This window comes from Sorangium sp. So ce426, from assembly GCF_051475585.1.
Taxonomy (GTDB): domain Bacteria; phylum Myxococcota_A; class Polyangia; order Polyangiales; family Polyangiaceae; genus Sorangium; species Sorangium cellulosum_B.
Genome location: NZ_CP150341.1, coordinates 1 through 230,686, shown reverse-complemented (window position 1 = coordinate 230,686; position 230,686 = coordinate 1). Strand labels below are relative to the sequence as shown.

Sequence of the window (230,686 nt, the reverse complement as noted above, 5' to 3'; positions counted from 1 at the left end):
AGGACGCGCCCCCGGTACGCCCAGCTCAGCCCGAGGAGCCGCAGCAGGAGCGAGCCCCCCTCGCGGGAGCGCCCTGTTTCAGACGAAGCGAGGGAAGCGAGGGAACCGCCATCAGGACGTGAACCGGACAACATCAGCGCAGGGCACCTGGCATACCGGCCATGCCGGGGCCCGTAAGCTACCGATTTGTGCGGCGTTCGCCAGCGGCGGGGACACGAACCCCGGGGCGCGGCCCGCCGGTCGCTCGGACCGCCGGGCCAGCGCCCTAACAGGGCTCCTGGCGCTCCGCTAGTACATCAGGTTGCCCTGGCCGAGCTGGAAGTTGATGTTCGATCCGAACTGATCGCGCGCGTTCTGGACGCGCGAGATCGCGTTCGAGATCCGGCCCTGGCGCTGCGACCAGGTCGCCGCCGAGAGGCCCGCGGCGATCTCGGTCTTCGCCAGCTGGAGGCGATCCGTGGAGACGGGGTGCAGCGGCGTGCCGCCGACGGCGAGGACCTGCAGCGCGTCGTCGATCTCGGCCTCGGCCAGCTCCATCAGGCGCCTCTGGACGTCGGCGCTCGTGTCGTGGAACTGCTGGACGAGCACCTGGGCGGCGTTCAGGCGCTGCCTTGCGAGGTCGAGGTTGAACGCGGCGTTCAGCACGCGAAGGAACCGCCCGATCTTGATGATGTCGGTGTCGGGGAACTGAACGGGGCTACCGAACCGCGCCTCGAGCTCCAGGCCGGCCGGCGAATCCCTGAAGAAGTTCGACACATAGAACGCCACCGCGCCCTCGATGTCGTTCCCGAAGGCGTTCGTGTGGAAGAACGGCGGCGTGTCCACGGCCTCGATGAGGGGCGGGGTGCTGAACGTGCCGTCGCCGAACCCGTTGAGAAAGCCGATGTCGAGGACATCGATGTTGGGCGAGGTCAGCCCGGAGCCGCCGAAGCCGCCGTCGAACGCGCCGATGGTGCCGGTCGCGGGGGCCTTCCGGGTGCCCGTGTCCAGGTTGCGGTTGCGCCCCGTGTCCAGGTGGTTCGCGCCCGCGTTCGAGTGGCACACGTTGCAGCGGCCCCGCGCAGGGTCGAGGAACGCCTGCCGCCCGTCGTTCGCCTCGGTATCGGCGAGGTTCACCTGCGTGAGGTCGAGCTCGTTCGTCCGGCCAAGGCTCATCTGGTAACCGAGCGTCAGATCGAGCTCCTCCTCCGTCGGGAGCCGGAAGGCGACCCCCGGCTCGCGGCCGAGATCCGTCGGGTAGTGCTGGGTGATCGCCCCGGTGAGGAACTCGCGCAGCGAGCCGGTGCCCGGGGCGCCGTCGCCCGACCAGCCCGTGCGATGGACCGGCGGGCTCGCTATCCCGTCCACCGGATCCGGCGTGATGCTCGTCGCCAGCGAGAGCGTGTGGGGGACCGCGCGCATCGAGAACTTGTTGTCGAGATCGTCGAAGCCGTCGATGTTCTCGCGGATCAGGCCGAGCGTCTTCAGCTCGGGCGTCTCGAGATCGGTCAGCCCCGGGTCCTGCTCGAAGACGAACAGCGGGTCGAGCGGGTTATCCACGAGCAGCGCGTCGATGAAAGGGATGTCAATCGTGAAGTTGTTTCCGACAGGATGGCACGTCCCGCAGGAGCGGCCGTTGCCCTCGAAGGTCTCGCGAAAGAAGATGTCGGCGCCCGCGCAGATCTCCCGCGTGACGAGCCCGGCGATCACGCGAGGATCCTGGTCGCACGCCGCGAGCCGCTGCTGAGCCGTGAGCGCGCTCGACGCCGCGCCGAGGGTTTCTACCTCGCCCTCGCCCTCCGGCGCGGCGGGGGCGCACGAGGCGAGGAGAGAAACAGAGACGATGGGAGCGAGGATCAAGGAACTCAATCTCGGACTTGGCATGACGCTCTCTCTTCCTGTTACGGGGTGTTCGACACCGATTTCGAACCACGGCGTTCATGGATGCGGCGCGCCGTTCGGCGGCAGCGCCGGGGAAACACAGGTGAAACCGACCTGGCGATACGCCGACGACCGACGACCGACGGCCGGCGGCCGACGCGCCGCCGGCGCTGCGGACGAGAGCCGGGGCGAGATGGCCGATCCAGGCCATCCGCGCGGCTTTGGAGGCACGCCGGAGGCTCGACGCCCGGTCCTCGCGCGCTCCATGCGACAAGCGCGCTCGGGCCGCTCCGCCTCGATACGACCCCCTGGCGGGGATCGCGCCACAGGCGATCTCAGGCGGCGATTACTTAGCGGACCGGACCAGACATGGCAACGTTCACAGACGTTCGCAGCACAAATCTGACTTCTTAACGAACCTTTACAAACAAGACCAAGAGACGACGTTCCCCGGCGGATCGGCCTGTGGCATCGCCGGGTATCGCCATGACGGCGGGCGGAGCGGGCGCGAGGAGGAGCCGTGAGCCCGGCTCCGCGGGCGTGCTCGGGAGATCGAAGCGGGACATGGGCGAAGGCCGGCGGCATCCCCCCACCGCTCTCGGTGAGGTCAGTGACCGTGCCGGCTCAATGGCCAACCTTTAGGTCGGCCGATGGCGCCCTTCCAACTCATTAGTAGCATGGGCCCCATGCATCCCGTGCATCTCGCTTCCATCGACCTGAACCTGCTCGTCGTCCTCGACGCCCTGCTGGCGGAGGGGAGCGTCACGCGCGCGGCGGCGCGCGTCGGGCTGAGCCAGTCGGCGATGAGCCACGCCCTCGGGCGCCTCCGCGTGTTGATCGACGATCCCGTCCTCGTGCGCACGCCGCGGGGGATGATCCCGACGCCGCGCGCGCAGGAGCTCATCGGCCCCATCCGCGAGGCCCTCACCAAGATCGAGGCGACGGTCGCGCGCAGCCCTCGCTTCGAGCCCGCGACGGCGCGCCGCTCGTTCACCGTCGCCACGGTCGATTACGTGGAGCTCATCCTGCTGCCGCGGCTCGTGCAGAAGCTCGTCTCCGAGGCGCCCTTCATCGACCTCGTCGCGCGCCCCTACGACAGCGAGATGTGGAGCGCCATGGAGACAGGCAAGGTCGATCTCGCGATCGGCCTGCTCCCCGCCTTGCCCGCGGGGTTTTACCGGCAAAGGCTCATCGAGGAGCGCTACATGTGCGTCGTGCGGAGGAGCCACCCCGCGGTCCGGGGCAAGCTCACGCTCAAGACGTACACGAGCTTGCCGCACGCGCTCATCAGCCCGCGCGGCGAGGGCGGAGGCCGGGTGGACGAGGTCCTCGCCGAACGAGGGCTCTCGCGCCGCGTGGCGCTGCAGATCCCGCATTTTCTGGTGGCGGCCCACATCGTGGCCCAGACCGATCTCGTGCTGACCGTGCCGGCGCGCATCGCGCGCGTGTTCGCGGAGATGGAGGAGCTGCACGTCATGAAGCCGCCCGTGGAGCTCGGCGGGTTCTCGGTGGATCAGGTGTGGCACGAGCGGCACGCGAAGGACCCGGCGCACACCTGGCTGCGCGGCGTCTTCGCGGAGATCGCCCGCGACAGCTGACGCGCTCTCCCGCGCGGCGGCCAGGCCTCGCGGGAGCACGGGCGAGCCGACGTGCCGAGCAGCGCAGCAATGAGCCGGTCAACCCGGGCTTCCGCTCAGCCCGGATCGCCGGGCGCGGCGATGAACGGGGCGCCCTCGGTCTCGGCGAGCTGCCGGTGGAGCGAGGTCAGGCGGGCCGTGACGGGGCCGCGCTCGCCGCGGCCGATCGTGCGCCCGTCGAGGCTCCTGACGGCGATCACGCCGGCGCCGGTGCCCGTCAGGAACGCCTCGTCGGCGGCGAAGAGGTCGAGCCGCCCGATCGAGCGCTCCACGACCGTGAGCCCGATGCCGCGCGCGAGCTCCATGACGGCCGCGCGGTTGATGCCCTCGAGGCACCCGTCGGTGGCCGGCGGCGTCGCGAGCACGTCGCCGCGGAGCGCGAACACGTTGGCCACGGTGGCCTCGGCCACGTGGCCCCGCGTGTTCAGGAGCAGCGCGTCGTCGGCGCCGCGCTGCCTCGCCTCGAGCTTCGCGAGCGCGGAGCCGAGGTAGTTCAGGCTCTTGATCCGCATGTCGAGCGCGTCCGCGTCGGGCCTCCTGTGGCTCGACGTGATGAGCTCGAGGCCGCGCCGCCGCTGCTCGTCGTCGAAGAGGCGGATGGCCCCCACGATGCAGAACAGCCCCGGCCGCTCGCAGGTCGTCGGGTCGACGCCGAGCGGGCCCACGCCGCGCGTCACCACGAGGCGCACGTAGGCCTCGGGCTGGCCGTGCGCGCGGGCCGTGTCCTCGACGACGGCGCGGAGCCCGTCGAGCGAGCGCGGGAGCGCGATGCCGAGCGCCCTCGCGCCGATCTCGAGCCGCGCGAGGTGGCGCTCGATCCGGAAGACGCGCCCCGCCGCGACGCGCATGCCCTCGAACACGCCGTCGCCGTAGAGCAACCCGTGATCGGTCACGTTCACGGTCGCGTCCGCAGCGTCGACGATCCGCCCATCGATCCATGTCTTCATGCCGTTCACCTCCTGCCCTCGCCCTGGAGGGCGCGCGCGACCCGCTCGGCGGCGTCGCGCGTGTGGTTCACCGCGGCGTCACGACGATCGCCGCGCAGGCTCTGGGCGGCCGCGGCGCAGGCGACGCAGCCGTGCAGGCCGCCGCGCGCGAGCACCGGGGCCGCGATGACGGTGAGCCCGTCGATCCACGCGCCCTCGTTGACGTCGTAGCCGCGCTTCGCGGCGCGCCGCGCGGCGCGGAGCGTGGCCGGGTCCGCGCCCGAGGCGCCCACGAGCTCGGGCGCGTGCGCGAGGTAGAGCCGGCCGCTCGCGGTGACGTCGATCGGCACCTCGGCCCCGACGGTGGGCGCCGCGCGCAGGAGGCCCGTGCCCTCCGCCTTGTCGAGCACGACGAGCCTGCCGGCGCGCGCGGCGACGAGGAAGAACGTCTCGCCGAAGGCGCGCGCCGCCCGCTCCAGCTCGGGCCTCGCGACGCGCGCGACAGCGTCGAGCCCCTGCGCCCCGAGCCCGAGCCGGATGAGGCCGACGCCGAGCCGGTAGCGCCCCTCCCCGTCCTGCTCCACCAGCGCGTGCGCGGCGAGCGACGCGAGCAGCCGGTGCAGCGTCGCCTTCGGCATGCGGAGCCGCTCCGCGAGCTCCGAGAGCGAAGCGCTGCCGCCCCCCTCGCCCAGCGCCTCGAGGGCGCGCACCGCCTTGTCGACCGTCCCGGATCGCTCCATGCTCGTTCCACTATTCGGAATGACGTTCCGATTATTGGTATACATCCATCCAGGGCCGCGGTCGAGGGTGCGCCTCGGGCGCGGCGCGGCGCCCCGGGATCCTCGCGGGATGGCGGGCGGAGGCGCGCGGGTGCCGGCGGAGGCGCGGGGAGAGCGGGCTCAGCGCTCGGGGCGACGCGCGCTGGTGTCGCTCGAGGGGGTCGGATAGCGTCTTCGGTCCCGCCGTGAGCTGCGGAGGAGAGGAGCACATGCGCAAGATCTCATCGGTCGTACTCGTCCACGGCGCCTGGCACAGCCCGTCCTGCTGGTCCCAGGTCGCGTGTCGGCTGCTCGGCAGCGGGCTCGACGTCCGGGTGCCAGAGCTGCGGAGCGTCGGGCCCACCGCGGGCGGCCTCGCGGCGGACGCGGAGGTGGTGCGGGCGGCGCTGGCCGACGCGCCCGGCGAGGCCGTCGTGGTCGCGCACTCCTACGGGGGGTTGCCGGTCACGGAGGTGGCGGCCCGCGCGGGCAACGTCGCCCACCTCGTTTACCTGTGCGCGTTCATGCTCGGCCCGGGGGAATCCCTGCTCTCGGCGATCGGAGGCCAGGAGCCGCCGTGGTGGATCACCTCCACGGATGGCCGGACGATGCTGCCCGACCGCGCGCGCGACATCTTCTACAACGACTGCAGCGACGAGGTCGCGGCCGCCGCGGCAGCGGCGCTGCGGCCTCAGTCCAGGGCGTCCTTCGCGGAGCCGCTGGGGGCCGCGGCCTGGCAGGAGCTGCCCTCCACCTACGTGATCTGCGAGCGCGACAACGCCATTCCGGTGTTCGCGCAGGAGGCGATGGCGCGGCGCGCGAGGGACGTGCGGCGCCTCGACGCGGGCCACTCTCCGTTCCTGTCGCAGCCGGACGAGGTGGCCGCGCTCGTGCGCGACATCGTCGCGGCCGCGGCCGGCTGAGCCGACGCCGGCGCGCGGCGACCACGCCGACGCGCGGCGACGTCGGGGCGGCGATCGCCCGCGCCCGGCCCCCGGAGCCGCATCGACATTTCGGCTCGGCCAGCGAAACGGCGGCGGAGGGCTGCCGTATCCAGCGAGCAGGGCGGCCTGTCGCGACGGCCTGTCGCGATGGGCAGACCCGCGCCCGACGCCGCCGTGGAGGATCAAGCCATGACTGTCCTGAACATCGCCTCGATCGAGAAGCTCAGCCTGCCCGGGCTCGCCCACCAGACCCTCGCCGGCCCTCGCGACGGCCTCCGGACGCTCGAGGTGTGGATGCAGACCGTTGCGCCGGGCGCGCAAACGCCGCGTCACCGGCACGCATGTGAGGAGGTGATCGTCGTCCTCCGCGGCTCCGGGACATGCGAGATCGATGGAGTGGCCCTCACGTTCGGCCCGGGCTCGACGCTCATCGTGCCGGCGGGCGTCCCGCACCAGATCGCGAACACGGGTGAGGAAGAGATGCACGTCGTCGCCGCGCTCGGCGCGGCGCCGGTCACCGTGGAGACGCCTGCCGGCGAGCGCATCGAGCTGCCGTGGGATCAGCACCGCTTCGCTCGCAAGAAGTGCGAGGTCTGACATTCATGCCGCTGCGCAGGCCGAGCCAGGCCGCACGCCGCGTTCCGGCGAGCTCGCCTGCCTCGCGCAACCGGGCGGGCGTGCAGCCTTGTTCTGCCCGGCCGCAGGACGCTGCCCGCACCGGAGCCACACGTGGTGTCCTGGCTCGTGGCACAGCGGTTGCCGTCTGGCGCCGGCATGAAACCGAACACGCTCTTCAAGGTCCTTGCGCTGGTCGCTAGCTTCCCGTTCGCCGCCGGCTGCGCTCTCGGCTCCGAGGAGGAGGCAGCGCCCGAGCAACAGTCCCTCGGAGCTTCGTCCGAGGCCGAGGGGATCTGGCTCTCCACGAGATACTCCTTCGGTCTCTGCGCCGGCGAGTGCATCACGACGGTGTCCCGCGACGGCGCGGAGCTCTCGCTCACGGCCTGCACGCACGCCAAGAGCTGTCCCCGCTCGAACCTGGCGACGCTGACGAACGAAGGCGCGCGAAAGCTCGACGAGATCGAGGACGCGCTCTCGGGCGTCGCCCTCGACGACCGCTACGGCTGCCCTGACTGCGCCGACGGCGGCGCAACGTCGGTGCGCCTGCGCCGCGAGGGTCTCGAGACGTCGCACCTCTACGAGTACGCCGGGGCGCCGGCGCCTCTTCTGGCGCTCGATCACCTGGTGGCCGACCTCCGGCTCGGCCTGGACTCCTGCACATCGGGACCGCTCCTGAAGCTCTCGTCGAGGTGCACGCCCAAGTGAACGCGCTCGACCGGAGGCTCCGCCGTGTGGGCTCGTCTGGGTGAGACCGCCGCCGCCGGAGCCGCGCCCGGCCAGCGCCGCCCGCCGGAGCGGGCGCTACCCGTCGTCCGTCAGGTAGAGCTTCACGTCGTCGAACTCGGCGGTGCCCTCGTAATAGTTGATGTGCGGATCACCGAAGAAGAAGTGATCCGGGTAGGCCGACCCCGCCGGCCAGGTCTCGAAGGTCTTGCCGAAATCGACGGTCTCGTTGGGGTGTTCCGCCTCGATCTCGTCGGGGCGCTGGTTGTAGTGCCACGTCACCGGCGGCTCGCGAAAATCCCTCCGCGCCGCGTACGTCGTGCGGCCGCCGTGGTGGAACCTGCCCGCCGCGGACATCGCATACCCCCGGCCGTCGCGCTCGACGGTGAACAGGTAAGACTCCCTGTCGAGGTACTTGTCCACGAAGATGGGGCCGTCCTTCCACCCGCCCGCTGTGTACGATGTGAACCCATTTCCGGTCCACGGGCTCCCGAACGCATCGCCGCGGAGCCAGATCATGCTCACATAACGTGATCCATCCTGCTCGGGCCGGCCGGTCGAGGGGTTCCAGACCCGCGACCAGGGGCCGTCTTCGCCGAAGTTGCTGTCCGTGTCCATCACGACCTTCCGGTGGTGATGGATGAAGACGTTGTTGTGAGGGGCCGGCCGCGGATAATCGGTGATGCAGAGAAAGTAAACACCGTTACCGAACGTCGCCGACTGCGGCGCGGTGCTGCGATCGCTGAACCGCCAGGGGTCGGCCAGCTCGTCCCCGTCGTAGCCGTTGGTCTTGCCCCCGTGCGTCCAGCTGCCCTCGCGCAGGCCGCCGAAATCGATGTTCGAGACCGTCACCTCCACGCGGTACCGCGCGGGCAGCGGCGCGGTCGAGCGGAGGATCGCGCCGTCGTAATGGCGGGTGGAGACGAGCCTCGCCTTGCCGCCCGCCGCCTCGAAGCGGCCGCCTGTCTCGGGGACGCCGTCGCGGTCGCTGTCGCGGCCATACAGCTCGACCGTGAGCCAGCCGCCCTCGCCATACGTGAAGGATTTCCGGAACGATCGGAACCTCCGCAGGCCTTCCCGGAACACCTCGCCGCCCCGCGCGGAGAAGAACTCGCCATCTTCGTCGAAGACGTCGACATGATAGGGGCTCTCGTCGCCGTACCGATCCTCGGTCCACGCGGCGGGCTCCTGGAACGGCGCATCGAAGGTCTCGTGGTGGACGAGCTTCCAGCCGGCGCCGGCGGCCCGCGCCGCCGGCTTCGACCCGCCGCCGCTCGCCCCGAGCGCCTCGGGCGCGGGCGCGCGCGAGCACGCCGCGGGCAACACGAGGGCGAGCGCGGCGAGGCGTCGCGTCGACGCCTCGCGCGCGCGGGCGGCGCCACGCCGCATCAGCGGTTGGGCTGCGGGGTGAGGCGCAGGTACGGGCGGACGGCGTTGTACCCCTTGGGGAACTTCTGCGCGAGGACGGCGGGGTCCTGGAGCGAGGGGACGATCACCACCTCATCGCCGTCCTTCCAGTTCGCGGGCGTCGCCACGGAGTGGCTGTCCGTGAGCTGGAGCGAGTCGATGAGGCGCAGGATCTCGTCGAAGTTGCGCCCCGTGCTCGCCGGGTACGTGAACGTCGCGCGGATCTTCTTGTTGGGATCGATGACGAACACCGAGCGCACCGTGAGCGTGTCGCTCGCCTGCGGGTGGATCATCCCGTAAAGGCCCGACACCTTCCGGTCCACGTCGGCGAGGATCGGGTAGTTCAGCTTCGTTCGCTGCGTCTCCTCGATATCCACCGACCAGCGCTTGTGCGAGTCGACGTCGTCGACGCTGAGCGCGATGGGCTTCACGCCGCGCTTGTCGAACTCCGCCTTGAGGTTGGCGACCGCGCCGAGCTCGGTCGTGCACACCGGGGTGAAATCCTTCGGGTGCGAGAACAGGATCACCCACGAGCTCCCGGCCCACTCGTGGAATCGGATGGTCCCGTGCGTGGACTCTTGCTCGAAATCAGGCGCGATGCTTCCGAGTTGCAGGCTCATGACATTCCCTCCTGGCCGTAGCCTGGTCTCCGCTATGGCGGAGGAATCTCCGTCAAGCCGCTCAGCGTGTCAAGCCGGGAGCGGCGGTGTTTCGTGCCGGGACGCCGAAGGCGCGCTCGACCGCGCCACGCCGCGCCGCGCCTGGCCGGCGCGGCCGCGCCTCAGAGCGCGCCGACCTCGCGCCGGAGGCCGCGCCACGGGATCTCCCGCGGCGGCGCGGCGCGGCGCTCGCCCGCCCCGTCCGGCTGCGCCGCGGTCGAGCACGCGCCGTGCTCCAGCAGGTGCAGGGCCTCGGCGAGGCACGTCTCGCCCGCGTCGCCGAGCTCTGCGCCGAGCGTGTCGTCGGCGGCGCAGTCGGGGGGGAGGCCATCGTAGAAATCGCCCTCTTCCTTGGCGTTGAGCACCCGGAACGCGATCGGGTGCACGACCATGTCGCAGTTGTCCCATCCGTACATGCCGACGGGCTTGCCGTGCGTGGTCGAGCCGACGATCTTCACGTCCATGTAGGCGCGCAGGCTGTTGATCAGCGACTCGCTCGCGGAGGCCGTCCCGCCGGACGTGATGACGACCAGCCGGGACAGGGGGAGCGGCGGCTGGTCGAGGTCGTCGAACGTCTCCCGCTTGTCCCAGTCGACGTGCCTGTCGTTGTGCGCGGTGATGTCGAGCAGCGCGCCGGCCTCCGCCGGCCGGTGGATCAGGCTCGCGAGGTGCCTCTCGACGGAGAGGCGCCCGCCGCCGTTGTAGCGCAGGTCGAGCACCAGCTCGTCGACTTGGCTCTCCCTGAACAGCGCAAAGGCGCTGTCGAGCTCGCGCACCGAAGGCTCGATGAAGGTGGTGAGCATGAGATATCCGACGGTCGCGGCCCCTGTTTGCAGGACACGCGGGCTCACGACCGTGGTGATGCCATACCACGCCTTCCGGAGCGCGACCGTGAAGGCCTCGACGTCCGCGCGCTCGATCGTCAGCGACATCTCGTACCCTTCCTCGTCGGGGCCTGCGAGCTCCTCCCAGAGGTCGTCGCTCACGACCTGCTCGACGTCGATGCCATTGATCGCCACCACCGCGTCGCCCCGCCGGAGGCCGGCCTCTCCGGCGGGCGAGCCCGGCTGGATCAGCGCGAGCCGGAGGCTGGACTCCTGGTCGAAGCTCCACCGCATGCCGAACCCGAGGGTCTGCCCTTCCCGGAAGAACGCGTCGTCGACGCTCTTGGTCGAGATGTAGCTCCAGCGGTCTCGCGGCTCGGTGACGAGATCCACGAGCAGCGCCTCGGGCGAGGGGTACGCCCGGTAGTCCAGGTCGGGTACGCCGTCGTACCAGAGATAGGCGTCCTTCATCAGCTCGAACAGGAACTGGTTCTGTCCCTGCGGTGAGCAGTCTGCTTTTGGCTCTGCATCACCGTCCGAGGCGGTGCAGCCTCCCGTCGCGGCAGCGGCCAGCGCGAGGGCGCATGTGGAGAGGACCGCGACGAGCTTCGAGGCGACCATGCGCCTCAGCTCACCACGAAACGGAAAGGGCGAGCAACGGGGTTGGGTTGGCTGGCGGTTCGACCCGACCGGGGTTGGGTTGGCTGGCGGTTCGACCCGACCGGGTTCGACCCGACCGGGTTCGACCCGACCGGGGTTGGGTTTGCCGGCATCCCGACCGGGGTTGCGGGACGATCCCCGACCGGGGTTGGGCTCGCGATCCCCGACCGAGGTTGGGTTCAGCGGCCGCCGTCCCCCGACCGGGGCTGCGGTCCACTGTAACCCATCTCACTCTGCCGCCGCGACCAGATCCCGACCGGGGTTGAGGTTTGCCGGCCGCGGCAGCCCATAGTTGTCCCGCAACGTCTTCCCCGCATATTCCGTCCGGAACAGCCCACGCTTCTGCAGGATCGGGACCACGTGCTCGACGAACGCCTCGAGCCCCGACGGCAGCACCGGCGGCATCACGTTGAAGCCATCGGCCGCCCCCTGCTCCCACCAGTGCTCGATCGCGTCCGCCACCTGCTCGGGCGCGCCGGCGAACGTCCGGTGGCCGCGGCCGCCGCCCAGCCGCCCGATCAGCTGGCGCACCGTCAGCCGCTCCCGCCGCGCCAGGCTCACGATCAGCGTGTACCGGCTCTTCGCCCCCTCGATCTGATCCTCGCTCGGAAGATCCCGCGGCAGCTCCGCGTCGAGGTCGAGCTCCTCCGGCTTCACCCGCAGCGTCTGCGCGAGCTGGCGCTTCGCATACTCCGGCTTGATGAGCCGATCGAGCTCGGCGTCGAGCGCGTGCGCCTCGGCCTCCGTGGCGCCGATGACCGGCACGATCCCCGGCAAGATCTTGATCGACCCCGGATCACGCCCCAGCGCGCGCGCACGCCCCTTCAGATCCACATAGAACCGCTGCGCGTCCTCCAGCGTCTGCTGCGCCGTGAACACCGCCTCCGCGTACCGCGCCGCCAGCTCCTTGCCGTCGTCCGACGAGCCGGCCTGCACGAGCAGCGGATACCCCTGCGGCGAGCGAGGCACGTTGAGCGCCCCCTCGACCTTGAAGTACCGACCCACGTGCCGCGGCGGGTAAATCTTGCGGTCATCGCCCCAGACGCCGTTCTCCTTGTCGCCGAGCGGCGCGTCGTCGCCCCAGCTGTCCCACAGCTTCAGCGACACATCGATGAACTCCGCCGCCCGCGCGTACCGGTCGCTGTGCGCCGGCAGCTCGTCCAGGTTGAAGTTGCGCGCTGCGTCCACGCCCGCCGTCGTGACGATGTTCCAGCCCGCCCGACCCCCGCTGAGGTGGTCCAGCGAGGCGAACCTCCGGGCCAGGTTGAACGGCTCGTTGTACGTCGTCGAGGCCGTCGCGATCAGCCCGATGTGCTCGGTCACCCCGGCGAGCGCCGCGAGCAGCACCGTCGGCTCGAGCGTCCCGGCCGGCCTCCGACCGACGTTGTTCCACAGCACCGGGCTGTCGGCGAGGAACACCGAGTCGAGCTTCCCCCGCTCCGCGATGCGGGCCAGGTTCTTGAAGTGCGCGACGCTCGTGTTCGCGAACGGATCGCTCTCGGGCAAGCGCCACGAGGCCTCGTGGTGGCCGACGCTCATGAGAAACGCGTTGAGATGCAGCTGTCCGGGTCGTTGGGTCACGGGGAACTCCGTTCCAGTTCAGGGTTCGCGTCAGGATCTCCGGCAGCGGCCACGCCCGGCGCGACCCCCAGCGCCGAAAGCAGCGACTCGCGGTGGGCGAGGAACCGCGGATCGCGCAGCGGGCGCGGCGCCGGCAGATCGATCCGCCGCTCCTCGGCGATGCGGCCGCCCTCGAGCACCAGCACCCGATCGGCGAGCGCGATCGCCTCGTCGACGTCGTGGGTGACCAGCAGCACCGCCGGTCGGTGCCGCGCGCACAGCTCGCGCAGCAGGTCGTGCATGCGCGCGCGGGTCAGCGCGTCGAGCGCGCCGAACGGCTCGTCGGCCAGCACGAGCTCCGGATCGCGCACCAGCGACCGCGCCAGCGCCACCCGCTGCTGCTCGCCGCCGGACAGCTCGACGGGCCACGCGCGCTCCCGCCCGGCGAGCCCCACCTCCGCGAGCGCGTCCAGGCCGCGCTCCCGGGCCTGCGGCGCGTCGAGCCCCAGGATCACGTTGTCGAGCACCCGCGCCCACGGCAGCAGCCGCGTGTCCTGGAACACGACCGCCCGGTTGTCCGGCACGTGCAGCTCGCCCGAGCCGGTCACCTCGTCGTCCAGCTCGGCGATCGCCCGCAGCAGCGTGCTCTTGCCCGATCCGCTGCGGCCGAGCAGCGCGACGAACTCGCCCCGCTCGATCGTGAGATCGATCCCGTCGAGCACCACGCGGGCGCCGAAGCGGCGGATCAGGCCGCGGATCCGCACCGCGGGCGGGGCCGCCGTCAGCCGGCCAGGATGCGGCGCCATGACAGGGCCTTTCGCTCGATGAGCCGCACGGCCGAATCGGAGGCCAGGCCGAACAGCCCGTACACGACGAGGCCGAGCAGGATGATCTCCGTCTGCCCGTACGAGCGCGCCAGCGACATCATGTAGCCGATGCCGCTCGTGGCGTTGATCTGCTCGACCACCACGAGCGCCAGCCACGCGCCGGTCACCGCCAGCCGCAGGCCCATCAGGAAGCCCGGAAGCGCCCCCGGCAACGCCACCTTCCGGATGAACTGCCACCTCGTCAGGCGGACCGTCTCGGCCAGCTCCACGTAGCGCGCGTCGATGGTGCGCAGCGCCGCGTGGGTGTGGACGTAGACCGGGATGACGACGCCGAGGGCGATGGTGAGCACCTTCATCTGCTCGCCGATGCCGAACCAGAGGATCAGCAGCGGGATGAGCGCCAGCGTCGGGATCGCGCGCTTGATCTGCACCGGCCCGTCGAGCAGCGCCTCGCCGACGCGCGTCAGCCCGGCGAGGAGCGCCAGCACCGTGCCCAGGCCGGCCCCGAGCGCGAGCCCCAGGAAGGCCCGCTGCGCCGACGTGAGCAGGTTGGACAGGAGCCGCCCGTCGGCGATCAGCTCGTGGGCCGTGGTCACCACGGTCCACGGCGCGGAGAGCACGCGCGCGTCGAGCGCGCCCGTCGCCGAGGCGGCGGCCCAGAGCGCGAGCAGCAGCGCCGGGCCGAGCGCGAGGCCGTACGGGATGCGCCGCCCCGGGCCCAGGCGGCGCCGCAAGCGGCGGCTGGACACGCGGCGGCCTGTCGGGGCGCCGGACGGCGGCGCGGAGACGTCCGCGCTCGCGGTGAGATCCGGGAAGCTGGCGAGGCGCGGCGAGCCGGCGCTCGTGGGCAGTGCGGTCGTCATGGAGTGCTCCTGTCGGCCGTCGCCGGCCGGTCCGTCGGTCCGGCGCCCTCGGCGGCGCCGGCCACCTCCGCTCCGATCGTCTGGAATCGGAGGTCGAAGATCGTCCTGGCCTCGAACCGCTTCTGGCCGGAGGCCTCGGCGAGCAAGTCGGCGGTCTCCTGGGTCAGCGCGATCGCCTCGGACCAGTCGCGCGGAACCTGCGGCTTGCCGGCGGCCTCGATGAGGAACCGCCCTTCCTTCGCCGAGAGGCCCTGATCCTTGACGTAATACGCCTCGATCCAGGCCTCCGGGTGCGCATAGGCCCACAGCTGGGCCCTGGCCCGCCACTTCGCGTAGTCGTACAGCGCGGCCGCCTTGTGAGCGTCCTTGAGCGCCTCGGCGCGCACATGAAGGAAGCCGAGGTTGTCGCGGACGCCGTGCGCGATCGACGAGGCGCCCTCGGCGCGGTACTCGTTGAGATAACGCATCAGGGTGACGCCGGCCAGCGGCGCGACGTCGACCTGGCGGCTGGTGAGCGCCTCCTTGAACTCGGTGCTCCCGAGCTGGACGAGCGTCACGTCCTTCTGCGACAGCCCGGCCTTCTTCAGCACGCGCAGGACGAGCGCGCCCTGCGCCTGCCCCGGCGAATACGCGATCTTCTTGCCGCGGAGATCGCCGATGGACGCGACCTGCGCGCCCGGCGCGGTGGCCAGCTCGTAGATGGGCTTCTCTCGCACCTGCACCGTGAGGATCTTCACGTCGACCCCGGTGAAGGTGGCGTGGATGGGCGGCGTGTCGCCGACCGCGCCCGCGTCGAGCACCCCGGCGCGGAACGCCTCGATGGTCTGCGGTCCCCCGCTGATGTTCTGCCAGTCGACGCGGAACGGCAGCCTGTCGATGTCGCCGGAGAGCTGGAGTTGCTTCTGCACCGTCGGATCACCGATGCTGAGCCGCGTCTCGCGCGGGATCTCGGCCGGGATCGGGGCGTCCGGGGCCAGCGTGGCAGCCGCGCTCGCCTCGCCGTCGCGCTTGCACCCGGACGAGGCAATCAGCGTAGAGAGCGCAGAGAGCGCGGAGAGCGCCGCGAACGTCGCGAGTGAGCGAATCCTGTCGATGAACGGGCGCAGATGGACCTCGGTGCGCGGCTGGAAGCGGTGCCGTTTCGCGGATGCCCGGGCGCCGCCCCGCCCGCCGCCCAGCCGGCGGGGGAGAGGAGCGCTCGGGAGACGCCGGGATGGGCCTCGCGGAGCCGATGGCTCGCGGCCCGTCCTCGGGATCGTCTCGCCACGACGAGCAACGCCCATGCCGCCGCGCCGCTCGCCCGTGGACGGCGCGGTCCAGCGGCCCGCGCCCGCCGTCGCGCGGCGCCCGCCGTCGCGCGGCGCCCGCCGGCCGCGGGACGGCCGGGCCAAGGCCGCGCTGCTTCCCCAGCAACAGCCGGTGGTGATCCGCTGCTCCGGCGCGAGCACGGCCCGCCTCCCTCCGGCGGGGGCAGGCGCGGAGGGGGCGGCCCGCTACCGCGCCGCGGCGGGGGCCTCGCGCCGCCCCTGGACGCCGAACGCGTCGAGCAGGTAGTCGCGGAAGGCGCGGATCTTGGACGGCAGGAAGCGCGTCCCCGGGTGGACGAGGTACAGGGAGGCGGCGCCGTGGATCGCGTAGTCCTTGAGCACGGGCACGAGCCGCTTCGCGTCGAGGTCGCCCCGCACGTTGATCGCGGGGACCAGCGCGATCCCGCCCCCGGCCAGCGCCACCTCGCGGCAGAACGAGAAATCGGAGGCCGAGATCGCCGCGCGCACCCGGAGCTCCGCGCGATCGCGGCCGTCGCGCGCCGAGAGCGCGATCGTCGCGTGCCCGCGCGCGGTCTGGGCGAGCAGCAGCCGGTGCCCCTCGAGGTCCTCGGGCCGGCGCACGGCCCCGTGCTTGCGGAGGTAGGACGGCGCCGCGAACAGGCCGACCTCGATGTGCTGCAGCTTGTGGGCGATGAGCGACGAGTCCGGGAGGCTCGAGGTCGCGCGCAGGGCCACGTCGACCTGGTGGGCGTCGAAGTCGAGGAGCGCCTCGGTGAGCAGCAGCTCCAGCGAGATCTCGGGGAAGCGCTCCGCGAAGCCGGCCGAGAGCGGCGCCAGGATGCTCAGCCCGAGATCGAACGGCGCCGTCACGCGCAGGTGCCCGCGCGGCCTCGAGCGCGCCTGCTGCACCGCCACGTTCGCGTCCTCCAGCAGCTCGAGCGCCCGGCCGACGCGCATCCGGTAGGCGAGCCCGTCCTCGGTCGCCTGCACGAGCCGCGGGCTGCGGCGGAGCAGCTCCACCCCGAGCGCGTGCTCCAGGCGCGTGATGCGGCGGCTGACGCTGCCCTTCGTCTCGCCCAGCGTCCTCGCGGCCGCCGTGATCGACCCGAGGTCGACCACCAGGCAGAAGGCCCGCAAATCGGTCACATCCGCGTCGACCGTTTCCGTTTTGGCAACCTGGCGTTTCATTGCAGGGTCATTGTACCACTCCCGGAAACGACCTAGGGTGGGCTCATCATGGATCGCCGGGCTGCATTGAGGCTCCTCCTTGCCGCGGGCGGGGCCGCACCGATCGCCGGCGCCTGCGGGCGCTCGACGCCGACCGCGCCCGGCGCGGCTCCTGCGTCGAGCGCCACGTCCGCCGCGGCCGAGAGAGGTTCGATGTCCGACACCCAGCACGAGGCGCGCGAGGGGCGCATGCCGGCCCTGTTCCTCGCGCACGGCTCTCCCTTCCTGCTCGACGATCGCGCGTGGGTCGCCGAGCTCGCCGCCTGGGCGCAGGCGGTGCCGCGCCCCACGGCGGTTCTCATGATCTCGGCCCACTGGGTGGACGCGCCGGTCACGCTCGGCGCCACCGAGACCGTGCCCCTCGTCTACGACTTCTACAACTTCCCCGAGAAGTACTATCAGGTGACGTACCCCGCGCCCGGCGCCCCCGCGCTCGCGCGGCGCGTCCGGGAGCTGCTCGGCCCGCTGGGGCCGGTCGCCGAGGCGCCTCGCCGCGGGCTCGATCACGGCGCCTACGTGCCGCTCCTCTGCATGTACCCGGGCGCGGACGTCCCGGTGCTCCAGATCTCTTTGCCGACGCTCTCTCCAGCGCCGCTCCTCGAGATGGGACGAGCGCTCGCGCCGCTCCGCGACGAGGGGGTGTTGATCGTCGGCAGCGGTTTCTTGACCCATAACCTCCGCGCGGCAGACTGGCGCGGAGATGCGGTCGCGCAGCCCTGGGCCACGGAGTTCGACGCATGGTGCGCCGAGGTCCTCTCGCAGCGCGACGTGGGCGCGCTCATCGAGTACCGCGCCCGCGCGCCGGGCGTGCGGATGGCGCTCCCGACCCACGAGCATTTCGTGCCGGTCGTCGCCGCCATGGGGGCGTCGATCGACGTGAGCGAGCCTGTGCAGTTCCCCATCACGGGGCTCACCTATGGCTCGTTCACGAGACGTTCTGTGCAGTTTGGCTGACCAATAAGGAGATTGTCTCTCATGTTCACCGCTCGTTTCGCTCGCATCGCCCTCCCCGCCGCGCTCTTGCTCTCGCTCGCGGGGTGCGAGGACCCGACCAAGGACAAGCCCAAGGCGACCATCTCGACCGCCGCGCCCGCGCAGACCCAGGCCGCCGCCGCGCCCTCGGGCCCCACCGAGGCGCTCCCCCTCGACGCGGCCGCCTCGACCATCGGCTTCGTCGGCTCGAAGGTCACGGGCAAACACGAGGGCAAATTCGAGAAGATCTCGGGCTCGATCACGCTCGCCGGCGGCAAGGCCGCGGGCGGCAAGCTCACCGTCGAGGCCGACGCGTCGTCGGTGAAGACCGACGCCGAGAAGCTCGACGGCCACCTCAAGTCGCCGGACTTCTTCGACGTCGAGAAGTACCCGAAGGCGACGTTCACCTCGACCGAGATCAAGGCCGGCGGCGAGAAGGGCGCGACGCACACCATCACGGGCGAGCTCGATCTGCACGGCGTGAAGAAGACGATCACCTTCCCGGCGACCATCACCGAGGGCGCCGATGCCGTCTCGGGAAGCGCCGAGTTCGTGATCAACCGCAAGGACTTCGGCATCGTCTATCCGGGCAAGCAGGACGATCTGATCCGCGACGACGTGCTGCTGAAGCTCTCGCTCAAGGCGCCCCGCAAGCAGGGCTGAGCGACGGCCGGACAACCGGCGGTCGTGAGGGAGGACTATCCTCCCGTGATCCTGCCGCGCAGCGAAGCGGCGCCAGGTCAGCCGACGCGCTCGCCGAGCACCACCGCGACATCGTCCGGCAGGTTGCCGGAGGGGAGAGTCACCGCCTGGATCAGCGCCTCGACCGCCGTTTTCACGTTGCCCGTACCCGCAAGAGCGTTGATGGTCGCAAGCGACGTGTACTTCAGCAGGCCGTCGGTGGCGACCAGGAGGCGTCCCGAGAGCGGCTGGCGGGGAATGATCGCAGGCTTGCACGCGCCGCTGCCGACCAGCGGCTTGCGGCGCTGCCCCGCCGTCAGCTCGATCGGTCCGTCGGGCGTGACGAGGAGCGCGCCCGAGTCCCCCACGCTGGCGCCCCAGAGCTCGCCTCGGCTCACCTGGACCACGACGAGCGTCGTCTCGCCACATCTCGGCTCTGCTTCGAGCTCACGGTCGAGCTGGCTGAGGCGCTCGCACCAGCCGTCCGCGTCGAGCTCCCTCTCGGCGCCGAGCGCCGCCATCGCGCTCGTCGCCGCGCGGGCGGCGGCCGCACCGCCCGACAGCCCACCAGCCCCGTCAGCGACGGCCACGGTCCACCGATCGCCGCGGCAGCTCAGCTCGAGGCGATCCTCGTTCGCGCTACCTGCCACGCGGCGTGACCAGAAGCGCATCCACCCAGAGGAAGGTTCGAGCCGCTCCCACTCGCCGCCGCGTTCCGAGAGCGTGATCTCCATGGCGTGAACAACATTGTCCCGGAACCAGAGGACCGCGCCCTCGCCGAGGCCGCATTTCGAGCAGCCGCTTTCAACGAACCCGGGCACTGTGACGAGTCCGCCCACGTTCTCGCCATCATCGCTGAGCGGCGCCGGGCGCCCAGGCGGATCGAACCAACAAATTCGGTCGCCGAGCCTGTACTCGTGATGCCAGCAGTAGCCGTACCGGTACTGGACGCGCCACTCCTGGAAATATCCACAGCTGGGGCAGGTCGCTCGGGCGATGATGAGGTCGAACAGTCCCATGACACTTAGTCTGGCTAACTGATCACCGATGTCTCTGCACCAGCATCGCCGCGTGGGCGACCAGCACGAGCCAGAACAGGCGCACGATTCCACAAGCGCTCATCACCCGTCGATTTGCAGCTTGTCATCATAGGGCCACAAATCGTCGTGCGGCTTCGCAGTGAAGATGAAACAACGGTTGGTGAGCAGCTCGACGCGCTCCTCCCGCGTCAGGCCTTCGTCATCTTCGACCGTTGACTCCAGCGCGCTCAGATCGCGCTTACCGTCGACGTTGTAATACGACGTTTGGCCCACTCGATAGTCCCTGCGGAAGGCGGTGCGCCACTGCGAGTTGCTGCCCCAGCCCTGGGAGAGGTCCTGCTGGGGGCGGTTCTTCCGCCGGTACGCCCAGTACATGGTAGATGATTCGGCGATGCCCTTGCGGATGACATCGCTGCCGCCGCACACGCGCAGCTCCGCTCGCCGGCATTCGCCTCGAGCCAGGGCGCGAGCACCTCCGGATCGAGCGAGCCACCGTCGTAGTCGAGCAGCGACTCATACAGATCACGGTAGGTTGCTTGTGCGCTGTGCATTGCGTTCCCCGATGTGTCTACCGATCCTGGCGATCAGCCGCGGACGCCGGATCGGGCATGGCGAGGGAGGGCGCCGTCGTCTGCGACGGCTCGTCGGGCGGCGTCACCAGCGTCACGTCGGCTCCTGTCCTCGCGGGCGAAATACTTCGTCTATGCGGGCCTGGAGTAGCCTCTTGGCGTCGCCACGAAGCGGCTCACCATGAGCGCTGATGAGATGGTGAAACGGCAGGTCGGCGAGGCGGCGAAAATCGGAAACGTCGGGGGCGCACGCATCTCGCCAGGTCGCGGGGATGTTCGCCGCGCCGATCAACCCTTGGGCGACGAACAGCGCGCCCGTTTCTTCGGAGAAGAAGGGGTCGACGTGTGACCAGTTCTGGACAGCATCGCAGGTAATGAGGATTCCGCCCTCCAGCGGGAGCAAGACGGCCGCTTCCGGAAACCGCGCCGTCGTGAACTCGAATACGGAGCCTCCGTGCGCCGGGAACGGGCCCCCTGCTGCGAGCGCTCGGTCGGCAGGCCGGCCGTCGGCCGCCACCGCCTCGGGGAGCGCCCACAGGGTGGCGCCGTAACGGTCGCGATAGAAGGGATCATCTCGGCCGTGGAATGCTCCGAGCCGCACGATGTGGCGGACCTGGCCGAGGGCGTCGAGCTGGCGCAGCCCTTCCTCGGTCAGGCGCACGGTGTTCACGAGCGTGAGGTCTCGGTCCTGTCGGAGCACGGTCATCGTGCGGCTCGTCTGGAGATCGATCCCGGCGTGGTGAGTCCTGTTCGTACCCACGACGTAAAAGACCTCTGGGAATGCGTCCTGTACCTCGCCATGCGGCCATGCGGGGCTGTGTTCGAGCATCTGGAAGGCTCCGGCGAATGATCTGGCGCTCAGCGGGGGCGCGAAGCGCTGCCCGATGGAACACCTTGTTGAACTGCGTCTTCGGTCAGGGGGGTCAGCTCCCTGGTCATCATGATCCGCGGCGAGACCTTGAACCCCTGCCCCTCATACAAAACGATCGCTCGCTGATTGTCCGGTCGCACCATGAGATGGACGGCGTTCACGCTGCGCTCCCGCAGGTGTTGTACGGTCGATTCCAGCAGGGTCCGCCCGAGGCCCCTCCGTCGGGACCCAGGCTCCACGAAGATTTCCGTCACGAAGGCATCACGCCCCGCGAACTCGAGATCATACCCGAACGTGGCCAGGCTATAACCGACGAGGAGGCGACGCGCGCCGACACGCGCAACCAGGATCAGCCCGAGGTCCTTGTCGTTGAGCACACGGTGCAGAGCGGGAATCATGGCCTCGGGCCTCCAGGGAATGCCCTCGGCCTCGTTGAAGGCGACCATCAACGGAAGGATGTCGTGCGCGTCTTCACTCCTGGCGAGCGCTATTTCTTCGGGCTCTTCCATGTTCGTTCACCCGCGCCGCTGTCTTGGTCCGCACGGCGCCGCGCCTCGGCCGCGCCTCCAGAGCTGCCCGCACGTAACCGATACTACAGGGATCTGCGGCTTCTGTCAGGCCGAGCCTTGCATCTGCCGAGCGCGGTCCTTCCGCGCCACGATCGTGCTCGCCGCGCCGGTCTCGGCCAGGCCGTGAGAACGATGCGCGCATGGTCCACAGCGACGTCTCGCGACACGCCCTCTGCCTGCTCGCAGCCTTCTCCGCCTCCGCGCTCCTCGTCGGGTGCAGCGATCACGACGCCGTGCCGCCGCACGAAGGCGATCCGGTCTGCGCCGGCTGGGGCGACGAGGCGCCCGCCGACGGCGTCCTCGAGCTGCCCCGCCCGACCGGCCCGCACCCGGTCGGCACGCAGATCCGGGCCCTCACCGACGGCGCGCGTGGAGAAGAGGCGACGGAGGATCCCGACGACCGCCGGGAGCTCATGGTGCAGCTCTTCTACCCGGCCGATCCTTGCGGCACAGGGCAGCTCGCGCCGTACCTGTCGCCGGAGGAAGGCGACACCCGCCGCACGACCGGCGGCCTCCCGGCCGAGGACGGCTTCGAGGCGAGCATCCTCACGCACGCGCGCGTGGGCGTGCCGCTCGCCGAAGACGGCGCGCCCTACCCGGTGCTCCTCTTCTCGCACGGGTTCGGGATGCTCCGCGCCGACTACACGAGCCTCCTCGAGGACCTGGCGAGCCACGGGTTCGTGGTGGCCGCCATCAGCCACACCTACGACACCGAGCTCACGGTGTTCCCCGACGGCCGCGCCGTGCCCTTCGGCTCGGTCGTCCTGACGCCGGCGATGGACGCGCCGCCGGAGGAGATCGAGGCCTTCACGCAGGCGATGGGCGAGCACGTCGGGGTCTGGGTCGACGACGCGCTCTTCGTGCTCGACGAGCTCACGGCCGCCGCGCAGGACGACCCGGGCGGCCTGCTCACGGGCCGGCTCGACCTCGATCGGCTCGGCGTGCTCGGACACTCCTACGGCGGCGCGATGGCCGCCCAGGCGTGCGCCCGCGACGACCGCTTCGACGCCGGCCTCGACATCGACGGCAGGCTCTTCGGGCCGCCGGACGGCGCCGGCGGCAGGGGCCTCGCGCAGCCCTTCTTCATCCTGCTCGCGGCAGACCACCCCGACGATCCGAGCATCGACGAAACGTACGGCGCGCTGAACGGCCAGGGCTACCGGGCGCGGGTCGAAGACACCGCCCACCTCACGTTCTCGGACCTGCCGCTCGTCGTCGAGCACTTCGTCGGCGAAGGCGCCCTCCCGGAGCTGCTCGGCACGCTCGATCCGGCCCGCGCGGTCGAGATCACGAACGCGTACACGCGCGCCTTCGTCCAGGCGCACGTGCGCGGCGAAGCGGCCCCGCTGCTCGACGGCCCCTCACCGGAGTACCCGGAAGTGACCTTCGAGAAGCGGCCCTGACACCGAAAGAGCCCGCTGAGCCCGCCCGTCCACGCGCCGCGCCCGCCCGCCGGCCCCGCGCGCCTCGCCTCGGCGCCCTGGAACGTCGAAGATGTCAACCCCCCATGTCCGCGGTACACCCACGTCATGGGCGCTGTAGAGTCGGTCCCCGGAGACCGCCGCCGTCCTCAAGCCCCTGGAGAGGTTCATGCTGACGAAGCTCAACGAGCGTGAAGCCGTCGCGTCTTGCGAGCGCTGCTGGGAGCAGGAGATCGTCCCCGCGCTGCACGACTACATCCGCATCCCCAACAAGTCGCCCGCCTTCGACCCCGCCTGGCGCGAGAACGGCCACATGGACAGGGCGGCGTCGCTCATCGCGGCCTGGTGCGAGGCGCAGCCGATCCCCGGGCTCACGGTGGAGGTCGTGCGCATCGGGAACCGCACGCCGGTGATCCTGATGGAGGTGCCGGGCACGCGCGACGACACGGTGCTCCTCTACGGGCACCTCGACAAGCAGCCCGAGATGACGGGGTGGCGCGAGGGGCTCGGCCCCTGGGAGCCCGTGCGCGAGGGCGACAAGCTCTACGGCCGCGGCGGCGCCGACGACGGCTACTCGGCCTTCGCGTCGCTCGCGGCGCTGCGCCTGCTGCACGAGCAGGGGATCCCGCACGCGCGCTGCGTGATCCTCATCGAGGGCTGCGAGGAGAGCGGCAGCCCGGACCTGCCGGCCTACATCGACGCGCTCGCGGGGCGCATCGGCAAGCCGAGCCTCGTCGTGTGCCTCGACTCCGGCTGCGGCAACTACGACCAGCTCTGGACCACGACGTCGCTCCGCGGGCTGCTCCAGGGCACGCTCGACGTGAACATCCTGCGCGAGGGCGTCCACTCGGGCGTGGGCAGCGGCGTTGTGCCCTCGAGCTTCCGGATCCTGCGGCAGCTCCTGTCGCGCATCGAGGACGAGCGGACCGGGCGCGTCCTCGTGGACGCGCTGCACGTGCAGATCCCGGAGGAGCGCGCGGCGCAGGCGCGGGCCGCGGCCGACGTGCTGGGCGCGTCGGTCGTGAGCGAGCTGCCGTGGGTGAAGGGCGCGGGCCCGGTGACCGGCGACACGGCGGAGCTCCTCCTGAACCGCACCTGGCGCCCCGCGCTCTCCGTGACGGGCGCCGACGGCCTGCCGCCCATCGCGGGCGCGGGCAACGTGCTGCGCCCGTTCACGAGGGCGAAGCTCTCGATGCGCCTGCCGCCGCGCGTCGACTTGAAGAAGGCGGCGGCGGCCCTGAAGGAGGCCCTGGAGAAGGACCCGCCGTACGGCGCGGAGGTCCGGTTCCACGTGAGCGAGCCGTCGGCCGGATGGGACGCGCCGGCGACGGCGCCCTGGCTCGAGGCCGCGGTGCGCAAGGCGTCGAAGACGTTCTTCGACCGGCCGGCGATGGGGATCGGCGAGGGCGGGACGATCCCGTTCATGGCGATGCTGGGAGAGAAGTTCCCGGAGGCGCAGTTCCTGATCACCGGCGTGCTCGGGCCGCAATCGAACGCGCACGGCCCGAACGAGTTCCTGCACCTCGGCATGGGGAAGAAGCTGACCTGCTGCGTGGCGAGCGTGATCGCGGACCACGGGGCGCGGGCGCGCTGAGGGGCGCCGCCGCGCGCTGAGGGGCGCGGCGGCGCGCTTTGCAGACGCGCGCGACCGCGGCGGGGGCGGTCGCGAACGGGAGGCCGCGCGCGCCGCCCGTTGACACACTGTTGCCACACCGTTGACACACCGGCAAAATCGCCGTGTGCTGGTGCCGAGGAGAACATCGTGATGGCACAATTTCGATATGCCGCGCTCTGCCTCGCTGCGCTCTGCGCGGCAGGCTGCGGCTCGAGCGACGAGCCCGGAGATACTACGGGCACGCCGGGCTCGGGCGCGACCACCACGTCTCAGAGCTCGAGCTCGAGCGGCGCAGGCGGCGACCCAGGGGGGACGGGCGGCGGGACCGCGACGACGACCGTCGTGGTGAACGAGATCTCGGCCAAGGACGGCGACTGGATCGAGCTCGGCAACCCGGGCCCGGGCTCGGCCGACCTCGGCGGGCTCGGCCTGTGCGACTCCGACGACAGCGGGGAGCCCAACACGGCCGACGCGCTCAGGTTCCCCGAAGGCACGCAGCTCGCCCCCGGCGCGTACCTGCTCATCGTCGGCGACCAGCTGCCCGAGGACGGCCCTGGGCCCCACACCGCGTGCCTGCAGGACGGCGGCCCGAGCAGCTGCTTCTACACGACCTGGAAGGTGAGCTCCTCCAGAGGCGAGACCGTCTACCTCATCTCCGAGAGCGACCAGGTGCTCGCCGAGCTCAAGTACCCGATCGAGGCCGCAGCAGATGGGGAGACGTGGGGCAGGTTGCCCGACCTGACCGGCGAGGGCGCCGTCACGGCGCCGACCCCCGGAGAAGCGAACGCGGCGCCCTAGCTCGGCCCGCTGGGAATCCGGAGAGAGAGAGAGAGAGAGAGAGAGAGAGAGAGAGAGTCAACGCAAAGGCGCAAAGGCGCAAAAAGGAAAAGGAATGAGTATGGGACATCTTTGCGTCTCTGCGCTCTTGGCGCCTTTGCGTTCAACTCTCTCTCTGCACCGAACCGCGATGCGCATGTCACCGACGTCCGCGATCGAGATCCTCCGCGCCCCGCGGCCGCTGCCGGATCGCCTCCGGGCGTCCCGTCCGTGCGGCGGGCCTGCACCAGACGCCTTGGCGCGCTGGGCGGCGCCGGCGCTCGCGCTGCTCCTGTCGGCTTGCGGCGCCTCGGATCCGCCGGCGGTGCGGGAGACGGGCTGCCCTCGTTGCACCGGAGCCGCGCGGGTCGGCGCGCTCCCGAAGGGCGACATCGACGAGTGCTCCGGTGTCGTCGCCAGCGGGCTGCACCCGGACACGCTCTATGTTCACAACGACCACGGCGATGACGCCCGGTTCTTCGCCATCGGGTTCGGCGGCGCGCTGCGGGCCGAGGTGACCGTGGCCGGCGCGGCCGCGGTCGACTGGGAGGACATCGCGCGCGGGCCCTGCCGTTCGGGCGGGGGCAGCTGCCTCTTCCTCGCGGACATCGGCGACAACGACGGCGAGCGCGACAGCTATACGATCTACGGCGTGCCGGAGCCGGACACGCTCGGAGGAGGGCCGCTCGCCTCGAACGCCGAGGTGTTCGTGCTCTCGTACCCCGGCGGACGCCACGACGCGGAGACGCTGCTCATCCACCCCGCCACCGGAGCGCTCACCGTCGTGACGAAGGTCAACAAGGGCACCTCGAGCGTCTACGAGCTGCCAGCGCTGCCCGCCGCGGGCGCGCCGGCGACGCTCGTCCGGACGGGCTCCATCGAGCCGCCCGCCGGGAGCGCGCGCTTCACCAGCGGCGACGTCCACCCGGACGGCACGGGCGTGCTGCTGCGCACCTCATCCCACGTGCTCTACTACCCCATGACACCGGATCAGACGGTGGCGCAGGCGCTGGCCGACCTGCCCTGCGTGCTGCCGTCGCCCGACGAGGAGCAGGCCGAGGCGATCGCGTGGGTGCCCGGCGGATGGGACTATATGACGGTCGGTGAAGGGAAAGAGGAGCCGATCCACCGCGTGTCCTGCCAGGCACCCTGAAGGACGCCCGAGGCGCCGAGTCCGCGCGGGTCGGCGCTCGCGGCCCGATGAGGACACGGCTTCTCGGTGGACGAGGCTTTCTGTATCCTCATCCTCCTCCCGCCACCGAGTCCGCAAGGAGGACCATCATGTCGCGACATGGGAAGACCGCGGCCGCGCTGCTCGCGATAGCGCTGCTCGACGCCGGCTGCGGGTCCTCCGAGCAGGACACGTCCTCCGGCGCGACGGGCGGCGGATCCACCTCGGTCAGCTCCGCGTCCAGCGCGACCGGCGGAGCGTCGTCGAGCGACGCCAGCAGCGCGTCGACAGGCCAGCCGCCCGTCAATCCGGGCGAGGTCGACTGCCGCACCCCAGGTGACGGGAAGTCCACCCTGGCCTTCGTCAACAAGTGCGACAAGCCGCTTCAGTTCCTGGGGAGCCTCATCGACGGCGGGGAGCTCGGCCCGGGGCAGTTCGCGTGCCGCGACGTGGGCACCAGCGAGGAGCCGCTGTCGTCCCTGCGCTACTGGGCATACGCCGGGTCGGACCCCGGCGGGGGCCGGCACACGCTGGCCGAGATGACCCTCAACACCGATTTCAACGACTTCGATTGGTACAACATCAGCCACGTGGACGCGCACAACCTCCCGATGGCGATCGTGCCCGTCGGCCTGCCGGACTGCCGGACGCTGTCGTGCCCGACGAGCCTGCTCGCGCAGTGCCCGGAGGAGGGCCGCTACAAGGACGAAAGCGGCGCGACGATCTCCTGCGTGAGCCCTGACCGGGACGATCCCGCGACCCCCGTGGCCGCGTACTTCGAAGAGCAGTGCAAGGACGCGTATTCGTGGTCCGGGGACGACCAGGAGTCGATGGCCGCCTGCGCCGGGGAAGACTACGACATCGTGTTCTGCCCCTGATGTGCGGAAGCGCTCACGCGCCCTGTTCAGCGCGCAGCGTCGGCACCCCGCCGCCCTCGACCCACGCGACGTGCACCCCGTGCAGGCCCGCAGCCCAGGGAGCCGCGAGCTTCTCGAGGGCCGCGGCCACAGGCGGGCTCTTGCCCAGCCCGATGGCATGGCGGGCGAGGCGCGGGCCCCTGTCGAATGCATGAGGCCAGGCCCGCAGATCCCTGACCCCGGCGCGCTCGAAGGACGAGAGCAGCGCGCGGATCCGGCCGCGCACCCAGCCGAGGCCGGAAGCCAGGCCCTCGGGTTCGGGCGCCTCGACGGTGATCACGGCCCAGGCGGCGTGGTGCCGGTGCAGCGGCGGGGGCGCGAGCAGATCGGGCAGCGGATCGCGGCCGGCGGCCAGGGCCGACTCCACGGCTTCCCAGGCGGAGTACAGCTCGTCGGACAGCGTCGCGAGGGCGGCGGCGCCGACGGTATCGCTGCACGAGCGCACGGGCGCCGTCGGCGTCGCGATGCGCACGGGATCCCCGGGCGTGCCGACCGCCGGAGCCGAAGGATCCAGCGCGATGGGCCGGCGAAAATCCCAGGCTGCCCAGGTGGCGAAGAAGCGGGACAGCAGGGGCCTGGGCTCCAGGTCCGGGGCGTCGCAGACGACCCGCGCGGCCAGGACGAGCCATGCGATGCCCGGCAGACCACCGAACGGCGCAGCGTCGATGCCCTTTGCGCGAGCCCATGCCTTGACGGCGCGGGCCAGCGCCAGGAATGCCTCGCGGCGCCGAGGAGCGGCGGAGGGAGCGGACGCCGCATCGACAGCCTCGAGCAGCGCGTCGGCGTCGGTGACCGCGCTCAGGGCCACCGCGGCGGCCTCGCCCAGCTCGAGGCGCCGCGCGACGGCGTGCTCGGGTCGCACCGCGCCCGCGTCGACGAGCGTCAGGTCCGCGTCCAGGCCGACCGCGCCGAGCTCGAGGCGCGGCACGCGGATCGCCTGCACACGCCGCACGGTCGACGCCTCGGGCAGGGCCGAGCGCACCTGGACCTCGACGGCGTCGAGATCGATGGGCCCCGGCAGGGCGGCGACGAGGTCGAGGTCCGCGCCAGGCAGCGCGCAGCCGAGCCGCCGCGAGCCCGTGACGTGGAGCGCGCCCCCGGGCAGGGCCGCCTTCAGCCGGGCCACGAGCGCTGGCGCGCGGTCGGGCTTCGGAGCGCGGGGGGACGCGGCCGGCGCGGGCTCGGCCGCCCAGCGCACCGCGCCGCTGCCCAGCGCGACCGAGGCCCGCACCTGCATCGGCTCGGCGCCGCGCCGCGACAGCAGGACCAGCTCGCCGACCGCGGCCTCGCGGCGGCCGAGCTGCGCGGCCCAGCCGGGCTGCACGCGCGCCGGGTCGTCCGCGCGGCCCAGGGTCAGGTGGGGCGTATACCCCTCGGCGCGCCCCACGCACCGCGGAAAGCGGCGCGCCAGCGCCTGATGCAGCCGCGCCCACGGATCCTTGCCGCCCGCGGCGGGGTCGAGCCAGACGGTGGCGTCCGCGCCGTGCCGGAACGAGCGCGTACCCTCCAGCACCGCGGGGAACGGGCCGACCTCGCGCGCGGCGGCCGACAGGAGCGGGAGCGCCGCCTCGAAGCTCGACTCGGGCACGAAGCCGAACAGGAGGTTCACGTGCGGCGGCCAGCGGTCGATCTGCGGGTCGTGGAGCGCGCGGATGGCCTGGATCTCGGGCCAGAGCGGCTCGGGCGGCACCCACGCGAGGGCCGTGCGCGCGGTCGTCGCCACGTCGAGGACCTCGCCGGGCGCCTCGCCGGCGGAGAGCTCGACACGGACGCCGTAATGGTCGGACAGGAACAGGCCATCCGGCGGAAGCGGCGTCGTCCCTTCCAGGTCGGCGGTGATCGGGCGCAGCGCCGCCCCGCGAAACATCACGCGATCCAGCCGGGAGGCGCGGCCGGTCAGCGACGAGACAGCGGCCAGCGGGTTGACGGTGGGATCGAACGTGGGCGCCTCGTCCCCGGCGCCGCGGGCCTCCAGCCAGGCGTCCACGAGGCCGAGCTTCGACGCGGGACCCGGCCCGCCGTCATTGAGGTCGCCCAGCAGCACCAGATCGCCCTCGACGGCGGAGAGGCCCACGGCGAGCTCTTCCAGCTCGGCCGCGCGTTTCCGTGCCCCCTCCTCCGCGTGGTCGCTCGTGAGGTGCGTGGTCACCACGACGAGCGGCTCTCCCGCGAGCGCCAGCGTCATCGCGACGGCGGCCTTGTACTTCCCCAGGGCGTGCCACCCCACCTCGAGCACGGGCAGCCGGCTCAGGAGCAGGAGGTGGCAGGTCTCGACGTCGCGCCCGCGCGGCCCGTCGCTGGCGGTGTAGCCGGCGCGGACCCAGCCGGCGCCGAGCAGGAGATCGAGCAGCGGCAGCTCGACCTCCTGCAGCGCGATCACGTCGGCGTCGGCGCGGCCGAGCGCCTCGACCAGCAGCGGCCGGCGCCGCGCGGTGTGGATTCGCTCGGCGTCGTGGCGGTCCCAGAGCGTGTTCCACGAGAGGACGCGCAGCCGCGCGCTCGCTCCCGCCGTGAACCGGGGCGCCGCGGCCTCGGCCGGCGCCCAGCGGCCCTCCGCCGCCTCCCAGCGCATGGCCGCGCGCGCCGTGAAGAACGGCGGCCGCAGCCGCTGCGGCGCGCGCACCCGGCCGGCCTGCGTCGTGTCGAGGGAGTCGAGGCCCGTCTGACGATCCCAGACCCTCTCGCCCTCGGCCTCGATGTACACGACCCGATGCCAGGGCAGATCGCCCCCCGGCACGAAGGCCGGCAGCGGGACGCGCTTGGGCTCCGCCGCGTGCACGTCGATGCCCATCACGAAGCGCGCGGGATCGAGGCGCGCATCCCAGCGGATGCGGTGGTAGATCTCCTCGCTCGTACGCATGGCGTTCTCTCAGGGCTCCTCGCCGAGGAGCTTGCCTTGAGCGTCTGCGATGCGGCCCTCGGCGTCAACGTCCCAGAGGCGGCGCGCCTCGCCCGGGCAGGGCAGCGCGAACCGCTCGATCTGCATCGCGCATCGCGCATCGCGCATCGCGCACCGCGCGCCGCCTGCGCCGTGAGCAGCGCCAGGGAGACGGAGGGCCCCCGGGCGCTTTTCGCCAGCGCCGCGGGCCGCAGCGCGGGACGTGCCATGAACACGCGCCGTCGAAAGGCAATCGACGACTCACTCCGACGCAGACTCATCGCCTCACGACAAGAAGGCCGCTATTGGTTCGCCGTTCGCGACGCGACGGACCGACGGGGGTCTGGGAGGTCGTCTGCGAAGACCAAAGCGGCCTTGCGCGACCATCAGGGCGGCCCTTTCCGCGCCAGGCGGCGCCGTACACCGCTCCTGTCGGGCCGAGACATCTGCGGCTCGCGGCTCGCAGCTCGCAGCTCAACCGAACCGATTCCACCAGGTCGCGATATTAGCAGTCCACATGGATACACCCGTCGACTTCTCTCTCACGACGCCTCGACGTGCTCGTTGACACAGCGCCATGGGCGTTGGTACGTTGAATGTTGCCGCTCTGTGTTCCGTTCACGAATCTCGGCAATCGAGGTCGCGCGACATCGCTTGGTGTTCCGCGTCGGGGAGGCAGGCAGCGGCATCAGGGGACGGATCCGCCTTTGGGCGAAGGAGCGCTGGGATGAAAAATACCATCAAAATCACGATTCTCGGGGCCATTTCGACGCTGAGCCTCGCCGCGTGCGACGCGAGCACCGCCGGTGAAACAGCAGACTTCGGCGGCGAGCCCGGCGAGCGTGTGGGCCGGGCGACGCAAGCGCTGTCGGTGTGCGTGGACGTCCAGCGCGGGCTGCCCGGCAGAGCTGTCGAGGACACGTTCATCGACGCCGCGGCGCCGAATTACACGGGCGGCGCCGGCCTGCTGCTGTACAGCGGCCTGTCGAGCGGCAGCGAGAAGCGCTCGCTCCTCAAGTTCGATCTCGGGTTCATCCCCGCGGACTCGGTCATCGACTCGGCCACCCTGCAGCTCTACCAGGTCTGGAGGGACGGCGAGAGCGCGGTGCGCGTGCACCAGGTGACGGCGCCCTGGTCGGAGGCGACGGCGACGTGGGAGAGCTCGGCCAGCGGCTACGACGCGGCCGTCGCGAGCACGATCACGGCGCGCAGCCAGCTCGCCGGCTTCGTCACGGCCGATCTGACGGCGCTCGTCCAGGGCTGGTCCGACGCCGGCGACAACCATGGCATCGCGCTCGAGGAGGATCTGGTCCTGAAGACCGAGTTCAAGAGCAGCGAGGAGCCGAACGCGGCGAGGCGACCCCTGCTGAGCGTCTGTTATACGGCGCCGACCTGCGACGACGGCGTCCAGAACCAGGGGGAGTCCGGCGTCGACTGCGGCGGCCCCTGCGCCGCCTGTCCCCCGGAGGGCGTGATGATCACCACGCCAGGGGAGGCCTACGGGCATCACGGCATGTGTGAAGGCTGGAACGGCTGCGGCGACGCGGCCACGTGCGCGCTCTGGGCGTGTGAGGTCAACGGCTACTCCCAGCTCGTGTCGTACGGCGCGGACGCGCCGTGCACCGAGTTCGACAATTGCCACCTGTTCCACTACCGCGGGAGCATCGATCGGAACTGGGGCGACGGGTGCGCGGTCCGCGGCGTCACCGACGTCGTCTGCGCGAACTAGCGACCGCGAACCGTCGACCTCGCCGACCTGGCGCAAGGCCCCCTCTGACCGGGTTCCGGCGGGTTTCGGGGCGTGCTCCCCCGCGTCCAGCGCGACCGGCGGAGCCTCGTCGAGCGAAGCCAGCAGCGCGTCGACAGGCCAGCCGCCCATCAATCCGGGCGAGGTCGACTGCCGCACGCTCGGTGATGGGAAGTCCACCCTGGCCTTCGTCAACAAGTGTGACCAGCCGCTCCAGTTCCTGGGGAGCCTCGACGATCCCGCGAGCCCCGTGGCCATGTACTTCGAAGAGGCATGCAAAGACGCGTATTCGTGGTCCGGGGATGATCAGGAGTCGATGGCCGCCTGCGCCGGGGAAGACGACGACATCGTCTTTTGCCCCTGACGTGCTCCCTCACATCGCGTGCTGCACCCGCACGTCAGGGTCAGCGCACCGCGGATTGGCACCCGAAAGGCCGCTCAGAGGGTGATCCAGAGGGCCGGCGACTGCGTGCTGCCGCACCCCGACGCCGCGGGGCGCCGGGCGGGTCACGGCACTGCGTGGCCGTCGACCCGGAGCTGGAACAGGAAGTACGGCGGGATGCAGGCGCCCTCGCCCGAGCTCGTCCTGGCGCACACGTAGTCCTCGCGGCAGGGCGCCTCGCTCGAGCAGCGCCGCAGGCCCGCGGGCGTGACGTGGCGGCTCAGGCACTCGGTGAACACCGTCCCGCGGGCGAGGCAGCGGTTGAACGGGTCGAGCACGGCGATGGCGCCGCAGACGCCCTCCTCCGGGAGCGCGACGCAGCTGCTCGTGCACATGCCGCCGGGGAACCCGACGGGGCTCGTGTTGCACACCGCCGCGGGCGGGCACGCCCCGGGCTGCGCCGCCGCGGCGCGATCGCGGTGCGGGTCGGCGTGGGGGACGACGGCGCCGACCTGGCACGGGTCGCCGACCTCCGGCGCCGCCGGCAGGCAGACGCCGACGGTCGCGCGGTCCTCCAGGGGCGCGTCGTACGCGGAGCACACGAGCCCTTCCGCGCAGGCCCAGCCCGCGAAGCTCGGATCGCCCAGCCCGCAGCGCGCGCCGTACCCGCCGCGCGCGCCGTCGCCTCGCTCGGGATACGGCACCTCGTGGTCCGGGGCGGCGCCCCGCGCGATGGCCTCGACCACCGCCCGCCGGCGCGGGAGATCGCCCGCGAGGTGCGCGGACTCGACGGTGAACAGCGCGTCGTGGACGCGGCCCGGGGGCTCCTGCCCGAGCAGGTGGAAGCCGGCGACGGACCCGCTCTGGTGGCACCCGGGGCACGTCATCTGGTCGAGCCGCCGGAGCAGCCCCTCCGGCGAGCGGACGCGCGAGAGGCCGCCGAAGTCGACGCCGGCGAAGTCGCGGGGCTCGAACAGGACGCGAAAGGGCCGGTTGGCGCGGCGCGCGAGCCCGTGGGGCGTCGCCGACAGCGCCTTCGTGGCGAGGAACTCCTCGGGCAGGAGCGCCGTGCCCTCGTCGAGGCGCGCGAGGTTCTCGGGGGCCGATAGCCAGGCGCGCAGCCGCTCGCGCCGCGCCGGGTCGCGCGAGAGCCGGGCGACGTCGGGGGTGTTCTCGAGGGCGAGCGGCGCGTAGCGCCCGGCGCGGGCGTCCCAGCGGAAGGCGCGGAGCACGTACTCCGCGTGCCCGCCGAGGTCCGGGCGCACGGTGGAGGGCCAGCGGACGCTCTGCAGGTTCACAACGAGCCGCGCGAGGTGCGCGCGATCCGTGGCCGGGCGCGCGAGCGGGCCGTCGCTCGAGGTGAGCCAGCGGGCGAGCGCCGGTCCGGAGAGCTCCGCGGCGCGCGACCAGGCCTGCGCGAGGCGGCGGCACGAGAGGGCGTCGCCGCCGGGCGCGAGCAGCTCGAACGACGCGGTCATCGGGAGGCGCGACGTGGCGGCGGGGGCGGGCGTTGCGGGGGCGGGCGTTGCGGCGGAAGCGCCCGCTGCGGGCGTGGCTCCCGCCGCGCCGCCCGGGGTCTTCGCGGCATAGGCCAGCCGGTACACGAGGCGGGTCTCACCACACGAGGAGGCGTGGAACGGGCCCCGATCCATCCGGTTCACCACGCCGATGAGCTCGAAGCGGGCGCTCTCCGCGGAGAGCCACCGCTCGTCGAAGAGGCGATGCGCATGGCGGGCGATGCTGGTCCCGCTCCTCGGATCGGCGCGCTGGACCTGCCGCAGATCCTCGGTGAGCACCCGCGCGACCGAGGCGAGCTCGGCGGTGCGGGACAGGGCGGAGAGCGGGGCCGGCGCGCGCGGCGCCCCGGTGAGCACCGAGCCGAAGTCGAGGCCCGCGGCCTCGAGCTCGGCGAGCACGGCAAGGTCCGTGATGAGCAGGAGAGGCCGCCCTGGCGGCGGGGTTTCCTGCGGCGCAGCGGCAGGCGCCGGCGCGCCCGCGGCCGAGCCGGCGGAAGAGGCCGCGGAGGACGACGGGGCGGACGGCCCCCCTGCCCTCCCGACATCCTGGCGCGGCGCGGAGGGGCCCTCGGACGGCCACCACGAGCACCCGGCGATTCCGGCGCTGGCCGCCAGCGCGGCGAGGGCGAGGGCGTGACGGAGGCGGCGGGCGCACACGCTGCCAGGCTACACCAGCGCGCGCGGCAGCGCGCAGCGCGGCGTTTGGGGCAGCCGGCACGCTGAAGCGTGGAGCGACGGGTCGTCGACGCGTTCCACCTGCTCGTGGGCGTGCCGTAGGCCCCGCGGAGATCATGACGACAGCGGAGCGTCAACGCACCGGCTCGTACTCGAATGTGGCTGTTGAACCAGCGGCATTATACGAATCACCCAGCACCCGGAGTCGGTAGAGCGCAGCATGCTCAGCATCCCACACCAGCAACCCGAGCCCGATGCGGTACGACTCGTCGTTCTCATGGGTCGATATATGACTCAGATTTACGAACGGCCACCACTCGGAGCAAGCTGTCGCGTCCGTCGGGACGTCCGCCAGCTTGGCAAAGGACTCTCCCACCGTACAGACTGACCCGTCCACCGGAGACCGAAGACGAACAAACCTCGTAAATTCGACACCAAGGTCTCCAGCATCAGAGACGGCCCCATCTGAAAGGCGCACCTGTTCGCCGACCTCACCCATGTTCTGCACCGCCAACGTGACCGTCTTTGGCCACACGCCAATATCAGAGGGTGATGTCGCCCCGGCATCGTCCTCTCCCATGGTCCCGGTATCGTCCTCTCCCATGGTCCCGGTATCGTCCTCTCCCATGGTCCCGGTATCGTCCTCTCCCATGGTCCCGGTATCGTCCTCTCCGATCACGGCCCCTCCACACCCCACGGTCACCGCCAGCAGCGCGAGGCATGCGCCAGTGCACAGCCGTCTGGCGTATGGCCTCAAACCGGGTTTCATCATCGGCATCTCCATTTCTCTTCAGGACAGCTCGGTCCGTCCAGGTTTGTTGGTGGTGACGAAACAAACACAGCCTTCGCATGGGCCCCGGGTCCGGGGGCAGCACGCGAGGAGAGCGCTACGTCGAGCTCCGCCCCCATCGCGTCGTTCCGCGACGACGCATCGCATCGCGGAGAGACAGCGTAATGGACGGCCGCCCCGCACTGTCAAGGAGACCAGCACAGTTGCGTACGGCCTACACGCCGAGCGATCGCGCGGGCGGGCCCTCGGTCCCCTGACTGGATTACAGGGCCGGCCTCGGCCTGAGCTCGACGAGCACCACCAGGCAACGCGGCGCGCTAGCCCGCCTGGTCAAGCAGCGCGCTGGCCCTGGCCAGGCCGAGCCGCGCCCAGTCACCGGCCGCGACGACCTTTGAATTGCGCCATCGAACGTGCGCGTCGCACAGCCCCGTCGCGTCCGCCGCGCGGCTGGTGCCGTTCATCGACTCCTGGAGGGGCTAGGAGATCCAAAAGCGATCCGAAATCCAAGCTCCTCGAGGTGGCCGTCCCACCGTACAGCCACGCGGCACGCGCGAGACCCGGGCGGGCGAAAGCATCGCGGTCGTGCTGCCATTCCGCGCCCACCTTCCCTCACTCCAAAGATGGGCAGATCCCCGGACGGCGGGACCGCCGTCACCCTTGACGCTTGTTCCACCTGGTTGCCCTGCTTCGTGGTGCGCGGCGGCATTTGCACCGGCGCCCCGCCCGGATCGCGCACCCTTCGGACCAACCCCGCGAGCGCCTCCGCGGAAGGAGCAAGGTTGCCTCGAAACAACAGCTGCCCGACCTGGTTCTTCAAAGAAGACGCCATCCTAAGCAATCGCGTCATAGCCTAAATTTGAATTGAGGGCTGGCTCCGCCGCGCCAGCGGGCGCCGCTGCGCCCGCGAGCCTCTGGACGACGGCATTCAAGGCGAGCTGCATCTGCCCGGGGTCGACCTGCTCGGCGGGCCGGATTGCGCCTCGATCCAGCCGCGGAACAGGCGGGCCTCGCCCGGAGGGAAGAACGCCGTGGGCGGCACCTCGGCGTGGTAGCACCGGAACGCGGCGCTGAACTCCGCAGGATCGCGGTCGAACCACGCCTCCGCCTCGGGCGATCCGCGCAGGAGCCGCTCGAAGCGCAGCCGCGCCACGAGCAGCGCCGACATCCTCACGCCGTCCTCATCCGCGCCGAGCAGCGCCTTCCGGAGCGCGGGCGGCAGCACCGGATCCTCGGCCGCGGCGCGCAGCGCGGCCACGGGATCCTCGGCGGTCATCGCGCGGGCCACGAGCGCTTCGTAACGCGCGTGCGCCTGCGCCGCGCTCAGCCGCGCCGGCCGCGCCGGCCGCGCCGCCGCGCCCTCCGCTGCCCTGCCGCGGGCCTCCGCTGCCCCGCCGCGGGCCTCCCCTGCCCTGCCGCGGGCCTCCCCTGCGCTGCCACGCGCCGCGCGCCCGCCGCCGCCGCCCCGGGCCGCGCGCGTCACCCGCGCCTCCCGCGCCGGCCGAGCGCGCGCCGCGCGCGGCGGAGCTCCTCCCGCACGGCGGCCGCGTCGTCCGCGCCGTGCACCGTGCCCTCCATGCGCTCCAGGGTCACCCCGCGGAGGTTCGGGCAGCGCGGCGCGACCTCGTCCAGGAGGCGCCACACCGGCTCCGGCACGGCGTCGTCGTGGCCGTCGAGCCGCAACACCCGGCCCGAAGGCAGCCAGCCCGGATCGCTCGGGCCGCCACCCGAGAGGTGGATCTCGATCACCCGGGCGAGATCGAGCCGCGCCACGTACTCGGCCGGATCGAAGCCGAAGTTCTCCGCCATGGTGTGGACGTTGTGCAGGTCGAGCAGCAGGTGCGTCCGCGGCGCCCTCAGGATGCGCTCGAGGAAGCGCGGCTCGTCCAGCGGATCGCCGAGCACGAAGTAGCTGACGCTGTTCTCGACGCCGACGTCCTCCACGACGGCCTGCATCGCCCGGAGCGCGCGGCGGGCGACCGCGGCGCCATGCGCGCTCATGGGCATCGGGAGCGGCAGCCCGGTCGAGAGCCCGGCGGGCGCGCTGATCCCGAGGTGATCGGTGTACCAGCGGAACCGGAAGATCGCGTTGTCGCGCCGGAGGGCCGCGAGCCAGCGGGCGCGCCGGCCCGCGTCGGCAGCCGAGGCGCCGCCAAGCGACCAGCCGACGCCGTGGGCGACGAACGGCCGGTTTGACCGGCGCGCGAGCTCGGCAAAGCGGCGGTGAAAGCCGTTCTCCTGGAGATCGGCCTCGGCGGCGTCCGGCACGCGCCAGAGCGTCTCGGGCGCCACCTCGTAGTAATCGGCGTCGCGCAGGATCACCTCGGCCAGCAGGTCGAGGAACGCCGCGTCGGGCTGGAGCGTGAGGCCGACAGGGATCAACGCGTGGATGCCCCGCGCCCGTCGACCGAGAAGAAGTACAGGAAGCGCCGTGACTTGGAGGGCACATGCCCCATGCCGCAGGCCATGAGCCCGCTGTCCTCGGCCCCCTCGACGTCGATCCCGCAGCCGCTGGCGATCGCCCAGCGCGCGCCCGCGGGCGGCGCCTTCACGAGCCGCGCGCGCACGCTCGCGGCGCGGGCCTCCACGTCGCGCGCGTCGGCGCCAAGGCCCTTCCGGAGCAGCGCCCCGAGCGCGCCGATCCGCTGCGCGGCGACCTTGTCGTCGTGCTTCAGCTGCTCCTCCCGGCCGCCGCCCGCCATGCGGCGCATTCCGTCGTAGCTCGGGATCGCCACGTCGAGCTGCGTCGCGACAACAGGCACCTTGTCGGTCCTGACCACCACCAGGAGCGGCTCCCCGGTGCCGGCGCCGGGCACGAGCTTCTTCAGATCGGCCATGGTCGCGCAGACGACCTCGACGCCCGCGAGCGGGGCGAGATCCCCGTCCGCGCCGAAGTTGAGCAGCTCGCCGAACGCGTGGCCGCGCTCCCACTTGGCGCTGTCGTCGGCGGGGATGACGAAGACGAGCAGCGCCCTGCTCGCCTGCCGGGCGCGGCGGAACGCGGCCGAGACCTGGACCAGCGACCCCGCGGCGGCCGCCGGCTTGCCCGTCTCGTCGCACGCGGCGCCGTCGCCGAACGCGTCGCGGATGAACGCGGGCCACGCGGTGGCCGCGAGCCCCGCTGCAGTCGCTCCCAGCAAATGCCTGCGCTTCATGGTCACTCCTCACCGCCGTTCCCGAGCAGCTCGCTCTCCGCCTCGCCGCGCCCCGAGGGCTCGGGCGCGAGCGGCACGAAGGCCTCCCAGCCCAGCTGCATCAGCCTATCCCGATCCCGGCCCAGCACGATCGGCGCCGCCCCCGCGGATCGCAGCATCACGCGATCGCCCGCGGCCGAGTACTCGCCCGTCGCGACCACCTCCCCGGTGCAACGGTCCTCGAGCGTGAAGCCCCCGGACGCATCCAGGAGGAGCGTCCGCGGCCCCGCGGCGTAGAGGCCGACAAGCTCTGCCTCCGCGCTGCCAGGCTCCAGCGCGCCGCCTCTGGCGGCCGCTGGCACCGCGGCGAGCGCGTCCAGGGCGTCCTGCGCCGCCGAGAGCGCGAACGCGGCGGGATCGCCGGGATCGCGCCGCGCGTCGGGCAGGGCCTCGATCACGCCCTCGGGCGGATCGAGGAAGGAGCCACGCTCCAGCAGATCCGGCGCTGTGAGCGTCCACATGCCGTCGCGGCGCGGGGAGATCTCGCCGCCGACGAGCGCCGCGAGCGCCGCCGCGGCCGCTTTGCTCGCGTGCAGCGTCAGGCGGTCGTCCCGCGCCTCCTCCCCCAGCGCGAGCCATCGGATCTCGCCCTCGGCGCCGCGGACGTGCGCGAGCATGCCCCCGCGCAGCGCGATCCGCTCCGCGCCCTCGGGGCCGCGCAGCACGGCCGTCTCCTCCACGTCGAGGGCGACCGGCAGGATCGGCGCGCCTTCCCAGCCGTCGCTGGCCACGGTCCAGCGAGCGCGCGCCGCGGGATCGAGCAGCACGTACGCGGTCGCGCCCGGAGCGTCGATCGGCTGGGCACACCCGGCGGAGAGCAGCGCCGGGCAAAGAAGGGAGAACGTAAACAAGACACCACGACGTCGGAGCATCGGGCGGAACCTCCGGGGAGCTGAGACGCCCTAGGGCGGTGAAAGTTTCATCGACCACCCCGGGCGCGTCCGACCGGGGTGTCCCTCGGGCATCGGCCCCACAGGTGCGCTCTGCCGTGTTCTCCGCGGGATGTCAGCGGCGGCGGTGGCCGCGCATAGACCCGAATCGACAGCGGCGAGGTGCCCGGGGCGAGCCCGGAACGGCGCGAGCCGACCGATAGCGCTCGTGGAGCCGTGCATCACACGCCAGCGCGGTACACAGAAAAGGACAGACCTCATGAAGACCATCACCAGCATCGCACTCATGGGAGCTCTCATCAGCGCTTCCGCCGTCGCCGACGCGGCGGTCCAGAACCACCACGGCGGGATCTGCCGTGCCCAGGCCCCCGAGCACGCCAATCGGGTGTACTATCCGGCCATGGGCATCGAGGCGCTGCAAGGCGTCAATGTGGCCTGCCCGCTCGTCACCACCGGGAACAAGATCAATGATGTCGAGGTCAACGTCAGGGACACCACCCGGCCCGCCACCCTGTGCTCCGTGACGGCCACCAACTGGGACGGCACGGAGCTCGGCAACCTCAACTTCACCATCGCCCAGGGCGCGAACTGGAAAGCCGTGACGGTGCCCGACTCCATGAAGGGCTCGTACGTATCGTACCTGGTCACCTGCTCGCTCCCGAAGAATCAGATCCTCACGAGCATCAACGTCGGCACGCCGTGAGCGTCGGGGGCTGCGGCCCTCGATCCCGCTCCCAGGAGGGCCCGGCCGCGACCTGCGCGGCCGGGCCCTCGCGCGACGAGCCCGACGGGCGCCCCTGATTCGCTTCACCTCCACGCCGGGCGCCGGTATAACGAGGAGGCCATGAGCGCCGATTCGTCAGCCCTGAGGCGGCCCAGGTACCCGATGCCGGATTTCATCGAGAGCGCGCTGAACGAGCGTGGCTTGATGGACGCTTACAAGCAGCGCCCTGCCTACCAGCAGAACGATTACATCGGGTGGATCAACCAGGCAAAGCGCCAGGAGACCAGGGAGAAGCGCCTACGCCAGATGCTGGACGAGCTCGAGGCAGGCGGTGTTTACATGAACATGAAGCACCCGGCGTCGGAGAGGGCCTGAGATGCTGGCCTACGTGTTCTGGCACTGGAGGCAGCCGCAGGCCGCCGCGGGCGAGTACGAGCGCCGGCAGCGCGCCTTCCACGCGGCGCTCGCCCGAGCGCCCGCGCCGGGCTTTCTCCGGTCGTTCAGCGTCGGGCTCTCCGGGGCCCCGTGGGCGGCCGGCGGCGGCGACGTCTACGAGGACTGGTATCTCGTACAGGATTTCGGTGCGCTCGGCGCCTTGAACGAGGCCGCGGTCTCCGCCAGCCGCTCGGCGCCGCACGACGCGGCCGCCGCGGTCGCCGGCGGCGGGGCCGGGGGCCTCTATCGCCTGCGGGGCGGGGTTGCGCTGGACGCGCCCGGCTACGCCCACTGGTTCGGCAAGCCCGACGGCGTGTCCTACGGTGAGCTGTTCGCCCGGCTCACGCCGATCCTGGAGCAAGCGAGCGCCGGCCTGTGGATGCGCCAGATGGTGCTCGGGCCCGGCCGGGAGTTCTGCTTGCACGCGGCGACCTCCGTATCGCTGCCCGCGCCGTTCGATGCGCTCGTCCTCCCGCTCCGGCCAGCCTGGCCGGCGCTCGACGACACGGGCATGACCCCGGCGCGCTGAGGCCCGCGCCCGCCGCAGACAGGGTGCTCATGCGAGGCGGCGTTCGATCGCGTCTGGCTCGAGCGCTTCTCCCTCGTGCGGCCGGCCCTTGTCGACCTCGGCATGCCCGAGTCGCTCGTCGCGCTGGCCCGCTGATACGACAGCGCCCGACAGCAGCGATCGGCACGAGCGCGCCGAGGCAGGCTTGCCGACGTGCTCCCGCGTTCCGTGTACACTACGCGCCATGAACCGCTTTCTCCTGATGAGCGTGCTTGCTTTGTCCGCGTGCAGCCCCGAAGCTCGGGACTTCGCTCCTGGGAGCTCCGACGCCACGAGCTCGGGGACCTCCGGCGGGGGCGGAGGCGGCGCCGTGGCCGCGGCGGGGACCGGAGGCGACGACGCGCCCGGCTGCCAGGACGGCCTGTCCTTCTGCGGCGGCGCCTGCGTGGACAGGACGTCCGATCCGGAGCACTGCGGCGCTTGCGGCCATTATTGCCTGGGAGCGCCGTGCGTGGCGTCGCGCTGCCAGCCCCTCCTCCTGGCGTCGGGCGGCGTCGAGCCGACGGACATCGCGGTCGACGACACCACCGCGTACTGGGTCGATCCCCTCGCTCGACAGGTGATGACGGTGCCTGTCCGCGGCGGCAATGCGGAGTTCCTCTTCATGGGAGACCCCCCCTTCGCCCCCCAGAGCATCACGCTCGACGCCGCTGGCCAGATCTATTTCACCGACTCCGGCCTCGATATCATCATGCAGGCGACGTACGAGGGCGATTCCACGATCCTCGCGGACAGGCAGACATACGCCATGGGCATCGCGGTCGACGCCGAGAACGTCTACTGGACGAGCGCCGACCAGGGCACGGTCATGAAGGTGCCCGTCGCGGGAGGCGCGCCGGTCGCGCTCGCGGAGGGGCAAGACTCCCCGCTCGGCATCGCCGTCGACGCGACCCACGTCTACTGGGTGAACGAAGGAGGCACGGTGATGAAGGTGCCTGTCGCGGGCGGCGCCCCGAGCGCGCTCGCGGACGAGCAGGTCAGGCCGCAGGACATCGCCGTGGACGCCGCCGCCGTCTACTGGACCAACGACGGAGGCACGGTGATGAAGGCCCCGCTCGAGGGCGGCACCCCCGTCGCGCTCGCGGAGGGGCAGCGCAACCCGCGGAAGCTCGCGATCGACGCCGAGAGCGTGTACTGGACGAACGACGACGGCACCGTGAAGAAGGTGCCCATCCGAGGCGGCGATCCCGAGACGCTCGCGACGGGGCAAGATCATCCGCTGGGCATCACCGTGGACGCGACAAGCGTCTACTGGACGAACAGCGCCGCAGGCACGGTGATGAAGCTCCCGAAGTAACACCCCGCTTGCCAGGGGCCCGGTTCGAGCGCGACGATCGGCGCCCTCCATGAAGCGCGCCGCCCTCCTCCCCATCGCCCTCCTCACCGCGTGCGCCGGCGCCCCGGCTCCCCAGCGTGCTCCCGTCGCGTCGCTGCCCGTGGCGCCGCGCCCGGCCGCCGCCGCGCCCGCGGTCGCGGCGGCGCAGCCCGCGAGCGCGTTGGCAGAGCTCGCCTTCGTGCTGAGGATCGCCCATCCGAAGCGGACCTGGGCCAACGCCGCGCAGCCCCTGCCGAGCAGCGCGCTCGTGTTCACCATGGGCTCGACGGACCCCACGAAGATGCTCGAAGCAGCGGTGGGCCCGGACCTCGCCGAGATCGTCGATCTGGACAGGCCGATCGACGTCGCCTTCCTGGGCACCACGGGCGATCACGTCGTGGCCTCCCTGTCGGTCGCGGAGCAGGAGGTGCCGCGGCTGGCCGATCGCTTCGTGCTCAAGGAGCTCGAGGGGCACCCGGGCCTGCTGCGCGTCGAGCGCGCGCGCAACGCCGAGCCCGACGAGGAGGCGCCGCCCTGGGCCTGCGCGTTCGATCCGGGCGAGCGGCGGGACGGCGCGCGCCTGCTCTGCAGCGCGGACGTGGAGGACATCGAGACCGCCGCGGCCTACCTCGTCCAGGTCGTGGCCCGGGAGCCGCTCGACGCGGACGCGCGGATCGAGCTCTCGGAGCGGACCCTCCGCCAGGCCGTGGAGGAGGCGAGCGCCGCGGGCGACGCGGACGAGGACGACGGCCGCGCGGGGGCGCTGGGCGAGGAGCTCGCCGCGGGGTTCCTGCGCGACATCGAGCGGTTGAACGTCGACCTCACGTGGGGCCGCGCGGACGTCGAGGTCGGCCTCACGCTGCGCTTCGCGGGCCGGCGCTCGCCCCTCACGCTGGCCCTCGCGCCGGCCGCGGCGCAGGACGCCGCGCCGCCGCCGGCGTTCTTCCGCCTCCCGGCCGACACGGCGGTCGCGTTCCACACGCAGGGCGCGTCGCGCGCCGAGCTCACCCCGCTGCGGGAAGCCGTCTTCAAGGCGCTGCGCGACGACATGATCGACGACGGCTACGACGAGACGCGGCTCGATCAGGTCCTCGATCGCCTCGAGACGCTGGTCCTCACGGGCGGCCCCCTCGTCGTCGGCGCGGGCGCGAAGGGCGCGGCGGCGGAGAAGGCGCTCGCGGCCTACCAGCGCGACATGGGCGCGCCGCGCGCGCGAAAGGCGGCGCGCCTCGCGCTCCAGGGGTGGGTGCTGGCCTCGGTCGAGGAGCCGGCGCAGACCTGGATCTCCGGGGTGAAGGAGCTCCTCCAGCGCGGCGATGAGCTCGACAGGTTCAAGCGGAGCGCGCCGAAGGACGGCGCTCGCAAGGACGACGACGACAAGCAGAACACGACGCACGCGATCGTCCGCGCGCCCGCCTCGCTGCCCGCGGGGACGCTCCATGTCGAGCTCCGCTCCAGGCCGCTCACGAAGGACGCCCCGCCCGCGCACACGACCCACCTCTACGTCGTCCCCGCCGGCCAGCGGACGTGGCTCGGGATCAGCGAGGACGACGCCGCCCTGGTGGCCCGGCTGCGCGTCGCGGTGGATCCGGGGCGCGACGAGGGCACGCTCGGCGCGGCGCCGGACATGGACGTGCTGCGGAGGCGCGGGGCGCTGGCCGGCGGGCTCTTCTCGCTGGCTGGCTTGACGCTGCTCATGGCGAACGGCGACGCGCCGGAGGCGCTGGACGAGGCCGCCAAGGACCTCGCCGCGCTCGCGGCGCTGCCGGCGCGGGGCGGGGTGGCGATCCCGCTCGCCGTCACCTCCGAGGTGCTCGGCTCCGGCGGGGCCCGCGTCGACGTCCGCGTACGGCTGACCCACGCCGGGATCCAGGACGCGATCGCGCTCCTCGCCCGCTGACGTGCCCGGCGCGCCTCGCGGTCAGCCCCACCCCTCCAGCACCAGCTTGCCCACCGCCTGCCCCGACTCGATGCGGGCGTGGGCGGCGCGCAGGTTCGCCGCGCTGATCCGGCCGAGGTGCTCGCGGCGCGTCGTGCGGACCCGCCCCTCGTCGACCCACGCCGCCACGCGCGTGAGGATCGCCCGCTGCGCGGCCATGTCCGCGGTCTCGTAGAGGGACCGCGTGAACATCAGCTCCCACGCGAAGGTCGCGCTCTTCGACATGAGCCTCCCGAGATCGAGCGGCGCCTTCGCCTCGACGATCCCCACGATGCGCCCGCGCGGCGCCACGAGATCGGCCATCGTGTCCCACCACGCCTCGGTGCTCTGCGTGTCGAAGATGAGCTCCACGTGCTGTATCCCCGCGGCCTCGAGCTGCGGCCGGAGCGGCGCGCGGTGGTCGACGAGGACGTCCGCGCCGAGGGAGCGCGCCCACGCCCGGCTCTCCTCGCGCGAGGCGGTCGCGACGACCCGCAGCCCTGCGGCCTTGGCGAGCTGCACCACCATCGAGCCCACGCCGCCGGCGCCGCCGAGGACGAGCACGGAGCTCCCCGCGTCGCGCCCCTCGGGGTCGACGCCGAGGCGCTCGAAGAGCCCCTCCCACGCGGTCAGCGAGGTGAGCGGCAGCGCCGCCGCGTCGGCGAACCCGAGCGACCGCGGCATCGGCGCGGCGAGGCGCTCGTCGACGAGGTGCACCTCCGCGTTGCTGCCCGGCCGCGCGATGCTGCCGGCGTAATAGACCTTGTCTCCCGGCCGAAACACGGTGACATCCGCGCCGACCGACTCGACGACGCCGGCGGCGTCCCAGCCGAGGATGCGCGGCGGGTTCTCGACCCGGGGCTTCGGCGCGCGGACCTTCACGTCGACCGGGTTCACGGCCACCGCGCACACCCGCACGCGCAGATCGCGCGGCCTCGGCGCCGGCTCTGGCAGCTGGAGATCGAGCAGGCTCTCGGGGTGCTCGATGGGAAGGTAGCGGTGGACTCCTACGGCATGCATGGCGTTGCTCCTCTGCGGGACCGGCAAGAGGCCCCGTCACGCGCCGCAAGGTGACTCTCGCCTGCGCGACGGACAATCCACGCGCGGCGACGAAGATCTGTGAATGCCGTTCACAGATCGACCCGGTCGCAACCTTGTCACTGCCACTCTCCGCAGGTTGCGTCTGTTACTTCTACGGCATGAGAAGAGGCTTACTCCAGTTTCTCTTGTTCATGAGCGCTGGCCTCGCGTGCCAGCCGCGGCCGACGGCGGCACATCGCGCGAGGTCGACGATCGATCTCACGCCTAGAGCGACAAACGGGTCAAAACCACGAGAAGAAGCAGAAATTTCACAGGGAGGCGGGGAGGCGGGGAGCGAGCGACGCCGAGAGGGAAAAATTCATTTCTTCTTCCTCCCCGCCTCCCCGCCTCCCCGTGAAATTCTCCGGGTTTCAACGTGCTCGGTGCTCTAAGTTCACCGGCACGTGACCGAGGCGGCCCTGTCTTCTTCCTTGCATGTGAAAGCCGCCACAACGTACTTCTTGGTGCGAGAGCCGTCTCCGCTCGAACAGCTCGAGGAGATCACCATGCCCTGGTATGTCTATGTCGCGTACTTCTTCGGCGGGGCGTTCCTCGCCAATGCGCTCCCCCACTTGATCGCCGGCGTGTCCGGCCAGCCGTTGCAGACCCCGTTCGCGTCACCGCCGTTCAAGGGGCTGTCGCCGCCGCCGGTGAACGTCGCCTGGGCGCTGGCCAACCTCGCCCTCGCGTACCTCTTGCTTGTGCGCGTCGGAGCCCTCGACCTCCGGAGCTGGTCTGACGTCGGTGTCTGTTTTCTCGGGTTCGGCGCCATGGCCCTCCAGTGCTCTCGCTCTCTCGCTCGCATTCGCAAGCAGGCCGTCCCCTGACCTGCCCCGTCGCGAGGCGACCACCGCTCGTCCCTACAGGGGCTCGGCGCACCGCCTCTCAACGTGCGTCGTCAGCGCCGCGCACGAGGATGACGCGCGTCTTCGACAGCCGGTCGTGCAGACCCACGGGCGCGCCGCCCCGCCGCGTCAGAAACGTGAACGCCTCGAAGGGGATGAACCGGCACAGCGTGCGGATCGCGAGCCGACCGAGGCCGGCGCGACTGCCGTCCTCCATCACGACCCGCGTGCCCGTGACGAGCTTGCCCAGCGTGGCGCCGAAGAGCGCCTCCATCGAGACATAGTACGCGAACATCATCACGAGGCCGAGCAACGTATCGTTGGCCTGCTCGAACACCTCGGCGGCTCCGAGGAGCCCGAAGACCACGCCCACGAGGAACGTGAACAGCATCAATCCCACGTAATCGACGATGAGGTTCGCGAACCGCCTGCCGCCGCTCGCGAGCCGCAACCGCGAGCGCTCCTCCGGTTGCAACGCCGCGGGTGCGTCTGCCTTGGGTGCTTCGTAGGGGTTGTAGCTCTCGGCGGGCTGGGCGGTCGGAGAACTCATGAGACCTCTCGATGCGGGTTGGGTGACGTCGCGGCGCAGCGCTCGAGGGCAGGCTGCCCTGGAGTCGACGCGCCCTGGCACATGCTACGCCCCGCAGGCGGCGGCGTGAAGACAGCCCATTCGGCCCGGCGATGAAGGAACGATCAAACTGGACACGCTTTTCGGAGTGTGGACGGATCGCAAGGGCGACCGGTGGCGCGGCGCCGGATCGAGCTCACCGCCGAGCACGAAGTCGACGCTCCACGTTGCCTTCGCGTCTCACACGGCGCCCCGGCCCGCCGAGGGCACGAGCTCGTCGGCCTCGCGGATGGAAGCAGCCAGCCTGCGGCTTCAGAGATCGACGACCAGCATGGTCACGGCTTCGCCGTCGTCGTACACGATGTCAGGCCTTTCGTCCCCGTTGAGGTCGCCGACACCGAGCGACAGCCCCTCCCGGCTGTTCGCCTCGTCGAAGGTGTGATCTTCGCCGAACGCCGTCCCCGCGCTGACGAGGAGGTGGATCATGCCGTCCATGGCCCAGTTCGCGACGACATCGTCTCTCCCGTCGCCGGTGAAGTCGGCCATCGCGGTCCTCGCATGGTGATTCGCCGACACCTGGTGCTCGGGCCCCTGGGTGAAGCCACCCGCGCCGTCGCCGACGAGCACGCGCAGCCTCCCGTCAATCATGGCCACGACAAGGTCCTGGTCGCCGTTGCCGTCGAAGTCCCCGACGGACACCGACGACGCCTTGGAAGGCATCGCGAAGGAGGTCGGTGAATCGAGGCCCCCCGCCCCGTCGCCGAGCCAGACGCTGACCTTCTTCTGGTCCCAGTGGGCCGCCGCCAGATCCGCGTTGCCGTCGGCGTCGAAGTCCCCCACGGCGAGCGCAACCGGAGAGTCGGCGGGCACCGTCGCTGCCGCCACGAACCCGCCCGCGCCGTCCCCCAGGAAGATGGTCACGCCCGAAGCGCCGCCGGAAGCGAGATCTTGATGCCCATCCCCGTCGAAATCGGCGGTCGCCAGGCAGAGCGCGCTCGCCGGATCGATCTCGACCGCGGGCAGAAACGTCGCTCCCGGCCCCCCCACGGCGAGCGACAGGCCCCACACCTCCGCCGCGACGTCGGGATCGCCATCCTCGTTGAAGTCGGCGACGACCGCCGCGGGATAATAATCCCTGGGTGGCAGCGCCCAGACGGGCTCTTCCAGCCGCCCCGTCCCCTTGCCGCGCAGCACGCCCAGCCCCTCGCCCGAACCACCGCCGACATTGCCGACGATGACGTCGGCGCGGCCGTCCTGATCGGCGTCGCGGACGAAGATCGCGGTCAGGCTGCCGCCCTCGAGGGGCTCGGAGACGCGGACCTTCTTGACCGAGCAGACCGCGTTCAGCGGCGACTGGCTCGGGTTCGGTACGAGGCGACAGGTATCCTCGGCGTCGTAGACACCGTCCCCGTCCTCGTCGAAGAACCTGTCGATATCCGGCACCTCGGCGGTCGAGCCCAGCTCCTCGATCCGCTCGCCGAGGAGATCTTTCACTTCGTAGCGATCCAGCGCCGAGGCCGCGCCGGCGAGCTCCGCGACGAGCGCGGGGTCGAGCGCGCCGTCGCTCGCCAGGTCGAGCGAGAGCTGGTTCACGAGCTCCTGCACCGCCGCGTCGACCGAGCCGTGCTCACCCGCCTCGAGGAGGGCTGCCTTGAGCACGACGGCGCCGACGGCGAGGAGGTACGCGTTGGCGTCGCCATCGCCCCCGAGAGCGTTCATCTCGACGCCGCTCGCGTGGGGGTCGAAACCTGCCGGGCCGATGCCCAGCGCGGCGCGGAGCTCGCCCTCTGCCTGCTCGACCGCAGCCGTGAGATCCCCGCTGCCCTCGGCGAGCCGCCTGGCCCGCTCGTAGCCGAGGTGCGTGATCAGGTTGACGTACGCGGTCTGCTCCGGTGCATTGCCGGCGACGTCGAACAGCGCGCGCAGCGTCAGCGGGGCGTCCGAGAGGCGGCCGGTGACCTCGTTGTAGTAGAATCCTTCGCTCACGATCGAGACCGGACCGGGGTGGGCGAGAGCCACTTCGAAATGTCCAAGGTCGTCGTCCGTCGCCGTGATGAACGTCTGTCCCGTCGGGGTCAGATCATGACCGAGGACCGAGATCACCACCGATGAGCCGACCACGAACGGCCCCTTCTCGACGGCTCCCGTGAGCTGCACAGACCCCGCGCCGCCTGTCCCTCCCCCCGTCGCGCTGCTGCTCGCGTCCGCGCCGCCTGTGCCCGCCGCGCTGCTGCTCGCGTCCGCGCCGCCTGTGCCCGCCGCGCTGCTGCTCGCGTCCGCGCCGCCTGTGCCCGCCGCGCTGCTGCTCGCGTCCACGCCGCCTGTCCCCGTACCGCCGGCGGGCGAGCCCGTCGTCCCGCCCGCCTCCGGGGTGGAGGGCGCTGTTTCCCCACCGCATGCGCCGAGCAACGCAGAGACGGCAACCGCAAACAGGGCGCGACTCGACCTCATCGTCATGGTCTCAACCTAGCACCACAGGCAGCGAGGCGTCGCGATGGGCGCCAATTGCCGCCGCCTCCCGCCGCGCAACGAGCTCTTTCCCGGTGCCGCTGTCGCCCGTGACGCGCGGGGCACCCTTCCGCTCGACGAACGCTCCCGGCCGGGCGAAATCCAAATACGTTCACGCGCCCGCGGGCATTGTAGGGGTGACGGAGACGTGGCGAACGCGGGCATCCGGAGGGCGTTCCGAGTGTCAGCCGGGCGATCATCTCCACTGAGGTAGGAAAAATACGATCATGGCAAAGCGCGTGAACCGAAGAATTTTCCTCCGGGGGCTGGGCGGAGCTTGCGTCGCGGCCCCGTTCCTCGGCTCGATCCTCGACCGCTCCGTGATGGCGCAGCCGGCCACGCCGCCGAAGCGGCTGATCGTGATGTACACGCACTATGGCTGCATCACGACGCGGTGGTTCCCGAAGAAGTCGCACGGCCGGCTCACCGCCGCGGACCTCGAGTCGACGACGCTCAAGCACCTGGCGCCTTACGTCGACAAGCTCCTCATGCCCCGGGGCATCCGCGCGATGAACGAGTGGACGGCGACGATGGTTCGGGGGCAGGGGAACGATGAAAACACGCAGGTGAACGGATCGTACTTCACTTGCCACCCGGTCACTCCCAACAGCAACGACCCGTTCAGCTTCAACACGGCGACGAAGTTCAACGCCATGCCGACCGGTCCCTCGCTGGACCACGTCATCGCACGACAGCTCAGCCCGCAAGGCACTCCGTTGCTCATGAACACGGGCGGTCAGAATGACAACTCTCAGTCGGCGATCTCCTACTCCGCCGCCGAGACCCTCTTCAGGGGCCTCAACGTGTCGCAGGCCTTCAGCAGCCTCACGGGCCTCTTCGAGGCGGGGAAGCCGACGTCTCCGGACACCTACGCGGCGACGCGCGGCAAGAGCGTCCTCGACATCGTGAAGGATGATCTGCAGAGGCTCGAGCGGTTCGACATGAGCCGTTCCGACAAGCAGAAGCTCGCAGCCTGGAAGGAGCTCATCCACTCGACAGGAAACGTGGTGGCTTCTGCGCAGTGCGACACGTCCCTCGCTACGGCGCTCGGCGTGACGCAAGAAAACATCGACCTGGCGAGCACAACCCCGCTCGGCGAAGACCGGCTGATGCAGCGAATCTCGGACAGCCTGGACGGAGCGGACCTCTTTTCGAACCTCGCCGTGCTCGCGGCGGCGTGCAACGCGAACCCCGTCATCTTGCTGAAGTACCCCGGGAACTACAACTTCAAGGGGCTCGGCCTGACGCAGGAGAGCGCCGGTCTCGCGAGTCGCTTGCCCCACGCGGGCATGACGGGCACCTGCGTCCCGGGGGTGATCGACATGCTCCTCAAGATCGACGACTACTATGCGAGGAGGTTCGCCCACCTCGTCGGGCAGCTGAACGGTATCGACGAGGGCGACGGGACGCTCCTCGACAACTGCGCGGCCGTCTGGTTCCAGGACGCGTCGGACGGCTGCGCCCGCAACCTCAACAACATGCCGATCGTCCAGGCCGGCAGCGCCGGCGGCTATTTCAAGACCGGCTGGGCCGTGAACGTCGATGACGGCTCGCCCGATCTCACGACCGGCAACAGCGAGATCACGTGTGCCGACGGCACGTCGGACCAGGTCGACGCGATCTCCCAGGAAACGGGGACCGATCCGTCGCTCGCCAACGCGCCGATCAACAAGTACTTCTGCAACTTGATGAACGCCCTCGGGGTCAAGGCAGGCGCGGATGGTTTCCCGGCACCGGGCGGCTCGGCGCCGGTGACCCACTTCGGCATGTACGACCGGACGGAAGACTTCATCGGTGGCGGGACCAATCCCCCCACCATCCACGATCCAGGCGAGTTCACCGCGCTCAGGGCGAGCTCCTGAGCGCTCTCGTCCCCCGAGCCTGTCGCGCGCCCGGGGCGAGCTGCCCAGGCCCGGGGCTTGACAGCTGGGCCGGTCTGGGTCCGCGCCGTCCGAGGGGGCGCGATCCGCCGTCACACCCCCCTGAAACCGCGCACGCGCGATCCGCCGACGCGCGATCGGCCTTCACGCTGGCCGAAACGTCGTCCCGCTTGCATCGGCTGCCCATTCCTGGCTACCCGTCCATGCAAGGAGGGTCCCGATGGCAACGACCGCTGTTCTCCAGTTCCTGCCTGACTGGCAGCACGCGCAGCAGGGTCCGATCGAGCGCGGGGGGAAGCTCAGGATCGAGTATGAGCTCAGCCGCCTGTCGCGCTGCTTCACGACGTGGCGCGGCGCCGAGATCGGCGACATCACCGCCTACGTCCGCTTTCACCCGCGCGGCGCGATCGTGCAGGGGAGCGTCGTCGAGGAGGTGCGGGCCCCGGGGAACCCGCCCGGGCACGTCGTCGCGCACAGGCCCGCGGCCCTGGAGATCTCGGTGCCCGACGACGCGACCCAGGCGGAGATCTGGTTCCACGGCTTCTCTCAGACAAGCCGCCGGTGCGAGGCGTGGGACTCGCGCTTCGGCGACAACTACTGGTTCGACGTGGGCGGCCCGCCGCCGCGGATCCCGGCGCAGCCGGTCCTCTACCGCGCGGGGGCGCAGCGGCGCCCTGACATCACGAACGTCCGGGCCTTCCGGGTCTCGAAGGTCTACGCGTTCCCGAGGCCCGCGCAGGGGCCGAGCGCGGGGACAGACATCCAGATCCACCTGGACCTCGACGCGTGGGTCAGCCATTCGGCGTGGGGCGCCAGCGCGTGGATCGATGTCCACGTGTTCGACGGCCACGACGCGCTCGTCCACGCCGAGACGATCCCGCTCTCGTATACCGGGTGGGGCCCGAACCAGCAGTTCAGCTTCGCCGGCAAGATTTTCCAGGGATCCACCGCGACGCCGGGCTCGGTGTCGCCGCGGCCCGACGCGCGCAAGGTGCAGCTCCGGCTCTATTACGAGATCGACGGCCAGGTGTTCACGGATGGAGTCCTTCACCAGGCCGAGCTCCCCGAGGACGCGCTGATCTGATCGGCGCCGCGCCGGCTCGCCGCGGGAGAGCGCCCCATGCTAAGAGGGCGTTGCCATGGCGAGCCGCTTCTACGTCACGACGCCCATCTATTACATCAACGACGTCCCGCACCTCGGCACCGCGTACACCACGATCGCCGCGGATGTGCTGTGCCGCTACCACCGCTTGCGCGGCCACGAGAGCCGCATGCTCACCGGCACGGACGAGCACGGCCTCAAGATCCAGCGCGCCGCCGAGGCGCGCGGCGTCGCGCCGGGCGCCCACGCCGACGAGATCGCCGCCGTCTTCCGCGCCACGTGGCCGAAGCTCGGCTGCGCTCCCGACGACTTCATCCGCACGAGCGAGCCGCGCCACAAGAAGGCCGTGCAGGAGCTCTGGAGCCGGATCAAGGCGCGCGGGGACATCTACCTCGGCCATTACGAGGGGCTCTACTGCGTCGGGTGCGAGGCCTACACCACCGAGAAGGACCTGGAGCAGCCCGGGAACGTCTGCCCGCTGCACAAGAAGCCCGCCGAGAGCGTCAAGGAAGAGAGCTACTTCTTCCGCCTGTCCAGGTACGGAGACGCGCTGCTCGACTATTACAAGCGCAACCCGACCTTCGTGCAGCCGGCGAGCCGCCTGAACGAGGTGGTGAGCTTCGTGCGCGAGGGGCTCCAGGATCTGTCGGTCTCCCGCACCACGTTCGAGTGGGGCATCCCCGTCCCCGACGACCCGAAGCACGTCATGTACGTCTGGTTCGACGCGCTGGCGAACTACATGACCGCGCTCCGCGAGCCGGAGGACAACACGCGCTTCTGGCCCGCGGACGTGCACCTCGTCGGCAAGGACATCCTGCGCTTCCACGCCGTCTACTGGCCCGCGTTCCTGCTCTCGGCGGGCTACGGCGAGGCGGAGCTGCCGCGCCAGGTCTTCGCCCACGGGTTCCTCACGTACAGCGGGCAGAAGATGTCGAAGACGCTCCGCAACACCATCAGCCCCGTCGAGGTGGCGACCGCCCTCTCCGAGGCGGCCGCGGCGGCCCTGCCCGGCGGCCCCGGCGCGGCGGCCGGCGCGCCCCTCGTCGGGGTGGACGTGGTGCGGTATTGCCTGATGCGCGCGATCTCGTTCGGCCAGGACGGCGACTTCAGCCTTCAGGACGTGCTGTCGCGGTATGGCTCGGAGCTCGGCAACGCGCTCGGCAACCTGCTGAACCGCGTGCTCCCGTTCGCCGAGGAGGTCCCCGCGAAGGGGGCCTCGGGCCCGCTCGAGGAGGAGCTCGCCGGGGCGCAGCGGCAGGCCGCGGCGGCCGCGGCGACGGCGTTCGACGCGAACCAGCCGACGCGCGCGCTCGACGCGATCTGGACGGTGATCGCCGCGGCGAACCTCTACATCGACAAGGCCGCTCCGTGGGTGGCCAAGAAGACGGACCCGGCGCGCCTCGGGACGATCATCGCGACCTTGATCGAGCAGCTCGAGGCGATCAGCGTGATGATCTCCCCCGTGATGCCTGTCGTGGCGGGCAGGATGCGCGAGCAGCTCGGGCTGCCGGCGATCGCGTTCGAGGAGGGCAGCGATCGCTGGCCGATGGCGCTCCCGTCGCGAGCGCCTGGCGAGAAGCTCCGCAGGGGCTCGCCCATCTTCCCGCGCCTCGAGAAGGAGAAAGAGGCCGAGCTGCTCGCCCGGTTCGCCCCGCCACGGCCGGACGCCGAGCCGGGGAAGGCCGATGTGAAGGTTGGCGCGAAGGCCGCCCCGGAGGCGAAGGCCGCGCCCGGGGCGAGCGGCGGCGCCGAGGTGGCCGCCCCGCCGGCGCGCCAGGGCAAGAGCCCTGTGGCGTTCGACGATTTCGCCCGGCTGGACCTCCGGATCGGGGTGGTCACGAGCGCTGAGCGCGTGAAGAAGAAGGACCGGCTGCTCGATCTGCGCGTCGACACCGGCGACGGCGCTCCGCGGCGCATCATCTCGGGCATCGCGGCGAGCTACGCCCCGGAAGAGCTGGTGGGCAAGCGGATCGTCGTCATCTGCAACCTGCCGCCGCGCGACTTCGGCAAAGGGCTCGTGTCCGAAGGCATGCTGCTGACCGCCGAGGTCGAGGGGCGAGTCCGCACCATCACGGTCGAGGATGCCGCGCCGGGCACGCCGGTGCTCTGATACCGCACGCCGGCACGCGATTTACAGCGCAACGACACCACCGGAGCGCGACAGCGGCCTCTGGTGGTGGGGGACTTTGGCCGCAGGTGGGGTCTTTTGAACCGCCAAGTCGCCCAGAGGACGCCAGAAGACGCCAAAAGACGCCAAAAGACGCCAAAAGACGCCAAGAAAAACACAAATAATTCTGGCGTCTTCTGGCGTCTTCTGGCGTCTTCTGGCTACTTGGCGGTTCCATCATTCCCGCAGGGTGGAACAATGCCCTCACCCCCGGCCTCCCCGGCCGCGCGGCGTGCTCGCGGTCGCCGCGCCGCGATCGTGCTTTTCACGCCGGTGGGCGGGGGGACCACCGGGGATGCCGGTCCGCGCGCCGGAGGCGTGCTAGAACTGGCCAATGCGCGCTTGCCTTGACACGAGGAGGCGGTGAGCATCTCCCTGCGGGGGCGCGATGCCGTGGCCCTGGCCATGGCGGTCGCGGCGCACGCCGCGATCCTCGTCGCGCCGACGCCGGAGCGGCCTCCAGAGGGCCCTGCCGAGCCGTCCGCGATCGTGGATGGCATCGATTTCGAGCTGGAACCACCGGCTTCCCAGGCCGCAACCGCGGCGCCTGCCGGGGGCGAGCCGCTCGCGGACGAGCCGCAGGCGGCCGGCGAGATAGGCAAGGCCGCTCCGACCGAGAAGGCGCAGGCGCCCGCGCCGGGCGCCGCAGCGGCCAAGGTCGCCTCGGTGGAGCGCGCGAGGCCGGCGCCGGCAGCCCCCGCCGCCGAGCCGAAGGCCGCGCCTCCGGAGACGGCGCCGCCCGCAGCCGAAGCCGCCGCCCGGCCTGCGACCGAGGCCCCCGCGCCCGCCGTCGAGGCTCCCGGGGCTCCTGCGCCCGCCGCCGAGGCCCCGGCGCCCGCCGCCGAGGCCCCGGGGGCCCCGGCAACGGCGCCGCCCGGCGATGAGTACGGCGGGGCACCGCCCGCCGAGGGCGGGGGCATCGCGCTCGCCCCAGGGCTCGGGACGCCCCTCTGGACCGTGCCCGGCGTGCTCCCCGGCCCCGACGCGCCGCGCGCCGCCCCGACGGCCGCCCCGCGCGCTCGCCCCGTGGATCCGGCTATCGCGGGCACGGTCCTGAACGAGACGCTGCACGGCAAGGACAAGAGCGTGGGGATCAGCGTCCCCGCCGCGGGCGCTGTGGCGAGCACCCTGGCGGACATGGTCCGCTCCTCGGCCGCGCCCCTCGACGCGCGGGCGACCTTCGAGGTCAAGCTCGGCGCCGACGGCCAGGTCCTCGGCGTCCGGCTGGTGAGCGCGTCGGCCGGGGACGGCCCCACGTGGGATCGCATCGTGGACGGGGCCAAGGGCGCGCTCGCGGGGAGCGCGCTGCAGATGGGGCCTGACCGGCAGCCGGTGACCGTGACGGTCAAGGTCCAGTCCAAGGTGCAGTATCCGTCCGGCAGCAAGAAGAAGCCCAAGCCGGAGCTCGTGTGCGCCGAGGAGGTGCTCGAGCAGCTCCAGCTGGCGATGGAGGATCCGAGTCGGCTCGGCCAGCTGCGCGGTCCGGGCGACGGGGCGCCGCCGGGGGGCGACATGGATGAAGAAGAGCGAAAGAGGCGGTTCTGCATCCCTGTCGGGCTCCGCGCCAAGGGCGATCTGTCCGACCTCGGCGCGCACAGGATCAACGTGGTCTCGGCGTCGTTCGCGGTGAAGCGCGAGGGCGAACGCGCCCTGCCGCACGAGGACATCCTGCCGATCGACACGCGCGTCCCGTGGGCGCCCAAGGACCCGAAGAAGACGAAGCTGCCGCCGCCAAAAAAGAAGAAGTGGAAGAAGAAGAAGAAGGAGCCTTGAGGGCCAATCCAGCGACCCGCGGTCAAGAACGAGGTTCTTTACCCGCCTCCCTCGTGGGAGAGTGACGCTACGGGCGCCTGGGGTCGATCAGGTACTCGCGCTCGCGGTACTCGAAGTAGTCGAAATCGGCCGGGCGCCCGGTGCCCGACATGTCCTGGCACGCCATGCCGACGAACGCGCCGGTGAAGTTGGGAAGGCCGGGCGCGGAGGCCTCGTCCGAGAGGATGCTGGCGTCCAGATGCTCCGGGAACCAGCTCCAGTCCGTACCGTCGAGGCTGTAGGCGAAGTAGAGCCGGTCGTGGTCGAGCTCGGCGCGCAGGTGCACGGGCGCGGTGCCCGGGATGGGGACGGGCGCGGTGAAGGCGTCCGCCATGACCCCATCCGGGATCGCCGACATGATCCGGATATAGCGCCCGACCGTCTCCTCGTGCGAGATGTGCAGGTAATGGAACTTGCTCGTGTTGTAGTAGCAGATGAGCCCGGCCATCTGCTGATACTGCTCGGGCGCGAAGTCGACCGACGTGACAGCGGTGTAGCAGTGCGCCTGCTGGCGACGTGCGACGAGCGACTGGCGGAACAGGCTGCCGAGCGTCTCGCGGCCGTAGAGCCGGAGATGACCGGGACGTGCGGTGAGGCTGAACAGCTCGTCGGGGTAAGGCGAGCGCAGCCACTGGAAGTCGATCGGCAGCTGCGGTGAATCGAAGTCCTCGCGCGCGGCCCGGGCGGGGAAGGGATGCGCGGGCAGGCCAGGGGCTGGGACCTCGACGCGCGGGATACCTTCACCATCGGCCGTGCGAAGCCAGCCGTCGTCCGACCAGACCATCCTCTGGATCGCGGTCTCGCGGCCGAGCGTCGAGCGCCCGCGGCTCGGGATGGGGCGGCTGCACAGGTGGACCATGTACACGTCGCCCGACGGCGTATCGCACAGGTCAGCGTGGCCCGCGCGCTGCAGCGCGACGTCGGCGCGAGCGCGCGAGGTCAGGATGTACGTCTCGGGGTGCAGCTCGTACGGGCCGGTGAGGTCACGGGAGCGCGCCATGGTGACGGCGTGGCCCTGGTACGTGCCGCCCTCGGCGGTGATCAGGTAGTAGTAGCCGCCGCGCTTGTAGATGTGCGGACCTTCGGTGTAGCCGATCGACGTGCCTTTGAAGATGTTCGTGGCAGGCCCGATGAGCTTGCGCTCGGCGTGCGAGTACTCCTGGAGCACGATGCCGGCAAAGCGATTGCGGCCGGGCCGGTGGTCCCACAGCATGTTGCTCAGGTACTTGCGGCCGTCTTCGTCGTGGAACAACGAGGGGTCGAAGCCGCTCGAGTTGAGATACACGGGATCCGACCACTCGCCGTCGGCGGTGGGGCTGGTCACCAGGTAGTTGTGGAAGTCGCGCATGGACGCGCCGGACGCGCCCCCGACGGTGGTCCGGCCGTAGCGCTTCACGTCGGTGTAGATCAACCAGAACAGGCCATCCGCATACGTCAGGCACGGCGCCCAGACGCCGCACGAATCGCCGTCGCCGAGCAGGTTCAGCTGGCTCGCGCGGTTGAGCGGGCGCGAGAGCAGACGCCAGTGCACGAGATCGCGCGAGTGGTGGATCTGCACGCCGGGGTACCACTCGAAGGTCGAGGTCGCGACGTAGTAGTCGTCGCCGACGCGGACGATGGACGGATCGGGGTTGAAGCCCGGCAGGATCGGATTGCGGATGACGGGTTCAGGCATGGATGAATGGCTCGCCGGTGATGGTCCAGAGGACGATCGCGCCGAGGATATCGAGGAACGGGGGGAAGGAAAAGTGAAACGATTCGAGGAGTTCCAGGGCGAATCGCCGCGGTCAGAAGCCCCACACGAGCGGGACGACGATGACGGTGGTCGCGAGCACCAGGAGCTGCAGCGGCAGCCCCACGCGCGTGAAATCGTTGAAGCGATAGCCGCCTGGCGCGATCACGAGGACGTTCACCGGAGAGGCGATCGGCGTGGCGAACGCCGCGGAAGACGCGAACGCGACGCCGATGAGGAATGGCTCTGGCGCGAGGCCCAGCGCGCCGGCCAGACGAACCGCGAGGGGGGCCATGAGCAAGGCCGTCGTCGTGTTGGAGAGGACCATCCCGAGGGCCGAGGTGAAGAGGACGAGCAAGCCGAGGACCACCGTGGGCCGCGCCCCGGTCAGGAGCGCCTCGACCGCGGACACGGCGGCCCCCATCGCCCCGGTGCGCTCCAGCGCCGTGGAGACGGGGATCATCCCCGCGATGAGCACGACGCTCTCCCAGTTCACGGCGCGGTAGGCGTCCGCCGGGCGCACGCACCGCGCGAGCACCAGGAAGACCGCGGCGAGCAGCACGGCGACCACGTTGGGCAGCCACCCGAACGCCATGATGACGAGCATACCCAGGGTGACCCCCACGGCGGCGAGGGCGCGCTGGCGATCGACGAACACCGCGCTCGGCGCGTCGGGCTCGGCGACGAGCACGAGATCCCGCCGCTCGTCGCGGAGGTTCCTCAGGTGCTTCTGCCGCCCTTTCACGAGGAGCGTATCGCCGGCGCGGAGCTTGAGATCGCGCAGCTCGGGCGTCGCATGGAACACCGGCAGCGATCCTCCGCCCCGGCGGATCGCGAGCACGTTGGCGCGGTAGCGATCGCGGAACTTGGCTTCCCGCAGGGTCTGTCCCGCCAGCCGGGAGCGCCGCGGGAGCACGACCTCACACATGGACTCTTCGTCGGGCAACGAGAAGGCGGGGCGCTCCGGGAGCGCTTCGAGCCCCAAGCGCTCTGCGAGCGCGGCGATCGCGCTGTCGCTCCCGAGCACGCGCAGCTCGTCGCCGACGGCGAACACCGCTTGCGGGACGACGCGCTGGGCCAAGCGGCCACGAGGCCCGTCATGCGTGATCCCCACCACGGTCACGCCGAACTCGGCGCGGAGGTTCGCGGCGCCGAGCGTGAGGCCGGCGAGCTTCGAGCGCGCGGTGACGCGCAAGGCGCGCAGCGACGTGTCGAGCTCGTACTCCACCGCGAGATCGCCCAGCGTGAGCGAGCGCGGCGCGCCCGCGTCCGCCGCGTCCGCCTTGCCAGGGAGCATGCGACGACCGAGCGACACGACGTAGGCCACGCCGATCACGAGCACGGCGAGGCCGGGAACGATGAAGCTGAAGAAGCGAAATGGCTCTCGCCCCGCCTCACGGAGGGCGTCGCTCACGAGGAGGTTCGGCGGCGTGCTGATGAGCGTCAGGTTGCTCCCGAGGTGCGCGGCGAACGCCACGGGCATGAGGAGCCTCGCGGGCGCGATTCCGCGCTTCAACGCGAGGGTCCCGACCACCGGCAGGAGGATCGCCACGGTCCCCGTGGAGCTCATGAAGGCGGACAGGAGCGCCGTCGCCCCCATCACGACCACCATTACCCTCGCCTCTCCCGATCCCGCGACGCGCTCGAGGCGGTGACCCAGCCAGTCGGCGACGCCGGTGTCCGTCAGCGCGGCCCCCACGATGAACAGGCCAGCTATCATGAGCACGGCCGGGTTGCTGAACCCGGCGAGCGCGTCCGGGACCGTGGTGACGCCGGAGAGGGTGAGCGCGAGCAAGGACATCATCGCCACGACGTCGAGCCGCAGGCGATCGCTCACGAACAGGACGATCGTGGCTCCGAGGATGGCCAGCGTGAGAACAGCTTCCGGCATCATGCGACGGCGCAGCCTATCCGAAGGGGCCGCAGCGCCAACCCCCTATCGTCTCACCGTCTCACCGGCGCTCACGCCGTCTTGCCCTCGGCGGGTCGAGTCGGCGCGCGCGTCCAGGCGCCGCGCGCCGCCGGGACACGCTCCGCTGCCGCGCCGCTCAGGGCAGCTCCAGCACGAACGAGGAGGGGCGCGCGACAAGCACGTCGCACGGCGCCGAGCGCATGACGGATTCGGCCACGCTGCCCAGGAGAGCGCGCGAGATCCCCGAGCGCCCGTGCGTGCCCATGATGATGAGATCGGCCTTCCACCGCGCGGCTTCGCGGACGATCGCGCGCCTCGCGTCGCCGCGCCGGACCGACGACTCCCACGTCACGCCGAGCCCGTCGAACGAGTCGAGGAGGCGCCGGAGGCCGGCGCGCGCGTCGTCATGGTATCGCGCCTTGTAGGCCGCGAACTCCATCGAGGGGAGGGCGAGCGCCATCCTGTCCTCGAAGGGCACGTGGTAGGCGTGGATCGCCCGGATGCGGCTCACCTCGGGGTCGATGACCTTCGTCGCGAGCGCGGCGCTCCGGAGCGCGACGTCCGAGAGCTCGACGGCGAGCAGCGGCCGCCTGTGGGCGCCGGCGGGGGGTCGCTGCACGACGAGCACGGGCGTGTCCGCGTGACGGACGGTGAGCTCGGCCGTCGACCCGAGCAGGAGATCGAGGATCGGGCGCTCCCCGTGCCTGCCGAGGACGATCAGCTCCGCGCCGCGGCTGCGCGCATGACGGATGATCTCGACGAACCCTCTGCCGACGAGCACGCTCGGGGCGACCTGCAGACCTGCGTTCCCCGCGCCTCGGGCGACGTCGAGGGCGCGGGCCGCGATCTCGTCGAGTGAGCGGCGCGCGGCCTGCTCCGCGCTCTCGCCCTCCGCGGGCGAGGCGGGCGCCGGCAGCACGTGAACGAGGTGCAGGGTGCTGCCCGCCGCGAGGGGGAGGCGCGCGGCGCGCTCGATCGCCGCGAGAGCGCCCGGCGAGAAATCGGTCGCAGCGAGTACGTCGCCGAGGCGAGCCTCGCGGCGCGGTGGGCTCGTCGTCCGGCCGTCGCGCTGGGGGGCCGGCTCCGCCTGGGCGGGCGAGCTGGGCGGCGTCGTGGGCGTGGCGTTGGTGCGGCGCATCGGCTCGTCGCGCAAACATAGCAAGCCGCGCGCCAGGCGTCGCGGCCCGCCCTGCGCAGGGCGCACGTGCCGTTGAGAACCTGCAAGGCACCGAAGACGCGGAAATGTGTATCATGCATACAACTGCGCCCTCCAGAGCGTCAAGGAATTTGTGCAAAATACACGCATCACGAAAAAGAAGCTCCGCGAGCTCCACGGCGCCATGGTCGACCTGACGGCGCTCATGAACCAGCCGCAGCGCGATCAGGCGCTGATCGCGGAGGCAGGCATCTCCCTGGATCAAGCCCTCTTTCGGCTGCTCGTGGGGATCGAGCGCTTCGGGCCGATCGGCGTGGTCGAGCTCTCGAACCGAGCCGGCCGCGATTACACGACCGTCAGCCGCCAGGTCGCGAAGCTCGAGAGCCTGGGGCTCATCGAACGTCGACCGAGCCCGGCCGATCGTCGCATCCATGAGGCGGTGATCACCGACGAGGGGCGGCAGATGACGGACGCCTTGGACGCCGCGCGTCAGCGGCTCGCGGCCCCTATCCTCGCCAGGTGGAGTGAGGAGGACCTCAGCGACCTGGTGCGCCTGATGCGCCGGTTCGTGGACGACTTGATGGCGCAGTCGAGCGGAGCGGACAGGACCTGAGGTGGTCGCAGGCCTCCTGCGGCGCCGCCTTCACCCGGGGCACGGCGTGTGCGCGCCCGCGGCGTGCACCGCGGCGCGCCTCCCCGGCTCGAAGCGGATCGGCAAGCGCGCCGGACCGTGCACGATGATCGCCTTGCGCGGCTCCCACGGCTCGTCGCTCGCGCGCCGGAGGCCCTTCAGACGGCAGAGGAGATCCGGCAGCGCGATCCGCGCCTCCAGGCGCGCCAGCGCCGCCCCGATGCAGAAGTGGATGCCGTGGCCGAACGCGACGTGCGGGTTGGGGTCGCGCCCGATGTCGAAGCGGCCAGGGTCGTGGAACTGATGCGGATCCCGGTTCGCGGAGCCGATCACGGGCAGCACCAGCTTCCCGGCCGGGATCACCTGGCCGTGCACCTCGACGGCGCGCCTCGTCTCGCGGAACACCATCTGCAGCGGCGAGCGGTGGCGCAGGACCTCCTCGATCGCCGAGGGCAAGAGCTCGGGCGCCGCCCGGAGGCGGAAGAGCTCCGCCGGGCTCTCGAGGAAACACAAGATCGCGTTGTCGATCAGGTTCGTCGTCGTCTCGGTGCCCGCCGCGAGCAGGAACTGGAAGAAGCTCAGGATGTCTCCCTCGGTCAGCCGCTCGCCGTCCACCTCGGCCTCGACGAGCCGGGTCAAGAGGTCCTCCGCCGGCGCCCTCCGGCGCGCCTCGATCAGGCCCGCCAGATACGCCTTCATCTCTTCCTTCACCACGGCGTGCTCGCTCACGGCCCTCGCCGCCTCCTCGCCGCCGGAGATCGCGTGGCTGAGGTTCACTATCACCTCGCTCCAGCGCAGCAGCCGCGCCCGGTCCTCGGGGGGAATGCCGAGCATCTCCGCGATCACCATCGTGGGCAGCGGCCCCGCGTAGTCCGCCGCGAGGTCCATCTCCCCGCGCTCGATCCACGGATCCAGGAGATCGCGCGACAGCTCGCGGATGCGCGGCTCCAGGCCCGCGATCGAGCGCGGCGTGAACGCCCGCAGGACGATGGATCGAAGCTTCGTGTGGCGCGGCGGGTCGGAGAAGACGATCCAGTCCGGCGCCTTGCCGGTGGGAGGCGTCACCGCGGAGCTGAAGGCGTCATGATCGGTCAGCGCCCGCTTCACCCCGTCGTAATCGAAGACCATCCAGAGATCGAGCGGAGCGACATGGAACACGGCAGAGCCGGTCCGCAGCTGATCGTAGAGGGGATAAGGATCACGCCGCATCTCGTCCGGAAAAAGGTTCATCGTCGAAACCTCCGTCGTCTGGAGTCGCCGGTGGCAGCCGCCCTTCGGCGACGATGGTAGTCGATGCACCCACGAGATGGATCGCTGGAACGCGCCTCCCGCGCGGAATGCGCCAGTCGACACGACCCGGACGGACGCGGCGAGGAGCTCGCCCTGCGCGACGAGCCAGGCCGAGTCGACTTCACCGATCGACGCGCTCCGCTCGCCGATGCTGGCCGTCACGCCAGGATCCAGGTTCACCGCCGTTGGCAAGATCGGCTCGAACCCTGGCATCTTTCAATTCAGCGGCGCCCTCCGAACGAACTCTTGATTCCACGGTGAACCCGGGCCTCCGGCAACGCAGCGCCGGGGCCGCGAGCACCGCAGAGCCCGCCGGCCGGGCGCGCCGGCGCGCCCCCGCTCGATCCCGGTCGATACCGCCGCATCGAGGCCGCAGTGCTGATGTCTGTAGGCCTCAATCGGCCCATCGCAGAGCCGCTGGAGCCGCGGGATCTCCGACAGACCGCCCGCCCCACGCGACGGCGAGACGTGCACACGGCTTGCATAGGCCGCGCTGCGAAGGCCGGCTCGCAGGAGAGCCGCCCTGTCGAGGCCGATCCGAATTCGGACGGCCGCGCATCGAAAAGTCCACCGGTAGCGTCCTGCGAAGCTTATAAGACGGCCCGGGATTTCGAGCATGCTCGCCGATCCTCCTCGTCGAGCACGCCGCGTTTCCCCCAACTTGCCTGCGCGCCGGAGCAGTCGACGGCCGCTCGCCCAAAGCACCCAAGGTGATCCTGCGCATGAGAGCCCCCTTGCCCCCTCGATGGATCTGCGGCGCCGCCGCCCTAGCCGCGGCGGCGTGGGCCGCGCCAGCGTCCGCTCAGGAAGCGGGACCGGCGCGCGGCCTCGCCCTCAACCGCTTCAGCCCCGCGCCCGCCGGCGACCGGATGTTCGGTGTGCCGTCGCCGTACGCGGCCTCGCCGAACCAGGACGGCAGCGCGACGCTGCACGTGATGCTGCTCGGCGACTACGCGCACAACCCGCTCGTGCTCACGCGGCAGGGCAGCGACGAGCACCTCGGCGCGATCGTCGGCCACCAGCTGTTCCTGCACCTGAACTCCTCGCTCACGCTCTGGGACCGGCTGCACGTCAACGTCGACCTGCCGCTCGCCGTGCTGCAGCAGGGCGACAGCCCCGCGGCCGAGGGCCTCTCGTTCAGGTCGCCGAGCGACGTGCAGCTCGGTGATCTCCGGGTCGGGCTGCGCCTGCGCCTCGTCGGCGATTACTTCGACCCGTTCCAGCTCGCCGTCGGCGGCTTCGTGTGGGTGCCGACCGGCGACCGCGACGGCTCGTTCGTGGGCGAGGAGTCGGTCCGCGGCCTGCCGCAGATCCTCGCCGGCGGCCGGATCCCGGGCTTCGTCTGGTCGGCGGCGGCCGGCGTCGATCTGCGCCCGGCGCAGACGTTCGCGCAGGTGCGGCAAGGCCTGATGTTCAACGGCGGCGCGGGCGTCGGCCTGCTGCTGGGCTCGGAGGAGCAGCTCCAGATCGGCCCCGAGGCGACCGTGTCGACGGTGCTGGAGGACCCGGAGGCCCGCAACACGAACGTCGAGGCGCTGCTCGGCCTGCGCTACCGCTTCGCGCCGACGCTCCGCGACTTCGAGCTCGGCGTCGCCGCCGGCCCCGGCTTCACCTCGGGCATCGGCACCCCGGATTTCCGCGCCGTCGCGATGCTCGCGTACTCGCCCGAGGTCCGGCGCGCGGACCCGGACCGCGACAAGGACGGCATCGTCAACGAGAAGGACGCCTGCCCCGACGTGCCCGGCGTCGGCGACCCGGATCCGAAGAAGAACGGCTGCCCGCCCGCGGATCGCGACGAGGACGGCTTCCTCGATCGCGTCGACGCGTGCCCGGACACGCCCGGCATCGCGAACGACGACCCGAAGAAGCACGGCTGCCCGCCGCCCGGGGACCGCGACAAGGACGGCATCACGGACGACGTCGACGCGTGCCCGGACGAGGCCGGCCCGGCGAACGAGGATCCGAAGAAGCACGGCTGCCCGCCGCCGCCCGACAGGGACGGCGACGGCGTGATCGACGCGGAGGACGCCTGCCCCGACATCCCCGGTATCCGCACCTCGGATCCGGCGACGAACGGCTGCCCCGGCGACCGCGACGGCGACACGGTGCGCGACGATCAGGACGCCTGCCCCGACGAGAAGGGCAAGCCCGATCAGGATCCGGCGAAGAACGGCTGCCCCGTCGCGGTGCGCGTCACCGAGCAGGAGATCGTCATCCTCCAGCAGGTGCAGTTCGACACCGGCAAGGCGACCATCAAGAAGGCGAGCGACGAGCTCCTCGATGAGGTGGCGGGTGTGCTGAAGGAGCACCCGGAGATCACCAAGATCGAGGTGCAAGGGCACACAGACCCGCGCGGCGGACGCGCGTACAATATCAAGCTCAGCCAGGCGAGGGCCGAGTCGGTCACGAAGGCGCTGGTCCAGCGCGGCATCGAGGCCGAGCGGCTGGCGTCGAAGGGCTACGGGCCCGACGTCCCGATCGCGGAGAACGACACCGACGAGGGACGCCAGAAGAACCGCCGCGTGCAGTTCAAGATCCTCGAGAAGAAGCCGAAGCAGCAGGAGGCGCCGTGAAGAGACGTTGGATCCTAGGTAGTCTTGTCGGGCTCGCCTGCGTGGGCGGGCAGGGCGGCGCCGCGCACGCCGCGCCCGTGCTGCGCGTGGAGGTCAGCCAGCGGGGCGACTTCCTCCTGATCGGCAACACGCTCGGGTACGAGTGCGGTGGGGACCTGGAGCCGGCGACGCCCGTGGTGGGCAACGCTAACCCTGCGCAGTGCGGGAGCAGCGGGCTCGGCGACAGCTCGCCCGACGTGTACTGGAAGGCCGATTCGCCCGGAGAGGGCGAGGCGGAGGCGAACACCACCATCACCGCGAGCGAGGCGCAGAGCACCGCCTGGCTCGAGGTCCCGGCCGGAGCCACGGTCACGCACGCCTACCTCTACTGGGGCGCACACATCTCGTCCGGCGATCCCGTGGACACCACGGTGACCCTGGCCCGCCCCGGCGCGGGCGGCTTCGAGGAGGAAGTGAACGCCGTCGCCCCGCTCGGGGGGTCGTTCACCCCGGACCCGGACAGCACGACGACGGAGTACTACCAGTCGTTCGCGGACATCACCGCGATCGTGCAGGAGCACGGGACCGGCGCCTACCGGGTGGGCGGCGTCCACAGCAAGGACTTCATCGCTGCCCCCCCCGCCAACTTCGACCACAACAACTTCGCCGGTTGGTGGATGGTCGTGTTCTATGAGCTCGCCTCCGAGCCGCCGCGCCATCTCGCGCTCTTCCACGGGCTGGACGCGGTCAACACCCCGCGCCTGGGCCAGCCCAACCAGGGCGTGCAGGCCTTGCTCTCGGGGTTCGTGGTGCCGAACGCGGGCTACGACGCGAAGATCGGCATGGTCACGTTCGAGGGGGACGCGTCGATCGACGGAGACCGCTTCCTCTTCAACAACGAGGTGCTCGAGAACACGCTGAACCCCTCCGACGACTTCTTCAACGGCACGCGCTCCTACCTCGGCACGCCGGTGTCGAATGCCGGGGACTTGCCGCAGATGGTGGGGCTCCCGGGGGCCATGGCCGGCATCGACATCGACGTCCTCGACATCACGTCCCTGGTGAGCGCAGGCCAGACCTCGGCGCCCATCGAGGCGGCGACCGACGGCGACCTGTATTTCCTCGCCGGCTTCGTCACCTCGATCTCGACGTTCAAGCCGGACTTCACGTCGTCCACGAAGACGGCCGTCGACGTGAACGGCGAGCCGCTGCTCGCGGGCGACGTGATCCGGTACACGGTCGAGGTCGTCAACACGGGCAACGACGCGTCGGTCGACACCGTGCTCACCGATCCGCTGCCCCCGGGCGTGACCTACGTGCCGGGCTCGCTGGCGATCGAGTCGGACCCGAAGACGGACGCGGCCGGCGACGATCAGGGCGAGTACGACGCCGCAACGCGCACCGTGCGCGTGCGGCTCGGCGGGGGCGCGAGCGCGGCCGAGGGCGGCACGCTCCCCGCCGTCAACGGCGCGACGACCGTGACCTTCCAGGTCACGGTGGACGCCGGCGCGGAGGGGCTGATCTCCAACCAGGCGATCGTGACCGCCGCCGGAGAGCAGGGCTCGCCGTCCGAGGAGACGCCGACCGACGGCAACGGCCCGGCCGGGGGCACCCCGCCGACCGACGTCATCATCGACGGGTGCGCGACCGACGCGCAGTGCGCCGCGCCGACGCCGTACTGCCAGACGGAGGCGACGCCCAACGAGTGCGTCGAGTGCCTCACCGACGCGCACTGCGGGCCGCTGGCCCCGCAGTGCGATCCCGACGCCAACGCCTGCGTCTGCGTGCCCGAGGCGACCGACGTGTGCGGCGACGGGATCGACAACGACTGCGACGGGGTCATCAACAACGGCTGCGACTCGGACAACGACGGGATCGACGATCCCACCGAGATCGCCGCCGGCACCGACCCGAACGACGCGGACAGCGACGACGACGGCGTGCTCGACGGTGAGGAGCCGGAGTTCAACGAGGACTCCGACGAGGACGGCCTCATCAACGCGCTCGACCCCGACAGCGACAACGACGGGCTCTACGACGGCACCGAGCTCGGCCTGCCCTGCGACAACGCCGCCACCAGCGCCGCCGCGGGCCATTGTCGCGCCGACGGGGACGCCGGCGCGACCAAGACCGATCCGCTCGACGCGGACAGCGACGACGGCGGCGTGCCCGACGGGAACGAGGACGTCGACCTCGACGGCGTCGTCGACGCGGGCGAGACCGATCCGAACAACGGCGAGGACGACGTGCCGCCGACGGACACCGACGGCGACGGGCTGAGCGACGACCTCGAGGAGACGATCGGGAGCGATCCGAACGACGCCGACACCGACGACGACGGCGCGCTCGACGGCCAGGAGCCGAACCCCGCCGACGACACCGACGGCGACGGCCTCATCAACGTGCGCGACGTCGACAGCGACAACGACGGGCTCTTCGACGGCACCGAGCTCGGCCTGCCCTGCGACAACGAGGACACCGACGGCGACGCGGGCCACTGCCGCGCCGACGCGGACGAGGGGGCGACCAAGACCTCGCCGGTCGATCCCGACACCGACGACGGCGGCGTGCCCGACGGCCAGGAGGACCTCGATCTCGACGGCGAGATCGACGCGGGCGAGACCGATCCGAACAACGGCGCCGACGACGGGACGCCGGCGGACACCGACGGCGACGGGCTGATCGACGTGATCGAGGAGGAGATCGGCACCGACCCGAGCGACGCGGACAGCGACGACGACGGCGTGATCGACGGCGACGAGCCGAACTTCAGCGACGATCACGACGACGACGGCCTCATCAACGCGCTCGATCCGGACAGCGACGGCGACGGCCTGTTCGACGGCACCGAGCTCGGCCTGCCCTGCGACAACGCCGCCACGGACGCCGCCGCGGGCAAGTGCGTCGCGGACGCCGACCCGGCGACGACGACGCACCCGCTCGACGCGGACACGGACGACGGCGGCATCTCCGACGGCGCCGAGGACGCGAACCACAACGGCGGCATCGACGAGGGCGAGACCGATCCCAACAACGGCGACGACGACGCGGTGGACGAGGATCGCGACGGCGACGGGCTGCCCGACGCGGAGGAGGAGGCGATCGGGAGCGATCCGGACGACGCCGACACCGACGACGACGGCGTGCCCGACGGCCAGGAGCCGAAGCCCGGCGAGGACACCGACGACGACGGCCTCATCAACGTGCGCGACGTCGACAGCGACAACGACGGGCTGTTCGACGGCACCGAGCTCGGCCTGCCCTGCGACAGCGAGGGCACCGACGCGGAGGCGGGCCACTGCCGCCCCGACGGCGACGCCGGCGCGACAAAGACCGACCCGCTCGACGCCGACACCGACGACGGCGGCGTGCCCGACGGCCAGGAGGACGTGAACCTGAACGGCGTCGTCGACGCGGGCGAGACCGATCCCAACGTCGGCGAGGACGACGGGACGCCGGCGGACAGCGACGGCGACGGGCTCATCGACGCGATCGAGGACGAGCTCGGCACCGATCCGAACGACGCCGACAGCGACGACGACGGCGTGATCGACGGCGACGAGCCGAACTTCAGCGACGATCACGACGGCGACGGCCTCGTCAACGCGCTCGACCCCGACAGCGACGGTGACGGGCTGTTCGACGGCACCGAGCTCGGCCTGCCCTGCGACAACGCGGCGACCGACGCGGGCGCGGGCACCTGCATCGCGGACGCCGATCCCACGACGAAGACGAACCCGCTCGATGCGGACACGGACGACGGCGGCGTGGCCGACGGCGTGGAGGACGCGAACCACAACGGCGCCGTCGACGAGGGCGAGACCGATCCCAACAACGGCGACGACGATCAGTCGGCCTGCAGGCAGGACAGCGAGTGCGGCGGCGCGACGAGCGGGATGATCTGCGAGGATCACGCCTGCGTGGCGGGCTGCCGCGGCACCGACGGCAACGGCTGCCCGTCCGGCCAGGTGTGCAGCTCGACCGACAGCACGGCGGGCACCTGCGCGCCCGAGAGCGAGAACGACCCGACCGGCATCTTCGCCGAGGGCAACGGCTTCTGCGCCGCGCGGCCCACGCCCGCGGGCAGCACCCGAGGAGCCGCCGCGCTCCTGCCCATGCTCGCCGCCCTCGCCGGCCTCGCCCTGCGCCGGCGCCGCGCGGGCCGCTGACCGGCGGATAGAGAGGCCCACGGCCGCGCGCCGCCCCGCCCACCTGGCGGGGCGGCGACCCCTCCAGCGGCCGCGGGCGCCTCTCGCCGCAAGCGCCCTCAGGGGCGCCGAGACCCCCTCCCCCTCCCCTACCTGCTACCCGCGTTCGCCCTCGCCACCCGCGGCGCGGGGCGCCGCCGTGTAAGTTTCTTGTCCACCTGTAGCCGTCCTCCGTAGCGTACAGCGCCAAGGAGAACGACCATGGAGATGCTGCTCGCCAGCGAGCGCCGCGCCACGCGCCGCGCTGCGATCGTGGAGTGCCAGGCCGTGCGCGAGCGGGGCTTCCGGCTGCTCGGGACCCGGGCGATCGACCTGTCGATCGACGGCATGCTCGTGCTGACGAGCGCTCGCCCGCTCACGGGTGAGCCGGTGATCGTCTCGTTCCGGATCCCGGACACGAGCGTCTGGATCGACGCGACGGCGACGATCGCGCGCACGCTCCACGGCCGGCGCCTGGGCGACCCGGGGCGCGCGGTGGGCCTGCGCTTCGACCCGCTCGACAGGGCGTCGAGCCGGCGCCTCCGCGCGGCGCTCGAGCATTTCCCGCCGACGTACCCCTACCGCGCGCAGCGCGTCGACTACGCGGCGACGGCCGCGATGATCGCGCTCAGCTGATCTGCGCGCTCGAGCGACCGAGCGGCCCCGACGCCGCCGCGGGGCAGCTCCCCGCGATGAGCGATCAGAGCGAGCGATGGGGCTCGACGTCGGCGACCGGGAACTCGGCCCGAAAGCTGGAGAGCCGGACGGCGAACACCACGCGGCCCTCGTCGACGCGCGGCATGCGCGCCGGATCGACGCGCGCCTCGAGCAGGCGCGCGTGGCGGGCGCTCCCGCGCGCGGTCGGCGCGCAGAAGTAGTCGTGCCCGTCGCGGTGGTGCACCAGCCGGCGGAGGCGCGCAGGCACGAGCGCGCTCGAGGCGGGCAGGCTCGGGCCCGCGGCCGCGAAGCGCAGATCGGCGAAGACGTCGCCGCCCTGCGACGCCCGGAAGCGCTCGCTCCCGTCCGCCTCGCGCGCGATCTCGAAATCGGCGTGCTCCTTGGGGATACCCCAGTTGCGCTGCCCGTTCACCACGCTGTCCCACGAGCTGACGTAGATCTTGCTGATGGACCAGCAGAGGCCGCGGCGCGTGCGGAAGCGCCCGGGGATGAACAGGAGCTCGCGATAAGGCCCCACGTTCGACGACGTGTAGTCGAGCGCCATCAGCAGGCTGTAGCGCCCCTCGAAGCGGGGGCGGAGCGCCTCCGGGATGAAGCTCTGCTCCTCGAGCAGCCGCTCCGGGAGCTCGAGCATCACGATGGTCGCATCGCCGGCCAGCGTCCACGGCGCCGGCGCCGGCTTCACGTCGGGAGGATGACCTCCGGCGCTCTGGCTCATCGCGACCGCTCCCTGGGCTCGATGGGATCGGGGACCTCGAGCAGATCGATCGCCCCCGGAGGGCGCCGCGCGCTCGCGAGCTCCGATCGCTCGAGGTGGGCGAGGACGGCGAGGACGGCCGCTTCGTCCCACGCGTCGCCGAGGATCTGCAGGCCGATGGGCAGGCGCTCGGCGTCGACGCCGACGGGCGCCGTGCCGGCGGGGAGGCCGGTGAGGTTGCCGAGGAAGGCGAAGCGGCACATGCCGTCGAGGGCGATGGGATCCAGGAAGGCGCGGCCTTCCTCGGCCTGCGCGTAGCGGGGCGCGGTGATCGCCGTCGTCGGGAGCGCGAGGACGTCGACGCCGGCGAGGGCGCGCGCCACCTCGCGGCGCATGCCGGCGCGGAGCCGCGCGGCGTCGATCTGCTCGAGCGCGGTGACGCCCGAGAGGAGGCTGAAGGTGACGCGCAGGTCCTCGCTGATGAGGTCGCGCTGCTCCCTCCAGGCGCGCTGGAACGCCGCGAGCGACTCGGGGCCGATGACGAGGTAGCCGATGGAGGCCGCGTGCCTGGCGAGGGGGATCGTCACGTCCACGAGGGTCGCGCCCTCGCGCTCGAGCGCGCGCAGCGCCCCCCAGCACACGCTCGCGACCGGGGTGGAGGCGTCGCGCCACTCCGCCTCGTCGACGCCGATGCGCAGGCCGCGCACGCCGGCGCCGAGGCGCGCGCCGAAGCCTCCGGGGGGCGGCGGGGGCGCCCACGCGGTGAGGTCGTCGTCGGGGTCGGGCTCGCTGGCGACGGCGTCGAGGAAGCGCGCGAGATCGGCCGTGCTGCTGGCGATCGGCCCGGCGTGGGCGACCGAGCCCTTGAAGCCGTCGCCGGCGCGGCTGACGCGGCCGAAGGTCGGCTTGATGCCGAAGACGCCGTTCAGCGCGGCGGGCGCCCGGATGGAGCCGCCGCCGTCGCCGCTGGCCGCGAGCGGCGCGAGCCCGAGCGCCACGCCGACGGCGGAGCCGGTGGAGGAGCCGCCCGCGGCGCGCTCCCTGTGGTGCGGGTTGTGGGGCATGCGCTGGTGGACGCTGTTGCCGATCGGCGACATGCCCCACTCGGTGAGCACGGTCTTGCAGAGGAACACGGCGCCCGCCTGCCGGAGCCGGGCGACCACGGCGGCGTCGCGCGGCGCGGGCGGCTGGGGGCCGCAGGGCGAGCCGAGCGTGGTCGGCAGGCCCTCGACGTCGAACTCGTCCTTGACGAGCAGGGGCACGCCGTCGAGCAGGCCGCGGGGCCGCCCCGCGGCGTGGCGCGCGGTCGAGGCGTCGGCGTCCCTGAGCGTCGCCTCGCGCGAGGTGGCGACGGCGATGTTCATGCACGGGCGCTCGGCGGCGAGGGCCTCGAGCGCCGAGAGCGCGCGCTCGGCGACGCGGAGCGGGGTGGTGGCGCCCTTGCGGTAGGCCGCCGCGTAGGCCACCGAGGGCCTGGGCCAGTCGCGGACGGGGGGCGCGCCGAGCCCGGCGTCCTCCCAGCGCCGCGGCGGCGCGGCCTGGAGGGGGCGCGCCTCTGCGGGGACGTCGTCGCGGAAGGCGTCCGGAAGCGAGGCGAGGCGATCGATGCCCAGGCTGCGCTTCATCACCTCCCGGAGCGCGGCGGAGGATCCGGGCGCCTCGGCGGCGAGGCGCGCCGCGGTGAGCGCGCGGCCGGTGAGTCGGGGGACCTTCATGCGGCGCAGCTTACTCGACGGGCTGGGCGGCGCGGCGCTCATGGTCAGGGTGCTCCGCGAGTCGGCGAGATCACGCCGTAGCTGCGTGTCGTCGGTGGCGGGATCGCTCGTCGTTCCTCGTCGATCCACGCGCGTGGAAGGGCATGGGACGTCGGCCGCCGCGCCCTGGAGCTCAGGCAGACGAGGTGAGGTCGTCCCAGACAGGCACCGCCTCGGGGCGCAGCTCGCGCAACCACGTCAACTGCGCGCCCCTCGGACAGCCTCCGCTCGAACACCAGCGCCGCGTCGCCCGCGTAGAAGGTGCCGGTGGAGTCGGTCGCCTCTTCGACCTGGTCCAGGCCGAGCGCCTGCGCGAGCTCACGACCGTGCGACGACCGCGAGACATGGACCGGCACTTCTTTGGGGTGTCCCCACAACGCAATGCGGGAGACGAAAGCGCGCACCGAGTCGCTCGTTCGCTCCCACTCGTCCCAGCCGAACCCATAGGCCCACATCCTGCCGTCCTCCGTCACGCATGCGAGGGTGTCAGGGTTGTCGATGTCTCGCGGGCTCACCAGGATCGCGGGGCCGTCCGGCGTCTGCTGAAGCGGCCACTCGGCCACGCTCCCTTCAGCGAGGGCTCGATCGAGCATCTGGATCCCGCCGAAGCGCTGGATCCGGTCGACGCTGCGCAGACCACCGAACGAGCGCTCGGCGTCAGCGACCGTCCTGGCGAGCGCCTCGCTACCGCCGTTCTCCAGCACCCACGAGGCGAGCCGCGCGGGGTCGCCGGGATCGTGCAGCCGACAAAGCCAGCGCGATGCTGCCTCTCTCACGCGGGGTGACAACGGAAGCGTCCTCGACGCTGGATCTACGGTCGCGCAGAGAAACCCGACCACGCTCTGCCGACATCGCTTATCTGGTGCCGCAAGCGGGAGATCCAGATGCCAGGCTTCGTTGTCCAGGGCTGCTCGCCCGGTCGCATCGACGAGATCGTCGCGAAACTCTATCCAGCCAGACTCCGGCGCGATAGGCGGCTTGTCGACCGCTCGCACCACCGGAAAGACGCACTGTAACCGCAAGGCCGCGCACTCTTCGAGCCAGGGCCGCAGGCTCGTTGCTGTGGGGCCCAGCACGCGCAAGAACACGTCGTCGCGCAGTGCGAGCACCCCGTCGCAAACATGCCACACGAACCCGTGCAGGCGAGACAGGCGGCTCGCCTGCCCGACCCGGCGAGCAACGCCCTTGACGAGAGCGTTCGTCTTGTCGAGCGCGGTGACCCGTCCCGTCTCGGGATAGAAGTTCCCGAGATCGACGCGCGCGCGCAGCTCGAAGTGCGGAGCACGCCACGGCTCGAGCCTTTCCGCCACCTCGTTCAGCTGCGCCAGGGAGGCCGTGAGCTGCTTGGCCCCGCAGATGGATCGGAGCTGCGGGCTGAACATACCTTTCTCGATGGCTCCGAGAAGAGGATGACTGAATCGAGTTTTCACGTCGGCCCCCGATCGTTGTTCTCCCCGGTGCCTCCGAAGACATCCGGCGTCATTCCGGCCCCGCGGGGATGTTCGGAACCGGAGCTGTGCGCGCCATGATGCGATGGTCGCCCAACGAGCCACGGAGTCAATACCCGCTGCCACGCAGAAATGTGCTGGGACGGCGCAGCCCATGATGGGTTGACGGAGCGTGGCGTCCCTGCGCTCGGCGCCTGAATCCGCCATGAGCTCGATGGGTGAGCGCGAGCCGAGATTGCCTCGATAGAGGGCCGACGATCGCATTCCAGAGGCGGAGAGGCAATCACGGCTCACGGCGCGTGCGCGCCCGAGCGCTCGACCGCCAGGCTGTCACCACGTCCTGTCGATAGCGCCCTACTCAGGCCCCCGGCTCGGCCGCAGCCTCGTACAGCTCGCGGACGTCGAGCCGGGCGCCGATCGACGCGAGGAGCGCGACGTCGCCGTCCCGCGCGATGGCAGACGTGAAGTCGCCGTCGACGTCGCGAGTCCACACCTCCACGCTGCGCTCCCGGTGCGACACCAGGACGTACTGGCGCAAGGAGGCGAGGCTCTTGTAATGCTCGAACTTGTCGCCTCGGTCGTACTCCTCGGTGCTGCGGCTCAGCACCTCGACGATGAGCGTGGGGTTCGTCACGGCTTGCTCGTCCTGGGCGTCGCGCTCGATCGGCCCGCACACGACCGTGACGTCGGGGTAGGTGGCGAGGCCTGTCGACGGCACACGCACGCGAAGATCGGCGTCGTAAGCACGGCATCGACCTCTGCGAAGCTCGGGGAAGAGGAGGCCGATGACCGCCGCAGCGAGCGCGGCATGCTCGGGCGTGCCTCCGGCCATCGCGTAGATCTGGCCGTCGAGGTACTCGTGCTTGACGTTGCTGGACGCCTCGAGGGCCAGGTACTCGGCGTACGTGTAGTGGATGCGATGTGCCGGAGCCACCGTGGCCGCGCAGTATGGCACAGCGCGCGGCGCTCGCCGCGGATGGCGGGCGCCCGGGCGCGACCTCCGCGTCCGGCGCCGCAAGGCGGCGTCTCCGGCGCCCTCGATCGCGGCCGAGCCGAACGGCTCACGACGACCGCCCGGCAGCACCTGGTTCAACGGCTCGCAGGCTCCGCTCGGTGCGTCGATGACATCGAATCTCCCGCAGGGAACGCCGATGCGCGGACGCGCGGATTGAACCGGTGATCGCTGCGCCGCGCGACGGCCACAATGGCTTGACAGCAGCGCCGGAGGGCGGGTCTCATCGCTGGTGGATCCATGGCGACGAGCAGCCCTCCGCATATGAGCGCGACGCCGATCGGCGCTGCGACCGCCGCCGCCATGGCCTGGAGGTTCAAGGGCAAGCTCTGGGTGACCGCGATGGTGAAAGCCACCTTCGGGTTCGCCAGCGACACGATGATGCAGCGCATCGCGCCGCAGGAGATCCTTCGGGAAGACGTCCATCACGGCGGGCTCCCCTCGCGGAGCATCCGATTCACGACCGATCTGGTCCCTCGCCTGCTCAAGGCCGACGTGCTCTTCACGGGCCATGCGCATGCGCCGCACGGCCGCCCCGTCGAGGCGGCGCATGTCCGGCTGGGCGTCTTCTCGAGCAGCTGGACGCTGCTGGACAAGACGCTGATGGTCCGCAAGCGGGGCGGCTTCGTGCGGCTCCCCATCGATTACGAGCACGCTTTTGGCGGGATCGGCTTCCCGGACAACCCGTTCGGGGAGGGCCATCCTCAGGGCTCGGGCGAGCCGAATATCCTCGATCCGGTCGACGCGAGGCGCGTGGCTGGCTTCGGCCCGATCTCGAAGGCCAGCCCCGCCCGCCGGCGGCTCCTCGGGGCGACCCCGCGCGCCCTGCTGGAACGCGGTATCCGCGAGATCCCGGACGAGCTCAGCTGGGACTATTTCCAGGCGGCGCCGCCGGATCAGCGCACGCACTTCCTGCGCGGCGACGAGTGGATCGTGATGGACGGCCTGCACCCGAGCGCGCCGCGCATGCGCATGCGCCTGCCCGGCGCGCGCGGCTTCGCGCGCATCCACGGCCTCGCGGGCCTCGGCCTCGCCGAGCACCAGGAGCTCCCGCTGAGCGCCGACATGCTGCGCATCGACGGCGACGAGCAGCGCTGCACGGTGACGTGGCGCGGCAGCTTCCCCGTGCCCTCGGAGGACGTGCTCCCGCGCATGTGCATCCTCGCCGGCGTCGAGCTCCCGGGTGAGCCGATCGCGTGGCCCGCTCCGGGCGCCGTGGTGAGCAGGGCCGGAGCGACGGCGCCCCGCGCGGGCGCGGCGGGCGACGAGGATGGCGCCGCCCTCGAGTCGACCGTCGCGCTGTCCGCCGCGGCGAGCATGAGTCCCACCGGGACGCTGGACATCGCGCCGAACGGGGCGCCCGCGGTCCTGGCGACGCTGCCGTTTCGTCCGGCCCCCGCAGGCGCCTCGCCGTCGCCGCCGAAGCGGCCGGCACCATCGCCGCCCGAGGCTCCGCTCGGCAGGTCGGGGACGATGCAGATGCCGAAGGACGCCGGCAGCCATGCGACGCGCCAGCCGGCGACTCCTTTCACGACCGAGCCGCCACGCACCCTGCCGGCCGAGCCGCCACGCGCCCTGCCGGCCGAGCCGCCACGCGCGCCGCCGGCCGAGCCGAGCGCTCCCACCGCAAGCGCGGCCGCGCCCGCGGTCCCCACGCCAGAGCCGGCGAGCCCCGCGGCCGCGGGGGGCGCCTTCGCCTGGGCGACGCCGCCTCCCGAACCGCCGCCCCCGGAGCCGCCGCCCCCCGGAGCGCCGAAGCGCCCCGCGAAGCTCGATGTGCGGGCGCTCCTGTACGGCACCGGCAAGGGGCGAGGCTGACGCTCCGATGCCCGTGAACCCCCGAAGAGCGAGCCCTGGTGGCGCAGGGTGTCAGCAGCCCTCACGCGGCCATCCCGGCGCCCACGCGGCGCGCACGCCCACGCGGCCGCCTCTCCACCTTTCCGGTGCCCCAGGGAAGGCCGCGGCCGAATCGGAGAACGAGCGATGAAGGAAGCCTCCGGGACGTTGAGCGTTCGCATCGAGTCGGAGCGGGGACCGTGGGACCACGTGAAGGTCCGCGAGCTCTCCGGGCGAGAGGCGATCTCGCAGCTCTTCTCGTTCGACCTCGACGTCGTGATCGACGAGGGCCGCGAGCTCCCGGCCGACGCCGCGCCCGGCGCCGAGGTCAGCCTGGTCTTCGAGGCTGACGGGGAGGAGATCCGCCGCATCTCGGGCATGCTGGGCCCGATCCGGGACCGGCTGGAGCCGCTGGCCGAGCGCGCCACCTGCCGCCTGCGCCTCGTGCCGCGCGCGTTCCGGCTCACCCTCGTCGAGACGCAGGAGATCTACCTGGACCGCAGCGTTCCCGACATCCTCCGGAGCAAGCTCGAGCGGCACGGCCTGGGCTCCGAGGACGTCGAGCTGCGGCTGCTCGAGAGCTACCCCGAGCGCGAGTTCGTCGTGCAGTACGGCGAGAGCGATCTCGCGTTCATCAGCCGCCTGGCCGAGCACGTCGGCATCAGCTTCTTCTTCGAGCACGAGGGCGGCCGCGACAGGATGGTCTTCACCGACCACCCATCCGGCTTCCGCCCCGGCGCGGGCGCGGAGACGGTGCCCTTCCGCGCCCGCGGCGAGGCCGCGGGCATCTTCGCCCTCGAGGTGACGACCGACCTGGTGCCCACCAGCTACGTCGTGCAGGACTACAACTACCGCGCACCGCAGCTCGACCTGACAGCCTACGCCACCCTGGGCTCGGGCGACGGCGGCGGCGTGGTCGAGTACGGCAGCCACGTCAAGACGCCCGAGGAGGCCGGGAAGCTGGCGCAGATCCGGGCGGACGAGCGGCTGTCGCGGCAGCGCGTGTACGAGGGCAAGGCCAGCCGCGCGGCGCTGTCCGCCGGGCGGCGCGTGACCCTGATCGAGCACCCGCGCTTCCCGGAGCCCGAGGAGCTGCTCCTCGTCGCGGTGGAGCACGAGGCGAGGTTTCCCGCGTTCAAGGACGCCGGCGAGCAAAGCCCGTTGTACAGGAACGCGTTCCGCGCCATCCCGGCGCGCGTCGCCTACCGGCCGCCGCGCCGGACGCCGAGGCCGCGCATCCCCGGCGTGGTGACGGGGATCGTGCAGCCGGGGCACGGGGGGAAGACGAACGGCGTCGCTCAGCTCGACGCGGAGGGGCGCTACACGGTGCAGCTCCACTTCGACACGGCGGAGCCGGGCGAGCAGAAGGCCTCGCGCCCGGTCCGGATGGCGCAGCCCTTCAGCGGCGTGGGCCACGGGATGCACTTCCCGCTGCGCCCGGGCACCGAGGTCGTCGTGGCGTTCGCCAACGGCGACCCGGATCGCCCGGTGATCCTCGGGGCCATGTTCAACCCGCTCGCGCCGTCGCCCGTGACGGCCCGCAACGCCAACCAGAGCCGCATCACCACGGCGTCCGGCGCCATGCTCGAGATCTCGGAGAAGCGATGACGAAGCCCACGACGGTCGGGATCCACTTCCGCTCCGAGGCCGCCCCGGCCGGGGCGTTCACGGTGCTGGGGCTCCGCGGCGAGGAGGCGCTGTCGCGCCCGTACCGCTTCGAGATCGATCTCGCGTCGCCCGATCCCGCGCTGCCGCTCGACGACCTCGTCGGCGCGGCCGGGGAGCTCGATCTCGCCGGCCGCGCGGTCCCGGGGGTCGTGGCCGAGGTGGAGCAGGGCGGCGCGCTCGGCGGCGATCGGTACGCCTACCGGGTCGTGCTCGTGCCGCGCCTCGCCCTGCTCGGCCTCGCGCGGCAGACGCGCATCTACCAGCGGCTCAGCGTGCCGGACCTGGTGGAGGCGGTGATCGCCGCGAGCGGCCTCGGGATCGAGGTGGAGCGGCGGCTCGAGCGGGCGTATCCGCCGCGCGCGCACGCCGTGCAGTACCAGGAGAGCGCGCTCGACTTCGTGTCGCGGCAGCTGGAGCAGGCGGGCGTCAGCTACTTCATCGAGCCGCGCGGGGGGGCGGAGCGGCTCGTCCTCTGCGACCACCCCGAGGGCTTCCGGGGCGCGGTCGAGGCCGCGATGGGGGAGGCCGGAGGGGTGCGCGCGCTGCGCTGCCGGCGCCGGATGTCGCCGCGCGCGCTCGTGCTGCTCGACTACAACGAGCGCACGCCCGAGGTGCCGCTGGAGGCCGAGGCCGAGGTCGACGCGCGCGGCTTCGGGCTGCTCGTCGACGAGGGCGGCTCGTTCGCGGCGCCCGAGGAGGGCGCCGCGCTCGCCGCCGTGCGCGCCGAGGAGCTGCGCTGCCGCGCGACCGTGTACGACGGCGCGATCGGCGCGCCGCTCGCCGCGGGCGAGCGCCTCGGGCTCTCTGGCCATTTCCGGGCCGACTGGAACCGCGATTACCTGGTGACGCGCGCCGTGCACCGCGCCGGGGCGGGCGACGGGCCGTGTTATGCTTGCGAGTTCGAGGCCGTCCCGGCCTCGACGCGCTACCGCCCGCCGCGCGCCACGCCGAGGCCGCGCCTCGAGGGCGCGATGGTCGCCCACGTCGACGCGCGCGGCCCGGAGGGCGTCGCCGCGGTCGACGCCGAGGGGCGCTACCGCGTGGTGATGCCGTTCGATCTGAGCGGCGCGGCCGAGGCGCAGGGCTCGGTGCCGATGCGCCTGGCGACGCCCTACGGCGGGGCCGACGAGGGCATGCACTTCACGTTGCGCAAGGGCGCCGAGGTGCTGTGGACCGGCGTCGGCGGAGACCCCGAGCGGCCGGTGATCACCGGCGTCGTGCCCAACGCGAAGAGCCGCGTGGTCACGAGCGCCGACGAGGGGCGCGGCCGCATCCGGATGCCGAACGGGGCGATGGTCGAGATGGGAGGCGGCTTCGGGCGCGCGCGCGGTGGGCTCGCGACGCGCGCCGGCGCCGAGGGCGCGCTGCCGATGGAGCAGCAGCTCGGCCAGGACGACATGACGACCACCGCGAGCAGCGCGGAGGACTGGATCCGCATCGCGGTCCCCCACAGCGACGGGAAGTACAGCTACCTGCGCTACGGCGAGCGGGCGACCGCGTCGGCCGGCACGTTCACCGAGTCCGCGCGGCTCGATCCGACCGACGGCTTCGGCAGCAGCGGCTGGACGTGGTCGAGCCTCGACGACGGCTACGACACGAGCTCGGACGCAAGCGACAAGGGGAAAGCGGCGCACTTCGGCTGGGCGGCGAGCGACGGGGTCTACGATCACACGGACGGCAACCGCACGGTCGTGACCCAGGGGGACTACCAGTCGGTCACCACGGGCAACCGCACCGACGTCGTCCTCGGGAACTACCGGCTCGTCATCCCGAACCGGACGCTCGGCGTCTTCGACGTGGACTTCTACTCGATGACGTTCAGCAACGACTGGCAGGGCTGGCGGAAGACGACGCGCAGCCACGTCTCGACGGTCAACCTCACGTACGGCGACAACTCGAATTTCTTCACCGGCATCAACTTCGGGGCGAGCCTCGGCGGGAACTACGGCATCGCGGCGGGCGTGAACGGCAACGTCTTCCTCGGGCTCAACACGGGGATCACGGCCGGGATGAGCTGCAACATCGCGTACGGCCCGGTGCTCGAGTTCGGCAGCACGAAGAAGCTCACCACGGCCGACGAGCAGGACATCAAGGCGCGCTCCAAGGTGCACCTGCGCGTGCGGAGCACCGACGCCCCGACGGTCGACGCCGCGAAGCCGTGGGCAGCCGCCGTGGCCGCGGGCGCCCTGGGCGCGGTGGCGGGCCCGCTCGGCGCCTCCGCGGGCAAGGACGATCTCGAGAAGGGCGGCGGGCTCACGGGCGCGACGTGGGGCATCGCGACGCTCGGGGCGCTGGTCGGATCGTACCTGGTCCACAAGCTCGCCCACGCGAGCCCGCTGAACGACGCCGAGCTGATCATCGAGCCGACCCAGATCCTGCTGCGCTGCGGCGGGCTGGCCGGCGCGTACATCAAGATCGGGCCCGCCGCGATCGAGCTCGCCTGCGGTCTCTCCAAGCTCAAGCTCGGCGCCGCCACCGGGATCACGCTCGAGACGAGCCCAGCCGCCCAGATCGTGGCCGAGACAGCCATGGCCCGCCTGGTGCTCGACAACCAGAACGCCTCCCTGCAGTTCAGCGCCAACAACGTCACGGCCGACGCGCTGGGGATCGTCGTCAAGGGGGCGCAGACTCAGCTCATGTAGGAGGCGCCCGTTCGGCGGGCGCGCGGGCTCACGGCCTGCGCGCGTCGAGAGCTGCCATGAAGATCATCAACCACACCCCCGCCACGTTCGCCGCGGTCGCCTGGCAGATCCGGCCCCCGCAATGGGCCCTGTGCCTGATCGCGAAGGGCACCTACCGCCTCGTGCCCGGCGAGCCGGCGATCCCCGCCGACGCCCCGGAGCCGCCGCTCGGCGACGTGCACGAGGGCGACGATCCGCGCGGGGCGCTTCTCCATGCGTCCGACTTCGCCCCCTTCAAGCCGAAGGCGGATCTCCTGCTGACCGGCAAGGCCCACGCGCCCGGCCGCCGGCCCGTCAGCTCCCTGCCGGTGAGCTTCGCCGTCGGCAAGACGTCGCTCGCGCTGCAGGTGACCGGCGACCGGTACTGGACCGACCCGGCCGCCGGCAAGCGCACCGACCCGCAGCCGTTCGTCGAGATGCCGCTCGGCTTCGACCGCGCCTTCGGGGGCCCGGGCTTCGCGGCCAACCCGGTCGGGTGCGGCGTGTTCGACCCGGGCGAGCGCGATCTCCGGCGACGGCCGCTGCCGAACATCGAGGATCCGCGCGCGCCGGTCGACTCGCCCGCGGCGCGGCCGCCGCCCGCGGGCTTCGGGCCGCTCGCCGCCGCCTGGGCGCTGCGCGCGAGCAAGCTCGGCACCTACGACGAGCGCTGGCTGAAGCAGCGCTGGCCCTTCTTCCCCGACGATTTCGACTGGAGCCACTTCAATGCGGCCGTGCCGGCGCTCCAGGCCGAGTACGCGCGCGGCGACGAGGACATCGTCTGCCACAACCTGCACCGCGCGCGGCGCGAGTACCGCGCGCGGCTCCCCGGCGTCCGGATGCGCTGCTTCCTCGACGAGCTCGCGGGCGGCGCGGAGCGCTTCCGCGAGGTGCAGCTGCACCTCGACACGGTCCGGGTCGACATGGAGGCCGAGGCGCTCACCCTCGTGTGGCGCGGCCATGCGCCCGTCTCCGCCGAGGACCACCCCGAGGTGCGGCACGTGCTCCTCGAGAGCGAGCCGCTCGGCGAGGGCCGCGTCGCGGCCGCGCGCTACCGCGAGCGGCTCGCGCTCGCGCTGCTGGAGGCGCGCCCTGCCGTGGCGGAGGCGCCCGCCGCGGCGGCGCCGCCGGGCAACGACAACGACGGAGCGTCTCCCCTGGCCGGCGTCGACGACGCCGAGCTCCTCGCGCAGATCCGCGCGACGCTCGAGCGGGGCGGCGCCCCCGCGGCGCTCGTGGCCTCGCTCGGCGCCTCGGTCGATGACCCGCGCCCGCCCGGCGCGGAGCTCGAGGCGTGGCTGGGCAAGCTCGGCGGGGATCCGGCGCAGCTCGACGAGATCCAGCGGAAGAGCCGCGAGCAGATGAAGCAGGCGCTCGAGGCCGGGGGGCACGACCCGGCGCAGCTCGACGCGCTGGACCGCGAGGACGAGGCGCGGGACCGGGCAGCCACGGAGCGCGCGGCGCCGTGGACGCGCGAGCGCGTGGAGCTCTGCCTGTCGATCCGCGAGAGCATGGCGGGCGCCGATCTCTCGGGGCTCGACCTGTCGGGGCTCGACCTCAGCGAGGCGAGCCTCGCGCGCGCCTTGCTCGTCGGCGCCGACCTGAGCGGCGCCCGCCTCGCCGGGGCCGATCTCGAGGGCGCGACGCTCGCTCGCGCCAGGATGGCGGGCGCGTGGCTCCCGGCGGCCAGGCTGAACGACGCCGACCTCTCCGGCGCCGACCTCTCGGGCGCCGACCTGACCGGCGCGGCGCTCGGCAAGGCGCGCCTCGACCGCGCGGCGCTGCGCGGGGCCGTCCTGACCGGCGCGGCCGCGGCCGGCGCCTCGTTCCTTGAGGCCGACCTCACCGGGGCGCGGCTCGACGGCGCGCAGCTCGCCGGCGCCCGCCTCGCGCGCGCGGCGCTCGACCGCGCGTCCTTCGGCGGCGCGGCGCTCGAGGGCGCGAGCCTCGAGGGGGCGCACGGCGAGGCGGTCGACCTGCGCGGCGCCGACCTGCGCGGGCTGCGCGCCTCGGAGCACACCCGCCTGCCGCGCGCCCAGGCGCGCGGCGCCCGCGCCGACGGCTCGCGCTGGATGCACGCCGACCTCACGGGCGCCGACCTCGCGCTGTCGAGCCTGCGCCGCGCGGATCTCGGCCGGGCCGAGCTCGGCGGCGCCGACCTGCGCGGCGCCGACCTGGCGGGCGCCGATCTGACGCGGGCGCGGCTCGGCGGCGCCCGCCTCGAGCGGGCGAACCTGCACGGGGCTCGCCTCGAGGCCGCCGACCTGCGCGGCGCCGACCTGCGCGGCGCCGGGCTGTACGAGGCCGCCCTGTGGCAGGCGCGGCTCGAGGGCGCCGACCTGGAGGACGCGCAGCTCGCGTCCACGCTGCTCACGAGCGATCGAGGCGCGACGTGACCTCCGCCGCCGCCTCCTCCGCGGGCTTCGCGCGGGACAAGGACGATCTCCTCGCGCGCCTCGACGCCGGGCCGCTCGATCCGCCGATGATCATCGGCCTCGACCTGCGCGGCGTCGACCTCGCGGGCCGCGATCTCTCGGGCGTGCTCTTCAACGGCGTCGACCTGAGCGACGCGCGGCTCGCCGGCGCGCGGCTCGCCGGCGCCGTCTTCCTGGCCGTCACGCTCCGCGGGGCCGATCTGTCGGGCGCGCGCCTCGAGCGCGCGGTGCTCGCGCGCCACGCGCGGCTCACCCGCGACGCCGCGGCCGCGACGCTGCCGCTCGAGGCCGATCGCGACCTCGGCGCCGAGTCCGTCGAGGCGCTGCGCGCCGCCGGGTACGCGGGGTATGCCGCCGGGGCCACGTCGCTCGCCGGCGCGTCGCTCCGCGGGGCCGATCTGTCGGGCGCGCGGCTCGAGGGCGTGGACCTCGCCGGCGCCGATCTCTCGGCCGCGACGCTGACCGGCGCCGCGCTCGCGGAGTGCGCCCTCGACGGCGCGCGCCTCGACGGCGCGACGCTCCGCGAGGTCGAGCTCGACCGCTGCGCGCTCGCGGGCGCGAGCTTCATCGACGCCGAGCTCGCCGCCGTGACGCTCATCGGCGTCGCGCTCGGCGCGCTCGACCTGTCGCGCGCGCGCCTCGTCCGCGGGCTCCGCGCTCCGAACCAGGACCTCCGCGGCGCGGCGCTCCCGCGCGACCTCGCCGGCGGCGACCTCACGGGCGCGAACCTCGCCGGCGCGGACCTGTCCGGCTTCGACCTGCGCGGCTGCAAGCTCGACGCGGCCGATCTCGACGGCGCGCAGCTCCCGTCCGCGGCGCTCGGCGGCGCCTCGCTGCGCGGCGCCTCGCTGCGCGGCGCGCGCCTCGCCGGCGCCACGCTGAGCGGGGCCGACCTCGAGGGCGCCGTGCTCGAGCGCGCGAACCTCGACGGCGCCCGGCTCGACGGCGCCGGCCTCGAGGGGGCCGACCTCACCGGCGCCAACCTGTCGGGCTGCGATCTCTCGGGCGCGCGCCTGCGCGGCGCCCGCCTGCGCGGCGCGCTGCTCGCGGCCGCCGCGCTGCGCGGGACCGAGCTCACGGGCGCCGATCTCGCCGAGGCGTCGCTCCAGGACGCCGCGCTCGACGGCGCGGATCTGCGCCGCGCGCGCCTCCCGGGCGCCCGCCTCGCCCGGGCCGAGCTCACCGGCGTCGATCTCTCGGACGCCGACCTCACGGGCGCCGATCTCTCCGAGGCGCGCATCGCGGGCGGGCGCCTCCGCGGCGCGAACCTGGCCAGCGCGCGCCTGCACGGCGCCACGCTGAAGCGCGCGCAGCTCGCCGGCGCCGCCCTCTCCGGCGCGGATTTCGGGGGGGCCTCGCTCGAGGGGACCTCGCTGCTCGGGCTCGATCTCCGGGGCGTGCGGCTCGCGGGCGCGCGGCTCGCGAAGAGCTCGCTCGTCGAGGCGAAGCTCGGCGGGATGGATCTCTCGGGCGCGGTGCTCCGCGACTGCGACCTGTCGCGCGCGGACCTCCGGGACGCGCGGCTCGACGGGGCCGATCTGGTGCAAGCGAGCCTGGCCGGCGCTCAGCTGGGCGGCGCCTCGCTCGTCTCGGCGCGCCTCGGGGTCGCGAACCTGACCGGCGCCAGCCTGCGGGGCGCGCGGCTCGCCGGCGCGGATCTCTCCCGGGCGTGCCTTGACGGCGCCGCGCTCACGCGCGCCGATCTCGGCGGCGCGCGGCTCGACGAGGCGATGGCGCGCAAGGCGGATCTGAGCGGCGCGCGGCTCGAGGGCGCCTCGCTCGTCGGCGCGGATCTGTCGCACGCCGACCTGTCGGGCGCCGATCTGTCGGGCGCCGATTGCCGCGGCGTGAACCTGCACCGAGCGACCACCGCGCACGCGCGCTGGGACGGCGCGAAGCGCGAGGGCGCCCGCGGGACCGATCCGGATCGTGCCCGCGCCGAGGACTGGCGCCCGCCCACGCTATTATGAGCGGCCGACGACGGCCGCGAAGCCACGACCCGAGGACCACCGCCATGCCCACCGCTGCCCTCCCTGCTCTCCCCGTCGAGCCCCCGCCCTCCGACGCGCGCCCCGAGGGGCTCCGCGACGGCGCGCCGTGCGCGCCGTGCGCGCAGTCAGAGGAGCGACCGCTGCGCATCGTGGCGCGCGCGGGCGCCTCGGCGTCGATCGTCGAGCGCGACGGCCATGAGGTCGTCGCGGTGCACGACCGGGCCGGCCGGCTGCTCTTCGAGTACGACGCGGAGACCGGTCGGGGCAGCCTCGTCGCGGCGGGCGGCCTCTCGCTCGCGGCGCCCGGGGGCGACATCGATCTCGTTGCGGGCGGCGCCATCCGCTGCTGGGCGGCCGGCGAGGTCGCTATCGCGAGCCGGAGCGGCGCGACCCTGAGCGCGCGCGCCGGCGAGCGCGGCGCCACGGTGCAGGTCGCGCCCGGGCGGGTCACCGTGGCCGGGGAGGCGCTCGCCGCCGTCGCCGAGCGGGGCGACGTGCGCATCGCCGAGGCGCGCTATGAGGGGCGGGCGCTCACCGCCGTGCTGGAGCGGGCGCACACCACCGTGGGCAAGATCGAGTCGATCGCCGGGCGGGTGATCGCGCGGGCGGGGGATCTCTTCCAGGAGGTGCGCGAGCTGCACCAGCTCCGCGCCGGGCGGGTGCGCGCGCTGGTCGAGGACGTGATCGAGCTGCGCGGGCGCGAGGTATCGGTGGACGCGCGCGAGGACGTGAGCATCGATGGCCAGCGGATCAACCTGGGTTAGGAGGGCGCGGCGATGTTCCCTGTGACCACGACGCAGGCCGGGATCTGCCAGGCCATGCCGGACACGTGCAAGACCCCTGCGCCGCCTGGTCCGCCGGTGCCGCTGCCGTACCCGAACGTGGCGATGTGCAACCAGGCGCTCCCGAGCACCTGCGCCCTGAAGGTGCTGGTGGAGGGCAAGCCGGTGCTCACGAAGCAGAGCGAGATCCCGATGTCGACCGGCGACGAGGCGGGCGCCGCCGGCGGCGTCGTGAGCGGCAAGATCAAGGGCGAGGCGATGTTCCGCAGCTTCTCGGCGAAGGTGAAGGCCGAGGGCAATCCGGTCGTGTTCCACGCGTGCGCGGTGGCGCAGAACGGAAAGAGCCCGAACATGCCCATGGGCGTGCAGGTCGCGCCGTCGCAGGCGAAGGTGATGGTGGGCGGCTGAGGGGCCGCGCGGCTGGCGGAGGGGGTCCACGTGGCGGCGCGTCGTTACCGCGTGGTTCACCGCAGCCGGTACGAGCTCGGGGCCGAGGGCGCGGTCGCGTGCCGGCTGGAGGCGCACCTCACCCCGCGCGCGCTGCCGCATCAAGCGGTCGAGTTTCACCAGCTCGTGGTGCGGCCATTGCCGCGCTCGAGGCGGGTCGAGGAGGACGCCTTCGGCAACCTTTGCGCGCGGATAGAGATCTGCGGGAGCTTCGGCGCGATCGATGTCACGGCCCTCAGCGTCGTGCGCCTCTGTGAGGAGGAGGCGGGCGGCGCCGGCGATCTCGGGGACGACTGGCGGGCGGTGGCGGCGCGCACGGCGGCCGCCGCGGCGGAGGACCCGGCGCTGCGCGCGCTCGTGGAGGGCACGGCGCGCGCGCCGCGGAGCGGCGCGATGGCGGACTACGCGCGGGGGTGCTTCCGGGAGGGCCTCCCGCTCGGCGGCGCGCTGGAGGGGCTGGTCGACCAGATCCGACGGGATTTCACCTTCACCCCGGGCGTCACCGCCGCGGACACCGGCATCGCCGTCTTCTGCGAGCTCCGGCGCGGCGTCTGCCAGGACTTCGCGCACCTCGCCGTGGCGTGCTTGCGATCGATGGGCCTCGCGGCGCGTTATGCGAGCGGCTACGTGGCCGGCTCCGCCTCGGCGCCGGCGCGCGCCTCGCACGCGTGGGCGTCGGTGTGGTTGCCGTCGGGCGGCTGGCACGACCTCGATCCGACGCTCGGGCGCCTAAGCGCGCCCGGGCATATCGTGCTGGGCTATGGACGCGACTACGATGACGTCGCGCCCCTCAGGGGCACCGCCGAAGGCGCGCGCGGCGTCCAGCTGCGGACGGAGATCGTTGTGGCGCCGCAGGGAAGCGAATGACGTAGCGCCGTTTGCACGGGGCACACCCATGTCGTTCAAACGCCTGGATCCCTGTCCGATGTTCGACGGAACCGCCGAGAGGGCCATCAAGCGCTACGAGAGCGCGCTCTGGGCGAAGCGTGAAGGCGTGATGCGCTTCGGCGATGTGCCGGGCGACAACGCATCTCCCGAGAGCAAGGACCGGATCATCCATGCCACGCTGCACATCGGTCCTGGCGTCATCCTGGTCAGCGACACGATGCCCGGCACGCCGGCCGCGAAGGGAGCAACATCGAGGTAAGCTTGCGCTTCGGCGATATCGCGGAGAGGACGAAGGTGTTCGACGCGCTCGCCGCGGGCGGCGATGTCACGATGCCCCGGCCACCTCGGTCCCCCGCCAAACGAACCTCCGCACGCGCGCCCCGCCCCGTGTGTCCTCACGCGTACGCCGCCGCTCGCTCCCTGGCACGGCGCCCGCATACCGACCGTCGCGAAGGACGTGGCGGGGGGACCACGCGGAGGAGACCCATGAGCCAGAGAGCATCCGATCAAGCCATCCAGGTGAAGCCGCTCGCAGGGCACATCGGCGCCGAGATCCACGGCGCCGACATCTCGAAGCCGCTGCCCGACGAGGCCGTGGCGGCCATCCGCGCGGCGCTGCTGAAGTGGAAGGTCGTCTTCTTCCGGAACCAGCCGCTCGGCCACGCCGAGCAGATCGCGTTCGCGGCGCGCTTCGGCGAGGTGACCTATGCCCATCCGCACGAGGACGAGCCGTTCGACGAGCACCCGGAGATCCTCGCCATCGACAGCCGCCGCTACGATCGCCGCTACGGCAGGCGCTTCAGCTACGAGAACCGCTGGCATACCGACGTCACCGCGGCCGTGAACCCGCCGGCGGCGTCGATCCTGCGGGCGCACATCCTGCCGCCCTACGGCGGCGACACGACCTGGACGAACCTCGTGGCAGCCTACGAGGGGCTGTCCGCGCCGGTGCGCGCGCTCGTCGATGGCCTGCGCGCGGAGCACCGCTTCGGGCTGCGGTTCGCGCCGCAGGACCAGGACAGCCCGTACCTGCGCAAGGTGCGCGAGAACCCGCTGATCTCGATCCACCCCGTGGTGCGCGTCCACCCCGAGACCGGAGAGCGGGCGCTGTTCGTCAGCCCGGGCTTCACAAGCCACATCGTCGGGCTGTCGCCGCGCGAGAGCAGCGCGATCCTCGACCTACTCTTCGAGCAGATCAGCCGCCCGGCGTACACGGTGCGGTTCCGGTGGGAGCCGGGCAGCATTGCGTTCTGGGACAACCGGGCCACGGCGCACCTGGGGCCGCAGGACCTCGGGCACCTCGACGTCGAGCGCGTCCTCTACCGGGTAACGCTGACCGGAGACATCCCGGTGGGGGTCGACGGGGTCCGCTCCGAGATCGTGGCCGGGGAGCCGTTCGGCAAGCGGCCTCCGAGCAAGGTAAAGCCCGCCCGCAAGGACAAGACGCCCGAGGCGGAGGTGCAGGCATGAGCGTCGCGAGCGCGGGCGTCGAGAGGACGTCGTTCGAGGGGCCCCACGGGCCGGTGGAGGCGGTGCAGGTCCGCCCGGCGCCGGGCGGGCGCTCGCCGGCGCCGGCGGTGCTGATCCTCCACGAGGGGCTGGGGCTCACGGTCCATACGATCGAGCTGGCAAGGCGCTTCGCGCAGGAAGGGTACCTCGCGTTTGCGCCGAACCTGTATTCGCACGACGCGACGCACCGGACCTTCACCGAGGCGGAGGTGGCCCGGGGGGTGAGCCTGCTGCGCGCGGCCGACCGCGACGAGGTGGTCGCGCGGTTGCCGGCGAGCGAGCAGGAGCGGCTGAAGAAGGTGTTCGCCTGGTTCGGTAGCCGCGACACGTCGACGTACCTGCCCGACGCGAGGGCGGCGGCGGCGCCCCTCGTCGGCCGGTCGGACGTGCGGCCGGGGGGCGTCGCCGCCGTCGGGTTCTCGCTGGGCGGGGGGCTCGTGGGGCAGCTCGCGGTCGCAGGCGTGGCGCTCGCGGCGGGCGCGGTGTTCTACGGGCAGGCGCCGGCTCTGGAGCAGGTGAAGAACGTGCGGTTTCCGCTGCAGGTGCATTATGCCGAGGAGGATCCGGCGATCACCCCGAGGGCGCGAGCGGTGGGGGAGGCGTTCAGGGCTGCGGGGCGGGAGCTGATCTCGTTCGTGTACCCTGGGACGCGCCACGGGTTCTTCAACGAGACGCGGCCGGCGTACCACGCCGACGCGGCGCAGCTCTCGTGGCGGCGCACGCGGGAATTCTTCGCCGAGCGCACCGGCAACGTCGCGCAATGGCGGCCGCAGGCCGTCGCCGGCGAGGGTGCGCGCGCTGCAGGGTAGCTGCAGCTCCGTCGCTGGTACCTCAACCTGGTACCTCAACCTGGGTCGGGTCGGCAGCACCTCAACCTGGGGCACCTCAACCTGGGTCGGGTCGGAAGCTCCGGAACCTCAACCTGGGGCACCTCAACCTGGGTCGGGTCGGAAGCTCCGGAACCTCAACCTGGGGCACCTCAACCTGGGTCGGGTCGGAAGCTCCGGAACCTCAACCCGGGTCAGCACCTCGGGTCGGAAGCTCCGGAACCTCAACCTGGGTCGGGTCGGAACCTGGTCGGAACCTCGTCGAACCTCAACCTGGGTCGGGTCGGAACCTGGTCGGAACCTCGTCGAACCTCAACCTGGGTCGGGTCGGAACCTCGAACCTCAACCTGGGTCGGGTCGGTCCCGCCCATGGCACGGAGCCTGCTGGGCGCGCGCCATGACCGCCTCCACGCCCATCGCCGAGAGCAACGCTCCGAAGCCCATCCATACCGATGACGCCGGACTCATCGCCGGCGCAATCTCCCTTCCCGCGCCCGCCGGTGATCTCCCCGGCTACCGCGCCCACCCCGCCTCCGGTGGCCCCTTCCCTCTGGTGCTGGTGATCCAGGAAATCTTCGGCGTCCACGAGCACATCCGCGACGTGGTCCGTCGCTTCGCGCACCGCGGCTACTACGCCCTCGCCCCGGATCTGTTCGTTCGGCAAGGCGACCCGAGCCACCTCCGCACCGTCGACGAGTTCCGGGCTCTGGCGGGCCGCGTGCCCGACCGGCAGGTGCTCTCGGATCTCGATGCGAGCGTGGCCTTCGCCGAGGCCTCCGGAAAGGCCGACGTCCGCAAGGCGGCCGCGGTCGGCTTCTGCTGGGGCGGGCGCATCACGTGGCTGTACGCCGCGCACAACCCGGCGCTGAAGGCGGCCGTGGCCTGGTACGGACGCCTGACCGGCGATCGGACCGAGGCCCAGCCCAAGCACCCGATCGACGTGGCGAGCGCGCTGCAGGCGCCCGTGCTGGGCCTCTATGCCGGACAGGACCAGGGCATCCCCCTCCCGACCGTCACCGCGATGCAGGAGGCGCTCCGTACCGCCACCAACAGCGCGCCCGGCGCCGCGCACGCCGAGATCCGGGTCTACCCTGACGTCCCGCACGCCTTTTACGCCGACTACCGGCCGAGCTACCGGCCGGAGGCCGCCGCCGACGCCTGGCAGCGCCAGCTCGACTGGCTGACACGACACGGCGTCGCCTGACGGCGACCGGCCGCGACAGCGCCCCGGCGATCCCTGCTGCCCCGGCAACAAGCTGCGCCTCCACTGCTACTCCTCACGCACCCCACGCCCGCGCCACCGCGCCCCGCCGATCGGATACCCTGACGCGGTGCGCGCCAGGATCCGAGACACCGAGCTCTACTTCGACGTCGAGGGCATGGGCCTCGTCCCCGACGGCCCGCGATGCGCGAGAAGCCGGTGATATTCGTCGTACATGGCGGACCTGGCGCAGATCACTCCTCGCACAAGGGCGGGATGACGCCCCTCGCCGACCAGGCGCAGCTCGTCTACTTCGATCATCGCGGACAGGGCCTGGAGGGGTTCATGCGGAGATTCGATTTCACGCCGCGCCTCCCCGAGATCGCGGTGCCCACGCTCATCATCGCCGGCCGACACGACTGGATCTGCCCACCCGATCTCTCCGAGGAGATCGCGCGGCTCATCCCGGGCGCGGATCTACGTATCTTCGAGCGCAGCAGCCACTGGGTGCGCGCTGATGAGCCACGGGCGCTGCTCGACGCCGTCGCCGGCTTCCTGGCCCAGAGGCGGTAGCGCGCAAAGCGCACCGCCGAGCGCCGCGCCCTTTACTGGATACCGGCCTTCTTCATCGCCGCGGGCATCCGCTGGACGATGACCGTCCCGACCTTCTTCCCCACCTCGCCGCTGATCTCCGGGAGGAGCTTCGCGGCCTTCTTTCCGACCGGCGTACCGTAGAACTTGATGAGCTCCTTCAGCTCATCGGCGGTGAACTTCCCCGCATAGATCTCGACGTTCCACTGGACGAGCTCGTCGTACGGCAGCACCTCGGCGACCACCGCCTTCAGCTTGCTGGCGTCCCTGGCCGAGATCTTCGCGCCCGCTTGCTGCATCGAGGCTCCCATGCTGCTCATCAGCTGATCGAGGAGCGCGTTGTAGACGTCCTTCGGCATCACGAGGTGCGTGAGCTCCAGGGCGAGCTTCTTCTCCGCCTCTCCGGCGTACGCGCTGCCGAGCGACACGAAGGAGAGCAGGGTCACAACGGCGAGCGAGACGATCCATGAACGAAGCGCGTGCTTTCTCATGGTCCCTTTGTATCACGACCGCGCCGCGATCCGCGCCGCGCAGGCGGGCCCGCCGCATCCCCTCTCCGGAGCCGCCGCATCCCATCTTTGGAGCCGCCACGCAGGAGCCGTTCGGGCGCTCGGTCACACGACCGTCACCTCGTCCCCCACGCGCAACGTGCCGGCTTTCGTCTCCTGGATGTAGTTCTGTCCGAAGTTCACGTCGCTGGGCTTCTGCGCATCGCGCCGGTACGTGGCCAGCGTGCGGAGCGGCTCCGGGCCGCGCTCTGCGGTGCGCTGGTCGGTCGTGGTGACGACGCAGCGGGCGCACGGGCCGCCGGCGCGGACCACGAGGTCTCCGATGCGGACGCGGCCCCACCGGTCCTCGTCGAAGGCAGCGCAGCCGCTCACGACGAGGTTGGGCCGGAAGCGATCCATCGGCAACGGCGCGGCGCCCCGGCCCTCGAGGTGAGCGTTCAGATCGGCGAGGGAGGCCTCGGAGATCACGAGCAGCGGGAACTCGTCGGCGAACGACACGACGTCTTCCGGGCCTGCCACCGAGGCCTTGAGGACGGGCCGCCGGAACGCCTCGCCGATGCGGACGAGACGCGCCGGGTGATCCAGGACGCCGCTGAGCCACGCGGCGGCTTCGTCACCGCAATCCTCGGCCAGGAGGCCGCTGCTGCTCCAGACCTCGACCGTGAGCAGGCGCGCGCCCTCGGCCCTGCGCGGCACGGAGATCGGCGGCCGGCCGGCGAAGCCGAGCGTGAGCGCGCTCTCGGAGAGCTGCGTCTCGATGAGCGCCATGCGCGGCAGCGGGCGCTGCGTGAGGGGCTTTCCCTCGGGGTCGACGATCATGAACCGCCGATCGCCCGCGAGGCCGAGCGCGTCGACGGCGGCCGCGTCGACCGCGAGGCCCCGGCAACCTTTGACGGGATAGATGTGGATCGCGGAGAGTCGCATTCCGGAGCTTATAACACCCCTCGGGCGCTCGACGCCCGGAGAAGCGCGGCGCGCGCGTTCCGAGCGCCCGCGCTCCCCGTCGTCATGCCACGGCGCCTCCCTCCGCCGGTATCCCGAGCACCTGCCGCAGGTCCATCCCCACGACGACGTCGGCGTTCTGCTGCACCCAGTCGACGAGCGCGGGGCGCAGGGCGCGCGCGATCTCTTCCTTGACAAGCCCTTCCACGGCGCTCGGCCCGAGGCGCTGCGGGTCGAGCGCGACGCCGCCGCCCGCGACCAGGGCGCCGAACAGGCGCACGAGCGACTCGGCGCCCGCTGCCTCTCGTGCCGCGCCGAGCGGTTCGACCTGCTCGACGGCGATCTCGCCGCCGCGCTTCACGACGAAGCGACGGACGTCGGCCTGGTCGACTCCCCCCTTGTGGAGCACCGCCGAGGAGCAGTCGACCTCGATGCGCTGCACGCGCGGCGCGGTCTCGATCTCCTGCCGCGTGCCCTCGATATCGACGCTGGCAGCGATGGCCGCGCCGGCCGGAATGCGGAACCCGTCCGAGCCCACCCCGCCTGCGAGCTCCTGGCGCAGCGTCAGCCGCGCAGACAAGCGGGCGCCCCGCACGGCCGTGCTGCCGCCGGCCTCGAGGTTCGAGAGCACCTGACGCACCGTCACGACGAGATCGGGATCGCTCGTGGGGTCGTACGGGGGCATGGCCATGGGCGTCGACGTGACGAGCTCGCGCATGAAGGTGCGCGCCTCGTCCTCCGCCGATCCCTTTCCGACCTGGACGAGCCCTCCCGTGTAGAAGACGTTGGGCGTCATCGTGCCTGAACGGAAGTCGTACTCGACCTGCTGGAGCCCCATGTCGCCGAGCGGCGGCGGCAGGTCGATGACGAGGTACGGCTCGAAGGTGATCCGCAGGAGCGCCGGCGCGAGCGTCAGGCGGAGCGCCGTCGCGCTCGACGTGGCGAGCGCGGCGATTCCGGTGCGCTTCAAGACGGTGCGAGCGGGGAGGTCGAACGAGATCGAGACCGACTCGAGATCGATCCACGACGGCAGGAAGCACCAGGCCATTCGACGAGGGTACACCCACCTGGCCGCCGGAGGCGCGGCCTATTGACCCGCCGCACGGGGCGCGCCCATCATGTCCCGCATGAAGCCAGAGGAATTCCTCGACGAGCTCGACCGCAAGGTCGGTGAGCGCCTCGCCCACATCGGCGCAGTGGCCCGCGCAGCGGAGCCGGCGAGCGGCGTCGGCATCCCGGCGCTGCTCGCGACCGCGCTCAAGAAGGAGCTCGAGGCGACCGAGGAGGCTGCGCTCTGGCTCACCACCGAGACCGACGTGGAGGTGAAGCTCGCCCTCGCCCGCCAGTGCGGCGACGAGGCGAGGCACTACCGGCTCATCGCCGACCGGCTCCGCGCGCTCGGCGTCGACCCCGCCGCGATCCCGGCGAAGTTCGGGCCACCCACGCCGATGTTCGGGTACTTGAAGGGGCTCGGCTCCACGGTCGAGCGCGTCGCAGCGGGCCAGTTCACGCGGGAGGCGCTCGCGAAGGTGCACAACCAGGCGTTCATCGATTACTGCGAGTCGCAAGGCGACGCCGAGACCGCGCGCCTTTACCGCGAGGTCATCCAGCCGGACGAGGGCCATCACCACGAGATGGGCCGGCGGCTCCTCACGCGCCTCGCGGTCACCGAGGAGGCCCAGGCGCTCGCGCGCGCCGCCGCGATGCGCACGCTCGAGATCGCCGAGGAGCTCCAGGAGATCGCCCGCCTGAAGATGGGTATCTGCCGCGCGCCTGGGTGCTAGTGTTCAGGCACGGTCCTGACGGACCGCCACGATGCTCGATCCAGCCGCTCCGATGCGGTTCGCCGCTCTGACCGTCGACGTCCGGGCGTCGATCGCGAGCTAGCGTGTCGCGCTGTCGCGCAGAGAGAGCGACCAGGGCGGGAACAGCCGTTCGGGGGGCATTCGCGCATGTCTCGCGGCGTCCCGGCTGTTCGCGAGGCGCGTTCAGGGCACGGCGGTCTCGGCGTCGGTCGCGGTTCCGAGGCCTATATGCGGGATGGCCCGACATGCGAAAGCCATCGAATCCATGCACCCTCCAGATACCGAAGTTGCCGCCTTGTCGCGAGGCTTACTCGCGGCGAGAGGCGGCCAGCTGGGTCAAGGGGGGTTCTCATGATCAAGTTTCCGGGGGACAGATCGTTCCGGGAGGTGGCTCGGTTCACCCAGGATTGTGGTTCGATCTGCACGCACGCGGCGCAGTATTGCCTCGAGATGGGAGGCTCTCACGTGAGCGCACCGCACATGCGGCTGCTCCAGGACTGCGCCGACATCTGCGAGGCGACGTCGAAGCTCCTCCTGCGCAGCTCGCCGCAGATCACCCAGATGATGAGCGTGTGCGCGAGCCTCTGCGAACAGTGCGCGGCGAGCTGCGATAAGCTCACGGGTGATACGCAGATGAAGACGTGCGCTGACGAGTGCCGCCGCTGCGCTGCCGCCTGCCGGCAGATCTGAGCGCGGCGGAGACATGGTGTTCCTCCGGACCGGGAGCCGAGCAGCGGAGTAGCTCTCCTCGCCTTTGCGGATCGCCGCGCTCCTCCCGGCCAGAGCCCTCGCGCGCGCGGTGGCCCGTCGGCGCCGCGGTCGCGTGTGGTCCGAGGGCGGAGCGACGCCGACGGCGGCGGCGTTCTGGCTCCCCATGGTACCCTCGCGCGCATGCGTTATCGAAGGACCATGGGAGCCGCCGGGTTCGCTCTCCTGTACGCCGGGTGTGGCGGGGACGCGCCCGAGGCTGCGGTGCGCGCGGTGCGCGACCTGGGTGCGCTGGAGTTTGTCCCGGCGATTCGAGGGCGGGACGGCGGCTACAGCGCGCGGTGGGGCGACCGATCGGTGTGGGTGTTCGGCGACACGACCCTGGAGATGCCGGGGGAAGACGGAGCGCTGTGGAGGTCGAGCACCTTCTGCGCGACCGACGATCTGGATGCGTCGGATGGGCTCTCGTCGCTCACCGAGCCGCTCGACGCGGCCGGCGCGCCGCGGGAGTTCCTGCCGTTCACCAAGGAGGAGCTGGCGTTCAACCTCGCGCACTCCGACCCTCGGGCGGAGGAGACATGCCAGGAGGACTGCGGAGCGCGCTATGCGCTGTGGCCGGGCCCCATCGTCGTCGATGAGGCGGCTGGCCGTGCGCTCGTCTTCTACAGCAAGGTGACGGGGCGGCTCGGGGTGTTCGACTTCAACATGATGGGTTCGTCGATCGCGGTCTGGGAGGGCTTCGATGCGCCCCTCGCACGCCCGGAGGTGCGCCCGGGCGCTGCGGATCCGACGCTCCTCTTCGGTGCGGATGAGCCATCACTCACGTCGGCGGCGCTCGTCCGCGAGGGGATGATCTACGCTTACGCCTGCGCGTGCTCGGGTCTCACGTGTCCGTGCCTCGTCGCGCGAGCCGCGCTCGCGGAGGCAACGGAGCGCGACGCGTGGCGGTTCTTCTCGGACGGGCGCTGGGTGGAGGGTCATCAGGAGGCGGAGCCGGTCATGGCGGGGGCACCGATGATGTCGGTGCATTGGAACGAGCACGTCGGCAGGTACGTCGCGCTGTACAGCGAGCCGGTATCGTCGGAGATCTCGCTCCGGACGGCGCCGGCGCCGGAGGGGCCATGGTCGGACAGCGCGGTGGTTTTCACCGCCGAGGTCCCGCCTACCCCGGAGGCGTGGCCCTATGCCGGGCTCGTGCACGCGGAGCTCGCGCGGGAAGGAGGGCGGGTGGAGTACGTGACGTACTTCCGGGAGACGGGGTTCCTGGAGGGAGAGATCCGACTCGTCGAGCTGGAGCTCGAGTAGACGACCCGACCCAGACGACCCGACCCAGGTTGGGCCTGAGGCGACCCGACCCAGGTTGAGGCCTGCGGGTTGAGGCCTGCGCCGACCCGACCCAGGTTGAGGCCTGCGGCCTGCCGGAGACCGGCCGACCAGGTGAAGAGGGTCAGCTGAAAATGGTCGAATCGTTGAGACGACCTGGCTCGGTCGACCTCCGCCGTGAACCTAACCCGAATGGCCCCGGCCGGATCGCTCCATCGGTTGGGCAGGTCTACTTTACCGGCACCCGAGGTGCCATTCGCTCAGACGCAGCCAACCACAACCTTAACCCGGCTTCGCGCGAGCCCAGCGCGTCAATCCATCCCAGCGCCACGTGAACGCTGCCGCTCGCTTCACCTTCCCCAAACGGACCTTCCCCACGACGGCGCCTTAGCCCGCCCTGCTGTGGCGCTGTAACGCACCGCCGAGGTGCCTACATCGTGAGCACGACGTCCGCCACGCTGGCGCCATGATAGATGCGCATCCACCACGTCCCCGCCGGAAAGACGGCGCTTCGTACCCCGGCACGCCATCGTTCGAGCGCCGCACGGTATGACGCACGAAACGCTCGCACAGCGGCACCAGCGATTCGCCATGCATCGCCCTGGTTACGGCCGACGGCAAACGTCGGATTGCGATCGCGCAGCGCCTCGAAGCTCGTCGCGCGGCTGTAAGGGGAGACCGTACTGGCGGCTTTGATGCCCAATAATCGGGGCCCTTGCCGCTGCAACTCTGCATGGGCTTGCGCTTCCTGCTGCTCAAGCTCGGCCGCGATTTCACGGCGAAATCCTTCTGCGTTGTCGTGCTCGATGGCGGGTGGTAGCGCGAGCGAAAGCGTTACTTCCTCCGGCCACTGCCGATTCTCTGGATCGAGATACACGTCGGGACGCACTGCACGGAGCACGCCGCCGCCGAGCTCGCTCACATCCGACTTGGCCCCCGGCCACTGGTGCGCGTGGCGGACGAGGCCAGCGGCTACGGGGTTGGCGAGGACGTAGGCGATCTTCTCCACCGTAGCCGCGCGCGTCAGCAGCCGCACCACGCTCGTCGGTTCGTGGTCCCACACCGGTCCTTCCCACGTGCGGAGGACCTTCGTTCCAAGCGCAACGATGCGGTGGAAAAACTGCAAGAAGCGCGGCAAAACGCCTTGCACATCGGTCACGACGAGATGCAGATGCGTTGACATCGCGCAAAGAGCGTGGACTTCGATGCCAAATCGACGGGTCGAAACGGCGAGAGAGTAGATCAGGAACTGGGTGAGGGCAGCATCCGGGCGGAGAAGGAGATGCCGGCGCAGGACGCGGCGGGTGATGAGGTAGGTGGCGCCGGGAGTGATCTCACGAGGCTGGCTCATGGCCGGGCATATGAACAAATGCCGTACCAGGGATCGTGAGCAATGATTTCAATGACTTATGCCGACGCGACGGGTACGACGGGTGGCGGCCGCCAGGTGCTCCGCCACCTGGACCGCGGTCGCTGCGCCGGCTGCTAGCCTTGGCGCCATCGGTTGGGTAGCGGAACCTCCGGCTCACACAAACCGAGGCGCGCGCTCTGGGTGGGCACGCCCAACCTGGGTGCGGTCGCCTGGCCTCGACCACGATCACCTTAACCTGGGTGCGGTCGTGCCCCCCTCAACCTGGGTGCGGTCACCGCCTCAACCTGGGTGCGGTCACCGCCGAGGCGCTTTTTTCTGCCACCAGCCATCAGCTACCCTCCGCCTGTGGCAACGTCCGACAGGAGCCGCGCCGAGTACCAGCGGCGGGTCAACCGCGTGGTCGACTACATCCAGGCCCATCGCGCGGAGGACCTCTCCCTCGACACGCTGGCGGCTGTGGCGGCGTTCTCGCCGTTTCACTTCCACCGCGTGTTCAAGTCCATGACGGGCGAGAACCTCCGCGAGTTCATCCAGCGAACGCGCCTCGAGACCGCGGCGAGCCACCTCGTGCAGCGGCCGCGCGCCGACATCCTCGAGATCGCCCTCGAGAACGGCTTCAGCTCGGCGAGCGCCTTCGCGCGCGCCTTCAAGGAGCGCTTCGGCATGAGCGCCTCCGCGTGGCGCAACGGCGGCGCCACGGACGCGCGCAACGCGCGGCAAGCGGATCGCAAGCCGGGTCAAGTCGAGCGCAATCCGTGCAAAGCAGCGGCCTGCGCGCCCGACCAAGATGCCTCCTCGTCGGGCACGGATGCCCGCCAGGACGAGGAGGAGATCATGAACGTCACCGTGAAGACCCTGCCGAGCTACCACGTGGCCTATGTCCGAACCGTCGGCCCCTATGGCCCGGAAGGGAGCGTCGGCGAGGCCTGGCAGCGGCTCATCCGCTGGGCCAGCGCGCGCGATCTGTGGACCCCGGACCGCATCTGCCTCAGCATCGCGCACGACAACCCCAAGGTCACCGAGCCTGCCAAGTGCCGCCTCGACGCCGCCATCGTGATCCCGCAGGACTTCAAGGCGGACGGCGACGTCAACGTGACCGACATCGCCGGCGGCAAGTACGCCGCGGGCGCGTGGGTCGGCGACGCGCGCACGATCGGCTCTGCCTGGGACCAGCTCTTCGGGAAGTGGCTCCCTGAGAGCGGCTATCAGCCCGACCATCGGCCCTGCTTCGAGCTCTACCAGGGCGAGTTCCGCGATCCCAAGACCAACAACTTCCGCTGCGAGCTCTGCTTGCCGGTGCGCCCGCTCTAGCAGCTCCGAGCCCCAGGGAGCCCGGTCCTCCTGCCCGGGCTCCTGCACCGCCTCGCCGCGACGCTGGCGGGCGGCCGGGCCCCGGTCGCCTCGCCCCTCGCGCCGCCCTTCAGAGCCCGCCGTGGCCCACGCAAGCCATCGATATTACACGACTTTCATGAGAGAGCGGCGCCGCTCGCGTTTGACAGCCGGGGATCCTTGCACTAGGAGCCGACATGGCATTCATCTACGATGAGCCGAGCAGGACGTTTGGCGAGTACCTGCTCGTCCCGAATCTGACGACGAAGGACTGCGTCCCCTCGAACGTCGATCTCACGGCCCCTGTCGCCCGGTTCAAGGCCGATCCGGGCGCGACGCCGCCGGATCCGAGGCTCGCGCCGCTCACGATCAGCGTGCCGATCACCAGCGCGATGATGCAGTCGGTCTCGGGCGCCGAGCTCGCGATCGCGCTCGCGCGCTGCGGCGGCCTGTCGTTCGTGTACGGCTCGCAGGGCATCGAGGAGGAAGCCGCCATGGTGCGGCGCGTGAAGAACTACAAGGCCGGGTTCGTCGTGAGCGACTCGAACCTGCGCCCCGACGCGACGCTCGGCGACGTCCTCGCGCTCACCGATCGCACGGGCCACTCCACGATTGCGATCACCGAGGACGGCACGCCCACGGGCAGGTTCGTCGGCATCATCACGAGCCGCGACTACCGGCTCGGCAAGACGCCGCTCAGCACGCCGGTGCGCGAGATCATGACGCCGTTCAAGTCGATCCACTGCGGCAAGGTCGGCCTCGATCTGCAGGAGGCGAATGAGCTCATCTGGCGTCACAAGCTCAACACCCTGCCCGTCATCGATGAGCGACAGCACCTCCAGTACCTGGTGTTTCGCAAGGACTACGAGTCGCACCAGGCGCACCCGCTCGAGAACGTGGATCACGAGAAGCGCCTCATCGTCGGCGCCGGCATCAACTCCCGCGACTACAGAGAGCGCGTGCCGGCGCTCGTGGAGGCGGGCGCCGACGTGCTCTGTATCGACTCGTCGGACGGCTACTCCGAGTGGCAGGGCGACACCATCGCCTTCGTGAAGTCGCTCGGCAAGCCGGCCTATGTCGGCGCCGGCAACGTCGTCGATCGCGAGGGCTTCCTCTACCTGGTCGAGGCCGGCGCCGACTTCGTCAAGGTCGGCATCGGCGGCGGCTCGATCTGCATCACGCGCGAGCAGAAGGGGATCGGCCGCGGCCAGGCGTCGGCCGTGATCGAGGTGGCCAAGGCGCGCGACGAGTACTTCCAGCGGACCGGCGTCTACGTGCCGATCTGCTCCGACGGCGGCATCAGCCAGGACTACCACATCACCATCGCCCTCGCGATGGGCGCCGACTTCGTCATGATGGGCCGCTACTTCGCGCGCTTCGACGAGTCGCCCGGGCGAAAGGTCCGCGTGAACAACCAGTTCATGAAGGAGTACTGGGGCGAAGGGAGCAACCGTGCGCGCAACTGGCAGCGCTACGACCACGGCGATACCAGCAAGAAGAAGGATCAGCTCGAGTTCGAGGAGGGCGTCGACAGCTACGTGCCGTACGCCGGCAAGCTGAAGGACAACCTCGACGTCACCCTCGCCAAGGTGCGCTCGACGATGTGCAACTGCGGCGCCACCTCGCTGCGCGACCTGTACATGCGCGCGCGCCTGACCGTCGCGTCCGCGGTGAGCATCCACGAGGGCGGCGTCCACGACGTGATGCTGAAGGACACGCGCGGCAACACGCGCGAGCCCTGAGCCACGCAGGCCGGCCGCGCCGGCCGTCGCTCTAGCGCCCCGGGGCGCACGCTCCGGTCGACGAAGCGAGCCCTCGTGTCGCGCCCCCGTCCACCTGCCGAGCGGCGGCGCGCCACGCGCGCTGTCAGCCGCCGAGGAGCGCGCGGGTGCGCTGCTCCGCGCGGCGCCCCTCGGCGGCGAGCCGCTCGACGAAGCGCTCGACGATCGGATTGCGCCGGAAATTCTCGCGCGTCATCAGCTCGACGGGCAGCGGGTCGACCTCCGCGATCTCGACGTCGAGCCGCGAGCGCGCCACGTCGGTCAGCGCGAGCGCCGGCGCGAGGCCGATGCCGAGCCCGCCGGAGACGTACGAGACGAGGAGCGACACGCTCGACACGTCGATCGTCGAGATGGGCCGGATCCGCTCGCGATCCAGGTACGCGTCGAGCATCCGCCGCCCCACGCTGCCGGGCGCCAGCCGGAGCAGCGGCTCGTGCCGGAGCCGCTCGCGCAGCGCCGGCGCCGAGCCCTTGAGCCGCGGCCCCACCCAGAGGAACGGCTGCACGAACAGCGGCTGCTTCACGAGATCGCCGCCCGCCGAGGACGCCGACGCGAGGCCCAGATCCACCTCGCCGCGCTCCACCCCCCGCGCGGCGTCGACCGAGTTCGCCGTCGTGATCGCGAACCGCACGGGCGCGCGCTTCTCGAGCATCTGGCGGATCACCGGCACGAGCAGCCCCTTGCCGAGGTAGTCGCTCGCCGCCACGCGCAGGGTCGTCGACGGCTCCCCCGCCAGCTCCGAGAGCAGCTCGAACACCCCCTCCGCCTGGTCGAACAGCCGCGTGATCGCGCCGAGCACCGCCTCGCCGGCCGGGCTCAGCCGCACGCCGCGCCCGTCGCGCTCGAACAGCGCCACCCCGAAGCGCTCCTCTACCCGGCGCACCTGCTGGCTGATCGCCGACGGCGTCTTGTGCAGCCGCCGCGCCGCCTCGGCGACCGAGCCCGACCGGGCCACCATCAGCACGTCCTCGAGCGCGGGGAGCAGCGACGCGTCCATGTAGCTTTACTTAATCGATCGTGAAAAAAGTTTCATTCGACTTAATCCTCTCGCGCCCGCATAGTCATGCCGCCCGCCCGACGTTGCACCGCCAGACCGGCGGCGGCCGGCCGCCTTCGAGGGAGGCGCGCTGGCGCGCCCCGGCGCCGGCGTCGGCGTCGGGCCGGTCCGCTTCGCTTCGCACGCCGTCCCCTTCACCCCCCTTCACCCGATTCCAGCGCACCGCGAGAGGCCATCATGGGTAAGAGTCTCTATGACAAGGTTTGGGACCTCCACAAAGTCCGCACGTTGCCGAGCGGCGAGGACCAGCTCTTCATCGGCCTTCACCTGATCCACGAGGTGACGAGCCCCCAGGCGTTCGGGATGCTCCGCGATCTCGGCCTGCGGGTGAGCATGCCCGAGCGGACGTTCGCGACCCTCGATCACATCGTCCCGACCGACAACCGCAAGCGGCCGTTCAAGGACACGCTGGCCGAGGGGATGGTCGACGCGCTCAAGAAGGCGTGCACCGAGCAGGGCGTCACGTTCTTCGATCTCGAGTCGGGGAAGCAGGGCATCGTGCACATCATCGGCCCGGAGCTCGGCCTCACGCAGCCGGGCATGACGATCGCGTGCGGCGACTCGCACACGTCGACGCACGGCGCGTTCGGCGCGATCGCGTTCGGGATCGGGACGACGCAGGTGCGCGACGTGCTCGCCACGCAGACGCTGAGCCTCCAGCGGCTCAAGGTCCGGCGGATCCAGGTGGAGGGCAAGCTCGGGCCGGGCGTCTACGCGAAGGACATCATCCTCGAGATCATCCGCCGGCTCGGCGTGTCCGGCGGCACGGGCTACGCGTACGAGTACGGCGGGTCGACCATCGAGGGGTTCTCGATGGAGGAGCGGATGACCCTGTGCAACATGTCGATCGAGGGCGGCGCCCGGGTCGGCTATGTCAACCCGGACCAGGCGACGTTCGAGTACATGAAGGGGCGTCCGTACGCGCCGAAGGGCGAGGCGTGGGAGGAGGCGCTCCAGTACTGGCGCTCGATCGCGTCGGACGAGGCCGCGCGTTACGACGACGTCGTCCGGATCGACGCGAGCGAGATCGCGCCGACGGTCACCTGGGGCATCACGCCGGGGCAGGCGATCTCGGTGAAGGAGAAGGTCCCGGCGGCCGAGGACGTGGCGAACGAGTCCGAGCGGGCGCTGATCCGCGAGGCGCTCGAGTACATGCGGCTCGAGGGCGGCAAGCCGATCGAGGGGACGAAGATCAACGTGGCGTTCATCGGGAGCTGCACGAACGGGCGCCTCTCGGATTTCCGGGAGGTCGCGCGGCGCATCCAGGGGCACAGGGTCGCGCCGCACGTGCGCGCGCTGGCCGTCCCGGGGTCGATGGAGGTGGCGCGCGCGGCCGAGGCCGAGGGGCTGGATCGGGTCTTCCGCGAGGCGGGCTTCGAGTGGCGCGAGCCGGGCTGCTCGATGTGCCTGGCGATGAACCCCGACAAGCTCATCGGGGATGAGCTGTGCGCCTCCTCGTCCAACCGCAACTTCAAGGGCAGGCAGGGGAGCCCCACCGGGCGCACCGTGCTCATGAGCCCGGTGATGGTCGCGGCGGCCGCCGTCCGCGGCGAGATCGCCGACGCTCGTGACGTGTTCGGAATCTGACGACGCTCGCACCCGAGGGAGATCCCAATGGCACTCGATTTGATTCAATCCGTCACCGGTCGCGCCGTTCACGTTCCGGGGGACGACATCGACACGGACCGCATCATCCCGGCGCGCTTCCTGAAGTGCGTCACCTTCGACGGCATCGGCGAGCACCTCTTCCGGGACGTGCGCTTCGACGAGCGCGGCGAGAAGCGGGAGCACCCGCTGAACGACCCGCGCTTCGCGGGGGCCACGGTGCTGATCGCGGATCGCAACTTCGGCTGCGGGTCGTCGCGCGAGCACGCGCCGCAGTCGATCGCGAAGGCGGGTTTCAAGGCCGTCATCGCCGAGAGCTTCGCCGAGATCTTCTTCGGCAACTCGACGACGCTCGGCATCCCCTGCGTCTCGGTGAGCCGCGAGGACCGCGCCGCGCTCGTGGCGCGCGTGAACGCCGACCCGACGACCCCGGTCACGGTCGACCTGCAGGAGCAGGTCGTCCGGGCGGGGAGCGATCTCACGGTGCCCTTCACGATCAAGCCGGGCGCGCGCGAGTCGCTGATCCGGGGCACCTGGGATCCGATCGCCCAGCTGCTCGAGGGGGCCGCGGAGGTCCGGCAGGTGGCGGCGCGGCTGCCCTACGTGCGGCCCGCCTCCGCGCAGTAGCTCCGCGCTCGATCGGGGCGCTGCCCCAACCTGGGTCGCGCGAGCACCTCAACCTGGGTCGAGCACCTCAACCTGGTTCGCTATCCCGACCCGGGTCGCCTCCGCCCCCGCGAACCTCCGCGAACCTCAACCTGGATCGGGTCATCCCAGCCGAACCCCGACCAGGATCGCGCGCGAACCTCAACCTGGGTCGGGTCATCCCAGCCGAACCTCAACCTGGGTCGGGTCATCCCAGCCGAGCCTCAACCTGGGTCGGGTCACCCCCACGCCCATGCCCACGAGCACCTCAACCTGGGTCGGGTCATCCCCACGCCCATGCCCACGAGCACCTCAACCTGGGTCGGGTCATCCGGGGTCGGGGCATCCAAACCTCAACCTGGGTCGGGTCATCCCCCATCCTTCCATCCGCTTGCCTGCCGCCCCCCCCGTGGCGCCGGTTGGCTCAACGTGACACGTAGGCAGCGCTCCACGTCACACTGTGGCCCTGTCTCGCTGTGAGGCTGCGCGCAGCGGGCGCCGCGCGTCCGCGAAAAGCCGGCCGATACGCGTCGGTCCGTGCGGCCGGCGGCGCCACCGAGCAGGCGGACGCGCCTGGCATGTCCAGTGCTTTATCTCTACGCGAGCTCTCCGAGTCGGCGCTGAGACGCCGCGCGCAGCAGCGCTCGCATGCCGCGACGCAGAGCCATCGTTCCTTGATCGCGTGTCTCGCACAGGCACGCAGGATGGAGTACCCCCCATGCGTTTCGCGATCTTCTCCTCTCTTATCTCGCGTTCGTCAGCCGCTCGCTCCTCTCTCCAGGGTCTGATTGCGCTCTCCGCGCTCGTTGTGCTCACCGGCGCCAAGGGGCAGGGCTGTGGGGGCGTGGACGAGCCATCACCGCCGCCAGAGCCCGACTGCGGACCTGGCTTTCACTGGGAGACGGTCTGTTCACCGTGCGAGATCGGCGAGATGTGCGAGGAGCAGTGTGTGCCCGACAGCATCTGTCCTCCTGACTGGAGCGAGCAGACCATCTGCAGCGGCGGCACCGCCTCTTCGGGCCAGGGTGGCTTCGCCGGCGGCACCGCCATCCCCGTCGATCCGGGCCAGTGCTGGACCGAGTGCATCCCGCCGCGGCCGTACTGCCCGCCGGGCACGATCGAGCAGACCGTGTGCGGCGGCACCACCACGGTCGGCGTCGGCGTCGGCGGCACCGGCGGCTGGGACGCTGGCGGCATGCCCATGCCGTCCGAGCCGTGCTGGACCGAGTGTGTGCCCGTCGGGCCCTATTGCCCGCCGGGCAGCACCCTGCAGACCTTCTGCGACGAAGGCACCACCGTTACCAGCAGCAGCGCCGGCGTCGGCGGCTCGGGTGGCTGGGCGGGCACTGCCGGCGCCGATGCGGGCGCGAGCCGGCCGTACCCCGGCGGCGGCTGCTGGACCGAGTGCGTGCCCACCGAGCCCTACTGCCCGCCCGGCACCACCCCGCAGACTTACTGCGACGGCGGCTCCTCCGTGACCAGCAGCAGCGTCGGCGTCGGCGGCTCGGGCGGCTGGGCGGGCACCGGCGGCGCTGGCGGCGCCGGCGGCGCTGGCGGCGCTGGCGGGGGCATCGGCGGCTCCGATCCGGGCTTCGCCGCGCCGCGCCCCCCCGGCGGCAGCTGCTGGACCGACTGCGTGCCCACCGAGCCCTACTGCCCGCCGAACAGCATCCCGCAGACCGTCTGCAGCGGCAGCGCCGTCTCGGTCGGCAGCTCGGGCAGCACCGGCACCGGCTACGGCGGCGCCGGCGGCGCCAGCCCGTACCCCGGCCAGGAGTACTGCTGGACCGAGTGCGTGCCTGTCGAGCCCTACTGCCCGCCGGGCACGACCCAGCAGACCATCTGCGAAGACGGCGAGCCCGTGCCCGGCACGAGCAGCAGCGGCACCGGCATGGGCGGCATGCCCTACCCCGGCGGCGGTTGCTGGACCGAGTGCGTGCCCACCGAGCCCTACTGCCCGCCGAACAGCATCCCGCAGACCGTCTGCGGCGGCGGCAGCTCCGTCTCTGTCGGCAGCTCCGGCAGCACCGGCACCGGCGCGGGCGCCATGCCCTACCCCGGCGATTGCTGGACCGAGTGCGTGCCCGTCGAGCCCTACTGCCCCCCGGGCATGATCGAGCAGAAGGTCTGCTCCGGCGAGAGCAGCAGCAGCAGCAGCAGCACCGGCACCGGCATGGGCGGCGCCGACGCGTACCCGCCCGGCGATTGCTGGCTCGAGTGCGTGGAGGGAGCCACCTGCCCCCCCGGCGCGATCATCCGGACGATCTGCGAGGAGCCGAGCGGCGGAGGCGCCGGCGGCCCGGTCTGCCGGACCGAGTGCGTCCTGATGCTGCCGTGACGCGACGGACGCGGGCGATCCCCCCGACCGCGGGAGGTTTCGCGAGCGAAACGCCGCCGCCCGTGCCCTGGAGCGCCGCCGCTCCGATCGAATGACGAAGGCGCCGGGAGCGCCAGGGGAAGCACGACCCCCTGGCGCTCCCGGCGCGTCGGCGTTCCAGGACGGCGCCTCCCCGGCGTTGCGCGGCCCCGGCGTCAGCCCGCGCGCGACCCGACCGGAGGCGCCTTCGCGTACCTGAACCCGAACGCCCACGCCGGGAACACCGTGGCCGCGAAGCCCGCGCCGAGCCCGTAGAGGACCTCGTCGAGCGGCACGCCGAGCAGCGCCCTCCCCGGCAGCAGCACGCTGGGCCGCCACGTGCGCTCGAACACGCCGGGCACGAGCGCCGCGAAGACGAGGCACAGGCCGAGGTAGAGCGCCGCCGACAGGAGCGCTCCGAGCAGGCCCGGCACGAGCAGATCGCGGCGCGCCCCGACGAGCGCCGCCGCGAACGCCGCCATCGTCGCCACCGCGGCGTAGAGGACGGGCACCCCCGCCGCGACCAGCGCCCAGGCCGCGGCGAGCGCGAGCGCGATCACCGCCGCGGCCCGCAACCACGGTCGCGCCCCCGCGCGGAACCACGGTCGCGCGCGCGGCGCGCCCTGCGCCGCGCAGGGCACCGGCGCGCGGCGGAACACAACGGCATAGACGGTCGAGGAGAATCCGCTGAGCCCGACGACGAACAGCACGTCCTCGATGCCGAACCCGATCCGATCGGCCAGGTCGAACACGAACTTCGGAGCCCAGTACCTCGGGTAGAACAGCCGCTCGGTCGCCGCGAACGGCAGCGAGGCGAGCGCCATCCGCTTCATCAGGGGGCGCAGATCCGGGCGCGCGAGCCAGATGACGCCTCCTGGCAGGAGGAAGAGCAACGAGAGCAGCAGGAACTCGTGCGACATCGCGCCCTCGCTCCTCAGCGCGCGGCGAGGGCGATGACGGTCGAGCCGACCAGCGACAGCGTCGCCGCGCCCGCCGCCGCGACCCGGACCAGCAGCAGGCGCGAGCCCGGCGGCGCTGGCCGGGCCAGCAGCACGACGAGCGCCGCCGCCGCCGGCGCGAGCAGGCCCGCCCCCGGGCTCAGGCCCACAGCGCCCAGGCCGACCGGCGCGAGCGCGAGCGAGAGCCCGTTCAGGAGGACCACACACCGGGCCGCCCGCTCTCCGCCCACGCGCACGGGCAGCGTCCGCTTGCCGCTCGCGCGATCCGAGGGCTCGTCCGGGAGCGCGGTGGCGATCGCGCAGCCGAGGTGGCTCGGCAGCAGGAACGCGAGCAGCGCGAACGGGAAGCGCGCCGGGTCGCCCCCCTGGGCGATGTAGCCGTAGAGCGGCAAGACCGCGCCGACGCCGACCATCTGGAGCAGCTCCCCGCCGCCGCGGTACGACAGGCGAAGCGGCGGGTAGCTGTAGGCCCAGAGCAGCACGAGCGCCGCGATCGCCAGGAGCACGAGCAGCGGCGCGGCGGCCGTCGCCAGCGCCGCGGCGAGCGCCGCCGAGACGGCCACGAGCGCCGCGGCGCACACGACGGCCGCGGCGCCGAGCGCGCGGGGCGAGAGGCGCCCCTCGACCAGCACGCGCGAGCCGCCCGAGAAGGGCGTGGCGGTCCGGTTGCGGCGATCGGTCTCCTGGTCGGCGACGTCGTTCGCGTAGACGATGAAGAGCTGGTCCAGCAGGCCGAACAGCTGGACCGCCGCGAGCGTCCCCACGTCGAGCGGTCGGCCGGCGGCCCGCGCGCCGACGAGCTGCCCGAGCAGCAGCGGGAGCGCGATGCTCGGCTGCGAGGCCAGCCGCGACGCATCGAGCCACGCCCGAAGCGCGCCCGGCCGGGCGCTCATCGCCCCTCGCCCCGCGACAGGCCGAGGCGATCGGCCAGCTTGGCGCGCAGATCGGTGAAGGGGAGGTCCCAGCGGCGCTCGCCGTCGAGGCGCCAGGCCTTGAGCGGGATCAGGTCGACCTGGGCGAGCAGGCAGTGGAGCTGCGACTCCTCGGGCGGCTCGCGGATGAACGAGAAGGGGTTGCGGTACTCCCGGCCGTTCAGCTGCGAGTACTTGCGGTCGTTGCTGGCCACGAGTTCGACGAGCGCCCGCTGCCGGCCGTCGAGGTAGTCGAAGAACGAGACGTCGAAGGGCCCGATGCCCGCGCGCTCCTCCGGCTTGCGCATCACCCAGCGAGCCCAGTCGTAGCCGTAGAGGAAGTCGTGCGCGTAGCGGAAGCGCAGCTTCGACTTGTTGCCGAAGCCCAGGCAGAGCGACACAACGCGGCGGGCGAAGTCGCCGATCGCGGGCGCGCTCCCGGCCTGCCACAGGCAGCAGGCCAGGTAGTCGAGATCCCAGAAGATGTTGTCGGGGAAGTTGTCGGCGACCGCGCAGATCACCTCGCCGAGCCCGCGGGCAAAGGCGCGCGCCCGCTCGGCGTCCTCGCTGCCGTTCGCGATCTGCTCGACCAGGGCGACGGGGGTGGGCGCGCACGGCCGGTCCGGCGCGACCGAGGCCCGCGCGCCCAGGAGGGGCGTGAGGCGCGCGAGCGCGTCGCGCTCCTCCGGGGGGATGACCGCGACGCCCGTCATGTCGGCCCTCCCCCGGCGCGGAGCCCTGCGGCGAGCACGGCCGCCGACAGGGCGGCGATGCCCCACTGGATCGCGCGGTGGAGCTCGCGCTTGTAGGCCGCCTGCGCGGCGAAGGCGTTCGTCACCGCCTCGGGGCTCTTCTCGAGGAGCCGCGCCCTGAAGAAGAGCGCCACGGCCGCCGCCGGCGCGACCGACCAGAGCGGCGGCGCGTCCTCGGCGAGGAGGGACGCCGCGAGCCAGAGGAGCGGGCCGAGGCCGGCGAGGGCCTCGGTGACCCGGCGCGTGGCCGCATTGCCGAGCAGCGCGGCCACGGTGCGCTTGCCGCCGGCGCGGTCGCTCTGCTCGTCGGACAGGCCGCTGGCCAGCGCGCTCGCCAGCGCGAGCAGGAGCAACCCCGGCAGGAGCGCGACGAGCCACGCCGGCGCCAGCACGCCGCACTGGGCATACGCGTGCAGCACGGGGAGCACGCCGCCGACGCCGGCCATCTCGAGGAGCTCGCCGCCGCCGCGGTAGTTGAGCCTGATCGGCGGCAGCGTGTACGCGACGAAGACGAGCTGGCCGAGCGCGGCCAGGGGAAACAGCAGCGGGCGATCGAGCGCGACGCCCGCCCCCCAGGCCATGAGCAAGGCGGAGACACCGGCCCCGAGCCCGGCGAGCAGGAGGGCCTTGGCGGGAAGGATGCCGTCCGGGATGGTCTTCGGCGAGCAGCCATCCGGGAACATGCGCCGCTTGAGGGCGTCCACCTCGCGATCGCCCCAGTCGTTCAGGAGCACGACGAAGGCGACGTCGGCCATCATCCACAGCGCGCCGAAGGCGAGGGCCCCCGCGGACAGCCCGCCTGCGACGGCCGCGCCCACCGCGTGCCCGTAGGCGGCCGGGACGAGCACCTTGGGCCAGCTCGCGGGTTTGAGCGCGTACGCCCACCGCGCTCCAGGGCTCATCGACTCGAGGCGCATGGATCAGCTCCCCCTGCTGCTAGCACAAGAACATCCACGCCCAGCGGCTACATGAGCCCGTCCGGAAAACGGACCGCCTTTCCGCCGGGCACGGCAGCGTTTCCTTCGACGCCGATCTGAGCCACCTTACTTCCCCCCGACAGCCTCCCCACGCGACCCAGTGCGGCACGTCCTCCTCCCCTCCCCGAGCCTGGCCGGCGCGCTCCTGCCGCGCGCCCCCGCGCAGCGCCACGAGCCCGCGCGGAGGCGCGCGTGACCGCCGACGCGACCCGGCCGCGCGGCGCGCGGGAGCTCGCGGATGAGCCCGCTCGCCGCCGCATCCGCGACGATCTGCGGACGACGCTCGTCGTCGAGGCCGCCGCGGGCACCGGCAAGACCACCGCGCTCGTGTCGCGGATCGTCGCCGTGCTGCGGAGGGCGCCCGAGGAGGGCGGCGGGACGCTCGATCGCATCGTCGCGGTGACCTTCACGGAGAAGGCGGCCGGCGAGATGAAGCTGCGCCTCCGGGCCGAGATCGAGCGGGCGCGCAGCGACCCGGGCGCAGGCCCGGCGGAGCGCGCGCGGCTCGACGAGGCGCTCGCGCACCTGGAGGCGGCGCGCATCGGGACCATCCACTCCTTCTGCGCCGACCTCCTGCGCGAGTGGCCGGTCGAGGCGCGCGTCGACCCGCTGTTCCAGGTGGCGGCCGCGGATCAGGCCGAGGCGCTCTTCGACCAGGCCTTCGACGCCTGGTTCCAGCGCACCCTGAACGATCCACCCGAAGGCGTGCGGCGGATCCTGCGCCGGCGCCCGCGCGACGGCGCGCAGGGCCCGCGCGACCTGCTCCGGAGCGCGGCGTGGAGGCTCGCCGAGCACCGCGACTTCACGCGCCCCTGGCGGCGCGATCCGTTCGACCGCGAGCGCGCCATCGACGAGATCCTGGACCGCCTCGCGGCGCTCGCGGACCTGGGCGCCGAGGCCGACCGAGAGGGCGACTACCTCGCGCAGAGCCTCCGGAACCTCGACCGCTACCTCGCGGAGCTTCGCCGCCGCGAGGAGGTGACGGGCGGGCGCGACCACGACGGCCTGGAGGCCGAGCTCGGCGACGTCGCGCGCTGGAAGGAATGGCGCTGGAAGGGCTCGGGCAAGGCGTTCGGCGGGGATCTCACGCGCGCCGAGGTGCTCGCGCAGCGCGACCGCGTGAAGGTCGAGCTCGACGCCGTGCTCACGGCCGCGAGCGCCGATCTCGCCGCCTGCCTCTCGCGCGAGCTCCGGCCGCCGATCGAGGCGTACGACGCGCTCAAGGCCCGCGCAGGCAAGCTCGACTTCCTCGACCTGCTCCTCTGCGCCCGGGACCTCCTCCGATCGAGCCGCGGCGTGCGCGAGGAGCTCAACCTCCGCTTCTCGCACCTCTTCGTCGACGAGTTCCAGGACACCGACCCGCTCCAGGCGGAGATCCTGCTCCTGCTCGCGGCCGACGCTCTCTCCGAGGCCGACTGGACGCGGGCGCGCCCGGTGCCCGGCAAGCTCTTCGTGGTCGGCGATCCGAAGCAGTCGATCTACCGCTTCCGCCGCGCCGAGGTCGCGCTCTACGAGGCGACCAAGGCCCGGCTCGTCGCGTGCGGCGCGAGCGTCCTGTACCTGTCGACGAGCTTCCGCAGCGCCCCGTCGATCCAGGAGGCCGTCAACGCGGCGTTCGCGCCGCTGATGCAGGGAGGCACCGCCGAGGGCGAGCGCGCGGCGACCCAGGCGCGGTACGTCGCGCTCGAGCGGTTCCGGGACGATCCGCCGGAGCAGCCGACGGTCATCGCGCTCCCGGTGCCGCGGCCTTACGGCGACTTCGGCAAGATCTCCGATTTCCGTGTGCGGCAGTCGATCCCGGACGCGGTCGGCGCCTTCGTCCACCACCTCATCCACGGCGGCGCCGGCGCGGCGCTGGACGGTGGCGGCGCGCGGCGCTGGACGGTGACGGAGCGCGAGCGCCCGGGCCAGCGGGTGCCGCTCGAGGCGCGGCACATCTGCCTTTTGTTCAAGCGGTTCCAGACGTTCGGGGAGGACGCGACCCGCGCCTACGTGCGGGCGCTCGAGGCGCGGCGCATCCCGCACGTGCTCGTGGGCGGGCGGTCGTTCCACGATCGCGAGGAGGTGATGGCGGTGCGGAGCGCGCTGCTCGCGATCGAGTGGCCGGACGACGAGCTCAGCGTCTACGCGACGCTGCGCGGGCCCCTCTTCGCGCTGACGGACGACGTGCTCCTGCTCTACCGCGACCGGTTCCGGCGCTTGCACCCGCTGTTTCAGCCGCCCGACGACGGGGCGCTCGATCTCGCGGTGGAGGGCGGCGCGCGGCCGCTCCGCGAGGTCGCGGAGGCGCTCGCGGTGCTCGGCAGGCTGCACCGCGAGCGCAACCGGCGGCCGATCGCGGACACCCTCGGCGGGCTCCTCGACGAGACGCGCGCGCACGCGGGCATCGCGATCTGGCCGACGGGGGAGCAAGCGCTCGCGAACGTGCTGCGGGTGATGGATCTCGGGCGGCGCTTCGAGGCGGCCGGCGCGACGTCGTTCCGCGCGTTCGTGGAGCGGCTCGAGCTCGACGCCGAGCGGGGTGAGGTCGCGGAGGCGCCGGTCGTCGAGGAGGGGACGGAGGGGGTGCGGATCATGACGGTGCACCGGGCCAAGGGGCTCGAGTTCCCGGTGGTGATCCTGGCGGATCCGGCGTCGCCGGCGGTGCACCAGCTCCCGTCGCGGCACGTGGATCCGGAGCTCGGCCTGTGGGCCGAGCCGATCGCCGGCTGCGTGCCCGCGGAGCTCGTCGAGCGCCGCGACGAGGTGCTGCGCCGCGATCGCGAGGAGGCGGTGCGGCTCGCGTACGTGGCGGCCACGCGGGCGCGCGAGCTCTTGGTCGTGCCCGCGGTGGGCGACGCGCGCCCGGGCGACGGCACGAGCGACGGCTGGCTCGACGTGCTCCACCCGGTGCTCTACCCGGCGCCGCGCGAGCGAAGGAGCCCTCGGCGCTGCGAGGACCTCGGCTGCCCTCCGTTCGGGACCGACACGGTGCTGGAGCGCCCGGCGCGGTGCGAGGCCGACGAGCGGGACGCGGTCGCGCCGGGGGAGCACGCGCCGATGGCCGGATCGCACCGCGTTGTGTGGTGGGATCCTGGCGCGCTGGATCTGGATCGCGAGCCGGAGGCGGGGCTGCGGCAGCAGCGGATCCTGCAGGCGGACGCGAGCGGCGTGGCGGCGGGCACCGGGGTCATCGGAAGCGCCGGGGCGACGGCGAGCGCCGTGCTCGGAGGAGAGCTCGGGCAGCGCGGGCACGAGGCATGGCAGGAGGCGCGGCAGCGGGCGATCCTGGACGGCGCGGTGGCGGCGTTCCGCGTGAAGACCGCGACGGAGATCAGCCACGAGGCGGCGGATGCGGCAGCGGCGGCGGATGCGCAGACGAGCGGCAGCGGGGCGGCGCGGGGAGAGCGGGCGGACGCGCTGCCGGTGATCTCGTTCGAGCAGACGGAGATCGCGCGCGAGGGCCGGCCCTACGGCAAGCGGTTCGGGACGCTGGTGCACGCGGTGCTGGCCGAGGTGGACCTCCGGGCGGGCGAGGACGAGGTGCGGACGGTGGCAGCGGCGCAGGCGCGGATGCTCGGGGCGCCGGCCGAGGAGGTCGACGCGGCGGTCTCGGCGGCGGTGGCGGCGCTCGATCACCCGCTGCTCCGGCGCGCAGCGGAGAGCGCGGCCCGCGGCGCGTGCGAGCGGGAGACGCCGCTGCTCCTGCGGCTCGAGGACGGGACGATCGCCGAGGGCATCGTCGACCTCTCGTTCCGCGAGAGCGTGGGCGACGTGGGGATCTGGACCGTTGTCGATTTCAAGACGGGCTCCGACGCGGGCACGGCGCACGCGGCGCAGGAGGCGCAGGTGCGGCTTTACGTGCAGGCGATCGCGGAGGCGACGGGCGAGAGGGCGAGAGGGGTCGTGCTCAGGGTGTGAGGGGCGCCGCCGGACGCAGAGGGAAGCCCGTGGGTGGCGCGTCGCAGGAAGCCCGTGCGGTAGTACGATGGGTGCCATGGGTTCGACAGCGACAGCGGAGATCCTCCGACCTGAGCCGATGACGCTGGAGCAGTGGGCCGACCTGGAGGAGGACCAGCCGGGTGAGCTTCTGGACGGTCGTCTCGTGGCGGAAGAGGTGCCGACGACGCTGCACGAAGCGGTGGTCAGCTGGCTGATCGAGGTGCTGCGCGGATGGGCCCGACCGCGGGGCGGCTGGGTGTTCGGCTCGGAGTACAAGCTCGGTGTCTCGGCGCGACGCGGGCGCAAGGCCGACGTGTGCATGTACGCCCCGGGCGCGCCTCTCCGCGGCCGCGATGCGCTCTCCCGGATCCCCCCGACCGTGGTGGTCGAGGTGCTCTCGCAGCGGCCGCGCGACGTGCGGCGCGATCGGATGGAGAAGACTTTCGAGTACGCCCGCTTCGGGGTGCGCTGGTACTGGCTCGTGGATCCGGACGCGCAGCTCTTCGAGCTGTACGAGCTCGGCCCTGACGGGTACTACGTGCAGCGGTTGCCCGCCTCGGAAGGGAAGGTGCGCGTACCGGGGCTGGACGGGCTGGAGCTCGATCTGGATGCGCTGTGGGCCGAGGTGGCGCCGCTCCTGGACGACGACGAGCCGGAGCGGGGCGAGAGCGGCGACAGGTGAGCCGGGGGCATCAGGCCTCTCCGACGGTTCCGTCGGGATTGTGGACGGCTGCCGCGACCCCGAAGCCGGAGCTGCATGCGGGTCGGGCGATCCGGTCCGGGAGCTCCTCGCGAAGCTCGCGGCCGAGACGCGGGACCCGAGCGGATTCCGAATCGAATTCGTATGCCTCACTCCCCACACGCGGATCACGACCGAGGGCTCGTGAGGCTCCTGGGCGCCGCGGCGAAGTTCTGGCCATCGAGGCCGCCAGCGCGAGCAGGTGAGGCTCTACGTTCAGGCGATCGCGAAGGCGACGGGCGAGAGGGCGAGAAGGGTGGTGCTCAGGGTGTGAGGGGCGCCAGCGCCAAGCGCCTGCGATAGGCGGCTCAGTTCGGCTCCCACACCGTACGGATCCTGAACTTCCGCGTCGGGAAGGCGCTGCCATTGCCGGTTCGGGCGGTGGCGACGACGCGGTAGCTGTGGGTGGCCACAAAGGGCGTATAGAACTTGAGTCCATGGCTGAGACCGACGTTGCAGCCGCTGCCGGCGACGTACTGGCCGCGTCTCTGCGCCATCTCCACGGGGACCATCACCCCGTCATCCTCGTGGTACAGGGTAGCAGCCATGTACAGATCGCGGCACGCCTCCGGGTCCGTCGGCAGGGTGTCCGCCCAATCCACGTACGTATTCAGCTCGTGGTTGGGACCGGGCGCCGCAGGGAAACCGGCCTCGTAGCCGACGACGTCGACCGCCTGGCTCTTGTAGCAGCCCGTCGTGGTGTACGTCTGCGGCGAGTAGTAGTTGTATCCACCGATATAGGTCGTCACCGGAGCGACGGTGGCGCACGTCGCCTCGCTGTACGCCTGCTCCACCTCGGCGACGTCCTCGTCGCCCGGATCGACCCCGTCGACCTGATCGTCCTGCATCTCCACGGCGCACCCCGTGGCGGCCATCGCGACCATCGAAGCGAATAGACACCCCACCGCGGCATAAGTTCGGCTCATCGTGCCACTCTCCATGTGTAAAGCGTATGAGTACGGCGTCTCGACATTCATCGGGGGGACCGCGGAGCTCATGCTGCGCTGGTTCACCCAGCCAGAGGAGTGGAGGCGAATCGCCTCTTCAGCAGCGCATTCCCTCGCCCGGCTCATCGTCGCCGCAGGGGCGCTTCGCAACAGAGATGCCAGCCCGGCCCCCTCTGCTTCAACGTCGTCACCGAGCCCCCGAGCCCGGACCGGCGCAGCTCCTCGACACGAGAAATCCAGCCCGATGCGAGCTCCTCGCGTCGCGCCAGAAGCCGGAGCGCTGCCCGCGCGAGCAGCTGCAACGTCGTGACATGTCACGCCACGGACCGTGACATGTCACGCCACGGACCGTGACATGTCACGCAGCGGGTCGTGGGCGCCGGGGTCCGGCGGGCGCTCACCGCCGGCCGGGGGTCCGCACGAACCGCTCGTCGTCCACGGCGGTGGGGAAATCCTCGGCGTCGACGTGCTTGTACAGGCCGCCGTCGCGGATCTCGTAGCGCATGTACACGACGGGCTCCTCGATGGGCTCCTCGACTCCATCCTGCAGGATGCGGGTGTACTCGAGCGCGATGTGGCCACGCTCGGTGTCGTACGAGGTGACGCGCGCGTAGAGGTCACGCGGAGCGCCCATGTACGGAAAGCGGAGGTGGAAGCTCGTCGCGCTCAGCTCGAGGAGCGAGCCGTCATCCTCGCTGACCCACGTGCCCACGAAGGGCAGGCGCTGTGTCTCGTCCCTCCGGGACTCCGGCTCATCCGCCGCCGGCCTGGGCTCGGGCGCGCCAGGGCGCGCGGGAGGAAGCACGAGCTCGACCGGGGCAGCGGCCCCAGACGACAGCTGAGCTGGCGAGGGACCGCAGCCGATGGTGTAGAGCGTCGCGAGCGCAAGGGCGGCGCAGGTCGCGCACAAGCCACGTTGGTGCATAGGACGAGTCTACACCCGAGCGGCGGAGGTCGGCCCCCTCGACGCGCGATGTACGGCGGGCGCCGGCGCCGCTCGGCGCCAGCACGGGAAAGCCTCTCCGAGGAGCCCGGCGTTCCTCGCACCGGAGCGCATCCCGTGACACAATCACGGCCCGTGAGCGCTCTCCTCGCCGTCATCGAGCGGTTTTACGATGCCGTCCCTCGCTGGCGCGCTGACGCAGAGGATCACGGACCGCTGACTCTCTTCGTTCGCCGCGGCGACGGCTGGCCCTACTATGCCCGCCCCGCCCTCGGCCATCCCGGCCCCGTATCGGTCGAGGACGTGGCCGCGGTGCGCGCGCGCCAGCGGCAGCTCTCGATCCCGGAAGCGTTCGAGTGGGTGCTGGAGACCACCCCTGGGCTCGACGCCACGGCCGAGGCGGCCGGCCTGCACGTCCGGCGCTGCCCGCTGCTCGTGCTCTGCGGCGAGCCCCACCAGACGCCTTTGCCAGAGGACGTCTCGCTCTCGATCCTCACCGCCCAAGACCCGGATCTCGCCGCCGTGCAGGCCGTCGCGCACGTCGCCTTCGGCGCGCTCGACACCGCGGTCGGTTCTGCGGGACCGGCCGAGCGGGAGGCCGCCGCGGCCGTGCTCCCGGCGGGACAGGCGGCCGCATGGCACGCGTCGCTGATCGAGGGGACGCTCGTGCACGCGGCCGCTCGGGGCCGCGAGGGAACGCTCGCTGGTCCGCTCTGCATCGGCAGCTACCAGCACGTGCGGGACGTCGCCGAGATCGTCGGCGTGGGGACGCTACCGGCGGCCCGGCGGCGCGGCCTCGCCGCCGCGGTCACCGCGGTCCTGGCCCGCCACGCCCTGGACGCCGGGATCCGCACCGTGTTCCTGTCCGCGCAGAACGACCACGTCGCGCGCGTCTATGAGCGGGTCGGGTTCCGGCGCGTCGCCACCGCCTGCGTCGCCGAACCGCCCGCGCGAGCCGAGAGCGGCAACGTCCTCGAGACGTGACGCAGCGCCATACCGCGGCGCCGATCAGCCAGGGCCGACGTGGTAGTCCGGCCCCTCTTCTCCAGGCAGGATCTCTGTGTGGACGACCGACGCGTCCCGCAGATGCGCCACCGCCCCGAGCTCGGCATCGCGGCGATACGCCGAGAAGGCGTGTTCGCCCGGAAAGGTGACGATGTGAATCTCCTTGAAGGTGAGCCCAGCGCCGTCGGGCGCGGTCACCACGGTCCGCTCGATCGCGCCGCCGTACCGCGCCATCACGGCCGCGGCCCTCCTCTCATACGCGCGGAACGCGTCGAGCGCCTCGCACCGCACCGTGAGGATCACGACCAGCGTCACGGGAACACCCGCTCCTTCACGCCACCGCACAGCACAAAAGAAAAAGAGCGCCCATTCGACGGTGGGGGGGAGACCGTCACGGGCGCTCTGCCCTACATGTTTAGCAGGATGCGGGCCAAGGCATGTCCCCTCACCTTCCGCGCGTTTTCCCTAGGGGATCGACGTACTTCTTTCGTTCCTGAAACCAGCGACTTCAATCGTGATATCCCCGACGCTGCCGGAGCCCCCTCCAGGCGTGGTGCGGCCGGCCGACGTCGGACGCGTGAGGCACGAACGACGCAACGAACGATGCAACGAACGACGCCGACGAGCGCCGAAGCGCGCTCGCGACACACACGCATCATGGGTCCGCGCAACAACTGACATCGCGGCCCGCCCGTGTCGTCGGGCACCGCAGAGGAGAGCGCACCATCGCGGGCTGGCCGCGGAGCGCATCAGCCCGCCGCTGGACGACGCGTCGCGCAGCGATCCCGGCCCGCCGGGGGCGAGGGGCCGCCGCTTGAATCGCCCGCGCGCGGCGCGCCCATGAGCGGCGTTGACATCACGGCCAGGCTTGCTCCAATGCGAACGCCCGCTCCGCGCCGTTCAAACGAGGAGGCATCCGATGCGGCACTTCCTGACCACGATGGACTACACCCGCGCAGAGATCGAGGGCCTCCTCGAGCGCGCGCAGCGCTTCAAGCGGCGGCCGATCGAGCCGCGCCTCAAGGATCGCACCATCGCGCTCGTCTTCTTCAACCCATCGCTGAGGACGCGCACCTCCTTCGACGTCGGCATCCGCGAGCTCGGCGGCCACGCCGTCGTGCTCGAGCCTGGCCGGAGCGCCTGGCCCATCGAGTTCGAGGAAGGCATCGCGATGGATGGCGAGCCGGAGGAGCACATCCAGGAGGTCGCCCGCGTGCTCTCCCGCTACGCCGACCTCATCGGCGTGCGCGCGTTCCCCAAGTTCCAGCGCTGGGAGGACGATCGCCAGGACAAGGTGCTCCAGGGCTTCGCCCGCCACGCCACCGTGCCGGTCGTCAACCTGGAGACCATCACCCACCCCTGCCAGGAGCTCGCGCTCGCGCTCGCCATGAAGGAGCGCCTCGGCCGCCTCGACGGCAAGAAGTTCGTCCTCACCTGGACGTATCACCCGCGCCCGCTCAACACCGCGGTCGCCAACTCGGCCGTCCTCATCGCGTCCAAGCTCGGCATGGACGTCACCCTTCTCTGCCCCAGCGAGGAGTACCACCTCGACGCGCGCTACCTCGACGCAGCCAGGAAGAGCGCCGAAGGCAACGGGCAGAAGCTCTCGATCACCTACGACATCAAGTCCGCCTACGAGGGCGCCCACGTCGTGTACGCGAAGAGCTGGGGCGCGATTCCCTACTTCGGCCGCTGGGAGCAGGAGAAGCCCATCCGCGACAAGAACAAGCACTTCATCGTCGATGAGCAGAAGATGGCGCTCACCGCGGGGGGGCTCTTCTCCCACTGCCTGCCGGTCCGGCGCAACGTGAAGGTCACGGACGCGGTGATCGACTCGCCTGCATCGATGGTCATCGACGAGGCAGAGAATCGGCTGCATGTCCAGAAGGCCGTGATGGACGTGCTGGCCAACGGGTGGTGACAACGATGGGCTCGACGCAAGACGTCATCGTCCGCCTGCTCAGGAACCTCGGCAGCCGCAAGGAGGTCGAGCAGTACCTGAAGCAGTACGCGGCCGTCGATCAGCAGAAGTTTGCGATCATCAAGGTCGGCGGCGCCATCCTCGACGAGGACCTCGAGGCGCTCGCGACCTCGCTCGTGTTCCTCAACCAGGTCGGGCTGTACCCCGTCGTCATCCATGGCGCGGGGCCGCAGCTCGATCGGGCGCTCGCCCAGGCGGGCATCCCGACGGAGCGGGTCAATGGCCTGCGCGTCACGACGCCCCGCATCCTGGAGATCGCCCGCCGCGTCTTCCTCCGCGAGAACCTGCGGCTCGTCGAGGCGCTCGAGGAGATGGGCACGCGCACGCGGCCGATCACGGCGGGCGTCTTCGAGGCGTCGCTGCTCGACGAGCCGCGCCTCGGGCTGGTGGGCAAGGTGGAGCGCGTCCATGTCGACGCGGTGAGGTCCAGCCTCCGCGCCGGGCACCTGCCGATCCTGGCCTGCCTCGGGGAGACGCCGGGCGGGCAGATCCTCAACATCAACGCCGACGTCGCCGCGCGCGAGCTCGCGCTCGCCACGCAGCCGTTCAAGATGATCTTCCTCACGAGCACGGGCGGCCTCCTCGACGAGCACGGGCGCATCATCTCGGCCATCAACCTCGAGGAGGATTTCGCGGGCCTCATGGCCCAGCCCTCGCTGAACGGCGGCATGCGCCTCAAGCTGCAGGAGATCAAGCTCCTGCTCGACGGGCTGCCGGCGACCTCCTCGGTCTCGATCACATCGCCGGATCACCTGGCGAAGGAGCTCTTCACGCACACGGGCTCTGGCACGCTCGTCCGCCGCGGCGAGCGGATCCTCCGGCACGACACGCTGGACGGCATCGACCGCGACCGGCTTCGCGATCTGCTCGAGGCGTGCTTCCTGCGGAAGCTCGACGAGCACTACTTCGACAAGAAGCCTTTCTATCGCATCTACCTGTCCGACTCCTACCGGGCGACGGCGATCCTCACGCTCGACCCGGGCGGGAGGGCCCCGCTCACTCCGTACCTCGACAAGTTCGCGGTGACCTCGGAGGCGCAGGGCGTGGGGATCGGCGGCTCGCTCTGGACGCGGATGAAGAGCGAGAACCCGAAGCTGTTCTGGCGCGCCCGGAACGGCAACGAGATCAACCCCTGGTATTTCCAGCAGGCCGAGGGCAGCTACCGCAACGAGAACTGGACGGTGTTCTGGTACGGCCTGTCGAGCTTCGACGACATCCGCGCCTGCATCGATCACGCGCTGTCCTTGCCGGCGACCCTGCGCCAGCACGGCACGATCTGACCCGCCCTCACCCGCCGTGGCGAGGGCGCCTCGCCGCCCTCGCGCTCACGGCGGGTCGCCGCCGCCGTCGTTCTCCGCCTCGTCGAGCGGATCGATCGCCTCGTCCGTCGCGGGGCCCGGCGGGCGCGACGCCGGCCGCGGGCGCGACGCCGGCGGCGGGGCGCTCGACCTCTTCTCGCCGCCGCGCGCCTTCAGCGTCCGCCGCGGCGCTCGCTTCGGCTTCGCGGGCGCGCCGAGCGCCTCCGGGTTGCGGGGCTTCTTGAGCGCCCGAGGCGGCAGGAGCTCCGCGTCGACAGCGACCTTCTTCGCCATGAAGATCGCGGCGTCGAGCCGGTAGAAGCTGCGCTTCCGGTAGAACTTGAGGGCGCCGTCGTTGTTCTCGGCCACCTCCAGCACGAGGTGGGTGCAGCCGTGGATGCGCGCGAGGTGCTCGAGCTGCTCGAGCATGAAGGCGCCGACGCCGCGGCCCTGGTACTCGGGGTGGACCGCGAGTTCCTCGACGAACAGCGGGCGCATGTCGTGCTTCGTGAAGTAGCGCTCGTTCATCCAGTTATCGGTCCCGGTGATCTCGAACGCGCACTCCGCGTAGCCGACGATCTCCTGACCATGCGCCGCCCGGACCTCGAAGAGGAGCTGCTCGACCCCTTCTTCTTCGTAGACCTCGAGGAACCGCTTCTTCGAGCGAGGCCGCTGGTATTCGACCGTCTCCCGGTTGACGTCGCGGAACACCTTCTTGAGGAATTCCCAGACCCGGTTCAGGTCGCGCCGGTGGATCCGGCGCACGTAGATGAGGCTCTCTTCCCCGGCGGCGCGGGTGCTCGACTCGGCCTTGCTCATCGCCGCGCCCAGTCTACAGGACGAACGCGGCCGGGGCACATGGGGTAAATGGCTCGCGGGGTGGTGGGGCGGCGGGGGCGCGCGCCCCCGCCGTGCAACCAAGGGACTAACCCTGCTGAGCGTGCGGCCCGATCTGCGCGAGGCGCGCGTTGATCACGTCCCAGTTCAGGCCCGAGAGCACGTTGGCCACATAGTCCGCCTTCTTGGTCTGGTAGTCCGCAAAGTACGCGTGCTCCCAGGCGTCGATGGCGACCATGATATGCGTGTTCGCGAACAGACCGACATCGTGCTCGGTCCGGACGAGGTTATTGAAGAGCTTCTGCTCCTGGTAGTCGTACACGAGCACCGTCCAGCCGTGCGCGCTCAGGAGCGACGCCTTCGCGTCGGCCAGCCAGGCGTCGAAGCTGCCGAACGACGCCTCGATGAGCTTCTTCGACTGGGCGCTCGGCTGCGTCGAGCCGTTGCCGATGTTCTCGAAGTACAGCTCGTGGAGCACCGTGCCGTTGAAGGCGACCGGCTCGCGACGCTTCAGCTCGCTGTACGCGTTGTACGAGTAGTTCGGCGCGCTGCGGTCGGCCTTGCCAAGCTGCTCCCAGATCTCGTTGAGCTTCTTCACGTAGCCCTGGTACAGCGTGAAGTGCGCCTTGAGCTGCAGGTCGCTCAGGCCCTTGGCGTTGCCGCCGAGGAGGTTGTCGAAACTCTTGGGTTCGCGGGACATGGTGCCTCCTGAACGAGTACCGCAAGCAGTGCGTGCCGCGGGGTCAGGTGGCCGCTCTACCGCCGCCGCTCTCTGGTAGCAACCCTGCCGTGCGACGTGACACACCGCCGACTCACGACGCCATCGGGCCTGACCTTCCACGCAGGAAACTCCGGACGCCGGCTCGAGCCGCGCCGTGATCCCGCGCAGGACGCCACGCCCCCCGCGCGCTGCAGGGCGCCGCGCCCGAGCTGGCCCGATCGGCCGGCGCGCGCCCCAAAAACCTCGTGAAACGTTGAACGCCGCCGCCGTTTCGGTCGATACTCCTCGTGCTTGCTGTTCCTTCGCGCAGGGAGGCGACCTCGTTCATGCCGGCTCGTACACAGGGGACCCATCCGACGGCCGCGCTCGCGGCGGCGCTGTGCCTGCTCGGCGCAGCGGCGCGCGCCGAGGCGCAGGAACCCGCGAGACCCGAAGGCTTCGCGCTCGACAGGTTCCAGCCTGCACCCGCCGGCGACAGGATGTTCGGAGTCCAGTCCGCCTACACGGCAGGAAGCGCCGCACCCCACATCATGCTCCTCGGCGATTATGCCCAGGATCCGCTCGTGTTGCGGCGGTTGTCGGGGAACGAGGAGCTCGGCGACGGCAAGGTCGTCGGCAGCCAGCTCCTGCTCCACCTGAGCGCCTCGCTCTCTCTGTGGGAGCGCCTCACCGTGAACATCGATCTGCCCATCGCGCTCCAGTCGGGCGACGGCGGCGCCGCCTCCGGCGCCTTGCTGCCGCCGCCGACCAGCAGCGCCCTCGGGGATCTCCGGCTCGGCGCGCGCGCGACGCTCCTCGGCGGCTACTTCGATCCGTTCCAGCTCGCCCTCGGCGGCTACGTGTGGCTGCCGACCGGCGACCCCAAGGCGTATTCGGGCGACGGCAGCGTGCGCGGCGGTCCGCAGCTCATCCTCGGCGGCCACCTGGATCGCGCGGTGTGGTCGCTCGCCGCGGGGCCGGAGTTCCGGTCCACGAAGCAGTTCGCCAACGTCGAGCAGGGGATGACGGTGCACTGGGGCGCCGGCGTCGGGCTGCTGCTCGACGACGAGCGACGCCTGCAGATCGGCCCCGAGATCACCGGCGCGATCACGGTCACCGACGTCCAGCAGCGCACGACCAACCTGGAAGCCCTGCTCGGCGGGCGCTACCGCTTCGCGGACGACTTCGAGGCCGGGCTCGGCGTGGGCCCCGGCCTCACCCCCGGCGTCGGCACGCCCTCGTTCCGCGCGGTGGCCATGGTCGCCTACTCGCCCGAGGTGAAGCCGCCCGTGAAGGACCAGGACGCCGACGGCATCGCCGACGTGGACGACGCGTGCCCGCACACCGCGGGCGTCCGCAGCCCGGATCGCACGAAGAACGGCTGTCCGCCGCCCAAGGACGCGGACCACGACGGCATCACGGACGACGTCGACGCCTGCCCCGCCGTGGCCGGCGTCGCCTCGCCGGACCCGAAGAAGAACGGCTGCCCGCCGCCAGGGGACCGCGACAAGGACGGCATCACGGACGACGTCGACGCCTGCCCGGAGCAGGCCGGCCCGGCGAACGACGACCCGAAGCAGCACGGGTGCCCGCCGCCGCCCGATCGCGATGGGGACACGGTCCCCGACGCGTCGGACGCCTGCCCGGATCTGCCCGGCCTCGTCACGACCGACCCGGCCACGAACGGCTGCCCGGGCGACACCGACGGCGACGGCATCCGCGACGACAAGGACGCCTGCCCGAACGAGAAGGGCAAGCCGAACGAAGATCCGACGCAGAACGGGTGCCCTGTCGCGGTCCGGGTGACCGAGACCGAGATCGTCATCCTGCAGCAGGTGCAGTTCGACATCGGCAAGGCGACCATCCGTCCGGTGAGCAACGAGCTGCTCGAGGAGGTCGCCGGCGTGCTCAAGGACCACCCGGAGATCCTCAAGATCGAGGTCCAGGGCCACACGGACGACCGCGGCACGCGCCAGTTCAACACGAAGCTGAGCCAGGCCCGCGCGGAGTCGGTGCTGAAGGCGCTCGTCGAGCGCGGCGTCGCGGCCCAGCGCCTGCAGGCGAAGGGCTACGGCCCCGACGTCCCGATCGCGGAGAACAAGACCGAGGCGGGTCGCCAGAAGAACCGGCGCGTCCAGTTCAACATCATCGAGAAGGAAAAGAAGCAGCCCTAGGCTGGAGGCGTCGATGACAAAGCGATTGGCATTCACGGGGCTCACCGGCGCCGCGCTGCTCGGGGCGCTCTCTGGGACCGCGAGCGCGGCTCCAGTCCTGCGGGTCCAGGTGGCGCAGCGGGGTGATTTCGTCCTCATCGGCAACACGCTCGCGCACGATTGCGCGCAGTCCACGCTCGCGCCGCTTTTGGGCACGGTCGGGACGTGCGGCACGCCCGAGACGCTGGAGGACTCGGCGCCCGACGTCTACTGGTGGGGCGACAGCCCCCTCGCCGGGCAGGCCGAGGCGAACAACAACGTCGATCCCGCGGCTGCCCGCAGCACCGCGGTCCTCAGCCTCCCCGCGGGCGCGCGGGTGACCCACGCGTACCTCTACTGGACGGTGAGCCGCGACAGCGGCACCTCGGCCGATCTCACCGTGACCCTGGATCGGCGGAGCGGCCCCACTTCTACCGTGACCGGTACGCTCTCGGGCCAGACGGAGATCTTGGGTCTCGCCCACGCCCAGGTCGTCGCCAACGTCACGTCGATCGTGCAGGCGCGCGGCGCGGGGGCGTATCGCCTGAGCGGGATCTCCAACGGGACCGATCTGGACAGCGTGAGCCAGCAGGCCGCGTTCGCCGGCTGGTGGATGGTCGTGCTTTATGAGCTGACGACCGCGCCCGCGCGGAACCTCGCCGTCTTCGACGGGCTGGATCAGGTGATCACCGGCATGCCGGTGCGGTGGAAGGTCTCGGGGTTCGTCGTCCCCCCGGTCGGGGGCCAGGCGAAGGTCGGCGTCATCGGGTACGAGGGAGACAGCTCGACCGGCGACGCGATCGAGTGGAACGGGACCGCGCTGTTCGACGCACAGAACCCGGCGAACAACTTCTTCAACAGCTCCCGCTCGTTCCTCGGCGCGCCGATGTCCTCGGTGGGCGATCTGCCGAGGCTCACCGGCGGGCCGCTGAGCATGAGCGGCATCGACATCGACGTGACGCAGGTGCCGGCCAACCTGCTCAGGGCCGGCGACACGGAGGCCAATGTCGGGGCGGTCGTCAACGGCGCCGACAGCTACCTGTTCGGCGGCCTCATCACGTCGGTGCCGACGCGCCTCCCGGATCTCTCCACGTCGACCAAGTCGGTCCTCGATCTCAACGGCGGCGGCGTCACGCCTGGCGACACGCTCGAATACACGATCCTCGTCGCCAACACCGGGGATGACGACGCCGCGGTGGTCGTGCTGAACGACCCGCTGCCCGCCGGGGTCACCTTCGTGCCGGGCTCGCTGGAGATCGCCTCGGGCCCGAACATGGGCGGCATGACCGACGCGCCCGGCGACGACGAGGGCGAGTACGTCGCCGGATCGAGGACGGTCCGCGTCCGGCTCGGCGACGGCGCCGACGCGGCCCAGGGCGGGTCGCTCGGCGTCAGCGAGACCACGACGGTGCGGTTCCGCGTGACCATCGATCCGGGCACGGGCGGCGAGATCGCGAACCAGGCCATCATCACAGGGCGGAGCCCCGCGGGAGGCGCTGCCCAGGACTACCCGACGGACGGCAACGGCGCGGAGCCGGGCACGCCGCCCACGGAGATCCTCGTCGACAGCGACGGCGACGGGCTGAGCGACGGCGACGAGAACTTCGCCGGCACGGACCCGAACGACGCCGACACGGACGACGACGGCGTGAGCGACGGCGACGAGCAGCTCTGGGACCGCGACACCGACGGCGATGGCCTCATCAACGCGCGGGACGTCGACAGCGACGACGACGGGCTGCTCGACGCGACAGAGATCGGCTTGACGGACTGCGATGGTCCGGGGACGGACGCGCGGGCGGGGCACTGCGCGCCCGACGGCGATGCCGGAGCGACGACGACCGACCCGCTCGACGCGGACACCGACAACGGCGGCGTGCTCGACGGCTCGGAGGACGCCAACCTGAACGGCGTGCTCGACGCGGGCGAGACCGACCCCGCGGCCGGGCACGGCGCCGACGACCAGCGCGCCGACGCCGACAACGACGGGCTCGGCGACGATCTCGAGGAGACGCTCGGCACCGATCCGAACGACGCCGACAGCGACGACGACGGCGTGCGCGACGGCGACGAGCCGAACCCGACGGACGACAACGACGGCGACGGGCTGATCAACCCGCTCGACGTCGACAGCGACAACGACGGCCTCTTCGACGGGACCGAGCTCGGGCTCGGCTGCGACGGCCCGGGCACCGACGCGACGGCGGGCGACTGCGCTGCCGACGGCGACGCGGGCGCCACGAGGACGTCGCCGCTCGAGGCCGACACGGATCGCGGCGGCGCGAGCGACGGCTCCGAGGACGTCAACCTGAACGGCGCGCTCGACGCGGGCGAGACCGACCCCCGTTCCGGTCATGGAGACGACGATCCGCAGAACACGGACACCGACGACGACGGGCTGAGCGATGCTCTCGAGGTCTCGCTCGGCACGGACCCGAACGACGCCGACACCGACGGTGACGGCGTCCGCGACGGGCTCGAGCCGAACCCGGCGGACGACACGGACGGCGACGGGCTCCTCAACGCGCTCGACGTCGACAGCGACAACGACGGCCTCTTCGACGGGACCGAGCTCGGCCTGGACTGCAACGGACCTGGCACCGCGCCGTCGCGGCGCTGCGCCCCGGACGAGGACGCCGGCGCCACGAAGACGTCGCCGCTCGACGCGGACACGGACGGCGGCGGCACGAGCGACGGCTCCGAGGACGCCAACCTGAACGGCGTCGCGGACAACGGCGAGACCGACCCGACCCGCGGGCGCGGCGACGACGACGGCGACAACGACGACGCGGACGAGGACGGGCTGAGCGACGATCTCGAGGAGACGCTGGGCACGGACCCGGACGACGCCGACTCGGACGACGACGGCGTGCAGGACGGGCAGGAGCCGAACCCGGCGGACGACGCGGACGGAGACGGGCTCATCCACCCCCTCGACGTGGACAGCGACGACGACGGGCTCTACGACGGGACCGAGCTCGGCCTCGCCTGCGAGGGCCCCGGCACCGACGCGGACGCCGAGCACTGCACGGCGGACGGGGACAGCGGGGCCACGAAGACGTCGGCGCTGAGCCGTGACAGCGACCGGGGCGGCGCGACCGACGGCTCGGAGGACGCCAACCTGAACGGCGTGCTCGAGGCCGGCGAGACGGACCCGACCGCCGGCCACGGCGACGACGACAGCCAGAACGCCGACGGAGACGCCGACGGGCTGAGCGACGATCTCGAGGTGTTCCTCGGTTCGGATCCGGAAGATCGCGACACCGACAACGACGGCCTGCTCGACGGCGAGGAGCCGAACCCCAGCGACGACGGCGACGGCGACGGCCAGGCCGACGTCCTGGACGCGGACAGCGACGGCGACGGGCTCTTCGACGGCACGGAGGCGGGGAAGGACTGCGCGGACCCGGACACCGATGCCGTGGCCGAGAGCTGCACGCCCGACGCCGACGGCGGGACCACCACGACGAGCGTGGTGAATCCCGACACCGACCGCGGCGGCCAGAGCGACGGCGAGGAGGACCTGAACCACGACGGCAAGGTCGACGAGGGCGAGACCGATCCGAACGACGCCGGGGACGATCTCGGCGATCGCGACGGCGACGGCCTCTCGAACAGCGAGGAGACGGCGCTCGGCACCGATCCGGACGACGCCGACAGCGACGACGACGGCGTGATCGACGGCGAGGAGGTCGAGCCTGGCGTCGACACGGACGAGGACGGGAAGATCAACGCGCTCGATCCCGACAGCGACGGGGACGGGCTCTTCGATGGGACCGAGCTGGGCAAGGGCTGCTCGCACGAGGACACCGACGCCGACGCGGCCACCTGCGTGCCGGACGGCGACGACGGGGCGACGACGACCTCGCCGACGCAGGCCGACACCGACGGCGGCGGGGCGAGCGACGGCGAGGAGGACACGGACCACGACGGGGTGGTCGACGGGGGCGAGCGCGATCCGAACAACCCCGCGGACGATCAGCCCGCGGAGTGCGAGCAGGACAGCGCTTGCGGCGCCGGGATGGTGTGCGACGAGGCCACGCAGGAGTGCGTCCCGGGTTGCCGCAACCCCGACAGCACGATCGGCCCGTGCACCCCACCGCTCCCCGGTGAGGGCGTCGTGGTGGAAGGCGGCGGCTGCGCCTGCACGGTGGGCGCAGAGGGCGACGGCAGCCGCTCGGCGCCGTGGGCCCTGCTCGCGGCCGGCGCCTGCGCCGCCGTGCTGCACCGGCGCCGCCGGCGCAGCTGAGCTCTCCCCCCGGGCGGCGCCCCCCGCGCCGCGCAGGAGGGGGCGCCTGTGCTACAAGTCAGCGGAATGATTATGCTTTTATGCGAGGCGCGCCCGCCTGCGGGGCGCCTCCGCCTGCGGCGACCGATGCGCCGCGGGTTGCCATCGGCCGTCCGTGGCCTAACGATGTTTTCCCACGGGAGAGTGCATCTTGCCCCGACCTTCTGATTCCGTCGTCCGCGCCATCACGATGGATGGCGCTTTTCGCGTCATCACGGCGCTGACCACCGAGACCGTGCGGGGGGCCGTCGCGGTGCAATCTGCGACCGGCGCGACCGCGCAGCGGCTGGGAGAGCTGATCACCGGCGCCATCCTCGTGCGCGAGGCGATGGCGCCGAACCTGCGGGTCCAGGCGATCGTCAAGGGCGCGGCCGGTCACGGGACCCTGGTGGCCGACTCGCACCCGGACGGCACGAGCCGCGGCCTGGTCAACCTGGGCAAGGGGGCCACGGCGGAGAGCGCGGTGGAGATCGGCGGAGGGTCGCTGCTGCAGGTCATGCGCACGCTGCCGAGCGGCATGCTCCACCAGGGGGTCGTCGAGATCCCGACCGAGGGCGGCATCTCCGCGGGCCTGATGACGTACATGCAGGAATCGGAGCAGGTCGTCTCGATGATCGCGGTGGCGACGCTGATCGGCGCGGACGGCGTCGGCGCTTCCGGCGGTTACCTCGTGCAGCTGCTCCCGGAGGTCGAGCGCGGTCCGCTCATGGTGATGACCGAGCGGCTCAAGGACTTCGAGCGCCTCGACGAGGTGCTGGCGCACGAGGGAGCCTCGGCGGACGTGCTGCTCGGGGAGCTGCTTTACGGCATGCCGTTCTCACGGCTCGAGGACTCTCCGCTCAGCTTCAGCTGTCGATGCAGCGAGCTCCGGGTGATGGCCACGCTGGCGAGCCTGCCGCGGAGCGACATCGAGGAGATGGTCACGGACGGGAAGGTCCTCGACATCCGCTGCGATTATTGCGGCAAGGATTACCAGCTGTCGCCGTCGCAGCTCCGCTCGCTGCTGACGACGAGCTGAGCCGCCGCGCCTGCGCGCGGCCGGCGGGCCGCGCGCCCACGCACGGGGTCACGGGGGCTCGCGAGGCGAGAGGCCGCGGATCACGAAGGCGATGACCCGCTCGATCTCCGCCTCGTCGTCCCACGCCGCATCGGGGGCGATGTACACGCGGTGGACGATGTACCCCACGAACGCCGAGGCGACGCAGCGGATGACGAGGGGCGGCGGCCACCCGACGATCTGCCCTTCGCGCTGGAAGTGCTCGATCAAGGTGATCCCCTTCTCGAGGAGCGGCCCGAAGACCCTGCCGGCGATGCCGAGCCGCAGCTCGGCGTCGAACGGCAGCTCCTGCGCGAGGATGCGCACCAGCTGCGGGTGCGCGCGCACGAAGGCGATGCGCTCGGCGAGGAGCGCCCGCAAGAACGCCTCGAAGGTCGGGTACGTCGCGTCGAAGAGCGGGTCCATGGAGCGCGCCAGCGCGGGCCCGACGAGCCGCTCGACGGCGGGACCGATGACGCCCAGGAGGAGGTCCCGCTTGCTCGGGAAGTACTTGAAGATCGTCGCCTCGGCGACCCCTGCGCGCCGCGCGATCTCCTTGGTCGCGGTGCCGTGGAAGCCCTGCTCGGCGAAGGCGGCCACCGCAGCGTCGACGATCTTCTTCTGCGCCTCGGTCAACGTGTCGTGCGGGCGCGGGCGTCGGCTCATTCGTGTCCTCTCTCCTCGACATCTAGCAGCGCCGCGCGGCGGCTCGGGCGCGCTGGGGGCGGCGGGCGCTAGGCGGCCTCGGCCCTGCGGGTGAAGAGCCGGTCGAGCGCCTGCCTGAGCTCGCGCTCGTCGAGCGGATCGCAGCGCACGCCGACATAGCCGTCCGGCCGGACGAGGACGGCGGCTGCCGCCTCGACGCCGTACGCCGCGTGGGCGCGCCCGCCCGGATCTGCGTACCCTCCGGCCTCGGGCGCGCTGATGACAAGCACCTTGAGATCCGGCCGGCCGAGCTCCGCGGCGAGCCGCCGGACGTGCCCGTGCGCCTCGGCGTTCGCGCGGCCCTGGGGTGGACCGGCGAAGAGCAGCAGCGTGGATTCGGCGCCGCGCATCAGCTCGAACAGGTGGACCTGCTGTCCCGCCGCGCCGCGCAGCGAGGCGTCTGGCGCGCGATCTCCGGCGCGGGGCCCGCGCTCCGGCGGGTGCCCGATCTGGATGGACAGCGGGCTCTTCCGGTATCGGATCTTGAGCTGCGAGACGAACCCCAGTATCCGGCGTTGCACGGCGGCGACGCCGATGGCGCGGGTCATCAGGCGCGGCGCGACGACGCGCAGCGCCCGGCCCATGAGACCGTGTCCGGCCATGAGCCCGAAGAGGCGGTCTGTGAAGTCGATCAGCCGGCGCGCGACGGGCAGCCGCTCCATCTCGTAGGTGTCGAGCAGCCACGCTGGCATCCTGCCCTGCTCGACGGCCGCGAGCTTCCACGCCAGGTTGTACGCGTCCTGGATTCCGGTGTTCATCCCCTGCCCGCCGGCCGGGCTGTGGATGTGCGCCGCGTCGCCGGCGAGGAACACGCGCCCCTTGCGCAGCCGCGTGGCGACGCGGTGGTGCAGCCGGTAGCGCGAGAGGACGATCGCCTTCTGTACCCTGAAGGGCGTGGGGATCATCGAGCGCATCACGCCTTCGAACTCCTCGAGCGAGAGCGACGCGCCGCGCGCCGGCGACGCTTCGGGCAGGATAAGGACGATCCGGAACCGGTGGCTTCCGGGCACGGGGAAGGCCGCTGCGAGGCCCCGGCGCGAAGGGCTGATATAGATGTCGCCGTCCGGCAGCGGCCAGTCGATGACGAGGTCGCCGAGCATGCAGTGATCGTCGTAGGTGTCGCCCTCGAAGGCGATGTCTGCGCCCTGGCGGACGGCGCTGCGCGCGCCGTCGCAACCGAGGAGCCACGTCGCGCGCACCACCTCGGTGTTCCCGTCGACCCTGCGGAGAGTGCATGTGACGCCGGCGCTGTCCTGGGTATAGGAAGCGAGCTCGACGCCGCGCTCGACCGTCACGCCCAGCTCCGAGAGGCGCGACTCGAGGACGCGCTCGGTGTCGAACTGCTGGATGACGAAGATGCCCGGAACGGGCGTGGAGAGCTCCGGGAAGTCGAAGATCGGCAAGCGTGCGCGCTGGCCGTTCGAGAGGAGGACGTTGAGCCCTCCGACGCGCGTGGCGCGCGCCATCGCGGCGTCTGCGATCCCCATGCTGGTGAAGATCTCCATGGTCCGCGTCTGCACCACGAGCGCTCGCGAGTGATCCGGCGGGGGCTCCAGTGCCTTGTCCACGATCCGCACTGCGAGCCCGCGCCGAGCAAGCTCTCCGGCCATCGTCAAGCCCGTCGGACCTCCACCGACGACCAGCGCATCCACAGCTTCTGTCATAGGCCGCCTCCGGATTGGTGAGTGAGCATTCACTCACCTTATGTGAGGGCCCCCTTCGGTTGGCAAGGCATCAAGGCAAATATGTCTCACATCGGCACACATTCACACAGTCGACCGCACCGAGGTTGAGCTGCCGACCGAGGTTGAGCCACCGACCGACCGAGGTTGAGCTGCCGACCGAGGTTGAGCCACCGACCGACCGAGGTTGAGCTGCCGACCGACCGAGGTTGAGCTGCCGACCGACCGAGGTTGAGCCACCGACCGACCGAGGTTGAGCTGCCGACCGACCGAGGTTGAGCTGCCGACCGACCGAGGTTGAGCTGCCGACCGACCGAGGTTGAGCTGCCGAGGTTGAGCCGCCGACTGGGGACCAACGATCGCACCCTGGTTGAGTTCAGCGACGCGACGCCGCCATATTCAACAGGAACGGATCCTGAAGCCCACCAGCGAACTCCCCGCTCCCCCGCCCTGCCCTCGCTCGGCAGACCGTGCCCGCGTGCTCGCTCGGCGAGGTCTTCGTGCGATGGTCGCCGCATGCAAGAGGTCCACGTCAACGTCTACATCCACGCCCCGGTCGAGCGGGTCTTCGACGCGGTGGCTGACCACGAACGCTTCCTGCGCTCCGGGGACGGCACCCACACGAAGGTTGTCCGGCCAGGGCTCACCGAGCACAACGGCCTCGGCGCCCTCCGCGAGGTGCGCGTCGGGAAGCGGATCCGCTACGTCGAGGAGATCACGGCCTTCGAGCGGCCGTCCTCGTTCGACTACCAGATCGTCGAGAGCACGCAGCCGCTCCGGCACCAGGGCTCGCGTCTCCGCTTCACCCCGCGCGGCGAGGGCACGGAGATCGACTGGACATCGCGCTTCGACATCCCGCTGCCGCTCGTCGGCAAGCCGCTCGGATCGCTCGCCAGGCGCATGTTCATCGCGGCGTTCACCGAGCTGCTGCTCGCTGAAAAGGCGCGGCTCGAGGCCTCGCAGCCCGCGCGCGCCACGTGACCCCCTCGCGCGCTCACCGACAGGCAGCGCCTGGTTTCATGCCCTTCCCCTGGACGTGAGCTACGGCTGGGCGGACCGATCCTCTCGCTGGAGCGCGCCCTGCACAGAGGACAAGGGCGACGCGCTCTGCGGTTCGGCGCTCTCGTTGGGCGACGGGGAGAGACCGGCGCAGTGGTCAACGCGGTTCGTGGCGGGCTCCGCGTTCAACTGGCCCACGCGCCGCCTCCGCGGAAGGACGCGCAGCGCGGCCCCGTCACTTCACCCGACTGACGCCAGGGACGCCACACCGGCGCCGCTGGCGCGGCGTGGCGCGGTGTCCGCAAGACACATGAAACGTCGTCCAGTGTATGGCCAGCATTCATTCGCCCTATCCGAGGGCAATGCATGTAGACGAATACCCTATCAGCTACGACATCGACAGAAAGTTCGCATGGCAAGCCTCTTGCTGATACCAGGCGGTTCTCTATAAGCTGTTGACCTCAACTTCCTTCCGTTCGGCCTTCGGACTTGGTCGAGCGGTCGCAGGGGTGTTCAAGATGCGACCGATGGCAAGGTGTGCGTCGCAGCTCGGCCCGATGACCTCGGGAGCAGCTCGTATCCGGGGTTCCAGGGGGAAGGTATCGACGAGGGCAGGAGCGCCGCCGCAGCTGGGCAGTCGCGGCAATCGGGTCAACCGAGTCAACCGATCGAGCTCCAGGCTGAAGGGAACCACCGCGCTCTGTGCCATCTCGTTCCTGACGCTCGTGGCATGTGCCCAAGGCTCCAGCCTGGACGGCGAGAACACAGGAGCCGGAGGCGGCGCCGCCGCCAGCTCGGGTGGGGCACCTTCGTCCAGCTCAGCCGGCGCTGGCTCCACCGCATCTGCGACGAGCGGCTCGACGAGCTCCGCAACGAGCGGCTCGTCCAGCGCTGCGGGCGATGTCACGAGCGCGACGGTGAGCAGCTCGTCCGGCTCAGGTGGCGCCGATGGTGCCGGCGGCGCTGGGGGTCTGGGCGGCGCTGGCGGGGACGACGCTGCGAGCGCCTCGGCCAGCTCCTCGGCGAGCAGCTCGACCAGCTCCACGACGAGCGCCTCGGCCAGCTCCACGACGAGCGCCTCGGCCAGCTCCTCGGCGAGCAGCTCGGCCAGCTCCACGACGAGCAGCACGACAGGCACCGGCGGCGGTAGCGCCACGAGCTCCACCACCGCGAGCTCCACCACTGGCGGCGTGACCACACCGGCGCTCGAGCTGCAATATGCTGCGAGGGACACCACCGTCGAGTCCCAGCATCTGTCGTTCATGGTACAGGTCAAGAACACGGACGATGCGAGCATCGCGCTCGGCGATCTGACGATTCGCTACTGGTTCACGGCCGACGTCGCGAAGGTGGATCTCAAGAGCGAGTGCGACTTCTCGTCGATCCCCGGCGGATGCGCCAACGTCACAAGGACGTTCGGCGAGGCATCGGGCACGAAGGCCGATCACTATCTCGAGCTCGGTTTCCTCGCCGCCGCAGGTAGCATCGCCCCGAACGTCACGTCCGGAAATGTGCAGATCCGCATCTACAACGGCGACAACTACGACCGAATGACGCAGACCGACGACTACTCCTTCGGCACCAACACCACCTTCATGCCTTTCGAGCGGGTCACCGTGTACCACGACGGCGAGCTCGCCTGGGGAACAGAGCCGTGACTGGCCACGAGAACGAGCTCCACGTCCTGCGGGAGCAAGCTCCACATCGATAGCCGCCCCGGGCGAACGCGCGCCTCTCCACGCCCTTCGATGCCCTGTGGCGGCCTGACTCGCCGCGCGCGCACGCCACACCCCGCAACATGCCGTTACACGCCCTGGCCCGTCCCAGGTTGCCGCGATGTAACCAATTTTCCATGGAGTTCCGTCCCGCGATGGGACGCGAGCGCTTCCGCTCCATCTGGAGACGGGCAGCCCGGGCGGCACCATCCTTGAATGGCCTCGCTCGGACCCTGAACTCTATGGATGCCACAGCGCGCGCAACGCCTCCTCCCCCGTCGTCTCACACCCGGCCTGTGCAGGCCCCGATCTCGCGTGATGCGCCGCGGAGCGGACCGCGGCTCGGACACGGCCTCGAGCGGTTCGACCCCCTGAAGCGGCGCGCCGCGGACACACCTGGTCTCATCAGCTTCGCGGGCGGGCTGCCCGCCCCGGGCGAGTTCCCGCGCTCGAAGCTCGCGGCCTCGTTCGTTCGCGCTCTTCAGAACCCCAGCTGCCCGGCGCTCCCGTGGTGCTGGCCCGAGGGCGACGAGGACCTCCGCGCCTGGATCGCCGGGCAGCTGCGCCGGCGCGGCGCCCAGGTGGCTCGCGATGACGTCATCGTGACCCGTGGCGCACAGCAGGCCGTGTCCCTCGCCGCGCAGCTGGTCCGCGGATCGCGCGCCAGGATCGGCGTCGACCGCGAGAGCTCCCCCGGCGCGCTCGATCGGTTCCAGGAGCTCGGCGCGACGGTCGTCGACGGCGGCGGCAACGTCGATGCCTATTATCTCATGCCCGCCGTCTCCAATCCGCGTGGACGCACGCTGTCGCGCAGCGATCGAGCCAGGGTCCTCTCGACCCTCCGGCCCATCATCGAGGACGACGCTTACGCGGATCTGTCCTTTGACGGCGCCGCCCCGCGGCCGCTCCTGGCCGAGGCGCCCGATCGCGTGTTCCACGTCGGCACGTTCTCGAAGACGCTCTGCCCCGGCCTCCGCGTCGGCTGGCTCGTGCCCCCGCGCTCGCTCCGCGCCGAGGTCCTCCAGCTGAAGCAATCCGCCGATCAGCAGGCGGCCAGCCTGCCGCAGGCCATCCTGGAAGACTACCTCCGCACGGAGGACTTCGATCAGCGGCTCGTGCGCCTGCGGGAGTTCTACGGTCGCCGCGCCGCCCGCATGGAGCGGGCGCTCCGAAAGCACCTGCCCGGCTGGCGGTTCGACCCGCCCGCCGGCGGCTTCGCGATCTGGGTCGAGCCCGACGCCGAGCCGAACGAGGCCTTCTTCCTGGCCGCCGCCATCGAGCACGGCGTCGCCTTCGACCCGGGCTCGCTGTTCCGGGCTCACGGCGCCGTGAGCCCGTTCGCCCTCCGGCTCTGCTTCTCCTCGGTGGCGTGCGACGAGGACCTGGACGAGGGCGTGCGCCGCCTCGCGCGGTGCTGGGCCGAGGTCGCGTAGCCTCGCCGGCGGGCGCCGATTCACGAAAGCGCCGTGCACGACCTCTCTCCCTCTCTCCTGACTCCCTCTCTCCTTCGACGCCATCTCTCCTTCGACTCCCTCTCTCCTTCACTCCCTCTCTGCTCTCTTCTCCTCCTCTCCGATGACAGCACCGCGGCGGCGGCCTGCGCGCACGCCGCCGACCCCGCGCAGGGCGCGGCCTCACTGCGCCAGCGGCCCGCCTGGCTTGTGCGGGACGGGCGGACGGCGATCGAGCAGCTCCCGCGCCGCGGCCCGGACGACCGCGGGCACGTCCGCCGCCGCCGCGAGCCGCAGGAGCTCGGGCCGCAGGAGGAGGCGCACCATGGGCACCGCGATCTCCTGCGGCGCGCCCGGGTTCTGCACGATCGCCATGCGCACCCGCGCGCGCTGCGGCCACTCGGGGTGCTTCGCGATCTCCGTCAGGACCTCCGCGTTCGCCGGGCGGCGCGCCGCGAGGCGGACGACGTCATCCTCGGTCAAGCGCGGGTTGGCGAGCAGGTTGCGGATGACCAGCGGGTGCGGGTCCCGGAGCAGGGCGTCGAAGGCCGCGCGGGTCGGCCGCCGGGCCAGCGCGCGCCGCTCGCCGAGCGTGAGCGCGCGACCGGCGCTCGACGTGGCGACGAGCCGCTCGTCGGGCGCCGGCGAGGCCGGCTGCGCCTCGGGCCGCCGCGCCTTGCGGCGCAGGAGGCGCGAGAGCGGCAGCAGGGCATGGGAGGACGCGAGCTCGCGGAGCTGCTCGACGCGCTCGGAGAGCGCAGGATCCACGAGGACCGGCACGACGGCGCCCAGCACGTCGCGCGCGAGGGGGTTGGCCTGCTCGGCGTCGCGGCAGAGGTCGTCGAGCGCGCGGGCGACGGAGGGCAGATCGGCGCGCAGCACCTCGCTCCGCAGGAACGCGACCCGCAGCCGGAGCTCCTTCAAGGACGAGACGGCTCGCCTCCATCGTCCCGCCAGCGCATCCACCCCGTCAATCTACATCGCCGGCGTCCCGGCGTGGAGCGCGTGCCAGGCAGTTTGCGCTACGCAACGTGCGCGGGGCGGTTATCCTGCGCCGCGCCATGAGGGGACGGTGGAGCCGATCCCCGATTGCTGACGAGGACGGCGGAGCCGATCCCCGTCTCGAAAGGGAGGAGTCGCATGTCCGAAAAGGTTTCGTTCCCCGCGAAGGACGGGTCCTCGGCGACCGGCGAGATCGTCTGGCCGAAGCAGGGGGACAGGTCGCCTGCCGTCGTCCTGATCCAGGAGTGGTGGGGTGTGAACGACCACATCCGCTCTCTGCTCGACCGGCTCGCCGCCGCCGGGTTCATCGCCCTCGCGCCCGACCTCTACCACGGCAAGACCACGAAGGACGCCACCGAGGCCAGCCGGCTGATGACCGAGCTCGACAAGCCGCGCGCCCTCGAGGAGATCGCCGCCGCCGCCCGCTTCCTGTCGGCCCACGAGCGGTCGACCGGCAAGGTCGGCGTCATCGGGTTCTGCATGGGCGGCGCGCTGAGCTTCGCCGCCGCCGCGATGATCCCCGAGCTCGCGGCCGCGGTGCCCTTCTACGGCGTCCCGAGCCCCGCGCCCGATTACACGCGCGTCAAGGCGCCGATCCTCGCCCACTTCGCCGCGCGCGACGGCTGGGCGACGCCGGCCGCCGCCGAGGCGATCCAGAAGGAGCTCGCCGCCCGCGGCCAATCCATGGAGCTCCACGTCTATGACGCCGACCACGCGTTCGCGAACGACACGCGCCCCGAGGTCTACGCCCCCGAGGCCGCGAAGCTCGCGTGGGAGCGGAGCATCGCGTTCCTGAAGCAGCACCTCGCCTGAGCACGACGCATTGGTCCTCCCCGGGGGATCCGCGGGGCGCGCGGGGCACGCGGGACGCGCGGGACGTCAACCAGGCGCGTTCTTTGCCACCGCGCAATGAACCCTGATATACACGCAACCATGGCCCTCCCCCCGGTACTCCCGGGCTCGATCCAGCAGGCGGAGTCGCCGATCGACCGCGCGCTCTCGCTGGCGCTCGCGGGAGAGCGGGACGCCGCGCTGCGCTGGGCCGCTGCGCTGGTCCGGCACGACCCGACGATGCCGTCGGCGCTCTGCCTCTGCGGGCGCCTCCTCGGCGAGCTGAACCGGCACGAGGCCGCGCGCGAGGCGTGCTCCACCGCGATCGCCCGCGCCATCGACCTCGAGAACCTGCCGCTCGCCGTGGCGGCCGCGCGCGAGAGCGAGCGCTTCGGCGGCGATCCCGGGCCCGGGCTCGACCTGATCGCCGAGGCCTTCTGCCGGGACTCGCCGCGGCTCGGCGAGGGCGCGCCGCCGCCGCCGCCCCTGCCGGCCGCCGAGGCGTTCCAGCCGCTCGCCTCCGTGCTCACCGGCGCGCTCCTGCTCAACAAGGCGACGGAGATCATCCACGACGCCACGCGCAGGCTGGCCGCCCAGGCCGATCACCCCGGGATCGCGCCCCAGCCGGTCTTCTCGTCCGTCGGGCGCGACGCGCTCCGCGCCCTGTGCGCCGCCTTCACGCCCGTCTGGGTGGCGGCGGGGACGACCGTGATCGAGCAGGGCGCCGCGCGCAGCGAGGCCTACTTCGTCGCGCGCGGGGAGCTCGAGGCGCGGCGCCGGCGCGGGGACGAGGAGATCCTCCTCGCCCGGCTCGCGAACGGCGCCATGTTCGGCGAGATGGCGCTGCTCTCCCGGGCCCCGCGCACCGGGAGCGTCATCGCCACGCGGCCCTCCATCGTGCTCGAGGTGAAGCGCGACGCGATCGACGACATCGCGCAGCGCGAGCCCGAGGTGAGCCTGGAGCTCGCGGCCTACTGCCGGGACCGCATGGTGGAGAACCTCGTCCGGATGAGCGACGTGCTCCGCGTCGTGCCCGAGGCCGACAGGCCCGCGCTCGTGAAGCGGTTCCGCACGCGCACCTTCGAGAAGAACGAGCGGCTGCTCGTCCAGGATGAGCGGCCCCCCGGCCTGTTCCTCATCGCCTCCGGAGAGGTCGCCGTCGTCCGGCGCGACGCGGCGGACGACGCCCGCGTCGAGCCGCTCGTGCTCTCGACGCTCGGCCCCGGCGACGTCGCCGGCGAGATCGCGATGGTCCTCCGCCGCGCGACGAACGCCGATGTGATCGCCGTTCACCCCACCGTGACGCTGTACCTACCGGCCACCGAGTTCATGGGTCTGGTCGAGGATCACCCGGCCGTGCTGGCGCAACTCTACAAGCTCGCCGTCCTGCGCGACGAGGAGACCACGAGCATCATGGCCGAGGAGGTCTCCGTGGCCGAGGACTTCGTGTTGATCTAGGGTACCGGACCGATCGAAAAATTGACGAAACGAACCGCGGATGCGCGGAGGTTTTGTTGTTGTCGCTTCTGTGTCTCTGTGGTTCAAACTCTCTCTCGCGCGCGGCGTTTCAACCTGTTCAGTGCTCTGGCGACGCCCTGCGAGCACGCGGCGGGTGCACCGATTGACGCTCCGCGCCACGCCCCGTAGGCTTTCCGTCTACCCGTTGTTGTCGTTGACCAGCACTGAACAACCACCAGCGTAGGGAAGGCCACGCGCGCACCACAGGTCCTGCGACAATGACGACGAACGCGTTCGGGCTGGAGGGACAGGTGCTGGTCGGCCGGTATCGGCTGCTCCGCCCTCTCAGCTCGGGCAGCATGGGCACCGTCTGGCGCGCGGACGATCTCACGCTGGGCTCGCCGGTCGCGATCAAGATGCTCGGGCCTCTCTATGCGAAGGACGAGACGGTCCGCGCGCGCTTCTACCAGGAGGCGCAGGCGGCGGCGGCGCTCCGCAGCCCGAACGTCGTGCAGATCCTCGATCACGGCGTCGAGAACGACGTCCCCTTCATCGCGATGGAGCTCCTCGAGGGCGAGGACCTCGCGCACCGGCTCGAGCGTGTCGGCGCGCTGGAGCCGGCCGATACGGCGCGCATCTTCGCCGACGTCGCGCGCGCCGTGCGCAAGGCCCACGACGCCGGCATCGTCCACCGCGACCTCAAGCCCGACAACATCTTCCTCGCCCGCGACGACGACCGGGAGGTGGCCAAGGTCCTCGATTTCGGCGTCGCCAAGACGCGCCTGTCCGGCAAAGAGGGCATCGGGACGCAGGCGGGCGTGCTGATCGGGACGCTGCCGTACATGAGCCCTGAGCAGGCGCAGGGCGCGACCGTCGATTACCGGTCGGACCTCTGGGCGCTCGGGGTGATCGCGTTCGAGTGCGTGTGCGGCCGGGCGGCGATCACGGCCGAGGCGCCTGGCGCGATGATCCTCGAGATATGCAGTGATCCGCTGCCTGTCCCCTCGAAGGTGGCGTCTGTGCCCGTGCCGCCGGCGTTCGACGAGTGGTTCATGCAGGCGTGCAGCCGTGACCCGAACGGGCGGTTCGCCTCGGCGACGGCGATGGTCGACGCGCTGCGCGACGCGCTCTTGCCGCCCAGCGACGCGCAGGAGGGCGGGCGGGCCTCGGTGAGCTCGATCCCCGGGGGCGCGGGCACCACGTCGCCCTCCGTCCCGCCGCTCTCCGCCGCGCCGCTCTCCGCCGCGCCGCTCTCCGCCGCGCCGCTCTCCGGTCCGCCGATCTCCACCTCCCCGCTCTCCGTCTCGCCGGACGGGAGCGTGGCCTCGCCGCCGGGCCTCTACGACGAGGCCGGGGCCGACTCGAGACCTCGCCGCAGGATGCCGGTCCCGGCCGTCGCGCTCGGCCTCGCGGCTTCGGTCCTCGGCGGGGCGCTCTTCATCGGCTGGCGCGCGCTCGGGGACGACCCGATCCCGCACGCGCCGCCGCCGTCCGGCGCGGCCTCGCCGCCGGGGGCGCTCGAGACACCGCCTGTCGCCGCCCCCGCGAACAATCCGCCGGCGGAAGCGAATTCGCCCAGGGGGGCGCCCGAGCTCGCGCCTCCCCAGGAGACGACGGCCGCGGCGACCTCGACGCCTGCGCCCCGCGCCGGCTCCGCGCTGGCGGCCAGCGCTCCGGCCGCGGCCGCCTCCTCCGCCCAGACGGCGCCCGCTCGCCCGGGCAGGGCCGCGTCCTCCTCGCCGCGGCCCAGGCCCTCGTCGGGGGCCCCGCCCGCGGCCTCCAGCGCGACGCGCCCCAGGTCCGACCGCCTCGGCTTCTGAGGAGACGAATGCGCGCGCGATCGAGGGTCTCGGGCACCGCCACCATCGCGTTCGCGCTCGCGCTCGCGCTCGCGACCACCGCGCGGGCGGCCGACGTCGACCCCGCCACCATGAACGCCGCCCGGGCCCTCGCCGAAGAGGGCCTCGACCTCTTCGACAAGGGCCAGTACGCGGCGGCGCTCGACAAGTTCGGGCGCGCGGACCAGCTGGTCCAGGCGCCGACGATCGACCTCTATGCCGCGCGGTGCCTCGAGCAGCTCGGGCGCCTCATCGAGGCCTCCGAGCGCTACCTGCAAGTGAGCCGCACCTCGCTCGACGCCTCGGCCAGCGACGTCTTCAAGGCCGCGGTCGCCGACGCGGGGAGAGCGTACGACGACCTCAAGCCACGGATCCCCAGGCTCTCTGTGGGGGTGCGCGGCGCCCCGGAGCGCGAGGTGCAGATCACCATCGACGGCAAGCCGATGCCACCCGCGCTGGTGGGGGTCAGCCAGCCTGTCGATCCTGGCAAGCACGTCGTCGAGGCCACGTGGGCGGGGCGTGTCGTCCGGCGGGAGATCGCGCTGCAGGAGCGGCAGGAGGCGGCGCTCGCGCTCGAGTTCCCCGTCGGTGTCCGCCCGCCCATCGTCCTCCCCCCGCCCGCCGGCCTGGCGCCGGGCACCACGCAGCGCGTGCTCGGCTGGACCGCCGTCGGCACGGGCGCCGCGGCGCTCGTCGTCGGTGGGATCACGTTCGGCATCACGAGCGCGCGGCGCAGCGAGCTGATCGATCTCGGGTGCACCGAGGACGTCGTGTGCCCGGATACGCCGAAGACGCGCGACAGGCTGGGCTCGTACAACGACCTGCGCCTCGTCCCTGCGCCGGCGTTCATCGTGGGCGGGGCGCTCGCCGCGGGCGGCGTCGCGCTGCTCCTCACCGCGCCGTCCGCGGCGGCGGGGCTCAAGGGCGCAGCGGTCCGACCGTGGATATCGCCGTGGGGTGCCGGGATCACGGGGGTGTTTTGATGAGACGCAACGGCTTCATGGTCCTTTGCGGCGCGCTCGGCGTGGCCGGCGCGCTGGGCGGGTGCTTCGATCAAGGCGTGCTCATGCCGGGCGCCATCAGCGGCGGCGGCACCGCGCAAGGGGGAATGGGCGGCGTGGGCGCCGCGGGCGGCGCCGGAGGCACGGGCGGCGTGGGAGGCGCGGGCGCCGCGGGAGGTGCGGGCGGCGCGGGCGCCGCGGGCGGAGGCGGGAGCGAGCCCTGCGAGCCTTGTTATACAGGCCCCGAGTCGACAAGGAGAGTCGGCGAGTGCAAGGACGGCTGCCTGCGCGGCGGCACGTGCGTCGACGAGGTGCTCCCCAGGACCGAGGCCTGTACGAAGGCGAATGACGAGAGCTGCGACGGTGTGGCGGAGTGCACCGGAGCGCACGAGTGGAGCACCCAGCTCGGAGTGAACGGCGAGCAGATCGGTCATGACGTCATCTTCGACAGGGAAGGCAACATCCTTGTCGCGGGTGCCTTCAGCACCAGCCTGGATTCCGTCGGCAGCCAGGGAGCGTCCGACGGCTTCGTCGTCAAGCTCGGCCCTGGCGGCGCGAAGGAATGGTCGAAGGCGTTCGGGGGGAACGGCTCCGATTCTTGCAATCGCGTCGCGCTCGACAAGAACGGCGGCGTGATCCTGGCCGGGACCTTCGAAAATACACTTAACTTCGACGGGACGCCGCTCACGAGCAAAGGCAGCTCGGACGTGTTCGTGGCGAAGCTCGACGCAGAGGGCGCCCTGGACTGGATCAAGACCATCGCCGGTCCGAGCGTCGATAGAGTTTACGGGCTCGCGGTGGATCCGGACGACAACATCGTCGTCGCTGGCAGCTTCACCGACTGGGCCGACGTGCTGGGCGGGCGGCAGATGGGCGGGGACCGCCTGACGAGCAAAGGTGGAGAGGACATCTTCGTCGCGAAGATGGACCCCCTCGGAAACTTCGCCTGGAGCAGGAACTTCGGCGATACGACCGCCGAGGTCGCGAACGACGCTGCCGTCACGCCCGAAGGAGACGTGGTCCTGGTCGGCCGCATCGCCGGCGAGGTGTACTTCGGAACGACGCTCCTCGATGCTCAGGGCGATGACGCCTTCATCGCGAAGCTCAACGGGGGCGGGACGCCGCTCTGGGCCAAGATCTTCGGCGACACCATGAGCCAGGAATTTACGGCGGTCGCGGTGGACGCGAAGGGGGACATCGTCGTGGCAGGGAGCACCGGGGGAACGATCAATTTCGACGGAGCGCCGCGGAGATACGCCGGAGGAAACGACGCGGTCGTCGCCGCCTTCAACGAGGAGGGCAAGCACCTCTGGAACCGTCTGTACGGGGATGCGGAAGATCAGAAGGCGCTGGGGGTGGCGGTCGACCAGGCGGGCAACGTTATCGTGGTCGGAGAGTTCGAGAGCTCCATCGACTTCGGCGCCCCGAGCCCGCGGCTCCAGGCCCTCGGCGGCACCGACGCCTTCTTCGCGAAGCTCACGCCGAACGGCGATACGGCCTGGGCCAAATCGTTCGGCGACGCGGCGGAGCAGCGCGCCCGGGCCGTCGCCGTGGATGAGCTGGGAGCCATCGCGCTGACGGGCAGCTTCAGCGGCAGGATCGATCTCGGGGGGGACCCCATGATGAGCTCCGGGGGCGCCGACGCCTTCGTCGCCAAGCTGAAGCCCTGACGGCCACCTCGCGACGAGGCGCGCTCGTCCTCGGATCCCGCGGCGGCGCGGCGGTGGCCGGACTGCGGCCGCAAGTGGCCGGACTGCGGCCGCAAGTGGCCAGACTGCGGCCGCAAGTGGCCGGACTGCGGCCGCAAGTGGCCAGACTGCGGCCGCAAGTGGCCGGAATCGTTGGCTCGATCGGGACACTTCCGGTCGCTGCCCCGAGGCGGCGCTCCCTCCGCGCCGACAGCCCCGTGTCGCCGGCGCGTGGTGCAGGACCTCCATCGGACCAGGGGACGCATCGAGGTCCGGTGAGCGATCCATGCACCAGAACAAGTGATCCACCCGGATCTCGCGCGACTCGCCTCGGGGGCGCCTCGAGAGCCCTCATTTTGCGGTGTGAGTCCTCGTTTTGCGGTGCGAGCCGCCCGCTTTGCGGTGTGAGTCCTCGCGTTGCACCGCCGTTTGCTTCACGGACGATGCACACGGCGCCAAGTCGAGGCGCGCTCACCTGGCATCACACTTGCTTGGAGGCCCCCCCACTTGCTTAGAGGAGGAATGGCTCACGCAGGAGGAGGTCGCGCGCGATGATGAACACGCAACAAAGCCCGGGAGTGCTCTACCAGGGGACGAGAGGGCCCGCCAGCATCGCGCCGGTGGCTGCCAGCGTGCCGCCCATGTCGGGCTCGGGGGACCTTGAGCGCGAGCTCGAGGCGATCGCCCACGGCGTGCGGCAGAAGCGGCGGGGTCGGTTCGTGTTCGGGGTGGGTCTAATCGTGGCGGCCGTGGCCGCGGTCGCGGTGACCACCTTCGCCGGCAAGGTGAAGCAAGCCGAGGCGGCGCAGGCCGAGGCCGTGGCCGCCCGCGTGGCCGAGCAGGACAGGATCGCGCAGCTCAACCTCCAGCTCGACGAGCGCAACCGGAAGATCACCGAGCTTACCCTCGCGCTCGACGCCGCCAAGAGCGACGCCGAGAAGGCGCAGAAGGCGTTCGCCGATTACAAGGCGACGGAGGCGACCAAGGCGCTGGCGCAGGGCGAGGACGTGGCCAGCGCAAAGACGTCGACCACCAAGGGGGCCGCAACCCTCCGCGGCCGAGCGGCGACGTCCGGCAGCAAGGCGGCGCGGGGCGCCAGCGCGGCGGCGCCGGCCAAGAAGGGCGGAAAGTGCGTGTGCAAGGCGGGCGACCCGCTTTGCGGCTGCCTGTGAGCCCCCGCTCGCGGCCCATTCCTCCCTGATTCTCTTCACTCTCTCCGGACACAGCCGACAGGACGAAGACACCGGCGCGCGCGGCGCGGACCGCGTGGCGCCGGGCGAACCGCGAGCCGTCGAGGTGCGCTGCGCCGAGGAGCGCAGCGTCTCGGCCGAGCTCACGGCACGTTCGCCGCACCAGGGGTGATCGTCGCGGAGAGCGCCCAGTCGACGGCGGCCCGGTTCGTGTCCGCCCCGTCGGGCAGGCGGCAGAGCGAGCCTGCCGCCATGCCACCGTCCGCCACCGTGGCCGGCAACGCGTCGCCTTCGACGAGGCTCACGCTGGCGCCCCCGATCGTGACGGCGGGGATGCTCCCCTCGTAGGAGAGCGCGTCGATCACGGCCCCTGTCATGGTGTTTATCAGCGCGATCCCGTCGGGAGCCCCGTTCTGCATCCGGTCGGTCTGCGCGCCCGAGAAGGCGATCGTCACCGCGCCTTCCGCCACGACGCCTGGCATGGTGTCGGTGCCGACCACCGCCGTGCTGCCGACGACGAGGTACTGGCCAGCCGCGAGCGTACCGGCGGAGCTCAGATCGAGCGTCCTGTAGGCGGAGGGCGCGCTGCTGGATCCATCGACCAGCACGAGCGCATGGCCCGTGAGATCCACGGGCGCGCCGGCGCCATTGTAGACCTCGATGAACTCGGCTCCATCTCCGCCCGGCTGATCGTAATCCACCTCGTTGATCACGAGCCCTGCCGTCGCGGCCACCGCCCCAAGGGTCGTCACGAGGTCCTCGACGCCGCGCGGCTCGACCTTCGAGTCGCCGTTCCGGTGGGTGAGGATGCCGCGGATGCTCGCGAAATGGTCGCCTTCCGCCGGGAAGGGGTTGGCCCGGTACAGGAGGTCGTCCACGCGCAGATCGCCTGTGACGATGAACTCATGATATCCCGTGTCGAGCCCGATCACCGAGATGTCCCCCATTTCGACGAGGACCCCCTCGAGCTCGGCGGCGCGCGCGCCGCCCGTCGCGATGTCGGCCGGCGCGACGGGCTCCGGGGCCGGCGCCGCCTCGCCGAGCGACGCGATCACCTCGACCACGGCGGACCCGAGCTGGATCTGCCCGAAGTAACTCGCGATCACCGCGCTCGGGATCCGCACGCGATCGCCGACAAGCACCGTGTTCTGCGGGCTGTACACGTAGACGCCGGAGTACGCCGGCCCCGCGTACCCCGGGTCCCCCGGCTTCGCCTGGACGAAGAAGCCGCTCGCGTGCTTCCCGGTCACGAGCACGTTCTCCAGGGCCACCGTCTCGCCCGCCGCGCGCGTGCCGTCCTTGATAGCGTAGATCGCCACCGTGCAGCCCAGGGGCCCTGGGTTCGCCTGGTCCGGGCACAGGTCGCACGGGTCGCCCTTGCCGTCGCCGTCCGCGTCGGCCTGGCCGGGGTTCTGGAGGTTCGGGCAGCTGTCCGCGCCGTTCGGCGTGCCGTCGTTGTCGGCGTCGTTCGGGTCCGGCGGCGAGCAGAGCGTGCTGCCCGCGTCGAGCGGGCACGCGTCGCAGGCGTCGCCGTCGCCGTCGTTGTCGAAGTCGGCCTGGCCCCCGTCGTCGAGCGGCCGGATCGGGTTGAAGACGCTCGGGCAATCGTCCGCGCCGTTCTCGATGCCGTCGCCGTCGAGATCCGCGTCCGTCGGCTGCCCTGTGTAGACGGTCGAGCCGTTCACCGAGGCGTTCAGGGGCGCGCTCTCCACGCGGGACGGGGTGCAGAGCGGCTCGCCCTCGGGCTCGCCGCAGAAGAAGGCCGGGTAGATCTCGCCCGCCTGCTGCTCGAGGTCCTCCAGCGTCATCCCGATCTCGTCCCGCAGACAGACCTGCTTCGACACGCCGCACACATCGACCGCGTCGCATGCGCCCGCGCCCCGGACCGCGGACACCACGGCCGCGTCGCCATACAGGACCTTTCCGCCGCGCATCACGAGGACGACGTCCTCGGGATCGGCGGCGACCACCGCGCGGTGGCCCTCGCGCTCTCTGCCGTCGAAGATCGCGATGTCGGCGACCTTCCCCGTGGACAGCGCGCCGATCACGTCGTCCGCCGCGGTGACCGCGGCGGCGCTCCCGGTGACCATCCTCCACAGCTCCTCATCGGTGAAGAAGCCGTCGTAATACGCCTCGTTGAGCGCCGCCGCGCACCGGAGCTCGCGCAGGAGGTTCATCGATCCGGTCGCGATCCAGTCGGTGCCGAGCGCGATCTGCACCCCGAGGCGGGCGGCGGCGGTGACCACGGCGGTGTCGCCGTAAAGCGTGATGTTGGAGCGGGGAGACCAGATGAGCGCCGTGCCCTCCGCCGCCATCGCCGCGTAGTCGGGCGCGGTCAGGCCGATCCCGTGGATGAACGCGCTCTGCGGCTCGAGCACGTCGTTCGGCGCCGCCTTCAGGCAGACGAACTCGTTGCGCGCCGACGCGTCGATCCCCTCGGCGACGTGCGGGCAATAGGCGTCCTCTCCCTCGACGTCCTCCCCCGTCACCATGTCGGCCGAGTAGCCGCAACCGCTCACGAGCTCACGGCCGCCCGTGTCGTCGAGCGGGAACGTGTCGAGACGGACCGCGCTCTGGCCCAGGCCCTCCTGGTCGGCCCGGTCCAGGTTCCGGAGGAGGCCTGGCGCGCTCCCCGAGCCCACGATCGAGGTCGCGCCGCTCATCAGGAAGCGGAGCTCGCCCCAGCGGATCTGCGCCTGGCTCGCCATGCCGGGCGTGTCGATCCTCGTGTGTTTGTTGTTGCCGGTGCGCCAGTCGTGCCGGTGCTCATAGCGCTCCTCGGTCGGGGTATACGGGCTGTTCTGCGTGTACGTGATGTGATCATGCGTGTTGATCAGCGCCGGGGAGACGACGCCGGTCGGGCACCGGATCTCCGTCGCGCCCGCCGCCTCGCAAGCGCAGCCGACGCACGCGATCGCGCCCCGCTCGTCCACGAGCACCCGCCCGCCCCGGTACACCCTGCCGGGGGCCAGCACGACGCCCCGGATCAGCGTCGCGCCCGCGCCGGCGGCCACCTCGCACGTCCCCTGCGCGAGCGGCAGAAGCTCCTCGCAGACGGTCTCCTCGGCCGGCGTCTTCGTGCAATCGGCCTCGCAGCCGTCGCCCGTCGCGACGTCCCCGTCGTCGCACTGCTCCCCCGGATCGATGGCGCCGTCGCCGCAGCGCGGGGGCACCTCGACCTCGCACGCCGCCGAGCAGCCGTCCCTGGCCGCCGTGTTGCCATCGTCGCACGCCTCGCCCGCGTCGAGCGCGCCGTCGCCGCAGCGGGGCGCCGCTGGCTTCTCGCGCTGGCACGTCGGCGAGCAGCCGTCGCCCTCCGCGGTATTGACGTCGTCGCACACCTCGCCCTCGTCGACCACGCCATCGCCGCAGACGCCGGAGCGACCGCCCGCGCCGTCGTGCCCGCAACCATTGAAGAGCAAAAGTCCGACGTGCACGGCCATCCGCCGCGCGAAGCGCGCCGAGCTGTGAGGCATGCCTCCCCTGTCGGCGACGAGAGCGCTCGAGTTGCCTTCAAATGACGCGGCGGCAGCGCACCATCGCGATCGCGCCGATCGCGAACAATGCGAGCCAACCCACATCTGACCGCGTTCCGCCTCCGCTGGTTGCGCCCGCGGCATAACTGCAGGAGCTCGCGCGCCGCTTTCCGTCGATCGGCCGCCCCACCTGTCCGCTGGTGCCGGGCGGCGAGCCGGCCGCGACGCCGCCGCCGCTCGATCCGCTCCCCCCGCCGCCGCTCCCCGACCCCCCGCCTTGCGCCGCCGGCTCGCAGTTGTCGGCCGACTCGCTGAACGCGGCGAGCGCGAGCTTTTCCACGCCGGCCTCGTCGACGAGGCCGAAGGGCTGCTCGTCGAGCGGCGCGTCCTGGAAGCTGGCCCAGACCACGCCGGCGACGTCGTCGCGCTCCGAGAGGATCTCGAACGACGTTGTCAGGTTCGCCGCCTGGAGCTCCTCGCCGGCGAGCGCGCTCGACCACGCCATCCCGGTCACGGCGAAGGGGCTCTCGTCCCCCTCGTCGTCGGCGAGGTCGCGCAGCGCGTCGAGATAATCGTTGAGCGTCACCGGATCGACCTCGGTGCGCTGATGGAAAAACAGCTGTTGGCCGAGGCGAGACCACGGCGTCCGCTGGCCGAAGCGCGCCTCGAGATCGTCCCACGCCGGCTGCGCGTAGAGCTCGCGCAGGTAATCGACCCCCGAGAACGGCGCGGCGGCGTCGTCCGAGGCGAGCAGGCCGCCCGTGGTCAGCGACAGCGCGTCGACGTTGAAGAGCGCCTCGTTGCGGATGCGGATCTGGGCGAGGATCTGCGCGAGCACCCGGGGCAGGATGAAGGTGCAGCCGGCGTGCTCCGGGTCGAGCGCGGGGTCGGGGAGCTCGGAGCAGTTCGGCTGACTCCAGATCTCCCACTGGACGACGTCCCCGGCGTACCTCGTCATGAGCGCCTCTGCCGTCTCGGCGAACGCCTCCACGTACGCATTGTCGCCGTCCCGGTCCGGATCGTCATTCCAGACGTCCTGTCCTTCTCCGATCGTGCGGTGAGAGAGGAGCCCGACCGGCTCGAGGCCCGCGGCGCGCGCCGCGTCGATGATGGCGTCGTACTGCTCGAGCTTGTCGTCGTCCCACGCGTCGGCGTCATCGAGCAGGAACTCGACGCGCACGGCGCCGGCGCCCGCGCGCGCGAGCCGCTTCGCGTGATCCTCGTCGAGGATCACCTCCCCTGCGTCGACGGGTGCCCCTGGATCGATGCCATAGAAGCCGCACGGCACGCCTCGGGCACCGAGCGCCGGGGGCGCGACGAAAAGGGCGGAGGAGGCGGCAAGAGCGACAATGGCTGCACGCATGTCGCGAGGATAGCTTGGATGAGGGCCTCGACCAAGAAACGACCCCGACATGAACCATCCATGGTAGGGAGAGGCTTCACATGGCTTTCCTGGAACCGCAAGAAGCAGAGCACGGGCAACTCGGGGTCGCCCCTCCGAGCGGCGAGGCCGACGGCGACATGGAAGCGGCGGGCGACGACGTCGTCGGAGGCGCGCCCCCGGCCCGACGCCTGCGCGACTGGGTGCGAGGCGCGCCGCTCTCCGAGCGCCTGCACCGCGCGTTCGGCCTCGTCTTGCCGGCGTTCCTGCTCGTCGTGAACATGGTGCGCGTGCGCTCGTTCACGATCGACGACGCGTACATCTCGTACCGGTACGCGCGCAACTTCGCCCGGGGCCTCGGGCTCGTCTACAACGCCGGCGAGCGCATCGAGGGGTACACGAACTTCCTCTGGACCGTGCTGCTCGCGGGCGGCATCAAGCTCGGCCTCGACCCCGACGTCGTCGCCAAGGTGCTCGGCGGGCTCGCCGCCTGCGGCTCGCTCGGCGCGCTCTACCTGCTCTCGGCCCGGCTCCGCCCGCACGGCGCGGTCCCTTGCATCGCCACGTGGCTGTTCGCGAGCTCGATCGTGCAGAGCGGATATGCCGTCTTCGGCCTGGAGACGCCGCTGTTCGTCCTGCTCGTCCTCGCGGGCACCGAGATGATGTTCCGCGAGCGCGACCGGGGGACCGGCTTCCCGTATTCGGGCCTCGTCTTCGGGCTCGCCGGCCTGACGCGCCCGGAAGCGCCGATGTTCATCGGCATACCGATGCTCTTCCTCGGCCTGCGCTTCTTCGGGCGGCAGAACCTCCTCCGCGGCGTCGTCTTCGCCGCGCCCATCGCGTGCCACATGCTCTGGCGGCACAGCTACTACGGCACGTGGCTGCCGAACACGCTGAGCGCCAAGACCGGCAGCCTCGCGGAGCAGCTGGCCGGGGGGCAGCGCTACCTCGCGGAGTACGCGGAGCACACGTGGCCGGCGCTGCTGCTCGGGCTCTTCGGCCTCTGCGTGGCGATCGTCGCGCGCCACCGCGACGCGCTCTGCGTCGCGGCCCTCGCGCTCGCGGTGGGCGGCTACGTGCTCCTCGTGGGCGGGGACTGGATGCCGTACTACCGCTTCATGAGCCCGTTCGAGCCGTTCTGCTTCCTCCTCGCGGGCCTCGGCGCGCGCGCGCTGCTCGAGCCGCTGCTCGCCCAGCTCTCGGCCCGCGCCGCGGACGCGCCCGAGGGCGGGGCGATCGCCCTCGCCGCGGGGGCCGGCGTGCTCGCGCTCGGCTGCCTCATCGCGCTGGGCGCCTTCCGGGCGCAGCGGATCGAGCGCGCCCAGCACCGGATCCTCGACGACGAGAAGCGGTTCTGGGACAGCGCCGCGGGCGGCGTGGCCAACTGGTTCGTGGAGCACGGCAAGCCCGGCGAGGTCGCCGTGGGCGACATCGGGTACATCGGGTATGTGACCGACTACCCGGTGCTCGATCTCCTCGGCCTCGTCGATCCCGTGATCTCCAAGCTCCCGGGCGGCTACACGCGCAAGACGGGCCCCGGCTACGTGCAGCACGTCTTCGACAAGATGCCGCGTTACTTCGTGTTCGTCGGCGGCGCCGACACGTGCGACAAGCTCCCGTTCCCGGCGCAGGAGAAGCTCCGCAAGGACCGGCGTTTCCGGGGCGTGTACCAGGTGGCCGGGATGGTGCGCCACAGCAAGAACGGCTACTGGTGCGTCTTCGAGCGGCCGGACGACGCCGCTCCGGCCCCCGCGCACTGAACCTCGCCGCGAAGCGGCGGGGTTCGCCACGACAGCCTCGCAGCTTCGCGGGCGCGCGCGACCCCACCGCAGCTCCGCGAGGTTTGCTAGCATCGCCGCCCCATGCCCTGGCTCTGGTACGTAGGTCCCCTTGCGTTGCTCGTCGTCTGGTTCCTGACCGGCTTGCGCGGTCGGCACGAGGCGCGGCGCGACCGCGAGCTCGCGCGCTGGCGCGCCCTGATGACCCCCGAGGCGGCCCCGGCCCGCCCCGGCGCGAAGCCGGGCGGCCGAAAGGCCGACACCGTCGCCGACGGCCCTCGTCCGGTGCGCTCGTTGCCGTCCAGCCTCCAGCACACGCTGCAGGAGACGGGCGGCGGCGCGGTCCTCGCCCGCTACGAGCTCGTCCCGAAGCTCGCCTACGTCGCGGTCGTGGGCCCGGACGCGAAGAACGGCAGCGAGTACCAGGTGGTCCTCACCAAGCTGGCCAAGGCCGCGCCCCGGCTCACCGTGTGCCCGCTGCCCATCGTCGATGGCAGGCGTGTCCCCAACACCGGCGTCCAGTTCAAGAAGGACCCGGAGTTCATGGAGCAGTTCCTTGTCGAGGGGCCCGAAGCGAAGGCCATCGGCCGGTGGCTCTCGAAGAGCATCCGCGACGCCCTGCTCGACTTCCCCGACGCGTGGCTGTTCGTGCAGGATCGCACCATGGCGCTCGCCGTGTACGGCCCCGCCGACGCCGACCGCATGGAGGAGCTCGTGATCGCCGCCGACGCGATCTTCGCGGAGCACGGCAACGAAGGCGCTCCCTCCCTGCTGTTCGACGGCGACGATGACGCTGACGAGGACGAGGACGACGAGGACGAGGACGACGAGGAGGACGAGGACGAGGAGGCCGCGGGCGCCGAGGGCGCCGTTCGCTGACCACGGCCGAGCCGAGCCATGGTAGTCCTCGCAGGTGGGCCTGAGTGAACGCGAGATCGCTGCTCTCCTCCGCTCTCCTGCTCTCGCTCTGGCTCACGGCACCCCCTGCCGCCCCGGCAGAAAAGAACAGCTGGGCTAAATCCCAGGGATCGCGTGCGGAGCTCGAGCTCGACGTCCTGAGCAAGTCGGCCTCCTGGGCCATGGACGATGTCACGTCCGAGGTGAGCACGTTCGGGCTGACCTTCGATCTCCGAGGTCAGCTCGCGTGGTTCGGCCGGCTCCACCTCGACGTGGATCTCCCGCTCGCTTATGGCGACGTCTCCGCCTCGTTCCGGTCCACCCGGCTCGGCGTCGACGAGAGCAGCAGCGCGGGCAGCCTTCTCTTCGGCAACCCCACGGTCGGCGCCCACTATGCGCGCGCCCTCTCGCGCAAGCTCACCGTCTTCGGCGGCGGCGCGCTCTCGATCCCCGTCCTCAGCGCCCCCGACGCCGACGCCCGCGCCACGCTGCAGGCGACCGCCCCCGCGCGCGCCTCCTTCGACCTGCACCGACTCACCGCCGGGCACCTGCCCCTGAGGGCCCGCGGCGGCGTCGAGGCCGAGCTCGCCGCGCGGCTCTTCTACCGCGCGGACACCGCGGTGATGTTCGCCCTCCCGACCAGCAAGGCCGGCGTCGAGCTCGTGGTCGAGCAGGGCGACGAGCTCGAGCTGCGCGGCCGAGGCCCCTACGGCGGCGGGCTCCGCCTCCAGGCCGCGCTGACGCTCACCCGCGACGACAGGATGCAGCTCGCGATGGAGCCGTTCTTCACCTACACGCTGAAGCAGCCCGGCTTCTACGCCCGGGCAGGGCTGCTCGTGGCGCTCGACGCGCCGCTCGGGTTCGGCCTCGCGGAGGACAAGGTCGCCACCCTGCGGCTCGCTGCCGGCCGCAGCTTCTGACGCGTCGCCCGCCTTCGCTCGCCGCCGCGCCGCCCGCGCCGAGCCAGCCGCCCGCCGTCACGCCGGGGGGGATCCCCCGCGCCCCCTGCCGCTCGCCGTCGTAGGCTTCCCTGGCGCGGGAGCGAGCGAAAGGCGGGGCGATCACCATGGGCGAGCAGCACGTCTCCGAGCAGGCGAGCGACGAGCAGCACAAGGCGTTCATGCGGGCGCTGCTCGACGACGTGGAGGCGCTCGAGCGCCTCCTCCTGGAGGATCGCATCGAGTCCGGCGTGCGCCGCATCGGCGCCGAGCAGGAGATGTTCCTCGTCGACCGCGCGCTCCGGCCCGCCCCGCTCGCGCTGGAGGTGCTCGAGCGGGCCGCCGACGCTCGGCTCACGACCGAGCTCGCTCGCTTCAACCTGGAGGCGAACCTCACCCCGCTCCCGTTCGGCGGCGACTGCCTGCGGCGGCTCGAGGCCGAGCTCTCGGAGGTCATCGGGCGGGCGGCCGAGGCCGCGCGCGCCGCCGGCGCCGACGTCCTGCTCACGGGCATCCTCCCCACCCTGCGCGCCGGCGACCTCCGCCTCGAGAACCTCACGCCGGCGCCTCGCTACCACGAGCTCAACCGCGCGCTCTTGCGGCTGCGCCAGGGCGACTTCCGCGTCTCGATCCACGGGCTCGACGAGCTCGAGATGACCCACGACAACATCCTGCTCGAGTCGTGCAACACGAGCTTCCAGGTCCACCTCCAGGTCGGGGCGCGGGAGTTCGCGTCGCTCTACAACCTCGCCCAGGCGGTGACCGCGCCCGTCCTCGCCGCCGCGGTCAACTCGCCGCTGCTCCTCGGGCAGCGGCTCTGGCACGAGACCCGGATCGCCCTCTTCGAGACCTCGGTCGACACCCGCCCGAGCGCGCTCGAGGGCCGGCAGCAGAGGCCTCGCGTCCACTTCGGCGACGGCTGGGTGCAGGGCGGCGTGCTCGATCTCTTCCGCGAGGACATCGCGCGGTTCCGCGTGATCATGACCGCCGATCCCGGCGAGCCCCCCGCGGCCGTGCTCGCGCGCGGGGAGGCGCCGGACCTCAAGGCCCTGCGGGTCCACAACGGCACCGTCTACCGCTGGAACCGCCCCTGTTACGGCGCCCTGGCCGGGGTCGCGCACCTGCGCATCGAGAGCCGCGCGCTGCCCTCGGGGCCCACGATCCTCGACGAGGTCGCGAACGCCGCCTTCTTCTTCGGCCTCATGACCGGCCTCGCCGCCGAGCACCCGCGCATCGACCTCGAGATGCCGTTCGAGGACGCCAAGGCGAACTTCTTCGCGGCGGCCCGCCACGGCCTCAAGGCGCAGCTCACGTGGCTCGGCGGCCGGAGCCTCCCTGCCCCGGAGCTCATCCTCTCGCACCTCCTCCCCGCCGCCCGGGCGGGCCTCTCGGCCGCGGGCATCGACGCCGCCGACGTCGACCGGTACCTCGGCGTCGTCGAGGAGCGGGTCCGCCGCGGCCAGACGGGCGCGCAGTGGGCGCTCGGCTCGCTCGCGGCCATGGCCGGGCGGGGCACCCCGGAGCTGCGAAGCCGCGCCCTCTGCGCCGCGATGCTCGCCCGCCAGCAAGAGGAGGCCCGGGGTGGCGGGGCCGGGCGCCCGGTGCACGCGTGGGAGCCCGCCGCGCTCGAGGACGACCTGGACCTCGTGCGCGACAGCTACCGGACCGTCGGCCAGTTCATGTCGACCGATCTCTTCACGGTGCGTCCCGCCGACATCGTCGACTTCGCGGCGAGCGTCATGGACTGGCGGCACGTGCGCCACGTCCCGGTCGAGGACGAGCAGGGCCGGCTCGTCGGCGTCGTCTCCCACCGCGCGCTGCTCCGGCTCGTGGCCCGCGGCGCCGCGGCGGCGCCGAGCGGATCCGCGCCGCCCACGGTGGCGTCGATCATGCGGCCCGACCCCGTGACCGTCGCGCCGGACACGCCGACGCTGGAGGCGATGCGGATCATGCGCGAGCACCGCGTCGGCTGCCTGCCCGTCGTCGCGGGCGAGCGGCTCGTGGGCATCGTGACCGAGCGCGATCTCCTCGACGTCTCGGCGGCGCTGCTCGAGGCCTTCCTGCGCGAGGCGTGAGCGCGCCGGAGTGGCAAAGAGAGAGAATGAAACGCAAAGACGCAAAGGCGCAAGGAGAAGCGAGAAAAATTCTTCTCGACGCCTTTTTGCGTCTTTGCGTCTTTGCGTCTTTGCGTTTTTTATTCTTCTAGGAACCCTGCGAGGAGCAGCGCTCCCGCGCGGAGCTCACAGATCGCTGATCTCGACGCACGTCATCGCGTCGCCCTTGGCCTGGCAGTCGAACACGGTGCCGTACGCGTTGAAGAAGCCCTGCTTCGTGCGCGTGACGTGGTACCGCGTCCCGTCGATCTGCCGGATGCTCGTGTAGCTCCCCTGACAGCCGATCACGCCGAAGCTCGCGAGCAAGAGCCCGAAAATCAAAGAACGCTTCATTCGCCTGCCTCCGTCGTTACCTCGACCTCGGTGCACTCCGCCTTGCCCGGCGCGTCAGGGCACATCCACATCGCAGGCTGGTTGTTCTTGTGACCGGCCACATACACATAACCCGGCGCCGCCGGCGCCGAGTCGCTCGCAAACGTCGCACACCCCGCGAGCGCCGGAGCGCCGCAGAGCAACGCACTGCATAGAATGAGTTTCCGCATGGCCAACCACGCTAACGGCAAGCTCAGGCGTGGGCCAAATTAGCGCCCAGGCTGTCCCAACCGTTCTTCCTCCACGTCGCTTTCTCGCGGAGCGCCTCGCCACCTGCGACGCACCCGCCGCCCACGGTTGACACGCCGCGTTAGCGCACCTAAGGGAATACCTCCAACCGGTGTGCGCTGGCACGCCGGGATCCGGGGGGCTGCGCGGGGCGCGCGGGGCGGGCTCGCGATGGGCTCTCCGGCAGCAGAGGAGTCGACATGGCTTCAGGCAAGAATGGGAAGGGCGGCAAGGACCGGGTGGCGGTCGTTGCCGGGCTGCGCACGCCGTTCACCAAGGCGGGGACGGCGCTCAAGGCGCTGCGCACCGTCGATCTCGCGGCCACGGTGGTCAAGGAGCTCCTCCAGAGGAGCGAGGTGACCCCGCGCGACGTCACGCTGGTCGTCTACGGCCAGGTGGTGCCGACGCTCGACTGGCTCAACATCGCGCGCGAGGTCGTGCTGCGCACCGGCCTGCCCAAGGACACCGACGCCTTCAGCGTCTCGCGCGCGTGCGCCACGTCGCTCCAGGCCATGACGAGCGCCGCCGAGGCGATGCTCGCCGGCCAGCACCACGTCGCCCTCGTCGGCGGCGCCGACAGCATGAGCGACGTGCCGCTCGGCGTCTCCCGGAAGCTCGCCTCCGCGCTGGCCGATTTCCAGAAGGCCAGGACGCTCGGCGCCCGGCTGGAGATCGTCTCCCGCCTCTCGCTGAAGGACCTCGTGCCCCCGATCCCGGGCTTCTCGCGCGAGCCGACCACGGGCGAGCAGATGGGCGAGGCCGCCGAGAAGATGGCGAAGCAGAACGGCATCTCGCGCGCCGAGCAGGACGCGATCGCCCACCGCTCGCACACGAACGCCGCGCGCGCCTGGCGCGACGGCACCTACGCCGCCGAGGTCATGCACGTGATCCCCCCGCCTTACGACAAGCCGGTCGAGCGCGACAACGTGGTCCGGGACGACTCGACCCTCGACGCCTACGCGAAGCTGTCGCCGGCCTTCGATCGGCGGCACGGCACGATCACCGCGGGCAACGCGTCGCCGCTCACCGACGGGGCGAGCGCGCTGCTCCTGATGCGCGAGGGCAAGGCCAAGGCGCTCGGCTACCAGCCGCTCGGGTACGTCAAGTCGTGGTCCTACGCGGCGGTCGACCCTGGCTGGCAGCTCCTGATGGCCCCGGTGCTCGCCGTGCCGCGGGCGCTCGAGCGCGCCGGCCTCTCGCTCGCCGACATGGACCTCGTCGACATGCACGAGGCCTTCGCCGCCCAGGTCGCGTCCAACCTGAAGGCGCTCGCGTCGCCGTCGTTCGCCGCGGAGAAGCTCGGCCGGTCCGCCCCCGTCGGCGAGATCGATCCGGAGAAGCTCAACGTCAACGGCGGCTCGATCGCGCTCGGCCACCCCTTCGCGGCCACGGGAGGACGCATGGTCCTCTCCACGCTCCGAGAGCTCAAGAAGCGCGGCGGGCATCACGCGCTCCTCACCGTCTGCGCGGCAGGCGGCCTCGGCGCCGCCGTCGTCCTGGAGGCCGCATGACAACGACCTCCGCCGCCGCCACGCCGGCCCCCGCTGCCGCGAGCCCGCTCTCCCTCGAGGTGCGCCCCGACGGCGTGGCCGTCGTCACCTACGATGTCCCGGGCGAGGCGGTCAACACGCTGAAGCCCACGTTCACCGGCGATCTCGAGCGGATCGCGGGCCAGATCGCGAGCAACCCGCTCATCAAGGCGGCGATCCTCGTGTCCGGCAAGGCCGACACGTGGATCGCGGGCGCCGACATCGAGATGCTGAAGGGCGTCGCCACGGCGGCCGAGGCCGAGGCGATGTGCCGCGCCGGCCACGAGGCGATCCTGCGGATCGTGCGCTCGCCGAAGCCGATCGTCGCGGCGATCCACGGCGCCGCGCTCGGCGGCGGCCTCGAGGTGGCGCTCGCCTGCCACGCCCGGGTGCTGAGCGACGACCGGAAGACGGTGCTCGGCCTGCCCGAGGTGCAGCTCGGCCTGCTCCCCGGGATCAACGGGCTCCAGCGGCTCGCGGAGCGCGCCGGCCTGAAGGCGGCGCTCGACCACGGCCTCACCGGCAAGAACATGCGCCCCTCGAAGGCGCGGCAGCTCGGCGTCGCCGACGACGTCGTCCCCGCGGCCATCCTGAAGGAGACGGCCGCGGCGCTCGCGCTCGAGCTCGCTGCGGCCGGCCCGCCGTTCCGGCCCAAGCCCAAAAGCGCGCCGAGGCTCGACTCCGCCGCGCTCACCCGCGCTGCCCTCGAGGGGAACCCGATCGGCCGTGCCCTGCTCTTCCAGCAGGCAGCGCGGCAGACGCGCAAGAAGACCGGCGGGCACTACCCGGCGCCCGAGCGGATCATCGACGTGCTGAGGACCCATGCGGAGAAGGGCTTCGAGGCGTCGAAGGAGGTCGAGGCGCGCGCGTTCGGAGAGCTCGTCGCGTCGAGCACGGCGCACCGGCTGATGGAGCTCTTCTTCGCGACGAACGCGATGAAGAAGGACACCGGCGTGGACGACCCCGCCGTGCAGCCGAGGAAGGTCGAGAAGATCGCGATGATCGGCGCCGGCCTGATGGGGGCCGGCATCGCCTATGTCAGCCTGAACGCCGGCATCTCCGTGCGGCTCCGGGACCGCGACGACGCGTCGATCGGCCGCGGGCTCAAGTACGTGGCCGACATCCTCGGCGAGCGGGTGAAGAAGAAGCAGCTCACGCCGCTCGAGCGCGACGAGAAGCTCGCGCTGCTCACCGCGACGACGGACGGCTCGGGCCTCCGCAGCGCCGATCTCGTGATCGAGGCGGTGTTCGAGGATCTCGCGGTGAAACAAGCGGTCCTGCGGGACGTCGAGCAGCACGGCAAGGACGGGGTGATCTTCGCGTCGAACACGTCGTCGATCCCGATCTCCCGGATCGCGGCCGCGTCGAGGCGGCCGGAGAACGTGGTCGGGATGCACTACTTCAGCCCTGTGCACAAGATGCCGTTGCTCGAGGTCATCCGGACCGAGGCGACGTCGCCCGAGGTGGTCGCGACGGCGGTCGCGGTCGGCAAGCGCCAGGGCAAGACGGTCATCGTCGTGAACGACGGAGTCGGCTTCTACACGAGCCGGATCCTCGGGCCGTACATGAACGAGGCGAGCTGGCTGCTCGCCGAGGGGGTCGCGGTCGAGCAGGTCGACGCGGCGCTCGTCGCGTGGGGCTGGCCGGTCGGCCCGCTTGCGCTGCTCGACGAGGTGGGCATCGACGTGGCGGCGCACGTCGGCCCGATCATGCTCGAGGCGTTCGGCGACCGCCTCGCGCCGCCTCCCACGATGGCCAGGCTGGTGTCCGACGACCGGAGGGGCCGCAAGAACGAGCGCGGGATGTACCTGTACGGCGCTGCGGCGAAGAAGAAGGGCAAGGGCAAGCACGCCGACGAGAGCGTCTATGGCGTGCTCGGGCTGCCGGTGCCGAGGGCGAAGGACGGCCCGCCCGTGCCGGTCGAGGAGATCCAGCTGCGCTGCTCGCTCCAGCTCGTGAACGAGGCGCTGCACTGCCTCGGCGAGGGGATCCTCCGGAGCCCGCGCGACGGCGACATCGGCGCGATCTTCGGCCTGGGTTTCCCGCCGTTCCGCGGCGGGCCGTTCCGCTACGTCGACAGCCTCGGCGCCGCGGAGGTGCTCCGCCGCATCGAGACCTACGAGCGCCGCTTCGGCAAGCGCTGGACGCCCGCCCCGGCGCTCGTCGAGGCGGCGAGGACCGGGAAGCCGTTCTACGGCTGAAGAGAGAGAGAGAAGAAAAAACGCAAAGGCGCAAGGGCGCAAAGACGCAAGGGAGAGAGAAAGATTTATTTCTTCTTCTCCTTGCGTCTTTGCGCCCTTGCGCCTTTGCGTTTTAAATTCTTCATCCCTCCACCACGCTCCCCGTTTCAATCGAGCTCCGCGGCCACATCCGACCCGGCCCCCGGCCCCTGATGGCCCGCGCCTTGCTCTCCTCTCGGCGACGGACAGACAGCGCGGGAGGGGGCCAGTCATGCGGAAGTGCATTCGCGACGCGGTGGTCGTTATCACCGGGGCATCTTCGGGCATTGGCAGGGCGGCGGCGCTCGCGTTCGCGAGGCGCGGCGCGCGGGTCGTCATCGCCGCTCGGAACGAGGCGGCCCTCGAGGCGGTCGCCGCCGAGTGCGCGAGCGTCGGCGCGCCGGCGCTCGCCGTCCCGACGGACGTGAGGGACGAGCACGCCGTCCGGGCGCTCGCCCGCGCCGCCGTCGAGGTGTTCGGCAGGATCGACGTCTGGGTCAACAACGCCGCCGTGTTCCTCTACGCGCGCGCGGACGAGGCGCCCTACGAGGCCTACCGCCAGGTCATCGAGACGAACCTGCTCGGCTATGTGCACGGGGCGCGGGCCGTGCTGCCCTGTTTCCGCGCGCAGGGCGCCGGTGTGCTCATCAACAACGTCTCCGTTCTTGGGAAGTTCGGCGCGCCGACGATGAGCGCCTACGTGATCTCCAAGTTCGGGGTCCTCGGCCTCACGTCCTGCTTGAGACAGGAGCTCTCCAGCACGCCGGACATCCACGTTTGCAATCTCCTGCCCGCGACGATCGACACCCCGATCTACCAGCACGCCGGCAATTTCACCGGCCGCGCCGTCCAGCCGATCCGGCCGATCGTCGACCCCGAGCGGGTCGCGGCGGCGATGGTCTCCCTCGCCGAGCGGCCGCGGCGCGATGTCTACGTCGGCGCCGCCGGCCGCATCACCGCCGCGGCGTTCGTCGCCTTCCCGGGCCTCATGGAGCGGCTGCTCGCGGCGTACACGCTCCGCGCGACCTTCCTGGATCGCGCGGCGCCGCACACCGACGGCAACCTCTTCGTGCCCATGAAGCACTGGACCGGCGTGACCGGCGGATGGCGCGCGTCCTCGGGCCTCGCCGCGCTCCTCGACACCGCCCGGGCCTTCGCCGGCCTCGCGCTCACACTCCCGTCCACGGCGGCAGAGCGCCTCAAGCCACGATGACATTGCCGCCCTGGCACCTTCCGTACGCGATTCCCCAGCCATCTTGACGCGCCATCGCCCCCGACGTGTCTCTCAACCTCGGGGGTCCTGTGACGTGTTCTCCACGGAGCCCCGGCATGCTGCGCCCACAGCAACGATTCAATTGAAATGAGGAGGCGCAACAATGAGCCGTTATGTGGCGCGCACGCTCCGAGGCGATGACTTTTCGACTCTGATGGAACTGGAGACGACCCTCTTCGGCGGCGCGGGCGAAGGGGAGCTCGGGCGGTATTACATCCGTCTTTGCTGCGACTTCTTCAAGGACTCTTGTTTCATGGTCGAGGCCGCGGGGAGGCCCGCGGGCTACCTGCTCTCCTTCACGCGCGGCAAGGAGGTCTACTGCACGACCCTCGCCGTCCTGCCCGAGTATCAGGGCTCCCGCGCGACGCACACGCTGCTCCGCGCGTTCGTCGGGTCGATCCTTGGATGGGCCGAGTCGTGCTGGTTCACCGTCGAGGAGGACAACCACGCCGCGCGGGCGCTCCACGCCATGCTCGGCGCCAAGGAGATCGAGGTGCGCCCCGATTTCTATGGCACCGGACACCCGCGCATCATCTCGCGCATCGATCGCGACGCGTTCATGGCGCTCCGGGCCCGCTTCGAGAAGGTGGGGCTCGTCGATCGCCAGGCCGACGCGAAGGAGCCGCGCGCGGCGGAGAGCGGCGGCATCGCCGCGGTGGCCTGAGGCCGACGGACCATGACGACCACCGCTCCGCTCGACCACGGCCGCCGCGCGCCGGCGGCGGGCGACCGGCCCTGGACCGAGGCGCTCTCCGTCGCCAGCCGGGTCTCCGGCGTGATGGGGCTCGCGCTCGACACCGTGTTCCGGACCAGCCTGCTGCCCACGCTGCCCGCCTCGCGCCGCCGCGAGAGGGCGCGCCTTCTTCACGGTATCGCGCGGGACCTGTGCGCGCTGCACTGCCTGCGCGTCCGCGTGACCGGCGCGCTCCCCGCGTCCCCGTTCGTGGTCGTGGCCAACCACGTCAGCTACCTCGATCCGATCCTCCTCGCGTCGCTCACCCCCTGCACCGCCATCGCGAAGCAGGAGATCGGCAGCTGGCCGATCATCGGCGATCGCGCGCGCGATCTCGGCGTGCTGCTCGTCGATCGGCAGCGCCCGACGAGCGGGGCGCGCGTGCTCCGGAGCGCGCTCCGGGCCCTGCGCCATGGCGTCCCGGTGCTGAATTTCCCGGAGGGCTCGACCACCCGCGGAGAGAAGGTCCTCCCGTTCCGGAAAGGCATCTTCGGCGTCGCCCGGCTCGCGGGCGTCCCCATCGTGCCCGCGGCCATCACCTACGATGATCCGGAGCTCTGCTGGGCGGGCGACGACACCTTCCTCCCCCATTTCCTCCGCTTCTCCAGCCGCCGAGAGGCGAGCGCCCGCGTCGCCTTTGGCCCGCCGCTCGGCGATCACGGCGGCGCGGCGGATCTCGCGGACCGCGCCCGCGCCGTGATCCTGGACCTCTTGAGCCTGTAGGAGATCTCATGTCCCAACAACGAGCAGCCGCGTACCTGCGGCACGGGCAGACGCCGTTCTTTCGCCTCCCGACCGCGGGATTCCACGAGGCCGGCGCGTCCGCCTATTCCGGCGCCGACGCCGTGCTCCTCGGCGTCCCGTGGGACGGGAGCGTCACGTACCGCCCGGGCACACGCTTCGCCCCCTACGAGCTGCGCCGCGTGAGCGCGCTCGTGCAGTCGTATCACCCTGGCCACGGCGTCGACGTGTTCCGCGCGCTCAACGTGCTCGACGGGGGCAATGTGCCCTTTCCCCCGTTTCACGCAGACTCCGTTCGCGAGCTGATCCAGGCCTCGGTCGACGAGGTGCTCGCGGCCGGCGCGGTCCCGTTCGTCGTCGGCGGCGACCACTCGATCGCGCTCCCGGTGCTCCGCGCGCTGTCGCGGCGCCACGGCCCCGTCACGGTCGTTCACGTCGACGCGCACCTCGACACGAGCACCTCGGAGGTGTGGGGCGAGCCGTTCCACCACGGCACGCCGTTCCGCAACGCGATCGAAGAGGGGCTCATCGGGCGGAGCGCGCTCCACCAGATCGGCATCCGCGCCACGTGGGGCCACCCGGAGGAAGGCGCCTTCGCGGCGCACGCCGGAGCGACCCTGTACGGCATGGATCGGATCGACCGCGACGGCGCTTCTGCGATCGCCGCCGCCATCAGGGCAGCCGCGGGCGAGTCGCCCGTCTACATCTCCTTCGATATCGACGGCATCGACCCGGCCTATGCCCCGGGCACCGGCACGCCCGTGCCCGGCGGGCTCACCTCACGCGAGGCGATCCAGCTGCTCCGCGGCCTCGCGGGGATCAACCTGGTGGGCATGGATCTCGTCGAGGTATGCCCCGCGCTGGATCACGCCGACATCACCCTCCATCTCGGCGCGCACCTCCTGTTCGAGGGCCTGGCTCTCCTCGCGACGCGAAACGGCGACCAGCGCGACCAGCGCGACCAGCGCGACCAGCCGCGCGGATGACGTGAATCGACGTGAATCGACGTGAATCGACGTGAATCGACGTGAATCGACGTGAATCGACGCGAATCGACGCGAATCGTGGAACCGCGGAATCGGGACACATGAATCCGCTCAATCCGCTGGCGCCCGCCGCCATTCCGGTGTCACATAAGAGACGCTGGGATGACACGCACGCCCGACCTATGCGGCCGCTACGCCGAGCTCCCGCAGCTCGATGATGCCTGGGCGCGCCTCGCGCGCACCTACAGCGGACGGGAAATAGCGATCGGGACGTCCGCGAACGGAAGACCCTTGCGGCGCTACGACTTCGGCAATCCGCTGGGTCCGACGTTCCTGCTGACGTCGCTCATGCACGGGGTCGAGGTGATCGGCGGGCTCGCGCTGCTCGATGCGGTCCGGTCGATCCTGGCGAGCGGACGATGGGGCGCGGCGGCGCGGGCGCGGCTCGTCGTGGTGCCGGTCGTCAACCCCGACGCGTTCGCCGACAACCTGGAGCGCCTCCGCGGCGAGCGGCGAGCGTCGCAGCGCTGCAACGCCCGCGGCGTGGATCTGAACCGGAATTTCGCGCCGCTGTCCTCGTCGCGGCCGCTGCACCCGTTCGCGGGCTCGCGGCTCCGGTGGTCGCCGCACTACACGGGGCCTCACGCGTTCTCGGAGCCCGAGTCGCGCGCCCTGCGCGACGTCGCGCTGGAGACGCGGCCTGCGCTCGCGATCGGCTTTCACAGCTGCGGCAACTTCCTGCTCTACCCGTGGGCGCACACCGACATGCCCAACCCGCGCGAGCCGCTGTACCGGGCGCTCGGCGACGCCTTCTGCCGGGCTCTGCCGCGCGAGCGGTACGAGATCCGCCAGGCGGCGCACTGGTACCCCACGGTCGGCGACATGGACGACTGGCTCGACGCCAACCTCGGAACGCTCGCCTTCACGGTGGAGGTCAGCCGTCCTGCACGCTCCTTCCGCGACCTCCGCCGGCTGCTGAACCCGTTCTGGTGGCTGAACCCGCGCGAGGCCGACGAGGCGATCGCCAACGTCGTCCCCGGCGTCGGCGCGCTCCTCTGCGACGCCCTCGACCGCGGCGTGGGCGGCGCGGCCTCGCGGGCGGCCCCGCCGATCGACGCGCCGCCTGCGGAGCTCTTCGCCGACGCCGCCGAGTGAAATGGCCGCGCTCGCGGCGGGATCGCGGCTGCCTCTGGCCGCCATCCCGCGCTGGCCAGAGGGCGACGGCGGCGAGGGCTGTCGAAAAGTGCCAGTCCCGCGCGCGGCATCCACTATCCTTCGGGCGTGGACGCCGCCACGCCCCGCATACCGCCGACCGTGCGGATCAGCCCGAGCGCGGCGGCGCGTCAGGCCGGCGCCGACGAGTCGGACATCTGGCAGCACACCCCCGACGAGGTCGTCGACGGCAAATACCGGCTGGTCCGACCGCTCGGGCGCGGGGGCATGGCCGAGGTCTGGCTCGCCGTGCACGTCACGCTCAAGACCGAGCTCGCCGTGAAGTTCCTCAGCGCCTCGCTGACCGGCGACGCGGAACGGAGCCGCACGGTCCTGGAGAGGTTCCGGTTCGAGGCCCAGATCTCGGCCCGCCTGAGCGCGCGCACGCGGCACATCGTCGCGGTCCACGACGCAGGGGTCCACGACGACATCCCTTACCTGGTGATGGAGTACATCCCGGGGCGAACGCTGTTCGCCGAGGTGCGCCACAAGGGACCGATCGAGCCGGTGCGCTTCGGGCACATCCTTGATCAGATCGGGGACGCGCTCACCGTGGCGCACGACATGGGCATCGTGCACCGCGACCTGAAGCCTTCGAACGTGATGCTCGTCGGCACCCCCGGCGCGGAGCTGACGGTGAAGGTCGCGGATTTCGGCATCGCCAAGGCGCTGCACGGCGATCTCGGCCTGGATCGGCCGCAGGAGACGGAGGCCGACGTCATGCTGGGCTCGCCGAACTACATGAGCCCGGAGCAGCTCGCCTCGCCGCTCGCGGTCGACGCGCGGGCCGATGTCTGGGCGCTCGGCGTGCTGGCCTACGAGGTGCTGACGGACTGGACGCCTTTTCAGGGCAACAGCATCGCGGAGATCATCGTGGCGGTCAGCACCCGCGATTTCGAGCCTGCCACGGAGGTCCGGCGGTCGCTTCCCCAGGGGCTCGACGCCTGGTTCTCGCGCGCCCTCGCGAAGGGGCCGGCGCAGCGGTTCGCCTCGATCCGCGAGATGGTGGAGGCCTACCACGCCGCGCTCTCGGCGCCGCCGCCCGAGCAGCCCGCGGAGGTCGCGCCGCCGCGGCGGCGGCCTCGGGTCGCGCCCGCCGTGGCGCTGGCCTGCCTGACCGCGCTCGGGGGGACGGCCGCGCTGGCGGCGCGCCTGCTCGATCGGCCGCGCCTGGAGCAGCCGGCGCGGCTCATAACCCCCGGCGTGCGGGGCGCCCTCCAGGCGGTCGCGCTGCGCTCGCCGCCCCCGCCGCAGCAGCCCGCCGCGGCGGAGCCGCCGGCCACGGCCGAGCCGCCCGCCTCCGCGGCGGCGCCCGCGCCGCCTGCCTCCGTAGCACCTGCGCCGCCTGCCTCCGTAGCACCTGCGCAGCCGCGCTCGTCCCAGCGCCGCCCCGGGGCTGACAGGGCCGCCCCACGCGCGACGGCCACCGCCGCGCCCACGGTGCCCCGGCGCCGCAAGGAGATCGACAAGAGTGAGACCTTCTGAGCGACGGCTCATCACGCTCTGCACCGTCGCCATGCTCGCGGCGGCGCCGGCGCGCGCGCTCGCCATCGGGGCCGAGGAGGACGCGAAGACGCTGTTCGCCCGGGGCCGCGAGCTGCGGAGCACCGGACAGTGCGAGCAGGCGGTCATCGCCTTCCGGAGCGCGCTGGAGATCTACCCCGAGGGGCTCGGCGCGCTCCGGAACATCGCCGAGTGCGAGGAGGAGCTCGGCCGCTATGCCTCGGCGAGGCGAGACTGGTGGGATCTCCGGCGCGCCGCGCTCCAGTCCAACGAGGCGAAGTACGCCGGGTGGAGCGATGACGCCGAGGCCCGCTACCGGGCGCTCGGCAGCAAGGTCGGGACGCTGACCGTCCGGCTGAAAGGCGCCGAGGGGCGGCCGCCGGTCCGGGTGGTGCTGGACGGCAAGCCCCTCGACCCGAGGCTCCTCGGCGTCGAGCTCGAGCGCGATCTCGGCGCCCACACGGTCGAGCTGTTCTACGGCGGCGCCGCGCCGATCGCGGAGCGCGCCGAGCTCACGCCTGGCGCCCGCCAGGTCGTGACGCTGGCCGTCCCCGCGCCGCTCCCGGGGCGCGACGCGCTCTCCGCGCCGAGCGCCTCCGGCACGCCCGCGAGCGGCATTCGCATGGGCGGCTACGTCGCGCTCGGCGTCGGCGGCGCTGGCGCGATCGCGACCGTCGTTGCGCTGGCCGTGCGCGCCGGCGCGCTGTCCGCGGTCGAGGACGGGTGCTCCCCGGCCGGCGGAGGCGCCTACGCGTGCCCGCCGTCGCTCCAGGGCGACTACGACACGGGCAAGACCACGTCGATGCTCGCCGGTGTCTTCGCCGGCGTCGGCCTGGTCGGGATCGGCGCCGGCGTCACGCTGCTCCTGCTGAGCCCTTCCGAGCCCACGGCGCCGTCCCCTGGCAAGCCGGCGGCGGAGCTCGTCCTCACGCCAGCGCCGGGCGGCCTCGGCTCGCGCCTGCTCGTGAGGTTCTGAGGTCCGGCGATCGGGCGCGGCCGGCGCGGAGACGTGGCGGCGCGGGAGCGCGCGTCGCTGAGCTTGTCTTTCCGCACCCGGGCGCTACCCCATGATCGGGGTGAGGGCGCGCGAGGCGGGGAGGTCGAGATGAGCTCACAGCGAAACAAGATCCTTGGTTCGATCGCAGGGAGCGGCGCGGTCGCCGTCCGCGGGGCGGCGGAGGCGCTGTTCTTGGCGGCGGGCAAGAGGCTCCTCGACGAGGGCGCGCGGGAGGGCCTGCGCCGCGTGATGGTCGAGAACACGACGGCGGTCGTCGACGCGCTCGCGCCCGGGCTCTCGCTGGGCGCGCAGACGACGGCGAAGATCATCGCGGATCAGGGCGGAACGCAGGCCGCCGCGATCGTCGCGCAGGCGGCGGGGCGGCACGCGGGCCAGGCGGCGCTCACCGACGGCGTCTCGGGCGCGGTCGCGAAGGGGCTGGCCCGCGAGGCGATGAGGGCTGCGGGCCGGGAGGTCCTGAAGGGCGCGGGCAAGGCGGCCGGCATCGGCTTCGTGATCGACGGCGCCTTCGGCGCCTACGAGGGCGTCACGGCCTACCAGCGAGGCGAGATGACGAGGAAGGAAGCGCTCGCGCACGCGGCGCAGGAAGCCTCGACGGGCGCCGTCGCGACCGGCGCCGGCGTGCTGCTCGCGGCGGGCCTCGTCGCGGTGACCGGCGGCGCCGCGGCGCCTCTCGTCTTCGCGGTGGGCGCAGGCGGCGCGATCGGCGCGAAGCAGGCCCTGCGGCGGCTCGTCGGCCGGGTGTCCTCGAAGGTCCTGGCCCGTAGCGTCGCTGACGAAGGCCTGGTGGGATGACGCCGCGAAGGTGGCGCGTGTCACGGCCAGCGCGATGACCGACTCGACCTCTCCTTGCGCGCGGCCCTGCGTTCCTCTCGTGCATCGGCCCCGCGCCGCCCATGTGGCAATTGCCTTCCGTGCCTTTCGCGTGACGGTGTTCCGACGTAGATCATCTCCATGCGACGACGCATCCCGAGGCGTTCATTCCTGCGCGTCGGTGGAGCAGCAGCCGCGACGCTGACCCTACCGTTCTCGCTGATCTTCTCGCGGAGGACGCAGGCGGCCGGCCGGTTCGGGCCGCTCGTGCCCGATCCCGCGGGCATCCTCGACCTCCCTGAGGGCTTCACGTACCGGGTCCTCGAGCGCACCGGAGGCGAGATGGACGACGGGTACCGAGTTCCCGGCCGGCCGGACGGCATGGGGTGTTTTCCTGGGGCCGACGGCGCCGTCGTCCTGCTCAGGAATCATGAGAACTCGCCCACGGACAAGGGAATTGGCCCGTATCGATCCGGCCAGGGCGCGCCGGCGGAGGCGTACGACGCGGCCAGCATGGGCTGCGTCACGAGGCTCGTGCTGGACGCTGCGACGTTCGAGCGCCGCTCGAGCAACCTCGTGCTCGCGGGCACGAACAGGAACTGCGCGGGCGGCTCGAGCCCTTGGGGCTGGCTCAGCTGCGAGGAGAATGTCGACGCTCGCCACGGCTACGTCTTCGTCTGCGCGGCCACCGCGTCCAGGGTGGAGGCCCCGCGCCGCCTGGCCTGCTATGGCCGCTTCCATCACGAGGCGGCGGTCGTCGATCCCACGACGAGGATCGCTTACCTGACCGAGGATCGCCCGGACGGCTGCTTCTACCGCTTCAAGCCGGCGGACCCCGCGGCTCCGTTCGAGGGCAAGCTCCAGGCGCTCCGCGTCGTCGGGGCGCCCAACGCCGAGACCTCGGGCTGGGAGCTCGAGGCGCCGCGCGAGATCGCGTGGGTGGACATCGACGAGCCCGATCCGCGCGACGACACGGTCAGGAGGGAGGGCCGGGCCAAGGGGGCCGCCATCTTCAGGCGCGGGGAGGGCGTCTGCCTGTCGCAAGGCGTCGTGTACATCTGCGCGACGAGCGGCGGCCCGGCCGGGGCCGGGCAGATCTTCCAGCTGGTCCCCGACGGAGACGGCGGCACGCTCGAGGTCATCGCGCAATCGACGGCCAGGAACGAGCTGGACGCTCCCGACAACATCACCATCGCCCCCTGGGGAGAGCTCTTCATGGCGGAGGATGGCTATCGAGAGAACCACCTTCGAGGCGTGACGCTGGACGGGCAGATCTTCGATTTCGCGCGCAACGCGCGGAGCATGAGCGAGCTCTCCGGCGTGTGCTTCTCGCCCGACGGCAAGGCGCTCTTCGTGAACCTGCAGGAGGACGGCCTCACGCTGGCGGTCATGGGCCCGTTCCCCGAGGTGGGCGCCCTTCGCGAGTGAGGCGCGCTCGTTCATTCCGACTCGGGGATCCGCGCTGCGCGATCTCCGCGCGCGGCCATGGCCGCGCGCGTCGTATCAGGGGCTGGCGCGGTCGCGCACAGGGCCCGCGGCCGGAGCGCGTCGATGCGCTGCTCGATCTGCGCGCGCTCTCGGGCGTTGGCCGCGCAATCGCGGGCTCGCTCGAGGGCCGCCAGCGCTTGATCCACCCTCCCCGTCTCCTCGAGCAGGACGCCCTGGACGAGGTGTGCATAGGGGTAACGCGCCAGCGCCGGGTGATCGATGGCCGTCGCGATCAGCTTCAGCCCTTCCGCCGCGCCCAGCGCCCGGGCGACCGCGAAGGCACGGTTCACGCGCACGATCGGGCCCGGGCGGTGCTGCTCGAGCGACTCGTAGAGGATCGCTATCTGGAGCCAATCGGTGTCCTCGGCGCGCGGGGCCGAGCAGTGGACCGCCGCGATCGCGGCCTCGATCTGGTAGGGGCCGGGGCGCCCCCGCTCGAGCGCCTCCCGCAGCAACGCGCAGGCCTCGTCGATCGCGGCGCTGTCCCACTTCGATCGGTCCTGCTGCTCGAGGCTCCGGGGCTGCCCTTCCTCGTCGGTGCGGGCCGGCATGCGCGCCGCGTGCAGGAGCAGCAGAGACAGCAGGCCCTGCACCTCGGGTACCCGTGGCAGCGTTGCGTCGAGCGCCCGGGCCAGGTGCATCGATAGCCGGGTGAGGCCACGGCGTATCGGCGCCTCGTCGCCACGGGACCAGTATCCCGCGTTGAAGACGAGGTGGATCACCGCGAGCACGGCGTGAAGCCGCTCCGGCGCCTCGTCGAGCCGCGGAACTTCGTAGCGCTTGCGCCGCTCCCGGAGCCTCTCGCGCGCCCGGGTCAGCCGGCGCTCCATGGCCTGCGCGCTCACCAGAAACGCATGCGCGATCTCGTCCGTGGAGAGCGCCGCGACCGTCGACAGCGCCAGCGCCGCCCGCTCCTCGAGGCCGAGCACGGGATCGCAGCAGGTGACGACGAGGCGCAGGACATCATCCGGCCACCGCGCGGCGTCCGGCGCCGAGAGCAGCGCCTCGGACCAGGGACATCGCGCCGCGAGCGCCGCGAGCGCGGTCGCGTGCCGCTGCTCTCCGCACCGCCGCCGCAAGCCGTCTCTGTGGATGTTCGTGGCGACGCGCACGAGCCACGCCTCCGGCGCGTCGGGCACGCCCCGCTCTGGCCACGTCGCGAGGGCCCTGGCGACGGCCTCCTGCACCGCGTCCTCCGCCGCGTGCAGATCCCGCGTGTGGCGCAGCAGCCGCGCGAGCACGGGCGCATACGCGCGGCGGAGCAGCGGGGCGAGCCCCTCCATGACTACGGCGTGCGCTGCCAGGTGACAGGCCTGATCTCCACGGATCCATCCGCCGGGCAGATCTGCTGCGCCCGGGCCGCGGCGATGGTCTCATCGGCGCACTCGATCAGGTAAAAGCCGACGAGCCACTCCTTGGTCTCCATGTAGGGCCCGTCGGTGATCGTCGCGGTCGCCCCCTGCACGCGCACCGTGCGCGCCTTGTCTCGCCCGTCGAGCCTCGCCACGGCGAGCAGCTCGGCGCGCGCGGTCGCCTCTTGCTGGAGGGCGCGGTGACGGTCCAGCACCGCGCGCTCGTCCGCCGCGGGGAGCGGATCGCCCTCGGGGCGCGCGCTGTGGATCAGCAAGGCATAGATCATCCGGTATCTCCTCGCGCGAACGCGTACGACGCCTGCAGATACGACTCCCACCGCGCGGCGTGCTCGAGCGGCACCGCGAGCCACTCACGAAAGATCCTCCCGTTCGGCGCGAACACCGCCCCCTCACCGGCGGCGATCGCCGCAGCGACACGCGCCGCCGGGAGCTTGACGACGAGGTGCCTCCCGTCGCGGTCGATCGACGCGAAGAACCGGCCTTCCACGCGCAGGCACGGGAAGCCCATCATCGTGCTGCGCGCGACGCTCGGCTCGAGGACCCACCGCTCGGAGAGCCGCGAGAAGAGCTCGGCTCCGCCCGTCCTTGTCGTCACGCTCCTCCGCGCTCCGAGCGATGCGCCGCCTGCTCGAGCGCCTGCGCCATCGCAGCCGGCATCGCCGTCGCGCGCCACGCTTCCCGCTCGTCGAGCCGGGCGAGCCACGCGCGGAGGTTCGGGAACGGCGCCAGGTCGACGCGGCCGAGGGCGGCCAGGGGCAGCTGGCACCCGAGCGAGAAATCGGCGAGCGTCACCGCGTCACCGGCCACGAATGCGCGCGCCTTCAGGTGCGCCTCCAGCAGCGCCGCGTACGGCTGGAGCTGCTCGAGAGCGCGCTCGGCGACCACCTCGTCGGGCTGCCCCCCCATGAGCGGCTTGAACAACCGCTCGAAGAGCACCGCTCCGAGGGCGCGCCCGAAGTGCGAGAGCTCCCAGCACTGCCAGCGAACCACATCGATGCGCCGCCTGGGGTCGCGGGGAAACAGCGACGTCGCGCCATCAGCATCCGCAAGATACTGCATGATCGCGTTGGACTCCCAGAGACGCAGATCTCCGTCCACGAGGCTCGGAACCAGGCCGTTCGGGTTGATCGCGAGGTAATCCTGGCTCTTGTGCGCGCCTGTGGCGAAGTCGACGAGGATCGTCTCGACGGGCACCGACAGCTCGTGGACGACGGCCTGGACCTTGCGACAGTTGGGCGATCCCGGGACGACGTAAAGTTTCATGAATCGGCTCCTTTCGGAGGCTGGCGAGCCCCCGCCCGCCGCTTCCTGGAGCGAGACGTCGAGCGCTCCGCATTCCGGACAGGAAAAATGCCGCGGTCGCGCTTTCCTCGTCCGGCGGTGTGGCCGCCCTCGACCTGGGGGCATCACCGTCGCTCCTGACGCCCCTCCGAGCCCTCCGATCTTGTGCGCCGCTCAGAACGGCGGCGGCGCCGTCTCGAAGGCCGGCAGCGGGCCCGGCTCCGGCGCGTGCTCCGACTCGACCGGCGCTGGCGCGGCGCCTGGCTCCACCGGCCGCGGCCCCTCGCCTGGCGCCGGCCGGGTGCCCTGCTGCTCGGCTTTCGCCACGCCGTCCGCCGGCTCCGCGCCCGCGTCCGCCTCGGGGACCTGCGCCTCCTCGGTCGGCTCCGTCCCGGCGACGAACACCTCCTCGATGGCGTCTTCCTGCCCCTCGCGCGCGAGCAGGCCCGTCAGCGGATCGATCTTCACGCGCACGACGCCGCTCGGCACCGGGAAATCGGCGGCCGGGCGCTTCGCGTGCGCCTGCTTCATGAAATCCACGAACGCCGGCAGCGCCGCCATCGCGCCCGTCTCGCCGCTGCCGAGCGGCGCCGCGTCGTCGTAGCCGGTCCACACGGCGCACGCGATGTCGGTCGAGTAGCCCACGAACCAGGTGTCCTTCGACTGGTTCGTCGTCCCCGTCTTGCCGGCGATCGGGCGCCCCAGAGAGCGCGCCTGCCTGGCGGTCCCGCTCTGCACGACCGACGTCAGCACGCTCGTGAGCACGTAGGCCTCCGCCTCCTCCATCACGCGGTGCCCCGGAGGGCGTGGCGGCAGCGGGATCTCCACCCCGCCGGGGCCGACGATCTTCGTGATCAGGACAGGCTGCTCGTGGACGCCGCCCGCGGCGATGCTCGCGTACGCGGCGGCCATCTCGCGCGGCGTGACCTCGTAGGCGCCGAGGGCGAGCGACAGATCTGCGCCGAGCTTCGACTGGACGCCGAGCGCGCCGGCGAAGGCGACCACGTTCGAGGCGCCGACGCGCGACAGCGCCGACACCGCGGCCACGTTCACGCTGTGCGCCGCCGCCTCCCGGAGCCGCGCCGGCGACTTCCCCTCGCTCTCGTCGTAGTTCTGCGGCTTGTACCCGGCGAAGGCCAGCGGATCGGTGTCGAGGATCGTCGCCGGCGTCAGCGTGCGCGCGTGGATGCCGTAGCCGTAGACGAACGCCTTGAACGTCGACCCTGGCTGCCGCCGCGCGAACGTCGCCCGGTCGAGCCCGCCGCGCATCGCCTCGTAGCTGCCGACGAGGGCGACGATCTCGCGCGTCCGCACGTCGATCGCGACGAGCGCCCCCTCGGGTCCGAGCTCGAGCCGCAGCGGCACCGGGGCCGCGGGCTTCCCCGGCTTGCCCGCGGGCGCGGCGCGCCCTGCCTCTCCGGCGGCGTCCTCGTCCTCTTCCTGGCCTGCGGCGGCCGCTTCGACGACCGGCTCCGGCGCGGGGCCGATCAGGCTGACGCGCACCACCTTGTCGACGTCGGCGAACTTGCTCGGCGGGAGCCCGCTCGGGTTGTACCGCTGCGCGCCGCGGAGCGTGACCGTGCCTTCCAGCGTGCCCACGCGCACCGAGAGCGTCCCTCGGGCGTCGTCGGCGCCCGTCACGACCCCCCGGAAGACCTTGTGGCCGGAGGGCGTCCCGTCGAAGGCCGGCGGCTCCTTCTTGCTCCGCGCGAGCGGGCCGAGCAGCTTGTGCCGCTTCGCGTAGGCGTCGAGGTTCTTGCGGACGGACGCGCGCGCCGCCGCCTGCATCGCCGGATCGATCGTTGTCGTGATGGTGTAGCCGCCTTGCTGCGCGGCGGGCCCGACGAGCTCACGCAACAGGCGCTGCGCCTCGGCGACCACCTCGGGCGCGAGCTCGGCGAGCGACTCGGTCTCGATGGCGAGCACGACCGGCTCCTGCTTCGCTTGCGCCACCTGGATCTCGTCCGCGAAGGCCTTGCGCTGCATCTGATCGAGCACGAAGTCCCGCCGCGCCACGGCGCGCTCGAGGTTCACTCGCGGCGAGTACACCGACGGCCCCTTCACGATGGCGACGAGCAGCGCGGCCTCGGCGAGCGTCACGTCGCGCACGCTCTTCCCGAAGTAGTAGCGGCTCGCCTCCTCGACCCCGTAGCGGCCGTGGCCGAAGTAGATCTTGTTGAGGTAGAGCTCCAGGATCTCGTCCTTGGTGAGCTCCTGCTCGATCTTGCGGGCGAGGATGATCTCGCGCGCCTTGCGGTTGAAGGTCCGATCCGGCGTGAGCAGGACGTTCTTCACGACCTGCTGCGTGATGGTGCTCGCGCCCTGTCGGGCCCGGGTCGAGCGGAGGTTCACCGCGAGGGCGCGGAGCATGCCGAGGTAGTTCAGCCCTGCGTGCTCGTAGAAGCCCGCGTCCTCGGCGGCGAGCGCGGCCAGCTTCACCTGGCTCGGGATCTCGCCGATGCGCACAACGGTGCGCCGCTCGGTGAAGACCTCGCCGAGGCGCGTCCCGTCGCGCGCGAGGATGCGCGTCACCTGCGGGGGCCGGTAGTCCTTGAGCTCGTGGGTCGAGGGGAGATCTGCCTCGTAGTGCCGGATGACGAGCGCGATCGTGGCGGCGGCGAGGACGAGCAGCGCCGCGAGCGCGATCCCGATGCGCTTCGCCCACGTCGCGATCGAGGGGCCTCTCTCCTGCGGGGGCGCCCCGTCCGGTCGGCTGGGCAAGCGCTGCGCGCCCTCGAGGTGCGGCGCGCTCGCCGGCCGCGTTGCTCCGCTGATCCGCTCCGGCGGCTCGCTCCCTCGCCCCGGCGGCCCCGACCGCCGCGCCGGCGGCTCCGACGCCTGACGCAGCGGGTCCGACGCCTGACGCAACGGATCCGATGCCTGACGCAACGGATCCGACGCTCGGCGCAACGGGTCCGATGCCTGACGCAGCGGATCCGACGCCTGCCGCAGCGGCTCCGACGCCCGATCCGGCGCATCGGTCTTCCTGACCGGATCGTTCTCGTTTCCCCCTGGGTTCCGTGATTGCTCCGAGGCCATGACGCCGTCCCCGTGAACGCTGGCGCAGGCGATGCGCATCCAGAGCGCCCGGCGCGCCGGCGCGCCGACGCTAGCACGCCCGCGGAGGCCCGCCTCGATCCGGGGCGCGCTCGCGGAGGATCAGCCCTGGAACAGCCGCATGGCCACGATGGTGATCAGGATGCCCGCGATCAGGCAGCCCGCCGCGATGCCGACGAGGAGCAGCGGCTTCGCCTCCGCCTTGACCGGCGCCTTGGTGTGCTGCTTGGCGAGGGGCGCCGGCGCGGGCGCTGGCTTCGCGGACGGCGCCGGCGGCTGCTGGACCATCTTCACCGTCTTCGCCGGCGACTTGAACGCGGACGACGCGGGCGCCTTGTTCGCCTGGAGCGCGGCGGCGTGCTGTTTCGACGCTTGCTCGAGCGCCGCGTTCGCCTTCTTCGGCATCATCGCCGTGTAGCCCTTGCCCGCGCCGCCCGCGAACGGCTTGAGCGCGTCCGCGAACTCCGCGGCCGACTCGAACCGATCCTCGGGCCGCTTCTCGAGCGCCTTGCCGAGCACCGCGCCGAGCCCCGGCGGAAACTGCTTCCCGGGGACGCGCTCGTCGAGCGGGATCGGGTTCCTCGTCACGTGGTGCTGGATGTACTCCATGGGCGTCCGCGCCTCGAACGGCAGCTTGCCCGTGAGCACCTCGTACAGGATCGTCGCGAGCGAGTAGATGTCGCTCCGCGCGTCGAGCACCTTGCCCTGCGCTTGCTCGGGCGACATGAACTCCGGCGTCCCGAAGACCATGCCCTCCTGCGTGAGCATCACCGACCCCGGCCTGAGCTCGCGCTCCGTCACCTTCGCGAGGCCGAAGTCGAGCACCTTCGGGTAGTCCTTCAGCCCGCCGTTGGTCGACAGGAAGATGTTCTCGGGCTTGAGATCGCGGTGCACGATCCCCTGGATGTGCGCCTCCTGCAGCGCGCCGCAGACCTGGATGAGGACAGGGATCGCGCGCTCGACGGGCAGCGGCCCTTCCTTGCGGACCACCTGGTTCAGGTTCTTGCCCTCCAGGTACTCCATCACGATGTACAGCGAGCCGTCCTCGAGCTCGCCGTAGAGCAGCACCTTGACCGTGTTCGGGTGCGTGAGGTGGCTCATCGCCCGCGCCTCACGGCGGAAGCGGGAGACGAGATCCTTCCGGTTCGCGAGCTTGGGGTGGAGGATCTTCACCGCCACCATCCGGTTCATCGCCGGCTGCGCGGCCTTGTAGACCGACCCCATGCCGCCGGAGCCGATCTTCTGAAGGATCTGGAACTGCCCTCCGAGCAGATCTCGACCGATATTCGGGTCCGGACCGGCAGCCATGCGTGGAGCCGGAAAATACCACGCAACCCACCCGTATCGTCTATGACCGAAGCAGCCGACGCATCGGATCCCGCCGTGGAGCCAAAATGACCGTAAAAATCGACGACCCCGGGGCCGCCGAGGCGCTCGAGAGCCCGCTCCTCGCCGCCGCCGGCTTCGCGCACGCCTTCTTCACGCGGCGCGGCGGCGTCAGCGCCCCCCCGTGGGACACCCTGAGCTTCGCCATCGCCCTCGGCGACGACCCCGCCGCCGTCCGGGAGAACCTGGAGCGCGCCGCGCGGCGCCTCGGCATCCCGGCCGCGCGGCTCTATTTCCTCAGCCAGGTCCACGGCGTCGAGGCCCGGGTCCTCACCGGTGAGGAGGATCGCGACGCCGTCGTCCGCGAGGTCGGGGACGTCACCCTCTCGCGTGTACCCGGCGTCGGCTGCGGTGTCCGCAGCGCCGACTGCGCCCCGATCCTCCTCGCCGATCGCCGGACCGGCGCCGTCGCCGCGGTCCACAGCGGCTGGCGTGGGACCGTCCGCCGGGTCGTTGTCGAGGCGGCCCGCGCGCTCCGCTCGCTCGCCGGCCCGGACGCGGATCTCGTCGCGGCCATCGGCCCGCACATCGAGGCCTGCTGCTTCGAGGTCGGCGACGACGTCGCCGCCGATCTCGCCGCGTGCTCCAGCGCCGGCGCCGCCGCCGTCGTCCGCGGGGCGCCCGGCGCGCGCCCGCACGTCGACGTCCGGCGCATCCTCAAGGCCCAGCTCACCGAGGTCGGCCTGGACGCAACCTCGGTCGAGGACGTCCCTGGCTGCACCGCGTGTGACCCCGCCCGCTTCTTCTCGTACCGGCGCGACGGACAGCGCAGCGGCCGCCTGCTCTCCGTCATCGTCGCCGGCCGTACCGTCATCGGCTAGAACGCTCCCATGGTCTCGCTCGCGCGCGACTCCTCGCCGATCGTGCTCGCCATGGTGGGCCTGCCCGCCCGCGGGAAGACGTCCATCGCCCGCAAGATCGCGCGGTACCTGTCGTGGCTCGGCCACCCCACGCGGCTCTTCAACGTGGGCAACTACCGCCGCGCGCACCTCGGCACCGCGCAGCCGCACCAGTTCTTCGACCCCAACAACACCGCGGGACGCCAGGCGCTCCTCGGCATGGCGATGACCGCCCTCGACGACCTCATCGGCTGGCTCAGCTCCGGCGGCGAGGTGGCGATCTACGACGCCACGAACAGCACGCGCGCTCGCCGGAACCTCGTCACCGAGCGCTGCCAGGCGCACGGCTTCCCGGTCGTCTTCATCGAGTCGATCTGCAACGACGAGTCGATCATCGAGACCAACGTCCGCGAGACGAAGCTCCGCTCGCCGGACTACCAGGGCGTCGACCCGGAGGCGGCGCTGCGCGACTTCCGCGCGCGCATCGCGCACTACGCCCGCGCGTACGAGCCGCTCGGCGAGCCGGAGCGGAGCTACATCAAGATCATCGACGTCGGCCGCCAGGTCGTGCTGAACCGCATCCACGGCTACCTGCCGGCGCGCCTCGTCCCGCTCTTGATGAACATGCACCTCACGCCGCACCCGATCTGGCTGACCCGCCACGGGGAGAGCGTGTTCAACGAGAAGGGGCTGCTCGGCGGCGACTCGGATCTCAGCGCGCGCGGCGACGAGTACGCGAAGAACCTCTCCGCGTTCATCCGCGAGCGCGCCGGCGACGAGCACGTCAACGTCTGGACGAGCACGCTGCGCCGCACCATCCAGACCGCGCGCCCGATGACGCAGAACCACGTCGCCTGGCGCGCCCTCGACGAGATCGACGCGGGCGTCTGCGAGGGCATGACGTACGAGGAGATCCGCCAGCAGATGCCCGAGGTCTTCAACGCGCGCGCGGCCGACAAGTTCCGCTACCGCTACCCGCGCGGCGAGTCGTACGAGGACGTCATCCAGCGCCTCGACCCGCTGATCATCCAGCTCGAGCGCCAGCGCTCGCCCGTGCTCGTGATCGGCCACCAGGCGGTGCTGCGCGCGCTCTACGCCTACCTCGTCGATCGCCCCGCGCCCTCGTGTCCGACGCTGCCGATCCCGCTGCACACCGTCATCGAGCTGACCCCGACCGCGTATGCCTGCGAGGAGCGCCGCTTCCAGCTCGCGCCCGCCGTCCAGGGCGGCGACTCGAGCACCGCGCACCCCTGAGCCAGGCAGCGCGGCCGCGCTCGGGACGCCGGCCGCGCTGCGGCGGGGCCGCGCCGGCTCAGCGATCCCGGCTGATCAGCTTGCGGAGGAGCTCCAGCGGGTGGAACGGCAGCATCGCGGCCATGTCGCTGTCGGTCCCGGCCCGCTCGAGCACCGCCCGCACCGCCGGCGCCACGATCCCCATCGGGTCGATCCGCTCCACGAGCGCGCGGAGCGCGCTGAGCGCCGCGCGCCCCGCGTCGATCCCGAGCGGGATGGCGAGGGCCGCCGGCACCGGCGCGAGGATCACGTCGCGCACCGCCACCGCCCTGGCCCAGGCGCCCGGGCTCGGATCGACCTCGAGCTGCCGGATGGTCTCCGCCTCCGCGAAGCAGCCGAGCGACAGCTCCCCTGCCCGCTCCTCGATGGCGCGCGAGAGGTGCCGGTAATCGCGGCGCCAGTCGCCCGCGAGCAGCCCCATGTCCTCCCGCACCTCGTCCGGCCCGAGGATCAGGTTGATCCCGCGGGCGTCGCGGCGGAGCGCGACGCTCGTCCAGAGCTCCCCGCCTTCGAACAGGCCGATCACCACCGTCTTGCCGACCCCGGCGAGCGACTCCAGCGTGCCGCGCACGACGCCCGCCGAGGGCATCGGCACGCCGCGCAGCCTCGCCGGCCAGAGATCGATCCTCCCCGCGAGGAGCTCCTCGCGCGCGAGCTGCAGCAGCAGGAGCGACTGGCCGATGAGATCGTCGCCGCGCCGCGCCCGCGCCCCGAACCGCTCCACGATGGCCTCGAGGACGCCGGCCTCGATCACGGCGGCCCAGCTCGCGTGGTGGCCCGCGGCGAGCTCCTCCGCGGAGAGCGGGAGGGCGCGCTGCGCGTCGTCGATCCGGAGCCGGCCCGCGTCCGTGTGCACGAGCTTCCTCAGCTTGCCGCCCGCGTGGACCGCGACGACGCCTCCGCGCGGACGGCCGACCTCGCGCTCCTCGATGCCCGTGCGCCTGGGCCGGAACAACGACAGCACGCGGACCCAGTCGGTCGCGGTGAACCCCTCGAAGCGGACGTCGGGCGAGAGCACGGGGCGAGCCTACCGCCGGCGCGCTCGGTGCGCGAGCCGGCTACGCCCCCCACCAGAGCATCTCGTGCACCTGGCTCTCGCCGCGCACGGGCACGATCACCCGGATCTTCTGGCCCTCGATCTGGACCACGTGGGCGGGGAAGCTGTCCGCCGGGTAGTAAAGCGACTTCACGAAGCCGCTCGCGTCGAGCCAGAGCAGGTGCACCCCGTCCGCTGTCGCCCCGTGCATGAGGAGCATCCGCCCGCCGCCGAGCAGCGCGAACTCCATGCTCTTGAAGCCCAGCTCCTCGAAGCGCTCCGGGGACGGGAAATCGTCGCCCACGGACCGGAGCTCCGGCAGGTGCGCGCGGAGGTGCTTGTAGAGCGTGTCGTAACGGACCTTCGCGAGCTTCGGGATCCGCCGGTCGCCCGCGGCGAGGATCGGCAGCCGCTCCGCGTCGAACGTCGGCACCTCCACGTGGGTGCGGTAGCGATCCACGAGCCTGCCGCGGCCGATCTCCTCGTCGCTGAGCGCCTTGAGCCACCACTGGAAGATCGCGAGATCGCCCGTCCCTGCGCTCGACTCGAGCCGGACCAGCGACTCCCACAGCGGCCTCCGGACCTGCCATGTTCCGCCGTGATTCTTGACGACGCACGCCCCGACGTAGAGCGCCCCGTGCGTCACGAGGGTGACGAGCATGGGGGGCTCGCCGCCCGCGCTGGCCGCCGGCGCGCCGCTCGATCCACGCGTATCGGAAGGGCCGCGCGCATCGGAAGGGCCGCCTGCCGGCGCGAGCCAGGCGTCGCGTCGCTCGCGCGTCAGCGCCGCGCCCAGCCGGTGGACCGACGCATCGGAGAAGTCGAGCCCGAGATCGGGCGCGCCGAGCGCCGCGGGCGCGAGGCGGGCGAACACCTCGGCCGCGTGGTCGATCTGGGCCAGGATCGACGGGTTTCCAGCCGGGTTCGCGTCCGTGGAGCGCACGCCTGCCAGGTCGGCGAGCGCGTCGGGCGGGTAGTGCGGCGCGAAGAAGCGCTCGAAGATCTGGGCGGCCGTGATCGGTTCGGCGGGCATGGCTCGGGGCCGTGAGGATCGGCGTGGCGGAGGGGCGGGCGACCGCGGCCGGCCGCCGCGGCTCAGAACATCTTCTTGCGCTTCGACGAGCTCAGGATGCCGAGCATCTCGCGGTACTTGGCCACGGTGCGGCGGGCGATCTTGATGCCGTCCGTCTCCTCGAGGATCTTGACGATCGCCTGGTCGCTGTAGGGATTCGACTTGTCCTCGGCCACGATGATCTTCTTGATCGCCTGCTTGACGCTCTCCGAGGCGATGTCTTCGTCGGCGACCCGGTGGATGGATGAGTTGAAGAAGTACTTCAGCTCGAAGAGCCCCTGGGGCGTGTGCACGTACTTGTTCGACGTCACGCGGGAGATGGTCGACTCGTGCATGCCCACCGACTCGGCGACGTCCCTGAGGATCATCGGCTTCAGGTAGCCCACGCCGCGCTCCAGGAACTCGCGCTGCTTCTCGACGATGCACTCGGTCACCTTGATGATCGTGCGCCGCCGCTGCTCGATGGCCCGGATCAGCCACTGCGCGCTCCGGAGCTTCTCGCTGATGAACTCCTTCGCCTTCGGGTCCCTGAGCATCCGCTGGGCGAGGTTCTCGTTGATGTAGAGCCGCTGGAGCCCCTTGTCGTTGTCGGTGACGACGAACTGGGTGCCGTCCTTGATGACGTACACGTCCGGGGTGATGGCGATGGTCTTCTCGTCGACCTCGGCGAAGTTGCGCGCCGGCACGCTCTCCAGCTTCTGGATCTCCTGGACCGCGTCGTAGACGTCCTCCAGCGGGATCTTCAGCGCCTTCGCGATCGCGGGGAAGTTGCGCCGCTCCACGTTGTGGAGGTGGTCCTTGATGATGGCCATCTCGATGTCGTCGAAGCCGAGCACCTCCGCCTGCACCCGCAGGCACTCCGACAGGTCGCGGGCCGCGACCCCGACCGGATCGAAGCGCTGGATCATCGACAGCACCTCCTCGGCGTCCTCGGGGTGGAGCTCCGCCTCCCGCGCCAGGTCCACGAGGCTGATGTCGGGCCCCTTCGTGCCGTCCGGACGTTCGCCCCCCTTGAGGTCGAGGTACCCCTTCTCGTCGAGGTTGCCGATGACGAGCAGCGCGAACTGCCGCTCGTTCTCGACGAAATCGCTCATCTGGAGCTGCCAGAGCAGGTGGTCGCGCAGGTTCGACGGCTTGGTCAGGTTCTGGTCGATCGGCGGCAGCTCCTCGAAGCCGCCCCGGTGCGCGGGCATGGCCTGCTGGAGCTGCCTGTTCTCCAGGAACTGCTCCCAGTCCACTTCCTTGACCCGCTTCTCCGTCTCGCGCGCCGCGATGTCGGTGTCTCGGTCGAACCGCTCGCCGTTCTCGAGCCGCTGCTCCGTCGGCAGGTCAGCGTTCCTCCCCCGCTGATCCCCCTTGTCGCCGTCCCGCGCCTTCGGGTCGGTCATGTCGTCCGCGAGGACAGGGTTGCCGTCCAGCTCCTTCCTGATCTCGTCGACCAGCTCGAGCCGTGAGAGCTGGAGCAGCCGGATGGCCTGCACCAGCTGCGGGGTCATCACAAGCTGCTGCGACAGCTTGAACTGGAGCTTCATCTCCATGCCCATGAGGAGCTCCTTCTCTCAGTTCGCCGCCAGCGCCACCCGCCGAACGGGGGCCGGGGCATTGCGCGAGGTTCGTGCCATCGAGTGTCTCATTGGTGGCCTCACCCCCAACGTAGCATCGAACGGGGCAGCGGCCCGGGTCTTGCTTTCACGTCTGCACCAAAAAAATAGCGCAGGGCTTGCATCCTACACCGCTGAACATGGTTTCAGTCTTCGCCGCGGAAGATTTTTCGCCCCGCGCGGAGCGCTGCCCGTAGCCAGTTCGGATTGGCCCCCATCTGCCGATCGTTGCACTATCGGCCGCCGATCGGGAGGCTTGAAATCCCGAAAGGTTGGGCGAAGGCGCGATGGGAAAGCCGAAGGTGCGCGGACCTACGCGCGGGCACGGACACGGGATGGAGGCGGAGGGCGTGCGCGGCGGGGCTTCGCAGGATGCCGAGAAGGAGCGGATCCTGTCTCGCTCGCCCCTCGCCTCGCTGCCCTCACCGAGCCGGCGTCTGCTGTTCGAGCTCGGCAGGGTCGAGCGGCTCACGCGCAGGCAGTGCGTTTGCCAGCAGGGTGCGCCGCCGAGGCACCTGTTCCTGATCGGGGCGGGTCGCGTGAAGGTCGAGCGTGTCGCCGACGGTCGGGTGGTTCCGCTCGGGCACCGCGGGCCTGGCGACCTCGTCGGCGAGGGCGCGCTCGCGGGCGCGACGGTCTCCTCCGAGAGCGCGACGGTGCTCGACGAGGGGCACGCGCTCGTGGTGCCGCTCGCCGGTCTCGAGCGGCAGCTCGCCTCCGACGCAGCGCTCCGCGGCGCGCTCGCGGCGGCGCTCGTGGCGCGCCAGCTCGAGACCGAGGCGCGCCTCGGCTCCCTGCTCCTCTGCACGGTCGAAGCGCGCCTGATCGAGTTCCTCCGCGCCGCTGCGCGGCGATGGGGGCAGCCCCACGCCGCCGGCCAGCTGGTGTCGGCCCCGTTCACGCACGCGGACATCGCGCTGCTGATCGGGTCCACCCGCGAGACGGTCACCCTGCTGCTCGGCAAGCTGAAGCGCGCCGGCCTGATCGCGTTCGACCGGCGGCGGATCGTCATCCGGGATGGCGAGCACCTCGAGGCGCTCGCCGCGACGGCCTGAGCGTCCGCCCGGAGGGGCCGCTGCGCGGCCTGCGCTGGAGCCTGTACACCGCGGCGCCGTTCGGCTCGATGAAGGTGCGCCGCTCGGCGGGGTGGCCTCCCACGCCTTCCACGCCCGCCGCAGCGCCACGCGCGCTCGGACGGCTCCCTTCCAGGTCGGCGTGTTCGCCCTGGACCAGACGGAGGCGAGGAAAGATCCCGGACTGCGTGGAGGGCCGGGGGCTGACGTCGACGAAGATCGTGCTGAGCAGCCGACCGAAGGCGTACGGCTTGAGCAGGACCTCGCTGACGTCGTCCGTGCCGTCGCACGAGACCGGCTCGTCGGCGCAGAAGATGACCCGCCGGGGCATCGTGCCCTCGCGCCGCAGGCGGCCCAGGATCTCCCGGGCGCCTTTCGTTCCGGGGGCGAGATCGATCAGCGCGACGTCGTAGACGCGCTCGCGGGAGAGGGAGATCGCTTCCTCCAGGGTCGCGGCCGGGCTGACGAGCGCGCCGCGGTTGCAGAGGAGGAGCGCCGTGGCCCTCCGGAGGACATGGTCCTGATCGAGGAGGAGAACGTTCGGTTGGTACGTCATCGGGTATCCCTGCGGCTTGCAGTCGAATTGCGCCGCATCGACGAGGACGGCGACGAGCGCGCCCCTCCGTCGTTCAGCGGCAGCATCCGCGTCCGCGGACGGTCCCCCCTTCGCAACGCACGTGCCGAAGGCGAGGCGCCGCCGCCGCCTGGGCCTCGTTTCCCCTGTTCTCGGCGGCAACGCGCTCGTGCGAGCGTCGCTGCCGGTGAGGCTGCCTCGCCGACCCCGGGGCCGCCGCTGTGCCCATTTCGCGCTCCCTCCGCGGCGCCTCTCCGCCCCGACGAAGAGCGCCCCCCCACCCTGTCGGCTTACCCACCGCGTCGCTGGCCGTCGGTGGGCGGTTCGTGCGCACGGGCCAGCCCAGGTTTGCGGCCCCGCCAAGGCGGTGCGGTCCGCCGATCCGCCGGTTGCTCCAGGTCCGACGTACCGCGGGCCACATGTCCGGGCCGCTCGCGCTGCCCCGCCCTGACGCGTTCGGCGCAACGCAGCAAACTGATTTTCCCGCTTGATGAGGCTGGCGTAGGGTGCCACAAGCGTCCGCGCGCACGAGTGGCGGAATTGGTATACGCACCGGTTTTAGGTTCCGGCGCCGGGAGGCTTGGGGGTTCGAGTCCCCCCTCGTGCACCACGGCTTGACGCCTGGAGACTGGGAGGACTCGACCACCTCGCGGCGTGACGCGCCGCCCCGGGGCGCCTCCCCCGGTGGCCCGGGACGGTCGTGGTCCGCTGGGCGCGCGGCGCGGGAACGAGCGTTCGCCCGCGCGCGGCTCCGACGACGAACGCGCGACGGGCCCCGGGCTGCAGAGCCTCGGGCGGATCGCGTCGGCGGCGTCGTCGACCGCGCGCGCGGTCCTGGAATTGCGCGACGCCCGCGGCGCGACTACGTTCGCGTTCCTCGGCCGGACCCTCTCCTCCCACCTGACCGCCGCGGAGCCAAGGCACGTAAAGATGTTCACTTGGGCGATGAAGAAGATTTTCGGCACCTCGCACGAGCGTGCCATCCGCCGCATGCGACCCCGGGTCGAGGCGATCGGCAGGATGGAGCCGGAGCTGCAGAAGCTCTCGGACGCCCAGCTCCGAGCAAAGACGGCGGAGTTCAAGGAGAAGCTCGCCAACGGGGCGACGCTGGACGACATCCTGGTCCCGGCGTTCGCGGTCTGCCGCGAGGCGTCGAAGCGCGCGCTCAAGATGCGCCATTACGACGTGCAGCTCATCGGCGGCATGGTGCTCCACAACGGCTGCATCGCCGAGATGCGCACCGGCGAGGGCAAGACCCTGGTCGCGACGCTCCCCTGCTATCTGAACGCCCTCGAGGGCAAGGGCGTCCACGTCGTCACGGTGAACGATTACCTGGCGCGGCGCGACGCCGAGTGGATGGGCAAGCTGTACGGCTTCCTCGGCCTGTCGACGGGCGTGGTCGTCAACCAGCAGGGCGACGCCGAGAAGCGCGACGCGTACCGCTGCGACATCACGTACGGCCAGAACAACGAGTTCGGCTTCGACTACCTGCGCGACAACATGAAGTTCTCGGCGCTCGAGTACGCGCAGCGCCCGCTGCACTACGCGATCGTCGACGAGGTCGATTCCATCCTCATCGACGAGGCGCGGACTCCGCTCATCATCAGCGGGCAGGGGGAGCGCTCGAGCGACAAGTACCGCACGATCAACGAGGTGATCCCCCAGCTCCGGAACGAGGAGCATTACGCCGTCGACGAGAAGGGGCACTCGGTGACGCTGACCGACGAGGGCGTGGAGACGGCGGAGCGGCTGCTCGCCTCGCTCCAGGTGCTCAAGGGCACGAACCTCTATGATCCGGTGAACCTCGAGACGCTGCACATCCTGAACCAGTGCTTGCGCGCGCACACGCTCTACAAGCGCGACGTCAACTACATGGTGCGCGACGGCAAGGTGCTCATCATCGATGAGTTCACCGGCCGCGTCCTCGCGGGGCGCCGGTGGTCGGACGGCCTGCATCAGGCCGTCGAGGCGAAGGAGAACGTCCGGATCCAGGAGGAGAGCCGGACGATGGCGACGATCACCTTCCAGAACCTCTTCCGGCTCTACAAGAAGCTCTCCGGGATGACCGGCACCGCGGACACGGAAGCGGCGGAGTTCCACAGCACGTACAAGCTCGACTGCGTCATCATCCCCACGAACAAGCCGGTGGTCCGCGTCGATTACGAGGATCTCGTCTACAAGACCGAGAAGGAGAAGTTCACCGCGGTCATCAACGAGATCCTCGAGAAGCACGAGCTCGGCCAGCCGATCCTGGTGGGCACGACGAGCGTCGAGAAGAGCACCGCGATCAGCCGGATCCTGGCGAAGCGGGGCGTGAAGCACAACGTGCTGAACGCGAAGCACCACGAGAACGAGGCCTACGTGGTCGCGCAGGCGGGCCGCAAAGGGGCCATCACGGTCTCGACGAACATGGCGGGTCGCGGGACGGACATCATCCTGGGCGGCAACGCGGAGATGCTCGCCAAGCTCAAGTTCAAGGAGCAGAACCGCCAGCCCGAGGCGGAGCCCGAGGCGTACGAGGCCCTGGTCGACGAGCTCAAGAAGGAGTGCTCCGCCGAGGGCGACGAGGTGCGCGAGATCGGCGGGCTGTACATCCTGGGCACCGAGCGGCACGAGTCGCGCCGCATCGACAACCAGCTGCGCGGCCGCGCCGGCCGCCAGGGCGACCCCGGGACGTCGAAGTTCTACCTGTCCCTCGAGGACGACCTCATGCGCATCTTCGCCGGGGATCGGGTGAAGAACCTGATGGAGCGGATGGGCATGCCCGACGACGAGCCCATCGAGCACCCGTGGGTGACGAAGAGCGTCGAGAACGCCCAGAAGAAGGTCGAGGAGCGCAACTTCGACATCCGCAAGAACCTGCTCGAGTACGACGACGTGATGAGCGCGCAGCGCAAGACGATCTACGACATGCGCCAGTCGCTGCTCGTCGGCCGTTACTCCCCCGAGATCCTCGACGAGGAGGGGAAGCCGACGGGCGAGAAGCGGACGATCAAGCCGCTCGCGTCCATCGCGGAGCTCGTCCGTCCGGACGTCGGCTACCTGCTCGGCATGTTCGCGAACGACCCGGTGATGCCGCTCGACGCGGACGGCAACCGGCGCGAGATCGTGCGAAAGGACTTCGAGAAGACGGAGCGGTTCGTCGAGCTCGAGAACATGCAGCGCGAGATCTACACGCGCTGGGGCGTGAAGATCGAGCTCGAGACGCGTGCCGACAAGGCCCTCGAGATCTACGACGAGTGCTCCGAGCTCATGCCCCTCGCGCTCACCGAGCAGCGCGAGCGGCTGCTCGATCTGATGGACCGGATCATCGGCGCGATGGTCGAGGAGTCGTGCCCGGCCCGCAAGCCGCCGGAGGACTGGGACTGGGGCGGCATCTTCCAGGGCTTCCGCGAGCACTTCGGCGTCGAGCTGCCGGACGACATCGCGCACATCGGCGACCAGGAGACGCTGGCGCGGGAGCTCTACGAGCGCGCCGAGAAGGCGTACGAGAAGCGCGAGGAGGAGATCGGCGTCGAGCTGTCGCTGCGCATCTTCCGCCACCTCTACCTGGAGGAGCTCGACAAGGCCTGGGTCGACCACCTGACCGACATGGACCACCTCCGCGACGGCATCGGCCTGCGCGGCTACGGGCAAAAGGACCCGAAGCAGGAGTACAAGAAGGAGGGCTACAACATGTTCGTCAACATGGTGGCCCGCGTCTCCTCGAACGTGGTCACGAAGCTCTTCAGCGTGAACGTCAGGCGCGCCGAGCAGGAAGAGGCGCAGATCGAGGCTGCGGATCGCGAGCGGCACGCCGCGGCGCTGCTCGACGCGGTCGCGCAGCACGACGAGTCCCTCCCGCTCGGCGCGAACCCGGCCCCCGCGCTCCCGCAGCCTGCCGTCATGCAGGAGCAGGAGTGCCCCTGCGGCAGCGGCAAGCCCTTCAACAAGTGCCATGGCGGCGAGGACGAGGCGACGGCCTGAGCCGGCGCCCCCTGCCCGCCCCGCCTGACAGCCAGAACGAGGCAGCGAGGGCCCCTGTCAGGCCCTTGCTCCTCGGCATCTGACCCCAGCATGAACACCGCCGAAGGGCCGATCCATCGGTTCCCGGAGGCAGCATCATGAAGGTGTTCATCGATTCAGGGGATATCGCGGAAATCAAGGAAGCGCAGTCGATGGGGGTCATCGACGGCGTCACGACCAACCCGTCGCTCCTCGCCAAGGCCGGCAAGCCGACGAAGCGGGCGATCGCCGAGATCTGCGAGGTGGTCGACGGCCCCGTCTCGGCCGAGGTGGTGGCGGTGGAGAAGGACGCGATCCTCCGCGAGGGTCGCGAGCTCGCGAAGATTCACCGGAACGTGGTGGTCAAGGTGCCGCTCATCGACGAGGGGCTCAAGGCCGCGCGGATCTTCGCTTCCGAGGGCATCAAGACGAACGTGACCCTCTGCTTCTCGGCCGCCCAGGCGCTGCTCGCGGCCAAGGCGGGGGCCACGTACGTGTCGCCGTTCGTCGGGCGCGTCGACGACGCCGCGGGGGACGGGATGGATCTCGTCCTGCAGGTCGTGACCATCTTCAGGAACTACGGGTTCTCGACGCAGGTGCTCACCGCGAGCGTACGGCACCCCGTCCACTTCGTGCAGGCCGCCATGATCGGCTCGCACGCCGCGACGATGCCGCTCAAGGTCATCAAGCAGCTGACCAGGCACCCGCTCACCGACGTCGGGCTCGCGCAGTTCTTGGCAGATGCGAAGAAGATCCCCGAGCTGGTATAGCGATCCCGTGGCCGAGAAGCGCAAAGAGAGCCCGGGGACGAAGCGCCGCGGGAGCCGCCCGGCGGCCCCCGCGGTCGTGTCCGTCACGACGCAGGGAGGGCCCTTCAAGGGGGTGTCGACGGCGGTCGTGCGCCGGCGGGCGGGCAAGATGCTCTCCCACCTCGCGTTGCAGGGCGTGGAGCTCTCCGTCGCCCTGGTGAACGATGAGGCCATCCACGAGCTCAACCGCAGCTACCGGCGCAAGGACAAGCCGACCGACGTCCTCGCCTTCCCGATGCTGGACCAGAACGGGGCCGACGCGCGCAGGCGCGGCCGGCGAGGTCCCGTGGATCCGTCGGTGTGGCGCGGTCTCCTCGGCGACGTGATCGTCTCGATCGACACGGCCGCGCGGCAGGCCGCCGAGCGCGATCGCCCGCTGCTCGACGAGATCACGATGCTGCTCGGGCACGGCCTGCTCCACCTGCTCGGCTACGACCACAAGACCGACGCAGAAGAACGGGAAATGACGGATTTGACCCGGGAGCTCGAGGTCGCGGCGGCGTCACGAAGCAACAGCATCACTGTAATCGATCCGCGTCGCAGCACCGCGAGGCAAAAGAAGACGGGGGCGCGATGAGTTATCGCTTGCGATGCGAAACCTCGCTTGTTAAACGGACGCCCCCTTTCGACTTGGAGGAGACATGCCCGGTTCGAACAAGCTGACCAAGGCGCAGATGATCGTCGGTCTTGCCGAGGCCACCCACCTCGACAAGAAGTCCGTGGCCAGCGTGCTCGATGCGCTCGGCGAGCTGGTGAAGAAAGAGCTCGGTCCGGAGGGGCCGGGCGAGGTCACGGTTCCGGGCCTCGTGAAGATCAAGGCGAAGGAGATCCCGGCCACGCAGGACCGGGAAGGCGTCAATCCGTTCACGAAGCAGCCGATGACCATCAAGGGCAAGCCGGCGAGCCGCAAGCTCCGCGCGGCGCCCGTCAAGGCGCTCAAGGACGGCTGAGCGGCGCGTCCGTGGCCGCAGCTTGCGTCGCCGCATCGGGCGGCGCGAGCTCCGGGGGCCCCGCAGGCGGCCGCGCCCCCGAGCCGACGCCCCGGGCTTGCCGCGGGGCCTTCGCTGTGGAGCGTCGCGCCCGGAGCGCGCAAGCGACGCTCGCGAAGGCGAGCAGCAACGCCATCGGGGCGTCGCCCAGACGGGTGTAGAGCGTCAGCGGCGTGTCCCTGACCGAGGGGGTCGCGAAGGTCACCCCCGGCGCAGCGCTCTCATCGCGGCTGCGCACCACGCCCCGGGCGTCGATCCATGACACGACGCCGAGGTTCACGGCCCGCACGAGATCACGGCGCAGCTCGATGGCGCGCATGACCGCGAGCCTCGCATGCAGCTCGGGCTCGGCGCTCCCGGTGAACCAGGCGTCGTTCGTGATGTTGACGAGGAGGTTCGGGGCGAGCGCCCCGGTGATCCGCCGCCCCACCCCGGTGAGCGTGTCCTCGTAACAGTTGAGCACCCCGATCCGGAGCGCCGGCCCGTGCTCTCGGGGCAACGTGAGGGCGCGCGGCTCCGCGCCCGGGACGAGCCCTCCGCTCTTCTGGAAGATGCGCCGCAGCCAGGGCAGGTAAGCGCCGCCCGGGACCGTCTCGCCGAACCAGAGCAGCTGCAGCTTGTCCTGCGTCGGCTGCATGCTCCCATCGGGGAGCACGAGGGTCGCGGAGTTGTAGCTGTTCCGTTCCTCGACGCCGTCGGCGGCCTTCACGGGCGGCGCCTGGGTGATGAGCCCCGCGAGGATCGGGCCACGGATGCCGGGCCCCACGATCGCGCGACCGCCGCGCGGCGCCTGCCGGGCGCTGTGGGAGAGAGGGTAAGGGTACGCCGCCTCCGGCCAGAGGGTGAGCTCTGCGCCGCCGGCCTCGGCCTCCCGGGTGAGCTCGTGCAGGGTTCGCAGGATGCGCGGGTGGTTCTTCGCCTGCCAGCGCTCGTGAGGCCCGACCGCCTGGTTGACGAGCGCGACGCGCGCGGTCGGCAGGCCGGCGCCGGCGCGCTCCACCGCGGCCATCCGCAGCGCGCCGTGAGCCGCGAGCAGCCCGAACAGCGCGACGCTCGAGAGCGCCGGGTAGAGGATCGCGCGGGACGACCGAAGGCGGGTGGACCGCGGCTGCTGCGCGGGCGCACGCTCGAGCGGCCGCCCGCCCGGCGCTCTCCCGGAGGCGGCCAGGCCAGCGCGGGTGAGCAAGGCCGCCCCGACGGCGAACAGCACGGAGACGCCCCGCTCGCCGATGAGGTCGGCGAGCTGCACGAGCGCCGGCCAAGGGCTCATGAGACCCGCAGGAGTCCAACCGAAGACGGTCGGGATGGCCACGGCGGCGAACACGCCGGTCGCAAAGGCGAGCTCGAGGGGAGCGCGGAGGCGCCGGATGAGCGCGCTCGTGATGCCGCCGCAGATCGCCCAGACCAGCGACTGGGCGGCCGCGAGCAGCATCAGCGCGAGGTACGAGGCCGCCGAGCCGAGTGGCGTGAACCGCTGGATGACCTCCGGCACGAAGCGCAGGCCCACGACGCCCGCCGCCGTTCCCCAGACAGCGCCGCGCCCGAAGGCGCGCCAGATCGTCGGGGCGTCGTGGACGGCGGCCGCCAGCAGAGCGAGCCCAACGATGACAGCGGGGACCAGATCCGTCGGCGGCGCCGTGAGGGCGAACGTCGCGCCGCCAGCGAGGGCGAGCAACAGCGGGGCGCGGCCGCGGAGCGCGCGCATGATCGAGGCCTGGGGCACGATGCGTGCGTTATACCGCGTGGAGACGGTCCGGACCGCGACCGCCTGGTCGAGAGCAGAACGGACGCGAACACCGCGCGGTCAGGGTGGACGGGAGGCTATGACGAGCCGCTCACCAGTAGATGCTGAGCCCGCCGCGGAAGAGCCCCCCGCCCGACGTGTTGGTCGTCCGGCCGGTGTCGGGATCCGTGAACTCGGGAACGAGCCCACCGTCCGTGCGGCTGCGCACGAAGCCAAGCGCATCGACGTTCAGGGCGATGCGGGGCGAAAGCCGGAACTCGAGGCCGATGCCGCCGTGCGCGCCGAAATAGTCGTACTCCGTGTCCGGAGCGAACTCGGCGCCGCCGGCCGCGGCCTCGCTCGAGGAGCGATCGACCTCGGCATGCGCGATGTTCAGGCCGCCCATGAAGTAGAACTGGGTGCGGCTGCGCGGGTTGACGAACAGCATCCCGCTCAGCGAGAGCGGCACCTCGGTCCGCTGGTCGCCGTTGTAGTCCGTGCCCGCGAGGAAGTCGGCGCCCGCATCGATCGCGAACGCCGGGACAGGCCGGTAGCGCAGGCTGATCCCGACGCCTCCCATGCCAGCGTCCTCCGCTCCGCCGTGCTCGCGCCCCAACATGACGCCCTCCATGCGGAGGTTGATCCCCCAGTGGCGCCGCCAGCGCCGCTTCACCGGCGGGGGCGGCGCCGGGGGCGCCACGCGGCGCACGATCACGCGCGGCGGAGGGGCCGCCCCAGGCGTCACGACGATCACCTGGGGAGGCGAGCCCGCCGGCGAGGTCTCGTAGACGACGACCGGCGGGGCTGGACGGGCGGCCCCCCTGGGCGGGGGCGGGGGCGGCGGCGCCTCGGCAGGCGCGGCCTCGGCAGGAGCGGCGGGCGGCGGTTCCGCGACGGGATCGCGAGGCGGCTCCACTTCCTCGCAGAACCACGCGCCGGGAGGACAGTTGCTGTCCTCCTGCGCGAACGCGCTCATCGGCGCGGTCATCGCCACCGCAACAAGGGCATGGGTCAAGCAACGGCGCATCGGGCGACTCCTCTTCGGTGCAGGGAAGTTAGCAACCGGGATGCCATCGACCATCTTGCGGGATCGTCGTCACCATGGCCACGCAGCACGCCGGCGTGCATCGGCCGCCACGGCACGCTGTGGCGGAAGGTTCACACGCGCGCCGTTCCGCAGGGTACTAGCTCCCAAGGCAAAGGTCACGGCGCGGTCGCCCCCGTCGGGAGCCCTGCCACCATCGAGACCAATCGGATTCCACCATGCCTACGGTTACGTTGAAGCAGGGTCATGTTCGGCCGGTGTGGTCGGGGCATCCCTGGGTGTTCGCTCAGGCGATCGCGCGCATCGAGGGCGGCGCGGTGGCCGGGGACGAGGTCGTCGTCACCGACCCCTACGGCAGCGTGCTCGGGCGCGGGCTCTACACCCCGCGCTCGGCCATCCCGGTGCGCATGTACACGCGCGAGGACAGGCCGATCGACGCGGCCCTGTTCCGGCACCGGATCGAGCGCGCCATCCTGCACCGCCGCGAGCTCGGCCTGCCCGCGCGGGCGCCTGGCCATGAGACCGACGCCTTCCGGCTGATCCACGCGGAGGGGGACGGCCTGCCCGGGCTCATCGTCGATCTGTTCGGCGACGTGGTGGTCGTGCAGCTCGGGACGATCGGGATCAAGCGCCGCGAAGGGGTGATCTTCGATGCCCTCCAGGCGGCGCTCTCGCCCCGCGCGATCGTGGACAGGACCCCGGAATCCCTCGCGAAGCTCGAGGGGTTCACCGCCGACGCGGGCGTGGTGCGCGGCGACCCCGCGCTCGATCAGCTCCGGTTCGTCGAGCGGGGGCTGCGTTACACGATCCCGCTCGCGCTCGGCCACAAGACCGGGTTCTACCTGGACCAGCGGACGCTGCGGACCCGCGTCGAGCAGCTCGCCCACAACCGGCGCGTGCTCGATGCCTTCTGCTTCGTCGGCACGTTCGCCATGGCGGCGGCCCGCGGCGGGGCGAGCGAGGTCCTCGCGATCGACGAGAGCGCGACGGCGATCGAGGTCGGGGCGGAGTGCGCGCGGGAGAACGGGCTCCTCGACCGGATCAAGTTCACGCGCGACGACGCCCGCAAGGCGCTGCAGAACGCGTCGAGGCAGGCGGGCTACGATCTCGTCATCTGCGACCCTCCGAAGCTCGCAGGCACGCGCGCCACCAAGGACACCGCGCTCACGGCGTACAGGCGCCTCGCGGCCGGGGCGTGCCGCGCCACGCGCCCGGGCGGCGTCCTCGTGCTCTGCTCCTGCTCCAGCGCCGTGACCCTCGACGATCTGACCCGGGTGCTCGCGCTCGGCGCGCGCGACGCGCGCATGCAGGCCGCGGTGTTCGACCGGCACTTCCAGGGAGGGGATCACCCCGTCCCCGCCGCCTTCCCCGAGGGGCTCTACCTGAAGAGCCTCATCGCGCGCATCGACGCGCTCTGACGATCGCCCGATGAAGCCGCTCTCCCTTCTGCCTCCCGACGCCGCGCGCGCCCTCGCCGGGGTGATCTTCGATCTCGACGACACCCTCCTGGATCACGGCGCCCTCACCGAGGCGGCGTACGCAGCGCTCTTCCGTCTACGCGAGACAGGGCTCTCGCTGATCGCCTGCACCGGCAGACCCGCCGGCTGGGGCGAGGTGCTCCAGCGGCAGTGGCCGATCGACGCGACGATCGTCGAAAACGGAGCCGTCGCACTGGTCCGCGAGGAGGAAAGCGACGCCGCCGGCCATCGAGAAGGGCAAGCCCCGCGCGCGAGCCGCGTCATCACGCTCGATGACCTGGACCGCGAGGCGCGGCGAGCCCGTCGAGCCGAGCTCATCGGGCTCGCCAATGACATGGTGCGTCGTTTTCCGGCGGCGGCGCTCGCGGACGACAACGATCTGAGGGTGACCGACGTTACCATCGACATCGGGGAGCACCGGCATGTCCCGCCCGAAGACGTGCGGAAGATGCGCGCCGAGCTGCGCGAGCGGGGGGTGAGGACGCTGCTCTCGAGCGTCCACCTCCACCTCACGCACGACCCGTCCGACAAGGCCACGGGGATCGTGCGCCTGCTCTCCGCTCGGTTCGGTGAGGATCCCACCCGGGCGCGGCACCGCTACGCGTTCATCGGCGACAGCGGCAACGACGGCGTCGCCTTCGCCGCGTTCGTGCTGACCTTCGGGGTGGCCAACGTGCGCGCCCACCTCGGGAAGCTGTCCGTACCGCCGCGGTTCGTGGCGTCCCTCCCCATGGGCCGCGGGTTCGCGGAGATCGCCCAGCAGATCGCCGAACTGCGGAAGAATGCACCCGAACCGTGATCTTGCCGCGCGCAAGTCGCTTCGCGCTGCGATCCGCCCCACACCTGATGCAGGTAACCTAGCCGCGGCGTGCACTGAAGGAATAGGATCGGTCTTTCGGGAGGGCCGTGCCTCCCAACCCTTTACAGGGGCGCGTGTTCTCGGGGACCATGACGTTGGTCCCTCGCCCGCCAGCGGCAGCAGATGGCGTTTCGACCCCCGACCCCCGGCCTCCTCGTCGACAACAAGTACCGCCTCGCGGAGCGCATCGGCGGGGGCGGCATGGGCGACGTGTTCCGGGCGGAGCACGTGCTCGCAGGTCGCGCCGTTGCGATCAAATTCCTCCACCCGGAGCTGGCGGACAACTCGGAGCTCTCCCACCGCTTCTTCCAGGAAGCGCAGGCGGTCAACCGGATCCGCCACCCGAACATCGTCGACGTGATCGACGCCGGCGTCGGCGAGCTCGGTCCGTACATCGTGATGGAGCACCTCGACGGCGAGTCGCTCGGCATGGCGCTCGCGCGCTTCGGCCGCCTCGACATGGAGGCCGCCGTCGGCGTCGCGATCCCGGTGCTCGAGGCGCTCGACGCCGCGCACCGCGCGGGGATCATCCACCGCGATCTCAAGCCCGAGAACATCTTCATCGCCTTCGATCCGAGCCGCGGCTCGGCCGTCGTCCGCCTGCTCGACTTCGGCATCGCCAAGGTGCTCGACTCCGATGGCCCCTCGCCGCGGACGCGCACGGGCGTCGTGTTCGGGACGCCCGACTATCTGTCGCCCGAGCAGGCCACGGGGGAGTCGCCGCTCGACGGTCGGAGCGATCTCTTCTCGGTGGGCGTGCTGCTCTACGAGGTGCTCACGGGCACGCGGCCGTTCCGCGCGCCGACCGCCGTGGCGACCGCGTTCCGCGTCGTGCACGCCGAGGTGCCCACGCTCGCCTCGGCGGGCGTGACCGTCGACCCGCGGCTCGAGGCGATCGTGCAGCGGCTCTTGCAAAAGGATCCCGCGAAGCGGTTCCAGACGGCCGGCGACGTCGTCCGCGAGCTCGAGCGCGTCGCGCCCGATCCGCCCCGGCGGACGACGGCGCTCGGCAGGCTGATCAACGTGCAGCGGCGGATGGCCCTGAGCCTGGGGAACGCTCCGGAGAACGAGCGCGACCGCCTCTCGTCCTCGCGCGATCGATCGCGCCCGGGGTTCGACGTGAACCCCCCGCCGCCGATGCGCATCTCGCCGTCGATCGTGCCGGGGGGGCGCGTCACCGAGGCGCCGCCCGGGATGCGGCCGTCGTCCTCGGAGCCAGCGAAGCCCGCGCCCGGCGTGACGCTCTCGAACGCGCTGCGGAGCCGCGGCTCGGAGCCCACGATGCTCTCGCAGCGCGGCGAGTCGTTGCCCACGGTGCGCAGCGCCGACCTCGGGCACCGGGCCGAGCCGACCGTCCGCAGCGCGGACTTCGGCGCCTTGATGAACCGGACACGCGACACGCGGCGGCCCAACGTCACCCCGGTCCGGCCGCTGCCGGCGCGCTTCGCCGGGCAGTACCAGGTGCGCGGCCCCGTCCTGCGGAGCGTCGATCGCACCATCGTCGATGAGTACGGGAGGAGCGCGCGCGACGAGGTCGTCTCGCAGATGCCGCTCCGCTACGCCGACGACTTCAAGCACGACTCGATCAACGCGCTCGTCGGGTACGAGCTCGAGGCGCTCGACGCCTACATGGAGCTCGCGACATCGCTGGTCCTGCGCGATCTCGAGCGCTGGCGCGACATCGGCAGGCTCGGCGTGGGCGGCGAGCTGCACAGCCTCGTGCGCACGCTGTTCGCCCGCCCGCTGACCGACATCGCGTCGCTCATGCGCCGCGGGACCTCGATCTGGTCGCGGCTCTTCACGTTCGGCTCGTGGCGCGTGGCGACGGGCCCGACCGGGCGGGTCACGCTCCACATCGGCGACTTCGACCCTGCTTCGCTGCCGCTCCGGCTGTGGGTCGTGGGGATGGTCGAGGAGACAGCGCGCCGCGCGTCCGGCGGCGGCGTGAAGGTCACGATCACGCTCGGCGAGCTCGGCTTCACCTCCGAGCTCGCCTGCGAGATCAGCCTCTAGCTCCGCCCGCCCGAGGCGCGGCCGCGCCGCGCCGGCCGCACGAGGAGCGACCGGCGCTCGGGGGTGTGCCGCAGCGCGATGGCTGCGCGTCGCTGGAGGCGTCTCTCAGGAAGGCTTGCGCGCGCGGTAGCACGCCTGACAGAACACGTCGCGGCCCTCGACCGGCTTGAACGGGACCTCGCCCTCGGAGCCGCACGACTTGCAGGTGATCGAGAACGTCGGACGAGTGCGCGGCGCGCGAGGCTGCTGCGCCGGGCCGCGGCTCGGCGCGGCAGCGCGGCGCTCACCGGCGAACGAGGGGGCGCGGTAGTTGCCGTCATCTCGGAAGGGCGCGCCGCCGCGCGGGCGGCTCGGGTAGTGGCTCGGCGCCGCCCATGCGGGCGTCAGCCCCGAGTACGCGTCCTGCATCGGGCTGCGGTACTCGTTCACATCACCCGTGTAGCGAGGCTTCCGAGGCTGGCCGTCGGCGCGCGCCAGGCCGCGATGCCCCCCGGCACCCCGGGCCGGGCCAGGGCGCTGGCGCTCCGCTGCGCGAGCCGGCGATCCGCTCTCCCCTCGATTGTCCTTGCGCGCGCGGCGGCAAGTCCGGCACCGCTTGGGCGGGGCCGCGAGCTTCCGTTCGGCGTAGACGGCAGCTTCCGCAGCCGAGAATAGGAACGACGTGCCGCAGCTCGCGCAGACAATGTGCTCGTCTCGATGCTGTTCCATGATTCCTCTTTCGTCAGGCCGACGGGCCTCGCAGGCTCACGGGCTCGGGTGACTCGGATGACTCGGGTGACTGGAGCGCCCGGGAGCTGCCCCGCTGCGCTGGAGAAGCGCGATTTACGCGGGGTTCTACGTGATATCGGTGGGATCGCCCTCTTGATGGGGCACGGGAGTGCCTACGGTGACATGCTTGTCATGGCGGTCAAGCGTGCCGCCTCCACGCAACGCCAGGATCGATCGCGCGGCGCGGAGCTTTGATTTCGAAGCTCCTCACGATACCATCCGCGCGACTTTCACGAGGAGCACAGCTCCTTCCGTGACGGACCACGAGCAGCATCCGCCCACGCCGCGCATCGCAACCAGTCGAAGCAATGAGCCATCCCTCCCTGCACCTCACCGCTCGTGACTTCGACGCGTACGCCGCCGAAAAAGCGACCTCGAAGGCCTACTCACGCCCCCGCCTCGAGGTGAAGCAGCGCGCGCTCGCCTGGGCGCGCGGCGTCGTCGCCCGGCTAGCCGAGCTCGGCATCTCGGTCGACGTCCATGGGTCGGACGAGCACCCGTCGATCCGCAACAAGCACCGGGCCGACTGCCAGTGGGTCTTCTTCTGGCGCGACCAGGCGGCGCGCGACGAGCTCGATCGCCTCCTCGACCGCGGCCGCTCGATCTCCGACGCGATCGACGACCCGAGCCCCTTCACGCGGCACGCGTTCCTCGCGCTGCGCATCTCGGAGAGCGAGGTGCAGGTGTGCTTCGCGGTCCACCCGGACGCGAAGGTGGACGTCGACAACCTCCGGGCTCGCCTCTCGGCGACCGAGGAGGCGACGGGCGCGCCAGCCTCGCCGCTCTCCGCCGAGCTCACGAGCGCGCTCCACGCGCTCCCGGAGCAGTTCTCGTTCGGCGCCGCCGGCGGCGATCGCGTGGCCTGCAGCGCGGCCACCTCGGACGCGATCGCCGAGATGCTCCGCCGCGCCGCCGACGGCCAGGTGCCGCTCTGGATCGGCTGGGCGGTCCCGCGCGAGACGGCGGTCGAGCACGCCGACATCCTCGATGAGCAGCTCGAGGACGCGCTCGTCGCGCTCGCCCCGATCTACCGGCTCGTCGCGTGGTCGCGCGAGAACGACCGCATCGCGCTCGACCGCAAGCTCGAGGGCATCGAGCAGGAGCGGGCGCGCGCCCACGCCGAGATCGAGGCCGAGAACGAGCGATGGCGCTCCGAGCAGGCCCGAGCGCGAGAGCGCTCGATGGAGCAGGCTCGAGCGCGCGGCGATGAGCGCGTCGAGGCCGCCCTGCCCGCCCGCCGGCCGACCCTGGCGACGCTGTTCAAGTCGCCGAACAACGCCGGCGCCGGAGCTGGCCGCGGCGGAGAGCCGCGGCCAGCGCTGAAGCGGGTCGGAGAGGGCGGCGCGCCGGCCCGGCGAGCGCCGCACGGCGAAGCGGAGCCGCAAGCGAAGGCCGAGGCTCCGCAGAGGCCCTCGGCCGATCACGCGCCGCGAGCGCAGCGTGGTCCGTCCGGCGAGCCAGAAGCAGCCGCGAAGGTCGCGCCCGATCCCGCCAAGGGCGGCGTGCTGGAGAAGGGCAGCCGCGTCCGCGTGCGACGAGGCCCCTTCGGCGACAAGATCGGCGTGGTGAGCGAGCTCGATGGGCGCGGCGGCGCGCGCGTCCTGCTCGGCCTGCTCTCGACGAGGCTCGAGCTCGACGATCTCGAGCTCGTGGTCGACGGAAGAGATCGGCCCGCGCTCTCGACGTCGCACCGCAAGCCGCTCGCGCCGACGCCGCGCAAGGCGCGCTGAGCGTCGCCGCGCGGCCCTCCCCCCCCCACGCAATGCTCAAGCGCGATCCCTCAACGTACCCCGTCGGCCTCGGCGCGCAGTTCCGCCACAAGCTTCCGCTCTACCTGACGGGCGCGGCGCTGCTCGCTGCGCAGCAGTTCCTCATGGCCAGGCGAGATTTCCTGGTCAAGGACGCCGTCGACGCCGCCGTGAAGGCGCAGTCGAGCGAGGCCGCGCATGCGGCGCTCCTCATGCTCGCGGTCAGCGTGGGCGCCGCGATCATGCGCGTGTTCTCGCGGGTCACCATCTTCACGGCGGGCCGCAACGTCGAGTACGAGCTCCGGGCGATCCTGCTCGCGCGCCTGCACAAGCTCGGGCCGGCGTTCTTCCGCAAGATGCCGACCGGCGACATCATGAGCCGGGCGACGAACGATCTGACGCAGGTCCGCCTCCTCCTCGGCTTCGGCCTGCTGAACGTCGTGGGCTCGATCTTCGCGTTCACGAGCGCCCTGTACGTGATGCTCCACATCTCGAAGAGGCTCACGCTCGCGGCGCTCCTGACGATGCCCGCGCTGATGCTCGTCACCCGGTCGTTCTCGACCAAGCTCTTCGTCCGCACCCGCGACAACCAGGAGGCGATCGGCGCCATGAGCGACCGCGTCCTCGCGAGCCTCGCCGGGGTCAGGGTCGTCCGCTCGTTCGCGCTCGAGGCGTCCGAGATGGCCGCGTTCACGAGCACGAACCAGGGCTACCTCGAGAAGAGCCTCGCGCTCGCCAAGCTGCGCGGATCCATGGCGCCGCTCATGGGGGCCATCAGCTCCGTCGGCGTGCTCATCGTCTTCTGGTACGGCGGGCGGCTCGTGCTGGAGCAGCAGATGACGCGGGGAGACTTCGTCTCGTTCTGGCTGGCGCTGTTGCGGCTGACCTGGCCGATGCTCGCCCTCGGCTTCGTCGCCGCCATCGTCCAGCGCGGTCGCGCCGGCTACGACCGGCTCAAGGCGATCTTCGAGGCCATCCCCGAGGTCGTGAGCGGTCCGATGCCCTCCCCCGAGGTCGTCCACGGCGCCATCTCCGTCAAGGACCTGACGTTCTCCCACGGCGCGAGGAAGGTGGTCGACGGCGTGAGCTTCGAGGTCGAAGCGGGCAGCTCGCTCGCCATCGTCGGGCGCACCGGCTCGGGCAAGAGCACCATCGCCACGCTGCTCGCCAGGCTCATGCCCACGCCCCGCGGCGCTGTGCTCCTCGACGGCGTCGACATCTGCGACCTGCCGCTCGACACCGTGCGCGCGAGCATCGGCTACGCGCAGCAGGATGCGTTCCTCTTCTCGACGACCGTGGCCCGCAACATCGGCTACTCCCTCGACGATCCGGATTCGCCGGCCGCGTTCGAGACGATCCGCGCGGCCGCCGCGGAGGCCGAGGTGCTGAACGAGGTGCTCTCGCTCCCCGACGGCTTCGATACGGTGGTCGGGGAGCGTGGCGTGCAGCTGTCCGGCGGGCAGCGCCAGCGCGTCGCGCTCGCGCGCGCGCTCGTGCGCGAGCCGAACGTCCTCGTCCTCGACGATCCGCTCTCCGCCGTCGACGCGAAGACCGAGCAGGCCATCCTCGAGGCGATCGAGCGGCAGGCCGCGCGACGGACCGTCATCCTGATCACCCACAGGGTCGCGGCCGCGCGGCGGTGTGACGCGATCGTCGTGCTGGAGCAGGGTCGGGTCGTCGAGCGCGGCACGCACGACGACCTCGTCCGCGCGGGCGGGATCTACGCGTCGTTCGCCGAGGAGCAGCAGCTCGAAGAGGATCTCGCGACCTTCGAGGCGTCGCCGTCCTCGCAACCGGTGGGGCTCTCGTGACACAGCCGGCTCACGGAGACAGCGCGACGATGCGGTCGAAATCGAGCGGCGCCTCGGCCGCGGGCGAGGCGGGCGCGGGCCCGCGGCGGCAGGCGCAGGCGGCCACGGCCAAGGGCCGCGGGGCGGCGAAGGCGAGCCGCACGGAGGACGTGCTGAGCCGGTTCCACGAGGAGTCACGGCTCGGCGAGGCGTACGACGCGCGCATGCTGCTGAGGCTGTGGCCGTTCGTGCGCCCGCAGGGCACGCACCTCGCGCTGTCGCTGGCGCTGCTCGTCGTCACGGCGCTGCTGGCGCTGCTGCGCCCGCTCATCATGCGCGACGCGCTCGACGCCTTCGACACGCCCGGCGGGCTCGATCACCTCACGCGCAGCGGCCTGTTGCTCACGGGCGTCATGGTCCTGGAGCAGTCGCTCGCCTTCCCGCAGCTCTACCTGATGCAGCTCGCCGGCGCGCGCGCGATGGCCGACCTGCGCGTGCGCGTCTTCGGCTTCTTGCACACCCGCCGCCTCGGGTTCTTCGATCGCACGCCGGTCGGCCGGCTCGTCACGCGCGTGACGAACGACGTGGACGCGATCGGCGAGATGTTCGCGTCCGGCGCGCTCAACGCGTTCGGCGATCTCCTCCGGCTCGCCGTCATCGTCGCGGTGATGGTGTCGCTCGACTGGCGCATGTCGTTGCTCGCCTTCGCGGCGGTCCCCCCTGTCGCCCTCGGCGTCAACTGGACGCGGCGGCGGATGCGCGACGCGTTCCGCGAGGTGCGGGCGAAGACGGCCCGGATGAACGCGTACCTCAACGAGCAGGTGTCCGGGATGGCCGTCGTGCAGGCCTACGCCCGGGAGGAGCGCTCGGCCGAGGAGTTCGACGAGATCAACGCGGCGTACCGCAACGCGAACAACCGCTCGATCGTGCTCGACGCGACGCTCGACGCCGCCATCGAGATGGTCTCGAGCGTCTGCATCGCCGCGGTGCTCTGGTACGCCGGCGTGAACAGCCTGAAGGACGAGATCTCGTTCGGGACCTTGTTCGCCTTCGTCGCCTACATCGACATGTTCTTCGTCCCGATCCGCGATCTCTCGGCTCGGTACACGCTGCTGCAGTCCGCGATGGCCGGCGCGGAGCGCGTCTTCGAGCTGCTCGACAACAAGGACGAGGACGCGACGGCGGCGGCGACGAGCGGCGGCGACGCGGCGAGGGCGGCGGACGAGGGCGTCGCGTTCGAGCTCGACAACGTCGGCTTCGGCTACAAGCCGGGCGCGCCTGTGCTGCGGCACGTGTCGATCGCGGCGAGGCGCGGCGAGAAGGTCGCGCTGGTCGGCGCGACCGGCGCCGGCAAGAGCACCGTGGCGTCGCTGCTGCTCCGCCTCTACGACGTCGACGAGGGCGTCGTGCGGGTCTTCGGCCGCGACGTCAGCGCGTACCCTCGCGACGAGCTGCGCCGCCAGTTCGCCGTCGTCCCTCAGGACGTGTTCCTGTTCCCGGGCACGGTGCTCACCAACATCGCGGCCGGCGACGCGATCCCCGATCGGGCCAAGGTGGTGAGCGCGCTGAACCGCATCGGCGCCCTCGACCTCTTCGAGCGGCGCGAGGGCGGGCTCGACGCCCCCGTGCTCGAGCGCGGCAGCAACTTCAGCGCCGGCGAGCGCCAGCTGATCGCCTTCGCCCGGGCCCTCTACCGCGACCCGCCGCTCCTCATCCTGGACGAGGCCACGGCCAACGTCGACAGCGACACCGAGGCGCGCCTCCAGCGTGCCCTCGAGGGAGCCATGGAGGGGCGCACCGCGTTGATCATCGCGCACCGCCTCTCGACGATCCGCGCCGTCGATCGCATCGTCGTCTTCCACAAGGGCTGCGTCGTCGAGCAGGGCACGCACGAGGACCTGCTCGCCGCGGGCGGCGTCTACAGCAAGCTCTACCGGCTGCAGTTCGCCCGGCAGGCAGCGGCGCACGCCTAGGAGCGCGGGCCCTAGGGCTCCGCGCTCCCCCCGCCGGGATCGGCGCCGTCGCCGAAGCACCTGCCGACGACGGTGCCCCCGGCGGCTCCCATCCCATCACCGTCGGCGCCGGTCGCGCCTCCCGCGGCGCCGGTCGCACCGTCATCGGCGCCGATCGCGCCCCCGGCGACCACCCGCAGCCAGTACTCGGAGCAGCTGCCGTTGACGACGATCAGGTGCTGGTCGTCCACGCAGGGCACCTCGGCCTGGTTGCCAGCCGCCTGCGCCAGCGTCCCGCCGCCCTTCGTCCCGTCGCGCTCGAACGACAGGTACAGCTGCCACCACCGCGGGCGCGCGCCGAGGTGATGCTTGAGCGCGTACCGCATGCCGCCCGGGAAGAAGAGGAGCTCGCCGTCCGGCGCCGAGGTCTCGTAGATGCCCCCCTCCGGTGTGGCCTCGACGAACTCGATCGGCGGGTTCGCTTCCTCGGATCGGTCGCACCTGTTCGGCGAGCACCCCGCCGCGAACGCCATCGACGCGCCCATCGCCCAGGCGACGGCCCATCTCAAGCGCTGCGCGGCGTTCCCGCCGGCGCCCTGGCTCCGCATCGCTCAGCCGAGCCAGCGCGCGGCGTCGAGCGCGTGGTAGGTGAGGATGAAGTCCGCCCCGGCGCGCCGGATCGACGTCAGCAGCTCGAGCACGGCGCGCTTCTCGTCGATCATCCCGCGCTCCGCGGCGGCCTTGATCATCGCGTACTCGCCGCTGACGTTGTACGCGCCGAGCGGCAGCGTCGTCACCTCGCGCACGCGCGCGATGACGTCGAGGTACGCGAGCGCGGGCTTGACCATGAGCATGTCGGCCCCCTCTTCCTCGTCGAGCGCCGCCTCGCGCAGGCCTTCGCGGGCGTTCCCGGGGTCCATCTGGTAGCCCGCCCGGTCGCCGAACTTGGGCGCGCAGTCGGCCGCCTCGCGGAACGGCCCGTAAAAGCCGGACGCGTACTTCACGGCGTAGGAGAGGATCGCCGTCCCCGTCAGCGACTCGGCGTCGAGGGCGCGCCGGATCGCGGCGACCCGGCCGTCCATCATGTCGCTCGGCGCGACAACGTCGGCCCCCGCCCTGGCGTGGACCACCGCCGCCCGCGCGAGCACCTCCAGCGTCGCGTCGTTGTCGACGTCCACCGCCCCGGACGCGTCCTGCCGGAGCAGGCCGCAGTGGCCGTGATCGGTGTACTCGTCCACGCACACGTCGGTGATCACGAGCAGCTCCGGCACGGCCTCCTTCATCGCCTTCACGGCGCGCGGCACGGGCCCGTCCGGGTCGTAAGCGCTCGTACCCGACGCATCCTTGGAGCGCGGGAGCCCGAACAGGATCGTCCCGCCGATGCCGAGCTCCTTGCAGAGCCGCGCCTGCGCTGCCGCGGCGCTCACGGGCAGCTGCGAGACGCCCGGCATCGTCCCGACCGGCCGAGGCGCGTCGAGCGCCTCGTTGAAGAAGAGGGGGAGGATGAAATCTCCCGGATGGAGGGTTGTCTCGCGCACCAGGGCGCGGAGGGCGGGCGAACGACGGAGCCGGCGCGGTCTCTTCGTGGGGAACACGGCGGCGGAGCATAGCAGCCCTGCGCCCGCGTGAGCCGCTCCGGTCCAGAGGAGCGCGCGATCCGTGGATCGCCTGGGCGCTGCGAATCGGTTAGTGTTCGCAGTGTTCGCAGTGTTCGCCCGAAACCGCCAGCATGAGAACGGCCCTCCACTTCCCGTTTTCCGGCCGCGCTCGCCCCGCCGCGCGCGCAGCTCGCGCCGGGCGCGGTCCGCGCGCGCAGCCATCGCTCAGCGGTGAGCCGCTCCAGAGCGCGCGGCCGAGCGCGCAGCCGGGCCGGGGCGCGGCGTCCTCGGCTGGGGCGTCTGCTGGGACGACAGGGGAAGCGTGTCGTCGTCGTCATCCGCCGCCGGGCCCTCCTCCGGCTGCTCCGCAGGCGTCGCCGTGGCGGCGACCGTGACCGTCGCAATGTCGGACAGCGGGCACCACACGGTCCACGCCTCATTGCGGACGAAGCTATCGAGGGGGACCACGCCGCTCTCGATGCCGCGCGCGAGCTGGTCGAGCTTGACCGGCCCGACCGAGCGCTCCCCATTGGTGACGTACCATCGGTCCGGAAAGCCGCGCTCCGAGCTCAGCAGCTCTTCGACCAGTTTCACCGATCTCATCGAATGGACTCCAGAAACCGCCGGACGTTGAATCGACCGGATGCGATTCTAATCCCATAACGCACCGGGTCAACATCACTGCAGAATCGCTATGACAATCAACGTCTGCCATGCATGAACGAGAGAATGACGGGAGTTTGACTGTGTTTCCGAGGCGTAACAATCCTTCCGAGGAGGGCCCCGGCGCGGCGGCCGCGGGGGCAATGAACGACGGAGCGCCGGGCGCGGCGGCCAGGCCAGGCGTCGTGTACCTGGTCGGCGCCGGCCCGGGGGATCCGGGGCTCCTCACGTTGCGCGGCGCAGAGCTCCTCGCCACGGCCGACGTCGTCCTGCACGACGAGCTCGTCCACCCCGCGCTGCTCGACCGCGTGCGGGAGGGCGCCGACGTGCGCTCGGTCGGCAAGCGCGGCGGCGATCGGGTGGTGAAGGACGCGAAGCAGGCGGAGATCGACGCGGAGCTCGTCGCGCTCGGCCTCGCGGGCCGCAGCGTCGTCCGCTTGAAGGGCGGCGATCCGTTCCTCTTCGGGCGTGGCTCGGAGGAGGCGGAGGCGCTCGCGCGGGCCGGGGTGCCGTTCGAGGTGGTGCCGGGCGTCTGCTCTCCGCTCGGCGCGACGGCCTACGCCGGCATCTCGCTGACGCACCGGCACATCGCCTCCAGCGTGATGATCGTCAGCGGCGTCACCCGGGCTGGCAGATCCTTCGACTGGAGCGAGCTCGCCTCCGTCCGCGGGACCATTTGCGTCCTGATGGGCATGCAGGCCCTCGACGCGGTGGTCGAGGGCCTGATGGGGCCGGGGCGCCGCGATCCCGCGACGCCGGCGGCGGCGATCCAGTGGGGGACGCGGGCCGACCAGCGCGTCGTCTCCAGCCGCCTCGACGACCTGCCTCGCCGCGTGAAGGAGGCAGGGATCGAGAGCCCCGCGGTCATCGTCGTCGGCGCCGTCACCGGCCTGCGCGACACGCTCCGCTGGTTCGATCGGAAGCCGCTCTTCGGCAAGCGCGTGCTCGTGACCCGGCCGCGCCACCAGGCGCGCTCGACGTCGAGGCTCGTGCGCCTCCGCGGCGGCGAGGCGGTGGAGCTCCCGACCATCGAGATCCACCCTCCCCCCGACCCCGGGCGCATCACCGAGGCTGTCCGCGGCGTCTCCGGTTACGACGCCGTCGTCTTCACGAGCGAGAACGGGGTGGCCTGCTTCTTCAAGGAGATGGAGCGGCTCGGCCTGGACGCGCGCGCCTTCGGCCCTGCGCGCCTCGCCGCGATCGGCGCCGGGACCGCCGCCGCGCTCGCCGCGCGCGGCGTCCGCGCCGACATCGTCCCGCGGGAGTTCCGCGGCGAGGAGCTCGCGGATGCCATCCTCGCCGACCCCGCGCTGGCCGGACGCCGGGCCGCGTCCCCTCGAGTCCGCGTGCTCCTCGCGCGCGCGCTGGTCGCCCGCGAGGTGCTCCCCGAGCGCCTCCGCGCCGCCGGTTGCGAGGTCGATGTCGTGCCTGTCTACGAGACCCGCCCTGCGTCGGCCGGTCGCCGCGAAGAGCTGCTCCGGGCGCTCTCGGCGGGCGCGATCGACGTCGTGCTGCTCACCTCGAGCAGCACCGTCGACAGCCTCTGCGATCTCCTCGGCGAGGGCGCCGCAGCGCGCCTCGAACGCGTGCTCCTCGCGAGCATCGGGCCGATCACGACCGCGACCGCCGAGAAGCGGGGGCTCCGGATCGGCGTGACCGCCGAGGTGAGCACCACAGCAGGTCTCCTGGACGCGCTGGATCGACATTTCACTGCATTGCAAGCTGCCCCTGGGGGCGCCAGGAGCGAATGAGCTGGTCGCACGATGTGCGGCCGGCGCAGCTGCGGAAATAAAGAGAGCGTCGCAGCGGACCTGGGGGGGGAAGGTCTCCGCCGCGACGCTCGATCCCAGCGGAGAGCAGGGCGCGTGCCTGCGAACTCTTCAAGTCGATTCAGGTACTTAGGACGTCCCAGCAGGAGTCTCCTTGCGCTGCTGCGCCGCCACGGCGACAGAGATGCAAGGACACGCCTGATTCAGCCTTACCGTCGGACATCGACAGCGCCCTTCCCCGGGCCGGAGCAGGCGTGCAGCGTCACAGCCGGACAGCGCTTGTGAGATGAGCGCCCTCCGGTGCCGTTCGGCTCACTCGAACGTCGCTCGCACCACGAGGAACTTGTTGTTGAGCTCGATGGACGTGAGCTTCTCGAAGATGCGAGGGCTGCCGAGCTCGTTCGACAAGGAGCCCGTGCGTCCATGCTCGGTGACGAAGTAGAAGGTCTTCACGCCCTTCTTCTTCTGCTCGTTGATGTAATCCTGGAACTTCTTGCCGCTCGACACGAAGGCCGCCAGCCGGTTGCCGGCATAGAAGTTCTCGCCCTTCCAGTTCAGCTGGTAAGCGACGAGCGGCCCCGGGATCTGCTGATTCGCGCGCACGTAGGCGAGCAACGTCTCGCGTTGCCCCCAGTGAGGCGACGTCCGCACGAAGTACACGTCAATGCCCCACGCCGTGAACACGACGGCGAGCGAGAGGAGCGCGTAGACGACCAGGCGGCGCCAGCGCGCGACCATCAGCAGCAAGCACAGGGCAGCCGCGGCGGCGGTGAAGGCCCACAGGGTCGCGGAGAAGTCGAGCGACTGCGGCCAGGGGCGCTTGTAATTGTACGTGAACAGGTGCAGCAGCCTGGCCTGGCTCGGCTGTCCCTCGCGCACCATCGCGAGATCGCGCCCGACGAGGAACACGAGCAGCGCAGCGCCGAGCGCGACGGCGCCGAGCATCGCGCGCTCGTAGCTGACCACCGCGGCGGAGCGCGCCGACAGCGCCGGCGAGGAGGCGCCGATCGAGCGGCGCGCGAGCCCTCCCGCGCGGCCGTCGAGGCGCAGCATGTCGTCGAGCAGGATCCCCGTGAGCATCGCCGCCGGCGGGACGGCCGGCAGGATGTAGTGATGGAACTTCGTCAGCATCAGCGAGAACAGCGCGAAGCCGAAGAGGAACCACATCGCCAGGAACACCGAGGCGTCGCCCTGGCGGACGTCGGCCGAGCCGCGCTCCCCGGGCGCGGCCCCCTCGCGCCGCCTGAGCCACCACACGAGCGACGCGGGCACGAGCCCGGTCCACGGGAACATCGCGTAGCCGAGCTGCCACACGTAATAGCGGAAGCTCACGTCGTCGCCCTCGTTCGTGTCGTGGACGTGGGTGAAGGCGCGCTTGAACATGTCGTGGAACAGGAGCCTGTCGGTGAACGGCTGGCCGTGCCGCGCGTACATCGCGACGAACCAGGGCAACGCGACGCACGCGAGCACGAGCAGCCCGACGGGGATCTCCATCTTGAGCACGTCGCGGTACCGGCGGGAGACGACGACGTAGCCGAGCGCGCAGAGCACCGGGAGCCCGAAGCCCGCCGGGCCCTTGGCCATCGTGGACAGGGCAGCGAAGAACCACGCCGAGAGGAAGAGGAGCCGCTGGACGCGCCGCTCGCCCCAGCTGGCGTACAGGACGATCCCGAGCGTCTGCGCCCAGACGAGCGCCTGGAGCGCAGGCTGAAGGCCGGGGAGCACGGGCAGCACCGACCGGCAGGCCTCGTTGCCAGGGAGACCGCAGTTTCCCGGTGAGCCCGAGCTGAAGACGTCGCCGCGGAAGTGGAGGCCGAAGGGCGAAAGGCCGATCTCGACGTGACGCGACAGCAGGTAGAGGATCTGCGGCAGCGCGCAGGCGAGGATCGCCCCGAGCACGAGGTGATAGGCCGAGAGGCCCACCTTGAGCGGGCCGAGATCCACCTCGTAGACGCGCGCCTCCTCCGCGTCGTCGGTGTGGATGCCGAGCAGCAGGAGCGCCATCGCCGCGGCCATCGTCGCGACGAACGGCATGTCGGTCATGGTCTGGTGGGAGACCAGGAACCACTGCGGCATCGTGGCGAGGACGAGCCCCGCGAGCAGCCCCGCGCGGCGGCTGAAGATCCGCGAGACGGCCTTGTAGAGGAGATAGACGGCGATGAGCGTCAGCGCGAAGACGGGGAGCCTGACGGCCCACTCGGGCCACGGGGCGCGCCCCTCGGCCGCCGCCGAGAGCATCTCGCCCGAGCGGTAGCGGACGCCGAACGCGGCCATCGCGAGCGCCTGCATCCAGAAGTCGAGCACCGGCTTCGACCAGAACCAGCCGTCCTGCGCCCACCAGAGCGAGATCCAGTCGTTCCTGGCCAGGATCTCGCGCGCGACCTCGCCGTAGTGCGTCTCCCAGGGATCGGTGAGCGAGTGGCTCCCGAGCATGGGCAGGTAGAGCAGCGTGACGACGGCGACGAGCCAGAAGCCGTGCCGCCGGCCGAGGGGGCGCGGAGCTCCCGCCTTGTCGACGCGGCAGGGGCCGAGGCGCTCGCCGAACCGGAACGCGCCGATGACCGCCGTGAGAAACGCGGCAGGGACGGCGACGGCGGGCACCGCCAGCGAGAGCAGCGTCGGCGCGCCGTCCGACGAGGGTGGGCTCGGCGAGAAGAAGCCCGCGACGCTCAGCGTGATCAGGACGAAGAGCGCGACGAGCCCACCCCCGAGCAGCGCGAGCGGGCCGAGGAGGTCGCGGATCCCGACGCGCGTGGCGACGCGCTCGGGGGGATCGTCGAACGTGCCGAGCAGATCGAGCAGGCCGATCGCCGCGATGGCGACGCCGAGCGCGCCGATCGGGACACCCCAGCGCAGCTGAGGCGCGAGCGCCATCACGACGAACGTGAGGAGGGCGCCCGCGGCGGACACGGCAGCGCCACGCCAGCGGAGCGGGTTGCCCTGCGGCACGAGGCGAGCCTCCTCGGCGTCGGCCGCGGCCCCGGCCATCCCGACCATGCCGTCGCTCTCTGCCAACCCGTCACCGGCGGAAGGCGCGCGTGGCTCAGGAGCGCTTGAGCTCTCCAGATCGCCCGCGGCCGTCCCGTCGCGGGCGTCCGCGGGCGCACCGCTGCGTTTGTCGTGTGTGTCGTTCATGGCTGCGCCGACCGCGGAGCGAGGCGCGGCCCTGGCGTAGCAACTTCAGGTCGCCGGACAAAGCAGCCACGGCCAGGCAGGGGCCGCGGTGGGCGGCCTACTTCGTCAGGCGCGCGATCTCTTCCTTGATGATCGTCTCGGCGAGCACCGGCACGACCTCCCACACGACGCGCTCCACGACGTCGCGGGACAGCGCCATCACGGCCTCCACCTGCTCGGAGGTGAGGCCGAGGCCCTCGAGCTTGCTCGCCATCTGGCCGTTGACCTGCGCGGAGGCGGTCGCGGCGACGGCGGCAGGCCCCGTCGCGGTCTTCGGCACGCCGGACACCGGCGTCGGCGAGAAGGCCATCGTCGTCGTGACCGGCACGTTCGCCGAGCCGCCCGGCGCCGTCTTGACCGAGGCCTGGGCCGGCGCAGCGCTCGTGGCCGGCGCGTTGGGCGTGTAGATGAGGGTCTTCGCGCGCTGGAGCGGGCTCGCTGCCGCCTGCTGCGCGGCGGCCGCCTGCTGCGCGGCGGCCGCGGGCTGCGCGGCGGCCGCGGGCTGCGCCGCAGGAGAGCGCGCGGGCGCGGACGCCGCGGCGGCAGGGGCCGCAGCGGCGGCGGCGGGCTTCGCTTCGCCGCGCGACGCCAGCAGCTTCTTGACCTTGTCGATCATCTGCTGGGTGTCGAACGGCTTGTCCATGTGATCGTCCGCTTGCGCGCCCGATCCCTTCGCGGGGTCGAACGGGTTCTGCTTGGACGACAGGATCAGGACGGGCGTCGCCGGTGAGGCCTGCTTGATCGCCTTGCACAGCTCGTAGCCGTTCTTCGGCTCGAGCGTGACGTCGGCGATCACCAGGTCGGGTTTATCGCTCTTGAGCTTCTGCAGCGCAGCGTCGGCGCTGCTCGCCGTCACGACGCGGAAATCCTGACCCGCAAAGGTGATTTCGAGCACTTTGCGCATGGTCACGCTGTCGTCTACGGCGAGAAGGGTGCTGGCCACGAACGGGTCTCCTCTCAGATGGCGAGAAAGCGATGACGGCTCTGGATATCTTCGGCCCCCGTCGCGCGATGTGTCAACATTCGCGGTGTAATTCGCCCCCGCGGGCCCCGCGGAGGCGCGTTTTTCCGCGCCGGTAGAGCCCGGTCCCACGCTGGTGGGCGGAGCCGAGGCGCCCCGGTGAGCTCTACATGCGTCCGCTCCGACCCGCCACTCCGCCGAGCCACGAAGACAAATCCGCCGAAACGACCGGCGTCCACCCGGCCGCCCAGGTGCGGCCTCCGCAGGATGGCCGCTGGACGGTGCCCGCCGAGCTGGATCGGCGCCCGCTGGACGGGGCCGTCCGTGCGCTGGCCGAGGTCTCGTGGTCCGACGCGCGCCGGTTGATCGAGACCGGCAAGGTGCTGGTCGGGAGCGCGGTGGCGACGAGCGCCCGCCGGCGGGTGCTCGGCGGGGAGCTGATCGAGGTCCGCCTGCACGCGCCGAGGCCCGAGACGGTGCGGCGGCGCAAGCTCGAGGGCGAGCTCGTGGTCTACGCGGACGCGAGCGTCGTCGTGGTGAACAAGCCCGCCGGGGTGAGCACCATCCCGTACGGCGACGAGGCCCCCGCGGAGCAGGCCGCGACCCTCGACGCGCTGGTGCGCGAGGTGCTGGCCAGGCGCGACCGCCTGCGCGGGCGCGCGCCGCTCGGCGTTGTGCAGCGCCTCGACAAGGGGACGAGCGGGCTGCTGGTCTTCGCGCGGACGCTCGCCGCGAAGAAGCACCTCGCGCAGCAGCTCCGCGTCCGCGCGATGCACCGGCAGTACCTGGCGCTCGCGCACGGCGCCGTCCCGCGCGGCACCTACCGCAGCTACCTCGTCGAGGATCGGGGCGACGGGCTGCGCGGCTCGGCGCGAGACGGGCGGCGCGAGGGGCAGCTCGCGGTGACGCACGTGGAGCCGATCGAGGTGCTCCGAGGGCCGCCGGAGGGGGCCGGCGCCGGGGGCGTGACGCTCGTCGCGTGCCGGCTCGAGACGGGACGCACGCACCAGATCCGCATCCACCTCGCGGAGGCCGGGCACCCGCTCGTCGGCGAGACCGTCTACGTGCGGAATTACCGAGGCACGAGGGTCCCGGCCGCGCGGCTGATGCTCCACGCGGCCGAGCTCGGCTTCGACCACCCGGCCGACGACCGGCCGATGCGCTTCCAGGCGCCGCCGCCCCCGGACTTCGACGACGTGCTCGAGCGGCTCCGCGCGCCGCAGCGGAAGGGCGCTACTTGACCTTGCCGCGGACCTCGGTCATCGCCGCGGCCGTGGCGTCGACGAGCGGCATGACCTTCGCGTAGTCCATCCGCGTCGGGCCGAGCACGCCCACGGTCCCGGCGACGCGGCCGTTCTCCATGTACGGCGCGGCGACGAGGCTGAGCTGGCCTCCGCCAAGGTCGCCCGCCTCGCTGCCGACGAACACGGTGACCTCGCCCGCGCCGGCGGCGAGCGTCCGGTCGAGCAGATCGACGAGCTCCTCGCGCTCCTCGAGCGCCTTCATCAGCTTCTTGAGCCGGTCGACGTCGGCGTACTCGGGCAGATCGATCAGGCGGTTCTGCCCCTCGATGACGACCTCGCTCCGCGGGGTCACGTCGGCCGTCGCCTTGCTGCCGAGCTCGAAGGCGCGGCGCCTCAGCGCGTCGATCTGGAGGCGCTCGTCCGCGAGGCGGCGGGCGAACAGGTCCCGGATCTCGCCCAGGGTGCGCCCCTCGATGACGTCGGTGAGCAGGTTGTGGATCCGGGTGAGCTCGCCCTCGTTGATCGTCTCGTCGGCCGAGATGAAGCGGTTCGCGACCGAGCCGTCGGCGAAGACGAGCACCGCGAGCAGCTGCCCGGGCTTGGTCGGGATGAAGCGCAGCTGGGCGAGGGCGCGGAGCTCCGCCCGCGGCGCCGCGACGACCGCCGCGGCGCCGGACAGCTCCGAGAGGTAGCGCCCGGTCTCGCGGAGCGGATCGTTCGCCCCCGCGTAGATCTCGGTGAACCTGGCGCTCAGCTCGGCCTGCTGCTCGGGCGACAGCGACCGGAGCTCGACGAGCGCGTCGATGAACAGCCGGAGCGCGCGGTCGGTCGGGATCCGCCCGGCAGAGGTGTGCGGCTGGTGGAGGTACCCGGCCTCCTCGAGGTCGGCGAGCACGTTGCGGATCGACGCAGCCGAGAGATCCAGCCCGTACTTCCGGGCGAGCGTCCTGCTGCCAACTGGGTCGCCCGTTGCAATGAACTCGGTGACCGCGGCGAAAAGGATCTTTCGAGCTCGGTTGGAAAGATCACCCATGTCAGTTGCATGCAGCGTACAAGCGCGCCGCCGTGGCTACCTGGACAGGGACCGCCCGGACCGGGAAGCCATGCGGGCCGGACCTTCGCTCCCGTACGTCAAGCTGCGCGTGCGGGCGCTTGACCCACGGACACGCATGCGACCCATTTTGAGGGGATCGCGCGGCCCGGTCAAATGTCGCGGTAGGATCGGGCAGCAGCCACCCCGCGCACGGGGGGCCCCGCTCCGCCGGATGGCGGCGCGGCCGGCCACTCGGCCACCTCGATCATCTCGATCACCTCGATCACCTCGATCACGTGCACGTGATCACTTGGCCCCCCGAGAGGGTCGGCCTGCCTTGCTTCGCACGAGGATGTACCGCAACGATGCCGCCTGCACGCCACGCCGCCGCTGCCTGCGCGCTCGCCCTCGCGCTCGGCCCCCTCGCCGCCGCGCCGAGCGCGCAGGGCAAGCCGAAGGTCAGGTACCACCAGGACTGGGCGAAGCACCCGTCGGCGCGCTACGCGGCCATGAGCGCGGAGCAATGCCGTGCGGCGCTCACGCAGCGGAAGATCGCGTTCCAGCCGGTGCAGCGCGCGCCGGGCGTGCTCGCTCCGGTGCGGTTGATGCAGGGGGTCGGCGGGGTCCTCTACCGGACGGCGCTGCCGGCCCATCAACGCGCGGGAAACCCGCACGACGTCTTCGACTGCCGCCTCGCGCTCGCGCTCTCGGACTTCAGCCGGATCCTCCGCGCGCACGACATCGACGAGGTGCTGATGTTCTCGGCCTGGCGGCCTCCGGCCAGGATGTGGCCCGAGGGCAGGCTCGCCACGAGGCACCCCGGCGGGCTCGCGATCGACCCCTACAGGTTCATCAAGGAGCGCGTCGGCGGCGGGTTCGCGGAGGACTGGCTCGAGGTGGAGCGCGACTTCGTCGGCAGGCGCGGCGCGCCGGTCTGCGGCGAGGGCGCCGGCCCGACCGGGCGGCCCCGCCGGGCCGGCAAGGGGGCGGGCAGCGGCCCTCCAGCGGACGCGGCGGCGCGAGAGCTGCGATCCATCGTGTGCGAGGCCCTGGACCAGCACATCTTCACGTCGATCCTCACGCCCAACTACGACCGGGCGCACAAAAATCACCTGCATCTCGAGGTGACCCCCGGCGTCCAATGGCATCTCGTGCGCTGATCCGGGAGGGGCCGTCCCCCCGCGCGCAAACCCGCTCTCCCTCCGAGGTCGACCCGCTATGTTAGCCCGCGTGCCCGCACGAAGACCCCCGCTCTCCCGCGCGTCCGCCGCGCTGGCGCTCGCCGCTGTCGCGCTGTCGTTCACGTTCGTCGGCTGCCCCTGCGTCAGCGGCCCCGTGAACGCGAGCCCCGCCCTCCGCTGGTTTCTGTTCTCGAACTTCGGCGCCAGCAAGATCTGCCCCGAGATGCTGAAGAGCGGGGTCTCGCTGCGCCTGCAGGACCGATCGGCGTCCATGGGGCGGTTCTTCCCGATGCAGTGCTCGTACGACGTCAACGACGCGGCCCAGACGATCACCGTCCACATCGCCGGCACGGGCTACGGCTACATGCAGCCGGCCAAGCGGGTGGGCTTCTCGCTCACGACGTCCGTCGAGTACCGGCCCGACTTCCAGATCGCGGACGACAACGTCTACGTGTGGGGACGGCTGAACCGGATCGTGCAAGGCCCGAGCTTCCAGCTGGGCTACGTCGAGAACCCGGTCATCGACGTGATGGCCAACGTCCCGCCGTTCGGAGGGCTCGCCAACCTGCTCGGCAACCAGATCGTCGCTGGCGAGCTGACCCGCGGGTTCACCGTCCTCTACAACGAGGAGACAGGGAAGGACTTCACGCTGGGGATCCTCATGCCGCCCCAGCGACCGCACCACCCGTTCGAGGCGGAGGACGAGGAGCGGTACACGTTCGCAAACGAGACCGTCGAGGTGTACGCGAACCAGCGCGACTACCTCGGGCCGTTCGAGATCGCCGACCCGGACCAGGCGCTCTACCTCAAGGTCAGCGCGCAGGGCGCGCCCGTGGACCTCATGATCGTCGACAAACCCACCGGCGACGCGTGGCGCGAGGCGTACCAGACCGGCAAGCCGCTCGGACCCCCGCCAGGCCCGGTGCAGGCAGGCGGCCCTCTCCAGCCCGGGATCATCGAGACCCGCCGGTACGCGCTGCGCCCGGGCCTCTACTACGTCGTCATCGACAACACGGCGGCGGCCGGCCTGGTCGCGCCTCCCATCACGCTGCTCAGCCCCCTCGGAGGTTCGGCGGCCCAGATCAGCTACATGGCGCAGGTCGGCGAGTAGCGCCGACGGGCGGGGCACAGGCAGCGTCGGCGAGGTCGCGCCACGTGGGCTCGGTCACCGGCCTTGACGCGGTTCGCCGCGAACGGGATAAACTTGCCATGGCCGTCATGGAGAGAGAGGGGAGCGGCGCCAGCCACGTGGACCAGATTGCCCTCGACCGGCTCCGCGCTCGCCTCCAGGCGTACATGGCGAAGAAGGGGCTGAGATCGACCGCGCAGCGCCGGCTGATCGTCGACACGTTCTTCTCCGGCGCCCCGCACATGACCATCGAGGACCTGCTCGCGGAGGTGCGCGCGCACGACCGAGGCATCGGGTACGCGACGGTGTACCGCACGCTCAAGCTGCTCGCGGAGTGCGGCGTCGCCTCCGAGCGCCGGTTCGGGGACGGCCTGAGCCGCTACGAGCTGGCGGACGACGCCAGCGCGCACCACGACCACCTGATCTGCGTCAACTGCGGGAAGATCATCGAGTTCGAGGAGCCGCGGATCGAGGCGCTCCAGGAAGAGATCGCCGCGAAGTACGGCTTCGAGGTGACCTGGCACAAGCACGAGATGTACGGCGTCTGCGCGGACTGCCGCGACGCCAAGGACACGACGCCCGACGTCTCGTAGCCCGCCCCGGCGCGGCGAGGAGCCCCGCGCCGGCGAGAGCGCGCCCGGCGCTCAGCTCTTCGCGTCGAGCGCGCGGGCGTGGACGACGGCCATGACGCCGCCGAGCAGCGAGGCGATGGGCGCGTAGGCCGGCGGGAGCACGAACGCGGCGATGACCGCGGCGCCGACGAGCGCCGGGGCGACGCTGAGCGCGAGCCCGACGCGCGCCTCGAGGCGCGTGCGGTGCGCGAGCGCGAGGGAGAGCGCGGCGTCGCGGACGTCGTCCGACGCGAGGACCGTGGAGAAGTCGGCGGGCGCCGAGCCGGCGGCGCCGAGCGCCACGGAGACGTCCGCGGCGCCGAGCGCGGCGTCGTCGACGCCCGCGTGGCCGAGGACGGCGACGCTCGTGCCCGCGTCGATCAGGCGACGCACCTCCGTGCCGCGATCCGCGGGGAGGATCTCGGGGCGGATGTGATCGATGTCGAGCGAGCGGCCGATCGCCTCGCACGTCTCGCGCGCGTCGCCCGACATCAGCACGGGCTCGATCTGCGCGTCGAGCAGGTGCTGGATGGCGGCCCGCGCCCCGGGGCGCAGCCCGTCCTGCAGGCCGATGATGCCGACGAGGCGAGCGCCGACAGCGACGAGGACCACCGTGCGCCCCAGCGCCTCGAGCTCGGCGACGCGGCTCTCGGCCGCGGCGATCGAGATCCGCTGCTCGAGCATGAGCGCGCGGTTGCCGACGCAGAGCTCCTCGCCGGACGAGGTGACGGCCGTCACGCCGAGGCCGGGGTGGAAGTTGGGGTTGCGCACGCCGTCGGGCCGCAAGCCGCGCGCGCGCGCGGCGCGGACGATGGCCGTCGCGACGGGGTGCTCCTCGGTGCGCTCCGCCCCGGCCGCGAGCGCGAGCACGTCGCTCGGCTTGAGCTTCTGGCCCGTCGCCTCCAGCTCCGCGAGCTCGGGCTCGCCGAGCAGCAGCGTGCCGCGGGCGCAGAACACGGCGACCGAGGTCTTCCCTGCGCGATCCCAGGCGTCGGCGCTCTTGTAGACGATGCCCCGGCGGAGCCCGAGCAAGATGCCCCGCGCGACGTGCACCGAGGCGATGGAGGCCGTGATCGCCGTGGACAGCGCGGCGAGCACGGCGGCCGCGGTCATCGCGATCTCGACCGGAGCGCGCCCGGCGACGAAGGCGGAGAGCGCGCCGATCGCCGCGGCGCCGATCGCCCAGCGCTCGGTCAGCGCGCGGGAGGCCTGCGCGATGGGCGCGAGGGCGTCCGCGCGCCGGCGGGCGTCGAGCAGGACGCGCGCGACCGCGCGATCGCCCCCGGAGAAGGTGCACGCGCCGACGAGGCGACCCCGGACCACGGTGGCCCCGGCGACGACCGGGTCGCCGTCGCGGCGGCGGGTCGGCGTGGTCGCGCCGATCCAGGGGAGCACCTCGACGTCGCCGCCCGTGACGACGAGGTCGACGGGGACGATCTCCCCCGCGTCGACCTGGACGCCCTCGCCCGGTCGCAGCTCGTGGAGCTCATCCCCGGCGCCCTCGACAGGACCGCCGTCGCCGCCGCGCTGAGGGGCGCGGTCGGCGGGCGCCTGGCCCTGCGCCCACGCGGAAGGCGGCCGGCGCGCCGGGGTCGAGAGCACGGATCCGATCCACGCCCGCTCCGCGAACACGCGGTGTCGTGCGCTCTCGATGAGCCACGCGCTGATCGCGCTGGCGGTGGCGATCACGCCGGCGAGCGACGCGGCCTCGGCCGCGAGGGCGCGGTCCTGACCGAAGAGGGCCCAGACGGCGGCGACGAGCCCGCCAAGGACGGGGGCGAGCATCGGCGCAGGGTGCGGATCGGTGGCGTCGCGCGCGGTCGTGGCCGCGCGGCCGAGGAGCATCCCGGCGCTCACCGTGGCGAGCACGATCCGCGCGCCGATGACGAGCTTCGCGTCCCCGGCGAGGGTGAGCGCGACGGCCAGCGTCCCCGCGATGATCGCGAGCACGAGCAGGAGCGCGCCGATGTCCCGCGCCTCGACCGCGTCGTAGCGCTGCGGCTCCTCGCTCAGGATGGTGTTCCCGATGGGCTCGAGCAGCGCGCGATCGTCGTCGAGGACGGGCAGATCGGGGAGCTTCTCGTCGAGCGACACGGGGGGGAACGCGTCCACGATCGGCGCGTCGAGGTCCGCGACGCGCGCCGCGCCCTCGTCGGCGCTCGCCCGCGCGGGCTCCGCGCGCGGGGTGCGCGGGGTGGAGGCGTGGTGCCCGCCGGCGCCGGGCGGCGCGCCCGACGGGAGCCCCCGGGGAGGAGGGCCGGCGAAGGGCGCGCCCGACGCCGCGAGGCCCGCAGGCCGGCCGTCCCCCGGCGCAGGCGGCGCTTCACCGAGGAAGGCGTGGCGGCACCGCGCGTTGCAGAAGTAATGGAAGCGCTGGTCGAAGATCGCCACCTGCCCCGCGCGCAGGGGATCGATCAGCTTGCTGCAGCCCGAGCACGGGACGGGTGCGACGGCGGGACCCGCGGCGCGCGATGCGACCACCTCAACCTGCAGCCGGCGTCTCGGAGAGCGCGGCCTCGACCTCGGCCAGCGCCTCGTCGATCTGCGCCTCGCTGACGATCAGGGGCGGCGTGAACCGGAGCACGCTGCTGCCAGCGATCGTGAGCAGCACGCCCCGATCGCGCGCGCGGCCGAGGGCGGCCCGCGCGTCGACGGTCGGCGCGAGGATGAGCCCGCGGAGCAACCCGCGCCCGCGCTCGCCGAGGCACACGCCCGGCAGCCGCGCGGCGATCGCGGCGAGGCCGCGGCCGAGCTGCTCGCCGCGCTTCACGGCGGCCTCGCACAGCTTCTCTTCCTCGATGACCGCGAGCACCGTGCGCGCCGTGGCGGAGGCGAGCGCGTTGCCGCCGTAGGTCGAGCCGTGCGAGCCCGGGGGCAGCGCGCCGTTGAGCCGCTCCCGCAGCACCAGCGCGCCGACCGGGAACCCACCGCCGAGCCCCTTCGCGAGCGCCGCGGCGTCCGCCTGGACGCCGTCGTAGTTCGCGCCGAGCCAGTGCCCCGTGCGCCCGATGCCGGTCTGCACCTCGTCGGTGAGCAGCAGCGCGCCGTGCTCGTCGGCGATGCGCCGCAGCTCGGCGAGGAAGCCGGCCGGGGCCGGCAGCACGCCGCCCTCCCCTTGCACCGGCTCCACGAGGATCCCCGCGACGTCCGGGCCCATGGCCGCGCGCACCGCCGCCGCGTCTCCGTACGGCACGTGCGTGACGCCGTCGAGCGAAGGGCCGAAGCCCTCGCGGTACTTCGGCGTCCCGGTCAGGGCGACCGCGCCGAGGGTGCGGCCGTGAAACGCGTTGTCGAACGCGATGATCCGGTAGCGCCCCTCCTCGCCCCGGTTGAAGAAATGGCGGCGCGCGAGCTTGAGCATCGCCTCGTTCGCCTCCGCGCCCGAGTTGCAGAAGAAGGCGCGGTCGAAGCCGGTCTTCGCGCAGAGCTCCTCGGCGAGGCGGAGGTTCTCGGCGTTGAAGAAATAGTTGGAGACGTGCATCAGGCGACCCGCCTGCTCGGCGATGGTCGCCACGAGCCGCGGGTGAGCGTGCCCGAGCGAAGCCACCGCCACCCCCGCGCACATGTCAAGGTACCGGCGCCCCTCCGTGTCGAAGAGCTCGCACCCCCTGCCGCGGTCGAGGACGAACGGCGGCTGGCGGTAGTTGCCGAGCAGGTGCTTCTGCGCCGCGAGGAGCGGCGCGCTGGCCGGCGTCGAGGCGTTCGCCGGAGGAGGTTCGGCGGCGGGGGTTGTGGCGATGCTCATGGGGGGCGATCTAACGCCGGGCGGGGGGTCGGAGCAAACGCTCGATGCAGCGCCCGCAGCGGATCGTGGAGACCCGGGCAATCTGAGCATCCGGAGCGCGGCCGGAGCGCGGCCGGAGCGCCCGCGCGCCTCCCCCCCGCGGGCGTCCTGGGCCGGCACGGCGGCGAGCGCCGGCGCGCTCGGGCGGCGGCGCTCGCCTCCGGACCGACCATGGGCCTGGCGATTGCCAGCGGATCGCGGCTGGTTATAGTGCCGCCGTCCTATGAGCGATTCGGAACAAAATGGGTCGAACCAGAACACGGGGGAGACGGCAGAGGCGCACGCGGAGCGCGCAGAGGCCGCGGAGCAGCAGGCCTCCACCCCCGAAGACAAGCTAGGCGAGGCGCAGGCCGAGGCCGCGCGGATGCGCGAGCAGCTGCTGCGCACCGCCGCGGATTTCGACAACTTCCGTAAGCGCTCCCGGCGCGAGGTCGAAGAGGCGCAGCGCCGCGGCCGCGAGGCGATCCTGAAGGATCTGCTCCCGGTCTTCGACAACCTCGAGCGCGCCGCCAGCCACGCCGAGAGCGCGCCGGACGTGAAATCGGTCGCCGAGGGCGTCCGGATCGTGACGAAGCAGTTCGTCGACACGCTGGAGCGCATGGGCATCAAGCGCATCGCCGCGGTCGGCAAGCCCTTCGATCCCAGCGTGCACGAGGCCATCCAGCAGCTCGACTCGACCGAGCACCCCGCCGGCGTCGTGATCGCGGAGGTCCAGCCGGGATACATGCTGGGCGATTACCTGATCCGCGCGGCCATGGTCGTCGTCTCGAAGGGCTCGCCCGCCGAGCCGGCGCCCGCGGCGAACTGATCCTCCGCGCGGCGTCGCGCCGGCTCCCTCGGCGCACACCTCCGGCACGGTGCGCATCCTGGCGGTGATCGTGTCCGGGATCTGCCGTGCCCCGCTACCTCGCCGCACGATCTCCCCAAATATCGCGGGCGCCCAGGTCGTCTCCCCACCCGGCGAGCATCCAGGCCTGTAGTATCTTTCGCCGCATATGGGGAAGGTGATCGGCATCGATCTCGGGACGACGAACTCGTGCGTGGCTGTCGTCGAAGGGGCAGGCGTCGCCTCGGCCAACGATGTTCGGGTGATACCGAACGCCGAGGGCGCGCGCACCACGCCGTCCGTGGTCGGCTTTCCCGCGAGCGGTGAGCGCCTGGTCGGGCAGGTCGCGCGCCGCCAGGCGGTCACGAACCCGCAGAACACCATCTACGCGGTGAAGCGGCTGATGGGCCGCAAGTTCACCGCGCCCGAGGTCAGCAAGCAGATCAGCCTCGCCCCCTACAAGATCGTCGAGGCGCCGAACAGCGACGCGTGGGTCGAGGTCAAGGGGCGCAACTACTCGCCGCCCGAGATCTCCGCGGTGATCCTCGGCCAGATGAAGCAGGTCGCCGAGCGGTTCCTCGGCGAGCCCGTGACGGAGGCGGTGGTCACCGTCCCCGCCTACTTCGACGACGCGCAGCGACAGGCGACGAAGGACGCAGGGCGGATCGCCGGGCTGGACGTGCGCCGGATCATCAACGAGCCGACCGCCGCGGCGCTCGCCTACGGCCTCGACAAGGTGAAGGCCGAGACGATCGCGGTCTACGATCTCGGCGGAGGCACGTTCGACATCTCGATCCTCGAGATCGCGAGCGGGGTCTTCAGCGTCAAGGCGACCGGCGGCGACACGCACCTCGGCGGCGAGGACTTCGACCAGCGGATCATCGACCTGCTCGCCGACGAGTTCGAGGGCAAGAGCCGCATCGATCTGCGCCGGGACCGCATGGCGCTGCAGCGGCTCAAGGAGGCGGCCGAGAAGGCGAAGCACGAGCTCTCGTCGTCGCTCGAGACCGAGATCAACATCCCCTTCATCGCCGTCGGCCCGGGCGGCGGGCCGCTCCACCTCGAGCGGACGATGCGGCGCAACGAGCTCGAGATGCTCTGCGAGGGCCTCATCCGGCGGACCATCGACGTCTGCCGCGCGACGCTCGGGGACGCCAAGCTCCCCGTCTCCGCCGTCAACACGGTGGTCCTCGTCGGCGGCATGACCCGGATGCCCGCGGTGCAGGCGGCGGTGCGCGAGTTCTTCGGCCGGGAGCCGAACAAGGGCGTGAACCCCGACGAGGTCGTCGCGGTCGGGGCCGCGCTGCAGGGCGCCGCGCTCTCCGGGCAGGTGGACGAGGTGCTGCTCCTCGACGTGACGCCGCTGTCGCTCGGCGTCGAGACCGGCGGCGGCGTGAGCTTCAAGCTCATCCCGCGGAACACGACCATCCCCACCGAGCGGAGCGAGATCTTCACGACGAGCGTCGACAACCAGAGCTTCGTCCCCGTGCACGTGCTCCAGGGCGAGCGCGAGATGGCCGCGGACTGCCGGAGCCTCGCCCGGTTCGAGCTCACCGGCATCCCCCCCGCGCCGCGCGGGCTGCCCAAGATCCAGGTCACCTTCCGCATCGACGAGAACGGGATCGTCCGCGTCGAGGCGCGGGATCTCGGGACGGGGCGGGTGCAGGAGATCCGGGTGACCCCCACGAGCGGCCTCACGCCGGACGAGGTCGAGCGGCTCGTCTCGGAGGGCGAGCGGTTCAAGGAGACCGACGCGCTCCGGCGCGATCTCGCCGAGCTCCGCAACCAGGCCGAGACCCTCGTCTACACGACTGAGCAGGCCCTCGAAGGTTACGGCGATCTGCTCGACGCCGAGCTCCTCGGCGAGGTCCACGCCGAGTGCGCGGCGCTGCGGAAGCTGCTCGAAGCCGGCGGCGACCTCGACGCGCTCCGCGACGCGTACGCGCGTCTCGAGGGGGCGGCGTTCCGGATCGCGGAGTCGATGTATGGAGGGGACGATGACGCCGGCGCAAACAAGGCCGTCGAGACATGACGCGCGGCTAGTCGACGCGGCGGCGCCGGCTCGCGCGCCGAGCGCGGGCCGTCCCCTCCGGAGCGCCGCGCGCGCCAGAGGCGCGAGGCTGCGCGGGGCGCGGGCGGGGCGATGCTGAGCGAGACCTTCGGGCGGTATCGCCTGCTCGAGCGCCTCGGCGAAGGCGGCATGGCCGAGGTCTTCAAGGCGAAGAGCTTCGGCGTCGAGGGGTTCGAGAAGGTCCTCGTCATCAAGCGCATCCTCCCCAAGCTGGCCGAGCAGGGGCGCTTCGTGGACATGTTCGTGCACGAGGCCAAGCTCGCCGTGCGCCTCTCGCACGCGAACATCGTGCAGGTGTTCGACCTCGGCCGCGTCGACCATCCGAACGGCGATCCGACCAGCTACTTCATCGCGATGGAGTACGTCCCCGGGCTCGACCTGGCGACGCTCCTCGCCCGCTGCCGGAGGGCCAAGAAGCCGATCCCCCTCGCCATGGCCGTCTTCATGACGGCCGAGATCGCGAAGGCGCTCGATCACGCGCACCGGCGGCGCGACGAGCAGTCGCGCCCCCTCGGCATCGTCCACCGCGACATCTCTCCGCAGAACATCCTGCTCTCCTGGGAGGGCGAGGTGAAGGTCACCGACTTCGGCATCGCGAAGGCGACGCAATCGATGACCGACGAGGAGGTCGGCGAGAACCGCGCAGGGAGGATCCGCGGGAAGCTCGCCTACATGAGCCCCGAGCAGTCGCGCGCCGGCGCGATCGACGGCAGGAGCGATCTCTTCTCGCTCGGCACGGTGCTCTACGAGATGCTCGCCGGGTCGAACCCGTTCGCGGCGCCGACGGCGTTCGAGATCATGCGGCGGCTGCAGGCGAGCGAGTATCCGCCGCTCGCGCTCGTGCGCCCCGACGTGCCCCGGTCGCTCGTCGACGTCGTGAGCACGATGCTCGCGAGGGACCCGGAGGATCGGTTCCCCGACGCCGGGCGGCTGCACGAGGCGCTCCTCGGCTTCTTCTACGCGACGGCCGAGCGGTTCGGGGCGAACGACCTCGCCGATTTCCTGGAGCCGTTCCACGAGGAGAAGAGCGCCGAGATCCAGGCGGGCGCCGTGCTCCAGGAGGAGCCGAACGGGGCCAACGAGCGCACGCCCGTCGAGGTGCCGCACACGACGAGCACGCGCAGCCGCTCGGCGTCGGGGCTCCTCCAGCTGCTCGAGAAGGCCGACAGCGGCCCGGCCGCGCGCGGGCTCGGCGAGCGGCGCGAGGTCACGGCGCTCGTGCTCATCTTCACGGGATCCGAGGACGACGCGGCGAGGCGCATGGCGCGCGCCCGCGACGTGCTGGCGCGCTACGGCGCGCTGCTGCTCGAGCAGGAGGCGTCGCAGCTCGTCGCCGTCTTCGGGCTCGGCGACGCCGACGGCCGCGACACGGAGGCCGCGGCGCGCGCCGCCCTCGTGATCCTGCGCTCGCGCGGCGGGGGCGCCGCGGTCTCCGCCGGCATCCACCTCGCCCGCATCCTCGTCGACAGCGCCGGCGCCCCGATCCGCGACGAGCGGCTCACCTCGCTCATCGCCTCCGCCCAGGCGCTCGCCCGCGCGACCGAGTCCCAGGTCGCCGTGTCGAACCTCACCGGGCGCGTCCTCCGCAACGCGTTCGCGACCGAGGAGCTGCCCGGCGCGGGCCGGACAGCGCCCGAGGGGGGGCGCGTCGTCACGTCCGCGCAGCCCCCGGACGGCGCGCACGGCCGCTTCATCGGCCGCCGCGACGAGCTCAAGCAGCTCGGCGACATCCTGGCCGACGCCACGAGGAAGCGCGCGCAGATCGTCGTCATCCAGGGCGAGCGCGGCATCGGCAAGACGCGGCTGCTCGCCGAGATGGAGCGGCGGCTCTCGAAGGGCGACTACAACGTCGGCGTCTACGTCGCCTCGTGCCCGCACAACGGCGCCGACGTCCCGTGGAGCGGCCTCACCGCGATGCTCCAGGTGCTCTGCGGCATCCAGGAGGGCGACGACGAGGAGCGCATCCGCGCGGTGCTGCCGCGGCTGCGGGCGCTCGGCCTGCGCGACGACGAGTCCGCGGCCGTTCTCGGTCAGCTCGGCGCGGCGCTCGCCGAGACGCGGGCGCCGCAGGGGACGACCGCGATCCTGCGCACGGCGTTCCCGCGCATGGTGCAGAGCCTCTGCGAGGATCGCCTCCACTGCTTCGCGTGGGACGACGCGCAGGCGATGGACCAGCTCACCGCCGAGGCCCTGCTCGCCACCGCGGGCCGCGCCGGCGGGCTCCGCGCCGTGCTGATGCTGGCGACGCGCAGCGACCCGCCGCCGCTGCTCGAGGCGCACCCCCACTTCTACCGGCTCAAGGTCGGGGAGCTCTCGGACAGCGACGGCGCGCGCCTCATGTCGGCGCGCATCGGCGCGAGCTTCCTGCCGCCCGACGTGGTCGCCTTCTGCCGCGAGCGCGCGGGCGGCCACCCGCTCTTCCTCGAGGAGCTCATCAAGGAGCTCCTCGACTCCGGCGCGCTCAGCGTCGTCAGCGGCGTCGTGAAGGCGCGGCTCGACGGCGCGTCGGCGGTGCCGCGCTCGCTGCGCACGCTCATCGCGACCCGGGTGCGGCGGCTCGATCCGAGCGACCGCGCCGTGCTCCAGGCGGCGGCCATCCTCGGCGATCCGGTGCCGACCGAGGTCCTCGCGGCGCTCCTCCAGCAGAAGCTCCCCGCCGTGAACCGCGCGATCTCCGGGCTCGCGACCCGCGACCTCTTGCGGCTCAAGGGCCCCGCGCAGGCGAGCTTCGCGTCGCCCATGCACGGGGAGATCGTCCTCGACGCGATCCCGCCGGAGCTCCGCCGGGAGCTGCACGCCGCGGCCGCGGCGGCGTACGTCGCCGTCGTCGGCGAGGACGGCGCCGAGCACGCCGAGCGCATCGGGCAGCACTTCTACCAGGCCGGCGATCGCGACCGCGCCGCCACGTTCTACGCGCGCGCGGCGCTCCACAAGATCCGCGCGAGCCAGCTCGATCCGGCGCTCCGGCTCATCTTCCAGGCGCTCGATCTCGGCGACCACGCCCACCGCTCGCCGGCGGAGCTCGCCGCGTGGCTCGGCTCGCTCGCCGACGTCGTCGTGCGCGTGCGCTCCGCGCCGGATCTCGCCGACGTCGCCGCCCGCGCGCTGCGGCGCATCGACGAGGCCGGCGCGCCGGAGCAGAAGCTCTCGGCCCGCGTCGACCTGGCGCGCGCCCTCGGCGCGGTGGATCTCTTCGCCGACGCGTACGCGAGGCTCGAGGAGGCCTACGCCCTCGCCGGCGATCGGGAGGACCTCCGCCGCAAGGCGCTCGCGTGCGAGACGGAGATCGGCGTCCGGAGCGGCGACTTCGCGCGCGCGGAGCGCGCCGTCGAGCAGCTCGAGGCGACGGGCGCGATCGACGATCCGAGGCTCTTGCTCGCGATCTCCCAGACGCGCGCGGCGACGGGCGACATCGCGGCGGCGCTCCGCGCCCTCGATCGGGCGGAGGCGCTCGGCGATCCGGGCGACCTCGCGGCGGCGAGCGAGCGCGAGAAGCAGCGCGTCCTCGTGCACGTGTTCCTGCGCGACTTCGACGCGGCGGTGCAGAGCTCCGCCCGCGCCGTCGACCTCGCCCGGTCCGCGGGCCTGCGCTTCGAGACGGCCGCCGCGCTGCACAACCTCGGCGACGCGAGCCGGCGGCTCGGCGATCTGCCGCGCGCCTACGCGTCGCTCACCGAGTCGAAGGAGCTCGCCGAGGAGAGCGGCCACGAGCGCCTCGCCTCCATCAACCGCGCGCACCTCGCCTACCTGGACGGGCTGAGCGGCGCGGCCGGCGCCGGCGAGCTCCTGCGCGAGCTCGCGCGCTACGCCGACGCGCGCTCCTACCGCACCGACGCCCTCGAGAGCCGGTACCTGCTCGGCGCGCTCCTGAAGCAGCGGGGCCTGGTCAAGGAGGCGCGGCGCGAGCTCGCCGAGGTGCTCGATCTCGCGTCCGCGTACGGCAACAAGCTCGTCGCGGACGACGCGCGCTCCGCGCTGTCCGAGCTCTGACCCCGCGCGCGCGTCTCCCGCGTCACGCGCGCGCGGTTCACTCGTCGGCGAGCTTCTTCTCGAGCGCCTCGAGGTGGGCGCGGACCTGCGGATCCGAGTCGCGCTGCGCCTCGATCTTGCGGACGGCGCTCATCACCGTCGTGTGATCGCGGTTGCCGAAGGCGCGCCCGATCTCCGGGAAGCTGCACTTCAGCCGCTGCTTGCAGAGGTACATCGCGACGTGGCGCGCGAAGGCCACGCTCTTGTGGCGGTCCTTCGAGGTGAGGTCGATCGAGCGCAGGTGGAAGTGGTGGCACACAGCGCGCTGGATGTCCTCGACGCTCATCATCTGCGCGCGCGGCGGCGACGTGGCCGTGATCTCGGCGCGCGCGAACGGGAGGTCGACGGGGCGGCCCGTGAGCGAGCTCTTGGCCGCCAGCCGGATCAGCGTCCCCTCGAGCTCGCGGACGTTGGAGCGGACCATCTGCGCGAGGTAGAGCGCCACGTCGTCCGTGAGCGCGATGCCCTCGAGCGCCGCCTTGTTCCGCACGATCGCGACGCGCGTCTCGAGCTCCGGCACCTGGATGTCGGCGACGAGCCCCCAGGAGAACCGCGAGACGAGCCGCTCTTCCATGCGCTCGAGGTTCTGGGGGTACTTGTCGCTCGTCACCACGATCTGCCGGTCGAGCGTGTGGAGCGCGTTGAAGGTGTGGAAGAACTCCTCCTGCGTCTGCTCGCGTCCGGCCAGGAACTGGATGTCGTCGACGAGCAGCACGTCGCAGCTCGACCTGTACCGCGTGCGGAACTCGTCCATCCGGTGGTGCTGGATGGCCGTGATGAAGTCGTTCGTGAACTTCTCGGCCGAGACGTAGATGATCCGCGCGTCCGGCCTGCCCTCGAAGACGCGGTGCGCGATCGCGTGCATGAGGTGGGTCTTGCCGAGCCCCGTGCCGCCGCAGATGAAGAGCGGGTTGTAGCGGCGCCCCCCGCCGCCCGCGGCCGCGATCGCGGCCGCGTGCGCCAGCTGGTTCGAGGGGCCCACGACGAAGCTCGCGAAGGTGTGCTTCGGGTTGAGGTCGTCCGGCATCGACGGGACGCGCCGGAGCGCCGGCTCGGGGCGGGGCGCCGGCGCCGGCGCCGCGCTGGTCGGACGCACGACGAGCGCCCGCGGACGCACCGGGGTGAGCTCCACGCGCTGCGCAATGGGCGCGTCGAGGTTCTGATCCACCGTCCACGCGACCTGGACCGACCAGCCGGTGAGCTCTCGGATCTTGTCCGTGAGCGCTGGCAGGAAATTGTCCCTGACCCACTCGAGGACGAACTCGTTCTGGACACGCAGCGTCAGGACGCCGTCGGTCAGATCATCGAACTGAACTCCCCCGAACCACTGATCGAAAGTGGCCGGGGAAAGCGCCCGCGTATGCTCGATCGCCCGATCGAAGACCTCGCGCGGCTCGTGTTTCGGAATCGTCAT

At 71.8% G+C, this 230,686-nt stretch carries 181 protein-coding genes, 1 tRNA gene, 3 pseudogenes and 1 CRISPR repeat array (1 of these 186 cut by a window edge); of the genes and pseudogenes, 103 read left to right on the top strand and 82 right to left on the bottom strand.

Annotation, left to right across the window (positions count from 1 at the left end; all coding sequences use genetic code 11):
- Together WMF44_RS00925 and WMF44_RS00920 are read right to left on the bottom strand one after the other, a co-directional pair.
- A protein-coding gene (locus WMF44_RS00925) for an ABC transporter ATP-binding protein (RefSeq protein WP_437297232.1) crosses the window boundary here: on the bottom strand, positions 1–134 show its 5' end (the start). It extends 1,804 nt beyond the left edge of the window; the window shows 134 of its 1,938 coding nt (coding positions 1–134); the start codon lies at positions 132–134; the stop codon falls past the left edge of the window.
- A gap of 154 nt (positions 135–288) precedes the next feature.
- The gene (locus WMF44_RS00920) at positions 289–1,839 is read right to left on the bottom strand and encodes a hypothetical protein (protein WP_437297231.1); all 1,551 of its coding nucleotides are present in this window, start codon (positions 1,837–1,839) and stop codon (positions 289–291) included.
- A 707-nt stretch (positions 1,840–2,546) separates the two neighbouring features.
- Here WMF44_RS00920 and WMF44_RS00915 point away from each other — a divergent pair.
- Positions 2,547–3,458: a LysR family transcriptional regulator gene (locus tag WMF44_RS00915; RefSeq protein ID WP_437297230.1), complete on the top strand. Its 912-nt coding sequence runs from the start codon at positions 2,547–2,549 to the stop codon at positions 3,456–3,458.
- A 95-nt stretch (positions 3,459–3,553) separates the two neighbouring features.
- On the opposite strand, the gene ilvE is transcribed toward WMF44_RS00915, so the two are convergent.
- On the bottom strand, positions 3,554–4,444 hold the full coding sequence (gene ilvE / locus WMF44_RS00910; protein ID WP_437297229.1) for a branched-chain-amino-acid transaminase: 891 nt from the start codon (positions 4,442–4,444) through the stop codon (positions 3,554–3,556).
- A 5-nt stretch (positions 4,445–4,449) separates the two neighbouring features.
- Positions 4,450–5,163 carry an IclR family transcriptional regulator gene (locus WMF44_RS00905; protein WP_437297228.1) on the bottom strand — a complete coding sequence of 238 codons (714 nt, stop codon included), beginning with the start codon at positions 5,161–5,163 and terminating at the stop codon, positions 4,450–4,452.
- A gap of 248 nt (positions 5,164–5,411) precedes the next feature.
- Between WMF44_RS00905 and WMF44_RS00900 the strand changes: the two genes are divergently transcribed.
- From WMF44_RS00900 to WMF44_RS00890, 3 genes are all read left to right on the top strand, one after another.
- Positions 5,412–6,104, top strand: coding sequence for an alpha/beta fold hydrolase (locus WMF44_RS00900; protein WP_437297227.1), 693 nt, complete (start codon positions 5,412–5,414; stop codon positions 6,102–6,104).
- Positions 6,105–6,314: 210 nt separating this feature from the next.
- A complete protein-coding gene (locus WMF44_RS00895; RefSeq protein ID WP_437297226.1) occupies positions 6,315–6,722 on the top strand; it encodes a cupin domain-containing protein in 408 nt (135 codons plus the stop codon).
- 177 nt (positions 6,723–6,899) lie between these two features.
- A complete protein-coding gene (locus tag WMF44_RS00890; protein ID WP_437297225.1) occupies positions 6,900–7,448 on the top strand; it encodes a hypothetical protein in 549 nt (182 codons plus the stop codon).
- Positions 7,449–7,544: 96 nt separating this feature from the next.
- Here the strand turns inward: WMF44_RS00890 and WMF44_RS00885 are convergent, their stop codons facing one another.
- The 8 genes from WMF44_RS00885 to WMF44_RS00850 form a co-directional block, all read right to left on the bottom strand.
- On the bottom strand, positions 7,545–8,855 hold the full coding sequence (locus WMF44_RS00885) for a hypothetical protein (protein ID WP_437297224.1): 1,311 nt from the start codon (positions 8,853–8,855) through the stop codon (positions 7,545–7,547).
- The gene (locus WMF44_RS00880; protein WP_272097229.1) at positions 8,855–9,493 is read right to left on the bottom strand and encodes a peroxiredoxin; all 639 of its coding nucleotides are present in this window, start codon (positions 9,491–9,493) and stop codon (positions 8,855–8,857) included. Before WMF44_RS00880 ends, WMF44_RS00885 begins: the two co-directional genes overlap by 1 nt.
- A gap of 161 nt (positions 9,494–9,654) precedes the next feature.
- Entirely contained in the window at positions 9,655–10,977 is a 1,323-nt protein-coding gene (locus WMF44_RS00875; protein WP_437297223.1) for a S41 family peptidase, read from the bottom strand.
- A 267-nt stretch (positions 10,978–11,244) separates the two neighbouring features.
- Positions 11,245–12,597 (bottom strand): LLM class flavin-dependent oxidoreductase, encoded by a 1,353-nt coding sequence (locus WMF44_RS00870; protein WP_437297222.1) that lies wholly within the window; start codon positions 12,595–12,597, stop codon positions 11,245–11,247.
- A complete protein-coding gene (locus tag WMF44_RS00865) occupies positions 12,594–13,382 on the bottom strand; it encodes an ABC transporter ATP-binding protein (protein WP_437297221.1) in 789 nt (262 codons plus the stop codon). Before WMF44_RS00865 ends, WMF44_RS00870 begins: the two co-directional genes overlap by 4 nt.
- Positions 13,358–14,266: an ABC transporter permease gene (locus WMF44_RS00860; RefSeq protein WP_437297220.1), complete on the bottom strand. Its 909-nt coding sequence runs from the start codon at positions 14,264–14,266 to the stop codon at positions 13,358–13,360. The genes WMF44_RS00865 and WMF44_RS00860 overlap by 25 nt, the downstream gene beginning before the upstream one ends.
- Positions 14,263–15,714 carry an ABC transporter substrate-binding protein gene (locus WMF44_RS00855; protein WP_437297219.1) on the bottom strand — a complete coding sequence of 484 codons (1,452 nt, stop codon included), beginning with the start codon at positions 15,712–15,714 and terminating at the stop codon, positions 14,263–14,265. The genes WMF44_RS00860 and WMF44_RS00855 overlap by 4 nt, the downstream gene beginning before the upstream one ends.
- 45 nt (positions 15,715–15,759) lie before the next feature.
- Complete coding sequence (locus WMF44_RS00850) at positions 15,760–16,680, bottom strand: LysR family transcriptional regulator (RefSeq protein ID WP_437297218.1); 921 nt, start codon at positions 16,678–16,680, stop codon at positions 15,760–15,762.
- Between the two features lie 234 nt (positions 16,681–16,914).
- Between WMF44_RS00850 and WMF44_RS00845 the strand changes: the two genes are divergently transcribed.
- Both WMF44_RS00845 and WMF44_RS00840 read left to right on the top strand, forming a co-directional pair.
- The gene (locus WMF44_RS00845; protein ID WP_437297217.1) at positions 16,915–17,715 is read left to right on the top strand and encodes a dioxygenase family protein; all 801 of its coding nucleotides are present in this window, start codon (positions 16,915–16,917) and stop codon (positions 17,713–17,715) included.
- 21 nt (positions 17,716–17,736) lie between these two features.
- Positions 17,737–18,396, top strand: a complete 660-nt coding sequence (locus WMF44_RS00840; protein WP_437297216.1) for a YceI family protein — start codon at positions 17,737–17,739, stop codon at positions 18,394–18,396.
- Between the two features lie 77 nt (positions 18,397–18,473).
- On the opposite strand, the gene WMF44_RS00835 is transcribed toward WMF44_RS00840, so the two are convergent.
- The 4 genes from WMF44_RS00835 to WMF44_RS00820 form a co-directional block, all read right to left on the bottom strand.
- A complete protein-coding gene (locus WMF44_RS00835; protein WP_437297215.1) occupies positions 18,474–19,433 on the bottom strand; it encodes a protein phosphatase 2C domain-containing protein in 960 nt (319 codons plus the stop codon).
- 102 nt (positions 19,434–19,535) lie between these two features.
- A complete protein-coding gene (locus WMF44_RS00830; RefSeq protein WP_437297214.1) occupies positions 19,536–19,880 on the bottom strand; it encodes a hypothetical protein in 345 nt (114 codons plus the stop codon).
- 237 nt (positions 19,881–20,117) lie between these two features.
- A complete protein-coding gene (locus tag WMF44_RS00825; protein ID WP_437297213.1) occupies positions 20,118–20,852 on the bottom strand; it encodes a hypothetical protein in 735 nt (244 codons plus the stop codon).
- A gap of 29 nt (positions 20,853–20,881) precedes the next feature.
- Complete coding sequence (locus WMF44_RS00820; protein WP_437297212.1) at positions 20,882–21,403, bottom strand: GNAT family N-acetyltransferase; 522 nt, start codon at positions 21,401–21,403, stop codon at positions 20,882–20,884.
- A gap of 200 nt (positions 21,404–21,603) precedes the next feature.
- On the opposite strand from WMF44_RS00820, the gene WMF44_RS00815 reads away from it, so the two are divergent.
- From WMF44_RS00815 to WMF44_RS00795, 5 genes are all read left to right on the top strand, one after another.
- Positions 21,604–22,866, top strand: a complete 1,263-nt coding sequence (locus WMF44_RS00815) for an alpha/beta hydrolase family protein (protein WP_437297211.1) — start codon at positions 21,604–21,606, stop codon at positions 22,864–22,866.
- A 187-nt stretch (positions 22,867–23,053) separates the two neighbouring features.
- Entirely contained in the window at positions 23,054–24,478 is a 1,425-nt protein-coding gene (locus tag WMF44_RS00810) for a M20 family metallopeptidase (protein ID WP_437297210.1), read from the top strand.
- 171 nt (positions 24,479–24,649) lie between these two features.
- On the top strand, positions 24,650–25,297 hold the full coding sequence (locus WMF44_RS00805; protein ID WP_437297209.1) for a lamin tail domain-containing protein: 648 nt from the start codon (positions 24,650–24,652) through the stop codon (positions 25,295–25,297).
- A 175-nt stretch (positions 25,298–25,472) separates the two neighbouring features.
- Entirely contained in the window at positions 25,473–26,468 is a 996-nt protein-coding gene (locus tag WMF44_RS00800) for a hypothetical protein (RefSeq protein WP_437297208.1), read from the top strand.
- A gap of 128 nt (positions 26,469–26,596) precedes the next feature.
- Complete coding sequence (locus tag WMF44_RS00795) at positions 26,597–27,364, top strand: thaumatin family protein (protein ID WP_437297207.1); 768 nt, start codon at positions 26,597–26,599, stop codon at positions 27,362–27,364.
- A gap of 13 nt (positions 27,365–27,377) precedes the next feature.
- Here WMF44_RS00795 and WMF44_RS00790 read toward each other — a convergent pair whose 3' ends face one another.
- Together WMF44_RS00790 and WMF44_RS00785 are read right to left on the bottom strand one after the other, a co-directional pair.
- Positions 27,378–30,263, bottom strand: a complete 2,886-nt coding sequence (locus WMF44_RS00790; protein ID WP_437297206.1) for a poly(A) polymerase — start codon at positions 30,261–30,263, stop codon at positions 27,378–27,380.
- Between the two features lie 9 nt (positions 30,264–30,272).
- Entirely contained in the window at positions 30,273–30,410 is a 138-nt protein-coding gene (locus WMF44_RS00785; RefSeq protein ID WP_437297205.1) for a hypothetical protein, read from the bottom strand.
- A 598-nt stretch (positions 30,411–31,008) separates the two neighbouring features.
- On the opposite strand from WMF44_RS00785, the gene WMF44_RS00780 reads away from it, so the two are divergent.
- Complete coding sequence (locus WMF44_RS00780) at positions 31,009–32,010, top strand: DNRLRE domain-containing protein (RefSeq protein ID WP_437297204.1); 1,002 nt, start codon at positions 31,009–31,011, stop codon at positions 32,008–32,010.
- 525 nt (positions 32,011–32,535) lie between these two features.
- On the opposite strand, the gene WMF44_RS00775 is transcribed toward WMF44_RS00780, so the two are convergent.
- Positions 32,536–34,326, bottom strand: a complete 1,791-nt coding sequence (locus WMF44_RS00775; protein WP_437297203.1) for a hypothetical protein — start codon at positions 34,324–34,326, stop codon at positions 32,536–32,538.
- Positions 34,327–34,339: 13 nt separating this feature from the next.
- Between WMF44_RS00775 and WMF44_RS00770 the strand changes: the two genes are divergently transcribed.
- Positions 34,340–34,564 (top strand): hypothetical protein, encoded by a 225-nt coding sequence (locus WMF44_RS00770; protein ID WP_437297202.1) that lies wholly within the window; start codon positions 34,340–34,342, stop codon positions 34,562–34,564.
- 171 nt (positions 34,565–34,735) lie between these two features.
- Here the strand turns inward: WMF44_RS00770 and WMF44_RS00765 are convergent, their stop codons facing one another.
- From WMF44_RS00765 to WMF44_RS00740, 6 genes are all read right to left on the bottom strand, one after another.
- A complete protein-coding gene (locus WMF44_RS00765) occupies positions 34,736–35,374 on the bottom strand; it encodes a hypothetical protein (RefSeq protein WP_437297201.1) in 639 nt (212 codons plus the stop codon).
- Between the two features lie 335 nt (positions 35,375–35,709).
- A complete protein-coding gene (locus WMF44_RS00760) occupies positions 35,710–35,853 on the bottom strand; it encodes a hypothetical protein (protein WP_437297200.1) in 144 nt (47 codons plus the stop codon).
- Positions 35,854–36,317: 464 nt separating this feature from the next.
- The gene (locus WMF44_RS00755) at positions 36,318–36,872 is read right to left on the bottom strand and encodes a hypothetical protein (protein WP_437297199.1); all 555 of its coding nucleotides are present in this window, start codon (positions 36,870–36,872) and stop codon (positions 36,318–36,320) included.
- Entirely contained in the window at positions 36,869–37,771 is a 903-nt protein-coding gene (locus WMF44_RS00750; protein ID WP_437297198.1) for a DUF692 domain-containing protein, read from the bottom strand. The genes WMF44_RS00755 and WMF44_RS00750 overlap by 4 nt, the downstream gene beginning before the upstream one ends.
- On the bottom strand, positions 37,768–38,544 hold the full coding sequence (locus tag WMF44_RS00745; RefSeq protein WP_437297197.1) for a hypothetical protein: 777 nt from the start codon (positions 38,542–38,544) through the stop codon (positions 37,768–37,770). Before WMF44_RS00745 ends, WMF44_RS00750 begins: the two co-directional genes overlap by 4 nt.
- Positions 38,545–38,546: 2 nt before the next feature.
- A complete protein-coding gene (locus tag WMF44_RS00740) occupies positions 38,547–39,455 on the bottom strand; it encodes a hypothetical protein (RefSeq protein ID WP_437297196.1) in 909 nt (302 codons plus the stop codon).
- A gap of 277 nt (positions 39,456–39,732) precedes the next feature.
- Here WMF44_RS00740 and WMF44_RS00735 point away from each other — a divergent pair, with 277 nt between their 5' ends.
- The 5 genes from WMF44_RS00735 to WMF44_RS00715 all read left to right on the top strand — a co-directional run bounded on the left by WMF44_RS00735 (position 39,733) and on the right by WMF44_RS00715 (position 44,415).
- On the top strand, positions 39,733–40,176 hold the full coding sequence (locus WMF44_RS00735) for a hypothetical protein (RefSeq protein ID WP_437297195.1): 444 nt from the start codon (positions 39,733–39,735) through the stop codon (positions 40,174–40,176).
- A gap of 141 nt (positions 40,177–40,317) precedes the next feature.
- Entirely contained in the window at positions 40,318–40,572 is a 255-nt protein-coding gene (locus WMF44_RS00730; protein WP_437297194.1) for a YdeI/OmpD-associated family protein, read from the top strand.
- Position 40,573: 1 nt separating this feature from the next.
- Complete coding sequence (locus WMF44_RS00725; RefSeq protein WP_437297193.1) at positions 40,574–41,161, top strand: hypothetical protein; 588 nt, start codon at positions 40,574–40,576, stop codon at positions 41,159–41,161.
- 223 nt (positions 41,162–41,384) lie between these two features.
- Positions 41,385–42,497, top strand: a complete 1,113-nt coding sequence (locus WMF44_RS00720; RefSeq protein WP_437297192.1) for a hypothetical protein — start codon at positions 41,385–41,387, stop codon at positions 42,495–42,497.
- 49 nt (positions 42,498–42,546) lie between these two features.
- Complete coding sequence (locus WMF44_RS00715; RefSeq protein WP_437297191.1) at positions 42,547–44,415, top strand: hypothetical protein; 1,869 nt, start codon at positions 42,547–42,549, stop codon at positions 44,413–44,415.
- A 21-nt stretch (positions 44,416–44,436) separates the two neighbouring features.
- On the opposite strand, the gene WMF44_RS00710 is transcribed toward WMF44_RS00715, so the two are convergent.
- Complete coding sequence (locus WMF44_RS00710; RefSeq protein WP_437297190.1) at positions 44,437–45,453, bottom strand: zinc-binding alcohol dehydrogenase family protein; 1,017 nt, start codon at positions 45,451–45,453, stop codon at positions 44,437–44,439.
- A gap of 497 nt (positions 45,454–45,950) precedes the next feature.
- Between WMF44_RS00710 and WMF44_RS00705 the strand changes: the two genes are divergently transcribed.
- Positions 45,951–46,340: a hypothetical protein gene (locus WMF44_RS00705; RefSeq protein ID WP_437297189.1), complete on the top strand. Its 390-nt coding sequence runs from the start codon at positions 45,951–45,953 to the stop codon at positions 46,338–46,340.
- A 58-nt stretch (positions 46,341–46,398) separates the two neighbouring features.
- Here WMF44_RS00705 and WMF44_RS00700 read toward each other — a convergent pair whose 3' ends face one another.
- Positions 46,399–46,908 (bottom strand): RDD family protein, encoded by a 510-nt coding sequence (locus tag WMF44_RS00700; protein WP_437297188.1) that lies wholly within the window; start codon positions 46,906–46,908, stop codon positions 46,399–46,401.
- A gap of 330 nt (positions 46,909–47,238) precedes the next feature.
- Positions 47,239–49,383: an FG-GAP-like repeat-containing protein gene (locus WMF44_RS00695; RefSeq protein WP_437297187.1), complete on the bottom strand. Its 2,145-nt coding sequence runs from the start codon at positions 49,381–49,383 to the stop codon at positions 47,239–47,241.
- A 278-nt stretch (positions 49,384–49,661) separates the two neighbouring features.
- Between WMF44_RS00695 and WMF44_RS00690 the strand changes: the two genes are divergently transcribed.
- From WMF44_RS00690 to WMF44_RS00675, 4 genes are all read left to right on the top strand, one after another.
- Positions 49,662–51,296 carry a DUF1552 domain-containing protein gene (locus WMF44_RS00690; RefSeq protein ID WP_437297186.1) on the top strand — a complete coding sequence of 545 codons (1,635 nt, stop codon included), beginning with the start codon at positions 49,662–49,664 and terminating at the stop codon, positions 51,294–51,296.
- A 238-nt stretch (positions 51,297–51,534) separates the two neighbouring features.
- Positions 51,535–52,398 carry a DUF6209 family protein gene (locus tag WMF44_RS00685; RefSeq protein ID WP_437297185.1) on the top strand — a complete coding sequence of 288 codons (864 nt, stop codon included), beginning with the start codon at positions 51,535–51,537 and terminating at the stop codon, positions 52,396–52,398.
- A 55-nt stretch (positions 52,399–52,453) separates the two neighbouring features.
- Positions 52,454–54,526 (top strand): methionine--tRNA ligase, encoded by a 2,073-nt coding sequence (gene metG, locus WMF44_RS00680; protein WP_437297184.1) that lies wholly within the window; start codon positions 52,454–52,456, stop codon positions 54,524–54,526.
- 420 nt (positions 54,527–54,946) lie between these two features.
- Complete coding sequence (locus WMF44_RS00675) at positions 54,947–56,356, top strand: hypothetical protein (protein WP_437297183.1); 1,410 nt, start codon at positions 54,947–54,949, stop codon at positions 56,354–56,356.
- 67 nt (positions 56,357–56,423) lie between these two features.
- On the opposite strand, the gene WMF44_RS00670 is transcribed toward WMF44_RS00675, so the two are convergent.
- The 3 genes from WMF44_RS00670 to WMF44_RS00660 form a co-directional block, all read right to left on the bottom strand.
- Positions 56,424–58,070, bottom strand: a complete 1,647-nt coding sequence (locus tag WMF44_RS00670) for a glycoside hydrolase family 43 protein (protein ID WP_437297182.1) — start codon at positions 58,068–58,070, stop codon at positions 56,424–56,426.
- 112 nt (positions 58,071–58,182) lie between these two features.
- Positions 58,183–60,021, bottom strand: a complete 1,839-nt coding sequence (locus tag WMF44_RS00665; RefSeq protein WP_437297181.1) for an SLC13 family permease — start codon at positions 60,019–60,021, stop codon at positions 58,183–58,185.
- A gap of 154 nt (positions 60,022–60,175) precedes the next feature.
- On the bottom strand, positions 60,176–61,177 hold the full coding sequence (locus tag WMF44_RS00660) for a universal stress protein (protein ID WP_437297180.1): 1,002 nt from the start codon (positions 61,175–61,177) through the stop codon (positions 60,176–60,178).
- Positions 61,178–61,379: 202 nt separating this feature from the next.
- Here WMF44_RS00660 and WMF44_RS00655 point away from each other — a divergent pair, with 202 nt between their 5' ends.
- Positions 61,380–61,808 (top strand): MarR family winged helix-turn-helix transcriptional regulator, encoded by a 429-nt coding sequence (locus tag WMF44_RS00655; protein ID WP_437301514.1) that lies wholly within the window; start codon positions 61,380–61,382, stop codon positions 61,806–61,808.
- Between the two features lie 30 nt (positions 61,809–61,838).
- Here the strand turns inward: WMF44_RS00655 and WMF44_RS00650 are convergent, their stop codons facing one another.
- The gene (locus WMF44_RS00650) at positions 61,839–63,056 is read right to left on the bottom strand and encodes a cytochrome P450 (protein WP_437301513.1); all 1,218 of its coding nucleotides are present in this window, start codon (positions 63,054–63,056) and stop codon (positions 61,839–61,841) included.
- A gap of 782 nt (positions 63,057–63,838) precedes the next feature.
- Between WMF44_RS00650 and WMF44_RS00645 the strand changes: the two genes are divergently transcribed.
- The 3 genes from WMF44_RS00645 (at position 63,839) to WMF44_RS00635 (ending at position 70,491) form a co-directional block, all read left to right on the top strand.
- Positions 63,839–65,689, top strand: coding sequence for an OmpA family protein (locus WMF44_RS00645; RefSeq protein ID WP_437297179.1), 1,851 nt, complete (start codon positions 63,839–63,841; stop codon positions 65,687–65,689).
- A gap of 41 nt (positions 65,690–65,730) precedes the next feature.
- Entirely contained in the window at positions 65,731–69,837 is a 4,107-nt protein-coding gene (locus WMF44_RS00640; protein WP_437297178.1) for a hypothetical protein, read from the top strand.
- A gap of 240 nt (positions 69,838–70,077) precedes the next feature.
- Positions 70,078–70,491: a PilZ domain-containing protein gene (locus WMF44_RS00635; RefSeq protein WP_012232753.1), complete on the top strand. Its 414-nt coding sequence runs from the start codon at positions 70,078–70,080 to the stop codon at positions 70,489–70,491.
- Between the two features lie 64 nt (positions 70,492–70,555).
- Here the strand turns inward: WMF44_RS00635 and WMF44_RS00630 are convergent, their stop codons facing one another.
- The 4 genes from WMF44_RS00630 to WMF44_RS00615 form a co-directional block, all read right to left on the bottom strand.
- Complete coding sequence (locus tag WMF44_RS00630; RefSeq protein WP_437297177.1) at positions 70,556–71,251, bottom strand: acetoacetate decarboxylase family protein; 696 nt, start codon at positions 71,249–71,251, stop codon at positions 70,556–70,558.
- Complete coding sequence (locus WMF44_RS00625) at positions 71,248–72,945, bottom strand: amidase (protein ID WP_437297176.1); 1,698 nt, start codon at positions 72,943–72,945, stop codon at positions 71,248–71,250. Before WMF44_RS00625 ends, WMF44_RS00630 begins: the two co-directional genes overlap by 4 nt.
- Before the next feature lie 44 nt (positions 72,946–72,989).
- Positions 72,990–74,414, bottom strand: a complete 1,425-nt coding sequence (locus WMF44_RS00620; RefSeq protein ID WP_437297175.1) for a hypothetical protein — start codon at positions 74,412–74,414, stop codon at positions 72,990–72,992.
- Positions 74,415–74,790: 376 nt separating this feature from the next.
- Positions 74,791–75,366, bottom strand: coding sequence for a Uma2 family endonuclease (locus tag WMF44_RS00615; protein ID WP_437297174.1), 576 nt, complete (start codon positions 75,364–75,366; stop codon positions 74,791–74,793).
- A 342-nt stretch (positions 75,367–75,708) separates the two neighbouring features.
- On the opposite strand from WMF44_RS00615, the gene WMF44_RS00610 reads away from it, so the two are divergent.
- The 13 genes and pseudogenes from WMF44_RS00610 to WMF44_RS00550 all read left to right on the top strand — a co-directional run bounded on the left by WMF44_RS00610 (position 75,709) and on the right by WMF44_RS00550 (position 92,261).
- Positions 75,709–77,262: a DUF2169 family type VI secretion system accessory protein gene (locus WMF44_RS00610; RefSeq protein WP_437297173.1), complete on the top strand. Its 1,554-nt coding sequence runs from the start codon at positions 75,709–75,711 to the stop codon at positions 77,260–77,262.
- Positions 77,263–77,427: 165 nt separating this feature from the next.
- Positions 77,428–78,888, top strand: coding sequence for a type VI secretion system Vgr family protein (locus WMF44_RS00605; RefSeq protein WP_437297172.1), 1,461 nt, complete (start codon positions 77,428–77,430; stop codon positions 78,886–78,888).
- Complete coding sequence (gene tssI / locus WMF44_RS00600) at positions 78,885–81,590, top strand: type VI secretion system tip protein TssI/VgrG (protein ID WP_437297171.1); 2,706 nt, start codon at positions 78,885–78,887, stop codon at positions 81,588–81,590. Before WMF44_RS00605 ends, tssI begins: the two co-directional genes overlap by 4 nt.
- 56 nt (positions 81,591–81,646) lie before the next feature.
- On the top strand, positions 81,647–84,004 hold the full coding sequence (locus WMF44_RS00595; protein ID WP_437297170.1) for a DUF2169 family type VI secretion system accessory protein: 2,358 nt from the start codon (positions 81,647–81,649) through the stop codon (positions 84,002–84,004).
- Positions 84,001–86,013, top strand: a complete 2,013-nt coding sequence (locus WMF44_RS00590) for a pentapeptide repeat-containing protein (RefSeq protein ID WP_437297169.1) — start codon at positions 84,001–84,003, stop codon at positions 86,011–86,013. The genes WMF44_RS00595 and WMF44_RS00590 overlap by 4 nt, the downstream gene beginning before the upstream one ends.
- A 44-nt stretch (positions 86,014–86,057) precedes the next feature.
- Positions 86,058–86,798 (top strand): DUF3540 domain-containing protein, encoded by a 741-nt coding sequence (locus WMF44_RS00585; RefSeq protein WP_437297168.1) that lies wholly within the window; start codon positions 86,058–86,060, stop codon positions 86,796–86,798.
- A gap of 12 nt (positions 86,799–86,810) precedes the next feature.
- Positions 86,811–87,224 (top strand): DUF4150 domain-containing protein, encoded by a 414-nt coding sequence (locus WMF44_RS00580; protein WP_437297167.1) that lies wholly within the window; start codon positions 86,811–86,813, stop codon positions 87,222–87,224.
- 30 nt (positions 87,225–87,254) lie between these two features.
- Positions 87,255–88,130 (top strand): transglutaminase family protein, encoded by an 876-nt coding sequence (locus WMF44_RS00575; protein WP_437297166.1) that lies wholly within the window; start codon positions 87,255–87,257, stop codon positions 88,128–88,130.
- A 28-nt stretch (positions 88,131–88,158) separates the two neighbouring features.
- Positions 88,159–88,410 carry a hypothetical protein gene (locus WMF44_RS00570; protein WP_437297165.1) on the top strand — a complete coding sequence of 84 codons (252 nt, stop codon included), beginning with the start codon at positions 88,159–88,161 and terminating at the stop codon, positions 88,408–88,410.
- Positions 88,411–88,637: 227 nt separating this feature from the next.
- The gene (locus WMF44_RS00565) at positions 88,638–89,621 is read left to right on the top strand and encodes a TauD/TfdA dioxygenase family protein (protein WP_437297164.1); all 984 of its coding nucleotides are present in this window, start codon (positions 88,638–88,640) and stop codon (positions 89,619–89,621) included.
- Entirely contained in the window at positions 89,618–90,469 is an 852-nt protein-coding gene (locus WMF44_RS00560; protein WP_437297163.1) for a dienelactone hydrolase family protein, read from the top strand. Before WMF44_RS00565 ends, WMF44_RS00560 begins: the two co-directional genes overlap by 4 nt.
- 415 nt (positions 90,470–90,884) lie before the next feature.
- Complete coding sequence (locus WMF44_RS00555; protein ID WP_437297162.1) at positions 90,885–91,691, top strand: dienelactone hydrolase family protein; 807 nt, start codon at positions 90,885–90,887, stop codon at positions 91,689–91,691.
- A gap of 127 nt (positions 91,692–91,818) precedes the next feature.
- Positions 91,819–92,261: pseudogene (locus WMF44_RS00550) on the top strand (alpha/beta fold hydrolase).
- A gap of 32 nt (positions 92,262–92,293) precedes the next feature.
- On the opposite strand, the gene WMF44_RS00545 reads toward WMF44_RS00550, so the two are convergent.
- The 3 genes from WMF44_RS00545 to WMF44_RS00535 all read right to left on the bottom strand — a co-directional run bounded on the left by WMF44_RS00545 (position 92,294) and on the right by WMF44_RS00535 (position 94,778).
- Positions 92,294–92,770, bottom strand: a complete 477-nt coding sequence (locus WMF44_RS00545) for a DUF2059 domain-containing protein (RefSeq protein WP_437297161.1) — start codon at positions 92,768–92,770, stop codon at positions 92,294–92,296.
- Positions 92,771–92,893: 123 nt separating this feature from the next.
- Positions 92,894–93,712 (bottom strand): MOSC domain-containing protein, encoded by an 819-nt coding sequence (locus WMF44_RS00540; protein ID WP_437297160.1) that lies wholly within the window; start codon positions 93,710–93,712, stop codon positions 92,894–92,896.
- An 82-nt stretch (positions 93,713–93,794) separates the two neighbouring features.
- Positions 93,795–94,778, bottom strand: coding sequence for a hypothetical protein (locus WMF44_RS00535; protein WP_437297159.1), 984 nt, complete (start codon positions 94,776–94,778; stop codon positions 93,795–93,797).
- Positions 94,779–94,857: 79 nt separating this feature from the next.
- Between WMF44_RS00535 and WMF44_RS00530 the strand changes: the two genes are divergently transcribed.
- From WMF44_RS00530 to WMF44_RS00520, 3 genes are all read left to right on the top strand, one after another.
- On the top strand, positions 94,858–95,514 hold the full coding sequence (locus tag WMF44_RS00530; RefSeq protein ID WP_437297158.1) for a ferritin-like domain-containing protein: 657 nt from the start codon (positions 94,858–94,860) through the stop codon (positions 95,512–95,514).
- A gap of 372 nt (positions 95,515–95,886) precedes the next feature.
- Positions 95,887–96,225: a four-helix bundle copper-binding protein gene (locus WMF44_RS00525; RefSeq protein WP_437297157.1), complete on the top strand. Its 339-nt coding sequence runs from the start codon at positions 95,887–95,889 to the stop codon at positions 96,223–96,225.
- A gap of 201 nt (positions 96,226–96,426) precedes the next feature.
- Entirely contained in the window at positions 96,427–97,548 is a 1,122-nt protein-coding gene (locus tag WMF44_RS00520) for a DUF4185 domain-containing protein (protein WP_437297156.1), read from the top strand.
- 448 nt (positions 97,549–97,996) lie between these two features.
- Here the strand turns inward: WMF44_RS00520 and WMF44_RS00515 are convergent, their stop codons facing one another.
- The gene (locus WMF44_RS00515; protein ID WP_437297155.1) at positions 97,997–98,917 is read right to left on the bottom strand and encodes a transposase; all 921 of its coding nucleotides are present in this window, start codon (positions 98,915–98,917) and stop codon (positions 97,997–97,999) included.
- Positions 98,918–99,283: 366 nt separating this feature from the next.
- Here WMF44_RS00515 and WMF44_RS00510 point away from each other — a divergent pair, with 366 nt between their 5' ends.
- Positions 99,284–100,249, top strand: coding sequence for an AraC family transcriptional regulator (locus WMF44_RS00510; protein ID WP_437297154.1), 966 nt, complete (start codon positions 99,284–99,286; stop codon positions 100,247–100,249).
- A gap of 215 nt (positions 100,250–100,464) precedes the next feature.
- Positions 100,465–102,009: an IMP dehydrogenase gene (locus WMF44_RS00505; RefSeq protein WP_437297153.1), complete on the top strand. Its 1,545-nt coding sequence runs from the start codon at positions 100,465–100,467 to the stop codon at positions 102,007–102,009.
- A 124-nt stretch (positions 102,010–102,133) separates the two neighbouring features.
- On the opposite strand, the gene WMF44_RS00500 is transcribed toward WMF44_RS00505, so the two are convergent.
- Entirely contained in the window at positions 102,134–103,045 is a 912-nt protein-coding gene (locus tag WMF44_RS00500) for a LysR family transcriptional regulator (RefSeq protein WP_437297152.1), read from the bottom strand.
- A 237-nt stretch (positions 103,046–103,282) separates the two neighbouring features.
- On the opposite strand from WMF44_RS00500, the gene leuC reads away from it, so the two are divergent.
- From leuC to WMF44_RS00485, 3 genes are all read left to right on the top strand, one after another.
- Positions 103,283–104,692, top strand: a complete 1,410-nt coding sequence (leuC, locus tag WMF44_RS00495; protein WP_437297151.1) for a 3-isopropylmalate dehydratase large subunit — start codon at positions 103,283–103,285, stop codon at positions 104,690–104,692.
- 27 nt (positions 104,693–104,719) lie between these two features.
- On the top strand, positions 104,720–105,337 hold the full coding sequence (leuD, locus tag WMF44_RS00490; RefSeq protein ID WP_437297150.1) for a 3-isopropylmalate dehydratase small subunit: 618 nt from the start codon (positions 104,720–104,722) through the stop codon (positions 105,335–105,337).
- 123 nt (positions 105,338–105,460) lie between these two features.
- Positions 105,461–105,730: a CRISPR direct-repeat array (repeat unit 25 nt; unit sequence ACCTCAACCTGGGTCGGGTCATCCC).
- Between the two features lie 343 nt (positions 105,731–106,073).
- Complete coding sequence (locus WMF44_RS00485; protein WP_437297149.1) at positions 106,074–107,693, top strand: hypothetical protein; 1,620 nt, start codon at positions 106,074–106,076, stop codon at positions 107,691–107,693.
- A 194-nt stretch (positions 107,694–107,887) separates the two neighbouring features.
- Here the strand turns inward: WMF44_RS00485 and WMF44_RS00480 are convergent, their stop codons facing one another.
- Genes WMF44_RS00480 through WMF44_RS00465 form a run of 4 tightly spaced genes read right to left on the bottom strand, consistent with a single transcriptional unit; the run spans position 107,888 to position 111,250 of the window.
- A complete protein-coding gene (locus tag WMF44_RS00480; protein WP_437297148.1) occupies positions 107,888–108,631 on the bottom strand; it encodes a lycopene cyclase domain-containing protein in 744 nt (247 codons plus the stop codon).
- 14 nt (positions 108,632–108,645) lie between these two features.
- Positions 108,646–109,563 (bottom strand): prenyltransferase, encoded by a 918-nt coding sequence (locus WMF44_RS00475; protein WP_437297147.1) that lies wholly within the window; start codon positions 109,561–109,563, stop codon positions 108,646–108,648.
- On the bottom strand, positions 109,560–110,294 hold the full coding sequence (locus WMF44_RS00470; RefSeq protein WP_437297146.1) for a ferrochelatase: 735 nt from the start codon (positions 110,292–110,294) through the stop codon (positions 109,560–109,562). The genes WMF44_RS00475 and WMF44_RS00470 overlap by 4 nt, the downstream gene beginning before the upstream one ends.
- Positions 110,291–111,250 carry a prenyltransferase gene (locus tag WMF44_RS00465; RefSeq protein ID WP_437297145.1) on the bottom strand — a complete coding sequence of 320 codons (960 nt, stop codon included), beginning with the start codon at positions 111,248–111,250 and terminating at the stop codon, positions 110,291–110,293. The genes WMF44_RS00470 and WMF44_RS00465 overlap by 4 nt, the downstream gene beginning before the upstream one ends.
- A gap of 252 nt (positions 111,251–111,502) precedes the next feature.
- Here WMF44_RS00465 and WMF44_RS00460 point away from each other — a divergent pair, with 252 nt between their 5' ends.
- Positions 111,503–115,210, top strand: a complete 3,708-nt coding sequence (locus WMF44_RS00460; RefSeq protein ID WP_437297144.1) for a UvrD-helicase domain-containing protein — start codon at positions 111,503–111,505, stop codon at positions 115,208–115,210.
- Between the two features lie 76 nt (positions 115,211–115,286).
- Entirely contained in the window at positions 115,287–115,913 is a 627-nt protein-coding gene (locus tag WMF44_RS00455) for a Uma2 family endonuclease (RefSeq protein ID WP_437297143.1), read from the top strand.
- A 365-nt stretch (positions 115,914–116,278) separates the two neighbouring features.
- Here the strand turns inward: WMF44_RS00455 and WMF44_RS00450 are convergent, their stop codons facing one another.
- Positions 116,279–116,896: a hypothetical protein gene (locus WMF44_RS00450; protein ID WP_437297142.1), complete on the bottom strand. Its 618-nt coding sequence runs from the start codon at positions 116,894–116,896 to the stop codon at positions 116,279–116,281.
- A gap of 418 nt (positions 116,897–117,314) precedes the next feature.
- Positions 117,315–117,842 (bottom strand): hypothetical protein, encoded by a 528-nt coding sequence (locus WMF44_RS00445; protein WP_437297141.1) that lies wholly within the window; start codon positions 117,840–117,842, stop codon positions 117,315–117,317.
- Positions 117,843–117,995: 153 nt separating this feature from the next.
- Here WMF44_RS00445 and WMF44_RS00440 point away from each other — a divergent pair, with 153 nt between their 5' ends.
- On the top strand, positions 117,996–118,844 hold the full coding sequence (locus tag WMF44_RS00440; RefSeq protein ID WP_437297140.1) for a GNAT family N-acetyltransferase: 849 nt from the start codon (positions 117,996–117,998) through the stop codon (positions 118,842–118,844).
- 24 nt (positions 118,845–118,868) lie between these two features.
- On the opposite strand, the gene WMF44_RS00435 is transcribed toward WMF44_RS00440, so the two are convergent.
- Complete coding sequence (locus tag WMF44_RS00435) at positions 118,869–119,180, bottom strand: hypothetical protein (RefSeq protein WP_437297139.1); 312 nt, start codon at positions 119,178–119,180, stop codon at positions 118,869–118,871.
- Between the two features lie 604 nt (positions 119,181–119,784).
- Here WMF44_RS00435 and WMF44_RS00430 point away from each other — a divergent pair.
- Complete coding sequence (locus tag WMF44_RS00430) at positions 119,785–120,786, top strand: N-acetylornithine carbamoyltransferase (protein WP_437297138.1); 1,002 nt, start codon at positions 119,785–119,787, stop codon at positions 120,784–120,786.
- A 5-nt stretch (positions 120,787–120,791) separates the two neighbouring features.
- Positions 120,792–122,126, top strand: a complete 1,335-nt coding sequence (locus WMF44_RS00425) for an acetylglutamate kinase (protein WP_437297137.1) — start codon at positions 120,792–120,794, stop codon at positions 122,124–122,126.
- A 45-nt stretch (positions 122,127–122,171) separates the two neighbouring features.
- On the opposite strand, the gene WMF44_RS00420 is transcribed toward WMF44_RS00425, so the two are convergent.
- Entirely contained in the window at positions 122,172–122,963 is a 792-nt protein-coding gene (locus tag WMF44_RS00420) for a GNAT family N-acetyltransferase (protein WP_437297136.1), read from the bottom strand.
- A gap of 106 nt (positions 122,964–123,069) precedes the next feature.
- Entirely contained in the window at positions 123,070–123,681 is a 612-nt protein-coding gene (locus WMF44_RS00415) for a superoxide dismutase (protein WP_012232705.1), read from the bottom strand.
- Positions 123,682–124,028: 347 nt separating this feature from the next.
- Here WMF44_RS00415 and WMF44_RS00410 point away from each other — a divergent pair, with 347 nt between their 5' ends.
- The 3 genes from WMF44_RS00410 (at position 124,029) to WMF44_RS00400 (ending at position 131,179) form a co-directional block, all read left to right on the top strand.
- Entirely contained in the window at positions 124,029–125,855 is a 1,827-nt protein-coding gene (locus WMF44_RS00410; RefSeq protein WP_437297135.1) for an OmpA family protein, read from the top strand.
- Positions 125,856–125,868: 13 nt separating this feature from the next.
- A complete protein-coding gene (locus WMF44_RS00405; RefSeq protein ID WP_437297134.1) occupies positions 125,869–130,122 on the top strand; it encodes a hypothetical protein in 4,254 nt (1,417 codons plus the stop codon).
- A 190-nt stretch (positions 130,123–130,312) separates the two neighbouring features.
- Positions 130,313–131,179 (top strand): Hsp33 family molecular chaperone HslO, encoded by an 867-nt coding sequence (locus WMF44_RS00400; RefSeq protein WP_437297133.1) that lies wholly within the window; start codon positions 130,313–130,315, stop codon positions 131,177–131,179.
- Between the two features lie 48 nt (positions 131,180–131,227).
- On the opposite strand, the gene WMF44_RS00395 is transcribed toward WMF44_RS00400, so the two are convergent.
- Positions 131,228–131,863: a TetR/AcrR family transcriptional regulator gene (locus tag WMF44_RS00395; protein ID WP_437297132.1), complete on the bottom strand. Its 636-nt coding sequence runs from the start codon at positions 131,861–131,863 to the stop codon at positions 131,228–131,230.
- 68 nt (positions 131,864–131,931) lie between these two features.
- Positions 131,932–133,566, bottom strand: a complete 1,635-nt coding sequence (locus WMF44_RS00390; RefSeq protein ID WP_437297131.1) for an FAD-dependent monooxygenase — start codon at positions 133,564–133,566, stop codon at positions 131,932–131,934.
- A 534-nt stretch (positions 133,567–134,100) separates the two neighbouring features.
- On the opposite strand from WMF44_RS00390, the gene WMF44_RS00385 reads away from it, so the two are divergent.
- Complete coding sequence (locus tag WMF44_RS00385) at positions 134,101–134,565, top strand: SRPBCC family protein (RefSeq protein WP_049876125.1); 465 nt, start codon at positions 134,101–134,103, stop codon at positions 134,563–134,565.
- Positions 134,566–135,028: 463 nt separating this feature from the next.
- Here the strand turns inward: WMF44_RS00385 and WMF44_RS00380 are convergent, their stop codons facing one another.
- Positions 135,029–135,817, bottom strand: coding sequence for a hypothetical protein (locus tag WMF44_RS00380; protein ID WP_437297130.1), 789 nt, complete (start codon positions 135,815–135,817; stop codon positions 135,029–135,031).
- Between the two features lie 28 nt (positions 135,818–135,845).
- Between WMF44_RS00380 and WMF44_RS00375 the strand changes: the two genes are divergently transcribed.
- Positions 135,846–136,241, top strand: a complete 396-nt coding sequence (locus tag WMF44_RS00375; RefSeq protein WP_437297129.1) for a cellulose binding domain-containing protein — start codon at positions 135,846–135,848, stop codon at positions 136,239–136,241.
- A 353-nt stretch (positions 136,242–136,594) separates the two neighbouring features.
- Entirely contained in the window at positions 136,595–137,731 is a 1,137-nt protein-coding gene (locus WMF44_RS00370) for a PLP-dependent aminotransferase family protein (protein WP_437297128.1), read from the top strand.
- A gap of 201 nt (positions 137,732–137,932) precedes the next feature.
- On the opposite strand, the gene WMF44_RS00365 is transcribed toward WMF44_RS00370, so the two are convergent.
- Positions 137,933–138,715 (bottom strand): hypothetical protein, encoded by a 783-nt coding sequence (locus WMF44_RS00365; protein ID WP_157906337.1) that lies wholly within the window; start codon positions 138,713–138,715, stop codon positions 137,933–137,935.
- Positions 138,716–138,889: 174 nt separating this feature from the next.
- Here WMF44_RS00365 and WMF44_RS00360 point away from each other — a divergent pair, with 174 nt between their 5' ends.
- From WMF44_RS00360 to WMF44_RS00335, 6 genes are all read left to right on the top strand, one after another.
- Positions 138,890–139,564, top strand: coding sequence for a dienelactone hydrolase family protein (locus WMF44_RS00360; protein ID WP_437297127.1), 675 nt, complete (start codon positions 138,890–138,892; stop codon positions 139,562–139,564).
- A gap of 120 nt (positions 139,565–139,684) precedes the next feature.
- A complete protein-coding gene (locus WMF44_RS00355; protein ID WP_437297126.1) occupies positions 139,685–141,040 on the top strand; it encodes a cyclic nucleotide-binding domain-containing protein in 1,356 nt (451 codons plus the stop codon).
- Positions 141,041–141,318: 278 nt separating this feature from the next.
- Positions 141,319–142,860, top strand: a complete 1,542-nt coding sequence (locus tag WMF44_RS00350; protein WP_437297125.1) for a protein kinase domain-containing protein — start codon at positions 141,319–141,321, stop codon at positions 142,858–142,860.
- 8 nt (positions 142,861–142,868) lie between these two features.
- Complete coding sequence (locus WMF44_RS00345) at positions 142,869–143,861, top strand: tetratricopeptide repeat protein (protein WP_437297124.1); 993 nt, start codon at positions 142,869–142,871, stop codon at positions 143,859–143,861.
- Positions 143,861–145,549 (top strand): SBBP repeat-containing protein, encoded by a 1,689-nt coding sequence (locus WMF44_RS00340; RefSeq protein ID WP_437297123.1) that lies wholly within the window; start codon positions 143,861–143,863, stop codon positions 145,547–145,549. Before WMF44_RS00345 ends, WMF44_RS00340 begins: the two co-directional genes overlap by 1 nt.
- A 569-nt stretch (positions 145,550–146,118) precedes the next feature.
- A complete protein-coding gene (locus WMF44_RS00335) occupies positions 146,119–146,739 on the top strand; it encodes a hypothetical protein (protein ID WP_437297122.1) in 621 nt (206 codons plus the stop codon).
- 161 nt (positions 146,740–146,900) lie between these two features.
- On the opposite strand, the gene WMF44_RS00330 is transcribed toward WMF44_RS00335, so the two are convergent.
- Both WMF44_RS00330 and WMF44_RS00325 read right to left on the bottom strand, forming a co-directional pair.
- Entirely contained in the window at positions 146,901–150,233 is a 3,333-nt protein-coding gene (locus tag WMF44_RS00330; RefSeq protein ID WP_437297121.1) for a lamin tail domain-containing protein, read from the bottom strand.
- Positions 150,234–150,270: 37 nt separating this feature from the next.
- The gene (locus WMF44_RS00325; RefSeq protein ID WP_437297120.1) at positions 150,271–151,596 is read right to left on the bottom strand and encodes a hypothetical protein; all 1,326 of its coding nucleotides are present in this window, start codon (positions 151,594–151,596) and stop codon (positions 150,271–150,273) included.
- A gap of 80 nt (positions 151,597–151,676) precedes the next feature.
- Between WMF44_RS00325 and WMF44_RS00320 the strand changes: the two genes are divergently transcribed.
- From WMF44_RS00320 to WMF44_RS00305, 4 genes are all read left to right on the top strand, one after another.
- Positions 151,677–153,374: a hypothetical protein gene (locus tag WMF44_RS00320; protein ID WP_437297119.1), complete on the top strand. Its 1,698-nt coding sequence runs from the start codon at positions 151,677–151,679 to the stop codon at positions 153,372–153,374.
- Between the two features lie 102 nt (positions 153,375–153,476).
- Positions 153,477–154,271 (top strand): hypothetical protein, encoded by a 795-nt coding sequence (locus WMF44_RS00315; protein WP_437297118.1) that lies wholly within the window; start codon positions 153,477–153,479, stop codon positions 154,269–154,271.
- Positions 154,272–154,471: 200 nt separating this feature from the next.
- Entirely contained in the window at positions 154,472–155,209 is a 738-nt protein-coding gene (locus WMF44_RS00310; RefSeq protein ID WP_437297117.1) for a hypothetical protein, read from the top strand.
- 146 nt (positions 155,210–155,355) lie between these two features.
- A complete protein-coding gene (locus WMF44_RS00305; protein WP_437297116.1) occupies positions 155,356–157,302 on the top strand; it encodes a CBS domain-containing protein in 1,947 nt (648 codons plus the stop codon).
- A gap of 165 nt (positions 157,303–157,467) precedes the next feature.
- On the opposite strand, the gene WMF44_RS00300 is transcribed toward WMF44_RS00305, so the two are convergent.
- Together WMF44_RS00300 and WMF44_RS00295 are read right to left on the bottom strand one after the other, a co-directional pair.
- Entirely contained in the window at positions 157,468–157,674 is a 207-nt protein-coding gene (locus WMF44_RS00300; RefSeq protein WP_437297115.1) for a hypothetical protein, read from the bottom strand.
- Entirely contained in the window at positions 157,671–157,883 is a 213-nt protein-coding gene (locus WMF44_RS00295; RefSeq protein WP_157906336.1) for a hypothetical protein, read from the bottom strand. The genes WMF44_RS00300 and WMF44_RS00295 overlap by 4 nt, the downstream gene beginning before the upstream one ends.
- A gap of 258 nt (positions 157,884–158,141) precedes the next feature.
- Here WMF44_RS00295 and fadI point away from each other — a divergent pair, with 258 nt between their 5' ends.
- The 11 genes from fadI (at position 158,142) to WMF44_RS00240 (ending at position 171,396) form a co-directional block, all read left to right on the top strand.
- Complete coding sequence (fadI, locus tag WMF44_RS00290; RefSeq protein ID WP_437297114.1) at positions 158,142–159,452, top strand: acetyl-CoA C-acyltransferase FadI; 1,311 nt, start codon at positions 158,142–158,144, stop codon at positions 159,450–159,452.
- Positions 159,449–161,671, top strand: a complete 2,223-nt coding sequence (fadJ, locus tag WMF44_RS00285) for a fatty acid oxidation complex subunit alpha FadJ (RefSeq protein WP_437297113.1) — start codon at positions 159,449–159,451, stop codon at positions 161,669–161,671. Before fadI ends, fadJ begins: the two co-directional genes overlap by 4 nt.
- 250 nt (positions 161,672–161,921) lie before the next feature.
- Positions 161,922–162,902, top strand: a complete 981-nt coding sequence (locus WMF44_RS00280) for an SDR family oxidoreductase (RefSeq protein ID WP_437297112.1) — start codon at positions 161,922–161,924, stop codon at positions 162,900–162,902.
- Between the two features lie 214 nt (positions 162,903–163,116).
- The gene (locus WMF44_RS00275) at positions 163,117–163,626 is read left to right on the top strand and encodes a GNAT family N-acetyltransferase (RefSeq protein WP_437297111.1); all 510 of its coding nucleotides are present in this window, start codon (positions 163,117–163,119) and stop codon (positions 163,624–163,626) included.
- A 12-nt stretch (positions 163,627–163,638) separates the two neighbouring features.
- Positions 163,639–164,418: a lysophospholipid acyltransferase family protein gene (locus tag WMF44_RS00270; protein ID WP_437297110.1), complete on the top strand. Its 780-nt coding sequence runs from the start codon at positions 163,639–163,641 to the stop codon at positions 164,416–164,418.
- 8 nt (positions 164,419–164,426) lie between these two features.
- A complete protein-coding gene (speB, locus tag WMF44_RS00265; protein ID WP_437297109.1) occupies positions 164,427–165,422 on the top strand; it encodes an agmatinase in 996 nt (331 codons plus the stop codon).
- A gap of 162 nt (positions 165,423–165,584) precedes the next feature.
- Positions 165,585–166,577, top strand: a complete 993-nt coding sequence (locus WMF44_RS00260) for a M14 family metallopeptidase (protein WP_437297108.1) — start codon at positions 165,585–165,587, stop codon at positions 166,575–166,577.
- A gap of 126 nt (positions 166,578–166,703) precedes the next feature.
- Entirely contained in the window at positions 166,704–168,119 is a 1,416-nt protein-coding gene (locus tag WMF44_RS00255) for a serine/threonine-protein kinase (protein ID WP_437297107.1), read from the top strand.
- Positions 168,106–169,113, top strand: a complete 1,008-nt coding sequence (locus WMF44_RS00250; protein ID WP_437297106.1) for a tetratricopeptide repeat protein — start codon at positions 168,106–168,108, stop codon at positions 169,111–169,113. The genes WMF44_RS00255 and WMF44_RS00250 overlap by 14 nt, the downstream gene beginning before the upstream one ends.
- Before the next feature lie 129 nt (positions 169,114–169,242).
- Positions 169,243–169,950, top strand: a complete 708-nt coding sequence (locus WMF44_RS00245; RefSeq protein ID WP_437297105.1) for a hypothetical protein — start codon at positions 169,243–169,245, stop codon at positions 169,948–169,950.
- Positions 169,951–170,109: 159 nt separating this feature from the next.
- Complete coding sequence (locus tag WMF44_RS00240) at positions 170,110–171,396, top strand: alkaline phosphatase PhoX (protein ID WP_437297104.1); 1,287 nt, start codon at positions 170,110–170,112, stop codon at positions 171,394–171,396.
- Between the two features lie 11 nt (positions 171,397–171,407).
- Here the strand turns inward: WMF44_RS00240 and WMF44_RS00235 are convergent, their stop codons facing one another.
- The 5 genes from WMF44_RS00235 to WMF44_RS00215 all read right to left on the bottom strand — a co-directional run bounded on the left by WMF44_RS00235 (position 171,408) and on the right by WMF44_RS00215 (position 176,831).
- Entirely contained in the window at positions 171,408–172,739 is a 1,332-nt protein-coding gene (locus tag WMF44_RS00235; protein ID WP_437297103.1) for an RNA polymerase sigma factor, read from the bottom strand.
- 2 nt (positions 172,740–172,741) lie between these two features.
- Complete coding sequence (locus WMF44_RS00230) at positions 172,742–173,095, bottom strand: YciI family protein (RefSeq protein ID WP_437297102.1); 354 nt, start codon at positions 173,093–173,095, stop codon at positions 172,742–172,744.
- Positions 173,092–173,424, bottom strand: coding sequence for a hypothetical protein (locus tag WMF44_RS00225; RefSeq protein WP_437297101.1), 333 nt, complete (start codon positions 173,422–173,424; stop codon positions 173,092–173,094). The genes WMF44_RS00230 and WMF44_RS00225 overlap by 4 nt, the downstream gene beginning before the upstream one ends.
- Entirely contained in the window at positions 173,421–174,092 is a 672-nt protein-coding gene (locus WMF44_RS00220) for a glutathione S-transferase family protein (RefSeq protein WP_437297100.1), read from the bottom strand. Before WMF44_RS00220 ends, WMF44_RS00225 begins: the two co-directional genes overlap by 4 nt.
- 192 nt (positions 174,093–174,284) lie before the next feature.
- Positions 174,285–176,831: a penicillin-binding protein 1A gene (locus WMF44_RS00215; protein ID WP_437297099.1), complete on the bottom strand. Its 2,547-nt coding sequence runs from the start codon at positions 176,829–176,831 to the stop codon at positions 174,285–174,287.
- A gap of 143 nt (positions 176,832–176,974) precedes the next feature.
- Between WMF44_RS00215 and WMF44_RS00210 the strand changes: the two are divergent.
- A pseudogene (locus WMF44_RS00210) lies at positions 176,975–177,100 on the top strand (hypothetical protein); the annotation flags it as partial.
- A 169-nt stretch (positions 177,101–177,269) separates the two neighbouring features.
- Here the strand turns inward: WMF44_RS00210 and WMF44_RS00205 are convergent.
- Entirely contained in the window at positions 177,270–178,475 is a 1,206-nt protein-coding gene (locus WMF44_RS00205) for a serine/threonine-protein kinase (protein WP_437297098.1), read from the bottom strand.
- Between the two features lie 86 nt (positions 178,476–178,561).
- Between WMF44_RS00205 and pgeF the strand changes: the two genes are divergently transcribed.
- Both pgeF and WMF44_RS00195 read left to right on the top strand, forming a co-directional pair.
- Entirely contained in the window at positions 178,562–179,374 is an 813-nt protein-coding gene (gene pgeF / locus WMF44_RS00200; RefSeq protein WP_437297097.1) for a peptidoglycan editing factor PgeF, read from the top strand.
- A gap of 9 nt (positions 179,375–179,383) precedes the next feature.
- Entirely contained in the window at positions 179,384–180,646 is a 1,263-nt protein-coding gene (locus WMF44_RS00195) for a bifunctional nucleoside/nucleotide kinase/histidine phosphatase family protein (protein ID WP_437297096.1), read from the top strand.
- A 58-nt stretch (positions 180,647–180,704) separates the two neighbouring features.
- Here the strand turns inward: WMF44_RS00195 and WMF44_RS00190 are convergent, their stop codons facing one another.
- From WMF44_RS00190 to rpoN, 3 genes are all read right to left on the bottom strand, one after another.
- Entirely contained in the window at positions 180,705–181,703 is a 999-nt protein-coding gene (locus WMF44_RS00190) for a hypothetical protein (protein ID WP_437297095.1), read from the bottom strand.
- Between the two features lie 40 nt (positions 181,704–181,743).
- Positions 181,744–182,754: a hypothetical protein gene (locus tag WMF44_RS00185; RefSeq protein WP_437297094.1), complete on the bottom strand. Its 1,011-nt coding sequence runs from the start codon at positions 182,752–182,754 to the stop codon at positions 181,744–181,746.
- A gap of 62 nt (positions 182,755–182,816) precedes the next feature.
- On the bottom strand, positions 182,817–184,337 hold the full coding sequence (gene rpoN, locus WMF44_RS00180) for an RNA polymerase factor sigma-54 (protein ID WP_437297093.1): 1,521 nt from the start codon (positions 184,335–184,337) through the stop codon (positions 182,817–182,819).
- A 344-nt stretch (positions 184,338–184,681) separates the two neighbouring features.
- Here rpoN and WMF44_RS00175 point away from each other — a divergent pair, with 344 nt between their 5' ends.
- Positions 184,682–185,449: a Crp/Fnr family transcriptional regulator gene (locus tag WMF44_RS00175; protein WP_437297092.1), complete on the top strand. Its 768-nt coding sequence runs from the start codon at positions 184,682–184,684 to the stop codon at positions 185,447–185,449.
- On the opposite strand, the gene WMF44_RS00170 is transcribed toward WMF44_RS00175, so the two are convergent.
- Positions 185,403–186,023 (bottom strand): response regulator, encoded by a 621-nt coding sequence (locus WMF44_RS00170; protein ID WP_437297091.1) that lies wholly within the window; start codon positions 186,021–186,023, stop codon positions 185,403–185,405. The genes WMF44_RS00175 and WMF44_RS00170 overlap by 47 nt on opposite strands.
- Positions 186,024–186,566: 543 nt before the next feature.
- On the opposite strand from WMF44_RS00170, the gene WMF44_RS00165 reads away from it, so the two are divergent.
- The 5 genes from WMF44_RS00165 (at position 186,567) to WMF44_RS00145 (ending at position 191,784) form a co-directional block, all read left to right on the top strand.
- A tRNA-Leu gene (locus tag WMF44_RS00165) sits at positions 186,567–186,651 on the top strand.
- A gap of 320 nt (positions 186,652–186,971) precedes the next feature.
- Positions 186,972–190,007: a preprotein translocase subunit SecA gene (gene secA, locus WMF44_RS00160; RefSeq protein WP_437297090.1), complete on the top strand. Its 3,036-nt coding sequence runs from the start codon at positions 186,972–186,974 to the stop codon at positions 190,005–190,007.
- Between the two features lie 137 nt (positions 190,008–190,144).
- On the top strand, positions 190,145–190,795 hold the full coding sequence (gene fsa, locus WMF44_RS00155; RefSeq protein ID WP_437297089.1) for a fructose-6-phosphate aldolase: 651 nt from the start codon (positions 190,145–190,147) through the stop codon (positions 190,793–190,795).
- A gap of 7 nt (positions 190,796–190,802) precedes the next feature.
- Positions 190,803–191,411, top strand: coding sequence for an rRNA maturation RNase YbeY (gene ybeY, locus WMF44_RS00150; protein ID WP_437297088.1), 609 nt, complete (start codon positions 190,803–190,805; stop codon positions 191,409–191,411).
- Between the two features lie 64 nt (positions 191,412–191,475).
- Positions 191,476–191,784, top strand: coding sequence for an HU family DNA-binding protein (locus WMF44_RS00145; RefSeq protein WP_272097071.1), 309 nt, complete (start codon positions 191,476–191,478; stop codon positions 191,782–191,784).
- Here the strand turns inward: WMF44_RS00145 and lnt are convergent.
- Together lnt and WMF44_RS00135 are read right to left on the bottom strand one after the other, a co-directional pair.
- Positions 191,771–193,546 (bottom strand): apolipoprotein N-acyltransferase, encoded by a 1,776-nt coding sequence (lnt, locus tag WMF44_RS00140; RefSeq protein WP_437297087.1) that lies wholly within the window; start codon positions 193,544–193,546, stop codon positions 191,771–191,773. The two genes, WMF44_RS00145 and lnt, sit on opposite strands and share 14 nt — an antisense overlap.
- Before the next feature lie 112 nt (positions 193,547–193,658).
- Positions 193,659–194,573 (bottom strand): outer membrane beta-barrel protein, encoded by a 915-nt coding sequence (locus WMF44_RS00135; RefSeq protein ID WP_437297086.1) that lies wholly within the window; start codon positions 194,571–194,573, stop codon positions 193,659–193,661.
- A gap of 236 nt (positions 194,574–194,809) precedes the next feature.
- On the opposite strand from WMF44_RS00135, the gene WMF44_RS00130 reads away from it, so the two are divergent.
- The 3 genes from WMF44_RS00130 to WMF44_RS00120 all read left to right on the top strand — a co-directional run bounded on the left by WMF44_RS00130 (position 194,810) and on the right by WMF44_RS00120 (position 198,941).
- Positions 194,810–196,009, top strand: coding sequence for a class I SAM-dependent rRNA methyltransferase (locus WMF44_RS00130; protein WP_437297085.1), 1,200 nt, complete (start codon positions 194,810–194,812; stop codon positions 196,007–196,009).
- Between the two features lie 10 nt (positions 196,010–196,019).
- A complete protein-coding gene (locus WMF44_RS00125; RefSeq protein ID WP_437297084.1) occupies positions 196,020–196,868 on the top strand; it encodes an HAD family hydrolase in 849 nt (282 codons plus the stop codon).
- A 183-nt stretch (positions 196,869–197,051) separates the two neighbouring features.
- Positions 197,052–198,941: a serine/threonine-protein kinase gene (locus WMF44_RS00120; RefSeq protein WP_437297083.1), complete on the top strand. Its 1,890-nt coding sequence runs from the start codon at positions 197,052–197,054 to the stop codon at positions 198,939–198,941.
- Between the two features lie 105 nt (positions 198,942–199,046).
- Here WMF44_RS00120 and WMF44_RS00115 read toward each other — a convergent pair whose 3' ends face one another.
- Positions 199,047–199,370 (bottom strand): CxxC-x17-CxxC domain-containing protein, encoded by a 324-nt coding sequence (locus WMF44_RS00115; RefSeq protein WP_437301700.1) that lies wholly within the window; start codon positions 199,368–199,370, stop codon positions 199,047–199,049.
- A gap of 138 nt (positions 199,371–199,508) precedes the next feature.
- Positions 199,509–199,649 (bottom strand): annotated as a pseudogene (locus WMF44_RS00110) (zinc-ribbon domain containing protein); the annotation flags it as partial.
- Between the two features lie 368 nt (positions 199,650–200,017).
- Here WMF44_RS00110 and WMF44_RS00105 point away from each other — a divergent pair.
- The 3 genes from WMF44_RS00105 to WMF44_RS00095 are packed head-to-tail and all read left to right on the top strand — an operon-like array spanning position 200,018 to position 205,220.
- The gene (locus WMF44_RS00105) at positions 200,018–201,439 is read left to right on the top strand and encodes a hypothetical protein (RefSeq protein WP_437297082.1); all 1,422 of its coding nucleotides are present in this window, start codon (positions 200,018–200,020) and stop codon (positions 201,437–201,439) included.
- Between the two features lie 32 nt (positions 201,440–201,471).
- On the top strand, positions 201,472–203,268 hold the full coding sequence (locus WMF44_RS00100; RefSeq protein ID WP_437297081.1) for an ABC transporter ATP-binding protein: 1,797 nt from the start codon (positions 201,472–201,474) through the stop codon (positions 203,266–203,268).
- A gap of 29 nt (positions 203,269–203,297) precedes the next feature.
- On the top strand, positions 203,298–205,220 hold the full coding sequence (locus tag WMF44_RS00095; protein WP_437297080.1) for an ABC transporter ATP-binding protein: 1,923 nt from the start codon (positions 203,298–203,300) through the stop codon (positions 205,218–205,220).
- A gap of 11 nt (positions 205,221–205,231) precedes the next feature.
- On the opposite strand, the gene WMF44_RS00090 is transcribed toward WMF44_RS00095, so the two are convergent.
- From WMF44_RS00090 to WMF44_RS00080, 3 genes are all read right to left on the bottom strand, one after another.
- Positions 205,232–205,807, bottom strand: a complete 576-nt coding sequence (locus WMF44_RS00090; protein ID WP_437297079.1) for a hypothetical protein — start codon at positions 205,805–205,807, stop codon at positions 205,232–205,234.
- Between the two features lie 3 nt (positions 205,808–205,810).
- Positions 205,811–206,794: a porphobilinogen synthase gene (hemB, locus tag WMF44_RS00085; RefSeq protein WP_437297078.1), complete on the bottom strand. Its 984-nt coding sequence runs from the start codon at positions 206,792–206,794 to the stop codon at positions 205,811–205,813.
- Positions 206,795–207,022: 228 nt separating this feature from the next.
- Positions 207,023–207,400 carry a DUF4339 domain-containing protein gene (locus WMF44_RS00080; protein ID WP_437297077.1) on the bottom strand — a complete coding sequence of 126 codons (378 nt, stop codon included), beginning with the start codon at positions 207,398–207,400 and terminating at the stop codon, positions 207,023–207,025.
- A gap of 143 nt (positions 207,401–207,543) precedes the next feature.
- On the opposite strand from WMF44_RS00080, the gene cobA reads away from it, so the two are divergent.
- On the top strand, positions 207,544–209,211 hold the full coding sequence (gene cobA / locus WMF44_RS00075) for a uroporphyrinogen-III C-methyltransferase (protein WP_437297076.1): 1,668 nt from the start codon (positions 207,544–207,546) through the stop codon (positions 209,209–209,211).
- Positions 209,212–209,541: 330 nt separating this feature from the next.
- Here the strand turns inward: cobA and WMF44_RS00070 are convergent, their stop codons facing one another.
- Positions 209,542–212,364 (bottom strand): ArnT family glycosyltransferase, encoded by a 2,823-nt coding sequence (locus WMF44_RS00070; protein ID WP_437297075.1) that lies wholly within the window; start codon positions 212,362–212,364, stop codon positions 209,542–209,544.
- Positions 212,365–212,461: 97 nt separating this feature from the next.
- Positions 212,462–213,496 (bottom strand): response regulator transcription factor, encoded by a 1,035-nt coding sequence (locus tag WMF44_RS00065; RefSeq protein ID WP_437297074.1) that lies wholly within the window; start codon positions 213,494–213,496, stop codon positions 212,462–212,464.
- Between the two features lie 38 nt (positions 213,497–213,534).
- Between WMF44_RS00065 and WMF44_RS00060 the strand changes: the two genes are divergently transcribed.
- Positions 213,535–214,605: an RluA family pseudouridine synthase gene (locus WMF44_RS00060; protein WP_437297073.1), complete on the top strand. Its 1,071-nt coding sequence runs from the start codon at positions 213,535–213,537 to the stop codon at positions 214,603–214,605.
- On the opposite strand, the gene hrcA is transcribed toward WMF44_RS00060, so the two are convergent.
- Together hrcA and WMF44_RS00050 are read right to left on the bottom strand one after the other, a co-directional pair.
- Positions 214,598–215,641, bottom strand: coding sequence for a heat-inducible transcriptional repressor HrcA (gene hrcA / locus WMF44_RS00055; protein ID WP_437297072.1), 1,044 nt, complete (start codon positions 215,639–215,641; stop codon positions 214,598–214,600). The two genes, WMF44_RS00060 and hrcA, sit on opposite strands and share 8 nt — an antisense overlap.
- A gap of 170 nt (positions 215,642–215,811) precedes the next feature.
- Entirely contained in the window at positions 215,812–215,937 is a 126-nt protein-coding gene (locus WMF44_RS00050) for a hypothetical protein (protein ID WP_437297071.1), read from the bottom strand.
- Between the two features lie 69 nt (positions 215,938–216,006).
- Between WMF44_RS00050 and WMF44_RS00045 the strand changes: the two genes are divergently transcribed.
- The 3 genes from WMF44_RS00045 (at position 216,007) to WMF44_RS00035 (ending at position 218,544) form a co-directional block, all read left to right on the top strand.
- Positions 216,007–216,801, top strand: a complete 795-nt coding sequence (locus WMF44_RS00045) for a hypothetical protein (protein ID WP_437297070.1) — start codon at positions 216,007–216,009, stop codon at positions 216,799–216,801.
- Positions 216,802–216,871: 70 nt separating this feature from the next.
- Positions 216,872–217,933, top strand: coding sequence for a hypothetical protein (locus WMF44_RS00040; protein ID WP_437297069.1), 1,062 nt, complete (start codon positions 216,872–216,874; stop codon positions 217,931–217,933).
- 98 nt (positions 217,934–218,031) lie between these two features.
- Complete coding sequence (locus WMF44_RS00035; RefSeq protein WP_080598730.1) at positions 218,032–218,544, top strand: Fur family transcriptional regulator; 513 nt, start codon at positions 218,032–218,034, stop codon at positions 218,542–218,544.
- A 51-nt stretch (positions 218,545–218,595) separates the two neighbouring features.
- Here the strand turns inward: WMF44_RS00035 and WMF44_RS00030 are convergent, their stop codons facing one another.
- A complete protein-coding gene (locus WMF44_RS00030; protein WP_437297068.1) occupies positions 218,596–221,043 on the bottom strand; it encodes an HAD family hydrolase in 2,448 nt (815 codons plus the stop codon).
- A gap of 1 nt (position 221,044) precedes the next feature.
- Positions 221,045–222,307, bottom strand: a complete 1,263-nt coding sequence (locus tag WMF44_RS00025; protein WP_437297067.1) for an aspartate aminotransferase family protein — start codon at positions 222,305–222,307, stop codon at positions 221,045–221,047.
- 262 nt (positions 222,308–222,569) lie between these two features.
- Here WMF44_RS00025 and grpE point away from each other — a divergent pair, with 262 nt between their 5' ends.
- From grpE to WMF44_RS00010, 3 genes are all read left to right on the top strand, one after another.
- Entirely contained in the window at positions 222,570–223,154 is a 585-nt protein-coding gene (gene grpE, locus WMF44_RS00020) for a nucleotide exchange factor GrpE (RefSeq protein WP_437297066.1), read from the top strand.
- 187 nt (positions 223,155–223,341) lie between these two features.
- Positions 223,342–225,204, top strand: coding sequence for a molecular chaperone DnaK (dnaK, locus tag WMF44_RS00015; RefSeq protein ID WP_012232637.1), 1,863 nt, complete (start codon positions 223,342–223,344; stop codon positions 225,202–225,204).
- A 111-nt stretch (positions 225,205–225,315) separates the two neighbouring features.
- Positions 225,316–229,233: a serine/threonine-protein kinase gene (locus WMF44_RS00010; protein ID WP_437297065.1), complete on the top strand. Its 3,918-nt coding sequence runs from the start codon at positions 225,316–225,318 to the stop codon at positions 229,231–229,233.
- A 37-nt stretch (positions 229,234–229,270) separates the two neighbouring features.
- Here WMF44_RS00010 and dnaA read toward each other — a convergent pair whose 3' ends face one another.
- Entirely contained in the window at positions 229,271–230,686 is a 1,416-nt protein-coding gene (dnaA, locus tag WMF44_RS00005; RefSeq protein WP_012232635.1) for a chromosomal replication initiator protein DnaA, read from the bottom strand.

What these genes read in the sequence shown, in the direction of transcription:
- WMF44_RS00915 (WP_437297230.1), top strand. Translation starts at nt 2,547, where the DNA reads ATGCATCCCGTGCATCTCGCTTCCATCGACCTGAACCTGCTCGTCGTC.
- ilvE (WP_437297229.1), bottom strand. Translation starts at nt 4,444, where the DNA reads ATGAAGACATGGATCGATGGGCGGATCGTCGACGCTGCGGACGCGACC.
- WMF44_RS00905 (WP_437297228.1), bottom strand. Translation starts at nt 5,163, where the DNA reads ATGGAGCGATCCGGGACGGTCGACAAGGCGGTGCGCGCCCTCGAGGCG.
- WMF44_RS00900 (WP_437297227.1), top strand. Translation starts at nt 5,412, where the DNA reads ATGCGCAAGATCTCATCGGTCGTACTCGTCCACGGCGCCTGGCACAGC.
- WMF44_RS00895 (WP_437297226.1), top strand. Translation starts at nt 6,315, where the DNA reads ATGACTGTCCTGAACATCGCCTCGATCGAGAAGCTCAGCCTGCCCGGG.
- WMF44_RS00890 (WP_437297225.1), top strand. Translation starts at nt 6,900, where the DNA reads ATGAAACCGAACACGCTCTTCAAGGTCCTTGCGCTGGTCGCTAGCTTC.
- WMF44_RS00885 (WP_437297224.1), bottom strand. Translation starts at nt 8,855, where the DNA reads ATGCGGCGTGGCGCCGCCCGCGCGCGCGAGGCGTCGACGCGACGCCTC.
- WMF44_RS00880 (WP_272097229.1), bottom strand. Translation starts at nt 9,493, where the DNA reads ATGAGCCTGCAACTCGGAAGCATCGCGCCTGATTTCGAGCAAGAGTCC.
- WMF44_RS00875 (WP_437297223.1), bottom strand. Translation starts at nt 10,977, where the DNA reads ATGGTCGCCTCGAAGCTCGTCGCGGTCCTCTCCACATGCGCCCTCGCG.
- WMF44_RS00865 (WP_437297221.1), bottom strand. Translation starts at nt 13,382, where the DNA reads ATGGCGCCGCATCCTGGCCGGCTGACGGCGGCCCCGCCCGCGGTGCGG.
- WMF44_RS00860 (WP_437297220.1), bottom strand. Translation starts at nt 14,266, where the DNA reads ATGACGACCGCACTGCCCACGAGCGCCGGCTCGCCGCGCCTCGCCAGC.
- WMF44_RS00845 (WP_437297217.1), top strand. Translation starts at nt 16,915, where the DNA reads ATGTCCGACACCCAGCACGAGGCGCGCGAGGGGCGCATGCCGGCCCTG.
- WMF44_RS00840 (WP_437297216.1), top strand. Translation starts at nt 17,737, where the DNA reads ATGTTCACCGCTCGTTTCGCTCGCATCGCCCTCCCCGCCGCGCTCTTG.
- WMF44_RS00835 (WP_437297215.1), bottom strand. Translation starts at nt 19,433, where the DNA reads ATGGGACTGTTCGACCTCATCATCGCCCGAGCGACCTGCCCCAGCTGT.
- WMF44_RS00825 (WP_437297213.1), bottom strand. Translation starts at nt 20,852, where the DNA reads ATGCTCGAACACAGCCCCGCATGGCCGCATGGCGAGGTACAGGACGCA.
- WMF44_RS00820 (WP_437297212.1), bottom strand. Translation starts at nt 21,403, where the DNA reads ATGGAAGAGCCCGAAGAAATAGCGCTCGCCAGGAGTGAAGACGCGCAC.
- WMF44_RS00815 (WP_437297211.1), top strand. Translation starts at nt 21,604, where the DNA reads ATGGTCCACAGCGACGTCTCGCGACACGCCCTCTGCCTGCTCGCAGCC.
- WMF44_RS00810 (WP_437297210.1), top strand. Translation starts at nt 23,054, where the DNA reads ATGCTGACGAAGCTCAACGAGCGTGAAGCCGTCGCGTCTTGCGAGCGC.
- WMF44_RS00805 (WP_437297209.1), top strand. Translation starts at nt 24,650, where the DNA reads ATGGCACAATTTCGATATGCCGCGCTCTGCCTCGCTGCGCTCTGCGCG.
- WMF44_RS00800 (WP_437297208.1), top strand. Translation starts at nt 25,473, where the DNA reads ATGTCACCGACGTCCGCGATCGAGATCCTCCGCGCCCCGCGGCCGCTG.
- WMF44_RS00795 (WP_437297207.1), top strand. Translation starts at nt 26,597, where the DNA reads ATGTCGCGACATGGGAAGACCGCGGCCGCGCTGCTCGCGATAGCGCTG.
- WMF44_RS00790 (WP_437297206.1), bottom strand. Translation starts at nt 30,263, where the DNA reads ATGCGTACGAGCGAGGAGATCTACCACCGCATCCGCTGGGATGCGCGC.
- WMF44_RS00785 (WP_437297205.1), bottom strand. Translation starts at nt 30,410, where the DNA reads ATGCGCGATGCGCGATGCGCGATGCAGATCGAGCGGTTCGCGCTGCCC.
- WMF44_RS00780 (WP_437297204.1), top strand. Translation starts at nt 31,009, where the DNA reads ATGAAAAATACCATCAAAATCACGATTCTCGGGGCCATTTCGACGCTG.
- WMF44_RS00770 (WP_437297202.1), top strand. Translation starts at nt 34,340, where the DNA reads ATGAGCAGGAGAGGCCGCCCTGGCGGCGGGGTTTCCTGCGGCGCAGCG.
- WMF44_RS00765 (WP_437297201.1), bottom strand. Translation starts at nt 35,374, where the DNA reads ATGATGAAACCCGGTTTGAGGCCATACGCCAGACGGCTGTGCACTGGC.
- WMF44_RS00760 (WP_437297200.1), bottom strand. Translation starts at nt 35,853, where the DNA reads ATGAACGGCACCAGCCGCGCGGCGGACGCGACGGGGCTGTGCGACGCG.
- WMF44_RS00745 (WP_437297197.1), bottom strand. Translation starts at nt 38,544, where the DNA reads ATGAAGCGCAGGCATTTGCTGGGAGCGACTGCAGCGGGGCTCGCGGCC.
- WMF44_RS00740 (WP_437297196.1), bottom strand. Translation starts at nt 39,455, where the DNA reads ATGCTCCGACGTCGTGGTGTCTTGTTTACGTTCTCCCTTCTTTGCCCG.
- WMF44_RS00735 (WP_437297195.1), top strand. Translation starts at nt 39,733, where the DNA reads ATGAAGACCATCACCAGCATCGCACTCATGGGAGCTCTCATCAGCGCT.
- WMF44_RS00730 (WP_437297194.1), top strand. Translation starts at nt 40,318, where the DNA reads ATGAGCGCCGATTCGTCAGCCCTGAGGCGGCCCAGGTACCCGATGCCG.
- WMF44_RS00725 (WP_437297193.1), top strand. Translation starts at nt 40,574, where the DNA reads ATGCTGGCCTACGTGTTCTGGCACTGGAGGCAGCCGCAGGCCGCCGCG.
- WMF44_RS00720 (WP_437297192.1), top strand. Translation starts at nt 41,385, where the DNA reads ATGAACCGCTTTCTCCTGATGAGCGTGCTTGCTTTGTCCGCGTGCAGC.
- WMF44_RS00715 (WP_437297191.1), top strand. Translation starts at nt 42,547, where the DNA reads ATGAAGCGCGCCGCCCTCCTCCCCATCGCCCTCCTCACCGCGTGCGCC.
- WMF44_RS00710 (WP_437297190.1), bottom strand. Translation starts at nt 45,453, where the DNA reads ATGCATGCCGTAGGAGTCCACCGCTACCTTCCCATCGAGCACCCCGAG.
- WMF44_RS00700 (WP_437297188.1), bottom strand. Translation starts at nt 46,908, where the DNA reads ATGAGTTCTCCGACCGCCCAGCCCGCCGAGAGCTACAACCCCTACGAA.
- WMF44_RS00695 (WP_437297187.1), bottom strand. Translation starts at nt 49,383, where the DNA reads ATGACGATGAGGTCGAGTCGCGCCCTGTTTGCGGTTGCCGTCTCTGCG.
- WMF44_RS00690 (WP_437297186.1), top strand. Translation starts at nt 49,662, where the DNA reads ATGGCAAAGCGCGTGAACCGAAGAATTTTCCTCCGGGGGCTGGGCGGA.
- WMF44_RS00685 (WP_437297185.1), top strand. Translation starts at nt 51,535, where the DNA reads ATGGCAACGACCGCTGTTCTCCAGTTCCTGCCTGACTGGCAGCACGCG.
- metG (WP_437297184.1), top strand. Translation starts at nt 52,454, where the DNA reads ATGGCGAGCCGCTTCTACGTCACGACGCCCATCTATTACATCAACGAC.
- WMF44_RS00670 (WP_437297182.1), bottom strand. Translation starts at nt 58,070, where the DNA reads ATGCCTGAACCCGTCATCCGCAATCCGATCCTGCCGGGCTTCAACCCC.
- WMF44_RS00665 (WP_437297181.1), bottom strand. Translation starts at nt 60,021, where the DNA reads ATGATGCCGGAAGCTGTTCTCACGCTGGCCATCCTCGGAGCCACGATC.
- WMF44_RS00660 (WP_437297180.1), bottom strand. Translation starts at nt 61,177, where the DNA reads ATGCGCCGCACCAACGCCACGCCCACGACGCCGCCCAGCTCGCCCGCC.
- WMF44_RS00655 (WP_437301514.1), top strand. Translation starts at nt 61,380, where the DNA reads ATGGTCGACCTGACGGCGCTCATGAACCAGCCGCAGCGCGATCAGGCG.
- WMF44_RS00650 (WP_437301513.1), bottom strand. Translation starts at nt 63,056, where the DNA reads ATGAACCTTTTTCCGGACGAGATGCGGCGTGATCCTTATCCCCTCTAC.
- WMF44_RS00645 (WP_437297179.1), top strand. Translation starts at nt 63,839, where the DNA reads ATGAGAGCCCCCTTGCCCCCTCGATGGATCTGCGGCGCCGCCGCCCTA.
- WMF44_RS00635 (WP_012232753.1), top strand. Translation starts at nt 70,078, where the DNA reads ATGGAGATGCTGCTCGCCAGCGAGCGCCGCGCCACGCGCCGCGCTGCG.
- WMF44_RS00630 (WP_437297177.1), bottom strand. Translation starts at nt 71,251, where the DNA reads ATGAGCCAGAGCGCCGGAGGTCATCCTCCCGACGTGAAGCCGGCGCCG.
- WMF44_RS00625 (WP_437297176.1), bottom strand. Translation starts at nt 72,945, where the DNA reads ATGAAGGTCCCCCGACTCACCGGCCGCGCGCTCACCGCGGCGCGCCTC.
- WMF44_RS00610 (WP_437297173.1), top strand. Translation starts at nt 75,709, where the DNA reads ATGAGCGCGACGCCGATCGGCGCTGCGACCGCCGCCGCCATGGCCTGG.
- WMF44_RS00605 (WP_437297172.1), top strand. Translation starts at nt 77,428, where the DNA reads ATGAAGGAAGCCTCCGGGACGTTGAGCGTTCGCATCGAGTCGGAGCGG.
- tssI (WP_437297171.1), top strand. Translation starts at nt 78,885, where the DNA reads ATGACGAAGCCCACGACGGTCGGGATCCACTTCCGCTCCGAGGCCGCC.
- WMF44_RS00595 (WP_437297170.1), top strand. Translation starts at nt 81,647, where the DNA reads ATGAAGATCATCAACCACACCCCCGCCACGTTCGCCGCGGTCGCCTGG.
- WMF44_RS00585 (WP_437297168.1), top strand. Translation starts at nt 86,058, where the DNA reads ATGCCCACCGCTGCCCTCCCTGCTCTCCCCGTCGAGCCCCCGCCCTCC.
- WMF44_RS00580 (WP_437297167.1), top strand. Translation starts at nt 86,811, where the DNA reads ATGTTCCCTGTGACCACGACGCAGGCCGGGATCTGCCAGGCCATGCCG.
- WMF44_RS00570 (WP_437297165.1), top strand. Translation starts at nt 88,159, where the DNA reads ATGTCGTTCAAACGCCTGGATCCCTGTCCGATGTTCGACGGAACCGCC.
- WMF44_RS00565 (WP_437297164.1), top strand. Translation starts at nt 88,638, where the DNA reads ATGAGCCAGAGAGCATCCGATCAAGCCATCCAGGTGAAGCCGCTCGCA.
- WMF44_RS00560 (WP_437297163.1), top strand. Translation starts at nt 89,618, where the DNA reads ATGAGCGTCGCGAGCGCGGGCGTCGAGAGGACGTCGTTCGAGGGGCCC.
- WMF44_RS00555 (WP_437297162.1), top strand. Translation starts at nt 90,885, where the DNA reads ATGACCGCCTCCACGCCCATCGCCGAGAGCAACGCTCCGAAGCCCATC.
- WMF44_RS00545 (WP_437297161.1), bottom strand. Translation starts at nt 92,770, where the DNA reads ATGAGAAAGCACGCGCTTCGTTCATGGATCGTCTCGCTCGCCGTTGTG.
- WMF44_RS00540 (WP_437297160.1), bottom strand. Translation starts at nt 93,712, where the DNA reads ATGCGACTCTCCGCGATCCACATCTATCCCGTCAAAGGTTGCCGGGGC.
- WMF44_RS00535 (WP_437297159.1), bottom strand. Translation starts at nt 94,778, where the DNA reads ATGGCCTGGTGCTTCCTGCCGTCGTGGATCGATCTCGAGTCGGTCTCG.
- WMF44_RS00530 (WP_437297158.1), top strand. Translation starts at nt 94,858, where the DNA reads ATGAAGCCAGAGGAATTCCTCGACGAGCTCGACCGCAAGGTCGGTGAG.
- WMF44_RS00525 (WP_437297157.1), top strand. Translation starts at nt 95,887, where the DNA reads ATGATCAAGTTTCCGGGGGACAGATCGTTCCGGGAGGTGGCTCGGTTC.
- WMF44_RS00520 (WP_437297156.1), top strand. Translation starts at nt 96,427, where the DNA reads ATGCGTTATCGAAGGACCATGGGAGCCGCCGGGTTCGCTCTCCTGTAC.
- WMF44_RS00515 (WP_437297155.1), bottom strand. Translation starts at nt 98,917, where the DNA reads ATGAGCCAGCCTCGTGAGATCACTCCCGGCGCCACCTACCTCATCACC.
- WMF44_RS00505 (WP_437297153.1), top strand. Translation starts at nt 100,465, where the DNA reads ATGGCATTCATCTACGATGAGCCGAGCAGGACGTTTGGCGAGTACCTG.
- WMF44_RS00500 (WP_437297152.1), bottom strand. Translation starts at nt 103,045, where the DNA reads ATGGACGCGTCGCTGCTCCCCGCGCTCGAGGACGTGCTGATGGTGGCC.
- leuC (WP_437297151.1), top strand. Translation starts at nt 103,283, where the DNA reads ATGGGTAAGAGTCTCTATGACAAGGTTTGGGACCTCCACAAAGTCCGC.
- leuD (WP_437297150.1), top strand. Translation starts at nt 104,720, where the DNA reads ATGGCACTCGATTTGATTCAATCCGTCACCGGTCGCGCCGTTCACGTT.
- WMF44_RS00485 (WP_437297149.1), top strand. Translation starts at nt 106,074, where the DNA reads ATGCGTTTCGCGATCTTCTCCTCTCTTATCTCGCGTTCGTCAGCCGCT.
- WMF44_RS00480 (WP_437297148.1), bottom strand. Translation starts at nt 108,631, where the DNA reads ATGTCGCACGAGTTCCTGCTGCTCTCGTTGCTCTTCCTCCTGCCAGGA.
- WMF44_RS00475 (WP_437297147.1), bottom strand. Translation starts at nt 109,563, where the DNA reads ATGAGCGCCCGGCCGGGCGCGCTTCGGGCGTGGCTCGATGCGTCGCGG.
- WMF44_RS00470 (WP_437297146.1), bottom strand. Translation starts at nt 110,294, where the DNA reads ATGACGGGCGTCGCGGTCATCCCCCCGGAGGAGCGCGACGCGCTCGCG.
- WMF44_RS00465 (WP_437297145.1), bottom strand. Translation starts at nt 111,250, where the DNA reads ATGCGCCTCGAGTCGATGAGCCCTGGAGCGCGGTGGGCGTACGCGCTC.
- WMF44_RS00455 (WP_437297143.1), top strand. Translation starts at nt 115,287, where the DNA reads ATGGGTTCGACAGCGACAGCGGAGATCCTCCGACCTGAGCCGATGACG.
- WMF44_RS00450 (WP_437297142.1), bottom strand. Translation starts at nt 116,896, where the DNA reads ATGAGCCGAACTTATGCCGCGGTGGGGTGTCTATTCGCTTCGATGGTC.
- WMF44_RS00445 (WP_437297141.1), bottom strand. Translation starts at nt 117,842, where the DNA reads ATGCACCAACGTGGCTTGTGCGCGACCTGCGCCGCCCTTGCGCTCGCG.
- WMF44_RS00430 (WP_437297138.1), top strand. Translation starts at nt 119,785, where the DNA reads ATGCGGCACTTCCTGACCACGATGGACTACACCCGCGCAGAGATCGAG.
- WMF44_RS00425 (WP_437297137.1), top strand. Translation starts at nt 120,792, where the DNA reads ATGGGCTCGACGCAAGACGTCATCGTCCGCCTGCTCAGGAACCTCGGC.
- WMF44_RS00420 (WP_437297136.1), bottom strand. Translation starts at nt 122,963, where the DNA reads ATGAGCAAGGCCGAGTCGAGCACCCGCGCCGCCGGGGAAGAGAGCCTC.
- WMF44_RS00415 (WP_012232705.1), bottom strand. Translation starts at nt 123,681, where the DNA reads ATGTCCCGCGAACCCAAGAGTTTCGACAACCTCCTCGGCGGCAACGCC.
- WMF44_RS00410 (WP_437297135.1), top strand. Translation starts at nt 124,029, where the DNA reads ATGCCGGCTCGTACACAGGGGACCCATCCGACGGCCGCGCTCGCGGCG.
- WMF44_RS00405 (WP_437297134.1), top strand. Translation starts at nt 125,869, where the DNA reads ATGACAAAGCGATTGGCATTCACGGGGCTCACCGGCGCCGCGCTGCTC.
- WMF44_RS00395 (WP_437297132.1), bottom strand. Translation starts at nt 131,863, where the DNA reads ATGAGCCGACGCCCGCGCCCGCACGACACGTTGACCGAGGCGCAGAAG.
- WMF44_RS00390 (WP_437297131.1), bottom strand. Translation starts at nt 133,566, where the DNA reads ATGACAGAAGCTGTGGATGCGCTGGTCGTCGGTGGAGGTCCGACGGGC.
- WMF44_RS00385 (WP_049876125.1), top strand. Translation starts at nt 134,101, where the DNA reads ATGCAAGAGGTCCACGTCAACGTCTACATCCACGCCCCGGTCGAGCGG.
- WMF44_RS00375 (WP_437297129.1), top strand. Translation starts at nt 135,846, where the DNA reads ATGGTACAGGTCAAGAACACGGACGATGCGAGCATCGCGCTCGGCGAT.
- WMF44_RS00360 (WP_437297127.1), top strand. Translation starts at nt 138,890, where the DNA reads ATGTCCGAAAAGGTTTCGTTCCCCGCGAAGGACGGGTCCTCGGCGACC.
- WMF44_RS00355 (WP_437297126.1), top strand. Translation starts at nt 139,685, where the DNA reads ATGGCCCTCCCCCCGGTACTCCCGGGCTCGATCCAGCAGGCGGAGTCG.
- WMF44_RS00350 (WP_437297125.1), top strand. Translation starts at nt 141,319, where the DNA reads ATGACGACGAACGCGTTCGGGCTGGAGGGACAGGTGCTGGTCGGCCGG.
- WMF44_RS00345 (WP_437297124.1), top strand. Translation starts at nt 142,869, where the DNA reads ATGCGCGCGCGATCGAGGGTCTCGGGCACCGCCACCATCGCGTTCGCG.
- WMF44_RS00340 (WP_437297123.1), top strand. Translation starts at nt 143,861, where the DNA reads ATGAGACGCAACGGCTTCATGGTCCTTTGCGGCGCGCTCGGCGTGGCC.
- WMF44_RS00335 (WP_437297122.1), top strand. Translation starts at nt 146,119, where the DNA reads ATGATGAACACGCAACAAAGCCCGGGAGTGCTCTACCAGGGGACGAGA.
- WMF44_RS00330 (WP_437297121.1), bottom strand. Translation starts at nt 150,233, where the DNA reads ATGCCTCACAGCTCGGCGCGCTTCGCGCGGCGGATGGCCGTGCACGTC.
- WMF44_RS00325 (WP_437297120.1), bottom strand. Translation starts at nt 151,596, where the DNA reads ATGCGTGCAGCCATTGTCGCTCTTGCCGCCTCCTCCGCCCTTTTCGTC.
- WMF44_RS00320 (WP_437297119.1), top strand. Translation starts at nt 151,677, where the DNA reads ATGGCTTTCCTGGAACCGCAAGAAGCAGAGCACGGGCAACTCGGGGTC.
- WMF44_RS00315 (WP_437297118.1), top strand. Translation starts at nt 153,477, where the DNA reads ATGCCCTGGCTCTGGTACGTAGGTCCCCTTGCGTTGCTCGTCGTCTGG.
- WMF44_RS00310 (WP_437297117.1), top strand. Translation starts at nt 154,472, where the DNA reads ATGGACGATGTCACGTCCGAGGTGAGCACGTTCGGGCTGACCTTCGAT.
- WMF44_RS00305 (WP_437297116.1), top strand. Translation starts at nt 155,356, where the DNA reads ATGGGCGAGCAGCACGTCTCCGAGCAGGCGAGCGACGAGCAGCACAAG.
- WMF44_RS00300 (WP_437297115.1), bottom strand. Translation starts at nt 157,674, where the DNA reads ATGAAGCGTTCTTTGATTTTCGGGCTCTTGCTCGCGAGCTTCGGCGTG.
- WMF44_RS00295 (WP_157906336.1), bottom strand. Translation starts at nt 157,883, where the DNA reads ATGCGGAAACTCATTCTATGCAGTGCGTTGCTCTGCGGCGCTCCGGCG.
- fadI (WP_437297114.1), top strand. Translation starts at nt 158,142, where the DNA reads ATGGCTTCAGGCAAGAATGGGAAGGGCGGCAAGGACCGGGTGGCGGTC.
- fadJ (WP_437297113.1), top strand. Translation starts at nt 159,449, where the DNA reads ATGACAACGACCTCCGCCGCCGCCACGCCGGCCCCCGCTGCCGCGAGC.
- WMF44_RS00280 (WP_437297112.1), top strand. Translation starts at nt 161,922, where the DNA reads ATGCGGAAGTGCATTCGCGACGCGGTGGTCGTTATCACCGGGGCATCT.
- WMF44_RS00275 (WP_437297111.1), top strand. Translation starts at nt 163,117, where the DNA reads ATGGAACTGGAGACGACCCTCTTCGGCGGCGCGGGCGAAGGGGAGCTC.
- WMF44_RS00270 (WP_437297110.1), top strand. Translation starts at nt 163,639, where the DNA reads ATGACGACCACCGCTCCGCTCGACCACGGCCGCCGCGCGCCGGCGGCG.
- speB (WP_437297109.1), top strand. Translation starts at nt 164,427, where the DNA reads ATGTCCCAACAACGAGCAGCCGCGTACCTGCGGCACGGGCAGACGCCG.
- WMF44_RS00260 (WP_437297108.1), top strand. Translation starts at nt 165,585, where the DNA reads ATGACACGCACGCCCGACCTATGCGGCCGCTACGCCGAGCTCCCGCAG.
- WMF44_RS00245 (WP_437297105.1), top strand. Translation starts at nt 169,243, where the DNA reads ATGAGCTCACAGCGAAACAAGATCCTTGGTTCGATCGCAGGGAGCGGC.
- WMF44_RS00240 (WP_437297104.1), top strand. Translation starts at nt 170,110, where the DNA reads ATGCGACGACGCATCCCGAGGCGTTCATTCCTGCGCGTCGGTGGAGCA.
- WMF44_RS00235 (WP_437297103.1), bottom strand. Translation starts at nt 172,739, where the DNA reads ATGGAGGGGCTCGCCCCGCTGCTCCGCCGCGCGTATGCGCCCGTGCTC.
- WMF44_RS00230 (WP_437297102.1), bottom strand. Translation starts at nt 173,095, where the DNA reads ATGATCTATGCCTTGCTGATCCACAGCGCGCGCCCCGAGGGCGATCCG.
- WMF44_RS00220 (WP_437297100.1), bottom strand. Translation starts at nt 174,092, where the DNA reads ATGAAACTTTACGTCGTCCCGGGATCGCCCAACTGTCGCAAGGTCCAG.
- WMF44_RS00205 (WP_437297098.1), bottom strand. Translation starts at nt 178,475, where the DNA reads ATGGCTGCCGGTCCGGACCCGAATATCGGTCGAGATCTGCTCGGAGGG.
- pgeF (WP_437297097.1), top strand. Translation starts at nt 178,562, where the DNA reads ATGACCGTAAAAATCGACGACCCCGGGGCCGCCGAGGCGCTCGAGAGC.
- WMF44_RS00195 (WP_437297096.1), top strand. Translation starts at nt 179,384, where the DNA reads ATGGTCTCGCTCGCGCGCGACTCCTCGCCGATCGTGCTCGCCATGGTG.
- WMF44_RS00185 (WP_437297094.1), bottom strand. Translation starts at nt 182,754, where the DNA reads ATGCCCGCCGAACCGATCACGGCCGCCCAGATCTTCGAGCGCTTCTTC.
- rpoN (WP_437297093.1), bottom strand. Translation starts at nt 184,337, where the DNA reads ATGGGCATGGAGATGAAGCTCCAGTTCAAGCTGTCGCAGCAGCTTGTG.
- WMF44_RS00175 (WP_437297092.1), top strand. Translation starts at nt 184,682, where the DNA reads ATGGGAAAGCCGAAGGTGCGCGGACCTACGCGCGGGCACGGACACGGG.
- WMF44_RS00170 (WP_437297091.1), bottom strand. Translation starts at nt 186,023, where the DNA reads ATGACGTACCAACCGAACGTTCTCCTCCTCGATCAGGACCATGTCCTC.
- secA (WP_437297090.1), top strand. Translation starts at nt 186,972, where the DNA reads ATGTTCACTTGGGCGATGAAGAAGATTTTCGGCACCTCGCACGAGCGT.
- fsa (WP_437297089.1), top strand. Translation starts at nt 190,145, where the DNA reads ATGAAGGTGTTCATCGATTCAGGGGATATCGCGGAAATCAAGGAAGCG.
- WMF44_RS00145 (WP_272097071.1), top strand. Translation starts at nt 191,476, where the DNA reads ATGCCCGGTTCGAACAAGCTGACCAAGGCGCAGATGATCGTCGGTCTT.
- WMF44_RS00135 (WP_437297086.1), bottom strand. Translation starts at nt 194,573, where the DNA reads ATGCGCCGTTGCTTGACCCATGCCCTTGTTGCGGTGGCGATGACCGCG.
- WMF44_RS00130 (WP_437297085.1), top strand. Translation starts at nt 194,810, where the DNA reads ATGCCTACGGTTACGTTGAAGCAGGGTCATGTTCGGCCGGTGTGGTCG.
- WMF44_RS00125 (WP_437297084.1), top strand. Translation starts at nt 196,020, where the DNA reads ATGAAGCCGCTCTCCCTTCTGCCTCCCGACGCCGCGCGCGCCCTCGCC.
- WMF44_RS00120 (WP_437297083.1), top strand. Translation starts at nt 197,052, where the DNA reads ATGGCGTTTCGACCCCCGACCCCCGGCCTCCTCGTCGACAACAAGTAC.
- WMF44_RS00105 (WP_437297082.1), top strand. Translation starts at nt 200,018, where the DNA reads ATGAGCCATCCCTCCCTGCACCTCACCGCTCGTGACTTCGACGCGTAC.
- WMF44_RS00100 (WP_437297081.1), top strand. Translation starts at nt 201,472, where the DNA reads ATGCTCAAGCGCGATCCCTCAACGTACCCCGTCGGCCTCGGCGCGCAG.
- WMF44_RS00095 (WP_437297080.1), top strand. Translation starts at nt 203,298, where the DNA reads ATGCGGTCGAAATCGAGCGGCGCCTCGGCCGCGGGCGAGGCGGGCGCG.
- WMF44_RS00090 (WP_437297079.1), bottom strand. Translation starts at nt 205,807, where the DNA reads ATGCGGAGCCAGGGCGCCGGCGGGAACGCCGCGCAGCGCTTGAGATGG.
- WMF44_RS00080 (WP_437297077.1), bottom strand. Translation starts at nt 207,400, where the DNA reads ATGAGATCGGTGAAACTGGTCGAAGAGCTGCTGAGCTCGGAGCGCGGC.
- WMF44_RS00070 (WP_437297075.1), bottom strand. Translation starts at nt 212,364, where the DNA reads ATGAACGACACACACGACAAACGCAGCGGTGCGCCCGCGGACGCCCGC.
- WMF44_RS00060 (WP_437297073.1), top strand. Translation starts at nt 213,535, where the DNA reads ATGCGTCCGCTCCGACCCGCCACTCCGCCGAGCCACGAAGACAAATCC.
- hrcA (WP_437297072.1), bottom strand. Translation starts at nt 215,641, where the DNA reads ATGGGTGATCTTTCCAACCGAGCTCGAAAGATCCTTTTCGCCGCGGTC.
- WMF44_RS00045 (WP_437297070.1), top strand. Translation starts at nt 216,007, where the DNA reads ATGCCGCCTGCACGCCACGCCGCCGCTGCCTGCGCGCTCGCCCTCGCG.
- WMF44_RS00035 (WP_080598730.1), top strand. Translation starts at nt 218,032, where the DNA reads ATGGCCGTCATGGAGAGAGAGGGGAGCGGCGCCAGCCACGTGGACCAG.
- WMF44_RS00025 (WP_437297067.1), bottom strand. Translation starts at nt 222,307, where the DNA reads ATGAGCATCGCCACAACCCCCGCCGCCGAACCTCCTCCGGCGAACGCC.
- grpE (WP_437297066.1), top strand. Translation starts at nt 222,570, where the DNA reads ATGAGCGATTCGGAACAAAATGGGTCGAACCAGAACACGGGGGAGACG.
- dnaK (WP_012232637.1), top strand. Translation starts at nt 223,342, where the DNA reads ATGGGGAAGGTGATCGGCATCGATCTCGGGACGACGAACTCGTGCGTG.
- WMF44_RS00010 (WP_437297065.1), top strand. Translation starts at nt 225,316, where the DNA reads ATGCTGAGCGAGACCTTCGGGCGGTATCGCCTGCTCGAGCGCCTCGGC.
- dnaA (WP_012232635.1), bottom strand. Translation starts at nt 230,686, where the DNA reads ATGACGATTCCGAAACACGAGCCGCGCGAGGTCTTCGATCGGGCGATC.